Source organism: Pseudomonas sp. RA_35y_Pfl2_P32 (assembly GCF_963970735.1).
Taxonomy (GTDB): Bacteria; Pseudomonadota; Gammaproteobacteria; order Pseudomonadales; family Pseudomonadaceae; genus Aquipseudomonas.
Genome location: NZ_CAXAQF010000001.1, coordinates 1 through 225,866, shown reverse-complemented (window position 1 = coordinate 225,866; position 225,866 = coordinate 1). Strand labels below are relative to the sequence as shown.

Annotated in this window: 215 protein-coding genes, 4 tRNA genes, 6 pseudogenes and 1 riboswitch (1 of these 226 running past the window's edge); of the genes and pseudogenes, 109 read left to right on the top strand and 116 right to left on the bottom strand. The window is 61.7% G+C overall.

Features of this window, described 5'->3' with window-relative positions; genetic code table 11:
• The 5 genes from AACY45_RS01115 to AACY45_RS01095 all read left to right on the top strand — a co-directional run.
• Positions 1-155, top strand: partial view of a cysteine hydrolase family protein gene (locus AACY45_RS01115; RefSeq protein ID WP_339543750.1) — the 3' portion only. The gene continues 436 nt to the left of window position 1, outside the view; 155 of the gene's 591 nt are visible here — the last part of the coding sequence; its start codon lies off the left edge, out of view; its stop codon occupies positions 153-155.
• Positions 156-286: 131 nt separating this feature from the next.
• Positions 287-607 carry a hypothetical protein gene (locus tag AACY45_RS01110; protein WP_339543749.1) on the top strand — a complete coding sequence of 107 codons (321 nt, stop codon included), beginning with the start codon at positions 287-289 and terminating at the stop codon, positions 605-607.
• Positions 608-682: 75 nt separating this feature from the next.
• Positions 683-1,240 carry a Smr/MutS family protein gene (locus AACY45_RS01105; protein ID WP_166591624.1) on the top strand — a complete coding sequence of 186 codons (558 nt, stop codon included), beginning with the start codon at positions 683-685 and terminating at the stop codon, positions 1,238-1,240.
• A gap of 77 nt (positions 1,241-1,317) precedes the next feature.
• Entirely contained in the window at positions 1,318-1,863 is a 546-nt protein-coding gene (gene folE, locus AACY45_RS01100) for a GTP cyclohydrolase I FolE (RefSeq protein WP_003204506.1), read from the top strand.
• A 103-nt stretch (positions 1,864-1,966) separates the two neighbouring features.
• Positions 1,967-2,338 (top strand): glutathione S-transferase N-terminal domain-containing protein, encoded by a 372-nt coding sequence (locus AACY45_RS01095; protein WP_339543748.1) that lies wholly within the window; start codon positions 1,967-1,969, stop codon positions 2,336-2,338.
• A gap of 10 nt (positions 2,339-2,348) precedes the next feature.
• Here the strand turns inward: AACY45_RS01095 and AACY45_RS01090 are convergent, their stop codons facing one another.
• Positions 2,349-3,515, bottom strand: coding sequence for an aminotransferase-like domain-containing protein (locus tag AACY45_RS01090; protein ID WP_339543747.1), 1,167 nt, complete (start codon positions 3,513-3,515; stop codon positions 2,349-2,351).
• 82 nt (positions 3,516-3,597) lie between these two features.
• On the opposite strand from AACY45_RS01090, the gene AACY45_RS01085 reads away from it, so the two are divergent.
• The 3 genes from AACY45_RS01085 to AACY45_RS01075 all read left to right on the top strand — a co-directional run bounded on the left by AACY45_RS01085 (position 3,598) and on the right by AACY45_RS01075 (position 6,302).
• Positions 3,598-4,044, top strand: a complete 447-nt coding sequence (locus tag AACY45_RS01085) for a MarR family winged helix-turn-helix transcriptional regulator (protein ID WP_339543746.1) — start codon at positions 3,598-3,600, stop codon at positions 4,042-4,044.
• A 217-nt stretch (positions 4,045-4,261) separates the two neighbouring features.
• Entirely contained in the window at positions 4,262-5,611 is a 1,350-nt protein-coding gene (locus AACY45_RS01080; RefSeq protein WP_339543745.1) for an NCS2 family permease, read from the top strand.
• Positions 5,612-5,675: 64 nt separating this feature from the next.
• A complete protein-coding gene (locus AACY45_RS01075) occupies positions 5,676-6,302 on the top strand; it encodes a LysE family translocator (protein ID WP_095167942.1) in 627 nt (208 codons plus the stop codon).
• Between the two features lie 139 nt (positions 6,303-6,441).
• Here AACY45_RS01075 and uraH read toward each other — a convergent pair whose 3' ends face one another.
• Entirely contained in the window at positions 6,442-6,795 is a 354-nt protein-coding gene (gene uraH, locus AACY45_RS01070) for a hydroxyisourate hydrolase (protein ID WP_339543744.1), read from the bottom strand.
• A gap of 436 nt (positions 6,796-7,231) precedes the next feature.
• Between uraH and puuE the strand changes: the two genes are divergently transcribed.
• The 8 genes from puuE (at position 7,232) to AACY45_RS01030 (ending at position 15,277) form a co-directional block, all read left to right on the top strand.
• Entirely contained in the window at positions 7,232-8,158 is a 927-nt protein-coding gene (puuE, locus tag AACY45_RS01065) for an allantoinase PuuE (RefSeq protein ID WP_339543743.1), read from the top strand.
• Positions 8,155-8,670, top strand: coding sequence for a 2-oxo-4-hydroxy-4-carboxy-5-ureidoimidazoline decarboxylase (uraD, locus tag AACY45_RS01060; RefSeq protein WP_339543742.1), 516 nt, complete (start codon positions 8,155-8,157; stop codon positions 8,668-8,670). The genes puuE and uraD overlap by 4 nt, the downstream gene beginning before the upstream one ends.
• A 91-nt stretch (positions 8,671-8,761) precedes the next feature.
• A complete protein-coding gene (gene alc / locus AACY45_RS01055; protein ID WP_339543741.1) occupies positions 8,762-9,757 on the top strand; it encodes an allantoicase in 996 nt (331 codons plus the stop codon).
• Between the two features lie 120 nt (positions 9,758-9,877).
• On the top strand, positions 9,878-10,381 hold the full coding sequence (locus AACY45_RS01050) for an ureidoglycolate lyase (RefSeq protein ID WP_339543916.1): 504 nt from the start codon (positions 9,878-9,880) through the stop codon (positions 10,379-10,381).
• A 50-nt stretch (positions 10,382-10,431) separates the two neighbouring features.
• The gene (locus AACY45_RS01045) at positions 10,432-11,733 is read left to right on the top strand and encodes a urate hydroxylase PuuD (protein ID WP_339543740.1); all 1,302 of its coding nucleotides are present in this window, start codon (positions 10,432-10,434) and stop codon (positions 11,731-11,733) included.
• 140 nt (positions 11,734-11,873) lie between these two features.
• Positions 11,874-13,232, top strand: coding sequence for a nucleobase:cation symporter-2 family protein (locus tag AACY45_RS01040; RefSeq protein WP_339543739.1), 1,359 nt, complete (start codon positions 11,874-11,876; stop codon positions 13,230-13,232).
• Positions 13,233-13,329: 97 nt separating this feature from the next.
• Entirely contained in the window at positions 13,330-14,115 is a 786-nt protein-coding gene (locus AACY45_RS01035; RefSeq protein ID WP_339543738.1) for an outer membrane protein OmpK, read from the top strand.
• A 376-nt stretch (positions 14,116-14,491) separates the two neighbouring features.
• Entirely contained in the window at positions 14,492-15,277 is a 786-nt protein-coding gene (locus tag AACY45_RS01030; protein WP_339543737.1) for an outer membrane protein OmpK, read from the top strand.
• Between the two features lie 75 nt (positions 15,278-15,352).
• Here AACY45_RS01030 and AACY45_RS01025 read toward each other — a convergent pair whose 3' ends face one another.
• The 3 genes from AACY45_RS01025 to AACY45_RS01015 form a co-directional block, all read right to left on the bottom strand.
• On the bottom strand, positions 15,353-18,130 hold the full coding sequence (locus AACY45_RS01025) for an RHS repeat domain-containing protein (RefSeq protein WP_339543736.1): 2,778 nt from the start codon (positions 18,128-18,130) through the stop codon (positions 15,353-15,355).
• Positions 18,131-18,203: 73 nt separating this feature from the next.
• Positions 18,204-19,370, bottom strand: coding sequence for a patatin-like phospholipase family protein (locus AACY45_RS01020; protein ID WP_339543735.1), 1,167 nt, complete (start codon positions 19,368-19,370; stop codon positions 18,204-18,206).
• Between the two features lie 46 nt (positions 19,371-19,416).
• Positions 19,417-20,349 carry a lipid A biosynthesis lauroyl acyltransferase gene (locus AACY45_RS01015; RefSeq protein ID WP_339543734.1) on the bottom strand — a complete coding sequence of 311 codons (933 nt, stop codon included), beginning with the start codon at positions 20,347-20,349 and terminating at the stop codon, positions 19,417-19,419.
• Between the two features lie 121 nt (positions 20,350-20,470).
• On the opposite strand from AACY45_RS01015, the gene minC reads away from it, so the two are divergent.
• The 8 genes from minC to AACY45_RS00975 all read left to right on the top strand — a co-directional run bounded on the left by minC (position 20,471) and on the right by AACY45_RS00975 (position 28,276).
• On the top strand, positions 20,471-21,208 hold the full coding sequence (gene minC / locus AACY45_RS01010; RefSeq protein ID WP_339543733.1) for a septum site-determining protein MinC: 738 nt from the start codon (positions 20,471-20,473) through the stop codon (positions 21,206-21,208).
• Positions 21,209-21,407: 199 nt separating this feature from the next.
• Entirely contained in the window at positions 21,408-22,220 is an 813-nt protein-coding gene (gene minD, locus AACY45_RS01005; RefSeq protein WP_095167921.1) for a septum site-determining protein MinD, read from the top strand.
• On the top strand, positions 22,220-22,474 hold the full coding sequence (minE, locus tag AACY45_RS01000) for a cell division topological specificity factor MinE (protein ID WP_095167919.1): 255 nt from the start codon (positions 22,220-22,222) through the stop codon (positions 22,472-22,474). Before minD ends, minE begins: the two co-directional genes overlap by 1 nt.
• A gap of 91 nt (positions 22,475-22,565) precedes the next feature.
• Positions 22,566-23,201 carry an RluA family pseudouridine synthase gene (locus AACY45_RS00995; RefSeq protein WP_339543732.1) on the top strand — a complete coding sequence of 212 codons (636 nt, stop codon included), beginning with the start codon at positions 22,566-22,568 and terminating at the stop codon, positions 23,199-23,201.
• Positions 23,202-23,255: 54 nt separating this feature from the next.
• Positions 23,256-24,359 (top strand): hypothetical protein, encoded by a 1,104-nt coding sequence (locus AACY45_RS00990; protein WP_339543731.1) that lies wholly within the window; start codon positions 23,256-23,258, stop codon positions 24,357-24,359.
• Positions 24,360-24,455: 96 nt separating this feature from the next.
• Positions 24,456-25,745 carry a M18 family aminopeptidase gene (locus AACY45_RS00985; protein ID WP_339543730.1) on the top strand — a complete coding sequence of 430 codons (1,290 nt, stop codon included), beginning with the start codon at positions 24,456-24,458 and terminating at the stop codon, positions 25,743-25,745.
• 119 nt (positions 25,746-25,864) lie between these two features.
• Positions 25,865-26,041 carry a hypothetical protein gene (locus tag AACY45_RS00980; protein ID WP_174244590.1) on the top strand — a complete coding sequence of 59 codons (177 nt, stop codon included), beginning with the start codon at positions 25,865-25,867 and terminating at the stop codon, positions 26,039-26,041.
• Between the two features lie 78 nt (positions 26,042-26,119).
• Complete coding sequence (locus AACY45_RS00975; protein ID WP_339543729.1) at positions 26,120-28,276, top strand: mechanosensitive ion channel family protein; 2,157 nt, start codon at positions 26,120-26,122, stop codon at positions 28,274-28,276.
• 51 nt (positions 28,277-28,327) lie between these two features.
• Here the strand turns inward: AACY45_RS00975 and AACY45_RS00970 are convergent, their stop codons facing one another.
• On the bottom strand, positions 28,328-29,041 hold the full coding sequence (locus tag AACY45_RS00970) for a UTRA domain-containing protein (RefSeq protein WP_339543728.1): 714 nt from the start codon (positions 29,039-29,041) through the stop codon (positions 28,328-28,330).
• A gap of 362 nt (positions 29,042-29,403) precedes the next feature.
• On the opposite strand from AACY45_RS00970, the gene AACY45_RS00965 reads away from it, so the two are divergent.
• From AACY45_RS00965 to AACY45_RS00940, 6 genes are all read left to right on the top strand, one after another.
• Entirely contained in the window at positions 29,404-30,471 is a 1,068-nt protein-coding gene (locus tag AACY45_RS00965; RefSeq protein ID WP_339543727.1) for an ABC transporter substrate-binding protein, read from the top strand.
• A 140-nt stretch (positions 30,472-30,611) separates the two neighbouring features.
• Positions 30,612-31,418, top strand: coding sequence for an alkaline phosphatase family protein (locus AACY45_RS00960; RefSeq protein ID WP_339543726.1), 807 nt, complete (start codon positions 30,612-30,614; stop codon positions 31,416-31,418).
• Positions 31,415-32,260, top strand: coding sequence for an ABC transporter permease (locus AACY45_RS00955; protein ID WP_339543725.1), 846 nt, complete (start codon positions 31,415-31,417; stop codon positions 32,258-32,260). The genes AACY45_RS00960 and AACY45_RS00955 overlap by 4 nt, the downstream gene beginning before the upstream one ends.
• Positions 32,247-33,047 carry an ABC transporter permease gene (locus AACY45_RS00950; protein WP_339543724.1) on the top strand — a complete coding sequence of 267 codons (801 nt, stop codon included), beginning with the start codon at positions 32,247-32,249 and terminating at the stop codon, positions 33,045-33,047. Before AACY45_RS00955 ends, AACY45_RS00950 begins: the two co-directional genes overlap by 14 nt.
• Positions 33,044-34,033 (top strand): ABC transporter ATP-binding protein, encoded by a 990-nt coding sequence (locus AACY45_RS00945; RefSeq protein ID WP_339543723.1) that lies wholly within the window; start codon positions 33,044-33,046, stop codon positions 34,031-34,033. Before AACY45_RS00950 ends, AACY45_RS00945 begins: the two co-directional genes overlap by 4 nt.
• A 34-nt stretch (positions 34,034-34,067) precedes the next feature.
• Positions 34,068-34,721 carry an HAD family hydrolase gene (locus AACY45_RS00940; protein ID WP_339543722.1) on the top strand — a complete coding sequence of 218 codons (654 nt, stop codon included), beginning with the start codon at positions 34,068-34,070 and terminating at the stop codon, positions 34,719-34,721.
• A gap of 58 nt (positions 34,722-34,779) precedes the next feature.
• On the opposite strand, the gene AACY45_RS00935 is transcribed toward AACY45_RS00940, so the two are convergent.
• Positions 34,780-35,742: a zinc-binding dehydrogenase gene (locus AACY45_RS00935; protein WP_339543721.1), complete on the bottom strand. Its 963-nt coding sequence runs from the start codon at positions 35,740-35,742 to the stop codon at positions 34,780-34,782.
• Positions 35,743-35,880: 138 nt separating this feature from the next.
• Between AACY45_RS00935 and AACY45_RS00930 the strand changes: the two genes are divergently transcribed.
• Complete coding sequence (locus tag AACY45_RS00930; RefSeq protein ID WP_339543720.1) at positions 35,881-37,968, top strand: carboxy terminal-processing peptidase; 2,088 nt, start codon at positions 35,881-35,883, stop codon at positions 37,966-37,968.
• 233 nt (positions 37,969-38,201) lie between these two features.
• Here AACY45_RS00930 and AACY45_RS00925 read toward each other — a convergent pair whose 3' ends face one another.
• The 5 genes from AACY45_RS00925 to AACY45_RS00905 all read right to left on the bottom strand — a co-directional run bounded on the left by AACY45_RS00925 (position 38,202) and on the right by AACY45_RS00905 (position 40,891).
• Entirely contained in the window at positions 38,202-38,603 is a 402-nt protein-coding gene (locus tag AACY45_RS00925; protein ID WP_339543719.1) for a sel1 repeat family protein, read from the bottom strand.
• Positions 38,604-38,975 carry a hypothetical protein gene (locus AACY45_RS00920; protein ID WP_003179080.1) on the bottom strand — a complete coding sequence of 124 codons (372 nt, stop codon included), beginning with the start codon at positions 38,973-38,975 and terminating at the stop codon, positions 38,604-38,606.
• On the bottom strand, positions 38,972-39,313 hold the full coding sequence (locus AACY45_RS00915) for a helix-turn-helix domain-containing protein (RefSeq protein ID WP_339543718.1): 342 nt from the start codon (positions 39,311-39,313) through the stop codon (positions 38,972-38,974). The genes AACY45_RS00920 and AACY45_RS00915 overlap by 4 nt, the downstream gene beginning before the upstream one ends.
• 115 nt (positions 39,314-39,428) lie before the next feature.
• Positions 39,429-39,884 (bottom strand): YkvA family protein, encoded by a 456-nt coding sequence (locus tag AACY45_RS00910; RefSeq protein ID WP_339543717.1) that lies wholly within the window; start codon positions 39,882-39,884, stop codon positions 39,429-39,431.
• A 293-nt stretch (positions 39,885-40,177) separates the two neighbouring features.
• Entirely contained in the window at positions 40,178-40,891 is a 714-nt protein-coding gene (locus AACY45_RS00905; RefSeq protein ID WP_095170311.1) for an FKBP-type peptidyl-prolyl cis-trans isomerase, read from the bottom strand.
• Between the two features lie 270 nt (positions 40,892-41,161).
• On the opposite strand from AACY45_RS00905, the gene AACY45_RS00900 reads away from it, so the two are divergent.
• The gene (locus AACY45_RS00900) at positions 41,162-42,970 is read left to right on the top strand and encodes a di-heme-cytochrome C peroxidase (protein WP_339543716.1); all 1,809 of its coding nucleotides are present in this window, start codon (positions 41,162-41,164) and stop codon (positions 42,968-42,970) included.
• 28 nt (positions 42,971-42,998) lie between these two features.
• Complete coding sequence (locus tag AACY45_RS00895; protein ID WP_339543715.1) at positions 42,999-44,135, top strand: catalase family protein; 1,137 nt, start codon at positions 42,999-43,001, stop codon at positions 44,133-44,135.
• A gap of 43 nt (positions 44,136-44,178) precedes the next feature.
• On the opposite strand, the gene AACY45_RS00890 is transcribed toward AACY45_RS00895, so the two are convergent.
• The 5 genes from AACY45_RS00890 to AACY45_RS00870 all read right to left on the bottom strand — a co-directional run bounded on the left by AACY45_RS00890 (position 44,179) and on the right by AACY45_RS00870 (position 47,061).
• The gene (locus AACY45_RS00890) at positions 44,179-46,221 is read right to left on the bottom strand and encodes a c-type cytochrome (protein ID WP_339543714.1); all 2,043 of its coding nucleotides are present in this window, start codon (positions 46,219-46,221) and stop codon (positions 44,179-44,181) included.
• Positions 46,222-46,530: 309 nt separating this feature from the next.
• A tRNA-Asp gene (locus AACY45_RS00885) sits at positions 46,531-46,607 on the bottom strand.
• A gap of 19 nt (positions 46,608-46,626) precedes the next feature.
• Positions 46,627-46,702 (bottom strand) — tRNA-Val (locus AACY45_RS00880).
• 187 nt (positions 46,703-46,889) lie between these two features.
• Positions 46,890-46,966, bottom strand: a tRNA-Asp gene (locus tag AACY45_RS00875).
• Positions 46,967-46,985: 19 nt separating this feature from the next.
• Positions 46,986-47,061: transfer RNA gene (locus tag AACY45_RS00870), tRNA-Val, on the bottom strand.
• A 159-nt stretch (positions 47,062-47,220) separates the two neighbouring features.
• Here AACY45_RS00870 and rdgC point away from each other — a divergent pair.
• The 3 genes from rdgC to sugE all read left to right on the top strand — a co-directional run bounded on the left by rdgC (position 47,221) and on the right by sugE (position 49,680).
• Positions 47,221-48,141: a recombination-associated protein RdgC gene (gene rdgC / locus AACY45_RS00865; protein WP_339543713.1), complete on the top strand. Its 921-nt coding sequence runs from the start codon at positions 47,221-47,223 to the stop codon at positions 48,139-48,141.
• A 137-nt stretch (positions 48,142-48,278) separates the two neighbouring features.
• Positions 48,279-49,244 carry a bile acid:sodium symporter family protein gene (locus AACY45_RS00860; RefSeq protein WP_339543712.1) on the top strand — a complete coding sequence of 322 codons (966 nt, stop codon included), beginning with the start codon at positions 48,279-48,281 and terminating at the stop codon, positions 49,242-49,244.
• Positions 49,245-49,362: 118 nt separating this feature from the next.
• On the top strand, positions 49,363-49,680 hold the full coding sequence (gene sugE, locus AACY45_RS00855) for a quaternary ammonium compound efflux SMR transporter SugE (RefSeq protein ID WP_027620002.1): 318 nt from the start codon (positions 49,363-49,365) through the stop codon (positions 49,678-49,680).
• Between the two features lie 54 nt (positions 49,681-49,734).
• Here sugE and AACY45_RS00850 read toward each other — a convergent pair whose 3' ends face one another.
• The 3 genes from AACY45_RS00850 to AACY45_RS00840 form a co-directional block, all read right to left on the bottom strand.
• A complete protein-coding gene (locus AACY45_RS00850) occupies positions 49,735-51,609 on the bottom strand; it encodes an MFS transporter (protein WP_339543711.1) in 1,875 nt (624 codons plus the stop codon).
• Between the two features lie 72 nt (positions 51,610-51,681).
• Positions 51,682-52,833 carry a TDT family transporter gene (locus AACY45_RS00845; protein WP_339543710.1) on the bottom strand — a complete coding sequence of 384 codons (1,152 nt, stop codon included), beginning with the start codon at positions 52,831-52,833 and terminating at the stop codon, positions 51,682-51,684.
• 106 nt (positions 52,834-52,939) lie between these two features.
• Positions 52,940-53,251 (bottom strand): cupin domain-containing protein, encoded by a 312-nt coding sequence (locus tag AACY45_RS00840; RefSeq protein ID WP_339543709.1) that lies wholly within the window; start codon positions 53,249-53,251, stop codon positions 52,940-52,942.
• Positions 53,252-53,447: 196 nt separating this feature from the next.
• On the opposite strand from AACY45_RS00840, the gene AACY45_RS00835 reads away from it, so the two are divergent.
• The gene (locus AACY45_RS00835; RefSeq protein ID WP_339543708.1) at positions 53,448-56,918 is read left to right on the top strand and encodes a hybrid sensor histidine kinase/response regulator; all 3,471 of its coding nucleotides are present in this window, start codon (positions 53,448-53,450) and stop codon (positions 56,916-56,918) included.
• A gap of 72 nt (positions 56,919-56,990) precedes the next feature.
• Here the strand turns inward: AACY45_RS00835 and rmuC are convergent, their stop codons facing one another.
• Complete coding sequence (gene rmuC / locus AACY45_RS00830; protein ID WP_162530235.1) at positions 56,991-58,355, bottom strand: DNA recombination protein RmuC; 1,365 nt, start codon at positions 58,353-58,355, stop codon at positions 56,991-56,993.
• A gap of 175 nt (positions 58,356-58,530) precedes the next feature.
• A complete protein-coding gene (locus tag AACY45_RS00825) occupies positions 58,531-58,854 on the bottom strand; it encodes a sel1 repeat family protein (protein WP_339543707.1) in 324 nt (107 codons plus the stop codon).
• A gap of 870 nt (positions 58,855-59,724) precedes the next feature.
• On the opposite strand from AACY45_RS00825, the gene AACY45_RS00820 reads away from it, so the two are divergent.
• The 3 genes from AACY45_RS00820 (at position 59,725) to AACY45_RS00810 (ending at position 62,128) form a co-directional block, all read left to right on the top strand.
• Positions 59,725-59,949 (top strand): hypothetical protein, encoded by a 225-nt coding sequence (locus AACY45_RS00820; protein WP_007898912.1) that lies wholly within the window; start codon positions 59,725-59,727, stop codon positions 59,947-59,949.
• Positions 59,950-60,225: 276 nt separating this feature from the next.
• Positions 60,226-60,708 carry a hypothetical protein gene (locus tag AACY45_RS00815; RefSeq protein ID WP_339543706.1) on the top strand — a complete coding sequence of 161 codons (483 nt, stop codon included), beginning with the start codon at positions 60,226-60,228 and terminating at the stop codon, positions 60,706-60,708.
• Between the two features lie 145 nt (positions 60,709-60,853).
• Positions 60,854-62,128 carry an OmpP1/FadL family transporter gene (locus AACY45_RS00810; protein WP_339543705.1) on the top strand — a complete coding sequence of 425 codons (1,275 nt, stop codon included), beginning with the start codon at positions 60,854-60,856 and terminating at the stop codon, positions 62,126-62,128.
• Between the two features lie 87 nt (positions 62,129-62,215).
• On the opposite strand, the gene AACY45_RS00805 is transcribed toward AACY45_RS00810, so the two are convergent.
• The 14 genes from AACY45_RS00805 to cobO form a co-directional block, all read right to left on the bottom strand.
• On the bottom strand, positions 62,216-62,767 hold the full coding sequence (locus tag AACY45_RS00805) for a glutathione peroxidase (protein WP_339543704.1): 552 nt from the start codon (positions 62,765-62,767) through the stop codon (positions 62,216-62,218).
• Between the two features lie 70 nt (positions 62,768-62,837).
• Entirely contained in the window at positions 62,838-62,960 is a 123-nt protein-coding gene (locus tag AACY45_RS00800; protein ID WP_339543703.1) for a hypothetical protein, read from the bottom strand.
• Positions 62,957-64,156 carry an MFS transporter gene (locus AACY45_RS00795; protein ID WP_339543915.1) on the bottom strand — a complete coding sequence of 400 codons (1,200 nt, stop codon included), beginning with the start codon at positions 64,154-64,156 and terminating at the stop codon, positions 62,957-62,959. Before AACY45_RS00795 ends, AACY45_RS00800 begins: the two co-directional genes overlap by 4 nt.
• A 61-nt stretch (positions 64,157-64,217) precedes the next feature.
• Positions 64,218-64,622, bottom strand: a complete 405-nt coding sequence (locus AACY45_RS00790; RefSeq protein ID WP_339543702.1) for a MarR family winged helix-turn-helix transcriptional regulator — start codon at positions 64,620-64,622, stop codon at positions 64,218-64,220.
• A gap of 71 nt (positions 64,623-64,693) precedes the next feature.
• Positions 64,694-65,425, bottom strand: a complete 732-nt coding sequence (locus tag AACY45_RS00785; protein ID WP_339543701.1) for an adenosylcobinamide-GDP ribazoletransferase — start codon at positions 65,423-65,425, stop codon at positions 64,694-64,696.
• 2 nt (positions 65,426-65,427) lie between these two features.
• Positions 65,428-66,003, bottom strand: a complete 576-nt coding sequence (gene cobC / locus AACY45_RS00780) for an alpha-ribazole phosphatase family protein (RefSeq protein WP_339543700.1) — start codon at positions 66,001-66,003, stop codon at positions 65,428-65,430.
• The gene (gene cobT / locus AACY45_RS00775) at positions 66,000-67,055 is read right to left on the bottom strand and encodes a nicotinate-nucleotide--dimethylbenzimidazole phosphoribosyltransferase (protein ID WP_339543699.1); all 1,056 of its coding nucleotides are present in this window, start codon (positions 67,053-67,055) and stop codon (positions 66,000-66,002) included. Before cobT ends, cobC begins: the two co-directional genes overlap by 4 nt.
• Positions 67,052-67,573: a bifunctional adenosylcobinamide kinase/adenosylcobinamide-phosphate guanylyltransferase gene (gene cobU / locus AACY45_RS00770; protein ID WP_339543698.1), complete on the bottom strand. Its 522-nt coding sequence runs from the start codon at positions 67,571-67,573 to the stop codon at positions 67,052-67,054. Before cobU ends, cobT begins: the two co-directional genes overlap by 4 nt.
• An 85-nt stretch (positions 67,574-67,658) precedes the next feature.
• Positions 67,659-69,110, bottom strand: a complete 1,452-nt coding sequence (locus tag AACY45_RS00765) for a cobyric acid synthase (RefSeq protein ID WP_339543697.1) — start codon at positions 69,108-69,110, stop codon at positions 67,659-67,661.
• Positions 69,098-70,099, bottom strand: a complete 1,002-nt coding sequence (gene cobD, locus AACY45_RS00760) for a threonine-phosphate decarboxylase CobD (RefSeq protein WP_339543696.1) — start codon at positions 70,097-70,099, stop codon at positions 69,098-69,100. Before cobD ends, AACY45_RS00765 begins: the two co-directional genes overlap by 13 nt.
• The gene (gene cbiB, locus AACY45_RS00755) at positions 70,092-71,000 is read right to left on the bottom strand and encodes an adenosylcobinamide-phosphate synthase CbiB (protein ID WP_339543695.1); all 909 of its coding nucleotides are present in this window, start codon (positions 70,998-71,000) and stop codon (positions 70,092-70,094) included. The genes cobD and cbiB overlap by 8 nt, the downstream gene beginning before the upstream one ends.
• Positions 70,997-71,647, bottom strand: a complete 651-nt coding sequence (gene bluB / locus AACY45_RS00750; RefSeq protein ID WP_339543694.1) for a 5,6-dimethylbenzimidazole synthase — start codon at positions 71,645-71,647, stop codon at positions 70,997-70,999. The genes cbiB and bluB overlap by 4 nt, the downstream gene beginning before the upstream one ends.
• On the bottom strand, positions 71,644-72,975 hold the full coding sequence (locus AACY45_RS00745; protein ID WP_339543693.1) for a cobyrinate a,c-diamide synthase: 1,332 nt from the start codon (positions 72,973-72,975) through the stop codon (positions 71,644-71,646). The genes bluB and AACY45_RS00745 overlap by 4 nt, the downstream gene beginning before the upstream one ends.
• 10 nt (positions 72,976-72,985) lie before the next feature.
• Entirely contained in the window at positions 72,986-73,597 is a 612-nt protein-coding gene (gene cobO / locus AACY45_RS00740; protein WP_339543692.1) for a cob(I)yrinic acid a,c-diamide adenosyltransferase, read from the bottom strand.
• An 81-nt stretch (positions 73,598-73,678) separates the two neighbouring features.
• Positions 73,679-73,915: riboswitch (cobalamin riboswitch) on the bottom strand.
• A 108-nt stretch (positions 73,916-74,023) separates the two neighbouring features.
• Here cobO and AACY45_RS00735 point away from each other — a divergent pair.
• Positions 74,024-75,337: a PQQ-dependent sugar dehydrogenase gene (locus tag AACY45_RS00735; protein WP_339543691.1), complete on the top strand. Its 1,314-nt coding sequence runs from the start codon at positions 74,024-74,026 to the stop codon at positions 75,335-75,337.
• Between the two features lie 9 nt (positions 75,338-75,346).
• Here AACY45_RS00735 and AACY45_RS00730 read toward each other — a convergent pair whose 3' ends face one another.
• The 6 genes from AACY45_RS00730 to AACY45_RS00705 form a co-directional block, all read right to left on the bottom strand.
• A complete protein-coding gene (locus AACY45_RS00730) occupies positions 75,347-76,009 on the bottom strand; it encodes an O-methyltransferase (RefSeq protein ID WP_339543690.1) in 663 nt (220 codons plus the stop codon).
• A gap of 26 nt (positions 76,010-76,035) precedes the next feature.
• Positions 76,036-76,569 carry a C40 family peptidase gene (locus AACY45_RS00725; RefSeq protein WP_339543689.1) on the bottom strand — a complete coding sequence of 178 codons (534 nt, stop codon included), beginning with the start codon at positions 76,567-76,569 and terminating at the stop codon, positions 76,036-76,038.
• A 232-nt stretch (positions 76,570-76,801) separates the two neighbouring features.
• Positions 76,802-77,425 carry a C40 family peptidase gene (locus AACY45_RS00720; protein WP_339543688.1) on the bottom strand — a complete coding sequence of 208 codons (624 nt, stop codon included), beginning with the start codon at positions 77,423-77,425 and terminating at the stop codon, positions 76,802-76,804.
• Between the two features lie 213 nt (positions 77,426-77,638).
• Complete coding sequence (gene hda / locus AACY45_RS00715; RefSeq protein WP_008033543.1) at positions 77,639-78,343, bottom strand: DnaA regulatory inactivator Hda; 705 nt, start codon at positions 78,341-78,343, stop codon at positions 77,639-77,641.
• 146 nt (positions 78,344-78,489) lie between these two features.
• A complete protein-coding gene (locus AACY45_RS00710; protein WP_339543687.1) occupies positions 78,490-79,563 on the bottom strand; it encodes an AI-2E family transporter in 1,074 nt (357 codons plus the stop codon).
• 34 nt (positions 79,564-79,597) lie between these two features.
• Positions 79,598-80,632, bottom strand: a complete 1,035-nt coding sequence (locus tag AACY45_RS00705; protein ID WP_339543686.1) for a DUF2066 domain-containing protein — start codon at positions 80,630-80,632, stop codon at positions 79,598-79,600.
• Between the two features lie 386 nt (positions 80,633-81,018).
• On the opposite strand from AACY45_RS00705, the gene purM reads away from it, so the two are divergent.
• The 4 genes from purM (at position 81,019) to AACY45_RS00685 (ending at position 83,925) form a co-directional block, all read left to right on the top strand.
• The gene (purM, locus tag AACY45_RS00700; RefSeq protein WP_339543685.1) at positions 81,019-82,077 is read left to right on the top strand and encodes a phosphoribosylformylglycinamidine cyclo-ligase; all 1,059 of its coding nucleotides are present in this window, start codon (positions 81,019-81,021) and stop codon (positions 82,075-82,077) included.
• 11 nt (positions 82,078-82,088) lie between these two features.
• Positions 82,089-82,739: a phosphoribosylglycinamide formyltransferase gene (gene purN, locus AACY45_RS00695; protein WP_166589106.1), complete on the top strand. Its 651-nt coding sequence runs from the start codon at positions 82,089-82,091 to the stop codon at positions 82,737-82,739.
• An 8-nt stretch (positions 82,740-82,747) separates the two neighbouring features.
• The gene (locus AACY45_RS00690; RefSeq protein WP_339543684.1) at positions 82,748-83,461 is read left to right on the top strand and encodes a DUF3108 domain-containing protein; all 714 of its coding nucleotides are present in this window, start codon (positions 82,748-82,750) and stop codon (positions 83,459-83,461) included.
• A gap of 275 nt (positions 83,462-83,736) precedes the next feature.
• Positions 83,737-83,925, top strand: a complete 189-nt coding sequence (locus AACY45_RS00685) for a hypothetical protein (RefSeq protein ID WP_095170347.1) — start codon at positions 83,737-83,739, stop codon at positions 83,923-83,925.
• Between the two features lie 61 nt (positions 83,926-83,986).
• On the opposite strand, the gene AACY45_RS00680 is transcribed toward AACY45_RS00685, so the two are convergent.
• From AACY45_RS00680 to AACY45_RS00645, 8 genes are all read right to left on the bottom strand, one after another.
• Positions 83,987-84,937 (bottom strand): hypothetical protein, encoded by a 951-nt coding sequence (locus AACY45_RS00680; RefSeq protein ID WP_339543683.1) that lies wholly within the window; start codon positions 84,935-84,937, stop codon positions 83,987-83,989.
• A gap of 231 nt (positions 84,938-85,168) precedes the next feature.
• Positions 85,169-85,711, bottom strand: a complete 543-nt coding sequence (locus AACY45_RS00675; protein ID WP_339543682.1) for a DUF2058 domain-containing protein — start codon at positions 85,709-85,711, stop codon at positions 85,169-85,171.
• A 24-nt stretch (positions 85,712-85,735) separates the two neighbouring features.
• On the bottom strand, positions 85,736-86,569 hold the full coding sequence (gene mazG / locus AACY45_RS00670; RefSeq protein ID WP_339543681.1) for a nucleoside triphosphate pyrophosphohydrolase: 834 nt from the start codon (positions 86,567-86,569) through the stop codon (positions 85,736-85,738).
• Positions 86,570-86,664: 95 nt separating this feature from the next.
• A complete protein-coding gene (gene relA / locus AACY45_RS00665; protein WP_339543680.1) occupies positions 86,665-88,908 on the bottom strand; it encodes a GTP diphosphokinase in 2,244 nt (747 codons plus the stop codon).
• Between the two features lie 122 nt (positions 88,909-89,030).
• The gene (gene rlmD / locus AACY45_RS00660) at positions 89,031-90,383 is read right to left on the bottom strand and encodes a 23S rRNA (uracil(1939)-C(5))-methyltransferase RlmD (RefSeq protein WP_339543679.1); all 1,353 of its coding nucleotides are present in this window, start codon (positions 90,381-90,383) and stop codon (positions 89,031-89,033) included.
• A complete protein-coding gene (gene cysM / locus AACY45_RS00655) occupies positions 90,383-91,285 on the bottom strand; it encodes a cysteine synthase CysM (protein ID WP_166589115.1) in 903 nt (300 codons plus the stop codon). The genes rlmD and cysM overlap by 1 nt, the downstream gene beginning before the upstream one ends.
• A gap of 118 nt (positions 91,286-91,403) precedes the next feature.
• Positions 91,404-92,765 carry a sensor histidine kinase gene (locus AACY45_RS00650; RefSeq protein WP_339543678.1) on the bottom strand — a complete coding sequence of 454 codons (1,362 nt, stop codon included), beginning with the start codon at positions 92,763-92,765 and terminating at the stop codon, positions 91,404-91,406.
• A complete protein-coding gene (locus tag AACY45_RS00645) occupies positions 92,752-93,474 on the bottom strand; it encodes a response regulator transcription factor (RefSeq protein ID WP_339543677.1) in 723 nt (240 codons plus the stop codon). The genes AACY45_RS00650 and AACY45_RS00645 overlap by 14 nt, the downstream gene beginning before the upstream one ends.
• Positions 93,475-93,681: 207 nt before the next feature.
• Here AACY45_RS00645 and AACY45_RS00640 point away from each other — a divergent pair, with 207 nt between their 5' ends.
• The 4 genes from AACY45_RS00640 to AACY45_RS00625 all read left to right on the top strand — a co-directional run bounded on the left by AACY45_RS00640 (position 93,682) and on the right by AACY45_RS00625 (position 98,547).
• Positions 93,682-96,432, top strand: a complete 2,751-nt coding sequence (locus tag AACY45_RS00640; protein WP_339543676.1) for a response regulator — start codon at positions 93,682-93,684, stop codon at positions 96,430-96,432.
• 205 nt (positions 96,433-96,637) lie between these two features.
• Positions 96,638-97,627, top strand: a complete 990-nt coding sequence (locus AACY45_RS00635; RefSeq protein ID WP_339543675.1) for a 2-hydroxyacid dehydrogenase — start codon at positions 96,638-96,640, stop codon at positions 97,625-97,627.
• An 81-nt stretch (positions 97,628-97,708) separates the two neighbouring features.
• Complete coding sequence (locus AACY45_RS00630) at positions 97,709-98,143, top strand: hypothetical protein (RefSeq protein WP_339543674.1); 435 nt, start codon at positions 97,709-97,711, stop codon at positions 98,141-98,143.
• The gene (locus AACY45_RS00625) at positions 98,143-98,547 is read left to right on the top strand and encodes an META domain-containing protein (protein WP_339543673.1); all 405 of its coding nucleotides are present in this window, start codon (positions 98,143-98,145) and stop codon (positions 98,545-98,547) included. The genes AACY45_RS00630 and AACY45_RS00625 overlap by 1 nt, the downstream gene beginning before the upstream one ends.
• Positions 98,548-98,612: 65 nt before the next feature.
• On the opposite strand, the gene AACY45_RS00620 is transcribed toward AACY45_RS00625, so the two are convergent.
• Positions 98,613-99,080 (bottom strand): TlpA disulfide reductase family protein, encoded by a 468-nt coding sequence (locus AACY45_RS00620; RefSeq protein ID WP_339543672.1) that lies wholly within the window; start codon positions 99,078-99,080, stop codon positions 98,613-98,615.
• Between the two features lie 116 nt (positions 99,081-99,196).
• On the opposite strand from AACY45_RS00620, the gene arsC reads away from it, so the two are divergent.
• The 3 genes from arsC to AACY45_RS00605 are packed head-to-tail and all read left to right on the top strand — an operon-like array spanning position 99,197 to position 100,588.
• Entirely contained in the window at positions 99,197-99,550 is a 354-nt protein-coding gene (arsC, locus tag AACY45_RS00615; RefSeq protein ID WP_339543671.1) for an arsenate reductase (glutaredoxin), read from the top strand.
• Positions 99,547-100,170, top strand: a complete 624-nt coding sequence (gene wrbA, locus AACY45_RS00610) for an NAD(P)H:quinone oxidoreductase (protein ID WP_339543670.1) — start codon at positions 99,547-99,549, stop codon at positions 100,168-100,170. The genes arsC and wrbA overlap by 4 nt, the downstream gene beginning before the upstream one ends.
• Positions 100,163-100,588, top strand: a complete 426-nt coding sequence (locus AACY45_RS00605) for a DUF2069 domain-containing protein (protein ID WP_339543669.1) — start codon at positions 100,163-100,165, stop codon at positions 100,586-100,588. Before wrbA ends, AACY45_RS00605 begins: the two co-directional genes overlap by 8 nt.
• Positions 100,589-100,653: 65 nt before the next feature.
• Here AACY45_RS00605 and AACY45_RS00600 read toward each other — a convergent pair whose 3' ends face one another.
• Positions 100,654-101,325 (bottom strand): DNA-3-methyladenine glycosylase I, encoded by a 672-nt coding sequence (locus AACY45_RS00600; RefSeq protein WP_339543668.1) that lies wholly within the window; start codon positions 101,323-101,325, stop codon positions 100,654-100,656.
• Between the two features lie 67 nt (positions 101,326-101,392).
• Complete coding sequence (gene ttcA / locus AACY45_RS00595; RefSeq protein WP_166589174.1) at positions 101,393-102,217, bottom strand: tRNA 2-thiocytidine(32) synthetase TtcA; 825 nt, start codon at positions 102,215-102,217, stop codon at positions 101,393-101,395.
• A 299-nt stretch (positions 102,218-102,516) separates the two neighbouring features.
• Here ttcA and AACY45_RS00590 point away from each other — a divergent pair, with 299 nt between their 5' ends.
• Positions 102,517-103,119 carry a Yip1 family protein gene (locus AACY45_RS00590; RefSeq protein ID WP_339543667.1) on the top strand — a complete coding sequence of 201 codons (603 nt, stop codon included), beginning with the start codon at positions 102,517-102,519 and terminating at the stop codon, positions 103,117-103,119.
• Between the two features lie 182 nt (positions 103,120-103,301).
• Positions 103,302-103,796 (top strand): SprT family zinc-dependent metalloprotease, encoded by a 495-nt coding sequence (locus tag AACY45_RS00585; RefSeq protein ID WP_095169746.1) that lies wholly within the window; start codon positions 103,302-103,304, stop codon positions 103,794-103,796.
• 59 nt (positions 103,797-103,855) lie between these two features.
• Here the strand turns inward: AACY45_RS00585 and AACY45_RS00580 are convergent, their stop codons facing one another.
• The gene (locus tag AACY45_RS00580; protein ID WP_339543666.1) at positions 103,856-105,037 is read right to left on the bottom strand and encodes a CaiB/BaiF CoA transferase family protein; all 1,182 of its coding nucleotides are present in this window, start codon (positions 105,035-105,037) and stop codon (positions 103,856-103,858) included.
• 175 nt (positions 105,038-105,212) lie between these two features.
• Entirely contained in the window at positions 105,213-106,547 is a 1,335-nt protein-coding gene (locus AACY45_RS00575) for a dicarboxylate/amino acid:cation symporter (protein WP_339543665.1), read from the bottom strand.
• 336 nt (positions 106,548-106,883) lie between these two features.
• Between AACY45_RS00575 and AACY45_RS00570 the strand changes: the two genes are divergently transcribed.
• Complete coding sequence (locus AACY45_RS00570; RefSeq protein WP_339543664.1) at positions 106,884-107,882, top strand: AraC family transcriptional regulator; 999 nt, start codon at positions 106,884-106,886, stop codon at positions 107,880-107,882.
• 9 nt (positions 107,883-107,891) lie between these two features.
• On the opposite strand, the gene AACY45_RS00565 is transcribed toward AACY45_RS00570, so the two are convergent.
• The 3 genes from AACY45_RS00565 to AACY45_RS00555 all read right to left on the bottom strand — a co-directional run bounded on the left by AACY45_RS00565 (position 107,892) and on the right by AACY45_RS00555 (position 110,627).
• Entirely contained in the window at positions 107,892-109,238 is a 1,347-nt protein-coding gene (locus AACY45_RS00565; RefSeq protein WP_339543663.1) for an ATP-binding protein, read from the bottom strand.
• Complete coding sequence (locus AACY45_RS00560) at positions 109,235-109,912, bottom strand: response regulator (RefSeq protein WP_339543662.1); 678 nt, start codon at positions 109,910-109,912, stop codon at positions 109,235-109,237. The genes AACY45_RS00565 and AACY45_RS00560 overlap by 4 nt, the downstream gene beginning before the upstream one ends.
• A gap of 115 nt (positions 109,913-110,027) precedes the next feature.
• Positions 110,028-110,627: a hypothetical protein gene (locus AACY45_RS00555; protein ID WP_339543661.1), complete on the bottom strand. Its 600-nt coding sequence runs from the start codon at positions 110,625-110,627 to the stop codon at positions 110,028-110,030.
• A gap of 155 nt (positions 110,628-110,782) precedes the next feature.
• Here AACY45_RS00555 and AACY45_RS00550 point away from each other — a divergent pair, with 155 nt between their 5' ends.
• Positions 110,783-111,508, top strand: coding sequence for a 4'-phosphopantetheinyl transferase family protein (locus AACY45_RS00550; RefSeq protein WP_339543660.1), 726 nt, complete (start codon positions 110,783-110,785; stop codon positions 111,506-111,508).
• Between the two features lie 120 nt (positions 111,509-111,628).
• Here the strand turns inward: AACY45_RS00550 and AACY45_RS00545 are convergent, their stop codons facing one another.
• Together AACY45_RS00545 and AACY45_RS00540 are read right to left on the bottom strand one after the other, a co-directional pair.
• Positions 111,629-113,245 carry an ATP-binding protein gene (locus AACY45_RS00545; protein ID WP_339543659.1) on the bottom strand — a complete coding sequence of 539 codons (1,617 nt, stop codon included), beginning with the start codon at positions 113,243-113,245 and terminating at the stop codon, positions 111,629-111,631.
• A complete protein-coding gene (locus AACY45_RS00540) occupies positions 113,242-113,967 on the bottom strand; it encodes a response regulator (RefSeq protein ID WP_339543658.1) in 726 nt (241 codons plus the stop codon). The genes AACY45_RS00545 and AACY45_RS00540 overlap by 4 nt, the downstream gene beginning before the upstream one ends.
• Positions 113,968-114,698: 731 nt before the next feature.
• Between AACY45_RS00540 and AACY45_RS00535 the strand changes: the two genes are divergently transcribed.
• On the top strand, positions 114,699-117,593 hold the full coding sequence (locus tag AACY45_RS00535) for a ribonucleoside-diphosphate reductase subunit alpha (RefSeq protein WP_339543657.1): 2,895 nt from the start codon (positions 114,699-114,701) through the stop codon (positions 117,591-117,593).
• Between the two features lie 216 nt (positions 117,594-117,809).
• On the opposite strand, the gene AACY45_RS00530 is transcribed toward AACY45_RS00535, so the two are convergent.
• From AACY45_RS00530 to rpoE, 4 genes are all read right to left on the bottom strand, one after another.
• Entirely contained in the window at positions 117,810-119,240 is a 1,431-nt protein-coding gene (locus AACY45_RS00530) for a DegQ family serine endoprotease (protein ID WP_339543656.1), read from the bottom strand.
• 249 nt (positions 119,241-119,489) lie between these two features.
• Positions 119,490-120,449: a MucB/RseB C-terminal domain-containing protein gene (locus AACY45_RS00525; RefSeq protein ID WP_339543655.1), complete on the bottom strand. Its 960-nt coding sequence runs from the start codon at positions 120,447-120,449 to the stop codon at positions 119,490-119,492.
• An 8-nt stretch (positions 120,450-120,457) separates the two neighbouring features.
• Positions 120,458-121,045, bottom strand: a complete 588-nt coding sequence (locus AACY45_RS00520) for a sigma-E factor negative regulatory protein (RefSeq protein WP_339543654.1) — start codon at positions 121,043-121,045, stop codon at positions 120,458-120,460.
• Between the two features lie 31 nt (positions 121,046-121,076).
• On the bottom strand, positions 121,077-121,658 hold the full coding sequence (rpoE, locus tag AACY45_RS00515) for an RNA polymerase sigma factor RpoE (protein WP_003172477.1): 582 nt from the start codon (positions 121,656-121,658) through the stop codon (positions 121,077-121,079).
• A 558-nt stretch (positions 121,659-122,216) separates the two neighbouring features.
• Here rpoE and nadB point away from each other — a divergent pair.
• Complete coding sequence (gene nadB, locus AACY45_RS00510) at positions 122,217-123,833, top strand: L-aspartate oxidase (protein ID WP_339543653.1); 1,617 nt, start codon at positions 122,217-122,219, stop codon at positions 123,831-123,833.
• Here the strand turns inward: nadB and AACY45_RS00505 are convergent.
• Together AACY45_RS00505 and AACY45_RS00500 are read right to left on the bottom strand one after the other, a co-directional pair.
• Complete coding sequence (locus tag AACY45_RS00505) at positions 123,802-124,251, bottom strand: protein YgfX (RefSeq protein ID WP_339543652.1); 450 nt, start codon at positions 124,249-124,251, stop codon at positions 123,802-123,804. The genes nadB and AACY45_RS00505 overlap by 32 nt on opposite strands.
• Entirely contained in the window at positions 124,235-124,489 is a 255-nt protein-coding gene (locus tag AACY45_RS00500; protein WP_095169761.1) for an FAD assembly factor SdhE, read from the bottom strand. The genes AACY45_RS00505 and AACY45_RS00500 overlap by 17 nt, the downstream gene beginning before the upstream one ends.
• A 149-nt stretch (positions 124,490-124,638) precedes the next feature.
• Between AACY45_RS00500 and ygfZ the strand changes: the two genes are divergently transcribed.
• A complete protein-coding gene (gene ygfZ, locus AACY45_RS00495; protein ID WP_339543651.1) occupies positions 124,639-125,580 on the top strand; it encodes a CAF17-like 4Fe-4S cluster assembly/insertion protein YgfZ in 942 nt (313 codons plus the stop codon).
• A 36-nt stretch (positions 125,581-125,616) separates the two neighbouring features.
• The gene (locus AACY45_RS00490; protein ID WP_339543650.1) at positions 125,617-126,438 is read left to right on the top strand and encodes an HDOD domain-containing protein; all 822 of its coding nucleotides are present in this window, start codon (positions 125,617-125,619) and stop codon (positions 126,436-126,438) included.
• 229 nt (positions 126,439-126,667) lie between these two features.
• On the opposite strand, the gene AACY45_RS00485 is transcribed toward AACY45_RS00490, so the two are convergent.
• Positions 126,668-126,853, bottom strand: coding sequence for a hypothetical protein (locus AACY45_RS00485; protein ID WP_339543649.1), 186 nt, complete (start codon positions 126,851-126,853; stop codon positions 126,668-126,670).
• A gap of 36 nt (positions 126,854-126,889) precedes the next feature.
• On the opposite strand from AACY45_RS00485, the gene AACY45_RS00480 reads away from it, so the two are divergent.
• The 3 genes from AACY45_RS00480 (at position 126,890) to AACY45_RS00470 (ending at position 129,786) form a co-directional block, all read left to right on the top strand.
• The gene (locus AACY45_RS00480; protein ID WP_339543648.1) at positions 126,890-128,137 is read left to right on the top strand and encodes a ribonucleotide-diphosphate reductase subunit beta; all 1,248 of its coding nucleotides are present in this window, start codon (positions 126,890-126,892) and stop codon (positions 128,135-128,137) included.
• Between the two features lie 207 nt (positions 128,138-128,344).
• Complete coding sequence (locus tag AACY45_RS00475; RefSeq protein ID WP_339543647.1) at positions 128,345-129,304, top strand: hypothetical protein; 960 nt, start codon at positions 128,345-128,347, stop codon at positions 129,302-129,304.
• Positions 129,305-129,468: 164 nt separating this feature from the next.
• Positions 129,469-129,786, top strand: a complete 318-nt coding sequence (locus AACY45_RS00470) for a helix-turn-helix domain-containing protein (RefSeq protein ID WP_339543646.1) — start codon at positions 129,469-129,471, stop codon at positions 129,784-129,786.
• Between the two features lie 21 nt (positions 129,787-129,807).
• Here the strand turns inward: AACY45_RS00470 and AACY45_RS00465 are convergent, their stop codons facing one another.
• On the bottom strand, positions 129,808-130,863 hold the full coding sequence (locus AACY45_RS00465) for an MBL fold metallo-hydrolase (protein ID WP_339543645.1): 1,056 nt from the start codon (positions 130,861-130,863) through the stop codon (positions 129,808-129,810).
• Positions 130,864-131,066: 203 nt separating this feature from the next.
• On the opposite strand from AACY45_RS00465, the gene AACY45_RS00460 reads away from it, so the two are divergent.
• From AACY45_RS00460 to AACY45_RS00450, 3 genes are all read left to right on the top strand, one after another.
• Positions 131,067-131,675 carry a TetR/AcrR family transcriptional regulator gene (locus AACY45_RS00460; RefSeq protein ID WP_339543644.1) on the top strand — a complete coding sequence of 203 codons (609 nt, stop codon included), beginning with the start codon at positions 131,067-131,069 and terminating at the stop codon, positions 131,673-131,675.
• 189 nt (positions 131,676-131,864) lie between these two features.
• Entirely contained in the window at positions 131,865-132,923 is a 1,059-nt protein-coding gene (locus AACY45_RS00455; RefSeq protein WP_339543643.1) for a diguanylate cyclase, read from the top strand.
• Between the two features lie 57 nt (positions 132,924-132,980).
• Complete coding sequence (locus tag AACY45_RS00450; protein WP_339543642.1) at positions 132,981-133,517, top strand: DUF1003 domain-containing protein; 537 nt, start codon at positions 132,981-132,983, stop codon at positions 133,515-133,517.
• 6 nt (positions 133,518-133,523) lie between these two features.
• Here AACY45_RS00450 and AACY45_RS00445 read toward each other — a convergent pair whose 3' ends face one another.
• A complete protein-coding gene (locus AACY45_RS00445; protein WP_339543641.1) occupies positions 133,524-134,474 on the bottom strand; it encodes a LysR family transcriptional regulator in 951 nt (316 codons plus the stop codon).
• Between the two features lie 14 nt (positions 134,475-134,488).
• Here AACY45_RS00445 and AACY45_RS00440 point away from each other — a divergent pair, with 14 nt between their 5' ends.
• On the top strand, positions 134,489-135,199 hold the full coding sequence (locus tag AACY45_RS00440) for a CTP synthase C-terminal region-related (seleno)protein (RefSeq protein ID WP_339543640.1): 711 nt from the start codon (positions 134,489-134,491) through the stop codon (positions 135,197-135,199).
• The gene (locus tag AACY45_RS00435; RefSeq protein WP_339543639.1) at positions 135,196-135,519 is read left to right on the top strand and encodes an antibiotic biosynthesis monooxygenase family protein; all 324 of its coding nucleotides are present in this window, start codon (positions 135,196-135,198) and stop codon (positions 135,517-135,519) included. Before AACY45_RS00440 ends, AACY45_RS00435 begins: the two co-directional genes overlap by 4 nt.
• Here AACY45_RS00435 and AACY45_RS00430 read toward each other — a convergent pair.
• Positions 135,516-135,842, bottom strand: a complete 327-nt coding sequence (locus AACY45_RS00430) for a DUF2025 family protein (RefSeq protein ID WP_339543638.1) — start codon at positions 135,840-135,842, stop codon at positions 135,516-135,518. The two genes, AACY45_RS00435 and AACY45_RS00430, sit on opposite strands and share 4 nt — an antisense overlap.
• Positions 135,843-136,080: 238 nt before the next feature.
• Between AACY45_RS00430 and AACY45_RS00425 the strand changes: the two genes are divergently transcribed.
• Together AACY45_RS00425 and AACY45_RS00420 are read left to right on the top strand one after the other, a co-directional pair.
• Entirely contained in the window at positions 136,081-137,208 is a 1,128-nt protein-coding gene (locus AACY45_RS00425; protein WP_339543637.1) for a glycerophosphodiester phosphodiesterase, read from the top strand.
• Positions 137,209-137,892 carry a helix-turn-helix domain-containing protein gene (locus AACY45_RS00420; protein ID WP_339543636.1) on the top strand — a complete coding sequence of 228 codons (684 nt, stop codon included), beginning with the start codon at positions 137,209-137,211 and terminating at the stop codon, positions 137,890-137,892.
• Positions 137,893-137,896: 4 nt separating this feature from the next.
• Here AACY45_RS00420 and AACY45_RS00415 read toward each other — a convergent pair whose 3' ends face one another.
• Positions 137,897-138,784 (bottom strand): sterol desaturase family protein, encoded by an 888-nt coding sequence (locus tag AACY45_RS00415; protein WP_339543635.1) that lies wholly within the window; start codon positions 138,782-138,784, stop codon positions 137,897-137,899.
• A gap of 154 nt (positions 138,785-138,938) precedes the next feature.
• Between AACY45_RS00415 and AACY45_RS00410 the strand changes: the two genes are divergently transcribed.
• Positions 138,939-139,259, top strand: a complete 321-nt coding sequence (locus tag AACY45_RS00410; protein WP_339543634.1) for a PepSY domain-containing protein — start codon at positions 138,939-138,941, stop codon at positions 139,257-139,259.
• A gap of 145 nt (positions 139,260-139,404) precedes the next feature.
• Entirely contained in the window at positions 139,405-140,589 is a 1,185-nt protein-coding gene (locus tag AACY45_RS00405; protein ID WP_339543633.1) for a GAF domain-containing sensor histidine kinase, read from the top strand.
• Positions 140,590-140,601: 12 nt separating this feature from the next.
• Here the strand turns inward: AACY45_RS00405 and AACY45_RS29225 are convergent, their stop codons facing one another.
• Positions 140,602-141,306, bottom strand: coding sequence for a methyl-accepting chemotaxis protein (locus tag AACY45_RS29225; protein ID WP_445261153.1), 705 nt, complete (start codon positions 141,304-141,306; stop codon positions 140,602-140,604).
• A 228-nt stretch (positions 141,307-141,534) separates the two neighbouring features.
• Positions 141,535-141,645, bottom strand: a pseudogene (locus AACY45_RS29220) (hypothetical protein); the annotation flags it as partial.
• An 803-nt stretch (positions 141,646-142,448) separates the two neighbouring features.
• Between AACY45_RS29220 and AACY45_RS00395 the strand changes: the two are divergent.
• Positions 142,449-143,471 carry a transporter gene (locus AACY45_RS00395; RefSeq protein ID WP_339543631.1) on the top strand — a complete coding sequence of 341 codons (1,023 nt, stop codon included), beginning with the start codon at positions 142,449-142,451 and terminating at the stop codon, positions 143,469-143,471.
• Between the two features lie 159 nt (positions 143,472-143,630).
• Entirely contained in the window at positions 143,631-145,244 is a 1,614-nt protein-coding gene (locus AACY45_RS00390; protein WP_339543630.1) for an inorganic phosphate transporter, read from the top strand.
• A gap of 123 nt (positions 145,245-145,367) precedes the next feature.
• Here the strand turns inward: AACY45_RS00390 and AACY45_RS00385 are convergent, their stop codons facing one another.
• The 6 genes from AACY45_RS00385 to AACY45_RS00360 all read right to left on the bottom strand — a co-directional run bounded on the left by AACY45_RS00385 (position 145,368) and on the right by AACY45_RS00360 (position 151,127).
• Positions 145,368-146,693 (bottom strand): purine-cytosine permease family protein, encoded by a 1,326-nt coding sequence (locus AACY45_RS00385; protein WP_339543629.1) that lies wholly within the window; start codon positions 146,691-146,693, stop codon positions 145,368-145,370.
• 111 nt (positions 146,694-146,804) lie between these two features.
• The gene (locus AACY45_RS00380; RefSeq protein ID WP_339543628.1) at positions 146,805-147,779 is read right to left on the bottom strand and encodes a 5-oxoprolinase subunit C family protein; all 975 of its coding nucleotides are present in this window, start codon (positions 147,777-147,779) and stop codon (positions 146,805-146,807) included.
• Positions 147,776-148,648 (bottom strand): 5-oxoprolinase subunit B family protein, encoded by an 873-nt coding sequence (locus AACY45_RS00375; protein WP_339543627.1) that lies wholly within the window; start codon positions 148,646-148,648, stop codon positions 147,776-147,778. The genes AACY45_RS00380 and AACY45_RS00375 overlap by 4 nt, the downstream gene beginning before the upstream one ends.
• On the bottom strand, positions 148,645-150,018 hold the full coding sequence (locus tag AACY45_RS00370) for an acetyl-CoA carboxylase biotin carboxylase subunit (protein WP_339543626.1): 1,374 nt from the start codon (positions 150,016-150,018) through the stop codon (positions 148,645-148,647). Before AACY45_RS00370 ends, AACY45_RS00375 begins: the two co-directional genes overlap by 4 nt.
• 10 nt (positions 150,019-150,028) lie before the next feature.
• Positions 150,029-150,274, bottom strand: coding sequence for an acetyl-CoA carboxylase (locus AACY45_RS00365; protein ID WP_339543625.1), 246 nt, complete (start codon positions 150,272-150,274; stop codon positions 150,029-150,031).
• Between the two features lie 94 nt (positions 150,275-150,368).
• Positions 150,369-151,127 (bottom strand): 5-oxoprolinase subunit PxpA, encoded by a 759-nt coding sequence (locus AACY45_RS00360; protein WP_339543624.1) that lies wholly within the window; start codon positions 151,125-151,127, stop codon positions 150,369-150,371.
• A gap of 125 nt (positions 151,128-151,252) precedes the next feature.
• On the opposite strand from AACY45_RS00360, the gene AACY45_RS00355 reads away from it, so the two are divergent.
• Positions 151,253-152,170, top strand: coding sequence for a LysR family transcriptional regulator (locus tag AACY45_RS00355; protein ID WP_339543623.1), 918 nt, complete (start codon positions 151,253-151,255; stop codon positions 152,168-152,170).
• Positions 152,171-152,207: 37 nt separating this feature from the next.
• Here AACY45_RS00355 and AACY45_RS00350 read toward each other — a convergent pair whose 3' ends face one another.
• Positions 152,208-152,636 carry a multidrug/biocide efflux PACE transporter gene (locus tag AACY45_RS00350; RefSeq protein WP_339543622.1) on the bottom strand — a complete coding sequence of 143 codons (429 nt, stop codon included), beginning with the start codon at positions 152,634-152,636 and terminating at the stop codon, positions 152,208-152,210.
• A gap of 89 nt (positions 152,637-152,725) precedes the next feature.
• On the opposite strand from AACY45_RS00350, the gene AACY45_RS00345 reads away from it, so the two are divergent.
• Positions 152,726-153,580, top strand: coding sequence for a LysR family transcriptional regulator (locus AACY45_RS00345; RefSeq protein ID WP_339543621.1), 855 nt, complete (start codon positions 152,726-152,728; stop codon positions 153,578-153,580).
• 8 nt (positions 153,581-153,588) lie between these two features.
• On the opposite strand, the gene AACY45_RS00340 is transcribed toward AACY45_RS00345, so the two are convergent.
• The 4 genes and pseudogenes from AACY45_RS00340 to AACY45_RS00325 form a co-directional block, all read right to left on the bottom strand.
• Positions 153,589-154,830 carry an RNA polymerase sigma factor gene (locus AACY45_RS00340; protein ID WP_339543620.1) on the bottom strand — a complete coding sequence of 414 codons (1,242 nt, stop codon included), beginning with the start codon at positions 154,828-154,830 and terminating at the stop codon, positions 153,589-153,591.
• Positions 154,830-155,042 (bottom strand): annotated as a pseudogene (locus tag AACY45_RS00335) (SRPBCC domain-containing protein); the annotation flags it as partial. The gene AACY45_RS00340 and the pseudogene AACY45_RS00335, both read right to left, overlap by 1 nt.
• A gap of 72 nt (positions 155,043-155,114) precedes the next feature.
• Positions 155,115-155,459, bottom strand: coding sequence for a YciI family protein (locus AACY45_RS00330; protein WP_339543619.1), 345 nt, complete (start codon positions 155,457-155,459; stop codon positions 155,115-155,117).
• A 67-nt stretch (positions 155,460-155,526) separates the two neighbouring features.
• Entirely contained in the window at positions 155,527-155,961 is a 435-nt protein-coding gene (locus AACY45_RS00325; protein ID WP_339543618.1) for a YybH family protein, read from the bottom strand.
• A gap of 140 nt (positions 155,962-156,101) precedes the next feature.
• Here AACY45_RS00325 and AACY45_RS00320 point away from each other — a divergent pair, with 140 nt between their 5' ends.
• Complete coding sequence (locus AACY45_RS00320) at positions 156,102-156,587, top strand: GNAT family N-acetyltransferase (protein WP_339543617.1); 486 nt, start codon at positions 156,102-156,104, stop codon at positions 156,585-156,587.
• Between the two features lie 61 nt (positions 156,588-156,648).
• Here AACY45_RS00320 and AACY45_RS00315 read toward each other — a convergent pair whose 3' ends face one another.
• The 3 genes from AACY45_RS00315 to AACY45_RS00305 all read right to left on the bottom strand — a co-directional run bounded on the left by AACY45_RS00315 (position 156,649) and on the right by AACY45_RS00305 (position 158,451).
• A complete protein-coding gene (locus AACY45_RS00315; protein WP_339543616.1) occupies positions 156,649-157,146 on the bottom strand; it encodes a GNAT family N-acetyltransferase in 498 nt (165 codons plus the stop codon).
• Between the two features lie 86 nt (positions 157,147-157,232).
• A complete protein-coding gene (locus tag AACY45_RS00310) occupies positions 157,233-157,721 on the bottom strand; it encodes a GyrI-like domain-containing protein (RefSeq protein WP_339543615.1) in 489 nt (162 codons plus the stop codon).
• A 67-nt stretch (positions 157,722-157,788) separates the two neighbouring features.
• Positions 157,789-158,451: a LysE family translocator gene (locus AACY45_RS00305; RefSeq protein ID WP_339543614.1), complete on the bottom strand. Its 663-nt coding sequence runs from the start codon at positions 158,449-158,451 to the stop codon at positions 157,789-157,791.
• A gap of 150 nt (positions 158,452-158,601) precedes the next feature.
• Here AACY45_RS00305 and alaC point away from each other — a divergent pair, with 150 nt between their 5' ends.
• Positions 158,602-159,810 (top strand): alanine transaminase, encoded by a 1,209-nt coding sequence (alaC, locus tag AACY45_RS00300; protein WP_339543613.1) that lies wholly within the window; start codon positions 158,602-158,604, stop codon positions 159,808-159,810.
• Between the two features lie 57 nt (positions 159,811-159,867).
• Here the strand turns inward: alaC and AACY45_RS00295 are convergent, their stop codons facing one another.
• Together AACY45_RS00295 and AACY45_RS00290 are read right to left on the bottom strand one after the other, a co-directional pair.
• Positions 159,868-161,220: a GntP family permease gene (locus AACY45_RS00295; protein ID WP_339543612.1), complete on the bottom strand. Its 1,353-nt coding sequence runs from the start codon at positions 161,218-161,220 to the stop codon at positions 159,868-159,870.
• An 82-nt stretch (positions 161,221-161,302) separates the two neighbouring features.
• On the bottom strand, positions 161,303-161,836 hold the full coding sequence (locus tag AACY45_RS00290; protein ID WP_339543611.1) for a gluconokinase: 534 nt from the start codon (positions 161,834-161,836) through the stop codon (positions 161,303-161,305).
• 214 nt (positions 161,837-162,050) lie between these two features.
• Here AACY45_RS00290 and AACY45_RS00285 point away from each other — a divergent pair, with 214 nt between their 5' ends.
• Complete coding sequence (locus AACY45_RS00285) at positions 162,051-163,082, top strand: LacI family DNA-binding transcriptional regulator (RefSeq protein WP_339543610.1); 1,032 nt, start codon at positions 162,051-162,053, stop codon at positions 163,080-163,082.
• Positions 163,083-163,094: 12 nt separating this feature from the next.
• Here the strand turns inward: AACY45_RS00285 and AACY45_RS00280 are convergent, their stop codons facing one another.
• Positions 163,095-163,973 carry a LysR family transcriptional regulator gene (locus AACY45_RS00280; protein WP_339543609.1) on the bottom strand — a complete coding sequence of 293 codons (879 nt, stop codon included), beginning with the start codon at positions 163,971-163,973 and terminating at the stop codon, positions 163,095-163,097.
• A 119-nt stretch (positions 163,974-164,092) separates the two neighbouring features.
• Between AACY45_RS00280 and AACY45_RS00275 the strand changes: the two genes are divergently transcribed.
• Positions 164,093-164,524, top strand: coding sequence for a PACE efflux transporter (locus AACY45_RS00275; RefSeq protein ID WP_339543608.1), 432 nt, complete (start codon positions 164,093-164,095; stop codon positions 164,522-164,524).
• Positions 164,525-164,580: 56 nt separating this feature from the next.
• Here AACY45_RS00275 and AACY45_RS29215 read toward each other — a convergent pair.
• Positions 164,581-165,012, bottom strand: a pseudogene (locus tag AACY45_RS29215) (methyl-accepting chemotaxis protein); the annotation flags it as partial.
• A gap of 111 nt (positions 165,013-165,123) precedes the next feature.
• Positions 165,124-165,795: pseudogene (locus AACY45_RS29210) on the bottom strand (PAS domain-containing protein); the annotation flags it as partial.
• A gap of 736 nt (positions 165,796-166,531) precedes the next feature.
• Here AACY45_RS29210 and AACY45_RS00265 point away from each other — a divergent pair.
• A complete protein-coding gene (locus AACY45_RS00265; RefSeq protein WP_339543606.1) occupies positions 166,532-166,939 on the top strand; it encodes a GNAT family N-acetyltransferase in 408 nt (135 codons plus the stop codon).
• A 6-nt stretch (positions 166,940-166,945) separates the two neighbouring features.
• On the opposite strand, the gene def is transcribed toward AACY45_RS00265, so the two are convergent.
• The 3 genes from def to AACY45_RS00250 form a co-directional block, all read right to left on the bottom strand.
• Entirely contained in the window at positions 166,946-167,485 is a 540-nt protein-coding gene (gene def / locus AACY45_RS00260) for a peptide deformylase (protein WP_339543605.1), read from the bottom strand.
• Positions 167,486-167,487: 2 nt separating this feature from the next.
• Positions 167,488-168,438, bottom strand: coding sequence for a YihY/virulence factor BrkB family protein (locus tag AACY45_RS00255; RefSeq protein WP_339543604.1), 951 nt, complete (start codon positions 168,436-168,438; stop codon positions 167,488-167,490).
• Positions 168,439-168,606: 168 nt separating this feature from the next.
• Entirely contained in the window at positions 168,607-168,798 is a 192-nt protein-coding gene (locus AACY45_RS00250; protein ID WP_339543603.1) for a CsbD family protein, read from the bottom strand.
• 199 nt (positions 168,799-168,997) lie between these two features.
• Between AACY45_RS00250 and AACY45_RS00245 the strand changes: the two genes are divergently transcribed.
• On the top strand, positions 168,998-169,375 hold the full coding sequence (locus AACY45_RS00245) for a hypothetical protein (RefSeq protein WP_339543602.1): 378 nt from the start codon (positions 168,998-169,000) through the stop codon (positions 169,373-169,375).
• Positions 169,376-169,420: 45 nt separating this feature from the next.
• Here the strand turns inward: AACY45_RS00245 and fadD1 are convergent, their stop codons facing one another.
• Entirely contained in the window at positions 169,421-171,121 is a 1,701-nt protein-coding gene (fadD1, locus tag AACY45_RS00240; RefSeq protein WP_339543601.1) for a long-chain-fatty-acid--CoA ligase FadD1, read from the bottom strand.
• Positions 171,122-171,451: 330 nt separating this feature from the next.
• Positions 171,452-173,140 (bottom strand): long-chain-fatty-acid--CoA ligase FadD2, encoded by a 1,689-nt coding sequence (fadD2, locus tag AACY45_RS00235; RefSeq protein ID WP_339543600.1) that lies wholly within the window; start codon positions 173,138-173,140, stop codon positions 171,452-171,454.
• A gap of 197 nt (positions 173,141-173,337) precedes the next feature.
• Here fadD2 and AACY45_RS00230 point away from each other — a divergent pair, with 197 nt between their 5' ends.
• Positions 173,338-174,282 (top strand): alpha/beta hydrolase, encoded by a 945-nt coding sequence (locus AACY45_RS00230; RefSeq protein ID WP_339543599.1) that lies wholly within the window; start codon positions 173,338-173,340, stop codon positions 174,280-174,282.
• 42 nt (positions 174,283-174,324) lie between these two features.
• Positions 174,325-174,795: a MaoC family dehydratase gene (locus tag AACY45_RS00225; protein ID WP_093425453.1), complete on the top strand. Its 471-nt coding sequence runs from the start codon at positions 174,325-174,327 to the stop codon at positions 174,793-174,795.
• Between the two features lie 230 nt (positions 174,796-175,025).
• Here the strand turns inward: AACY45_RS00225 and AACY45_RS00220 are convergent, their stop codons facing one another.
• A complete protein-coding gene (locus AACY45_RS00220) occupies positions 175,026-175,493 on the bottom strand; it encodes a ferritin-like domain-containing protein (RefSeq protein ID WP_339543598.1) in 468 nt (155 codons plus the stop codon).
• 202 nt (positions 175,494-175,695) lie between these two features.
• Between AACY45_RS00220 and AACY45_RS00215 the strand changes: the two genes are divergently transcribed.
• Both AACY45_RS00215 and AACY45_RS00210 read left to right on the top strand, forming a co-directional pair.
• Positions 175,696-175,932 (top strand): DUF3820 family protein, encoded by a 237-nt coding sequence (locus AACY45_RS00215; RefSeq protein WP_027619874.1) that lies wholly within the window; start codon positions 175,696-175,698, stop codon positions 175,930-175,932.
• A gap of 26 nt (positions 175,933-175,958) precedes the next feature.
• Positions 175,959-177,140, top strand: coding sequence for an aminotransferase class V-fold PLP-dependent enzyme (locus AACY45_RS00210; RefSeq protein ID WP_339543597.1), 1,182 nt, complete (start codon positions 175,959-175,961; stop codon positions 177,138-177,140).
• A 21-nt stretch (positions 177,141-177,161) separates the two neighbouring features.
• Here the strand turns inward: AACY45_RS00210 and AACY45_RS00205 are convergent, their stop codons facing one another.
• The 4 genes from AACY45_RS00205 to zwf form a co-directional block, all read right to left on the bottom strand.
• Positions 177,162-177,887: an intradiol ring-cleavage dioxygenase gene (locus AACY45_RS00205; protein WP_339543596.1), complete on the bottom strand. Its 726-nt coding sequence runs from the start codon at positions 177,885-177,887 to the stop codon at positions 177,162-177,164.
• A gap of 345 nt (positions 177,888-178,232) precedes the next feature.
• A complete protein-coding gene (locus AACY45_RS00200) occupies positions 178,233-178,898 on the bottom strand; it encodes a bifunctional 4-hydroxy-2-oxoglutarate aldolase/2-dehydro-3-deoxy-phosphogluconate aldolase (protein WP_339543595.1) in 666 nt (221 codons plus the stop codon).
• Between the two features lie 17 nt (positions 178,899-178,915).
• Positions 178,916-179,629: a 6-phosphogluconolactonase gene (gene pgl, locus AACY45_RS00195; protein WP_339543594.1), complete on the bottom strand. Its 714-nt coding sequence runs from the start codon at positions 179,627-179,629 to the stop codon at positions 178,916-178,918.
• A complete protein-coding gene (gene zwf / locus AACY45_RS00190) occupies positions 179,616-181,085 on the bottom strand; it encodes a glucose-6-phosphate dehydrogenase (protein ID WP_339543593.1) in 1,470 nt (489 codons plus the stop codon). Before zwf ends, pgl begins: the two co-directional genes overlap by 14 nt.
• A 227-nt stretch (positions 181,086-181,312) precedes the next feature.
• Here zwf and AACY45_RS00185 point away from each other — a divergent pair, with 227 nt between their 5' ends.
• Positions 181,313-182,173, top strand: coding sequence for a MurR/RpiR family transcriptional regulator (locus AACY45_RS00185; protein ID WP_174244630.1), 861 nt, complete (start codon positions 181,313-181,315; stop codon positions 182,171-182,173).
• Positions 182,174-182,235: 62 nt separating this feature from the next.
• Here the strand turns inward: AACY45_RS00185 and AACY45_RS00180 are convergent, their stop codons facing one another.
• The 11 genes from AACY45_RS00180 to edd all read right to left on the bottom strand — a co-directional run bounded on the left by AACY45_RS00180 (position 182,236) and on the right by edd (position 195,647).
• Positions 182,236-183,090, bottom strand: coding sequence for a D-hexose-6-phosphate mutarotase (locus AACY45_RS00180; protein WP_339543592.1), 855 nt, complete (start codon positions 183,088-183,090; stop codon positions 182,236-182,238).
• A 115-nt stretch (positions 183,091-183,205) separates the two neighbouring features.
• Positions 183,206-184,558: a carbohydrate porin gene (locus tag AACY45_RS00175; RefSeq protein WP_339543591.1), complete on the bottom strand. Its 1,353-nt coding sequence runs from the start codon at positions 184,556-184,558 to the stop codon at positions 183,206-183,208.
• Positions 184,559-184,763: 205 nt separating this feature from the next.
• Positions 184,764-185,924: an ABC transporter ATP-binding protein gene (locus AACY45_RS00165; protein WP_339543590.1), complete on the bottom strand. Its 1,161-nt coding sequence runs from the start codon at positions 185,922-185,924 to the stop codon at positions 184,764-184,766.
• A gap of 3 nt (positions 185,925-185,927) precedes the next feature.
• Complete coding sequence (locus tag AACY45_RS00160; protein WP_339543589.1) at positions 185,928-186,773, bottom strand: carbohydrate ABC transporter permease; 846 nt, start codon at positions 186,771-186,773, stop codon at positions 185,928-185,930.
• Positions 186,766-187,674, bottom strand: coding sequence for a carbohydrate ABC transporter permease (locus AACY45_RS00155; RefSeq protein ID WP_095169822.1), 909 nt, complete (start codon positions 187,672-187,674; stop codon positions 186,766-186,768). The genes AACY45_RS00160 and AACY45_RS00155 overlap by 8 nt, the downstream gene beginning before the upstream one ends.
• A gap of 159 nt (positions 187,675-187,833) precedes the next feature.
• Complete coding sequence (locus tag AACY45_RS00150; protein WP_339543588.1) at positions 187,834-189,126, bottom strand: ABC transporter substrate-binding protein; 1,293 nt, start codon at positions 189,124-189,126, stop codon at positions 187,834-187,836.
• A gap of 116 nt (positions 189,127-189,242) precedes the next feature.
• Positions 189,243-190,469, bottom strand: a complete 1,227-nt coding sequence (locus tag AACY45_RS00145) for a D-mannose isomerase (protein ID WP_339543587.1) — start codon at positions 190,467-190,469, stop codon at positions 189,243-189,245.
• A 180-nt stretch (positions 190,470-190,649) separates the two neighbouring features.
• The gene (locus AACY45_RS00140; RefSeq protein ID WP_339543586.1) at positions 190,650-192,119 is read right to left on the bottom strand and encodes an ATP-binding protein; all 1,470 of its coding nucleotides are present in this window, start codon (positions 192,117-192,119) and stop codon (positions 190,650-190,652) included.
• On the bottom strand, positions 192,109-192,840 hold the full coding sequence (locus tag AACY45_RS00135) for a response regulator transcription factor (RefSeq protein WP_339543585.1): 732 nt from the start codon (positions 192,838-192,840) through the stop codon (positions 192,109-192,111). The genes AACY45_RS00140 and AACY45_RS00135 overlap by 11 nt, the downstream gene beginning before the upstream one ends.
• A gap of 33 nt (positions 192,841-192,873) precedes the next feature.
• Entirely contained in the window at positions 192,874-193,824 is a 951-nt protein-coding gene (locus tag AACY45_RS00130; protein WP_339543584.1) for a glucokinase, read from the bottom strand.
• Positions 193,821-195,647, bottom strand: coding sequence for a phosphogluconate dehydratase (edd, locus tag AACY45_RS00125; RefSeq protein WP_339543583.1), 1,827 nt, complete (start codon positions 195,645-195,647; stop codon positions 193,821-193,823). The genes AACY45_RS00130 and edd overlap by 4 nt, the downstream gene beginning before the upstream one ends.
• Before the next feature lie 223 nt (positions 195,648-195,870).
• On the opposite strand from edd, the gene gap reads away from it, so the two are divergent.
• The 10 genes and pseudogenes from gap to AACY45_RS00080 all read left to right on the top strand — a co-directional run bounded on the left by gap (position 195,871) and on the right by AACY45_RS00080 (position 206,692).
• Complete coding sequence (gap, locus tag AACY45_RS00120; protein WP_339543582.1) at positions 195,871-196,872, top strand: type I glyceraldehyde-3-phosphate dehydrogenase; 1,002 nt, start codon at positions 195,871-195,873, stop codon at positions 196,870-196,872.
• A 54-nt stretch (positions 196,873-196,926) separates the two neighbouring features.
• Positions 196,927-197,391: a methylglyoxal synthase gene (locus AACY45_RS00115; RefSeq protein WP_339543581.1), complete on the top strand. Its 465-nt coding sequence runs from the start codon at positions 196,927-196,929 to the stop codon at positions 197,389-197,391.
• Positions 197,392-197,469: 78 nt separating this feature from the next.
• Positions 197,470-197,988 carry an RNA polymerase sigma factor gene (locus AACY45_RS00110; RefSeq protein WP_339543580.1) on the top strand — a complete coding sequence of 173 codons (519 nt, stop codon included), beginning with the start codon at positions 197,470-197,472 and terminating at the stop codon, positions 197,986-197,988.
• A gap of 119 nt (positions 197,989-198,107) precedes the next feature.
• Positions 198,108-199,079, top strand: a complete 972-nt coding sequence (locus AACY45_RS00105) for a FecR family protein (protein ID WP_339543579.1) — start codon at positions 198,108-198,110, stop codon at positions 199,077-199,079.
• A gap of 120 nt (positions 199,080-199,199) precedes the next feature.
• Positions 199,200-201,788: a TonB-dependent receptor gene (locus AACY45_RS00100; RefSeq protein ID WP_339543578.1), complete on the top strand. Its 2,589-nt coding sequence runs from the start codon at positions 199,200-199,202 to the stop codon at positions 201,786-201,788.
• Between the two features lie 122 nt (positions 201,789-201,910).
• Positions 201,911-202,519, top strand: coding sequence for a biliverdin-producing heme oxygenase (locus AACY45_RS00095; RefSeq protein WP_339543577.1), 609 nt, complete (start codon positions 201,911-201,913; stop codon positions 202,517-202,519).
• A gap of 81 nt (positions 202,520-202,600) precedes the next feature.
• On the top strand, positions 202,601-202,996 hold the full coding sequence (locus AACY45_RS00090; RefSeq protein WP_339543576.1) for a YbaN family protein: 396 nt from the start codon (positions 202,601-202,603) through the stop codon (positions 202,994-202,996).
• Positions 202,997-203,083: 87 nt separating this feature from the next.
• Positions 203,084-204,430: pseudogene (locus AACY45_RS29205) on the top strand (PDC sensor domain-containing protein); the annotation flags it as partial.
• A gap of 102 nt (positions 204,431-204,532) precedes the next feature.
• Positions 204,533-205,288 (top strand): methyl-accepting chemotaxis protein, encoded by a 756-nt coding sequence (locus tag AACY45_RS29200; RefSeq protein ID WP_371927865.1) that lies wholly within the window; start codon positions 204,533-204,535, stop codon positions 205,286-205,288.
• Positions 205,289-205,345: 57 nt separating this feature from the next.
• Positions 205,346-206,692: a CoA transferase gene (locus AACY45_RS00080; RefSeq protein WP_339543574.1), complete on the top strand. Its 1,347-nt coding sequence runs from the start codon at positions 205,346-205,348 to the stop codon at positions 206,690-206,692.
• A 129-nt stretch (positions 206,693-206,821) separates the two neighbouring features.
• On the opposite strand, the pseudogene AACY45_RS00075 reads toward AACY45_RS00080, so the two are convergent.
• Together AACY45_RS00075 and arcD (AACY45_RS00070) are read right to left on the bottom strand one after the other, a co-directional pair.
• Positions 206,822-207,699: pseudogene (locus AACY45_RS00075) on the bottom strand (DNA-3-methyladenine glycosylase family protein).
• A complete protein-coding gene (gene arcD / locus AACY45_RS00070) occupies positions 207,696-209,123 on the bottom strand; it encodes an arginine-ornithine antiporter (RefSeq protein ID WP_339543573.1) in 1,428 nt (475 codons plus the stop codon). The pseudogene AACY45_RS00075 and the gene arcD (AACY45_RS00070) overlap by 4 nt, the downstream one beginning before the upstream one ends.
• Before the next feature lie 434 nt (positions 209,124-209,557).
• Between arcD (AACY45_RS00070) and arcD (AACY45_RS00065) the strand changes: the two genes are divergently transcribed.
• The 12 genes from arcD (AACY45_RS00065) to AACY45_RS00010 all read left to right on the top strand — a co-directional run bounded on the left by arcD (AACY45_RS00065) (position 209,558) and on the right by AACY45_RS00010 (position 224,110).
• The gene (gene arcD / locus AACY45_RS00065; protein WP_339543572.1) at positions 209,558-210,985 is read left to right on the top strand and encodes an arginine-ornithine antiporter; all 1,428 of its coding nucleotides are present in this window, start codon (positions 209,558-209,560) and stop codon (positions 210,983-210,985) included.
• Between the two features lie 37 nt (positions 210,986-211,022).
• Positions 211,023-212,279, top strand: a complete 1,257-nt coding sequence (gene arcA, locus AACY45_RS00060; RefSeq protein WP_339543571.1) for an arginine deiminase — start codon at positions 211,023-211,025, stop codon at positions 212,277-212,279.
• Positions 212,280-212,347: 68 nt separating this feature from the next.
• A complete protein-coding gene (locus AACY45_RS00055; RefSeq protein ID WP_166591010.1) occupies positions 212,348-213,358 on the top strand; it encodes an ornithine carbamoyltransferase in 1,011 nt (336 codons plus the stop codon).
• A 188-nt stretch (positions 213,359-213,546) separates the two neighbouring features.
• The gene (gene arcC / locus AACY45_RS00050; RefSeq protein WP_339543570.1) at positions 213,547-214,476 is read left to right on the top strand and encodes a carbamate kinase; all 930 of its coding nucleotides are present in this window, start codon (positions 213,547-213,549) and stop codon (positions 214,474-214,476) included.
• Positions 214,477-214,488: 12 nt separating this feature from the next.
• Positions 214,489-214,851 (top strand): DUF5064 family protein, encoded by a 363-nt coding sequence (locus AACY45_RS00045; protein ID WP_339543569.1) that lies wholly within the window; start codon positions 214,489-214,491, stop codon positions 214,849-214,851.
• A gap of 123 nt (positions 214,852-214,974) precedes the next feature.
• Positions 214,975-216,483, top strand: coding sequence for a sigma-54-dependent transcriptional regulator (locus AACY45_RS00040; protein ID WP_339543568.1), 1,509 nt, complete (start codon positions 214,975-214,977; stop codon positions 216,481-216,483).
• A 435-nt stretch (positions 216,484-216,918) separates the two neighbouring features.
• Positions 216,919-217,302, top strand: a complete 384-nt coding sequence (gene gcvH / locus AACY45_RS00035) for a glycine cleavage system protein GcvH (protein ID WP_339543567.1) — start codon at positions 216,919-216,921, stop codon at positions 217,300-217,302.
• Positions 217,303-217,313: 11 nt separating this feature from the next.
• Positions 217,314-220,166: an aminomethyl-transferring glycine dehydrogenase gene (gene gcvP, locus AACY45_RS00030; protein WP_339543566.1), complete on the top strand. Its 2,853-nt coding sequence runs from the start codon at positions 217,314-217,316 to the stop codon at positions 220,164-220,166.
• 201 nt (positions 220,167-220,367) lie between these two features.
• Complete coding sequence (locus AACY45_RS00025; protein WP_339543565.1) at positions 220,368-221,744, top strand: L-serine ammonia-lyase; 1,377 nt, start codon at positions 220,368-220,370, stop codon at positions 221,742-221,744.
• A gap of 42 nt (positions 221,745-221,786) precedes the next feature.
• A complete protein-coding gene (gcvT, locus tag AACY45_RS00020) occupies positions 221,787-222,911 on the top strand; it encodes a glycine cleavage system aminomethyltransferase GcvT (protein ID WP_339543564.1) in 1,125 nt (374 codons plus the stop codon).
• Positions 222,912-223,311: 400 nt separating this feature from the next.
• On the top strand, positions 223,312-223,524 hold the full coding sequence (locus AACY45_RS00015; RefSeq protein ID WP_003175786.1) for a cold-shock protein: 213 nt from the start codon (positions 223,312-223,314) through the stop codon (positions 223,522-223,524).
• 97 nt (positions 223,525-223,621) lie between these two features.
• Positions 223,622-224,110 (top strand): RDD family protein, encoded by a 489-nt coding sequence (locus tag AACY45_RS00010; RefSeq protein WP_339543563.1) that lies wholly within the window; start codon positions 223,622-223,624, stop codon positions 224,108-224,110.
• Positions 224,111-224,260: 150 nt separating this feature from the next.
• Here AACY45_RS00010 and nadA read toward each other — a convergent pair whose 3' ends face one another.
• Positions 224,261-225,319 (bottom strand): quinolinate synthase NadA, encoded by a 1,059-nt coding sequence (gene nadA / locus AACY45_RS00005; RefSeq protein WP_339543562.1) that lies wholly within the window; start codon positions 225,317-225,319, stop codon positions 224,261-224,263.
• Between the last annotated feature and the right edge of the window lie 547 nt (positions 225,320-225,866).

Sequence of the window (225,866 nt, the reverse complement as noted above, 5' to 3'; positions counted from 1 at the left end):
TGGGCTTTCGCTGCACTCTGGTCGAAGACGCCTGCGCCACCCGGGACCTGCCCTACAAAGGCGGCGTGCTCACGGCCGAACAGGTCCAGCAGACCGAAATGGCGATCATGGCCGACAACTTCGCCACCCTCGCCCAGACCAAAGAGCTGATCTGATCGCCCGCCGATGAGCGGCGCTTATCGCCGCTCATCCGCAAAAGACTCTCATTTCCTCTATTTGCCTTAGCCTCAGGAACAACCCGGTCAACTCCCGGTCGAAGGGCCGATACCCATTGAGGAAGGTCGGAATGAAGATATCCGATGGATTTGACGCTCGCCGCTTGCGCCCCAAAGGGCCACGCAACTGGCGTTATCGTTTCGGCGCTGCATTCGCCGCCCTGCTCGCCACCCTCGGTGTGCTGCTGGCAATGGCCGGTGCTGCCAGCCTGCTGGGCCATACGCCCGCGCTGGGTGAACTGAACGCCAGCCCGCTGGGCTCGGCGATCATCCTGGCGATTGGCCTGTTGCTGCTCTACCTGGGTGTCGCGTTCTGGCGTCGCTGCCGCCGTCGCATGCGTCAACCTCGCGAACTGAACATGGCCCCGCACTTGATGAAAAAGCATGACTGAGTCGTGCGCGACGCGTTTTGCCGCGCCCGATTCACCTCGACTTGGGTAAACTGGCCGCCCTTCGCGGAGGCTGACATGCAAGACGACGATTTTTCCCTGTTCAAAAGTGCGATCCAAGGCGTCAAGCCGATCAAGCACGACCGCGCCGAAACCGGTAAGCCCAAGGCTGACCGGGCGCAAATTGCCAAGCTGCGCCAGGCAGCGACCATTCGTACCGACGTGGCGGCTGTGGACGGCCTGTCCGACCAGTTCGTGATCGATGTCGGCCCGGAAGACGAGTTGATGTGGGCACGTGACGGGGTCCAGGAAAGCCAGATGCGCAAGCTCAAGATCGGGCAGATCCCGTTCGAAGGCAGCCTCGACCTGCACGGCATGAACGTGGAAAAGGCCCGCGAGACGCTCTGGGCATTTCTCGCCGAAGCGACAAAATTCGAAATCCGCTGCGTGCGCGTCACCCACGGCAAGGCCGTGCGCCTGGATGGCAAGCGACCAATGATCAAAAGCCACGTCAACACCTGGCTGCGCCAGCATTCGCAGGTCCTGGGCTTCACCTCCTGCCAGGCCAGACACGGCGGCGCCGGTGCAGTGTATGTGATGCTCAAACGAACCATGATGGAAGGCCGCGACGAGTAAAGCTGATGCGTCACGCTTGCAGCGCCGTGTCCGCCACCGTACCCTTGCCCTTTGCGTAAAATCCCACAGGTAGTTTCATGTCCCTGGAACAGAATTACACCGCGATTCTCGGCCAACTGGGCGAGGACGTGTCCCGCGAGGGTCTGCTCGACACGCCAAAGCGTGCCGCCAAAGCCATGCAGTACCTTTGCCGCGGTTATGAACAGACACTTGAAGAAGTCACCAACGGTGCCTTGTTCAGCTCCGATAACAGCGAAATGGTACTGGTCAAGGACATCGAGCTTTACTCGTTGTGCGAACACCACCTGCTGCCTTTCATCGGCAAGGCGCACGTCGCCTATATTCCGAGTGGCAAGGTCCTGGGCCTGTCGAAAGTCGCGCGGATCGTCGATATGTACGCCCGCCGCCTGCAGATCCAGGAAAACCTCAGCCGCCAGATCGCCGATGCGGTGCAGCAAGTCACCGGCGCGCTGGGCGTGGCGGTGGTGATCGAGGCCAAGCACATGTGCATGATGATGCGCGGTGTGGAGAAACAGAATTCGTCGATGATCACCTCGGTGATGCTGGGTGAGTTCCGCGAAAATGCGGCCACCCGCAGCGAGTTTCTCAGCCTGATAAAGTAACACGCGACACCCGGAAAACCGGCGTTCATCGCCGGTTTTTTTTCGCCCGTGAAAAATCAGGTAAGCTGCGCGCCATTCCCATTTGCCCCGTGAGGCTTACATCGTGTTCGTCAAAGCGCTTCGTGTCGGCCTCGGCCAGTTGATCATCTTCATCGACTTCATCACCCGTCCAAGTAAAAAACAGCGCCCTGCCGCCGCCCAGGCCCAGGTCGAGGCTGCGGCCAAGGGCCTGACCCTGTACCAGTTCCACGCGTGCCCGTTCTGCGTGAAAACCCGCCGCACCCTGCGCCGCCTGAACGTACCGGTGACCCTGCGCGACGCCAAGAACAACGAGCAGGACCGCCAGACCCTGCTCGAGCAAGGCGGCAAGATCAAGGTGCCGTGCCTGCGCATCGACGAAAACGGCCAGACCACCTGGATGTACGAGTCCAAGGTGATCATCGATTACCTGGACCAGCGATTCGCCGCGGCCTGATCATTGCCCCTCACGCCGCCTCGCGCGCCTGTCCCTCGCGTACCACCGCGGCCAACCGCTTGAGCCCTTCATCCAGACGCGCCGGGTCGATGTGGCTGAAGTTCAGCCGCAGGTGACCCAGGTGGCGATCCGGGTCGGGGAAGAACGGTTCACCCGGCATGAACGCCACATCATTGGCCAATGCAGACTTGAGCAAGGTCCGGGTGTCGAGCGGCTGCTTGAGGGTCAGCCAGAAAAACAGACCACCCTGCGGCAGTTCCCAGTCCGCCAGTTCGCTGAAATGCTTTTGCAGCGCCGCCTGGAATCCATCGCGCCGAACCCGGTAGAAGTCCCGCAGCTCGCTCAGGTGATCACGCAAGCGCTCAGTACCGATCCACTGCAAGGCCTGCCACTGGCCGACACGGTTGGTGTGCAGGTCCGCCGACTGCTTGAGCCGCAGCAAGTGCGGGAACAGGTCCGGACTGGCAATCAGGTAGCCGACACGCAAGCCCGGCAGCAAGGTCTTGGACACGGTGCCGGTGTAGATCCAGCTCGCCCGCTGCAAGCGGCTGACAATCGGTGTGGCGCTGGCGCCATCGAATGTCAGCTCGCGGTACGGTTCGTCCTCGATCAGGGTCACGCCGAACTCATCGAGCAACGCCGCCACCCCCTCGCGCTTGGCCTCGCTGTAGCGCACCGCCGAGGGGTTCTGGAAGGTTGGGATCAAGTAGATAAACGCCGGCCGGTGTTGTTCCAGGCGCGCCCGCAGCTTCACCAGGTCAGGACCGTCGGCCTCCAACGGCACGCTCAGGCAATCGGCACCGAACAACTGGAAGATTTGCAGCGCTGCCAGGTAGGTCGGCGCCTCCAGCAGGATCGGTGTGCCGCGGTCGATGTACAGCTTGGCCGCCAGGTCGAGGGTCTGTTGCGAACCGCTGACCACCAGCACCTGGCTCGCCTCACAGGGCACGCCGAGAGCTCGCGCCTCTGCCGCCAGCGCTTCACGCAGTGCCGGCTCCCCTTCGCTCATGCCGTATTGGCCCAGGGACACTGGCATATCGGCCCACTCCACCTTCGGCAGCATGGCTTCGGCAGGCAGACCGCCGGCAAACGACATCACTTCCGGGCGCTGGGCCGCGGCGAGGATTTCACGGATCAAGGAACTTTTAAGGCGCGAGACACGTTCGGAAAAAGCCATGGGGGTCACCGGTAGCAAAGGCCTGGAGAATTAAGTCAAACTGGTTGACCGAAATTACGCCAGCCCGGATAGATACGTCAATATGCTTGACCTTAAAAACCAAAGCACCCAGCAAGCTGCCATGGAAGCCTTCTTCTTCGGCTACCAGGCCTTCACCGCCAAAGCCGATGAAATGCTCGAACGCCGCGGCCTGAGCCGGGTGCACCAGCGCATTGTGTTTTTCATCGCCCGCTACCCGAGTTTGAGCGTCAAGGAGTTGCTCGCGCTGCTGGGCGTCAGCAAACAGGCGCTGAACATGCCGTTGCGCCAATTGCTGGAAATGCACCTGGTGGACAGCGTGGCGGCCGTGGACGACAAACGTAAGCGCCTGCTGCAACTGACCAGCGAAGGTGTGCGCTTCGAAGCGGCGCTGCGCCGCGAACAGGTGAAGTTGCTCGAGCGCGTGTTTGCCGAGGCGGGTGAAGCAGCGGTGGATGGCTGGCTGGCGGTAAACAAGGCCCTGGGGCAAACCCACGCGCTCGCAGACTGAGCCCTTAGTCTGCATCCAGGCGATATATCCCTATCGCCAGTTTTTTCGTCGACAAAATCAAAAACATTATTTGCTTTATTTGTATACAAAAGCATAATTCGCTTCGTGCGAGTTCCTGACCAAGCGGTCAACAAATTCGCAAGTGCCTCAAAGAGCCGCGACCCACCTCTGTGTCCGGCCCTGGAAATAACAATAAAACTCTTGAGGAGTACTCGCTGTGGAAAGCCGCAAATCCGAAGCATCGACGCTGGACCTCTCGCCGCCCTTACGCACCGGCTGGCTGGAGCGCCTGTTTAAACTCAGCGTGCATGGCACCACGGTGAAGACCGAACTGATCGCCGGCCTGACCACCTTTATCACCATGGCCTACATCATCTTCGTCAACCCGAACATCATGGCCGACGCCGGCATCGATCACGGCGCGGCCTTTGTCGCCACCTGCATCGCTGCAGCGCTGGGCTGCCTGTTGATGGGACTGTACGCCAACTGGCCAGTGGGCCTGGCCCCAGGCATGGGCCTGAACGCATTCTTTACCTACACCGTGGTCGGGACCATGGGCTACAACTGGGAAACCGCACTGGGCGCGGTGTTCGTCTCCGGTGTGTTGTTCATGATCCTGACCTTCTCGCGAATCCGTGAATGGCTGCTCAATAGCATTCCCGTGAGCCTGCGTTATGCCATGGGTGCCGGTGTCGGCCTGTTCCTCGGACTGATCGGCTTGAAGACCGCCGGCATCGTGGTCGACAGCCCGGCCACCCTGATCAAGCTCGGCGCCCTGCACGAGCCGGGTCCGCTGCTGGCGGCCATCTGCTTCCTGATGATCGCCATCTTGAGCTATCACCGGGTCTTCGGCGCCATCCTCATCAGTATCATCACCGTGACCCTGGCCGGTTGGGGCCTGGGCCTGGTGCACTACGGGGGCATCATGTCCGCCCCGCCGAGCCTGGCGCCGACCTGGATGGCCATGAACGTCGCCGGCGTGTTCAACGTCAGCATGATCAGCGTGGTGCTGGCGTTCCTCTTCGTGCACATGTTCGACACCGCCGGGACCCTGATGGGTGTCGCGCAACGGGCCAACCTGGTGGGTGAAGACGGCAAAATCGAAAACCTCTCCCGCGCGATGAAGGCCGACAGTGCCTCCAGCGTATTTGGCGCGGTGGTCGGCGTGCCTCCAGTCACCAGCTATGTGGAAAGTGCCGCGGGTGTTGCTGCAGGTGGTCGCACCGGTCTTACCGCGGTGACCGTGGGCGTGCTATTCATTGCCGCGATGTTCTTCGCTCCGCTGGCAGGCATGATTCCAGCGTACGCCACCGCCGGTGCATTGATTTACGTGGCGATGCTGATGATGGGCGGCATGGCGCACATCGAGTGGGACGAGGCCACCGACAGCATTCCGGCGATCGTTACCGCGATCATGATGCCCCTGACCTTTTCGGTCGCCGATGGCATCGCGCTGGGCTTTATCACGTACGTGGCCCTGAAAGCCGGTACGGGCAAGTACAAGGAAATTTCTGTCAGCCTGTGGGTTCTTTGCGCGATCTTTATCGCCAAGTTCATTTTCTTGTAAGCGTTTCGAGTTTCACCCAGCCTCACCCCGTCGGGTGGGGCTTTTGCACACATGGAGGAAAGTGATGAGTCTGGAAACCTGGCTGCTGTTCAGTGGCGCCGCCCTGGTCGTAATCCTGATCCCGGGCCCCTTGTCGTTATTGATGATCAGCAACAGCCTGAACTACGGTTTACGCCGCTCTTACCCGGCGTTTCTCGGTGGGGTATTTGCCTCGATCTGCCTGCTGAGCGCCTCGGCCCTGGGCCTTGGCGCGCTGCTGCTGGCCTCGGAACAACTGTTCAGCGCCCTGAAGATCGTCGGCGCCCTGTACCTGTTCTACCTCGCCTGGCAGAGCTGGCAGCAATCCCGGCAACCGGCTCACGCCACCGAAGTCCCCCAGGCGGCAGCCGTGCCGCGCTTTCGCGCACTGTTCGGGCGCGCCTTTGTGCTGGGGGCGAGCAACCCCAAGGACATCCTGTTCTTTGCCGCCTTCCTGCCCCAGTTCCTCAGCGCACAGCAGCCGTTCCTGCCGCAGTTGCTGATCATGATCGTCACCTGGACCCTGCTTGACCTGTGCTGCAAGCTGGCCTACGGCCTTGGCGCCCATGGGGCCGCGCGCTACCTGCGCAGTGGCAAGGGGCAAAGCTGGTTCAACCGGATCAGCGCCGGCTTGTTCAGTGGCGCCGGCGCGGCCTCGCTGTTGAGCCGCTAACAGCAAAAAGCATCGCTAGCAGGCTAACCTGCTAGCGATGGCGTCAGCACCGGCGCCACATTTTTCCAGGGCGAAAAAAAGCCCGCAGTGTGAGCGGGCGAAAGACCAAAGAAGCTTTTTGCGCAGATTCTTGGGGGATCTAGCTTCCTCTGTAGGTCGAATAGCTGTACGGCGAGATCAGCAGCGGCACATGGTAGTGATCCTGCTCGGCCGAGATGCCAAAGCGCAGTACCACCACATCCAGGAACGCCGGCTCCGGCAACTGGACACCGCGGGCGCGGTAGTAGTCGCCGGCATGAAACTGCAACTGATAGACCCCGGACCGGTAGTCATCGCCTTGCAACAAGGGCGCATCACAACGGCCATCGCTGTTGGTCAGTGTGCTGGCGACCCATTCCAGCTGCGCCCCCTCAACGCGGTACAACTCGACCTTGATCGAGCTGCCCGGGCAACCGTGTGCTGCATCCAAAACGTGAGTAGTCAAACGTCCCATTGATTCTGCGCGCCTGCCCGCATGTACGGCAGCCAGGCCTCGCGCCTCCCGAAGTCAGTTGAAAAGGAGACCGCACCCTTTCGGAGCACGAAAAGCTGCGGCGAGGAGCTGATTAAGACACTTTCAATAAAAATTGTACACAATAATAATCACTTTTTCTCCCAAGGCTTCCCGCCTCCCCGTCTCGCCTCGTTTATCCGCAAAACCACAGCCAACAACGACCTCCAATCCACGAGTTGACCAGTCAGGCAGGTTTCTTGCAGGAACACTTGAAGACGGAAGTGAGTGAAAAATGGAAAAAATCAGGCTTACAAAGCGCATATAAAGTTGTATACAATCACTCCATCGCTGTGACGCCAGCCTGTCACCTCACCACCAGGCCGCCACACCACCCCTTATCGCGAATAAGCAAACTCGAATAAGAAGGAAGACTGCAGTGAGCGCTGACTACCCACGCGACCTGATCGGTTACGGCAGTAACCCTCCCCACCCACACTGGCCGGGCAATGCCCGCATCGCCCTGTCCTTCGTGCTCAATTACGAAGAAGGCGGCGAGCGCAACATCCTGCACGGCGACAAAGAATCGGAAGCCTTCCTCTCGGAAATGGTCTCGGCGCAACCGCTGCAGGGCGAGCGCAACATGAGCATGGAGTCGCTGTACGAGTATGGCAGCCGTGCCGGCGTCTGGCGGATTCTCAAGTTGTTCAAGGCATTCGACATTCCGCTGACCGTCTTCGCCGTGGCCATGGCCGCCCAGCGCCACCCGGACGTGATCCGCGCCATGGTCGAGGCCGGCCACGAGATCTGCAGCCATGGCTATCGCTGGATCGACTACCAGTACATGGACGAAGCGCAAGAGCGCGAGCACATGCTCGAAGCCATCCGCATCCTCACCGAAATCACCGGCGAGCGCCCACTGGGCTGGTACACCGGCCGCACCGGCCCGAACACCCGGCGACTGGTGATGGAAGAAGGCGGTTTCCTCTACGACTGCGACACCTACGACGACGACCTGCCCTACTGGGAACCGAACAACCCTACCGGCAAGCCGCACCTGGTGATTCCCTACACCCTGGACACCAACGACATGCGTTTTACCCAGGTCCAGGGTTTCAACAAGGGCGACGATTTCTTCGAATACCTCAAGGATGCGTTTGACGTGCTCTACGCCGAAGGCGCCGAGGCGCCGAAGATGCTGTCGATCGGCCTGCACTGCCGCCTGATCGGCCGTCCGGCGCGCCTGGCTTCGCTCAAACGCTTTATCGAATACGCTAAAAGTCATGAACAGGTGTGGTTCAGCCGCCGCGTCGACATCGCTCGCCACTGGCAACAAACCCACCCACACCCCGGGGCGTCGAAATGACCACCTTTCAAACGCTGAAACCTTCGAGCCTGAGCCGTGACGCCTTCGTCAGCGCTTTCGCCGATATCTACGAACATTCGCCATGGGTGGCCGAAAAGGCCTTCGACCTGGGCCAGGACCCGACGATCGATGAGATCGAGACCCTGCACCAGCGCATGAGCGACATTCTGTTGAGCGCCGATCACGCAAGCCAGCTTGCGCTGATCAACGCTCACCCGGACCTGGCCGGCCGTGCGGCCGTCCAGGGCCAACTGACCGAAGCCAGCACCCATGAACAAGCCGGCGCCGGTATTCACCAATGCACGGCCGAAGAGTTTTCTCGCTTCACCGAGCTGAACGACGCCTACAAAGCCAAGTTCAAGTTTCCCTTCATCATGGCGGTAAAAGGCAGCAACCGGCATCAGATCCTCGCAGCGTTCGAAACGCGCATCCACAACCCGGTCGACACCGAGTTCAAGTGCGCGCTGGCGCAGATTAACAAGATCGCCCTGTTCCGCTTACTGACCCTATAGCAATCCCGGCCCAGGCTGGCTCATGAACGCCGAGACAGCCGCGGGGCCGGGCAAGCATCCCAAGCCAACCAATTAAAGGCAGACAAGAAGAATGAACGCTTACGCCGTACCTTTCGAGAAGTTCGTCAACCTGGCAGACGCCCGCCTGGGCACCAAGATCATCTCGGTCACCGATGACTGGTTCGCCGACGCCAACCGTCTGTTCCAGCCAACCCCGGCCGTATGGAAGGAGGGCGTGTTCGATGACAACGGCAAGTGGATGGACGGCTGGGAGTCGCGCCGCAAGCGCTTCGAAGGCTACGACAGCGCTGTGATCCGCCTGGGTGTACCAGGCTCGATCAAGGGTGTGGACATCGACACTTCATTCTTCACCGGCAACTTCCCGCCCTCGGCCTCCCTCGAAGCCTGCTTCCTGGCCTCCGGCGAGCCGGACGAAAACACCCAGTGGACCGAAGTCCTGTCGGCTGTCGAACTGCAGGGCAACAGCCACCACTTCCACGAAATCAACAACGACCAGTCGTTCAGCCACCTGCGTTTCAACATCTACCCCGATGGCGGTGTGGCCCGTCTGCGTGTGTACGGCATTCCGTTCCGCGACTGGTCGGCCGTTGGCGACAACGAGCAGGTTGACCTGGCTGCCGCCCTGAATGGCGGTCGTGCCCTGGCCTGCTCCGATGAACACTTCGGCCGCATGAGCAACATCCTCAACCCGGGCCGCGGGATCAACATGGGCGATGGCTGGGAAACAGCCCGTCGCCGTACACCTGGCAATGACTGGGTGATCGTCGCCCTGGGCCACCCGGGCGAAATCGAGAAAATCGTCGTCGACACCCTGCACTTCAAGGGCAACTACCCAGACACTTGCTCGATCCAGGGCGCGTTCGTCAAGGGCGGTACCGACAGCCAGATCGAAACCCAGTCGTTGTTCTGGCGCGAACTGTTGCCGGCACAGAAGCTGGAAATGCACGCCGAACACACCTTCGCCGAGCAGATCAAGGCCCTGGGCCCGATCACCCACATCCGCCTGAACGTATTCCCGGACGGCGGTGTGAGCCGCCTGCGCGTTCTCGGCAAGGTAGCGAAGTAAGCGCTGAGGCCAATCGCGAGCAAGCTCGCTCCCACATTTGAAATGCATTCCCCTGTGGGAGCGAGCTTGCTCGCCATGGCAATAGAACCAACAACACAGAATTCGGATAAGAAGACCAGCATGCGCACATTGACGATTGAACCCCTGACCAAAGAAGCCTTTGCCCCTTTCGGTGACGTGATCGAAACCGACGGCAGCGATCACTTCATGATCAACAACGGTTCGACCATGCGCTTTCACAAACTGGCGACGGTGGAAACCGCCACGCCAGAGGACAAGGCGATCATCAGCATCTTCCGCGCCGACGCGCAGGACATGCCGCTGACCGTTTGCATGCTGGAGCGCCATCCGCTGGGCAGCCAGGCTTTCATTCCGCTGCTCGGCAACCCCTTTCTGATCGTGGTCGCGCCCATTGGCGATGAACCTGTATCAGGCTTGGTCCGCGCCTTCGTCACCAACGGCAGGCAGGGCATTAATTACCATCGCGGCGTCTGGCACCACCCGGTGCTGACGATCGAAAAGCGGGATGACTTCCTGGTGGTTGATCGCAGTGGCACAGGCAATAACTGCGATGAGCATTTTTTCAAAGAGGATGAGCGTTTGATCCTCGCCCCCCACCAATAAGAGAAGGTCTGATCACTCGACGACAGAGTGACAGGCGAGAGGTAAAGACTGTGGAAGCACATCTGTTCGAATGGCTGAACCTGAGCGTGCGCTGGGTTCACATGATCACTGGCGTGGCCTGGATCGGCGCGTCGTTCTATTTTGTCTGGCTGGAAAACAACCTCAATCGGGTCAACCCGAAGAGTGGTCTGGCAGGCGATCTGTGGGCGATCCACGGTGGTGGGATCTACCACCTGGAGAAATACAAACTGGCTCCACCGACCATGCCGGACAACCTGCACTGGTTCAAGTGGGAAGCCTACTTCACCTGGTTGTCGGGGGTCGCGCTGCTGTGCGTGGTGTTCTACTCCAACCCGACCCTCTACCTGTTGGCACCGGGCAGCAGCCTGAGCGGTCCTGAAGGGGTCCTGCTGGGCATCGGCTCATTGTTCGCCGGCTGGTTCATCTACTCCTTCCTGTGCGACTCGGCCCTGGGCAAACGCCCTGCCCTGCTGGGTTTCATCCTGTTCGTACTGATCATCGGCGCGGCCTACGGCTTCAGCAAGGTGTTCAGCGGCCGGGGGGCGTACCTGCACGTGGGCGCCATCATCGGCACCATCATGGTGGGTAACGTGTTCCGCATCATCATGCCGGCACAACGGGCACTGGTGGCGGCGATCGCCGAGAACCGCACGCCGGATCCGGCCCTGCCGGCCAAGGGCCTGCTGCGTTCACGGCACAACAACTACTTCACCTTGCCTGTGCTGTTCATCATGATCAGCAACCACTTCCCGAGCACCTACGGCAGCCAGTACAACTGGTTGATCCTGGCCGGGATCGCGGTGCTGGCGGTGTTGGTGCGTCACTACTTCAACACCCGCCACGACAGTCACAAGTTCGCCTGGACCCTGCCGGTTGCGGCCGTCGGCATGATCAGCCTGGCATACGTCACCGGCCCTGCGCCGATGACCCGCCCGGAGGTGGCCAAGGCTCCCGCGCAGATCGAGTACCAGCCACTGCCGGAAACCGCCGTCGGTGGTGGTGCGAAACCGGCTGAAGCCACGCAAGCCGCTGCCCCTGCGGCAGCCCCGGTCCAGGCATCCAATGCCGGTCCTGGCTTCGACAAGGTGCACAGCGTGATCCAGGAACGTTGCGCAGTCTGTCACTCGGCCAAGCCCACCAGCCCGCTGTTCAGTGCCGCCCCGGGCGGCGTGATGCTCGACACACCCGAGCAGATCCGCCAGAACGCCGCGCGCATCCAGGCCCAGGCGGTCACCACGCAGATCATGCCACTGGGCAACATCACCCAGATGACCCAGCAGGAACGTGACCTGATCGGTGCCTGGATCGTGCAGGGAGCCCAGACCAATTAAGTAGCGAAAAGCATCGCTGGCAAGCCAGCCCCCACAAGGATCACCTAAATCCTGTGGGAGCTGGCTTGCCAGCGATTGGCCGCGCCGCGGTCCTCCCTGCTGCACAAAATCACAAGAATAAAAAAGATCCGAGGTGTTGCATGTCCGTGTCATCCGAAGCGCGCATCCCCGACGCACCCGCCATCGCGCGCCTGCCGTTGTTGCAACTGATCCTGGTAGGTCTGCAACACGTCCTGCTGATGTACGGCGGCGCCATCGCGGTGCCGCTGATCATCGGGCAGGCCGCCGGCCTGAGTCGTGAAGAAATCGCCTTCCTGATCAATGCCGACCTGCTCGTCGCCGGGATCGCCACCATCGTCCAGTCACTGGGCATCGGCCCCATGGGCATTCGCATGCCGGTGATGATGGGCGCCAGCTTCGCGGCGGTCGGCAGCATGGTGGCCATGGCCGGCATGCCTGGCATCGGCCTGCAGGGCATCTTCGGCGCGACCATTGCCGCGGGGTTCTTCGGCATGCTGATCGCACCGTTCATGTCCAAGGTGGTGCGCTTCTTCCCGCCCCTGGTGACCGGCACTGTCATCACCTCGATCGGTTTGTCGCTGTTCCCCGTTGCGGTGAACTGGGCAGGCGGCGGCAGTTCCGCCGCACAATTCGGTTCCCCCATCTACCTGACCATCGCCGCCCTGGTACTGGGCACTATCCTGCTGGTGCACCGCTTCATGCGCGGGTTCTGGGTCAACATTTCAGTGCTGATCGGCATGGCCCTGGGCTACATCCTCTGTGGCCTGCTGGGCATGGTCGACCTCAGCGGCATGACCCAGGCGCCCTGGGTGCAGATCGTCACGCCCCTGCACTTCGGCATGCCCAAGTTTGAACTGGCGCCGATCCTGTCGATGTGCCTGGTGGTGGTGATCATCTTCGTCGAGTCCACCGGGATGTTCCTGGCGCTGGGCAAGATCACCGGCCAGGAAGTCTGCCCGCGCATGCTGCGCCGCGGCTTGCTGTGTGATGCCGGCGCCTCGTTCTTTGCTGGCTTCCTCAACACCTTCACTCACTCCTCGTTTGCCCAGAACATCGGCCTGGTGCAAATGACCGGCGTGCGTTGCCGCTCGGTCACCATCGTTGCCGGCGGCTTGCTGATCCTCCTGAGCCTGCTGCCCAAGGCCGCGTTCCTGGTGGCCTCGATTCCGTCGGCAGTGCTGGGCGGAGCGGCCATCGCCATGTTCGGCATGGTCGCCGCCACCGGGATCAAGATCCTCCAGGAAGCCGACATCGCCGACCGGCGCAATCAATTGCTGGTCGCGGTCAGTATCGGCATGGGCCTGATCCCGGTGGTCCGTCCGGAGTTCTTCGCCCACCTGCCCTTGTGGATGAGCCCGATCACCCACAGCGGCATTGCCATGGCCACCCTCAGCGCGCTGACGCTGAACCTGTTGTTCAACATCTTGGGTGGCAGCGAACGGGCTGCCATCAACGATTGCGCCGCTCACCCGCACTGACACAAACGCATGATCCCTTGTAGGCGCTGGCTTGCCAGCGCCTACCGGTTGGCGGCTGCCTGCAAGACAAACAATAAAAACAAAAAGGGGGCAACAGATGATTCGTACACACACAAGCCTGCTGTTGGGCGCAAGCCTGTTGGCCGCGAGCCAGGCCATGGCCGGCGATCTGCTGTTGTGGCAAACCAACAGCCTGAGCTACCTGTACGGCAAGAATTTTGCGGTCAACCCATCGATCCAGCAGACCGTGACCTTTGAGCACGCCGACCGCTGGAAGTACGGCGACACCTTTCTGTTCGTCGACAAGATCTTCTACAACGGCAAGGAAGACCCCAACAAAGGCCCCCACAGCTTTTACGGCGAGTTCAGCCCACGCCTGTCAGCGGGCAAGATCTTCGACCAGAAACTGCAACTGGGTCCGATCAAGGACGTGCTGCTGGCCATGACCTATGAGTACGGCGAAGGCGAAAGCGAAGCCTACCTGATCGGCCCCGGCTTTGACCTGGCGGTACCCGGGTTCAACTACGTGACCCTGAACTTCTACCGGCGCCAGACCGAAGGGCCGCGTCCGGGTGACGGCGTCTGGCAGATCACCCCGACCTGGTCCTACACCATTCCCGCAGGCCGCTCCGACGTGCTGATCGACGGCTACCTCGACTGGGTCGTGGACAACGACCAGAATTCGCGCGGCACCTATCACGCCAACCTGCACCTCAACCCGCAGATCAAGTACGACCTGGGCAAGGCCCTCAACGGCCCGACCAAACAGATCTACGTCGGCGCCGAATACAGCTACTGGAAAAACAAATACGGCATCCAGGACAACGCCAACCTGGACACCCGCCAGAACACCGCCAGCCTGCTGATCAAGGTGCACTTCTAGAATGGCCCGCAATGGTGCCCCAAGTTTGATACCGGTGCGCTGTTGCGGGGCGCTTGAGCCGTGGCGCGGGAGCCAGTATTCTCCGCGGCCGTCTGAATCCGGTATAAAAAAAAGCCTGGATTTAATTCCTGACCAGAAAGCCAACTTATCCCGGCCCTGGACGGTCACGAGGCTAGTCAAACAAAAGCCCAATGGACGCTTGATCGACTGTTTTCGAACAGCCGGCCAGGCGTTTTTTGCCTTTTTAAAAGCCTTGGCCCAGCTCTTGCTAAGAGCTGTAAAGCTGACCGATTGGATGGTTTTTATAGCAACGAAAAAAGGCGCCACACCAGAGCGCCGTCAAAAAACGTGGAACACCTACTTTGGGAGCAACCGAATGAAACGTACGTGCACTAGCCTGATGCTCGCCGGATCCTTGTTGGCGGGGGGCCAGGCCATGGCCGGCGATCTGCTGCAGTGGCAGAACAACAGCCTGACTTACCTCTACGGCAAAGACTTTCAAGTCAACCCGCGGATCCAGCAGACCGTGACCTTCGAGCACGCCGACGCCTGGAAATACGGCGACAACTTCTTCTTCATCGACAAGATCTTCTACAACGGCAAAGAAGATGCCTTCGCCGGTGAAAACACCTACTACGGTGAACTCCAGCCGCGGCTGTCGCTGGGCAAGATCTTCGACCAGAAATTCGAGTTTGGCCCGATCAAGGACGTGCTGCTGGCCATGACCTACGAGTTTGGCGAAAACGACACTGAGTCCTACTTGATTGGTCCTGGCTTCGACCTGGCCATCCCGGGCTTCGACTACTTCCAGCTGAACTTCTACAACCGCCACACCGAAGGCGATCGCCCGGGTGACGATGTGTGGCAGATCACCCCAGTGTGGTCCTACACCCTCCCTGTGGGCCGCTCCGATGTGTTGATCGACGGCTACATGGACTGGGTGGTCGACAACGACGTCAACAACAAAGGCGAATACCACGCCAACCTGCACTTCAACCCACAGGTCAAATACGACCTGGGCAAGGCCCTGAACCTGGGCGAGAAGCAGTTGTACGTCGGTGTGGAGTATGACTACTGGAAAAACAAATACGGGATTGAAGACAGCCAGGGCTTCAAGACCGATCAGAGCGTGACCAGCTTCCTGGTCAAGGTGCACTTCTGAGTTTTAACTGACAGCCAGCTCACCCTTCACCCACCCACGCGCATCGAGAGCGGGTGAAGGGCAAAATTTGCCATTTCAGCTTTTTGTTGCAGGTCCCTCCACTATATCGAATCGATTACTAACTCGCCTCAACGCGGAGAACGCCTCGACCACATAGTTAGTAATCGAGCCGGCATCTTTCATTAAAAATCTTGTTCTTCGTGATGGCTCCAATGCCATTGCAAACTCGATACCCAGCTGCGACTTACTACCAAAGTAGTGCTTAAGCACTTCACCAGACAAATAACCTCGTGCACGTGATGCAATTTCAGAATCAAAACTGCCCACCCACAATTCGTATTGTGTCTGATGTGAAAATCCATCCATCACCATAGGATAGCCCCTTACAAATGGCATAACCTCATGTGCACCCAATGTATCAATTGTGGCAGCGTGCAGCAGCGCAACGTGCAACGTATCCGCACTCATTAGTTCTTTCTGCGATATCGCCATTCGTCTACTTGGATCAAAAGGAACCACACGGACGCCTGCGTATAACTTTTTAGCTCCACCCAACGCATTACTTATAACAGTTGCTGGACTTGAACGCTCAACCAACATACTGTACTGCAAATTATCCCTGTAAAACTCCAATGATCTACTGACGCCTTTCAAGTTGGAAATGAGAACATCATAATCAACATCCATACCAAAGCTATCAACCGCAAGCCCCCTGGCGAGGACCAACTCAGGCACACTCTCCTCCTTAGTAAACTCCAGTTCAGCCAATACAGTATTTAAACTTCCGATCGCGTTATCGTAGCCGCTTTTAACCAATGCCCTCAAACCCTCTGCATCCTCTCCTCCAACAGACTCTAAATCACCGATAGAACCATATCCAAAAGCAATCCCAACCTCAGGCCAATACAACCCAGAGGGGTCTAAACGACTGACTGGGTTATTACCGCAGAAAGAATAGACATTGAGGCCATTAACTTCTTCCGCAGGATCAGGATTTATCCAACGCTGCAACCACGGTGCGTAATACCGATACCCATAGTAATAGAGCCCCGTCGCATCTCGCTCTTTCCCTGAATAACGAACCGTCTTGTATTTCATCTCTAGCTCGCTGGAGCCGGACCACAACGCCGTGCCGCCAAACGGGTAATAGAATTCCCGACTCACTAACGCCCCCCGCTCATCCAGCTCCACCGTGCACGAATTGAGATGGTCACTCAGGCAATAACGTAGCTGATCATTAGCCACGCCAGAGGGCAGTTGGCTGACCCAGTGCAAAGCACGCACCTGACTGCGTCCCGCCTCGACACTGACGACATGCCGTTCTTCATCAGTGGCCGTGTCGCGGTGAATTTCCAGGCCTGGCAAGTAGCGAACGTCAGTGCGCAGTGTACGGGCCGCTGACTCAGTGACCCGGACCTTGCGCAAGCGATGTCCAGGGCTGTCGTAGAAGTAGAATTCGATATCGTCAGGCCCGTCATCGCGACAGACCATCGTCACGCGACTCAACTGATTTCGAATGTCCCAGTTCATTTTTTGCCCGCGCAGTAATGCCAGTTGATTGCCATTGGCATCAAAACCATTAGCCAGGCTTTCCTTATCCGCCGCACTACGGTTACTGCGGGGTGAGGTGAACATCTCGAAGGTTGCTGCATGGCTGTGATGGCGAGTTTGCAAATTACCTGCGGTGTCGTAGTTAAACGTCTGGGTATAGTTGCGCAAGCGAGTGGGGTCCAACGGCATGGACTGCCAAGCCGGCAGTGCTGGGCCGCAACCGGGCGTGGTTACTTCTCGTCCAGTGGTTTCGACCAGTTGATAAAGGCTGTCATAGCGATATCGGGTGATTGGATCGATGCGTTGATTGTTGAAATAGCGAGTCAGCTCGACCTTATCCTCAATACTGCTGATGTTGCCCACCGGATCATAGTCATAGCTTAAGTGTTGAAGTGGCCCACCATTGCAGGAAAGCAACTGCAGTAGACGCCCATCCTCAGGCGCGTATTGGGCAATAGTGATTACACCGCTTCCAGCCCGCTCACTTGCAACCTTGCTGAACGCGTCGTAGCGGATGTCACTGACCAGCAAACGGGGGGCATCCAGAGAACCCTCCAGTTTCAGCCAGGCTCCAGATAACTGACCGATCCGGTCGTACATGAATGTTCTGCCGTTGCCCATTGCATCGGTCTGACTGTGCATTTCCCCCAAAGGACCATACTGCTGCGTCGTCTCGAAAACCTCATCTTCCAACAAGTCATCTAAAAATCCGCTAGACCAATCCACCGACTCCAGATCGCGCATGAAACGGCTCCGCTCTGACAGCAGCAAACTACCCACCGCGTATTCACAAAGTCCGCGCGAGCCCGCCGGATGATCATGACGGATCAGATGACCACACTGGTTATGCAGCGCCAACTCATCGGCCGCACCACCATAGGCAAAACGCTCTGCTGTGCGGGGTAACTCATCCTGCATGTGCTCCGACACGAGCGTCGGACGCTGCAGTTCGTCGTATTCAGTGTGACGTTGACTACCGCGCCCATCCCAGAATGAACGGATCACACCCGCCTGATCCGGCAGATTCAACTGCCAGCCGGCATCGACACTGTCGACCAATAGAGGCTTACCTGACAGGTTAAAAGTCGTGACGAGGTTGGGATGGGCTGCCGTGCCCCACAAGCGCGGATCCCAGGACACCACCTGTCGTCCCGCATTGTCGAAGTGGTGACGAGTGATGCGTGCCTGGGTGGATGGGTTCAACAGATGACGGTAATAGGCCACACTTCGCACAGCCAAACCGCGCGGATCCATCACCGACACGCTCGGTGTGTGAGCATCAATCCAATGCGAAGCGGCCATGACCGAACCCTCTGCTGGAGGGATTTAATCTGCTTGAACAACCAGGGTGGCGTCTACTGTCAGATCTGACAGTTCAAGCGATTTCAGGCAGCGAAACCCCAAGAAACCGACACAACGCCTCCCGCTTGGCCAGGGCATCGCGCCGGCCGAGCTCGATCAGCTCACTGCAATATCCCGCCTCGAATAGCAGGTAACTCAACACCCCTGCCCCGCTGGTCTTGGTTGCCCCCGGGCCGCGCAAGAACAGGCGCAGCGCCGCCGGCAGCTCCTGGCGATGCCGCGCAGCGATTTCGTCGATCGGCTGGCTCGGGGCAATCACCAATACTTCCACCGGTGCCACACCCAGGGCGCGGGTCGGCGTGCCATCGGGCAGCAAGTGGCTGAACTGGTTCAGGCGCTGCAACAACTCGATGTCGCTTTCCAGGCTGTCAATGAAGGTGCTGTTGAGCATGTGCCCGCCAATCTGCGCCAAGGACGGCTGCTGGCCGGTGTAGGTGCGCAGGGCGTTGTCGGGGTCGACGCCGCGCGGGTTGCCGCTGACCCCCACCACCAGCACCCGGCTCGCCCCCAGGTGCAGCGCCGGGCTGATCGGGGCCGACTGGCGCACCGCGCCGTCGCCGAAGTACTCATTGCCGATCTTCACCGGGGCAAACAACAGGGGAATGGCCGAACTGGCCAGCAGGTGCTCGACGCTCAACTGGGTCGGTACGCCGATGCGCCGGTGCCGCAACCAGGGGGCGATGCTGCGACCGCCCTGATAAAAGGTGACCGCCTGTCCGGATTCGTAGCCAAAAGCGGTCACGGCCACGGCATGCAGTTGTTTTTGCGCGATGGCCTGGTTGATGCCTGACAGGTCCAGCCTGGCGTGGAGCAAATCAGCCAAAGGTGAGCTGTTGAGCAGCGCCACCGGCACCTTGGCGCCAATCCCCAGCAGGCTGTGGCTGACAAAACGACTGGCCTGGCTGATCACGCCCGGCCAGTCGCTGCGCAGCACCTGATGGCTGCGAAAGCCCTGCCAGAACGCGGTCAGGCGCTCGATGGCGGCCGTGAAGTCCATGGCCCCGGCCGCCAGGCTGACGGCATTGACCGCCCCGGCCGAGGTGCCAACGATTACCGGGAACGGATTGGCGGCACCGGCCGGCAACAATTGCGCGATGGCCGCCAGCACGCCCACCTGGTACGCCGCCCGAGCCCCGCCGCCGGAAAGAATCAACCCTGTCACCGGCTCAACCGAACTCATCGCCACACTCCCTGGTGCTGGTTATTGACGGCAGGCAGCCGCTGGCTCAACCACGTTTGTCGTAGAGTTTCGGCTCGCCCGGCGGCCGGCTCTTGAAGCGCCGGTGCGCCCACAGGTACTGCTCGGGGCAGGCACTGACGGCGCTTTCGATCCACTGGTTGATGCGGATGCAGTCGGCTTCGTCGCTGCCCCCGGGGAAATCGCTGAACGGCGGGTGGATCACCAGGCGGTAACCGCTGCCATCGGCCAGGCGCTCCTGGGTGAACGGCACCACCAGTGCCTTGCCCAGCTTGGCGAACTTGCTGGTGGCCGGCACCGTGGCCGCGAGAATGCCAAACAGCGGCACAAAGATACTTTGCTTGGCGCCGTAATCCTGGTCCGGTGCGTACCAGATCGCCCGGCCTGCGCGCAGCAGCTTGAACATGCCGCGCACGTCCTCGCGCTCGATGGCCAGTGAGTCGAGGTTATGCCGCTCACGGCCACGGCGCTGGATGAAGTCGAACAGCGGGTTCTTGTGCTCGCGGTACATGCCATCGATGGTGTGTTGCTGGCCCAGCAGCGCCGCACCGACTTCCAGGGTGGTGAAGTGCAGGGCCATCAGGATCACGCCCTGGCCATCGCGCTGGGCCTGCTTGAGGTGCTCCAGCCCTTCGACATGGGACAGGCGCGCCAGACGCTCGCGGGGCCACCACCAACTCATGGCCATTTCAAAGAAGGCTATGCCGGTGGAGGCAAAGTTTTCCTTGAGCAGACGTTTGCGTTCGTCGGGAGTTTTCTCGGGAAAACACAGCTCAAGGTTACGTTTGGCGATGCGCCGGCGGTCGCTGGCGACCCGATACATGCCAGCACCCAGCACGCGACCAATGCGCAACAGCCACGAATACGGCAACTGGACAACCAGCCACAGCAGCCCTAGACCGCACCAAAGCGGCCAAAAACGTGGCGAAAGAAATGCAGCTCGAAATTGCGGGCGATCCATTAACGATTCCGGACGGACAACAAGGTCGCGCATTCTACATCGGTTCGACCCCGCTTGCGGGCTGCGGGCGTTCTCGTTATAAGTCTCGGCACTTTTAGTGACAAGCCGTTGTATGCCAACCATGAGCCAAACCGAACCGCTAGACCAAGATCCCGTGTTCCAGTTGAAGGGCAGCATGCTCGCCATTACGGTGCTGGAGCTGGCCCGCAATGACCTGGAAACCCTCGACCGGCAGCTGGCTGCAAAGGTTGCTCTGGCACCCAATTTCTTCAGCAACGCCCCGCTGGTGCTGGCCCTGGACAAACTGCCAGCCAGCGAAGGCTCGGTGGACTTGCCCGCCCTGATGCGCGTGTGCCGCCACCATGGCCTGCGTACCCTGGCCATCCGCGCCAGCCGTATCGAAGACATTGCCGCGGCCATTGCCGTCGACCTCCCGGTATTGCCGCCGTCGGGTGCCCGCGAGCGCGCCCTGGAGCCGCTGGAAGGCGAAGCGCGCAAAAAGCCGGAAAAACCACCGGAGCCGAGCATCAAGCCGACGCGCATCATCACTTCGCCCGTCCGTGGCGGCCAGCAGATCTACGCCCAGGGCAGCGACCTGGTGGTAGTGTCCTCGGTCAGCCCGGGGGCGGAACTTCTGGCCGATGGCAACATCCATGTATACGGGCCGATGCGCGGTCGTGCACTGGCCGGTGTCAAGGGCGATACCAAGGCACGGATTTTCTGTCAGCAAATGAGCGCTGAACTGCTGTCCATCGCCGGTCATTACAAGGTTTCCGAAGATCTTCGTCGCGACCCGCTCTGGGGGGCCGGCGTGCAAGTCAGCCTGTCGGGCGACGTGTTGAACATCATTCGGCTTTAACGGATACTGCCGCATTTTCCAAGCATCTCTAAAACGTAGTGAAAACGGCTCAAACGAAGTAGGAAAATGGCATAAAGCGGTGTTTACCGGAGGTAAACCCTGCCCCAGGCCGGATTCCAGCCAAGGCTGTCCGACTGCAGTAGTTTTCAAGAGATGTTTTTCGGGGCTAAAAGTCCTTTTTCCTTAGGGGTGAAACACCTTGGCCAAGATTCTCGTGGTTACATCCGGCAAGGGTGGTGTGGGTAAGACCACCACCAGCGCCGCTATCGGTACCGGCCTCGCTCTGCGTGGTCACAAAACAGTCATCGTCGACTTCGACGTCGGCCTGCGTAACCTCGACCTGATCATGGGTTGCGAGCGTCGCGTGGTGTATGACTTCGTCAATGTGGTCAATGGCGAAGCCAACCTGCAACAAGCCCTGATCAAGGACAAGCGCCTTGAGAACCTCTACGTCCTGGCGGCCAGTCAGACCCGCGACAAAGACGCGCTGACCGTCGAAGGCGTGGAAAAAGTGCTGATGGCACTCAAGGAAGATTTCGAATTCGTGGTCTGCGATTCCCCGGCAGGCATCGAGAAAGGCGCCCACCTGGCCATGTACTTCGCCGATGAAGCGATTGTCGTGACCAACCCGGAAGTGTCCTCGGTGCGTGACTCGGACCGCATGCTGGGCCTGCTGGCCAGCAAATCGCGACGCGCCGAAAACGGCGAAGACCCGATCAAGGAACACCTGCTGTTGACCCGCTACAACCCTGAGCGCGTCAGCAACGGCGAAATGCTTGGCGTCGAAGACGTCAAGGAGATTCTGGCGGTCACCCTGCTCGGCGTGATTCCAGAGTCGCAAGCCGTACTCAAGGCTTCCAACCAAGGCGTACCAGTGATTCTCGACGACCAGAGCGACGCCGGTAAGGCGTACAGCGACGCTGTCGATCGTCTGCTGGGCAAAACCGTGGAACACCGGTTCCTTGATGTTGAGAAGAAGGGATTCTTCGAGCGCCTTTTTGGAGGTAGATAATGAATCTTTTTGACTTCTTTCGCGCCAGCAAAAAAACCAGCACCGCGTCGGTAGCGAAAGAGCGTCTGCAGATCATCGTGGCGCATGAACGCGGCCAGCGTAGCACCCCTGACTACCTGCCAGCCTTGCAAAAGGAACTGGTCGAGGTGATCCGCAAGTACGTCAATATCGGGTCCGACGACGTGCATGTCGCACTGGAAAACCAGGGCAGCTGCTCGATTCTGGAACTCAATATCACCCTGCCAGATCGCTGAGTCGATCCGGCTGGAGCCACGGCGGCTCAGGTCCCCCAGGTTTGCTGGAGGGGCCTGAGCCGCCGTTGGCGTTTGTTACGAGGCTGTTTTAATGCCGTTGTCCAACATCCATATCCTCCACCAGGACGCCGCCGTCCTGGTGGTGAACAAGCCGACCCTGCTGCTCTCGGTGCCTGGCCGCGCCGATGACAACAAGGACTGCCTGATTACTCGCCTGCAGGAAAACGGCTACCCGGAAGCCCGTATCGTCCATCGCCTGGACTGGGAAACCTCGGGGATCATCCTGCTGGCCCGCGACCCGGACACCCATCGTGAACTGTCTCGGCAGTTTCACGACCGTGAAACCGAAAAAGCCTACACTGCGCTGTGCTGGGGCCAACCGGAACTGGACAGTGGCAGCATCGATCTGCCGCTGCGCTACGACCCTGCGACCAAACCACGGCACGTGGTCGACCACGAGTTCGGCAAACACGCGCTGACCTTCTGGCGCGTGCTGGAACGCTGTGGCGACTGGTGCCGGGTGGAGTTGACGCCGATTACCGGTCGCTCGCACCAATTGCGCGTGCACATGCTCTCCATCGGCCATCCGCTGCTGGGTGACGGGCTGTACGCCCACCCCCAAGCCCTGGCGGCGTATCCTCGGCTGTGCCTGCACGCCAGCATGCTGAGCTTTACCCACCCGCAAAGTGGTGAACGCCTGCGCTTTGAGTGCCCAGCACCCTTTTAAGCGCCTGGAAGCCCTTTCAAGCAACCCGTCGAAACCTGAAGGACGCCTGGACCGATGACGCGTAACTCCCCACAACCGTCGACGCCCCTTGAGAAAGCGCCGCAGCAACTGCTCTATCTGGTCTACGGCGACAAGGACGTGTACCGGCGCGAAGCCAAATTCAGCATTCTCACGGCGCTGGCCCAACTGAAAAAGGGCGAGCCGCTGTGCATCCGGGTCCTGACCGATCGCCCCCAGAACTATGCCGGCTGGCCGGTCGAGACCATCGCCCTGAGCGATGAGATCATGACCGCCTGGCAGGGAAGCAACGGCTATCACCACCGGCGCAAGGCCTGCGCCATTGCCTACGGCCTGACGCTGGCGCACAAGACCCTGTTCGTCGACACCGACACCCTGTTCCTGGACAACCCCCAGCGGGTGTTCGAGCACATTGGCCCCGGCCAGTACGTGATGGATCGCTTCGAGTACGACTGGCGCACCGTCTGCGAACGCCCGGACTACCTCAAGCTGGGCACTTGCCTGCAACCCCATGAAGTCACGCCTGACAACGGCTTCAAGCTGTACAACAGTGGCCTGTGTGGCGTTACCGACGGCGACAACCCCTTGCTTGCGCGCACCATTGACCTGATCGACGAGTGGACCCGCGACTCGTTCGATATCCACACCATCGAACAGATCGCCCTGTCCTTCGCCATGCGCGACAAGCCAGTGCATGAAGCGAACCGCTACATCTACCATTTCTTCGCGGAGAAGGGCTTTTTCCATGCCATGCAAAAGCACTTCTTCAGCCTCCATGGCGAACGGTTCCGCACCGAACTGCCCATGCTGTGCACCGAGGTACCACGCTGCAAGCCGATTCCCTCGCCATGGCAGCGCCTGCGCATCAAGTGGAAGCTGCGCAACAAGCGTGGCGCGGTGAAAAAGGTCGGACGCGCGCTGCTCTATGGCAGTGCCGCCCCCGAGCACCCCTACTACGAAGTGTGCCGCCATGAATGGTGGGAATCGGCGTCGCGGGAGATCCTGCGCTGGGACGAAGGCGCGCAGAAAAAGTTCTTCGGCCCCGACCGGGGACGCTGGCCGAAACACCTGCCCAAGCCGGCAAAATCGGCGGACGAACAAACCATCATTGCCTACCTGCGCAAGCGTTTGGCACATTGATCCTGTGCCGCGAGTCGATTGTCGTGCGCCACACGCACTTGCCCAATGCATCGGGCCAATACGTTAAACTCGCGGCACTGCTGTCTGGAGCTACTTATGCGCGAAGAGTTGAACCAAGGCCTGATCGACTTCCTCAAGGCCTCCCCTACCCCCTTTCATGCCACTGCCAGCCTGGTCCAGCGCCTGGAAGCGGCGGGTTATCAGCGCCTTGACGAGCGCGAGCCCTGGACGACCGAAGCCAACGGTCGTTACTACGTCACCCGCAACGACTCCTCGATCGTGGCCATCAAGCTGGGGCGCAACTCGCCGCTGTACGACGGCATTCGTCTGGTCGGTGCCCATACCGACAGCCCGTGCCTGCGGGTCAAGCCGCAACCCGAATTGCAACGCCAGGGGTTCTGGCAACTGGGCGTCGAAGTCTATGGCGGCGCGCTGCTTGCCCCCTGGTTCGACCGCGACCTGTCGCTGGCCGGACGCGTGACCTTCCGCCGTGACGGCAAGGTCGAAAGCCAGTTGATCGACTTCAAGGCGCCGATTGCCACCATTCCCAACCTGGCCATTCACCTCAACCGTGAGGCCAATCAGGGCTGGGCGATCAACCCGCAGACCGAATTGCCACCGATCCTTGCGCAATTTTCCGGTGACGAGCGCGTCGACTTCCGCGCCGTGCTCACCAACCAACTGGCCCTGGAACACGGCCTGAACGCCGACGTGGTGCTGGACTACGAACTGAGCTTCTACGACACCCAAAGCGCCGCGGTGATTGGCCTGCACGGCGACTTCATTGCCGGTGCGCGCTTGGACAACCTGCTGTCGTGCTACGCCGGCCTGCAAGCGCTGCTGAGCGCCGAGACCGACGAGACCTGCGTGTTTGTCGCCAACGACCACGAAGAAGTCGGCTCCTGCTCCGCTTGTGGTGCCGACGGCCCGATGCTGGAGCAAACCCTGCGCCGCCTGCTGCCCGAGGGTGAGGAGTTCGTGCGCACCATTCAGAAATCCCTGCTGATCTCGGCCGACAATGCCCACGGCGTTCACCCGAACTACGCCGACAAGCACGACGCCAACCATGGCCCGAAACTCAATGCCGGCCCGGTGATCAAGGTCAACAGCAACCAGCGCTACGCCACCAACAGCGAAACCGCCGGTTTCTTCCGCCACCTGTGCATGGCCGAAGAGGTCCCGGTACAGAGCTTCGTGGTGCGCAGCGACATGGGGTGTGGCTCCACCATCGGTCCGATCACGGCCAGCCACCTGGGTGTACGCACCGTGGACATCGGCCTGCCGACGTTCGCCATGCATTCGATCCGCGAACTGTGCGGCAGCCACGACCTGGTACACCTGGTCAAAGTGCTCAGCGCGTTCTACGCCTCCCGCGAATTGCCATGACCCGTCGCGGCGAGGGCGCTGCTGCCCTCGCCGCAGATTGCCCAGACGTTGACATTCATCACACCTGTTGACGCAAAAGCCGCCTAAACTTAAACCTGAACCTTTCTAAGGCTGTCGCCATGATCTCGATGTCGCTGTTCAACTCCATGCTCATTCCGATTCTGTCGGGGATGATCCTGCTGGCCATCGGCTTCAACTTTCGTGACAAGAACGCTGGCGTGTTCTCGATGTGGATCGGCATGCTGGTGATTCTCGCCACCGTGGTCATCAAGATCCTCGCCAAACTCAACGAATAAAAGCACCCGCCACACTCGCATTGGGTTTCCCCCCCTCGTACACTCGGTCAACCTGCACCTGTTGAGGTTGACCGCCTAGTGTTTGCTCGCCTGTTCGCCCTACCGTCCACATTGTTCATTTGCCTGCTGCTGTTGCTGCCCATGGCATCGGCCCAGGCGGTCGGTTTGCCGAGTCTGCTGGGCAGCTCCAGCAAGGCCCAGCCGGAACCGACCGAGCCCCTGGGGCAATCGCTGGACGAGGTGATCAAGTCGCTGGAAAACGACCAGCAACGGACCAAGCTGCTGGTTGACTTGAAAAAACTGCGCGATGCCACGAACAAAGCCCAGCCCCCGGTCGAAGAAGGCGTGCTGGGCCTGATCGGCGGCACCCTGTCGAGCCTGGAAAAACAGCTCACCGGCGCCGACAGCCCGATCACCCGCTGGAGCGACGAATTTGACCTGGCCCAGGAAGAGTTCAGCGGTTTGATGCTGCCGGCCAGCGAGTGGCTGCCGATCATCTTCGGCTTTGCCGTGGTGCTGATGCTCTGGAGCCTGCTCGCCGCCGCCCTGATCTGGTTCAGCCACCGCTTGCGCATGCGCTTCGGCCTGACCGAAGAACTGCCCCAGCACCCCCGGACCTGGGACCTGGTGCGCTTCGCCCTGCGCAAGCTCGGGCCCTGGCTGATCGCCCTGGTGATCACCGTCTACATGAGCTACGCGCTGCCGCCCTCCCTGGGCAAGTACCTGGCGATGGTGCTGGCCTACGCACTGGTCGTGGGCACCTGTTTCTCGGCCATCTGCGTGATCGCCTTTTCCCTGCTCGACGGTCCGCACCGCCACCGCGCGTTGTACATCCTGCGACACCAGGCCTTCCGCCCGCTGTGGCTGATCGGCAGCTTTGCCGCATTCGGCGAAGCCTTGAACGACCCCAGGCTGGTGGCCAGCCTGGGAATCCACCTGGCCCACGCCACCGCCACCGTCGCCAATGTCCTGGCCGCGCTGTTTACCGGCCTGTTCATCCTGCGTTTCCGCCGCCCCATCGCGCACCTGATCCGCAACCAGCCGCTGTCGCGACGCCTGACCCGCCGCGCCCTCAGCGACACGATCGAGATCCTCGGCACCTTCTGGTACCTGCCGGCCCTGGTGCTGGTGGGAATCTCGCTGTTTGCCACCTTCGTCTCGGCGGGCGATACCAGCACCGCCCTGCGCCAGGCGCTGATCTGCACCGTGCTGCTGGTGGTGTGCATGGTCATCAACGGCCTGGTTCGCCGGCATTCCCTCAAGCCGCAACGCGGGGCCAAGCGCCACGCACTGTATTCCGAACGCCTCAAGAGCTTCTGCTACACCCTGGTGCACCTGGCGATCTGGCTGGTGTTCATCGAACTGGGCCTGCGGGTCTGGGGCATGTCGCTGATCCGCTTCACCGAAGGCGAAGGCCATGACGTCAGCGTCAAATTGTTCAGCCTGGCCGGCACCCTGATTTTCGCCTGGTTGATCTGGATCCTCAGCGACACCGCCGTGCACCACGCCCTCACCCGCTCGCGCAAAGGCCTGGCCAACGCCCGCGCGCAGACCATGATGCCGCTGATTCGCAACGTGCTGTTCGTCGCGATTTTCATCATTGCGCTGATCGTCGCCCTGGCCAACATGGGCATGAACGTCACCCCGTTGCTGGCCGGTGCCGGTGTCATCGGCCTGGCCATCGGTTTCGGCGCGCAGTCGCTGGTGGCCGACCTGATCACCGGGCTGTTCATCATCATCGAGGACTCCCTGGCCATCGACGACTACGTCGACGTCGGCGGTCACCTGGGCACTGTCGAAGGCCTGACCATCCGTACCGTACGCCTGCGGGACATCGACGGCATCGTCCACACCATCCCATTCAGCGAAATCAAAAGCATCAAGAACTACTCGCGGGAATTCGGCTACGCCATCTTCCGCGTGGCGGTGCCCTACAACATGGAAATCGACGAGGCGATCAAACTGATGCGCGACGTTGGCCAGAAAATCCGCAACGATCCGCTGCAACGCCGCCACATCTGGTCGCCGCTGGAGATCCAGGGCGTCGAGAGCTTCGAGTCCGGCAGTGCGATCCTGCGCGCCCGGTTCAAGACCGCGCCGATCAAGCAGTGGGAAGTGTCGCGGGCGTTCAACCTGTCGCTCAAGCGCCATATGGATGAGGCCGGGCTGGACCTGGCGACGCCACGCATGAGCGTCCAGGTGATTACCCCAGGCGGTGGCACCGAGAAGGATTGATCACCCGCCTCGCTCGCGATGGGGCCGGAACATTCAACAGGGTGGTGGCCGCTAAACCACATCCACCCCGACATGAATCGCATCATGCCGCCAGAACTCCAGGTCACAATCGATCAGCCGCTGATGCTGGTCGTAATTGACCCGGGCAATGCGCAACCCCGGGCTGCCCAGCGACACCCGCAAGGCCGCCGCCGCGTCCACCGGCAGTGAAGTCGGCACGATCTCGAAGCGCACCCGCCCATAGTGCAAATCGTAATGCCGGGCATACAACTCGGTAATCGACTGATTCAGGTCTCGCTCGAGAATCCCCGGGAAATACTGCGGGTTGAGGTAGTGCTCCACATACAACACCAGCCGTCCGTCAATGCGCCGCGCGCGGCAGATCTGGATCACGCTCGACAGCGCCGGCAACTGCAGCCAGGCACAGACAGCCGCCGACGCCGGTTGCTGGCGTGCCGAGATCACTTCCGTCGACGGCTCCCGCCCCTGGGCGCTGACCATGGCGTGAAAGTGACTGCGCTGCATCAGGTTGTACGCCAGCCGGGGTGGCGAAACGAACCAGCCCCGGCGCTCCTCACGATAGATCTGGCCCTGGGCCTCCAGTTGCAGCAACGCTTCACGCACGGTAATGCGTGTGGTGCCAAACAGTTCACTGAGCTTGCGCTCGGCCGGCAGCTTGCTGGCAGGCGCCAACAGACCGTGGTCGATCTGCTCTTGCAGGACTTGGCCAATGGCTGTCACCGCACGGGTTGCCTCTTCACGCATCAAGGTTACCTTTCTGGACTAGACCAGCACTGTTTCGGGGCCGGAGTGCGCCAAAAAACGCCTCCTCTAAGCTACTGCAAGCCTAGGCACAACATGTGACTGATCGATGACATAGCCGCCCAACGGCAGCGTCAAAGCACTGCAATTGTGCGGCCAAGTCCCGGTAAACCGGCCTCCTCCCCATGGTCTACGCTTACCTCGTTGTCACCCCAAGCACGCGAAAAAAAGCCATGGGCCAGGGTCACCGACATCAAAGTGTCATCCAACCCACCTAAATTGGCTCAGGTATTGCTGACCTAGACCAACCCAACCGCAAACGTTCGATAAAAACGCAGCGTTGAATACGCCCAAAGGAGCTTTCGATGAAACAGCTTTTCCTGGCATCCCTGTTAGGCTCGACCATTGCCATGTGCACCACCGCCATGGCTGCTGATACCGATCTGAAAACCCTGGAAGCCGCTGCGCGAGCGGAAGGCGTGGTCAACAGTGTCGGCATGCCCGATGACTGGGCCAACTGGAAAGGCACCTGGGAAGACCTGGCCAAGACCTACGGCCTCAAGCACATCGACACCGACATGAGCTCAGCGCAGGAAATCGCCAAGTTCGCCGCGGAGAAAGACAACGCCAGCGCCGACATCGGCGACGTCGGCGCGGCCTTCGGCCCGATCGCGGTCAAGCAGGGCGTGGTGCAACCCTACAAGCCCTCGACCTGGGACCAGATTCCGGACTGGGCCAAGGATAAAGATGGCAACTGGGCCCTGGCCTACACCGGCACCATCGCCTTTATCGTCAACAAGAAGCTGTTGCACGGCTCTCCTGCACCCACCAAGTGGGCCGACCTCAAGACCGGTAAATACAAGGTCTCCATCGGTGATGTGAGCACCGCCGCCCAGGCTGCCAACGGTGTACTGGCCGCGGCGCTGGCCAACGGCGGTGACGAGAAGAACCTGCAACCGGCGCTGCTGATGTTTGCCGAAATCGCCAAGCAGGGCCGCCTGTCGATGGCCAACCCGACCATTGCCACCATGGAAAAAGGCGAGGTTGAAGTGGGCGTGGTCTGGGACTTCAACGGCTTGAGCTACAAGGCCAAGATGGCCAACCCGGATGACTACACCGTGCTGATTCCGTCCGATGGCTCGGTGATTTCCGGCTACACCACCATCATCAACAAATACGCAAAGCATCCCAACGCCGCCAAGCTGACGCGCGAATACATCTTCAGCGATGCGGGCCAGATCAACCTGGCCAAAGGCAACGCCCGGCCGATCCGCGCCGAACACCTGACCCTGCCCGCCGAGATCCAGGCCAAGCTGCTGCCGAATGAGCAGTACAAAGGCGTGACCCCGATCAAGGACGCCGACGCCTGGGAAAAAACCTCCAAGGCCTTGCCACAGAAGTGGAACGAAGAAGTCATCGTAGAGATGAAATAACCCCTGAGGGAGCGAGCCTGCTCGCGATGACGACCTGACATTCAAAGACCCACTCGGGTGTCAGACCGCTATCGCGAGCAAGCTCGCTTCCACAACGAACTACGATGTTTCGAGTTACTGGTGTACGGAGTTTCAGTCCCATGAGTCACAACGTCATCCTTGTCGTTCTTGACGGTCTCAACTACGAAGTCGCGCGGCATGCGATGGGGCATTTACAGGCCTATGTGCACGCGCAAAAAGCCGCCCTGTACAAACTCACTTGCGAGCTGCCTTCGCTGTCGCGCCCGCTCTACGAAGCGATCCTGACTGGGGTCACGCCCATCGACAGCGGCATCGTCCACAACAACGTCGCGCGTCTGTCCGATCAGCGCAGCATCTATCACTACGCCCGTGACGCCGGCCTGACCACCGCCGCCGCGGCCTATCACTGGGTCAGCGAGTTGTACAACCGCTCCCCCTTCGTCCCGGCCCGGGATCGCCACACCGCCGAGCCCGAGTTGCCGATCCAGTACGGCCACTTTTATTGGACCGACCACTACCCGGATTCGCACCTGTTCGCCGACGCCGAGCACCTGCGCCGGCAGCATGCCCCGCACTTTCTGCTGGTGCACCCGATGAACATCGACGACGCCGGGCACAAGCACGGCCTCGACACTCCGCAGTACCGCAACAGCGCCCGCTCGACCGATATCATCCTGGCCGACTACCTGCAAGGCTGGCTCGACGCCGGCTACCAGGTGCTGGTGACCGCCGATCACGGCATGAACAACGACCGCTCCCACAACGGCCAGTTGGCCGAGGAACGGGAGGTCCCGCTGTTTGTGATTGGCGATGCCTTCAGCTTCAACCCCGATGCCGCCCCCAGGCAGCTCGAGCTGTGCGGCACGGTCTGCCAATTGCTCGGCATACCCCACGACAAACCTGTGTGCAGGGAGTTGCTCAAGTGAATGCCATCACCCGAGGCAAATGGTTGGCGGCGTTGTGCCTGGTGCCCTTTGCGATCTTCTTTTTCGTGTTCCAGATCGCCCCGTTGTGCTGGGTGCTGATCAACAGCCTGCAATCGGAAGAGTTCGGCTGGGGCCTGGCCAACTTCAATAAGATCTTCAGCTCCAGGTTCTACCTGCAAGCGATCCAGCACAGCCTGGAAATCAGTTTCTATTCCAGCCTGTTCGGCATTGTCATTGCCATCCTCGGCGCCTACTCGCTGCGTCGGGTCGACTCCCGGTTGCGCAACTTCGTCAACGCCTTCGCCAACATGACCAGCAACTTTTCCGGCGTGCCCCTGGCCTTCGCCTTCATCATCCTGCTGGGGTTCAACGGCAGCATCACCATCATGCTCAAGCAGGCCGGGATCATTGAGGACTTCAACCTGTACTCGAAAACCGGGCTGATCATCCTCTACACCTACTTCCAGATCCCCCTGGGTGTACTGCTGCTGTATCCGGCGTTCGACGCCCTGCGCGAAGACTGGCGCGAATCGGCAGAGTTGCTGGGGGCCAACGGCTGGCAGTTCTGGCGGCACATTGGCCTGCCGGTGCTGACCCCGGCCCTGCTCGGCACCTTCGTCATCCTGCTGGCCAACGCCCTGGGCGCCTACGCCACGGTGTACGCCCTGACCACCGGCAACTTCAACGTGTTGCCGATCCGTATCGCGGCGATGGTGTCAGGCGACATCTCCCTGGACCCGAACATGGCCAGCGCCCTGGCCGTGGTGCTGGTGGCCTTGATGACCCTGGTGACCGTGGTCCATCAGTTACTGTTGAAGAGGAGCTACCATGTCTCGCGCTGAACCCGGCTCTGCGGCCCTTTATCACCGCGTGGTGGTCTACCTGCTGTTTGCGATCCTGTTGCTGCCACTGGTCGGCACCCTGATCTACTCGATTTCCAGCAGTTGGTCGGCAACCATCCTGCCCTCAGGCTTCACCTTCAAGTGGTACCTGCAACTGTGGAGCGACCCGCGCTTTCTCAATGCCTTCGGCCAGTCGCTGCTGGTCTGCGTCGGGGCGCTGATCCTGTCGGTGGTGCTGATCCTGCCGTTGCTGTTCGTGGTGCACTACCACTTCCCGAAACTCGATGCGCTGATGAACATCCTGATCCTGCTGCCATTCGCGGTGCCGCCGGTGGTGTCCTCGGTGGGCCTGTTGCAACTCTACGGGTCCGGACCGTTCGCCATGGTCGGTACGCCCTGGATCCTGGTGGGCTGCTACTTCACCGTGGCGCTGCCGTTCATGTACCGGGCGATCACCAACAACCTGCAGGCAATCAACCTGCGCGACCTGATGGACGCCGCCCAACTGCTCGGCGCCAGCACCTGGCAGGCGGCGTTCCTGGTGGTGCTGCCGAACCTGCGCAAGGGCCTGATGGTCGCGTTGCTGCTGTCGTTTTCGTTCCTGTTCGGCGAGTTCGTGTTCGCCAACATCCTGGTGGGCACCCGCTACGAGACCTTGCAGGTGTACCTCAACAACATGCGTAACAGCAGTGGTCACTTCACCAGTGCGCTGGTGATCTCCTACTTCCTCTTTGTGCTGGTTCTGACCTGGGCGGCCAATATCTTGAACAAGGACAAAAGCCAATGAGCTACGTCAGCGTCCAACACCTGCAAAAAAACTACTCCGGCACCCCGGTGTTCAGCGACATCAACTGCGAAATCCACAAGGGCGAGTTCGTCACCCTGCTCGGCCCTTCCGGCTGCGGTAAATCCACCCTGCTGCGCTGCATTGCCGGGCTGACCGCGGTGGATGGCGGCAAGATCCTGCTCGAGGGCCAGGACCTGGTGCCCCTGAGCCCGCAAAAGCGCGGGATCGGCATGGTGTTCCAGAGCTATGCGCTGTTCCCCAACATGACCGTGGAGCAGAACGTCGCCTTCGGCTTGCGCATGCAAAAGGTCAATGCCGACGACAGCCACAAGCGCGTACAGGAAGTGCTGCAACTGGTGGAGCTGACTGACTTTGCCGGGCGTTACCCGCACCAGCTGTCCGGCGGCCAATGCCAGCGCGTGGCCCTGGCCCGCTCCCTGGTCACCCGTCCGCGCCTGCTGCTGCTCGATGAACCCCTGTCGGCACTGGATGCGCGGATTCGCAAGCACCTGCGCGAACAGATCCGCCAGATCCAGCGTGAACTGGGGCTGACCACTATTTTCGTCACCCACGATCAGGAGGAAGCCCTGACCATGTCTGATCGGATATTCCTCATGAACCAGGGAAAAATCGTACAAAGTGGCGACGCAGAGACCCTCTACACTGCACCAGTGGATGTGTTTGCCGCCGGATTCATCGGCAACTACAACCTGCTGGATGCCGCCAGTGCCAGTAAACTGTTGCAACGTCCCATCAACAGCCGCATCGCGATTCGCCCGGAGGCCATCGTGCTGAGCCGCACGGGCGAACCCGATACCCTGATCCGTAGCCACAGCTTGCTGGGCAACGTGATTCGCTACCGGGTCGAGGCGCGCGGCGTCGAATTGGTGGTGGATGTACTGAACCGTTCGGCGGCTGACTTGCATGCGGACGGGCAACGCCTGGCACTGTCCATCGATCCGAGCGCCCTGTGTGAGGTCGCCTGATGATGTCAACGAAAGAGCTGAAGAGAGAGCACTGATGGCCCTGGCAATTTTTGATCTGGACGAAACCCTGATCCACGGCGACTGCGCCACCCTCTGGAGTGAACAGATGGCCCGCCTGGAGTGGGTCGACGGTGAGTCGTTCATGCACCGCAACAACGAACTGATGGACGCCTACAGCCACGGCAAGCTGGCGATGGAAGAGTTCATGGCCTTCAGCCTGGAACCCTTGATCGGCCGAACCCCGCAGGAGGTCGAGCACCTTGTAGGGCCCTGGGTCGAAGACTTTATCGAGCCGATCATCTTCAGCGATGCCACCAAGACCATCGCCGCCCACCGCAAGGCAGGCGACCGGATCCTGGTGATTTCAGCCTCGGGCACCCACCTAGTCAAACCCATCGCCGAGCGCCTGGGTATCGATGAAGTGCTGGGTATCGAACTGAAGGTGGTCAACGGTTTCTACAGCGGCCATACCGTCGGCACCCTGACCTACCGCGAAGGCAAAATCACCCGCCTGCTGGAATGGCTGGACGCCGAAGAAGAAAACCTCGAGGGCGCGAGTTTCTATTCCGACTCCCGCAACGACCTGCCCTTGCTGCTCAAGGTCGACTTCCCCCACGTGGTCAACCCGGACCCGGTACTGCGCGAGCATGCACAACAGGCCGGCTGGCCGATTCACCACTGGAAATAATCGAGAAACTGTGTGGGAGCGCCGCCCGACCTGCTCCCACAGGTTTGATGCAATGTCGTCAGGTCAGACTCTCGTCAATCACCAATACCAGCTTGCCTGACACCTGATTGGTCGCCAGTTCGGCAAACGCCGCCTCGGCATCCCTGATCGGGAAGGTCTTGGCCAGTTGCGGGCTCAAGCGGCCTTCGGCGAACAACGGCCAGATGTGCTGGCTGAGATCGCTGAACAGATCGGCCTTGAACTGATCATCGCGGCTGCGCAGGGTCGAACCCAACACCTGGATCCGCTTGGCCAGCACCTGCGCCAGGTCGAGCTTGGCATCACGCCCGCCCATCAGGCCAATCAACACCCAGCGTCCGTCCCGAGCCAACACCTTCAGGTTCAACGCCGCGTAGTTGGCACCGACCGGGTCGAGGATCACATCGAACGGCCCCAGGTCGCTCACCCCTTCCAGGCCATCAGTGCGCACCACCCCGCCTTGCGCGCCCAGCGCCTCGCAATACGCCAGCCGATCGGCCGAACCGACACTGACCCAGCACGGGCTGCCAAAGGCCTTGCACAGCTGAATGGCCGCCGAGCCCACGCCACTGGCACCGGCATGCAGCAAGACTTTCTCCCCGGGCTTGAGCGCAGCCAGTTGAAACAGGTTCAGCCAGGCGGTGCTGTACACCTCCGGAAGCGCCGCTGCTTCGGCCAACGACAAGCCCTCCGGTACCGGCAGGACGTGACGGGCATCGACCACCACTTCCTCGGCCATGCCCCCCCCGGCCAGCAGCGCACACACCCGGTCACCGATCTGCCAGGTCGAGCCCGGGCCGACCTCGCTGATGACCCCGGAGCACTCCAGCCCCAGCACCTGGCTGGCGCCCGGAGGCGCAGGATAGAGCCCCGCTCGCTGCAGCAGATCGGCCCGATTCAACCCCGCGGCCGCCACACGTATGCGAACTTGCCCTACATCACAGACTGGAGCCGGCTCTTCAACCCACTCCACATGTCCCTCAACGCCTTGCAATGCCTTCACAGTGCCTCCATAGTGAGTCTGGACTGAGCCCGATGCTATAGCGCCGGGCTTTTTGCATTATGCGACCGGTCCTTGTGGAACCGGCGACTTCAAAGACGGCCTAATATGCGTTATCAATTGTCCCCGCGTCGAATCGGCATGAAGCATTTGTTCCCCAGCACCGCACTCGCTCTTCTCATCGGCCTGGGCAGCTTGTCGCTCGCGCCCGATACGTTCGCAGCCAATAGCTGGGACAAGCTTCAGCCCGACCGTGACGAGGTGATCGCCAGCCTGAACGTCGTCGAGCTGCTCAAGCGCCACCATTACAGTAAGCCGCCCCTCGATGATGCGCGCTCGCTGATCATCTACGACAGCTACCTCAAGCTGCTGGATCCATCGCGCAGCTACTTCATGGCCAGCGACATTGGCGAATTCGACAAATGGAAAACCCAGTTTGACGACTTCCTCAAGAGTGGCGACCTGAAGCCCGGGTTCACCATCTACAAGCGCTACCTGGACCGGGTCAAATCCCGCCTGGAGTTCGCCCTGGCAGAACTCAACAAAGGCGTGGACAAGCTCGACTTCACCGCCAAGGAAACCCTGCTGGTCGATCGCAAGGATGCCCCTTGGCTCAAGTCCAATGCCGAGCTCGACGACCTGTGGCGCAAACGCGTCAAGGACGAAGTGCTGCGTATGAAAATTGCCGGCAAGGACTCCAAACAGATTCAGGAAACCCTGACCAAGCGCTACAAGAACCAATTGTCGCGCCTGGACCAGACCCGCGCCGAGGACATCTTCCAGGCGTACATCAACACCTTCGCCATGTCCTACGATCCGCATACCAACTACCTGTCACCGGATAACGCGGAAAACTTCGACATCAACATGAGCCTGTCCCTCGAAGGTATCGGCGCCGTGTTGCAGAGCGATAACGACCAGGTCAAGGTCGTGCGCCTGGTGCCTGCCGGTCCAGCCGACAAGACCAAGCTGGTCGCGCCAGCGGACAAGATTATCGGGGTCGCCCAGGGCAACAAGGAAATGGTCGACGTGGTCGGCTGGCGCCTGGACGAAGTGGTCAAGCTGATCCGCGGACCGAAAGGCACCGTGGTCCGCCTGGAAGTGATTCCGGCCAGCAATGCGCCTAACGATCAGACCAGCAAGATCGTGCCGATCACCCGCGAAGCGGTGAAGCTTGAAGACCAGGCGGTGAAAAAATCCGTGCTCAACCTCAAGCAGGATGGCAAGGACTACAAACTCGGCGTGATCGAGATCCCGGCTTTCTACCTCGACTTCAAGGCGTTCCGTGCCGGTGATCCGGACTACAAGAGCACCACCCGCGACGTCAAGAAACTGCTGACCGAACTGCAGAAGGAAAAAGTCGACGGCGTGGTCATCGACCTGCGCAACAATGGCGGCGGCTCCCTGCAGGAAGCCACCGAATTGACCAGCCTGTTCATCGACAAGGGCCCGACCGTACTGGTGCGCAATGCCGATGGCCGGGTCGATGTTCTCGAAGACGAAAACCCGGGGGCGTTCTACAAAGGCCCGATGGCCTTGCTGGTCAACCGCCTGTCGGCCTCGGCCTCGGAGATTTTTGCCGGCGCCATGCAGGACTACCACCGCGCGCTGATCATCGGCGGCCAGACCTTCGGCAAAGGCACGGTGCAGACCATTCAGCCGCTCAACCATGGCGAACTGAAACTGACCCTGGCCAAGTTCTACCGGGTTTCCGGGCAGAGCACCCAACACCAGGGCGTACTGCCGGACATCGATTACCCCTCGATCATCGACACCAAGGAAATCGGCGAAAGCGCCCTGCCGGAAGCCATGCCGTGGGACACCATTCGCCCGGCGATCAAACCGGCCGTCGACCCGTTCAAACCCTTCCTCGCCCAGCTCAAGTCCGAGCATGACGAGCGCACCGCCAGGGACGCCGAGTTTGTCTTCATCCGCGACAAACTGGCCTTGGCACAGAAGCTAATGGCGGAAAAAACCGTCAGCCTCAACGAAGCTGAACGCCGCGCGCAACACACCGATATCGAAGCCAAACAGCTGACGATGGAAAACCTCCGCCGCAAAGCCAAAGGCGAAGAGCCGCTCAAGGAACTGAAAAAAGAAGACGAGGACGCCATCGCGGCCGAGCCAGACAAGACCAAGCCCGAAGACGATGCCTACCTGAGCGAAACCGGGCGGATCCTGCTGGACTACCTGAAACTCAACACCGCGGTCGCCAGCAACAAGAAGTAATGGCCACCCCAGCAATACGCTGACCAGAAAAGACCGGGCTTGCCCGGTCTTTTTTTGCCCACCACATTATTGTCGCATCAGGCCATGCATTACCCCTGGGGGAACTGACCCACAAAGCATGGTGGTAAATCACAAGGGGCTGGCGAGGAACGCTGGGCCTGTCCCCTGGCAGCGCCCCCCTAAGTAGCCGTTACCACAGTAACGGATAGGTACACCCACAAGACCACTCCAAATCAACTCGACCGCGCAGCCAGTTCCTGCAACTTGATCGCCGCCAACGGATGCCCGGCCTTTTCCGCCAGCCCCCACCAGCGAGCCGCCTCTACGGGATCCGGCGCCTTGCTCGGGGTCCCCGCCAGACTGATCACACCCACCTGATAGGCCGCCTTGCCATCGCCCGCCAACGCCGCCAGGCGCAGCAAACGCACGCCCTCCTCGCGGGCACCCAGGCCGACGCCGCGAAACGTCAGGATGTGACCGTAGAAGCTCTGGGCTCCCACGTCGCCCAGGTTGGCCATGCGCGCAAACTGCCCTTCCAGCCAGGCCCAACCCCGCGGCTGACGGACAAACCAGGACCAATGAAACAACCGACGGGCCAGCCAGTAGCTGAGGCGCGCCTTGAGTCGTAGCAACACTCAGGCCTCCGCGGATTCAGGGTATTCGTACTCGAACACACGCACCACTTCCGAAGCATGCCAGGAAGCAGCCGCCACGCCGTCGGACGGCCCGGAAAAGCGCCCCAGACGCTCCACACACTCAAAGAATCCGGTGCGCGGCAACCGGCTCGCACCCTGGCTGATCACCAGCGAACTGCGCAGCGGTTGTTCGGCCCGGGCGTCCAGCGCCGCGAGATGCTCGAGGGCGGCCGTCAGGGTTTGCATGGCCGGGCTGGGCAACTGCAGGCGCTCGAGTAACGCACGATAGGTCAGCAGGTGGCGCTGGCGGCGCGCCTGATCCAGCTCACCGAGCAAACCGTCCCAATGTTGACGACTGATCCGTACACTCACGATTCTTCCCTCCAACCCTGCACCTTCAACTCCCAGGCCAGGCTGCGCCGAATCGCGGCGTCGGGCTGACGCTCGCCGCTTTCGATCAAGGCCAGGTAAGAAGGGCTGATACCTACGGTGCGGGCTAAGGCCTCAATGGCAATGCCCTGTTCTTCGCGTAGATGACGCAGTTGATCCAGCCCCGGAAGAACCGGGTCCGAGGTGGCCGCGTGCGGGACTGTGGCTGCACGCGGTGGTTGCGCCTTGACGCCTGCCGCTTTTAACAATGCTTGATACTGCGCCCATGGCAACACCGCGTACTCGGGTTCACCATCACGTGTGATTATCTGAATATCCATGACTACCCCGTAGGACAACAACACTTAGCGAGTCGGCACTTTTCCCTTGAAGTGTAATCCTAACAGTCGCCAAGGTCGCTGGGGCGTATCAATCTCTGGATGGATCTGATTCGATTCAGTTTTTTTTCGGGCCCTGAAGCTGCAATTGCTCCGGCGAATCAGGCAAGCGCTCAACACTCACCAGTTTTTCCGGGTGCTGGCGGTTACGCCAGAGGCGGAAGGCACTCAGTTCGTCATCCAGGGTTTTCATCAACCATGCCAGCACGGCAATATCGTCGAGCATGCCGAACATTGGGATGAAATCCGGGACGGCATCCAAGGGGCTGAGGAAGTACATCAGGCCCGCTACCACCGACACCAGTGCCTTGGGACTGATGGCCCGGTACTCGCCACGCCAGTATGCCAGGCACAAGGCCTGCAGCAAGCGCAGGTCGTCCTTGAGCTTGCCCAGGCGAAAACCCTGTTTGGCGCCCTTGCTGGCCACTGCAAAGAGCAGGGTCGGCAAACGGCCACGACTGATCAATCGACCGGCCAGGGGCAGGAACCGAGCGAAATTCCAGGGTGTTTTCATCATGCCTCCACTGAAATGTTATCCACACAAATTGTGGATAACCTTGTGAACAGAGCCGCTTTTCAGGCCTCAAAGCCCCGTTTTACAAGGGCTCAAGTCAGATCGGGCGTTTTTTACTCACATAAAAAAACCCCAATATTTCATTGACTTGGCGGCCTGGTGCGGCTAACGGCGGCGCCTTCAATGCTATGACTGCAACGACCGGTGTCGGTTCGACTGGATTTTCCCCCACCGGACGCCAGATGCAACAACGCCCCGGATAAACGGGGCGTTGTTTTTCAACCCGACGCCGCTTACTTGGCGTCGTCTTGCTTGGCTGGATCTTTGATCGCCAGCAGTTCCAGGTCGAATACCAGCACCGAGTTGGCCGGGATTGCCGGGCTAGGGCTTTGTGCGCCGTAGGCCAGTTCGCTAGGAATGTACAGCTTGTACTTCTCGCCTACGTGCATCAGTTGCAGGCCTTCGACCCAACCCGGGATCACGCCGCTGACCGGCAGGTCAATCGGGCTGCCGCGCTCGACCGAACTGTCGAATACGGTGCCGTTGGTCAGGGTGCCGGTGTAGTGCACAGTCACCACATCGGTAGGCTTGGGCTGAGCGCCGTCGGCCTTCTTCACGACTTCGTATTGCAGGCCGGAAGCCGTGGTGGTCACACCGGCTTTCTTGGCATTGTCTTCGAGGAATTTCTTGCCGGCTGCAGCCGACTCTTCACTCATCTTGGCCATACGCTCTTCAGCGCGCTTTTGCAGCGCCGCGAAGGCTTCGACCAGCTCTTCATCCTTGAGCTTCTGTTCTTTCTTGCCGACAGCATCTTCGATGCCTTGGGCTACCGCTTTGGAGTCCAGGTCATCCATGCCTTCCTGAGCCAGGCTTTTGCCCATGTTCAGGCCGATGCCGTAGGAAGCTTTTTGCGCCGGGGTTTTCAGCTCTACGCTGGTCTGCGAGTCACAACCCGCAAGTACCAGGCTAACCAGGGCCACCGCCGCCGCCAACCGATGCTGTTTCATGCTATTTCCTTGTTCATGCGCCTAAAGGGCAATCGAATAAAGCCGCGAGCTTATCAGGCCGCCACGACCAATGGCTACCGGCATGAGAGCGGGAAACCTCCGATAAGTTCAGGTCTTTTAACGCGTTTTGCCCAGGAACCGGGTGAAGTTTCTGTCAGCTTCAGCCGAGGGCAGACGCGACCTGTTCCCACAGGCTATGGCGTAATGGCCTCTTGCTGCCAACCTTGAGCTCAGGCATAACACCCCGATCAATCTACAAGGACGTTTATCGTGCGCCTGCTGCTCCGTTTTCTACTGCTGATTCTGATCCTGCTGGGGGCCGCACTGGCCGTTGTGCTGTATTACGTGGCCAACCCCAAACTGCCGGTTTATACGCCTGCCACCCAAGTGAATTACCTCGACCAGTGGAGCGCGGCCGATCGCCAGACCTACTACTTCACCCCCCAGGGCACCCAGGTAAAGGGCTTGCGGTATGACTGGTTCAAGGCCCTTGAACTGCCGTTTTCCGAGCAACGTTTTGCCGCGCCGCAGTACCTGGCGCGCTTCGGTTTCCTGGTGGACCCGGCGCAAACGGCCACGTCCCGCAACCCGGGCAACCTGCCGGTGGGCTTCGCCCGGCACCAGAATCCTGGCGGCAAAGAAGAGTTTCTGGATATTACCTGTGCCGCCTGCCACACCGGGGAGTTGCGTTATCAGGGCCAGGCGCTGCGCATCGATGGCGGTCCGGCGCAGCACGTGCTGCCCTCCAGCGTCCCGACATTACGCGGCGGCAGCTTCGGCCAGGCGCTGGTGGCCAGTCTTGCCTCGACCTATTACAACCCATGGAAATTCGAACGGTTCGCCCGCAACGTGCTGGGTCCGGACTACGACGCCGGGCACGGACAACTGCGCAAGGACTTCAAGGCCTCGCTGGACACCTTCCTGCGCGTGGCCTGGAATGACACCCATCGCGGCCTTTACCCCACTGAGGAAGGCCCGGGGCGCACCGACGCATTCGGCCGTATCGCCAATGCCACCTTCGGCGACGCCATATCCCCGGACAACTACCGGGTAGCCAACGCTCCCGTGGACTATCCACAACTCTGGGATATCTGGACCTTCGACTGGGTGCAGTGGAACGGTTCCGCCCAGCAGCCCATGGCGCGCAACGTCGGCGAAGCCCTGGGGGTGGGCGCCACCCTGAATTTCTTCGATGCCAATGGCCAACCGCTCAAGGGCGATGCGCGCTACCCCTCCAGCGTTCGCGTGCGAGACCTGCACCTGATCGAAGAAACCCTCAAGCGCCTCAAGCCACCGGCCTGGCCCGAAGCCCTGCTGGGCACCATCGACAAGCCCCTGGCCGCCCAGGGCCGCGCGCTGTTCGCCGAGAACTGCGCCGGTTGCCACGTGCCCAAGGTGATCCAGGCCAACGGTCGACCCGAGCAGCAGTTGAAAATGCTGCCGGTGGCAGTGATCGGCACTGACCCCTCCAGCGCCAACAACATCGCGCAGCACCGTTTTGACGTCACCCCTCTGCAATGGGACCCGGCGGAACTGGCCAACCTCGACGTCAAGCTGCAACCCACCCCGACCGAGCCGCTGGACCTGAGCCAGTTGTCGGTCGCCAAGGGGCTGGCCTACGTCACCGCCTTCGTCGAGAGCCGCGCCTACCGAGAGGCCAACGTCACCCCAGAGGAGCGGCCAGGCATGGATGGTTTCGCCCTGCCGATCGGCGTACGCGAGCGCGTGGCCTACAAGGCGCGGCCGCTGGCCGGCGTCTGGGCCACGGCGCCCTTCCTGCATAACGGTTCGGTGCCAACCCTCTACCAACTGCTCTCACCGCAAAGTGAACGGGTGAGCACCTTCTATAAAGGCACCTTCGAGTACGACCCCAAACACCTGGGCTATCGTACCGAAGCGTTCGACAACGGATTTGTGTTCGATACGCGGGTTACCGGCAACCACAACAGCGGCCACGAGTTTCGCGCTGGCGAACGGGGTAGCGGGGTCATCGGTCGCTTGTTGCTACCCCAGGAACGCTGGGCGCTGCTGGAGTACCTGAAGGTACTGGGTGGCCCCTTGGAGGCGCAATTGCCATGAGCCACGGACAGCCAGGAAGGAGTTTTACATGTTGATGAGCTTATGGCTGCGCCTCGCGGCGTTCGTGGGTAAATGCCTGCTGTGGGTGCTCGGACTCGGCCTGCTCGGCTGGGCCCTGGCCAGCGCCTGGTGGGCCTGGCAGCACAGTGGGCCGGTGTCCGCCCTGGAGCAGATACCGGCCGGCGAAACCGCGATGACCCAGGAGGTGATCCAGACCGCCGTGCGCATCGTCGACCAACACCGCGACAACACCCGCTACCTGCGTGATGCCCATGCCAAGGCGCACGGCTGCCTGAAGGCCGAGGTCCAGGTGCTGACCGACCTGGCCCCCGAGCTGCGCCAGGGCGTATTCAGCGAAGCCGGCAAGACCTGGCAAGCCACCCTGCGCCTGTCCAACGGCAATGCCTACCCGCAGTTCGACAGCATGCGCGACGCCCGGGGCATGGCCCTGAAGTTGCTCGACGTGCCCGGCACGCAGTTGCTCAAGGACCGCCAAGGTCAGGGCGAACAGGACTTTGTCATGTTCAACCACCCGAACTTTTTCGTCAGTGACGTCGCCGAGTACCGGCAGAACGTCGCGGCCCAGGCCGACGGCAAAAAGGTCCTGGCGTTCTTCCCCGGCTGGGACCCGCGCAGTTGGCAGGTGCGCCACCTGTTCACCGCCCTGGCGACGCTGGCGCCAGCCCCGACGAGCCCAACCCAGAGCACCTACTTTTCCGTCTCGCCCTACAAGTTCGGCAGTGCCAACGCCAAGTTTCGCGTGGCGCCGGACCCGGACAGTTGCCCGAGCTATACCCTGCCCGCGCAAAACCAGGCCCTACCGAACTTCCTGCGCAGCGCGCTGAACCAGCAGCTGTCGACGGACCGGGTCCCGGCCTGCTTTGTCCTGCAGATCCAGCGTCAGGACCCAGGCAAGTACATGCCGATCGAAGACACCAGCATTCAATGGCAGGAAAGCGACGCGCCGTTCGAAACCGTGGCGCGCATCCGGATTCCCGCCCAGGACTTCGATACCCCGGCACTGAACCTGCAATGCGACAACCTGTCGTTCAATCCCTGGTTCGGGCTGGAGGCGCACCGCCCCATTGGCGGGATCAATCGACTGCGCAAAGCCGTGTACGAAGCGGTCAGCGATTACCGGCACGCCCGCAACGCTGAACAGTAGGAGCAAGCCGCCCGTCAGGTGACTGGCGGGCGGCCCATGAGGCTCAGTACCGGGCATCCTGCGGTTTGCCGCCTTTTGGCCAGTCCTTGTGCTTGTCCGGGAAGTCTGGCCGAGGCTGATGGGAGAAGTACTCGGCGACGTCCACCGCCTCCTGATCGGAAAGCCCGCCCTGCCCCAGCGGGAATTGTTCATGAAAGCCGATCGGCATGTTGCGTTTGACGAACGCCGCCGCCGTATAGGTACGCGCCATGCCAGCGCCAATGTTGAACGACTCCTCGCCCCACAGTGGCGGGAACACCCACTCGCCCTTGGCGCTCTTCAAGCCTTCGCCCTCTGCGCCATGGCACACCGCGCATTGCTTGGCGTAGACCCGCTCACCGTTGGCGCGGTCTGGCTTGATCGCCGGATCGATCTTGCCGACCCCGCGCCCGGCCACTTTGTCCCCAGGCTGGGTGTTGCGCTTCATCCAGTCGAAGTAGGCAATCATCGCCTGCATGTCCGCCGACTCGACGGGCAGCGGCTGTCCGTCCATTGAACGCCGCAAGCAACCATTGATGCGCTCGGCCAGGGTGATTTCCCGTCCCACTCGCGGCGCATAGCCCGGGAAAAACGCCGATACCCCGACAAACGGCGAGCCATCGGCAACGGTGCCCGCATTGAGGTGGCAACTGGTGCAGTTCAAAGCGTTGCCGACGTTGTCCGGCAGCAGGGCCTTGGTCTGCAGGTGCAGGCGCATGCCCCGCACGACCTGCGGGGCATTGGGCGCCACCAGCATATCGGCCAGACGCGGCGTTTCGAAGGTTACAGGTCCATTCACCGGCTTGAGTTGGCTGCGCAGCTGTTTGACCTGGGCGGCGCTGATCGCTGAGCCCACATTGCCCCAACTGGTGCGCACGAAGCTGAGAATCTCGGCGATCTCCTGATCGGCCAGCCGGGCGAATCCGGGCATGGTGTAAACCCGCGGGTGGGTCTGGGTCTCGGCGGTTTTCCAGCCCGTCAGCGTGATGTGCAACAACGACGTCGGGTCGGCCGAGGCCACGCTCGGGTTGCCCGCCAGCGGCGGGAACATTGCCGGTACACCGCCACCATCGGCGCGGTGGCAGTCGCCACAGAACTGCGTGTAGCCCAGGCCGCCACGGCTGCTGTACAGCGTTACCGGAGGAGCCGCCGGAGCCAGTGGCACGGACGCTGGCGGCAGGTCATCCGGGCCGGCCGGCAGCGACTTGAGGTAAGTCGCGATGGCGTGCAGATCGTCATCGGTAAAGTGCTGGGTACTGTGATGGATCACTTCAGCCATGTTGCCGGACACCGTGGCAAATCGGTTCTGCCCGGTCTTGAGCAACTGCACGGTGTCTTCCACCGTCCACAGGTTACGCAAGCTGAGTGCGCGCCAATGCTCGACGGTCTCCCCGGCCAGGTAATGCTTGCCGCTGGCACCGGCATCACTCATGGCCTTTTCCTGGAAGGCGATACCCCGTGGGGTATGACACGCGCCGCAATGGCCCAGGCCCTGCACCAGATAGGCACCACGGTTCACCTGGGGATCCTTGGCAGGGTCCGCGGCGAAGGGCGTGTCATCGACGAACAGCGTGTTCCAGAACCACAACCCCCAGCGCTGGTTGAACGGCCAGCTCATGTCCGCCTGCAGATTGGCCTGCTTGACCGGACTGACCCCATGCAGCAGGTAGGCATACAGGGCCCGCATATCCGCTTCGCTCATCTTGGCGTAGGACGGGTATGGCATCGCCGGGTACAGGTTGTCGCCCGCCGGCGTCACCCCCTGGCGCATGGCCCGGTCAAACTGCTCGAAGGTGTAGCGCCCGATACCCGTCTCTGGATCGGGGGTGATGTTGCTCGAATACAGGGTGCCCATGGGCGTTGTCAGTTCCAGGCCGCCGGCCATCACCGCACCGTCCTTGGCGGTGTGGCAGGCAATGCAGTCGCCCAACTGGGCCACATACTTGCCTTGGGCGATCAACGGGTCGGCCTGGGTGACCGCTGCCGACGACGGCTCACTGGCGTTGAGGTGGTGCACAAACAATAACGACGAGACCAACACGGCCAGTCGCGGCAAATTCAGATCCATTGAAAACACCCCTTATGGCGCTGATGGCGGATTTTCCCGTTGGCCAGTCGCCCCTTCGTTTTTATAGGTTCAGCAAACGGCAACCGCGGCGTGCAGGTCCCAGGTACTTTCTATAGGAGTTGGCCGGGGTGGCCGTTGACATGTATCAGGCGCAGCCCGAATGGCCGGCGACTGTGGGGGGTGGCACGTAAGGCCAAGGGGTTCAGAGGGAGACGAACGGGCGTTTTGCTAAACCCCAGACAGCAAAAAGCCCGCACTGGGCGGGCTTTCTGTGGTGACCTGGCGTTCAGTGGTCCAGGTGACCGAATATGGCGCAGCGGACGGGACTCGAACCCGCGACCCCCGGCGTGACAGGCCGGTATTCTAACCGACTGAACTACCGCTGCGCTAAGCGTTGAAAGTAAATGGTGGGTGATGACGGGATCGAACCGCCGACATTCTGCTTGTAAGGCAGACGCTCTCCCAGCTGAGCTAATCACCCTTTACCTTCGTTGCGAGACACATTATGCCACAGGTTTTTATAAAGTGTTGATTTAATTGAAGTATTTCTCAAATAAATCTAAAAACCGGTGAAACATGCTTCCTGCAGGAACTTCGGATAGAAAAAAGCCCGCCTAGGCGGGCTTTTCCGTGGTGACCTGGTGTTCAGCGTTCCAGGTGACCGAATATGGCGCAGCGGACGGGACTCGAACCCGCGACCCCCGGCGTGACAGGCCGGTATTCTAACCGACTGAACTACCGCTGCGCATAACACTAAAAACGAATGGTGGGTGATGACGGGATCGAACCGCCGACATTCTGCTTGTAAGGCAGACGCTCTCCCAGCTGAGCTAATCACCCTTCGCTTCGGTGTGGCGCGCATTCTACGGAGCGACCTCACCTCTGGCAAGCACTTTTTTAAATAATTTTTTGAGGCCTTCCAAAGGCTTAGCGAAGGGTTGGCCTATTGAGCTGCGCGGAGAATAATGCCCCCCTTTGTATAAAGGAGAGGCTCACCCCATGTGGTTCAAAAACCTGCTTATCTATCGCCTGACCCAAGATCTGCCTGTTGATGCCGAGGCGTTGGAAACTGCACTGGCCACCAAGCTGGCGCGTCCATGTGCAAGCCAGGAGTTGACCACCTACGGTTTCGTCGCGCCGTTCGGCAAAGGCGAAGATGCCCCATTGGTGCATGTCAGCGGCGACTTCCTGCTGATCAGCGCACGCAAGGAAGAGCGCATCCTGCCAGGCAGCGTCGTGCGTGATGCGCTCAAGGAAAAGGTCGAAGAGATCGAAGCCGAACAAATGCGCAAGGTCTATAAGAAGGAGCGCGATCAACTCAAGGATGAAATCATCCAGGCGTTCCTGCCCCGCGCTTTTATTCGCCGCTCGTCGACCTTCGCCGCCATCGCGCCGAAACAGGGCCTGATCCTCGTCAACTCGGCCAGCCCGAAACGGGCCGAAGACCTGCTGTCCACCCTGCGTGAAGTGATCGGCACCCTGCCGGTGCGTCCGCTGACGGTAAAAATGTCGCCGACCGCAACCATGACCGAATGGGTCACGGCCCAGAAAGCCGCGGATGACTTCTTTGTGCTGGACGAGTGCGAGCTGCGCGACACCCATGAAGACGGTGGCATCGTGCGCTGCAAACGTCAGGACCTGACCAGCGAAGAAATCCAGCTGCACCTGAGCACCGGCAAAGTGGTGACCCAGCTGTCCCTGGCCTGGCAAGACAAACTGTCGTTTGTCCTCGACGACAAGATGGTGGTCAAGCGCCTGAAGTTCGAAGACCTGCTGCAAGACCAGGCGGAACAGGACGGCGGCGACGAAGCCCTGGGCCAACTGGATGCCAGCTTCACCCTGATGATGCTGACCTTCGGCGAATTCCTCCCGGCATTGGTGGAAGCGTTGGGCGGCGAAGAGATTCCGCAAGGCATCTAAAGCCTGGCGATCTCTCCTGTAGGAGCGAGCTTGCTCGCGATGGTGTGTCAGGCAAATGAGTGACGTCTGATACACCATCGCGAGCAAGCTCGCTCCTACAAGTGTTTTATGGTGTAACTAATAATAAGGAACAGGTCATGCGCGCATTGGCAGCATTGAGTCGTTTTGTCGGTAACACCTTTGCTTACTGGGTTCTGATTTTTGCAGTCGTGGCATTCCTGCAGCCGGGCTGGTTCATTGACCTGAAAAGCGCCATCGTGCCGCTGCTGGGGCTGGTGATGTTCGGCATGGGCCTGACCCTCAAGCTCGAAGACTTCGCCGAAGTCGCGCGCCATCCGTGGCGCGTGGCCTTGGGTGTCGTCGCGCAGTTCGTGATCATGCCGGGCATGGCCTGGTTACTGTGCCAGGTGTTCAGCCTGCCGCCGGAAATCGCCGTCGGGGTTATCCTGGTGGGCTGCTGCCCCAGTGGCACCTCCTCCAACGTCATGACCTGGCTGGCCCGCGGCGACCTCGCCTTAGCGGTCGCCATCTCCGCCATCACCACCCTGCTTGCCCCACTGCTGACCCCGACGCTGATCTGGTTGCTGGCTTCGGCCTGGCTGCCTGTCTCGTTCATGGAGTTGTTCTGGTCGATCCTGCAAATCGTCCTGCTGCCGATCGTACTTGGCGTGATCGCACAGCGCGTGCTGGGGGCACGGGCTCGTTACGCCATCGAAGTCTTGCCGCTGATTTCGGTGGTGAGCATCGTCATCATCGTGGCCGCAGTGGTCGCCGCCAGCCAGGCGAAAATTGCCGAATCCGGCTTGTTGATCATGGCAGTGGTGATGTTGCATAACAGCTTCGGTTATCTGCTGGGCTACCTCACCGGACACCTGTTCAAATTGCCGCTGGCGCAGCGTAAAACCCTGGCACTGGAAGTCGGCATGCAGAACTCCGGCCTGGGTGCAGCCCTGGCCAGCGCGCACTTCTCGCCGCTGGCGGCGGTACCCAGCGCCTTGTTCAGCGTCTGGCACAACATTTCGGGCGCCCTGCTCTCGACCTACTTGCGACGCATGAGTGAGAAACAGGACCGGGAACTGGCGGCACAACAAGCGGCTGACTGACGCGGGCGCTTGATCCCCGGGTTAATGATGGGCACTATACTGCGCAACGCGAGGACGACCTCGCGGCTCGATCGAGTCATTAACCTGGGGACGACCCCGTCAATCGATGGAGGTTTGCATGTCCTGGATCATTCTGTTTTTCGCCGGTCTGTTTGAAGTCGGCTGGGCCGTTGGCCTGAAATACACCGACGGCTTCAGCCGCCCTCTGCCCACCGCCCTGACCATCGTCGCCATGGCCATCAGCCTCGGCTTGCTGGGGCTGGCGATGAAGGAGTTGCCACTGGGCACCGCCTACGCGATCTGGACAGGCGTAGGCGCAGTGGGCACGGTCATCGCCGGGATCATCCTGTTTGGTGAATCCATGGCGCTGTTCCGCCTGGCCAGCGTTGCGCTGATCATCGCCGGGCTGGTCGGGCTGAAGATCAGCGCGGCCTGATCCGCTGGATAAAAAACGCCCGCATCACGCGGGCGTTTTTTTATCGGTGCACTGCTAGCGCACCGTCCCCCGCAGCTCGCTCACCCGCGCCTGCAACTGCGCCGGCGCTGCCGCCTCCACGGCCACCGGCGGCCCTGCCACCAGGGTCACCCGCGACCAGAGCCGACGGAAAAAACCCTTGTTCGGGTCGCGGCTGAAGAAGCTGCCCCACAACCCTTGCAGGGCCAACGGAATCACCGGCACCGGGGTCTGTTCGAGAATCCGCGTCAGCCCGCCCTTGAACTCATCGATCTCACCGTCAGCGGTCAGCTTGCCTTCGGGAAAGATGCACACCAGTTCGCCGTCCTTGAGGTACTGGGCAATGCGGCTGAAGGCCCTTTCGTAGATCTGGATGTCTTCCTGGCGCCCGGCGATGGGAATCGTCCCGGCAGTGCGGAAGATAAAGTTCAACACCGGCAGGTTGTAGATCTTGTAGTACATCACGAAGCGAATCGGCCGACGTACCGCGCCGCCAATCAGCAAGGCGTCGACAAACGACACGTGATTGCACACCAACAGCGCCGCCCCCTCATCGGGAATCAGCTCCAGGTTGCGGTGCTGGACGCGGTACATGGAATGGCTGAGCAGCCAGATCATGAAGCGCATGCTGAATTCGGGGACAATCCGGAAGATGTAGGCGTTGACCCCGATATTGAGCAGCGACACCACCAGGAACAACTGGGGAATCGTCAACTTGGCCAGGCTCAGCAAGACAATGGTGACGATCGCCGACACCACCATGAACAGCGCATTCAGAATGTTGTTGGCCGCAATCACCCGCGCCCGCTCATGCTCGGCAGTACGCGACTGAATCAACGCGTACAGCGGCACGATGTAGAACCCTCCAAACACCCCCAGCCCGAGGATATCCAGAAGCACCAGCCAGGTATGGGCAAAGCCGAGCACGTCGAGCCAGCCATGGCCTTCGACGCTGTCCGGGATGCCGCCAGAGTGCCACCACAGCAGCAGGCCGAACACCGTCAAGCCAAAGGAGCCAAAGGGCACCAGGCCGATCTCGACTTTGCGCCCGGAGAGTTTCTCGCAGAGCATCGAGCCCAGGGCGATCCCCACCGAGAACACCGTAAGGATCAGGGTCACCACGGTTTCGTCGCCGTGCATCCACTCCTTGGCGTACGCCGGGATCTGCGTCAGGTAAATCGCCCCGACGAACCAGAACCATGAGTTACCGACAATCGAACGCGACACCGCCGGCGTCTGCCCCAGGCCCAGGCGCAAGGTGGCCCAGGACTCACTGAAGATATTCCAGTTCAGCCGTAGCTCAGGCGTGGAGGCCGCCGCACGGGGAATGCCACGACTGGCCAGGTAACCGAGCACCGCAATGGCAATGATCGCCGTGGCGACAATGGGCGCGTAGTGACTGGAAGACATCATGATCCCGGCACCGATGGTCCCGGCGAGGATCGCCAGGAAGGTACCCATTTCCACCAGGCCGTTACCACCGACCAACTCTTCTTCACGCAGCGCCTGGGGCAGAATCGAGTATTTCACCGGACCAAACAGTGCCGATTGGCTGCCCATGGCAAACAACGCCAGCAGCATCAGCCACAGGTGATCGAACAGGAAACCGACCGCACCCACCGCCATAATGGCGATTTCTCCCAGCTTGATCAGACGGATCAACGCGTCCTTGGCAAATTTTTCCCCGAACTGTCCGGCCAGCGCCGAAAACAAAAAGAACGGCAGGATGAACAACAACGCACAGAGGTTGACCCAGATCGAGCGGTCGCCCTCGATGGCCAGCTTGTACAGAATGGCAAGGATCAACGACTGCTTGAAGATGTTGTCGTTGAACGCCCCGAGCGATTGCGTAAGAAAAAACGGCAGGAAGCGCCGCTTGTGAAGCAAGGTGAACTGCGAAGGGTGACTCATCTTCCATGTCCCTGAGTGGCCTGGATGCTCTTATTGGAATGTCGCTCAGCGATCCAGGCCACAACCTTAGGACTATTTCTTCAATCCGGCGATGCACGGCGAGACAAACAATTCACCGCGCCAGGCACCTTGCACGGTGCGTTTGGCGACGATCAGCCACAGGCTCGCCAGCAACACCACCAGCACCGAGCCGAACACACTGAAGAAGAGCAGATTCAAGGTGCTCGCCAGTTTCAGGGTGGCCAGCGAATAGACGCCGAGCGGGAAGGTAAAGCCCCACCATCCAAGGTTGAAGGGAATGCCGTCGCGCAGGTAGCGCAGGGTAATCAGCACGGCCATCAGCATCCACCACAGGCCAAAACCCCACAGGGTGATGCCGCCGATCAGCCCCAGCCCCGCCGCCACTTCACCGACTCCCGGCAGGCCATTGGCGGCGAAGATCGCCGGCCCATCAGCGCCCAGCAGCAGCATGCCCAGCGCCCCGGTGCCGATCGGCCCCAACGCCAGCCAGCTCGACGCCGCCATGTTCTCGTGGGGCAACTTGTGCAAGGCCATGCGCAACAGCAGGATGGTCAGGATGCTGAACGCCACCGGCAGCGAGAACGCCCACAGCACGTAGCTGGTGCAGAGCATCACCAATTGCCCATGGGCGTCCGCCAGGTGCGGGGCCAGCAGGCCACCACTGGCTGCGGCGACTTCCGCCGCCACCACTGGCAACAACCACACGGCCGTCATCTGGTCGATGCTGTGCTCCTGGCGGGTGAACATCAGGTACGGGATGAGCACACCACAGGCCAGCGACATGGCCACGTCCAGCCACCACAGGACCTCGGCCACCTGCACCACCTCCTGGCCCCAGCGCAGCACGCCAAACACCAGGAAACCATTAATGATGGTGGCCAGGCCCATGGGAATGGTGCCGAAAAACATCGACACCGTGGAGTGGGCAAAAATCCGCCGCGCCTCATCAAAGAACAACACCCAGCGCGCGGCATACAGCACGCTGAACAACAGAAACAGACCGATGTTGAACAACCACAGGCCTTCGGCGAACACCCGCAGCCCAGGGATCGCGAGCGGCAACTGGGCCAGGGCCAACGCCAGCACCCCAGTGCCCATGGTGGCGGCGAACCAGTTGGGGGTGAACTGGCGAATCACTTCGCGCCGGTGGTGCAACTGGCTCAAGGGCCGGTTGATAATTTTGCTGCTATTGGCGCATTGCATACTGAGCTCCTGTCCCCTGATGAGGTAGAGCCCATGATAGAACCGCATCGAATATCTATATAACGGGTAATATCTCTAACTGTTATCTATTTTGCAGATATACAAATCACACACTGCCCTCCGATTCAATCACCAGCACCCGCGCCGGTCCTTGTGGATGCGCCACGTGCTCGGTGCCCACCGCGGCGTAAAAAATGTCCCCGACCTCCAGCACAACGGTCTGCTCGACACCGTTCTCGCGGTAGCGCATCTGCACCTGCCCATCGAGCACCACAAACACTTCCTGGCCATCGTTGACGTGCCATGTGTACGGCTGGTCCGTCCAGTGCAGGCGCGTGGTGATGCCATTCATGTTGGCAATATCCAGCGCCGCCCAGGCCCGTTCGCCGGTAAACGCTTTGCTGCGGATGATCTTCATACAGACGCAATCCTTGAGGTCAGTACCGATTGATGGCCAAGGCTAACGCAAATGCGGTGCTCCGGCTCGGCTCACGCAAGATCGCCCTGCGACACCCCGCCACGCTGAGACCTTGGTCGACACTGACGCCGCCTGAACATCGTGCGAGACTGTCCGACCGGGCTGCAATCCCGGGCGTCTTTTGCCAGGAGTTTCCATGTCGTTGTCCAGCGGGCTGATCGCCGCCGTCGCCCTGGCCTATATGGCCATCATGTTCGCCATCGCCTTTTATGGCGACCGCCGCAGCACGCCGCTGCCGCCGCGCATGCGCGCCTGGGTGTACAGCCTGTCGCTGGCCGTCTATTGCACCAGTTGGACCTTCTTTGGTGCGGTGGGCCAGGCCGCCGAACAGCTCTGGTCGTTCCTGCCGATTTACCTGGGGCCGATTCTGTTGTTAGTGCTGGCACCTTGGGTGCTGCAAAAAATGGTGATGATCAGCAAGCAGGAGAACATCACCTCGATTGCCGACTTCATCGCCGCCCGCTACGGCAAATCCCAGTCGCTGGCGGTGGTGGTCGCACTGATCTGCCTGGTCGGCGTGCTGCCTTATATTGCCCTGCAGCTCAAGGGCATCGTCCTGGGGGTCAACCTGCTGATCGGCGCGGGTGCCGACGCCATGGGTACCCGCGCCCAGGACACGGCGTTGATCGTGTCGCTGATCCTGGCGTTGTTCACCATCGTCTTCGGCACCCGCAACCTGGATGCCACCGAGCACCACCGGGGCATGGTGCTGGCGATTGCCTTTGAGTCGCTGGTCAAGCTGTTCGCCTTTCTTGCCGTCGGCGCCTTTGTCACCTACGGCCTGTACGACGGTTTCGAAGACCTGTTCGACCAGGCCATGCTCGCCCCGCGCCTGGAGCAATACTGGAAGGAAACCATCAACTGGCCGTCAATGGTGGTGCAGACCGGTGTGGCGATGATGGCGATCATCTGCCTGCCCCGGCAGTTTCACGTCACGGTGGTGGAGAACATCGAACCCCAGGACCTGCGCCTGGCGAAATGGGTGTTCCCCGCCTACCTGGCGCTCGCTGCGCTGTTCGTGGTGCCGATTGCCCTGGCTGGGCAAATGCTGCTGCCCAGTTCCGTGCTGCCCGACTCCTTCGTCATCAGCCTGCCATTGGCCCAGGCCCATCCGGCCCTGGCGCTGCTGGCATTCATCGGTGGCGCCTCGGCCGCCACCGGTATGGTGATCGTCGCCAGTGTCGCGCTGTCGACCATGGTGTCCAACGACATGCTGCTGCCGTGGCTGCTGCGGCGCAAAAACGCCGAGCGTCCGTTCGAAGTCTTCCGCCACTGGATGCTCTCGGTCCGCCGTGTGAGCATCGTGGTGATTCTGCTGCTGGCCTATGTCGCCTATCGCTTGCTCGGCTCCACCGCCAGCCTGGCCACCATCGGCCAGATCGCCTTTGCCGCGGTCACCCAGCTGGCGCCCGCGATGCTCGGCGCGCTGTACTGGAAACAGGCCAATCGCCGCGGCGTGTTTGCCGGCCTCGCCGCGGGCACCTTCCTGTGGTTCTACACGCTGATCCTGCCGATTGCCGCCCACAGCATGGGCTGGTCGCTGAGCAGTTTCCCGGGCCTTGGCTGGCTGCACAGCAACCCGCTGAACCTGCCGATCACCCCACTGACCCAGGGCGTGGTGCTGTCGCTGGCGGGTAACTTCACGCTGTTTGCCTGGGTCTCGGTGCTGTCCCGCACCCGGGTCTCGGAACACTGGCAGGCCGGGCGCTTCATCGGCCAGGAGATCAGCGCGCGGCCCAGCGCCCGCTCGATGCTCGCGGTGCAGATCGACGACCTGCTGCAGTTGGCGGCGCGCTTCGTGGGCGAAGAGCGGGCGCGGCAGAGTTTCATCCGCTTCGCCTATCGCCAGGGCAAAGGCTTCAACCCGAACCAGAATGCCGACGGTGAATGGATCGCCCACACTGAGCGCTTGCTCGCCGGTGTCCTGGGAGCCTCATCGACCCGCGCCGTGGTGAAAGCCGCGATTGAAGGCCGGGAAATGCAGCTCGAAGACGTGGTGCGCATTGCCGACGAAGCCTCGGAAGTGCTGCAGTTCAACCGCGCACTGCTGCAAGGCGCGATCGAGAACATCACCCAGGGCATCAGCGTGGTCGACCAGTCGCTCAAGCTGGTGGCCTGGAACCGCCGTTACCTGGAACTGTTCAACTACCCCGACGGCCTGATCAGCGTCGGCCGGCCGATTGCCGACATCATTCGCCACAATGCCGAGCGCGGCCTGTGCGGTCCCGGCGAGGCGGAAGTACACGTGGCCCGTCGCCTGCACTGGATGCGCCAGGGTCGCGCCCACACCTCCGAGCGGCTGTTCCCCAACGGCCGGGTGATCGAGTTGATCGGCAACCCGATGCCGGGCGGTGGTTTTGTCATGAGTTTCACCGACATCACCGCGTTCCGCGAAGCCGAGCAGGCCCTGACCGAAGCCAACGAAGGCCTGGAACGCCGCGTCACCGAGCGGACCCACGAACTGTCGCAACTGAACGTCGCCCTGACCGAAGCCAAGGGCACGGCCGAGTCGGCCAACCAGTCGAAAACCCGCTTCCTCGCGGCGGTCAGCCATGACCTGATGCAGCCCTTGAATGCGGCGCGCCTGTTCTCTGCCGCCCTCTCCCACCGCGACGAAGAGCTGAGCCCGGAAACCCAGCAACTGGTGCAGCACCTGGACAGCTCGCTGCGCTCGGCCGAAGACCTGATCAGCGACCTGCTGGATATCTCGCGCCTGGAAAACGGCAAGATCAACCCGGATCGCCAGCCCTTCGTGCTCAACGAACTGTTCGACACCCTGGGGGCTGAATTCAAGGCCCTGGCCCGCGAGCAAGGCTTGAAGTTCCGCCTGCGCGGCAGCCGCCTGCGGGTCGACAGCGACAGCAAACTGCTGCGCCGGGTGCTGCAGAATTTCCTCACCAACGCCTTCCGTTATGCCAAGGGTCCGGTGCTGTTGGGGGTGCGTCGCAAGGGCGACCACCTGTGCCTGGAAGTCTGGGACCGTGGCCCGGGGATCCCGGAAGACAAGCGCCGGGTAATCTTCGAAGAGTTCAAGCGCCTGGACAGTCACCAGACCCGCGCCGAGAAAGGCCTGGGGCTAGGCCTGGCGATTGCCGACGGCTTGTGCCGGGTCCTCGGCCATCAACTGCAAGTGCGTTCATGGCCAGGCAAAGGCAGCGTGTTCAGCGTCAGCGTCCCCCTGGCCCGCGCGCAGGCCAGCGCCCCAAGCAAGGTCGCCGAGCTCAATGGCCAATTGCCTAAGGGCGCGCAAGTGCTGTGCGTGGATAACGAAGACAGCATCCTGATCGGCATGAACAGCCTGCTCACGCGCTGGGGCTGCCAGGTGTTCACCGCGCGCAACCGCGAGGAGTGCGCGACGCTGCTCAACGACGGCATGCGCCCACAACTGGCACTGGTGGACTACCACCTCGATGATGGCGAAACCGGGACTCAATTGATGGCCTGGCTGCGCACCCGCCTGGGCGAGCCGGTGCCGGGCGTGGTGATCAGCGCCGATGGCCGCCCCGAGATGGTTGCCCAGGTGCATGCCGCAGGGCTGGACTACCTGGCCAAGCCGGTGAAACCGGCGGCCTTGCGCGCCTTGCTGAGTCGGCACTTGCCCCTTTAACCGTGACCCGGGCGACGAACCCGTAGCAGCTGTCGAGCAACGCGAGGCTGCGTGGATTACCGACCGCCTGGGTTACTCGGGCAATTCGGCCAGGCCATCGACATCGGTCATCGCCCGCTCCAGCAAGTCCGCCGGCAGGCTCTTGCTGGCCCGTGCGCCGAGCAACTTGAGCTGCTCGCTGCGGCTGACCAGGTTGCCACGGCCTTCGGTCAGCTTGTTGCGGGCCGCGCTGTAGGCCTTGTCCAACTGCTGCAGGCGATTGCCGACTTCGTCCAGGTCCTGGATGAACAACACGAACTTGTCGTACAGCCAGCCCGCACGCTCGGCGATTTCCCGGGCATTCTGGCTCTGGCGCTCCTGCTTCCACAGGCTGTCGATCACCCGCAGGGTCGCCAGCAAGGTGGTCGGGCTGACGATCACGATATGCCGGTCGAAGGCTTCCTGAAACAGGTTCGGCTCGGCCTGCAGGGCGGCGGAAAACGCCGCTTCGATGGGCACGAACAACAACACGAAGTCGAGGCTGTGCAAGCCTTCCAGACGCTTGTAATCCTTGTCGGACAAGCCTTTGACGTGATTGCGCAAGGACTGCACGTGCTGCTTGAGTGCGGCCTGGCCCAGCGCCGCATCCTCGGCAGCCACGTACTGTTGATAGGCCGTGAGGCTGACCTTGGAGTCGACCACCACTTGCCTGTCGCCCGGCAGGTAAATCAACACGTCCGGCTGGAAACGCTCGCCATCCGGGCCCTTGAGGTTGACCTGGGTCTGGTATTCGCGGCCCTTCTCCAGGCCGGCATGCTCCAGCACCCGCTCCAGAATCAACTCACCCCAGTTGCCCTGGGTTTTCTGGCCCTTGAGAGCACGGGTGAGGTTGGTCGCCTCGTCGCTCAGGCGCAGGTTCAGTTGTTGCAGGCGCTCCAGTTCCTTGCCCAGGGAGAAACGCTCCCGGGCCTCGGCCTGATAACTTTCCTCGACACGTTTTTCGAAGGATTGAATGCGTTCTTTCAGCGGGTCGAGCAACTGGCCCAGGCGCTGCTGGCTGGTCTCGGCAAACCGCTGCTCGCGCTCATCGAAGATCTTCCCCGCCAGCTCGGCGAATTGCGCCCGCAGCTCGTCGCGCGAACCTTGCAGGTCGTTGAGGCGCTGCTGATGGCTGTCCTGTTGTTCACGCAGTTCAGCATTCAGCGAAGCGGCCTGGGCATCCAGGCGCCGCAGCTCGGTCTCTTTGCTGTTGCGCTCCAGGTTCCAGGCATGGGCCGCGTCACGGGCGTTGTCGCGCTCGATCTGCAGCAGTTCGACTTCCCGGCGCACGGCCGCCAGCTCGGCTTGCTTGCTGGCGTTGGCTTGGCCCAGGTCGCTGATTTCATCGCGGCAGGCATCCAGTTGCGCACTCAGCCCGTCCTGGGCCAACTGGGCGGTGCCCAGGCGCTCCTCCAGCAGTGCCCGGTCGGCCTGCGCCAGGCTCAGGCAGCGTTGCAGTTGCCACGCCAGAAACAGCAATGGCAACCCAGCGCCCGCCAGACCGAGCAATACACTGGTCAAGTCCATAGCCATGACGACTCCTGCCGAAGAATTAAAGCCCGAAGGTTAACCAAGCCGCCGAGGCTTGGACAGCTCAGTCTTCGATCTGCCCGAGCTCGCGCAGGGCCCGCCGGTCACCGGCACGCGCGGCCTGGCGCAGCAGGTCCTGGCCAATGCGGCGGTCGCGGGCATTGCCACACTCACGGCACATCAATTGACCCAGGCGACTTTGCGCGGCCACTACCCCTTCACGGGCAGGCGCCTTGAGCAAACGTCCGGCAAGATGTTTGACGTTGGGGTTATCGCCCAGGCGGGGACTGTCGAGCAACCACTCGGCCACTCGCATCGACATGCGCTTGGGGGCGGTAACACCTGAGGGTGGGGAGGTAACAGAAGTTGATACTGAGCGAAACTTCATAAAGCACTGCGGGACAGATCGGAAGGCGCGCCACTTTACTCCTTTTTTCGTACGGGTAAAGCCGAAAAAAACCCTGCACGCCCGTCCTAGAGCAAGCGCTCGGGACAATCCACAGAAGCTGTGGATAACTCAGTGGACAACCCTCCCCGAACTCGCCAGAAGCCCTGTGGAATGGGGCTCCCGTTCAAACTGACGATTTTTTCACCAGTTAAAAAAAGCGATGTTTTTCATTGACTTAAATTTTCACTACAGGCACCCACTGCGCCACGAGGGGAAATGACAGTGGGGTGACAGGCTGAGCACGTATTGTGCACAAGTACCTGCGCACGGGTTATATCGCCGCGCTTTTTGCGTGCGTTGCTGAGGACAGGGGGTAACAACCCGAGGAACGTAAGCAAATGTTTTTTGCCTACCACACTTCCCTAAAGCAATTCAATCCGTTAGTATCCGCAGCGTTAGTACCAAGCTGAAAGTCAATTCTGGTCGAACACCTCCCGCGGCATACTTCCCTAAAGAGAAGACTTTACCGACATCACGGGATCGACCACCTCGATGGTTTCCAGGTAACGCTTGCGACAACACAGCCTTTGAATCGAATGCAAAGGGTGTTGCGAAGCTCACTTACTCTGACCGAACCAACCTGCAGATTGATCAGGATCTTCACCCAGGGCCCAGAACCTTTGCCCTTGATGTGTTGCCTGCCCTCCTAAGTACCTACCTGCCGGCCCAAGCGCGCACATTTAATTGCGCTTCAACTGGCTGCTTTGTTCCAGTCGGGTTCTTCGTTCGATCAATGGTGATCAACGTTACTGGAACGTTTTAACGCTGCACGGATCAGATTCCGTGTCATTTGCAGGAACACCAATAATTATGTCGACTCAAATCCATACTCAGGATGCCATTCGCACCCTAACCAACGCTTTTGCCCCAATGAACTGCCTGATCATGGCTGCTCGCAAAGGCTGCTTCAGCTTCACACTGGTCAACGAACACGGTATCGCTCGTCACAGCGAACGCCTGTACCCCGACCAGTACTCCAGCGCCGAACCGCTGCAGGCCGTGATCGAGCGTACTCGCCAGGCACTGGTTGCCTGAGACGCCTGAAAAGCTGAACACCCCAAAAGCCCCGCTGAAAATGCGGGGCTTTTTATTGCCTGATATTTCCCCTCGCCCCGCCCTGGCTTAAGCACCAACCGATATAAGGGTTATAACTGCGAGCTGGAAATATTTTAAAAACAGTCCTTTACAGCAAGAATATGACACTACACTTCAACTCAAGCGGCATGATCCGCTTCCGGCGAGCCTGAGTCGACCTACCGCTGCCAAGCCCCCATTCAGGTATCGCCGCTCACTTCACGATTCGAGGGCCTTATGGGTATCGCTGCCAGCGAACTGTGCCGTTTTGTGATCCGTCCGACCCTGATTTACCTGGGACGTCACAGCACGACTGCCGAATCCCTGCTGCTGGGTGTCGCCGCCAGCCAGTCAGCCCTGGGCTCCGCCCTGCATGACCGCCGTGGCCATGGCCTGTACCGGATTGCCGAGCTTCGCCACCAGGCCCTGTGGGATGACTACCTGGCCCTGGATCCAGAGCGCGCCAGCCTGGTGCGCGGCCTCGCCAGCCAGCATGCCTTTCTCACTGGCCCGCACCTGGAACTGACGGTCAACCTGCGCTACGCCACCGCCATTGCCTGGCTGCTGATCGAAGAGCAAAACACCCCGCTGCCCGAACCCGACGATCTGTTGGGCATGGCCCGAATCTGGCGCCAGACCTTCCAACCCCAAGGACGCCTGCGCGACTTCACCTGCGCCTGGCACGACTGTGTTTCACCGATGAACCAGGTCGCCTGCTGAGCGGGCAATTTGCAAGATCGGCGAAAAAGCGACGATTTTGGTCGGATTGTCCTACAAAACCGCTCTATCTCAAGCATTACCGGCTATAGCGCTGGGCCGAAAATGTTGGTAATTTCCGCCCCGGTGATCACCCGGAGTTCTAATAATGAAAAAAGTCATGCTCAAAACCACCCTTAGCCTCGCCGTTACGTTGGCATCCACCCAGATCTTCGCAGCTGGCTTTGCCATCAACGAACAAAGCATCAGTGGGATGGGTACTGGGTTTGCCGGGCGTTCTTCTGTCGCCGATGATGCAAGCACAATTTTCGGTAACCCGGCCGGCATGTCGCGCCTCAAGCGCGAACAAGTCACTGGCGGGGTCGCCATGCTCGACGCCCACACCGACATCAGCCATGCCAGCTCCAGCCCTAACCTGGACGGTACCAACAAGGGCGACATGGTTCCGTTCATTGCCGTTCCCATGGGCTACTACGTCAAGCCGATCGATGACCAATGGGCCGTCGGCGTTGGCATGTACGCACCGTTTGGCCTGGTGACCGACTACGAGAACGGTTTTGCCGGCAAATACTTCGGCAGCAAGAGCGACGTTAAAGTCGTGACCCTGCAGCCAACTGTTTCCTACGCATTCAACGACAAAGTCTCCATCGGTTTTGGTCCAACCATCAACCGTATCCAAGGCACGCTGGAATCCGACCTGTCGATTACCCAGGCAGCGCCCGATGGCCACGTACGCATCAAGGGCGACGACACCGCCCTGGGCTACAACATCGGGGTCCTGGCCCAGTTGACCGACAGCACCCGTGTCGGCCTGACTTACCATTCGAAGGTGAAGTACAAGCTTGAGGGCGACACCAAGGTCAACTACGGCCTGCTGCCCCTGATCGGCCAGAGCAAGGACCAGAAGTACGACGCCTCCCTGGACCTGACCACCCCTGAATCGGTGGACTTCTCGGTGACCCACGAACTGGACGACCAGTGGACCCTGTACGCAGGCAGCACGTGGACCCGCTGGAGCCGTCTGAAAGAAATCACCGTGGAGAACAAGGGCGTACCTGGCCCATTGGGTTCGCAGTTCGGCGAAATCACCGAAGATCAGAACTGGCACGACACCTGGGCGCACGCCATCGGTACTTCGTACAAGCTGAACAAACAGTGGGTACTGCGGACCGGCCTGTCGTTTGACCAGGCCCCGACCAACAACGTCGATCGCTCCCCACGCATCCCGACTGGCGACCGTACCATCTTCAGCCTGGGCGCTGGCTGGAGCCCAACGGATGACCTGACCATCGACGTGGCCTACTCCTACCTCAAGGAAGAAGCGGTCAAGGTCAACAATAAAAACGACCGTGGCCAGACCTACAACGCCAAGTATGAAAACTGGGCAAACGGCTTTGGTGTGGGCGCGACCTACCGCTTCTGATTCACGGCGCACCTGAATGGCGCGCTGGCTGAACAGCAAAAAGCCCCGCTCTCTGGTTCAGAGGCGGGGCTTTTCAGTGGCTGGCGTTCAGGGTTGCGAAGCCAGTGCCTGCTCCACCGCCGCGATGAATTCCTGGCTTTCGGGCTTGGTCAGGCTGGAGAAGCTGGCGATCACCTTGCCCTGGCGGTCCACCACATACTTATAGAAGTTCCACTTCGGCGAACTGCTTTGTTCGGCAAGCACCTTGAACAGGTGGGTGGCGCTGGCACCGCGGACTTTCTGCGGCTCGGTCATGGTGAAGGTCACGCCATAGTTGACGTAACAGACCTTGGCCGTCTCGGCGCCATCCCCGGACTCCTGCTTGAAGTCATTGGACGGCACGCCAAGCACTTCCAGCCCCTGGTCCTTGTAACGCTGGTACAGCGCCTCAAGGCCTTTGAACTGTGGGGCGAAACCACAGAAGCTGGCAGTGTTGACCACCACCAGCGGTTTGCCGGCAAACCGTTGGCACAGGTCGATGGACTCCTTGGCATGCAGCTTGGGCAATGAGCCCGACAGCAGCGCCGGGCACTCGGCGCCCAGCGCCGGACCTGCAACCAGCACCAGCAGAGCGGGAACAGCAAGCCAGCGCATCAGCATATCGGGTGTCCTCGAGAAGTCGTCAGGGGGCGACGTTACTCGCCCTGAACGAATGATGGCAAGTAGCTATTTAGCACGCTCCCAGTCCCAGTTGCATCATGGCCAGGCCGCCCTGATGCCAGCCCCACCAGGCCAGCGCCAACAGCAGCGCGACAACGGCCGCCGCCACCAGCTTGAGGGCGATCCGGCTCATGCCGCACTGGCCAGGGCTTGCAGACGCGCCACCGGACGCTCACGCACGGGCCAGTTCAAGGCGGCCGCCAGCAGGCTGAGGAGAATCGCTACTTGCCAGATCAAGTCGTAGTTTCCTGTTCGGTCATACACCACCCCGCCCAACCAGCCACCGAGGAACGAGCCCAACTGGTGAAAGAGGAAAACGATCCCTCCCAGCATAGAGAGATTTCGCACACCGAACATAGTCGCCACCGTACCGTTGGTCAAAGGCACCGTCGACAGCCAGAGGAAGCCCATGGCCATGCCAAACAGGTAGGCGCTGGTCTGGGTGACCGGCATCCACAGGAACAGCCCGATCACCACCGCGCGCAGCAGGTACAGGCCGGTCAGCAGGCGCGGCTTGGACATGCGCCCGCCGAGCCAGCCCGCGGTGTAGGTGCCGAAGATATTGAACAGACCAATCAAGGCCAGCACCGTGGTGCCGACCGTGGCCGGCAGGTGCTGGTCCACCAGGTAGGCCGGCAAGTGCACGCCGATGAACACCACTTGGAAACCACAGACAAAAAAGCCGAACGCCAGCAACCAGAAGCCGGTGTGCGAACAGGCCTCGCGCAAGGCCTGCATCAGCGTCTGCTCGTGCCCCAGCACCGGCAGCGGCTTGTCCTTGAGCATGCTCACCAGCGGCACGATCAGCGCCACCAGCACGCCCAGCACCAGCAGCGCGCTGGACCAACCGAGCCAGCCGATCAATCCCAAAGTGCCGGGCAGCATGGCGAACTGGCCGAAGGAGCCGGCGGCACTGGCGATTCCCATGCCCATGCTGCGTTTCTCCGCCGGCAAGGCACGTCCGACCACGCCGAGAATCACCGAAAACGACGTGCCGGACAGGCCGATACCGATCAACAGGCCGGCACTGAGCGACAGCGACAGCGGCGAATCGGCCAAGCCCATGAACACCAGGCCCACCGCGTACAGGACACCCCCCACCAGCACCACTTTTGCCGCACCAAAGCGATCGGCCAGGGCGCCGGTAAAGGGCTGCGCCAGGCCCCAGATCAGATTCTGCAAGGCGATGGCGAAGGCGAACACTTCGCGCCCCCAGCCGAACTGCTCACTCATCGGCGGCAGGAACAGGCCGAAGCCATGCCGTACCCCGAGTGACAACGCCAGAATCAGCGCACTCCCAAGTAGAATCCAACCGCTGGCACGCCACATCGATGTCATTGTTATTCTCCAATCGCGGGTATATACCCGCTTAAACTCGAAAAAACCCGCTTCATGCGAGTTCGTCTAGCAAGGCCAGCAACGTTGCGCGCTTCTCGGCGCCCAACCGATCGATCAAACGTTGTTGCGCCGCTTCCCAGGCCGGCAAAGCCGCCGCCAGGCGCTCACGCCCGGCCTCGGTCAATTGCACGATACGGTTGCGTTGGTCTTCACCCTCGTCCAACCGCACCAGCCCCTCGCCTTCGAGCACCCGCAGATTACGCCCCAGGGTGCTGCGATCCAGGCCCATGGCCTCGGCCAGGGTGGAAATACTCGGCTGATCCAGGCGCTGCAGATTGCACAGCAAAGAATACTGGGCAACGTTGATCCCGAAGCCGTCGAGGGCGCCGTCGTAATGCCTGCTGACGCCACGGGCGGCGCGACGCAGGTTGGTGCATAAACACTGAGAGGCTAGCATGGTGCGTGTATATACCCGCGTTTAACTTTATGCAAGCTTTGCTTACGATTTGCTCCTACCGGTGGTTTCGCTCAAACCAGCGCCAAAGCCATCAGGACCGCCACTTCCAGCAGTTCCAGCAAGGCCCCCGCCGTATCTCCAGTTGTCCCGCCGAGACGCCGCTGCATCAAATGACGCACACCAACGAACACCCCCGCCGCCGCCAGCAGCGCAATCACCCCACTCCAACCCGCCACCAGCACACACGCCAGCGCACTGAGCAGCAGTACCCGCCGGCCGGCCTGACGTGGCAAGTGGTCGGCCAGCGCCTGCCCCAGCCCACCTGCCCGCACATAAGGCGTGGTCAGGAACAAACCAAGCAAGGCCGTGCGCCCAAGCAGGGGCGCGAGGATCAGCCCGACCGTGGCCTGCTGTTCGATCAGCGCCAGCAAGGCGGCGAACTTGAGCAGCAGCACCAGCACCAGGGTGACCACGGCAATCGGTCCGCTGCGCGGGTCTTTCATGATGGCCAGGGTGCGTTCGCGATCACCAAATCCGCCGAGCCAGGCATCGGCACTGTCGGCCAGACCGTCCAGGTGCAAGCCGCCACTGAGCACCACCCAGACCGTCAACAGAATGGCCGCGTGCAACAGCGCCGGCGCCCCCGCCAGTAGTCCGTTCAGGCCCCACAACAGCCCACCGAACAGCAGGCCCACCAACGGATAAAACAGCAGCGAGCGCCCCAGTTCCTGGGGTGACGGCATGCCTGGCAGGCGAATCGGCAGGCTGCTGAGAAATTGCAGGGCGATCCACAGTGGCAACATCTCTACACCTCTTCCCGAAGCACGGCGTCAGCCTCGACTTGCAGGGAGAACAGCCCGCCGTGACCGACCTCGACGTTCAGCAATTGCTCGCGCGGCAGCCCGCGCGCGCGCGCCAGCAGCAGGCGCATGACCCCGCCATGGCTGACCAGCAACACCCGCTCACCGGCATAGGCCTGATGCAAGCGCTGCACCGCCGCCAACACCCGCGCCGAGAACGCGCTCACGGGCTCGCCCTCGGGCGGGGTAAAGCCATAGGGGTCGGACCAGAACCGGCCAAGGGCGTCAGCGTCAGTCTCCATCAACGCTGCAGCGCTGCGCCCTTCCCAGGCACCAAAATGCAGCTCTTGCAGATCCCGCTCCAGGCTGACCGGCACCCCCAACTGCGCCCCCAGTTCCTCGGCAAATCGCGCACAGCGCTGCAGGGGCGAACTGATCAGGCGGTCCCAGGGGCCGGCGCCCACTACGGCGGCCCGCATCTGCTGCCAACCCAACGGCGTCAGCGCGTCATCCAGACTGCCACGCAGGCCGCCGCCCAGTTCGGTTTCACCGTGGCGCAGCAGGTCCAGGTGCAAGCTCATGCCGGGCGATCGGCAACCGCCGCCTCGGCAAAGGTCGCCATCTGCCCGTGCAGGTCACAGGCCAGGCGCAGCAAGGGCACCGCCAGCGCCGCACCGCTGCCCTCGCCCAGGCGCAAGCCGAGGTCGAGCAACGGTTGCGCGTTCAAGGTTTCCAGGACATGGCGGTGGCCCGGCTCCGCGCCGCGATGGCCGAACAGCAGCCACTCGCGGCAAGCAGGATTGAGGCGTACGGCGATCAGGGCCGCGACGCTGCAGATAAAGCCGTCCACCAGCACCGCCAGCCCTTCCTGGGCACAGGCCAGGTAAGCGCCGACCAGCGCGGCGATTTCAAAGCCGCCGAGGTTGAACAGCGTTTGCAGCGGGTCACCGCACTGCGCCGCATGCAGCACCAGGGCACGCTCGATGACCTGGGTCTTGTGGCTGACGCCCGCCGTGTCCAGGCCGGTGCCCGGTCCGGTGAGATGGGCCACCGGGCAATCCAGCAAGGCACAGGCCAAGGCGCTGGCCGCAGTGGTATTGCCAATGCCCATCTCGCCGCCGATAAACAGCTCCGCGCCTTCGGCCAGGGCTCGCAACACCGTGTCGCGTCCGGCTTGCAGGGCTTGTGCGCCCTGGGCCGGCGTCATGGCCGGGCCATGGGCGAAGTTGGCGGTGCCAGGGCCCAGGTGCAAGTGTCGCACCCCCAGCAGGTTCAACGACGGGGTCACGGTACCGAGGTCGACCACCTCCAGCCGGGCTTGCAGTTGGCGCGCCAGCACGCTGATGGCCGCGCCGCCGTTGACGAAGTTGCGCAACATCTGCCCGGTGACTTCCTGGGGAAAGGCCGAGACCCCTTCGGCCACCACTCCGTGGTCACCGGCAAAAATCCCGATCCACAGCTGGTTCAGGCTCGGCTTGACCCGGCCTTGCAGCCCCGCCAACTGCACCGCCACCGCTTCTAGCTGACCCAACGAGCCGGCCGGCTTGGTCAGTTGCTGCTGCAATTGCCTTGCGTCTTCCAAGGCTTGGCGATCAATGGCCTTGCACGGGGTCAGCCACCAGGAGTGAGTCATAACGCAGTACCTTTCAAAGTCAGGGGCAGGCCGGCAACGGTCAACACGACACGCTGACAGCGTTCGGCCAGGGCTTGATGCAACCAACCGGCTTCATCGACATAACGGCGAGTCAATTCACCCAGCGGCACGACCCCCATTCCGGTCTCGTTGCTGACCAGTATTACTTCTCCCGGCAACGACGCCAGGCAGTCCAGCAGGGCTTCACGCTCCTGGGCCAGGCGCTCGGGGTTGTCGAGCATCAGCAGGTTGGTCAGCCACAGGGTCAGGCAATCCACCAGCAGGCAGCGCTCGGCACTGGCGGTTTCGCGCAGTACCCGGGCCAGCGCCAGGGGCTCCTCGATTAATCCCCACTCAACCGGACGGCGCGCCCGGTGGTGGGCGACGCGGGCATTCATTTCACCGTCCAGCGGCTGGCTGGTGGCAATGTAGGTCACCGCCAGAGAGCTGTCGGCGGCCAGCTTTTCAGCCAGGCGGCTTTTGCCGGAACGGGCACCGCCGAGGATCAATTGCAGCATGGTCTTAACCTTCTATGAGCGGTACCGGGATCACCGCGCCGTTGTAGGAGCAAGGCTTGCCGGCGAAGGCGCCTGCCGCAGCAGCTCAAATCCCACAGAGCTCACGCAACAACCCGGTATCCAGATGTTTCTCCACCAGGTCCGCCAGGCGTTCAATATCACCCTCGCGCAACCTGTGATAATCAACCGCCTGCACATCCTCCAGGCCCGCCCAGCGCAACAGTGCACTGCACGCGGCCGGGGACTCGAACAGGCCATGCAGGTAAGTGCCGAGGACTTGCCCATCGGCACTCTGGGCGCCATCGCTGCGGCCATCGTCAAGCCACACTGCGGGCTGCTCCAGGGCCACACCGTGGGTGACCCCGGCGTGAATTTCATAACCACTGACCGCGGCGTTTTCCAGCACCAGGCGGCCACGCACATTGCGCAGTTGCTTCTCGGCCTCAAGCACGGTGTCGAAGGCCAGCAAGCCGAGCCCGGCACTGGAGCCCGCGGCGCCTTCCAAGCCCAGCGGATCATGCAACGTTGCGCCGAGCATTTGCAGGCCGCCGCAGATACCCAGCAGCTTGCCGCCGTAGCGCAGGTGACGGGCGATGGCGGTGTCCCAGCCGTTGGCGCGCAAGTATGCGAGGTCGCTGCGCACGCTCTTGGAGCCCGGCAGGATGATCAGGTCGGCGGGCGGTATCGCCTGGCCCGGCCCGACGAATTGCAGATCGACCTGCGGGTGCAGGCGCAGCGGATCGAAGTCGGTGTGATTACTGATGCGCGGCAACACCGGCACCACCACCTTGAGCACCTGTTCGGCCTTGTCGGCCTGGCGCTGGTCGATGCCGTCCTCGGCCTCCAGGTGCAGGTCCATGACATAGGGCAACACCCCGATCACCGGTTTGCCGGTCCGCGCCTCCAGCCAGTCCAGGCCCGGTTGCAGCAAAGCGATGTCACCGCGAAAACGGTTGATGATGAAGCCCTTGACCCGCGCCTGCTCGCTGGCCGACAGCAACTCCAGGGTGCCCACCAGGTGAGCGAAGACTCCGCCACGATTGATATCGGCAATCAACACCACCGGGCAATCGACGGCCTCGGCAAAGCCCATGTTGGCAATGTCGCCGGCCCGCAGGTTGATCTCGGCCGGCGACCCCGCCCCTTCCACCATCACCAGCGGATAGGCCGCGCTCAGGCGTTGGTGCGAGGCGAGCACCGCCTGCATGGCGATGGCCTTGTAGTCGTGGTAGGCGACGGCATTCATGCTGGTCACCGCGCGCCCGTGAATGATCACTTGGGCGCCGGTATCGCTATTGGGCTTGAGCAGCACCGGGTTCATGTCGGTGTGGGGTTCGAGATGGGCGGCCTGGGCCTGCACCGCCTGGGCCCGGCCGATTTCGCCGCCGTCGGCGGTGACCGCGCTGTTGAGCGCCATGTTCTGCGGTTTGAACGGCACCACCGACACCCCCTGGCGCGTCGCCCAACGGCAGAGCGCCGTCACCAGGGTGCTTTTGCCGGCATCGGACGTGGTGCCTTGTACCATCAACGTTGGCATGGAGTTTCCTTGGCATAGGCGACAAAGGCACGCTCCAGGCGCAACCAGTCGGTTTCGTCGGCCGGCAAGCCGAAGCGCAGGCTGCTGTTGTGGCTGAACAGGCGCAGCAAGATGCCCTGGCGCGCCATGAATTCATACAGGTGCTCGGCACGTTCGGTGCTCAACCACTGAAACAGCGCACAACCGCCCTGAGGCTTGAAGCCATGCCGCTTCAGCAGTTCGACCAGGCGTTCGCTCGCCTCTTCGCTGCGCTCGCGCTGGCGGCGGTGACCTTCGCTGTCGAGCAGGCAGGCTTGCCCCAGCACCCGCGTCGGCCCGGCAACTGCCCAGGGCCCCACCTGCTCGGCAAGCAGATTGAGCAGCCGCCGTTCGGCCAGGACAAACCCCAGGCGCACGCCGGCCAGGCCGAAGAACTTGCCGAAGGAGCGCAACACGATCAGCCCGACCTGATGGGTAAAAGACGCCAGGCTCAGGTGCGGGGTGTTGTCCATGAACGCTTCATCCACCACCAGCCAGCCGCCTCTCTGGGCCAGACGGGCATGCCAGTCGAGCAGGCGCTCCGGGGTCAGGCTCAGGCCCGTGGGGTTGTTGGGGTTGACCACCACCAGCACGTCGAGGTTGTCGATGAAAAACTCCACCTCCTGCTCCAGCACCTCGCGCACGATATAGCCGTTACGCCGCCAGGCTTCGGCGTGTTCGGCGTAACAGGGCGACAGTACGCCGACCTTGCCGGCCCGCCGCAAGCGCGGCAGCAACTGGATGGCCATCTGCGAACCGGCGACGGGCAGCACCTGCGTCGCGCCATAGTATTGCCGGGCAGCCTGTTCCAGGCCGTCCTCGGTTTCCGGCAAGCGGGCCCAGGCCCTGGCGGGAATCGGCGGGATTTCCCACGGCCAAGGTGCCAGCCCGCTGGAGAGGTCGAGCCAGTCCGCTTCGGCAATCCCGTAGTGCAACGCCGCCTTGCGCAGGCGGCCACCGTGCTCAAGCATAAAACTCAGCCCCCACACAGAGGATCAGCAGCCATAACCATACCCCGCGCTGGACCAGCAGCCAGCCACGGTCGATGGCGCTGGCGTCCGCCGGCACGCCTTCACCCAAGGGCGGACGCTGGTGCAGTTCGCCATGATAGATCGCCGCCCCACCCAACTCGACGCCCAGTGCGCCCGCCCCGGCAGCCATCACCGGCCCCGCATTCGGGCTGTCCCAGGTCGGTCCCTGGGTGCGCCAGCACTTGAGGGCCAGCCGGGTCTTGCCGAGCACCGCGTAGGTCAGGGCCACCAGGCGTGCGGGAATGTAGTTGAGCACGTCATCGATTTTCGCCGCCGCCCAGCCGAAACGCTCGAAACGCTCGTTGCGATAGCCCCACATGGCATCCAGGGTATTGCTCAGGCGATACAGCACCACCCCGGGCGCACCGGCCACGGCGAACCAGAACAACGCGGCAAACACCGCATCGCTGCCATTTTCCAGGACCGACTCGGTGGCCGCGCGAGCCACTTCGTTGGCGTCCAGCTCACTGGTCTGGCGGCTGACCAGGTAACTGACGCGGGTGCGTGCTTCGTCCAGGTCATTGCTGCGCAGCGCCTGGGCCACCGGCTCGACGTGCTCCCCGAGGCTGCGCAAGCCCAAGGCGCAATACAGGGCGAGGATCTCGACGATCCAGCCGAGGTAGGGCAGCCAGGACAACGCCGTGGCCACCAGGGTCAGCGGCACCACGGCCAGCACCCACGCGGTCACCCCATGACTGCGCCAGCCACGGCCGGCTGAATTGAAACGCTGCTCGATGCGCCCGGCAAAACGACCGAACGCCACCAGCGGATGCCAGCGCTTGGGTTCGCCCAGCAGCGCATCCAGCGCAACGGCAGCGACACTCAACAACGCCACGCTCATTGACTCACTCCCCAGACATTTTCGTACAGCAGTTCATGCAGCGGACGCACGTGCGCCCAGCCTTCGAGGGCCAGCATTGGCGCCGGATAAAACGCCTTGACCGGGCCCAGGCAGAGAATCGCCACGGGTTTGGCGCCGGCTGGCAATTGCAACAGATCAGCCAGCGCCCGGGGCTCGAACAGCGAGACCCAGCCCATGCCCAGGCCTTCGGCGCGTGACGCCAGCCAGAGGTTCTGGATCGCGCAGGACAACGAAGCCATGTCCATTTCCGGCAAGGTGCGGCGGCCGAAAATATGCCGCTCGCGATCGTCCATCAATGCGGCGACCAGCACTTCGGCGCAATCGTTGATGCCTTCGACCTTGAGTTTCATGAACTCATCGCTGCGCTCGCCGAGGGCTTCGGCGGTGCGAATGCGTTCTTCCTCCACCAACGCCTGGAGCTGCCCGCGCAAAGTGCGGTCGCTGATGCGAATGAAGCGCCATGGCTGCATCAGGCCGACACTGGGCGCCTGATGCGCAGCTTCCAGCAAACGGCGCAGCAGCTCAGGCTCCACCGTGCCACCGCTGAAATGGCGCATGTCGCGGCGCTCGGCGATGGCGCGGTAGACCGCTGCGCGCTCGGTTTCGGTAAAGGCGTTGTCGGTCATGAGCCGTTCGCGAGCAAGCTCGCTCTCACAGGGTCTGGCGCAAACAACGCGGCTACAGCGCTGGGATTGGACGGAAAATAAAAGTGCACATAAGAAGCCGTCAGTCGCCCCTCACGATAAACCACCTCCGCGCCCCGCCCACCGTTCGGGCTCAGGCCGCGGGCAATCGGGGTCAGTTCGGTGCTGGTCAGGGAATGGTGGTAGGTGTGCCCACGCAACGCGCCTTCCGGCAGCTCGACCGCTTGCAGCGCCAGCGCCGCCAGGCGTTTTTGCATCACTGCAGCGCCTGCCAGCAACCCCACCAGTTCGGCACGGTTGCCATCAACGTCGGTCAGGGAGTCCAGCAGATACAGCATGCCGCCACACTCGGCGAGCAGCGGCTTGCCGGCGGCATGATGGGCACGGATGGCGTCGAGCATCGCGGTGTTGCGCGCCAAGGCCACGTGGTGCAATTCCGGGTAGCCCCCCGGCAGGTACAGGCTATCGGCCTCAGGCAACTGGCGGTCGCGGATCGGTGAGAAGAAATGCAACTGCGCGCCCATCGCGCGCAGCAAGTCCAGGCTCGCGCCATAGGTGAACGCAAAGGCTTCATCCCGGGCCACGGCAATGCGCACACCGGCCAGCAGGGGCTCGGCGGGGTTCACGTCGGGCGCGGCAAATTCCACCGCAGGCGGCAAGGCCACCTGGCAACTGCTGGCCAGGGCCTCGGCGGCGGCATCGAGGCGCAGGTCCAGGTCGTTCAGCTCACTGGCTTGCACCAGGCCCAGGTGCCGGCTCGGCAATTCGATCCCGGTTTCCCGGGACAACGCGCCATACCAACGCAAGCCTTCGGTGAGACTGCCTTCGAGCAACTGAGCATGGCGCAGGGTGCCCACCCGGTTGGCCAGCACACCGGCAAATGGCAGGTCCGGCTGATAACGCGCCAGGCCCAATGCCAGTGCACCAAAGGTCTGGGCCATGGCGGTGCCGTCGATTACCCCCAGCACCGGCACGCCGAAGTGGCGCGCCAGGTCGGCGCTGGACGGGGTGCCGTCGAACAGGCCCATGACCCCTTCGATCAGGATCAGGTCAGCCTCGGCGGCGGCTTCCCACAACAGGCGGCGACTTTCCTGCTCGCCGACCATCCACATGTCCAGTTGATACACCGGCTGGCCACTGGCGCGTTCGAGAATCATCGGGTCGAGAAAATCCGGGCCACACTTGAACACCCGGACCTTGCGCCCCTGATTGCGGTGCAAACGGGCCAGGGCAGCGGTGACGGTGGTCTTGCCCTGGCCGGAGGCTGGTGCGGCGATCAGGACCGCCGGGCAAAAACGACTGCCAGTCATGAAAGGAGGCTCACAGCTCGACGCCTTTTTGCGCCTTGATCCCGGCCTGGAACGCATGCTTGATCACGCCCATTTCGGTGACGGTGTCCGCCAGTTCGATCATTTGTTCTTTGGCGCCGCGGCCGGTGACTACCACGTGTTGCATCGGCGGGCGGGCTTGCAAGTCGCTGAGCACTTGATCGAGATCAAGGTAGCCATGCTTGAGGGCGATGTTCAGCTCATCGAGCACCACCAGGCCGATGGCCGGGTCGCGCAGCAACTCGCGGGACACCTGCCAGGCGGCCTCGGCAGCGGCGATATCGCGCTGGCGGTCCTGGGTTTCCCAGGTGAAGCCCTCGCCCATCACATGAAACCGCACTTGCTGCGGGAAGCGCCGGAAGAACAGCTCCTCACCCGTGCTGTTGCGGCCCTTGATGAACTGCACCACACCGCACTGCATGCCATGGCCCATGGCGCGGGCGAGCATGCCGAACGCCGAACTGCTCTTGCCTTTGCCGTTGCCGGTCAGCACCAGCAGCAGGCCACATTCGTTGGGCGAGTTGGCAATACGTTCATCGATCACGGCTTTTTTGCGCTGCATGCGCGCCAGGTGGCGTTCGTCACGATCAGGGGAATCAGTCATGGGGGAGCTCTCCGTTGAGGCTGGATAACGGCGGGCAGGCATAGAAATAGACGGCAAGAAGCCTGGCATCGCCCACCGTGATGCCGCTGGATGGATCAGGCCGGTCTCCGGGCTCATGAGTGGCGCGCTGGCCGGACGACGCGCCTTCCCATATCGGACACCGATACAGTGGCTCAAAGCGTCGTTTTCACTCATTTACCGTTGCGGGGGCAGCGCCGGGATCGTCACTCGTCCTGTCATGGCACGCGTGCTCACCGGCTTCCCTGTTTCACTCGATCGACCCTGAGGTCACCGAGCACCTGAAACAAGTCGCGAAGGTTAGTGGGTTGGGGGTGGAGCGTCAATTAAAGCCGCACCTGATGGATTGAACCTAAGACCCTGCTGGCTCCTCTATGCATTAACTGGTGCATTCAAAGGGAGAGCCGCATGTCCAAGTCCCGCCTCGTCGCTGTCATCGCCCTGGCCGCCGGCCTGGCTGCCTGCACAGAAACCTCGACCCTCAGGGTCGAGGACGGCACCGGGCCTTCGCCCAAGTTGCCTGAACCCAACAAAACCCTGATTCCCACCGTCAACATCGCCCCTGCCGTCGGCTGGGCCCATGGCGCCAAACCGACCGCCGCGCCCGGCACCCAGGTGGCTGCTTTTGCCGAAGGCCTGGAGCATCCACGCTGGCTCTACGTACTGCCCAACGGCGATGTGTTGGTCGCCGAAACCAATGCACCGCCCAAACCCGACGATGCCAAAGGCATCCGTGGCTGGGTCATGGGCAAGGTCATGGCCCGCGCTGGCGCCACGGTGCCAAGCGCCAACCGCATCACCCTGCTACGCGACAGCAACCACGATGGCGTGGCCGAAACCCGCACCCGCTTTATCGAAAACCTCAACTCACCGTTCGGCATGACCCTGGTGGGCAACGACTTGTACGTCGCCGACACCGATCGTTTGCTGCGCTTTAACTATGTCGAGGGGCAAACCTCGATCACCAGCAAACCGATGAAAGTCATCGACCTGCCCGGTGGCACGCTGAATCACCACTGGACCAAAAACGTCGTCGCCAGCCAGGACGGCAGCAAGCTGTATGTCACAGTGGGCTCCAACAGCAATGTCGGGGAAAACGGCCTGGAGCAGGAGCAGGGCCGCGCCGCCATCTGGGAGGTGGATCGCGCCACCGGCCGTCAGCGGATTTTCGCCTCGGGCCTGCGCAACCCCAATGGCCTGGCCTGGGAGCCAAGCTCGGGCAAACTGTGGACGGCGGTCAACGAACGGGACGAGATCGGCAGCGACCTGGTGCCGGACTACATCACCTCGGTCAAGGACGGCGGCGTTTATGGCTGGCCCTTCAGTTACTACGGCCAGCACGTCGATGTCCGCGTCAGCCCGCAAGACCCGGACTTGGTGGCCAAGGCCATTTCCCCGGACTACGCGGTGGGTCCACACACCGCCTCCCTGGGCCTGACCTTCGCCGAAGGCAGCACGTTGCCTGCGCCGTTCACCGAAGGCGCGTTTATCGGCCAGCATGGCTCGTGGAACCGCAAACCGCACAGCGGCTATAAGGTGATCTTCGTGCCCTTCAGTGCCGGCAAACCGAGCGGGCAGCCGGTGGATGTGCTGAGCGGCTTCCTCAATCAGGACGAAGAGGCCATGGGCCGGCCGGTGGGGGTGGTGATCGATCGACAGGGGAGCTTGCTGGTGGCCGACGACGTGGGCAACAAAGTGTGGCGGGTGTCCGCGCGCCAGTAACTTCAGCGCCTAGCGTTTGCGGCACAGCGTCAGGCCATCCCCCAGGGGCAATAACGACAGGTCGACCCGCGGATCATCCTTCAAGGCCAGGTTGAGTGCCTGGATGGCGCGGGTGTCGGCGCTCTCGGGCTGGAGCTCCAGGACTCGGCCACTCCACAGGGTGTTGTCGAAGACCGCCAGCCCGCCACTGCGCAACAGGCGCAGGGCACTTTCCAGGTAGGCCGGATAGTTGGCCTTGTCGGCATCGATGAATATCAAGTCGAAACGACCACCCTGACCGTGCTGCTCTAGTTGCGCCAGGGTCTGCAACGCCGGTGCCAGGCGCAGCTCGATGCGCTCGCTGAGGCCGGCTTCCTGCCAGTAGCGGCGCGCCGTGGCGTTGTAGTCACCGAGGATGTCGCAGCAGATCAGTTGACCGTCGTCCGGCAAGGCCGCCGCCATGCACAGGGCGCTGTAACCGGTGAAGGTTCCCACTTCTATAATTCGGCGCGCGCCCGTGAGCTTGACCAGCAACGCCAGGAACTGGCCTTGCTCCGGCGCCACCTGCCAACGCGCCAGGGGCAGCGCCTGGGTTTCGTCACGCAGACGACGTTGCAGCGGCGTTTCGCGCAGCGAGACGTCGAGCAGGTACTGATACAGGGCATCGTCGAGATTGAGCGTACGCGCGGTCATCACCACCTCTGCCAACCCATTGTGAGCTAGGGATTGCGCGCCAAATGCTCGGGTTGCAGTACGCGCTTGGCGCTCAGGTAGGCTTTTTGCCAATAGGCTTTGGACAAGCTGTCGAGCTTGACCGTACCACCGGTGGCCGGGGCATGCACGAAGCGCCCTTCGCCGACGTAGATACCGGCGTGACTGACCCGTGAACCGCCGTTGGTGGCGAAGAAAATCACATCCCCGGTCTGCAGGGCTTCTTTGCCGACGCTCGGGGCCTGCATGCCGATCATTTCGCCGGTGGTGCGCGGCAGGGAAATACCGGCTGCGTCCCGGTAGACATAGCCAATCAAGCCACTGCAATCAAATCCCGAATCCGGTGTATTACCGCCCCAGCGATAAGGGGTTCCCACCAGGCCCAGGGCGCGGAACAGCACGTCTTCAACAGCCGGGGAAAAATTCTGGGTAGGCGCGAAAATCGGCGCGCGGACCACTTTGGCCGGCGGTGGCGTGCGACTGGCACAGGCGCTGAGCAGCGCGACACAGAACACGAGTGCAAGGCGGGCCGACATCGTCATTACCGAACATCCTGATCTGGCTACGGCTGTCTCTGCCGGGAGGCTGAAAACAAAACCGCGTAAGCAGGGCTTACGCGGTTAGTTGATCAACAATAGATCAGGATTCTAGCGGCTACGCGCCAAACTTCAAGTAAGACTTTAAGTTTGCACTACAAAAAGGAGGGGTATTGCCGAGGAAGGGATTTTTCCGCTGGCTGGCGCTCGCCTGGAGCGCCCTTGCCAGCCTGCCCGCTTACTTGCGGGCAGTGACCGTGGTCGGAGCCATGGCGAGGGCGCGCTTGGCTTCGATGAAGGTCTTGCTCCAGTAGCTGTCGCCCAGGCTATCGACCCGGACACCGCCGCTGCGGCTGCTGCTGGAGTGGATGAACTGGTTGTCACCCAGGTAGATCCCGGCGTGGCTGACACGCCCGCGACGACCGTTGGTGGCGAAGAACAGCAGGTCGCCCGGTTCCAGCTTGCTGCGCGAAACCAGCGGAGCATCAACGTTGATCATTTCGCGGGTGGAGCGCGGCAGGTTCATGCCCGCTTCCTCACGGAACAGATAGCCGATGAAGCCGCTGCAATCGAAACCGGCTTCAGAGGTACCGCCAAAACGGTAACGAGTACCGATCAGGGACATGCCACGTTCGAGGATGCTGTCGGCCAGAACCGGCATCTGGTAAGGCTTGCGGCCCGCAAATGCGGCCAGCTCTTTTTCGGTTGCCAGTTCTTCCTGGGAAACAGCGGAAGACTGTGCGGTAACAGAGTGCTTGACCTGTTGCTGGGGCTCTTGCTGGGACACTGGGGAGTGTGCAGCGCAACCAAACAACAGGGTGACGAGTGCGAGAGGCACGAGGGGTGCGAAGCGCTTTAGCATGGGCACGACCGTGGCTGAATTGTGTAAAGAAGCCGAGACTATGCCTTCTATCATCCTCATTTGCAAATTCAATCGATTTAAATGTGACTTTGCGGTTTCGCCCTGTCATCTAAGCGCTTAAGTCCATTTTAAATCTGCACGCATCTCGAACGCCGTTCGTCTGCGGGTTTTCTGGCGCCTGAAATTTGCCGAAACGCGCTGCAGGCCGCGGTTTTACCAGCCCAGGGTTTCTTTGAGGAAGGGAATGGTCAGCTTGCGCTGAGCCTGCAGGGACGCCTGGTCGAGGCGCTCAAGCAGCTCGAACAGGGCACTCATGCTGCGGGTACCGCGAGTCAGGATAAAATGCCCGACTTCGTCGGTCAGGTGCAGACCACGGCGCGAGGCACGCAGTTGCAGGGCGCGCAACTTGTCCTCATCGGACAGCGGCCGCATCTGGAAAATCAACGCCAGGGTCAAACGGGATTTGAGGTCAGCCAGCTTGACCGGCAATTCCCGCGGCGAAGTCGACGCCGCGATCAGCAAACGCCGGCCACTGTCACGCAGGCGATTGAACAGGTGGAACAGCGCCTCTTCCCAGTCCGCCCGGCCGGCGACCGCCTGCAGGTCATCCAGGCACACCAGTTCGTACTGTTCGAGGTTGTCGAGGATTTCAATACCCCGGTCCAGCAACTCGGCCAACGGCAGGTACACCGCCGGCTCGCCCAACTGCTCGAAGCGCAGGCACGCCGCCTGCAGCAAGTGCGTACGCCCTACGCCGTCCTTGCCCCACAGATAGATCAGGCTTTCGGTCCAGCCGGCGTCGGCTTCGCACAGGCGTTCGACATAGCCGAGTGCAGCGGCGTTGGCGCCAGGGTAGTAATTGATAAAGGTGGCGTCATCACGCAGACGCACACCTAGGGGCAGCTGAATCGGTTTCATGCTGACTGAACAGTTCCAAAGGAACCGTTAGTGGCCTCTGTGTAAAGTTTGCAAAGTTTATACCCGTGAAGCCAGCCGCACAATGCAACAGACCATAAGCAAAATCAAAGGTTTGCGTTAACTTGCCAGTATCGGGCCAGACGCGCTCACGCCTCGGGCCCCTGGACCCCGCTGTACATTCCCGAATCCTTGTACAAATCTTGCACGTGACGCACCAGCACCATGATCACCGCCGCCACCGGCAACGCCAGCAGGATCCCGGTAAAGCCGAACAGCTCGCCGCCGGCCAGGATCGCAAAGATCACCGCCACCGGATGCAGGCCAATCCGATCCCCCACCAGTAACGGCGTCAGCACCATGCCTTCCAGGGCCTGGCCAACCATGAACACCGCGACAATCCCGATCATCGGGTACAGGTCGCCCCCAAACTGGAACAGTCCGGCAATCAACGCCGCGCCAATCCCGATCACAAAGCCCATGTAGGGCACGATGGCCGCCAGGCCGGCAATCAGGCCGATCAACAACCCCAGCTCCAGGCCGATCAGCATCAGGCCCGCCGCATAGATCACCCCCAGCGCCAGCATCACCAACAACTGCCCGCGCACGAAGGCGCCCAGCACCTCATGGCATTCGCCGGCCAGCGACACCAGCCGCGCCTCACGATCACGAGGCAACAGGCTGCGGATCTTGGCCATCATCACGTCCCAATCGCGCAGCAGGTAGAAGCTCACCACCGGGATCAACACCAGGTTGGCCAGCAACCCGATCAACGCCAGGCTCGACGCCGTAGCCTGGCTCAGCACCACCCCGACGATATCGGTGGTCTGCCCCATGTGCTCACTGATGGCGGCCTTGACCTTGTCAAACTTCCAGAAGCCGTCCGCCAGTCCCAACTTGGCCTGCGCCCATGGCATCGCAGTGTGCTGCAGCCAGTCGAGCATCTGCGGGGCCAGTTCGTACAGGCGCAACAACTGCTTGGCCAGCATCGGCACCAGCACCAGCAACAAGGCCATGACGATCAAGGTGAATACGGTAAATACCGCCACCACCCCCCAGGTCCGCGACAGCCCGTACTTTTCCAGGCGATCGACCATCGGGTCGAACAGGTACGCCAAGCCCAGCGCCACCAGAAACGGCGTGAGGATCGGGTGTAACAGATAAATGAACAGACACAGCAGGACGACCCCACCCAGCCAAACCCAACGCCGCGAATCGGCCATGTACCACTCCTGCTTCTATATAGGAAAAGAAAAACTACCAGCGAAAACTCAATTGCGCTTTGGGTGCCACTGCCGCAGGTGCACCCTCGGCGCCTGGCGGCGGTGGCACAGTGGCCACTACGGTCACTTCCTGCAACTTGGCCAGGCTCAACTGGGCACGCAGTTGCTCGCTACTGCCATTGACCCGATAGACGATCCGGTCGCCCACCACCCGCTGCAAACGGGCACCAAAGGGCTCCAGCAAACGCCCCAGCGCGGCATAACGCTCAAGGTTCATGCCCTGCACCTCCAACAACTGCTCGCCGGACGCCCCCGATTTAGAGACAAAGCGCGGCGCCAGGCGCTCACTCACTGCCAGCAATACCGCGTCGGCGACCGCCGCACTGTCCACCCCCTGCACGCTGCCCTGCTCACGCTGGTCTCCCAGCCAAAGATGCCACTTGGCCTGCCAGGTACCGCCGTCCTCACGCGCATGCACCGCCAGCAGGCCATCGGCGCCATAACGCTCGGAGGCACTGCGCAACGGGGTGGAATCGTTACCTTCCAGGTTGGGCGCGGTGGCGACCAGTTGCTCACTCAAGTCGGCCAGCGGCAGGCGCAAGGGTAACCCACGATGCTGGGCCGCACGGCGCAAGGGCTCGGCACTGGACTGGCCGTCGCCCACCAGGCTCGAGCCTTCGCTGGAGTCGTTGAGCCACCAACCGAGGATCGACGGCCGATTGGCGCCCCACAAGGCCAACCCGGCCTGGCGCAGTGCGCGATCGGTACTCGCCGGATCGAACTCGACCTGCAGGCTTTCCGGCGGCCCGGCATCGTAGCCGTACTGACTGATGATTTGTTGCGGGTCCTTGCGCAAGGCCGCCACACCGGGGCTTTGCAAGGCCTTGGCATCCCCGGTCAGACGCAACACCAGGGTGTCGAGCGCACGCTGGGTGGCTTGGTCGCGCTCTTGCGGGGTCTGGTTGCTGACCGGTTCGCGCACCTGATAGAGACCTTTGACGGTTTGGGCCTGGCTGGCCAGGCTGAGCACTGACAACACACCGGCAAATAGCAATTTACACAGACGCATGGAAGATTCCCGACGACAGAAAGCGGCTGGAACACACCGCATGAATCGATTCGAACAGGGCTGTGACCATGCGCCCCGGCAAAACATTCACGCGATCGCTGGAAGTTTTTACTCCGTCATAACCATAGACGGTAAACGGCTCTACCTTATACAGCGGTACGCGAGGCCACCAGCGCCGGCATTTTTTGCTTTTTTTTGCCGATATGCCCCTGCCCGTCGGCCCGAGGATGGCCGCTGCCCCTCAAGCCTGATAAAATCGCGCGCCTTCGCAGACCGGCAATGGCCGGGTGACCTGAATTGTTTTGCGCGGCACTCCCGCCAGGACGCTTTCAGCCTTCCCGCCAGACTCGGTCGTTACCCCTGAATCCCCCCTAAAGGCCTGGATCATGAGCAAGCAACCCTCCCTGAGCTACAAGGACGCCGGTGTAGACATCGACGCCGGTGAAGCATTGGTCGAACGCATCAAGAGCGTCGCCAAGCGCACTGCGCGCCCGGAAGTCATGGGCGGCCTGGGCGGTTTCGGCGCCCTCTGCGAAATCCCGGCCGGCTACAAGCAGCCTGTACTGGTTTCCGGCACCGACGGTGTTGGCACCAAGCTGCGCCTGGCACTGAACCTGAACAAGCACGACAGCATCGGCATCGACCTGGTGGCCATGTGCGTTAACGACCTGGTGGTTTGCGGCGCCGAACCGCTGTTCTTCCTGGACTACTACGCCACCGGCAAGCTGAACGTCGAAACCGCCACCCAGGTTGTCACTGGCATTGGTGCTGGCTGCGAACTGTCCGGCTGCTCCCTGGTCGGCGGCGAAACCGCTGAAATGCCTGGCATGTACGAAGGCGAAGACTACGACCTGGCTGGCTTCTGCGTCGGTGTGGTCGAGAAAGCCGAGATCATCGACGGCTCGAAAGTGGCCGCCGGCGATGCCCTGCTCGCCCTGCCGTCGTCCGGCCCGCACTCCAACGGTTACTCGCTGATCCGCAAGATCATCGAAGTGTCGGGTGCCGACATCGAGAACATCCAACTCGACGGCAAACCGCTGACCGACCTGCTGATGGCGCCGACCCGCATCTACGTCAAGCCGCTGCTCAAGCTGATCAAGGACACCGGCGCGGTAAAAGCCATGGCCCACATCACCGGTGGTGGCCTGCTGGACAACATCCCGCGCGTTCTGCCAAAAGGCGCACAAGCCGTGGTTGACGTGGCGAGCTGGACCCGTCCTGCCGTGTTCGACTGGCTGCAAGAGCAAGGCAACGTCGACGAAAACGAAATGCACCGCGTACTGAACTGCGGCGTGGGCATGGTCATCTGCGTCGCTCAAGAGCACGTTGAAACCGCGCTGAACGTCCTGCGTGAAGCCGGCGAGCAACCGTGGGTCATCGGCCAGATCTCCACCGCTGCCGAAGGCGCGGCTCAGGTTGAACTGAAGAACCTCAAGGCACATTGATGCAAGAGCCGATGTCCAAGACCTGTGATGTGGTGGTGCTGTTATCCGGCACCGGCAGTAACTTGCAGGCCTTGATCGACGACGCACAGCATGCGGACAACCCTGTCCGCATCCGCGCCGTGATCTCGAACCGCGCCGATGCCTACGGCCTTCAGCGCGCCAGGGACGCGGGTATCGACACCCGCACCCTGGATCACAAGGCATTCGAAGGCCGCGAGGCCTTCGATGCTGCCTTGATCGAACTGATCGATGCATTCCAGCCCAAGCTGGTGGTACTGGCCGGCTTCATGCGCATTCTCAGCGCTGATTTCGTGCGCCACTATCAGGGCCGCCTGCTCAATATCCACCCTTCGCTGCTACCCAAATACAAAGGGTTACACACTCATCAGCGAGCGCTGGAGGCCGGCGACACTGAACACGGATGCAGCGTGCACTTCGTTACCGAGGAACTCGACGGCGGCCCACTGGTCGTACAGGCAGTAATACCGGTAGAGTTGCATGATTCGCCGCAAAGTCTGGCGCAACGCGTACACGTGCGCGAACACCAGATTTATCCGTTGGCTGTTCGCTGGTTTGCCGAGGGCCGCCTGAGCCTTGGCGAAGAAGGTGCTTTACTGGATGGCCAGTTGCTCGAGGCCAGCGGTCACTTGATTCGTAACTAGGAGATATTATGCGTCGCGCCCTGCTCTTCGCTTGCGCTCTGTTCGCCCTGCCACTTGCGCAGGCTGCAGACCTTCAACCGTTCTCCGCCAGCTACACCGCCGACTGGAAACAGCTGCCGATGAGCGGCACCGCCGAACGCAGCCTGGCCAAACAAGCCAATGGTGTCTGGAAGCTCAGCTTCAAGGCCTCCATGATGATTGCCAGCCTGACCGAAGAAAGCACCCTGACACTCGACAAGGACACCCTGCTGCCGCAGTCGTATCATTTCGAGCGTGGCGGTCTGGGCAAGGCCAAGAAGGCTGACCTGGATTTCGACTGGACCACCAAGATGGTCACCGGCACCGATCGTGGTGACGCGGTCAAGATCCCGCTGAACCGTGGCATGGTCGATAAATCCACCTACCAGTTGGCCCTGCAGCACGATGTCGCCGCTGGCAAGAAAAGCATGAGCTACCAGGTGGTCGATGACGGCGAAGTCGATACCTATGACTTCCGCGTCCTGGGCTCCGAGAAAGTCGACACCAAGGCCGGCCAGATCGACGCCATCAAGGTGGAGCGGGTACGCGACCCGACACAAAGCAAACGCATCACCGTGATGTGGTTCGCCAAGGACTGGGACTATTTGCTGGTTCGCCTGCAACAGGTAGAAACAGACGGCAAGGAGTACAACATCATGCTCCTGGACGGTACCGTCAACGGCAAGCCGGTCAAAGGCAGCTAAGCCTGGACAACACCCAAAAGCCTCGCGAAAGCGGGGCTTTTTTTTGCCTGCAGATTTGCCGTGATCGACCCGCGCGCCCGCCCCCTTCATGAAACTTCTGTCATGAAACTTTCCCGCCTGCGACCGGATGTCACGCCCTGCGCGGGCTGCGGGATTTTCTCATTTTCTGTAACAGACCGTTACCAATCCTGCGGATTTACTTAGCAAGCTATCAAAATATATAACAAAGGCCTGCACACGCCTTGCTGCAGATCAATCAGGATTGGAGCTAGCAGATGACCGTTAAAGTGACAGAACGCGACGATTCACACATGTCCCACGAAGGCGTAGCCGCCGGCATCCGTATCTGGGATGTGCATCAACAAGACTTGCTGGTGGGGATGTTTCACTCCGAAAGCGATGCTCACAGCTACCGCATCGAGCTGGAAACCCTGGAGCAGCAGCGCGAAACCGCTACGCGCTGACCTTTGAAAACCGCAGCCGCCAACCCAGCCAAGCGCCGAGGCTGGCGACTGCAGACTCAGTTCAGTTCAGTTCCAGTTGCACAAAGTGCAACGTCTCCTCGACTTTCACAGCCTCCAGTTCGTGGCTGATCCGACCGGAACTGACTTTAGCGAACTGACAATGCCCCTTGCCCATACCATCGTTCCTCACCGCAAATTGCACACTCGGCGGGTACGGCCGGCGTTGATCAAACGGCATGCCACAGGCGATCAGGAAATCAATTTTCGCCTCGATCTGCTCCATCTCATCATCTCGCTCGCCCTCTTCGAGCTGCGCGTAGTCCAGGCAAACATTAATACTAAAAGGGCACTGTTCGATCATCGAGTTAAATAACATCGGACCATAACCCTGCGCCGTATTGTGCTCGGACAGTGCCGAACTTAGCTTGCGCACCTTGATTTTCAAGTTATCTGAAAGCTGAAAGCACCAATAATACTCATCACTGCCGACATTACTGCCAAAGTCGATACCGGAAACATGGCGCTTTGGCCACATCGATAGCTCCGGGAAGCCGCCGTCCAGAAACTTGAAGTTACTCGCCAGCAACACTGAGTTGATTACTTCAAAATATTCACCTTGAGGATCCTCGACCTTGATCAAGCTGGCACAGGTGCCGGCCATCAGGACGACCCTGCCATAGTCATTGAGCGGCAGCCACTTGATGAGCTGCGCGATACTCCCCGGCAGTTGCTCCAGGTAACAACTGCTCAACTGCAGCAGCTCCTCCTCGGTGCCAGCACTGGCCCAGGGGACGTTCCAGAAGAACTCGGGCAAGGTGAAGAACAAGCACTGACTGTCGGCGTAATCATTGATGGTCAGTTCGGCACTCAGGTTCAGCCTGTCACTGACGAATTGAACTCGCCGATCGAGTTCCTGGGTGACATAACTGACGATGCTCTGGCCTGGTTTACGCGACCAGGAGAACTCCGAATGAAAGGTGGGTTGTTGCAAAGACGCAATTGTCACAAACATTAAGCACCTCAGAATCATTAATAGATCAAATACTCCCCTTGCCGTTGAGCCATTAAAAGTTCAACCGCAGGATCGGCATGACACCGACCTGAAGCCAGACATGAATAAATATTAACCGCCGTATAACAGAAGAGCCCGAAAGAGCGTAGCGATACACTCTTTCGGGCTCAACATGTTTGACCTTCTGAAGTACTAACGCATGTGTAGTTGTCGCCAACTACCCATGTCGTATTACCACATCAGGTCATCAGGAATCTGATAGGCCGCGTACGGATCGTCCTCGGCATCGACTTCTTCGGTCTGCACGTTCATCTGCACGATGCGCTGTGGGTCGCGCTCCTGGATCTTCAGCGCCGCCTCACGCGGGATCACTTCGTAGCCGCCGGCGTGGTGCACGATGGCCAAGGAGCCGCTGCTGAGCTTGTTGCGCATCAGGGTGTTGACCGACAGGCGCTTGACCTTCTTGTCGTCAACGAAGTTGTAGTAGTCCTCGGTGGTGAGCTTGGGCAGGCGCGAGACTTCAATCAGTTGCTTGATCTGCGCGGCACGGGCCTTCTGTTCGGCCTTCTCCTGCTGCTGGCGGTTGAGCTCCTGGTCGCGCTTGACCTTCTCGGCCATGGCCTCCTGGGCCAGGCGCTGCTGGCTGTCGTCGAGCTCGATCTGGCCCTTATGAGCCAGGCGTTGTTGCTTCTGCTTTTCTTTGCCGACCTGCTTGGCCTGCTTTTGGTTGACCAGCCCTGCTTTGAGCAACTGGTCGCGAAGGGAAATGCTCATGTGCTTACTCACTTAGGCAACTGCTCAACCGCAGCTGGGCAAATTCTTTTCCTGACGTTTGGCTTCGCCCCACAGGGCGTCCAACTCTTCGAGGGTGCAATTTTCCATGGGTCGGTGGGTGTCGCGCAATGCCTGTTCGATAAATCGGAAACGTCGCTCAAACTTGGCATTGGCCCCGCGCAGCGCGGTTTCCGGGTCGACCTTGAGGTGACGCGCCAGATTGACCACGGAAAACAACAGGTCGCCGACCTCGTCACGGATGGCCGCCTCGTCGTTATCGGCCATGGCCTGGAGCACTTCATCGAGCTCTTCGCGCACCTTGTCGAGCACCGGCAACGCGTGCGGCCAGTCGAACCCCACCTGCCCGGCGCGTTTTTGCAACTTGGCTGCACGGGACAGCGCCGGCAGTGCGCTGGGCACATCGTCGAGCAAAGACAACTGCTCGGGTGCCTGGGACTTCTCGGCCCGCTCTTGGGCCTTGATCTGCTCCCAGTGCTGCTTGACCTGCTCCTCGTTGAGCCGCGGGACATCCAGCGGCGCATACAGCTCGCCGGTCGGGAACACATGGGGATGACGGCGGATCAGTTTGCGAGTGATGCTGTCGATGACGCCGGCGAATTCGAAGCGCCCTTCTTCCCGGGCCAACTGGCTGTAGTACACCACCTGGAACAGCAGGTCGCCCAACTCACCCTGCAAGTGATCGAAGTCGCCGCGCTCGATGGCGTCAGCCACTTCGTAGGCTTCCTCCAGGGTGTGCGGGACGATGCTGGCGTAGGTTTGCTTGATATCCCACGGGCAGCCGTACTGCGGGTCGCGCAGGCGGGCCATGAGGTGGAGCAGGTCTTCAAGTGAATACATCGATCAGTCTCTATTCGCCCCTGTAGGAGCGAGCCTGCTCGCGATGGCGGTGTGTCGGGTAAATTGCCATCGTCAGCAGGCTCGTTGCCACCGTTTCAGGGTGTGCGATTACGCCGGGTCTCAATGATGTTCGGCAACTGGGAAATCCGCCCCAGCAACCGCCCCAAAGCGTCCAGCCCCGGAATCTCGATGGTCAGGGACATCAACGCGGTGTTGTCCTCTTTGTTCGAGCGGGTATTGACCGCCAGCACGTTGATCCGCTCGTTGAGCAGCACTTGCGAGACGTCACGCAGCAGACCGGAACGGTCGTAGGCGCGGATGATGATGTCCACCGGATAGGTGAGCACCGGCACCGGCCCCCAACTGACCTGGATGATCCGTTCGGGCTCGCGCCCGCCCAGTTGCAGCACCGAGGCACAGTCCTGGCGGTGAATGCTGACACCGCGGCCCTGAGTGATGTAGCCGACGATCGCGTCGCCCGGCAACGGCTGGCAGCAGCCGGCCATCTGCGTCATCAGGTTGCCCACGCCCTGGATCTGAATGTCGCCGCGCTTGCCAGGCTTGTAGCCGGTGGCCTTGCGCGGGATCAGTTCCAACTGTTCGTTGCCGCGTTCCGGCTCCACCAGTTGCTGCGCCAGGTTGACCAGTTGGGCCAGGCGCAGATCGCCCGCACCCAAGGCGGCGAACATGTCCTCGGCGGTTTTCATGTTGGCCTTGTCGGCCAGCTTCTCGAAATCCACTTGCGGCAGGCCGAGGCGATTGAGCTCGCGCTCGAGCAAGGTCTTGCCGGCCGCGACGTTCTGGTCGCGGGCCTGCAACTTGAACCAGTGGACAATCTTGGCCCGTGCCCGCGAGGTGGTGATGTAGCCCAGGTTCGGGTTCAGCCAGTCGCGGCTCGGGGTGCCGTGTTTGCTGGTGATGATCTCGACCTGTTCACCGGTTTGCAGGCTGTAGTTGAGCGGCACGATGCGCCCGTTGATCTTCGCGCCACGGCAGTTGTGGCCGATCTCGGTGTGCACGCGGTAGGCAAAATCCAGTGGCGTCGCGCCCTTGGGCAGGTCGATGGCATGACCGTCGGGGGTAAAGATGTACACCCGGTCCGGTTCGATATCGACCCGCAACTGTTCGGCCAGGCCACCGATATCCCCCAGCTCCTCGTGCCACTCGAGCACCTGGCGCAACCAGGAGATTTTCTCTTCGTAGTGGTTGGAGCCGGACTTGACGTCGGTACCCTTGTAGCGCCAGTGCGCACAGACCCCCAGCTCGGCCTCTTCGTGCATGGCGTGGGTGCGGATCTGCACTTCCAGCACCTTGCCCTCGGGACCGATCACCGCCGTGTGCAGCGAACGGTAGCCGTTCTCCTTGGGGTTGGCGATGTAGTCGTCGAACTCCTTGGGAATGTGCCGCCACAGTGTGTGGACGATGCCCAGCGCGGTATAGCAGTCGCGCATTTCCGGCACCAGCACGCGCACTGCGCGTACGTCGTAGATCTGGCTGAACTCCAGACCCTTGCGCTGCATTTTGCGCCAGATCGAATAGATGTGCTTGGCCCGCCCGCTGATGTCGGCGTCGACACCGGTGGCCTGCAACTCGCTCTGCAACTGGTTCATCACGTCGCTGATGAAGCGCTCGCGGTCGAGGCGCCGTTCATGCAGCAACTTGGCGATTTGCTTGTACTGGTCCGGCTCAAGGTAACGGAAGGACAGGTCCTCCAGCTCCCACTTGATATGACCGATGCCCAGGCGGTGGGCCAACGGCGCGTAGATATCGAACACTTCCCGGGCAACCCGGTTGCGCTTTTCGTCGTCGGCGGTTTTCACCGCGCGGATCGCGCAGGTACGCTCGGCGAGTTTGATCAGGGCCACACGGACGTCGTCGACCATGGCCACCAACATCTTGCGCAGGTTTTCTACCTGGCCCTGGGTGCCCAGCACCAAAGACTGGCGCGGGCTCAGGCTGGCGCTGATGGCCGCCATGCGCAGCACGCCGTCGATCAGCTTGCCAACCACCGGGCCAAAGCGCTGGCTGACGTTGGGCAGTTGGATCTGGCCTTCGCGCACGCCACGGTAGAGAATCGCCGCGACCAGGGAGTCCTGGTCGAGCTTGAGGTCGGCGAGAATTTCCGCGATCTCAAGGCCGGTGCGAAAACTCGACGTGCCTTCGGACCACAGATTCTTCGCTGCATTGTCTTGTTGTTCGGCCTGGCGAGCGAACTCGCAGGCTTCCTTCAAGGCTTCGCGATCCAGTGCCGGATCGACACTGACCGCATGATCGAGCCAAGCCTCGAGATTGATACTGCCGTCGGTGTTGATCGGCTGGTGTGCTCTCACCTGTACCATCTTGCTTACCTTCCCTACGACGCAGCTTCAATGCGTCAAATCGCTGACCTTCGTTGCCCATTCGCCCTCGCCGGGCTGCTGCGAGTGCGGCATGGGCGGTCCAGTCGGACCAGACGAGCATCCTAGCTCGCTTCAAATAACGCCATGGCCTCGACATGTGCCGTCTGAGGAAACATATCGAGGATCCCGGCACGTTTTAACCGATAGCCCTGCTTGATCAATTCGACCGTGTCGCGCGCCAGCGTTGCCGGGTTGCACGACACGTATACCAGACGCTTGGCGCCGAGCGAGGCGAGTGTGCGCACCACCTCGAAAGCACCGTCACGCGGTGGGTCCAAGAGTACCGCACAAAAGCGTTCCTCGGCCCATTTGGCATCAGCCAAAGGCTGGGATAAATCGGCCTGAAAAAACCTGGCGTTATGCAGATTGTTGCTAGCGGCGTTGGCAGCAGCGCGCTCGACCATGGTCTGCACGCCTTCCACGGCCACCACTTCTCGCACCTGCTGGGCCAGTGGCAAGGCAAAGTTGCCCAGGCCACAGAACAGGTCCAGCACGCGCTCGTCAGCCGTAGGCTGCAGCCAGTCCAGGGCCTGGGCCACCATCGCCTCGTTGACCGCGGCATTGACCTGGACAAAGTCCCCCGGCCGATACGCCAGTTCCAGGTTCCAGCGCTCCAGTCGATAACCCAGCGCCTGGCTGGCATCCACCGGTTGTGGTTCGCCTTCGCCATGCAGCCACAACTGGGCGTCATGGAAGGCGCAGAATTCCTTGAGGATGTTCAGGTCGCTCTCGGACAACGGCGCCATGTGCCGCAGCAGCACGGCCAGCGAAGAACCAGCGAACAACTCGACATGCCCCAGGGCCTGGGGTTTGCTCAAGCGCCGAAGCATCTCGGGCAAGCGGCTCATGATCGGTTGCAAGGGCTGTACCAGCACCGGGCAATCATCGATACCGACGATGTCCTGGCTACCCGCGGCGCGGAAACCGACTTCCAGCTTCTTTGCCTTGATGTCCCAGCGCACGGCCACCCGGGCACGGCGCCGATAGGCAAACTCCGCCCCACTCAACGGTGCGGCCCACTCCTCGGGCTCGACCCCTGCCACCTTCGACAACTGCTCGGCGAGCATGCGCTGTTTCAGGGCCAGTTGTTCATTGTGGGGCAAATGCTGCACGCTGCAGCCACCGCAGCGCCCGGCATGGGCGCAAGGGGCAGGACGGCGCAGGTCATTGGCGACAAACACCCGCTCGGTACGCGCCTCGACCACTTTGCCGTGGGCGCCCAGGACCCGCGCCTCGACCTCCTCGCCGGCCAGGGCGCCGATGACGAACCAGGTGCGCCCTTCGAAAAACGCGATGCCACGACCATCGTTGGCCAGGCGCTCGATGCTCAAGCGCTGCTTTTTACCGGTCGGGATTTGCGGGGCCTTGCTGCCGCCCGTGGGCTGGAAACGCAGGCCTCTCTGTTGCTTGGCCATCAGTTGGGCGCGTCGAAAATGCCGGTCGACAAGTAACGGTCGCCCCGGTCGCAGATGATCGCGACGATCACCGCGTTTTCAACTTCCCGGGACAGCCGCAACATCGCCGCCACCGCGCCACCCGAGGACACGCCACAGAAGATGCCTTCCTCGCGGGCCAGTCGGCGGGTCACGTCTTCGGCTTCGCTCTGGGCCATGTCGACGATCCGGTCGACGCGCTCGGCCTGGTAGATCTTCGGCAGGTATTCCTGGGGCCAGCGCCGGATGCCCGGAATCGCCGAGCCTTCCATCGGCTGCAGACCGACGATCTGCACGCTGGCGCTCTGCTCTTTCAGGTAGCGCGAAACGCCCATGATGGTTCCGGTGGTGCCCATGGAACTGACAAAGTGGGTAATAGTGCCCTGGGTCTGGCGCCAGATCTCCGGACCGGTGGTGGTGTAGTGCGCCTCGGGGTTGTCCCCGTTGGCGAACTGGTCCAGCACCTTGCCACGGCCTTCGGCCTCCATGCGCTGGGCCAGGTCGCGGGCGCCTTCCATGCCCTCTTCCTGGCTGACCAGGATCAGTTCGGCGCCATAGGCCGTCATCGCGGCCTTGCGCTCGGCGCTGGAGTTGTCGGGCATGATCAGGATCATCTTGTAACCCTTGATCGCCGCCGCCATGGCCAGGGCGATCCCGGTGTTGCCGGAGGTCGCCTCGATCAGGGTGTCGCCGGCATGGATCTGCCCACGCAGTTCGGCACGGGTGATCATCGACAGCGCCGGACGGTCCTTGACCGAACCCGCCGGGTTATTGCCCTCGAGCTTGAGCAGCAGGGTGTTGCTGGTCTCGCCAGGCAGGCGCTGCAAACGGACCAGCGGGGTGTTGCCGACGCAATCGGCGATAGTTGGGTACTGCAAGGTCATGGCGTATTCGCAATCCAGACTGCGGGGGCGCCCATCATACCGGCAAACGTGCGCCGGCCATATCACGCAAAGTGCGGTGCTTATGGCTGATAGCTATAAGCGCTACGCCTGCGTCTCATCAAGCGACCGGTGCATGGGCCAGCAAGCGCAGGTGCAGGCGTAATCCCACCTCGGTGTTCTGCGCCCACAACTGCCCGCCCTGGCGTTGCACGGCATTCCTGGCAATGCTCAAGCCCAGCCCGAAACCGCCATTGCCGGGGCGCGAACCGTCGAGGCGGGTAAAGGGCAGGAAGATCCGTTCCAGGTCGGCTTCCGCTACCCCGCCGCCCTGATCCTCCAGCCACAGGTGCCAGAACTCGCCATCGCGTCGGCCGTCGAGGCGTACACTGGCGCCCTGGGGCGAATGGCGGATGGCGTTGCGCAGGATATTTTCCAGGGCCTGGGCCAAGGTATTGAGGTTACCGCGCACCCAGCATTCGGCGCCCACCGCACATTGCAGCTGGGTACTGGGCCAGGCGCTTTCGTAGCAGGCGTTTTCCGTGAGCATCTCCCACAGGGCCTGCACCTGGATCGCCTCGTCCGGCAGGGGCGCACGCTCGGTGTCGAGCCAGGCCAGTTGCAGGGTGTCCTCGACCAGGCGCTGCATGCCGTCGACCTCACGGCCGATGCGTTCGCGCAGTTGCGCCAGGTCCTGTTCGCTTTCGCTGGCCACCCGCAGGCGACTCAGCGGGGTGCGCAGTTCGTGGGACAGGTCACGCAGCAACTGTTGCTGCAGCGCCACCGTGCTTTGCAGGCGTTCGGACATGTGATCGAACGCGCGCCCCAGCTCACCCAGCTCATCCTTGCGGTTGGTGGTCTGGCTCGACAGGCGCACGCCCAACTGATCCGCCCGCCAGGCGTTGGCCTGCTCGCGCAAATTGTTCAGCGGGACCACCAGCAAGCGGTACAGGCCCACGCACAGGAGCAAGGTGAACAGCCCGGGAATCACCCCGTTGGTGATCACCCGCCAGAACACTTGGTAGCGCCCGGGCATGAAGCGCTTGGGCAATTCGAGCACCAGGCTGCCGACGCTCGGATCCTGTGGAAAAGGGATACGCAGCCCGGGCAGGCGTTTGCTGTGGATCGGCCACTCCATGTCGCGCAAAAACGTCAGGCGCTGGATCTGCGGGTCGGTCAGTTCGTGGCTGCCCAAGGATTGCAGCTCATTGCTGATGACCCCCACCCAGCCTTTCTCACGCTGGCCCATGCCCAGCAGCCAGGCATCGACGCCTGCGTGCTGTCCCTGCTGCCAGGCCTGCTCGGCCTCGGCGGCGTAGCCCAGCAGGGTGGCTCGGGCCTCGGGGGACAGGAACTGGTTTTGCTTTTCCATGTAGCGGCCCCAGGACCAGCTCAACCCGATCATCAGCAGGCAGAAGGCAACCAGCAGACAGGCCAGTTTCCAGAACAGGGAATGTTTGCCGGGGACGTCAGAGCACTTCATCGACAGCGCTCAAGACGTAACCCTTGCCCCACACCGTGCGCACTTCGCGCTCGCTGTAGCCGATGGCCTTGAGCTTGCGCCGGATCTGGCTGATGTGCATGTCCAGGCTGCGGTCGTGGGGTGCGTAGCCGCGTTGCAACACGTGCTGATAAAGGAAGGCCTTGCTCAGGACTTCGTCGCCGTTGCGGCTCAAGGTCTCCAGCAGCCGGTACTCACTGCGGGTCAGGCCGGCCCACTGCTCGCCGAAATACACATCACACAGTTCGTCGTCGAACCGCAGGCTGTGGGCTTCCGTGTTGAGGGTTGGCGGCACATGGCGGCGGTCCAGGGCGACCCGCCGCAGGATGGCTTCAATGCGCACGCGCAACTCGGCCATGCTGAAGGGTTTGGGCAGGTAGTCGTCGGCGCCCAGGCGAAAACCACTGATGCGATCCGCTTCCGCCCCCAGCGCCGACATCAGCAGCACGGGCGTCGAGTCGCTGGTGCGCAGGTCGGTCAGCACCGCCAGGCCGTCCATGCCCGGCAACAGAATGTCCATCAACACCACGTCGAAGGCCTGGGTACGGGCCAGCGCCAGCCCTTCCTTGCCATTCTGGCACCAGGTGACCTGGAAACCACAACGCCCCAGGTGCTCATGCACATAAGCACCGAGCACGAGGTCGTCTTCTATCGCCAGGATCCGGGGAGGGCCAACAGGTACGGGAGTCATTAGCTTCTGCAAGTAATTCTCAATCACTGATTATTCAAGATTGCCCGGTCATGAGCAACCCGCGAGACTGCCCGACGCCATGAAGCTGGCGACGATGCCGGGCAATTTGCCGAGATTGCCTGCCTGCAAATCGCTACACTGCGCAGGTATTGCGTGCCAGATGGGCGCATCGGTGATCGATGAACGACGTGAGAGCAGGAGAGTGGCGTGCTGAAAAAAATGGGGATCAAAGGTCGCGTGCTCCTGCTGACCTTGCTGCCGACCAGCCTCATGGCCCTGGTCCTGGGGGGCTATTTCACCTGGATGCAGCAGTCCGACCTGCAGACCCAACTGCTCAAGCGCGGTGAAATGATCGCCGAACAGCTGGCGCCCCTGGTGGCACCGGCCATGGGTCATCAGAACGAAGCGTTGCTGGAACGCATCGCCACCCAGTCGCTGGAGCAGCAGGACGTGCGCGCCGTGTCGTTCCTCGCCCCCGACCGCAGCCTGGTGGCGCATGCCGGCCCCTTGATGCTCAACCAGGCGCCGACCGGTGACAGCTCGCACCTGCTGCGCCGCTCCGGCAGCGATGCCACCCGTTACCTGCTGCCGGTGTTCGGCAAGCACCGTAACCTGGCCGGCGAAGTGATTCCTGACGAAGCCGATCGCCTGCTGGGCTGGGTCGAGCTGGAGCTGTCCCACAACGGTATGTTACTGCGGGGCTATCGCAGCCTGTTCGCCAGCCTGCTGCTGATTGTCGGCGGGCTGATCTGCACCGCCCTGCTCGCCCTGCGCATGGGCCGCACCATCAATAACCCGCTCAATAGCATCAAGCAGGCCGTGGCCCAGCTCAAGGACGGCCATCTGGAAACCCGCCTGCCACCACTGGGCAGCCAGGAACTGGATGAACTGGCCTCGGGCATCAACCGCATGGCCAGCACCCTGCAAAATGCCCAGGAAGAATTGCAGCACAGCATCGACCAGGCCACCGAAGACGTGCGCCAGAACCTGGAGACCATCGAGATCCAGAACATCGAGCTGGACCTGGCGCGCAAGGAAGCCCTGGAGGCGAGCCGGATCAAGTCCGAGTTCCTCGCCAACATGAGCCACGAGATCCGCACCCCGCTCAACGGCATCCTCGGATTTACCCACCTGCTGCAAAAGAGCGAACTCACCCCGCGTCAGCTCGATTACCTGGGGACCATCGAAAAGTCCGCCGACAGCCTGCTGGGGATCATCAACGAGATTCTCGACTTTTCGAAAATCGAGGCCGGCAAGCTGGTGCTCGACAGTATTCCGTTCAACCTGCGCGACCTGCTGCAGGACACCCTGACCATCCTCGCCCCCGCCGCTCACGCCAAGCAGCTGGAGCTGGTGAGCCTGGTCTACCGCGACACACCGCTGTCGCTGGTGGGGGATCCGCTGCGCCTCAAGCAGATCCTGACCAACCTGGTGAGCAACGCCATCAAGTTCACCCGCGAAGGCACCATCGTTGCCCGCGCCATGCTCGAAGACGAGTTCGAAGACAGCGTGCAATTGCGCATCAGCATTCAGGACACGGGCATCGGCCTGTCCAACCAGGATGTCCGCGCCCTGTTCCAGGCCTTCAGCCAGGCCGACAACTCCTTGTCCCGCCAGCCCGGCGGCACGGGGTTGGGGCTGGTGATCTCGAAGCGGTTGATCGAACAGATGGGCGGCGAGATCGGGGTCGACAGTACTCCGGGCGAAGGCTCGGAATTCTGGATCAGCCTGAGCCTGCCCAAGGCCCGCGACGACGTCGAGGACCTGCCCGCCGCACCACTGCTGGGGCGACGCGTCGCGGTCCTGGAAAACCATGAGCTGGCACGCCAGGCCTTGCAGCATCAACTGCAGGACTGCGGCCTGGAAGTCACCCCGTTCAACACCCTGGAAAGCCTGGCCAACGGCGTCACCGTGGCGCATCAGACCGAACACGCGATCGACCTGGCGGTCCTGGGTATCACCTCCAACGACATGCCCCCGGAGCGGCTCAACCAACACATCTGGGACCTTGAGCACCTGGGTTGCAAGGTGTTGGTGTTGTGCCCGACCACCGAACAGACGCTGTTCCACCTCTCGGTCCCCAACCCCCACAGCCAGTTGCAGGCCAAGCCGGCCTGCACCCGCAAATTGCGCCGTGCCTTGTCCGACCTGCTGACCCCACGGCAGGTGCGCAACGAACCTGGCGAGCCACTGTCCAGCCGTCCACCCAAGGTGCTCTGCGTAGACGACAACCCGGCCAATCTGTTGCTGGTGCAAACCCTGCTCGAAGACATGGGAGCCAAGGTACTGGCAGTGGAAAGTGGTTACGCGGCGATCAAGGCCGTGCAGACCGAAACCTTCGACCTGGTGCTGATGGATGTGCAGATGCCCGGCATGGACGGGCGCCAGACCACCGAAGCCATTCGCCAATGGGAAAGTGAGCGGCATTGCACGCCACTGCCGATCGTCGCCCTCACGGCGCACGCCATGGCCAATGAAAAACGCGCGTTGCTGCAAAGCGGCATGGACGACTACCTGACCAAACCCATCAGCGAACGCCAACTGGCGCAGGTGGTGTTGAAGTGGACGGGGCTGGCGCTGCGCAATCACGCGCCGGAGCGCGCCGACTCCTTTGGCAGCACCAGCGACCTGTTGGTGCTTGACCCGGATGAAGGTCTGCGCCTGGCCGCCGGCAAGGCCGACTTGGCCGCCGACATGCTGGCCATGCTGCTGGCGTCGCTTGCGGCTGACCGCGAGGCGATCCGTGCTGCCCGCCATAGCCATGACCACAATGCCTTGATCGAGCGGGTCCACCGCTTGCACGGCGCCACACGCTATTGCGGGGTCCCGCAGTTGCGCGCAGCCTGCCAGCGCAGTGAAACCCTGCTCAAGCAGCAAGACCCCAAGGCCCATGCGGCGCTGGAAGAACTGGAGCGGGCGATCAACCGCCTGGCCCTGCAAGCCCGGATCAGTGCCTGATCCAGGGCAAGGGTGCCGGGCGCACCAGGCATTAAACTCAACGTTTACCTGTAGCAACTGGCGAAGCCTGCGTTCGGTGGCGCAGCCGTCGTGAATTCAGACGCAGTGGTTTGTCAGGCAGACCGCGTGTGCCGGGTTTACGACGGCTGCGCCACCGAACGCAGCCTGCGTCAGCTGCTACATCCGTCGATTCCAGGAGGACCGCATGCGCACTATGCTCTTCAGCAGCCAGACCTACGACCGCGACAGTTTTCTCGCCGCGCCGGCCGACGCCACTATTGAGCTGCACTTCCAGGCGGCACGCCTGAGCCTGGACACCGTGGCCCTGGCCGAGCGGTTCGAGGTGGTCTGCGCCTTTATCAATGACGACCTCAGCGCGCCGGTGCTGGAGCACCTGGCGGCTGGCGGTACGCGCTTGATCGCCCTGCGCTCGGCCGGCTACAACCACGTCGACCTGGCGGCCGCCAAGCGCCTGGGCCTGAGCGTGGTCCGCGTACCGGCGTACTCGCCCCATGCGGTGGCCGAACATGCGGTGGCGCTGATTTTGGCGCTCAACCGGCGCCTGCACCGCGCCTACAACCGCACCCGCGAAGGCGACTTTACCCTGCACGGGCTGACCGGCTTTGACCTCTATGGCAAGACGGTGGGGGTGGTCGGTACCGGGCAAATCGGCGCCACCTTCGCCAGAATCATGGCCGGCTTCGGCTGCCAGTTGCTGGCCTACGATCCCTACCCCAACCCTGAGGTACAGGCTCTCGGCGCGCGCTACCTGCCCCTGGCCGAATTGCTCGCCGAGGCGCAAATCATCAGCCTGCACTGCCCCTTGACCGCCGACAGCAAGCACCTGATCAACAGCCAGTCACTGGCACGCCTGCAACCCGGCGCCATGTTGATCAACACCGGTCGCGGTGCCCTGGTGGACACCCCGGCGCTGATCGAAGCCCTGAAAAGCGGGCAACTGGGCTACCTGGGGCTGGACGTCTATGAAGAAGAAGCCGAACTGTTCTTCGAGGACCGCTCCGACCTGCCCTTGCAGGACGACGTCCTGGCGCGGCTACTGACCTTTCCCAACGTGATCGTCACCGCCCACCAGGCGTTCCTGACCCGTGAGGCCCTGGCGGCCATTGCCACGACTACCTTGCAGAACATTGCCGAGTGGGCGGCAGGCACCCCGCAAAACCGTGTCGAAGGCTGAAGCGGGCTGATCGAAGGTCACATCCACGAACCATGGGCGAGGGTTTCGCGTGCTAGCATATCGGCCATATTTGGAGGACCCATGGTCGAACACGATTTCCGCTACAGCCTGATGAACCCGCAACACACCCTGATCGAATGCCGCACCCTCGCGCCGGGACGTTATCAAGTCACCGGCAACGGTGGCTCGATTCGCGCCGCCGACGTGTTGCTGGTCACCCTCAAGGGCAGCAAGGACTTGTCCATGCGCCTGACCGTCGAGAACGTCCGTCACCTGCTCAAGCCGATGGGCCAGTGGGTTGCCATGGCCAACGGCCCGGTGTTCGGTGAATTGGCGATCCACAGCTGGCAGGTCAACTGCGACAGCTGCGCCAAGGAGCTCAAGTTCGAGTTCGCGGTCGACACCTCGCTGGGCAACAAGGCCGAAAAACCGGCCGCCACCGCGCGGATCGCCGAACTGGGCTGGACCACCGCCGGCGAGAAGCACCTGTGCCCGAAATGCCAGGAGCCTGCGTGATGAAACACCTTGTGCTCGTCGGGATGGCGGCTGCGGGCCTGTTGGGGTGCGCGGCGCAGCCGATGAAACTGCAACAGGAGCGCAGCTACATCCTGGAGTGGATCGGTGAACGTCCGCTGATCGACAGCAGCCACCTGACCATCACCCTGGGTGAAGACGGCCGCGCCTACGGCAACGGTGGCTGCAACCATTGGTTCGCCCCCTATACCCTGGACGGCAACCAACTGAGCTTCGGTAAAGTCGGCAGCACCCGCAAGCTGTGTGCACCGGCCCTGATGGAGCAGGAGAGACGCTTCCTGCAGGCGCTGGAAACCGTGCAACGCTGGGACATCTCGCCCATCGAACAAGTGCGCTTCTGGCCCGCCACCGGCAAACCTCTGCGCTGGTGGCCGGAAGAGGGCTGACCGGCCCATGATCGTTGATCGTTCCCACGCTCCGTGGGAACGATCAGGTGGCACCAAGCGTCGCCTCAGTTCTTCGCCTGCAACGCTTGCAGCTTGGCTATCACCCCCGCCGCCGTCTGCTCGCCCAGCAATTGCTCACGCACCTTGCCCTTGTCGTCGATGATGTAAGTCACCGGCAGCGCTTCGCTGCGTGGCAGTTCAAAACGTTCGGCCGGGTCCTGGGCCAGGACGGTAAAGCCGATACCCAATTTGTTGCTGGCGCTCTTGAGTTCTTCGCCCTGCACATTGTCGAAATTGACCCCGAATACATTGATCTTCTGGCTCTTGAGCTGTTCGGCCAGGGCGTTGAGCTCAGGGATTTCGGTCCGGCAGGGGCCACACCACTCAGCCCAGTAATTGAGCACCAACCATTTGTCGTCCAGGCGTTCCGCTGCCACCTTCTGGCCCAACTGATCAGTGCCGTAGTCATACCCACAGCCTGCCAGCAGCAGGGTGGTGAAAAGTGCCAATGCCGCGCTCAATCGCCTTGTCATGGGGCTGATCCTTACTCGATAAATAAATAGCGCTGCGACCCATCGCCTGCGAAGGTTCTGGACTGCTCGCCGCACAGGTAGAATAGCCGCCACCTTACGCAAGATGCGACCCGCTCATGACCGATCTGACGCTTTATCACAACCCGCGCTGCTCGAAATCCCGCGGTGCGCTGGAACTGCTGGAGGCCCGTGGCCTGACGCCGACCGTGGTGCGCTACCTGGAAACCCCGCTCAGTGCCGAGCAGTTACACCGCCTGCTGGGCAACCTGGGCATCAGTGCCCGGCAATTGCTGCGCACCGGTGAAGACGAATACAAGAGCCTGAACCTGGCCGACGCCAACCTCAGCGAAGAGCAGTTGATCGCGGCCATCGCCGCACACCCCAAGCTCATGGAGCGACCGATCCTGGAGGTCGGCGACCGGGCCGTCATCGGCCGACCACCCGAGAATGTGCTGGAGATCCTGCCGTGAGCGCGCCGTACATTCTGGTCCTGTATTACAGCCGCAACGGCTCGACCAATGAAATGGCCCGGCAGATTGCCCGCGGCGTTGAACAGTCCGGCATGGAGGCGCGCCTGCGCACCGTGCCGGCGATTTCCAGCGAATGCGAAGCCGTGTCCCCGGACATTCCCGACGAAGGCCCGCTGTACGCCAGCCTGGACGACCTGAAACATTGCTCGGGCCTGGCCCTCGGCAGCCCGACCCGCTTCGGTAACATGGCCGCGCCACTCAAGTACTTCCTCGACGGCACCAGCAACCTGTGGCTGACCGGTGCCCTGGTGGGCAAACCGGCCGGGGTGTTCACCTCGACCGCCAGCCTGCACGGCGGCCAGGAAACCACCCTGCTGTCGATGATGCTGCCCTTGCTGCATCACGGCATGCTGATCACCGGCCTGCCCTACAGCGAGTCGGCCCTGCTGGAGACCCGTGGTGGCGGCACGCCCTACGGCGCCAGTCATCACGCCGGGGCTGATGGCAAGAGTGGCTTGAACGAGCATGAAGTCGCGCTGTGCCGAGCCCTGGGCCTGCGCCTGGCGAAAACCGCACAGCAACTTGTCAGCGCCCAGCCAATGGAGAACCACCGTGGCTAAAAAGCCCAAGATCCTCCCAGCCATCGAGTGGCTGGAGCCACGCGTGCGGATCAGCCGTGCCGCCAGCCTGCTGTGTTTCTTTGCCCTGGTCGGCTTGCTCTGCGCCTATTACCTGGTGTTTGCCGACCTGCACGGCGCACGGCCCTGGGTGATCCTGCTGATCGAGTTGGTGCCCCTGCTGTTGCTGGCACCGGGGATGATCAGCGGCAGCGCGCGCGGGCATTCGTGGATGTGCTTTGTGGTGAACCTGTACTTCATCAAGGGCGCGATTGCCGCGTTCGACCCCAATCGCCAGCTGTTCGGCCTGCTGGAAATGGGCGCCAGCCTGGCGGTGTTCTGCTCAGCGTTGCTGTATGTGCGCTGGCGCTTCCAGCTCAACCGCAAGTTGGCGGGAGAAGGCGAACCTGCGGCGGCCTGATCCAGCCCCCTGTAACAGCTGCCGAGCCGCGCGAGGCGGCGTTTGGCGGCGGCTACAGACCGTTTTCAATGGTTGACGGTAAACGCCAGCATCATCGAGATCTGGCACATCGGGCGGCCACTGTCGGCGTGCCACTGGTTGAAGGCGTTCTGCACCGTTGCCAGGTCCCGCAGGCTGGTGGGCACCTTGTCGATGATCTGCTGGGCATTCAATACCGCGACCACGTCATAGCTGGGCACGAAGGTATCCTTGCCGACCATGCGCAAAAACCGCGGTGCCGACAAGCCACCCATCTGATGCCCGTGTTTGGCCAGGTATTTCCACAGACCGACGATGTCGGTCACTGGCCACTGGGCGATCAACTCGCCGAAGCTGCCCTTGTCCTTAGCCACATCGAGGATGAACTGGGCGTTGCGTGGCACGCTCTTGAGCTTGCCCAGGTGGCGGATGATCCGCGCGTCCTGCATCAGGCGCTCCAGGTGTTCGGCGCCCATCAACACCACCTTTTCCGGATCGAACTTGAAGAACACTTCTTCAAATGCCGGCCACTTGGCATCCACCAGGCTGTGCTTGAGGCCGGCGCGAAAAACCCGCAGGGCCATGGTCGACAGGTAGCGATCATCGCTGATCTTGCGCAATTGTGCCGGGGTCTTGGGGACCGGCAGATGGGCTTCCAGTTCGGCTGTCGAACCAAAGCGGTTCAGACAGTATTCGTGCAGCCACTTGTAATCGCGCATGCCCTCTCCTTTGCAAACACATAAAAACGGCGCCCGCGAGCGCCGTCACGACCTGCCTGGGATCGGGTCAGAGATTGACCACGTTGACGAAGCGCGAGGCCGCGGTTTCGTCGATCTTCAGGCTGGTGAAGTCAAACAGGTTACGGTCCGCCAGTTGCGAGGGGATCACATTCTGCAGGCTGCGGAAGATGCTTTCGCTGCGGCCCGGGGTCTTGCGCTCCCAGTCCTGGAGCATGTCCTTGACCACCTGGCGCTGCAGGTTTTCCTGGGAGCCACAGAGGTTGCACGGGATGATCGGGAACTGCTTGAAGTCCGAGTAGGCCTGGATGTCCTTTTCGTTGCAGTAGGCCAGCGGACGAATCACCACGTTGCGCCCGTCATCGGCGCGCAACTTCGGCGGCATGGCCTTGAGCGAACCGTTGAAGAACATGTTGAGGAAAAAGGTCTCGACGATGTCATCGCGATGGTGACCCAGGGCCATCTTGGTTGCGCCGATTTCGTCGGCGAAGGTATAGAGCGTACCGCGACGCAGGCGCGAGCACAGCGAGCAGGTGGTCTTGCCCTCCGGGATCAGCTCCTTGACCACCGAATAGGTGTCCTTTTCCACGATGTGGTACTCCACCCCCAGTTCCTTGAGGTAAGCGGGCAACACATGCTCGGGGAAACCCGGCTGTTTCTGGTCCATGTTCACCGCGACGATCTCGAACTTGATCGGTGCCACCTTCTGCAGGTGCAGCAGCACGTCGAGCATGGTGTAACTGTCCTTGCCTCCGGACAGGCAGACCATGACCTTGTCGCCGTCCTCAATCATGTTGAAGTCGGCAACGGCCTCCCCGGCCTGGCGGCGAAGACGTTTCTGCAATTTGTTCTGGTTGACCGTAAGAGTGCCCATGGCGCTTGAAATCCGCGAGGTGTGACGAAAGGCCGGCATTTTACGCAAAAACCCCGGACGGGCGAAGTGCTCCGCGTCTTCTGGCTCCCCAGGACAACCCGCGACGCCGCTGTCATGCAGCACAGCGATTAAGCCCGGGGTTTACAGCGCGATTTGCTCTAAAGCGCCTGCTCCTGCGTGTTCCAGTCCTTTCTATACTGCGACATAAGGTCGCACACCTGAAGACCTTTACCGACTTGGCCACTGGCCCGTAGGCGCTCCGTTGGGGGGCGACAGCAATCACGAAGGAGTGACTGACTATGATCCATCACGTCGTGGGGCTTTTCACCCACCCAGATCAAGAATGGAAAGAAATCCGTGGCGACCAAGAGGAAAGCATCAGCCACATGTACCTCACCCACACGCTGATCCTGGCGGCGATTCCGGCGGTTTCCGCGTTTATCGGCACGACCCAGGTGGGCTGGGTCATCGGCAATCGGGCGCCCGTCATGCTGACCATGGAAAGCGCGCTCTGGATGACCATCATGTCGTACCTGGCCATGCTGGGCGGAGTCGCGGTGATGGGTGCGTTCATTCACTGGATGGCACGCACCTATGACGCCACGCCGAGCCTGGCGCGCTGTGTCGCCTTTGCCACCTACACCGCCACCCCGCTGTTCATCGGCGGCCTGGCAGCGCTGTATCCGCATATGTGGCTGGGCATGGTCGTCGGCACCGCGGCCATCTGCTACACGGTCTACCTGTTGTATGTCGGCTTGCCGACTTTCATGAATATTCCAACGGACGAAGGGTTTCTGTTCTCAAGTTCAGTGCTTGCCGTAGGGCTGGTGGTGCTGGTGGCGATCATGGCCTTCACCGTCATTGTCTGGGGCCTGGGCGTCGGTCCGATCTATACCAACTAAACGAACATTCAAGGCAAGCCGCTGGAGCGAGCAAGGGACGCCGCCCATGAAACAAACGAGGATCTGCCAATACCGGCCGCCGCAAGGCGGCCTTTTGCTGGGACCACGACCATTCGGCACCTGGGCGATTCGCAATGACCTGGGTTTGCAGCATACTCGTGGCCTCTGGAGATCCGTTAAGCATGCCCGAGCAACTCAATACCCGCGTCGAAGACTGTTTCCAACAAGCCGAATCCTTTTTCAAACGCCCTTTCAAGCGCCCAGTGGTCAGCCTCAAGCTGCGTGGGCAGAAGGCCGGCGTGGCGCACCTGCACGAAAACCTGCTGCGCTTCAACCCGCAGCTGTACCGCGAGAACAGTGAAGATTTCCTCAAGCAGACCGTGGCCCACGAAGTCGCGCACCTGATCGCCCACCAGCTGTTTGGCGAGCGCATTGCACCCCACGGCGAGGAATGGCAACTGATCATGCGCGGCGTCTACGAGCTGCCACCCGACCGTTGCCACACCTACGCCATTAAACGCCGCAGCGTCACCCGCTACATTTACCGCTGCCCGTGCGCCAACAGCGACTTTCCGTTCTCGGCCCAGCGCCATAGCCTGGTGCGCCAAGGTCGTCGCTACCTGTGCCGACGCTGCCGGCAGACATTGGTGTTTACCGGGGAATCGCGGGTCGAATAGGAGGGTTTGTAGAACCCTTGCTGACCCCATCGCGAGCAGGCTCGCACCCTGTGTCACCTCTAGAGAATGACCTTGGCCCGCCGCAGTTCGTCGATCCGCTGCTCGCTGTACCCCAATTCGCTCAGCACCTGGCGGGTATGCGCCCCCAGCTTCGCACCGATATGCCGCGGTTCCGGCAAACCCTCGGAGAACTTCAACGGGCAAGCCATTTGCGCCTGGCTGCTGCCATCGCCACGCGGCACCTGGGCCACCAGTTGCCGCGCCTTGAGCTGGGGATGGGCCACCGCTTCGGCCACGCTGAGCACCGGCTCGACACAGGCATCGACTTCGGCAAACAGCGCGCACAGGTCGCTGAAGTCGCGTTTCTCGAACTCGATCTGCAAGGCCTCCTTCAGGGCCCGTTGCTGCTCGGGTTTGGGCGACAGCCCCTGGGCCGCCAACCCGGGATGGCCAAGAGCGGTGCACATCTGCTGCATGAAGTTGGGCTCAAGGCTGCCCACCGACAACCAGCGCCCATCCCGGCTGCGGTAGTAGTCGTAGAAGCTGCCACCGTTGAGCACCTGCTCCTCGCGCCCAGGCTCCACGCCACATGCCAGGTATCCCGCCCCCGCCATCGCGTTCAGGCTGAAGGCGCAGTCGGTCATGCTCACATCCAGGTGCTGGCCCTGCCCGCTCTGCTGACGGGCAATCACCGCCGCCAACAGGCCAATCACCCCGTGCAGCGAACCACCGGCAATGTCCGCCGCCTGAAACCCCAGCGGCAACGGCCCACTGTCGGCGCGCCCGGTGTAACTGGCCAGGCCTGCCAGCGCCAGGTAGTTGAGGTCGTGCCCCGCGCGGTCCTTGTAGGGGCCGGTCTGGCCATAGCCGGTGATCGACACGTAGATCAGTCGCGGGTTGATCGCTTTCAGGGCCTCATACCCCAGCCCCAGGCGCTCCATCACGCCGGGACGGAATTGCTCCAGCAGGATGTCGTGGTCCTGCAGCAGTTGCTTGACCACCTCCAGCGCGGCCGGTTGCTTGAGGTCCAGCGCCAGGCTGCGCTTGTTGCGGTTGAGGTAGGCATGGCTGGCCGAGATGCCCTGGTCATGGGGCGGCAGCACCCGCAGCAGGTCCATGCGGGTTGGCGATTCGATGCGCAGCACCTCGGCCCCCATGTCCGCCAGCAACAGTGAGGCGAAGGGCCCCGGCAACAGTGTCGAGAAATCCAGAACCTTGAGTGATGCCAGTGGACCCTGCATAAGCCATCTCCTTGAGCGATACTTGCAGACTAGGCAGCCGCTCACCTTTGGGCAATCACCTTAACCGCCAGCGCGGGTGACCTTTGCGCTCAGAGGGCGGTCGCGAGCAGATTTGGCCCCGCGCCGCAGACAATAAAAAACCCGCCGTAGCGGGTTTTTCATTGACGTGCGTGAGTTACTTCAAGGCGATCGGGGCCGGGCCTTCGGCCACACCCAGATCATCCATTTCACGATCATCGGAGATACCACGACCACCGGAAGCCAACTCGACTTGCAGCTTGTCTTCGTCCAGCTCCTTGACCCACTTGGCCACGACCAGGGTCGCAACAGCGTTACCCACCAGATTGGTCAGGGCTCGCGCTTCGGACATGAAGCGGTCGATACCGAGGATCAGCGCCAGGCCGGCAACCGGCAGGTGGCCCACTGCCGAGAGGGTCGCAGCCAATACGATGAAGCCGCTACCGGTCACGCCTGCAGCACCTTTGGAAGACAACAGCAGCACCAGCAGCAAAGTGATCTGGTGAGTGATGTCCATGTGGGTGTCAGTCGCCTGGGCGATGAACACGGCCGCCATGGTCAGGTAGATCGAGGTGCCGTCCAGGTTGAACGAGTAGCCCGTTGGAATCACCAGGCCCACCACCGATTTCTGTGCGCCCAGGCGTTCCATTTTGATCAGCATGCGTGGCAGCGCCGATTCGGACGAGGAAGTACCCAGTACGATCAACAGCTCTTCACGGATGTAGCGGATCAGTTTCAGGACGCTGAAGCCGTGCGCCCGGCAGATCGCACCCAGTACCAGCACCACGAACAGCACGCAGGTGATGTAGAAGCAGATCATCAACTGGCCCAGTTGCACCAGCGAACCGACGCCGTAGGCACCGATGGTGAAGGCCATGGCACCAAACGCACCGATTGGCGCCAGTTTCATGATCATGTTGATGATGTTGAACATCACGTGGGCGAAACGATCGATGAAGTCCAGCACTGGCTTGCCGTAGGCACCCAGGCGGTGCAGGGCGAAACCGAAGATCACCGAGAACATCAGAACCTGCAGGATGTCGCCGTTGGCGAATGCACCGACAATGGTGTTCGGGATCACGTTGAGGATAAAGCCGACGATGCTCTGGTCCTTGCCGGCCGTGACGTAGGCCGCGACTTTGGAGGCGTCGAGGGTGGTCACATCGATGTGCATGCCGGCGCCCGGTTGCACCACGTTGACCACGACCAGGCCGATCAGCAGGGCGATGGTGGAAACGATCTCGAAGTAGAGCAGCGCGTAGCCGCCGGTTTTGCCCACCGACTTCATGTTCTGCATGCCCGCAATACCGCTGACCACGGTGCAGAAGATGATGGGTGCAATGACCATCTTGATCAGTTTGATGAACCCGTCACCCAGTGGCTTGAGCGCCACACCGGTCTGCGGATAGAAGTGACCGAGCAAGATGCCGATAACGATGGCAACGATTACCTGGAAATACAGGGATTTGTACAGTGGCTGACGAGTCGTCATTGCAAAGTTCCTCAAGAGCACCGCGTTGCCATCATCCATCTGATGCAAGCGACGCCTAAAGTGCGAACCCTCCTGCACTGGAGGGATTTGTTGTGGCGAGCTGCGCGCTGGCAGACCTCTTGGCCTTATTGCAGAGCTCGTGCCACCTTTGCCAAATCCCCCGTAAGCCGCTGGCTACAAGGGTTGCAGCACTTCCCTTGGTGCGGCGCCCACGACTCGCCTGGCGGATTCCCGCCCGATGCCCGAATCGAGTCCTGCAATTTGGCGGAAATCCGCCTTGTCCCATCTGGGAGGGCTGGCTAAGATCCGCCATTCAATGGCCGGACCCCACTCCCCATGCGCGAACGCACCATCGCCAGTCATTTCGCCCGCGCCGCCACCGGTGGCGCACGGCGAATGGGCTATGACTATGCCGAGTTGCTGAACCGGCTCGGGATCAGCGCCGAATTGCTCGACGAGCCCCGCGCGCGGATCGCACCGGAGCAGTTCAGTGCGCTGTTGCAAGGCCTGTGGCTGGCGCTGGATGACGAATATCTGGGTTTTGCCCGCAGTCCCAGCAAGCGCGGGACCTTCGCCATGATGTGCCACGCCCTGATTCACTGCAGCACGCTGGAGAAAGCCCTGGGGCGCGGGTTACTGTTTTATGGCTTGTTCCCGGATGCGCCACGCCTGAGCCTGACCCGGGAAGGGCAATGGGTGCGCCTGAGCCTGGATGACTCACAGCTGCGCGATCCCGACCACTTTCTCAGTGAAAGCCTGCTGGTGATCTGGCACCGTCTTGGCAGTTGGTTGATCGGCCAGCGTATCGCCCTGGAGCAGGCCAGTTTCAGTTACCCGAAACCCAGGCATGGTGCCGAGTACGACCTGTTGTTCCCCTGCCCGCTCGAGTTCGGCGCCCGGGATACCAGCCTGCTGTTTCACAGTCGCTACCTGGGTATGCCGCTGTTGCAGGACGAACGCACGCTCAAGCATTTTCTGGAGCGCTCTCCGGCCGACCTGCTGTCACGCCCGGATGACGGCGACAGCTTGAGCAGTCAGTTGCGCCGTCTGCTCAGCCGCGACAGCAACCGCTGGCCCGACCTGGAAGCCGTGGCGGCGCACCTGCACATCAGCCCGCAAACCCTGCGTCGGCACTTGCGCGAAGAGGGTTCGAGTTTTCAGGAATTGAAGGATCAGTTGCGCCGCGACATCGCGATCTATCACCTGCGGCGTGCCGACCTGTCGTTGCAACAGATCGCGTGGCAGTTGGGCTTTTCCGAACCCTCGGCGTTTCACCGGGCGTTCAAGAAATGGACCGGCCTGACCCCGGGCGCCTATCGCGCCCAGGACAGCTGAACCGTGGCTTCACGCCAGCGGGAAATGAATCCGGAATGCCGCCCCGCCGAGGACCGAGTCGCCCAGGGTCAGTTGGGCACCGTAGCTTTCAATGATGTCCTTGACCACGGCCAGGCCAATGCCCTGCCCCGGATGCTGGCGGTCCAGCCGTTCGCCACGCTGGAGGATCCGCGCCCGTTGATCCACTGGAACGCCCGGCCCATCGTCTTCGACACAGACATCGATGCTTGCCCGGGTCTGACGCAGGCTGATGCGCACTTCGCCGAGGCACAGGCGATAGGCGTTTTCCAACAGGTTACCGAGCATTTCCAGCAAGGCGCCCTGCTCGATCGGCACATAACAGGACTGAGGGAGGTCGAAGCGGGTGCGCACCCGTTTGTCGCGATAGACCTTGTCCAAGGTGTCGCACAGGCTCTTGAGTACCGGCTGTAGCTGCACCTGGTGCCGCACCAGGCCACTTTTACGCAGGCTGGCACGCTGCAACTGGTAGCTGATTTGCTGGCTCATGCGCTCGATCTGCGATTGCAGGACCCACGCCTGCTCCCGCTCTTCGGGGCGCTGGGCCATGTCCTCGCTGACGCCTTGCAGGACCGCCAAGGGGGTTTTCAGGCTATGGGCCAGATCATCCAGCGAGTCGCGGTAGCGGCTGCGTTGCTCGCGCTCGCTACGCAGCAAGCGGTTCAGCGAGCCCGTGAGACGCAACAGTTCGCGTGGGTGTTCTTCACTGAGGCTTTGCAGGTCGCCACTTTCAATCTGGTCCAGTTCCTGACTCAGGCGCCGCAACGCACGCAAGCCCCAGGTCAGACCGATCCACAGCAGCGCCAGCAACACCAGCAAGGCGGCGCCAAAACCCAAGTAGAGATTTTCCCGCAGGCCTTCGAGTGTCTGCTGGTACTCGCGCACCGGCTGTAGCGCGACAATACTGAATGCCGCGCTTTTGCCGCCCAGCAGTTTGACTTCGACGTCATAGACGAAGAACTCTTGGCCGCTGGCCTCACGAATACGCGCAAACTCATTGCCGCGCCCGTCATAGCGCGGCTTGTAATTGATGTGTTCGTCCTGGGTCGCCCGCGAGCGCCAGACCAATTGCCCTTCGCGGTCATAGATGTAGCCCAGCAGGCGGCTATCGGCGAGATTAAAACGCTCGTCCGGCAACTGCGAAGGCATCATCAACTGTTTGTTCTCGATCCGTGCCGCAGAAATCAGCGTGGTGACGTCCGAGGTCAGGCGCTGCTCGATCGAGTCCTCCAGCGCCAGGCTGAAGGCGCCCTGCATGGCCGGCAACAGCGCTAGCATGAACAGCACCGCCAGGGTGGTGGCCGCCAGCATCAGGCGCAGGCGAAGGGAACGAATCACTGGCAGCGCTCGTTGAACAGATAGCCCAGGCCCCGCACGGTCTCGATCGGCTTGAACCCAGCCGGCGCTTCGAGCTTGCGCCGCAGGCGCCCGACCAGCACTTCGATCACATTCGGATCACGCTCGTCGTCGTCCGGATAGAGCTGTTCCATCAGGCGGTCCTTGGCGACCACCTGTTGATGATGCCGCATGAGGTATTCGAGAATCCGGTATTCATAGGCGGTCAGGGCCAACGGTTGCTCATCGAGGCTCGCCTGTTTGCGGTTGAGGTCCAGCAACAGCGGGCCGGCGACTATAGTCGACTGGGTAAAACCGCTGGAGCGGCGCAGCAAGGCGTTCAGGCGTGCATCCAGCTCTTCGAACTGGAACGGCTTGACCACGTAATCGTCAGCCCCGGCGGCCAGGCCCTCGACCTTGTCCTGCCAGTTGCCGCGTGCGGTGAGGATCAGGATCGGGAACGTCTTGCCTTGCGATCGCAACTGGCGAATCAGATCCAGCCCACCCATGCCCGGCAGGCCGAGGTCGATCACCGCCAGGTCATGGTTATATTGGCCGGACTGGTACAACGCCTCTTCGGCGTTGGCCACGGACTCGACCACATGGCCATTTTCAGTCAGGCGGGTATGCAGATGATGGCGCAATAGCGCCTCGTCTTCGACGACCAGTAATTTCATAACGCTCTCCCAGGCAAATCAACCACTCCACGGGTGCCATGCACCCAGCTTACCGACATGTCTGCGCCGGATCACCTCTAGGGCCGATCCGGCGCAGGTCCTGCTTGCCCGCTGATTAGAAAGCGTAGTTGGCTGACAGGTAGGTCTGGGCGCTGCTGTCCAGGCTCAACGAGCCCTGCTTGGTGCCATGGGCACTCATTTCAGTGCTGGCATTGCTGCGCAGGTAACGGTACCCCAATTCCACCGAGACGTTCTTGGAAACCTGTTGCAGGACACCGCCCTGCACGCCCAGGGCATAACCGATGTCGCTGTCACGGCTATAGCCCGGCGAATCCTGTGTGAGTTTGGTCAGACCGGCGCTAGCGCCACCGAACAGCTTGGTGCTGCTGGTCACGGGCAGGAACAGGTCGTAACTGCCGAGGAGGTTTTCCTGGCGCAGCTTGATGCCGTTGTGGCTGCCGGAAACGTTGTCATAGGTGGCGTAGTAACGACGGTCATTGTTCTGCTGACCGAGGCGCACACCCCAGGTGGTGTCCTTGCCAATCACGCCATTGGCATTCGGGTGATCAAGGTTGCTGTTCAACAGGCTGGATTTTTTGACTTTGTCGCTGGTCTGCCCCAGGGTCAGGCTGGCGAAGTTATCGTCAGCGGCGTGAACCATGGCGCTGGCGCCCAGGACAGTCATGGCCAGAATGAGCTTTTTGAAGTGAGTCATGTTGAGTTTCCTCGTTCGCAATGTGCTTTTGGGTGATGCGCTCAGGTTAACCACCCCCTACTGAACTCCCCCTGAACACACGCTGAACCCTGGCTGAACAAGCTCGAGACTCCTCAGCACTACCCAGCCACGCGACTAATCGGCAAAATGCCGCTATGAATCCGCTCCCCGCCCTGCCCGCCTGCTGCACACCGCTCGACGGCCACTGGCCGTTGCCTGATGCTCTGCCCGACACGGTCCTGCTCAGCACGCGTTTCGATCCCTCATTACTGACGCTCGACGATTTCCGCCGCAGTCAGATCGAGCCGCCAGCGAGCATCCAGCGCTCGGTGGCCAAACGTCAGGCCGAGTTTCTCGCGGGGCGCTTGTGTGCACGTGCTGCGTTGCGGCAACTGCAGGGCCTGGAGTGCTGTCCGGCAATTGGAGAAGACCGTGCGCCGGTCTGGCCGTCCGGCATCTGCGGCTCGATCACCCACAGCACTGGACACGCCGCTGCCATCGTTGCGCAAAAGACAGACTGGCGCGGCCTGGGCATGGACCTGGAAAACCTGCTCAACGCCGAGCGCGCCGAACGACTGGCCGGCGAGATACTCACCCCGGCGGAGCTCAAGCGCATGATGGCCGGCCAGCGCGAGCAACTGGCCTTGTGGGTGACCCTGACGTTCTCGGTCAAGGAAAGCCTGTTCAAGGCCCTGTACCCCATCGTCCAGCAACGGTTCTATTTCGAGCATGCCGAAGTGCTGGAATGGACCGATCGCGGACAGGTGCGCCTGCGCCTGCTGACGGACTTGTCCCGCGAATGGCGCAATGGCACCGAGCTGGATGCCCAGTTCGCAGTGAAAGAAGGCCAGTTGCTGAGCCTGGTGAGTATCCGGGCCTGATTGGTCACCTCACAGCAGGAGCAAGGCTGCCCGCGATCACCAGCCACGATGACGCATGCGGCCTGAATGAGCGCAGCGCTCTTGCGACCATCGCGAGCAAGCTCGCTCCTACAGAGGGGGTCAGCGCTCGGGCTTTTCCTGATTGCGCGGCCAGCTCAGGCTGAAACAGGCCCCGCCCAGGTTCTTGCTCCTGCTGATCAACGCCCGCCCGCCATGCCAGTGCACGATCCGGCGCACGATGGATAACCCCAGACCGTGCCCTCCTGAGGCTCGGGTGCGGCTGTCGTCCAGCCGCAGAAAGGGCGTGAAGATTTTTTCCCAGGCACTTTCCGGAACTCCCGGACCGTCGTCCTCGACATCCACCCGGCAGCGCTGCTGCCCGACCTGATAGCTGATCGAAACCTGCCCCTGAGCATGACGCATGGCATTTCCCACCAGGTTCTGCAGCGCTCGGTGCAGGTAACGCGGCTCGGCCTCGACCCAGGCCCCGTCGCAATCGGCTGCCGACAGGCACAACCCGCGCTGCACCCGGACCTCGGCGCGCAGCGGGGCCAGTTCGCCGATCACCTGATTGACCAGGGCATCCAGATCGACCCGCTGAAAATTCAGCGCCGGCGAGCCCTGTTCCAGCCGTGCATAGGTGAGCATCTCGTCCACCAGGCCGTCGAGGTCCTGGATGTCGTGGTCCATGCCTTCGAGGTACTTGTCCCGCGCTTGTGCAGTGGTCGCCGTGCTGATCATCTCCAGGCCAAAACGCAAGCGTGCCACCGGCGTACGCAGTTCATGGGAGACCGCGCGCACCAGTTCGCGCTGGATCGCCAACAATTGCTGCAGGTGCTCGGCCATGCCGTTGAAGGCCGCCGCCAGCCGCCCAACCGAGTCCGCACCGCGGGTTGGTACGCGAGTTTCCAGACTGCCCTTGGCGATACGTGTAGCGGCCGACTCCAGGCCGCTGAGGCGCCGTTCAAGCTGGCGCACCAGCAGGTAGACGATCAGGCCGATCAGGCTCAACCCCAGTGCCGCAATCAGCACCAGCCACTGCGGCGGATAAGGATTCATCTGATACAGGGGGCCGATTTCCAGCACCCATGGCGTGCCCACCATCCCGGCAAACACCCGGATCGAATCGCCCTCCTTGCCCAGCGCCATCACCGTGTCGCCCTCGGACACCCGGCGGCTCTGGTCTTCGTCCATATCTGCCTGGTCCACCGTGACCAGTTGCAGCTCGAAGCCAAACCCCTTGTCTTTTTTCAGGGCCTCCAGGCGCTTGGGTTGCTCAGCCACCGGGTAGCGCACCAGCTCATCGGCCAACAGATAAATAGTCGCCCGCGCCAGTTGCTCGCTGATCTGCTGCACTTCCCCTGTCAGCACCAGTTGCTCTTGCTCGCTGACCAACCGGTAGACCTTTGCCGCATGGGGCCCGGTCTGCTCCACCAGCGCCTGGCCACGCAGTACGCGGGTACGTTCGCCCAGATCGAGGCCGGTCTGGCTGAAGGTCTGCAGGTTCAGGGGAATACCCAGCAAGCGCTCCCACACCAACAGCGCACGTCGGCGCTCGGTGGGGTTCATCGGCTGCAGGTTGTCGGCCATCAGGGAAAACGTACCGTGGGCCAGGCGCTCGCGGTATTGCTCGCTGCGCACTTCATTGAGCAGGTGCAAGGCCAGCACCCCGAGGACCGCCACCAGAATCAGCGCCGCACACATGCCGCCATAGATGCGCAGGAAGATCGAGTTCACAGCGGCTGGTCTACGCAGGCTTCAGGAACAAACAGGTAGCCTTTGCTGCGGATGGTCTTGATCAGACGCGGGTGGTCCGGGTCATCGCCGATTTTCGGGCGGATGCGCGAAATGCGCACATCGATGGAGCGATCCTGGCCGTCATAGCCGATGCCGCGCAACGCGGTGAAAATTTCCTCGCGAGACAAAATCCGCCCAGCATTGGCCACCAGCAGCCAGAGCAGGTCGAATTCGGCACTGGTCAATTCGATGCCCTGGTCATGCAGCCAGGCTTCGCGCAGGGCGTTGTCGACCACCAGCGGGCCGAACTGCAGGCGCCGCAGTTTTTCCGGTGCGGCCGGTTCCGGCGCCTCGCTGCGCCGCAGCAGGGCCTGGATGCGCGCCAACAGCAGGCGCGGGCGCACCGGCTTGCACACGTAGTCATCGGCGCCCATGTCCAGGCCCTGGATCTGATCCATGTCGTCCGTGCGCGCCGTGAGCATCAGGATCGGCCCCTCGTAGTGGTCACGAACCTTGCGGCAGATGGTCAGCCCGTCTTCACCGGGCAGCATCAGGTCAAGGATCACCAGGTCCGGCTGCTCGGCAATGATCCGCGCCGCCGCCAATGCGCCATTGCCTTCGATGGCAACCCGCAATCCATTGCTTTCCAGGTACTCACGAGTCAACTCAGCCAGGCGCTGGTCGTCCTCGACAATCAATACCTGCCAGGCTTCTTGCTCCACGGGTGACCTCTGCTTGCCAGAACACTATTAAGGAAGGCTCCACTCATCTTCTTGTCATCTTTGGAGTGGATAAGACTGCTTACACAGCGCCCGATTGTAGCAACGCCCACCCTTGAGAACACAAGCAGGCAAATGCGCTCGGTAACCGGGATTTTTTGTGATAGGGTTCGCGCCCGCAAAAATCCCCCCAGGCTATTTTTCTGGGTAATAAACAGTGACAAACGGTCGACCCCAGCAGGGTCGCGGCCTACACGACGATCGACTGTTTCATACACATTTTACGCACAGCTTTATCCACAGGTAGTACGTTGCAATCACCCCCTAAAACGCATTATCTTGTAGCTCGCGCTCAGAAAAACCCTACATATAGGGTTTTGAGCCAAAAACCAAACACAAATCAGACAAGAAACTCAAGCGCTTTTCTTGCACGTTTTTGGTTGAACCAAACTCTTTTTCAGAAGCCCAAACCGCTCCCGCGGATGGCAACTGTTTTTCCGCCCAAAACGGCAAAAACGGTACGGGTGTTGCAGTCGTTCACTGTCACCCCAACGGAATTCGGTTTTCAGCCCCTGGCTTGAAACCAAAGACTTCGGCATGGAAGCGGCGCCCGACGGCCCCTTCCTACTGTCCCGAAGTTGTTATGCCCGGCACTTGCCGGTTGTAGTGCTTCTGGACGGAACGGTGGGCACCTTCATGGTGCCCAAACAAACATAGAGAATGTGGAGACACCCATGCAAACCGACACAACTCGCGAGAACCCGCAGGGCACCTTGCCGCAGGGCGCAGATTCGAACTCCGATCTGTCCGCCACTGCGCCGGGCCAACTGCGCGTGATCAAGCGTAACGGCACTGTCGTTCCTTACACCGATGACAAGATCACCGTCGCCATCACCAAAGCGTTTCTCGCAGTTGAAGGCGGCACCGCTGCCGCCTCGTCGCGAATCCACGACACCGTTGCACGCCTGACCGAGCAGGTCACCGCGACCTTCAAGCGTCGCATGCCATCGGGTGGCACCATCCACATCGAAGAAATCCAGGACCAGGTCGAACTGGCCCTGATGCGTGCCGGCGAGCAAAAAGTGGCTCGCGACTACGTGATCTACCGTGACGCCCGCTCCAAAGAGCGCGCTGTCCGCGCCCCGGCCGAAGACGCGGTGCAGGCTCACCCTTCGATCCGTATCACCCGCGCCGATGGCACTTTCGCGCCACTGGACATGGGCCGCCTGAACACCATCGTGACCGAGGCCTGCGAAGGCCTGGCAGAAGTCGACGGTGACCTGATCCAGCGCGAAACCCTGAAAAACCTGTACGACGGCGTGGCCTTGACCGACGTCAACACCGCCCTGGTGATGACCGCTCGGACCCTGGTCGAGCGTGAACCGAACTACTCGTTCGTCACCGCCCGCCTGCTGATGGACACCCTGCGAGCCGAAGGCCTGGGCTTCCTCGGCGTTGCCGAAAGCGCAACCCACCATGAAATGGTCGACCTGTACGCCAAGGCACTGCCGGCCTACATCGCCAAGGGTATCGAATTCGAATTGCTGAACCCGATCCTGGCCACCTTTGACCTGGAAAAACTCGGCAAGGCGATCAACCACGAGCGCGACCAGCAGTTCACCTACCTGGGCCTGCAAACCCTGTACGACCGTTACTTCATCCACAAGGATGGCGTGCGCTTCGAACTGCCGCAGATCTTCTTCATGCGTGTGGCCATGGGCCTGGCGATCGAAGAGAAGCACAAAGAAGACCGTGCGATCGAGTTCTACAACCTGCTGTCGTCCTTCGACTACATGTCCTCGACACCGACCCTGTTCAACGCGGGCACCCTGCGTCCGCAGCTGTCGAGCTGCTACCTGACCACCGTGCCGGATGATCTGTCGGGCATCTACCACGCGATCCACGACAACGCCATGCTGTCGAAATTCGCCGGCGGCCTGGGTAACGACTGGACCCCGGTCCGTGCACTGGGTTCGTACATCAAGGGCACCAACGGCAAGTCCCAAGGCGTGGTTCCGTTCCTGAAAGTCGTGAACGACACCGCCGTTGCCGTCAACCAGGGTGGCAAGCGCAAAGGCGCTGTGTGCGCCTACCTGGAAACCTGGCACATGGACATCGAAGAGTTCATCGAGCTGCGCAAGAACACTGGTGATGACCGTCGTCGTACCCACGACATGAACACTGCCAACTGGATCCCGGACCTGTTCATGAAGCGTGTCTTCGACGACGGCAAGTGGACCCTGTTCTCGCCATCCGAAGTACCGGACCTGCACGACCTGACCGGCAAGGCCTTCGAAGAGCGCTACGAGTACTACGAAGCCCTGACCGAGTACCCAGGCAAGGTCAAGCTGTTCAAGACCATCCAGGCCAAAGACCTGTGGCGCAAAATGCTCTCCATGCTGTTTGAAACCGGCCACCCATGGCTGACCTTCAAAGACCCGTGCAACCTGCGCAGCCCGCAGCAGCACGTGGGCGTGGTCCATAGCTCGAACCTGTGCACCGAAATCACCTTGAACACCAACAAGGACGAGATCGCCGTTTGCAACCTGGGCTCGATCAACCTGCCGAACCACATCGTCAACGGCAAGCTGGACACCGCCAAGCTGGAACGCACCGTGAACACCGCCGTACGCATGCTCGATAACGTTATCGACATCAACTACTACTCGGTGCCACAAGCGCAGAACTCCAACTTCAAGCACCGTCCGGTCGGCCTGGGCATCATGGGCTTCCAGGACGCCTTGTACCTGCAGCACATCCCTTACGGCTCCGACGCTGCCGTCGAATTCGCCGACAAGTCGATGGAAGCGGTCAGCTACTACGCGATCCAGGCTTCCTGCGACCTGGCAGACGAACGTGGCGCCTACGAGACGTTCCAGGGTTCGCTGTGGTCCAAAGGCATCCTGCCACTGGACTCGCAACAGATCCTGATCGAGGCCCGTGGCCAGAAGTACATCGACGTTGACCTGAACGAATCCCTGGACTGGGCACCAGTACGTGCTCGTGTACAGAAAGGCATTCGTAACTCCAACATCATGGCCATCGCACCGACCGCGACCATCGCCAACATTACTGGCGTATCGCAGTCGATCGAACCGACCTACCAGAACCTCTATGTGAAATCGAACCTGTCGGGCGAATTCACCGTGATCAACCCGTACCTGGTTCGCGACCTCAAGGCTCGCGGCCTGTGGGACTCGGTCATGATCAACGACCTGAAGTACTACGACGGTTCCGTGCAGCAGATCGAGCGCATCCCGCAAGAACTCAAAGAGCTCTACGCGACCGCCTTCGAAGTGGACACCAAGTGGATCGTTGACGCGGCCAGCCGTCGTCAGAAGTGGATCGACCAGGCCCAATCGCTGAACTTGTACATCGCCGGCGCTTCGGGCAAGAAGCTGGACGTGACCTACCGCATGGCCTGGTACCGTGGCCTGAAAACCACTTACTACCTCCGCGCCCTGGCCGCGACCAGCACCGAGAAGTCGACCATCAACACCGGTAAGCTGAACGCTGTTTCCAGCGGCGGCAACCACGGTGACGACTCGGTCCTGGCCGCTCCAGCCGGTCCAGCTCCCGTACCGAAGGCTTGCGCCATCGACGAGCCGGATTGCGAAGCTTGCCAATAAGCTGAGCCCCTAAGCGCCACCCGGCGCTTAACCGAACCCCCCGCCAGGTCCTCCGGACTTGCCGGGGGTTTTCTTTTGCCTGCGAAAGCCGTAGGAGCACGGCCTGCCCGCGATCAACCAATGGGCGACGCGATGCTTACTGGAGCACATTCGCCAGACCAAAAAAAAGCCGCCTCAATCGAGGCGGCTTTTGGCGCTATGAGTAACCGGTTCGGTTTACTCAGCCAGCTTGAAGGTAATGAAGCTGGCGCGCCCCTGGCGCAGAACCCGCATCGACACCGAACGATTCTTCGGCAGCGCCTTGGCGATCTCCGTGAACTCCTTGGCCGATACGATCGCCTGATTGTTCAGGTGCGTGATCACATCGCCAGGCTGCAAGCCGATCAACGAAGCAGGGCCATCCTGGACTTCCTTGATCACCACGCCGCCCTTGAGGTCGAACGCTTTCTTCTGCTCATCGCTGAGCTCAATCACGGCCACGCCCAGGCGATTGCTGCTGCGCTCGACACCATTTTTGGCCAGCGCATCCAGCTCTTTGCCTTCTTCTGGAATGGCGCCGACTGTCAGCTCGACGTTTTTGCGCTTGCCGTCGCGAATCACTTCAAGATTCGCCTTGGCGCCAGCCTTGAGCGCGCCCACCAGGTGTGGCAGGTCCGCCGACATAACGATCGGTTGATCGTTCATGCTCAGGATCACGTCACCGACCTGTAAGCCACCCTTGGCTGCCGGACCGTCGTCCTGGATCTGGGCTACCAGCGCGCCAGCCGGCTTGTCCAGGCCGAAGGACTCGGCGAGATCCTTGTTCACTTCCTGGATCACCACGCCCAACCAGCCACGGCTGACTTTGCCACCGCTTTTCAGCTGGTTGGAGACGTCCATTGCCACATCGATTGGAATGGCAAACGAGACCCCCATGAAACCACCGGAACGGGTGTAGATCTGGGAGTTGATCCCCACCACTTCGCCCGCCAGGTTGAACAGCGGGCCACCGGAGTTGCCCGGGTTGATCGGCACGTCAGTCTGGATGAACGGTACGTAGTTCTCGTTCGGCAGGCTACGCCCGATGGCACTGACGATGCCTTGGGTCACGGTGTGGTCAAAGCCGAACGGTGAGCCGATGGCGACTACCCACTGCCCAGCCTTGAGGTCCTGGGATTTACCCAGTTTCAGCACCGGCAGGTCCTTGCCTTCAATTTTCAGCAGCGCCACGTCGGAGCGCGGGTCGGTGCCGACCAACTTGGCCTTGAGCTCACTGCGATCAGCCAGGCGCACGAGGATTTCGTCGGCATCGGCGATCACATGGTTGTTGGTCAGGATGTAGCCGTCCGGGGAAATGATAAAGCCCGAACCCAGGGATTGCGCTTCACGCTGGCGGCCACCGCCAGGAGAACGCTGCTGTGGCGGCATGCCGCGCTCGAAAAACTCGCGCAGCATCGGTGGCAAGCCTTCCAGGTCTGGCATCTGCTGGTTGGAGACTTTACGGTCCGGCAATTTTTGCGTGGTACTGATGTTCACCACGGCAGGCGAGGCCTGCTCGACCAGTTGGGTGAAGTCCGGCAATTCGGCTGCCTGGGCAGCAACGGTCTGACCCAGCACCAACACGGTGGCAAAAATAGTCAGGTAGGATTTTAAACGTGGTATCGACATACGGCTCCCGTTACGACGAGCATGGTTAAGCGATAGGGAACAAGAAACACCAGGGAACAGCCATCGGTACTTTTGTTCCGGGAACAACTATACAAGGCCAGAGCCGAGGGGCTCTGACCTATAGAAAATTTTAAGAAGTTTTGCAAACTGAAATGCTCACCAAACATTTCGACATCTCGATTGTGAGGCCAGCCATGACTGACCTTTTCCACAACCAACCCGTCGTTCGATGAGCGGCACTGGATCGACTTACTGCTTGGACGTCGATGGAGCGGTGCGCATGGACAGCGCGATCCGTTCGGCGGTACCGATCGGAATCTCCCCCACCACGGTTACCATCATCTCGCCATCGGGTGTAGTCAAGCGCCGTGAAACGGCAACGGTGGGCCCGAGCTGGGTGCGGGTATCGGTGACTACTTCACCATTGAGCGGCTCGAGAAATACCGAGAAACGCGCCAGGCCGTCGTCATACATCAGGCTACTGACCTGAACCTTGGTCTGCGGATCCTTGTGGGCGCTGCTGCTGGTCAACTCGAAACCTGGCGGCAACCAATCGGAATGCCAGGCCTGGGCCGTCTTCGCTGCTGCCGCCTTGTTGCTGTCCAGCGCCACGGCCTTGCACTCGTTACTGGCCTGCAGGTCCTGGTCACCAGGTACGTCGGCAGTGTCCAGACGGGTAAACTGGAAGCGCTCCAACAACTGGCCTTTTTCATTGAGCAGCAAGGATTTGAGCGGTAGACCGGTTTCCCGATCCAGGTGCAATTCAAAACCGTAACGATGCTGGTCACGGGGCGTCAGTGAAACGATCACCGCCGACCGTCCAGCCACGCGCGACTTGCCGATGACGGCAAGGTCGTACCAATTCTTCAGCTTTTGTGGGTCAAGTGCTCGAGTGGACGAGTCGGGAGTATCCTCCAGCCCTGCCACCAAGCTGCCGCTCACGCATTGAGTACGTCCATCAATGCGCACGACTTCCTGGGCCGAGCCGTCGAGCTGCAGCAAACGCTCGCGGACTTTGCCATCCTGGACACGATGCCAGATGTTGTGGGTAGAGAAGCTACCGTTACGCTCGTAAATGAAAGTGCCTTGAAAGCTCTGCTGCTGCTCGGCCTGGCTCAGACGGTTCAACCAGTCCTGAGCCTCATCGGCATGGGCTGGAACAATGAACCAGCCACTGAGCAAAAGCGTGAGTAGAGGTATGGCGCGCATGATCCTCCTTAACGTATTTCCTGGCTCGCTGCACGAGCATAAGGCAAGGCACTTTCAGTACCCTTGAGTGCAGCTTGTTGAGCATGCTGACGCAGATAACCTGGCAGACGCTGATCGTGCCAGCCTGGCTGCCCCTGCAAGACACCGTTGGCCATCGGACCCGTGGCTTGCGAACTCTCATTGTAGCCTGCCAAAACGGCGGGACCCTTGACTTGAGGAACGGTCAGACCCGGTTGAGTGGATTGCTGGGCCAATTCAACGCCAGCGATCTCGTCCTGGTTGTACAGACGCACACCCGCCAATACTGCAACAGTCACGGAGGCCGCAACAGCCAGACGGCCCAGACTACGCCAAGGTCCACGGCTGACTTTCGCTGGCACGGCTTCATCAGCCAGGGCTTGCGAAACGGCCGAAGCCAGGTCCAGACGCGGGATCAGCAAGTCCTTGTGCATCACCGCCCGAGCAATCTGGTAACGCGCCCAGGTTTCGCGGGTTTCAACATCGTCGAAGGCATTCAACACCCGACGCAACTCCAGTTCGTCCGCTTCGTTATCCATCACTGCGGACAGCGATTCCTGCAGGGCTTCCCGACTCATGGCGTTCCTCTCTTGGCTGTCGCCGCTGTCTTTAGTTTTCCTGCAACAGAGGTTGCAGGGCTTTATCGATGGCCTCCCGAGCGCGGAAGATCCGGGAGCGCACGGTACCCACCGGACATTGCATGACGCTCGCAATATCCTCGTAACTCAGACCATCAAACTCACGTAAAGTTAGTGCCGTACGTAAATCTTCTGGCAGTTGCTGAATGGTTCGATGGACGGTGCCTTCGATCTCATCCCGCAGCAATGCGCGCTCTGGTGACTCGAGATCCTTGAGGCCGTGATCGCCGTCGTAGAACTCCGCATCTTCAGAACTGACATCGCTATCCGGCGGCCGGCGGCCGCGTGAAACCAGATAGTTTTTCGCCGTGTTGATGGCGATGCGGTAAAGCCACGTATAAAACGCGCTGTCCCCGCGAAAATTTCCAAGTGCACGATAAGCTTTGATAAAGGCTTCTTGTGCAACATCCTGGGCTTCATGGGTGTCGTGCACAAAACGCACGATCAACCCGAGAATTTTGTGCTGGTATTTCAGCACTAACAGATCGAATGCACGCTTGTCGCCGCGCTGAACGCGCTCGACCAGCTGCTGATCCTCTTCCTGGGTTAGCATGAACACTCCTCGATAAGCTCGGAGGAGGCTTGCATGGCTAATCGATCAGGCTTGCAAACATAGACTCGAGCTTTGCGCAAAAGTTCTCCCCCTCCAAGCAAGTTTCCTGCGCGCGCTGATTTGGCACACACGAAAAACGCAGCACCGGCTTGGCCGGCTGCGCGAATAATCTTGTTGTCGAATCCATACGCAATGACCGGAACACAGATCCTGCGTGAAACCGACGCTGTCCCTTGTTTCAGGCAACCTTCTATTGAGTTGGGAGCCTTGGCAAAAGTTCCCAATCTTTATAGCTATGCGAAACCAACAATGTGCAACCACGAGGCGAAAAAGCAGGGTATGTCGTCAAAAACCTATGTTGTTTGCTTCCTCACGAGGTAAAACACCCAGCACAGGCTTCAGATTTTTTCGTCACAGTAGTTTCACATTGCCACGAAGGCTCGACTATTGTGCCGATCCACCCCTCTATATACTAGTGCGCTGTGTGGCTGTCTCGACTCGCCGATTCAGGTGTCTTGCGCCAACCCCGTCCCGGGTCGCTTTGAGCGGAATCCTGAAATGAGCCAACAGTTTCAACACGATGTTCTGGTAATTGGCAGCGGCGCTGCCGGCCTGAGTCTGGCACTGACGTTGCCCGACCATTTGCGCATTGCGGTATTGAGCAAAGGGAACCTTGCCAACGGCTCGACCTACTGGGCCCAGGGCGGTGTCGCCGCCGTGCTGGACGACACCGATACCGTTGAATCCCATGTCGACGACACCCTCAACGCCGGTGGTGGGCTGTGTCACGAAGATGCGGTGCGGTTCACGGTGGAGCACAGCCGCGAAGCCATTCAGTGGCTGATCGATCAGGGCGTGCCCTTCACCCGCGACGAACAGTCCGGTACCGAAGACGGCGGTTTTGAGTTCCACCTGACCCGCGAGGGCGGCCACAGCCATCGACGCATCATTCACGCCGCCGATGCCACTGGCGCCGCAATCTTCAACACCTTGCTGGCGCAAGCACGCCAGCGCCCGAACATCGAACTGCTGGAACAACGGGTCGCCGTTGACCTGATCACTGAAAAACGCCTCGGCCTGGAAGGCGATCGCTGCCTTGGTGCCTATGTGCTCAATCGCGGCACCGGCCAGGTCGACACCTACGGCGCGCGGTTCGTGATCCTCGCTTCCGGTGGTGCGGCCAAGGTCTACCTCTATACCAGCAACCCCGACGGCGCGTGTGGCGACGGCATCGCCATGGCCTGGCGCTCGGGCTGCCGGGTCGCCAACCTGGAGTTCAACCAGTTCCACCCGACCTGCCTGTACCACCCGCAAGCCAAGAGCTTCCTGATCACCGAGGCCCTGCGCGGTGAGGGAGCGCACCTCAAGCTGCCCAACGGCGAGCGTTTCATGCAACGCTTCGACCCTCGAGCCGAGCTGGCGCCACGGGACATTGTGGCTCGGGCCATCGACCACGAAATGAAGCGCCTGGGGATCGACTGTGTCTACCTGGACATCAGCCACAAACCCGAAGCCTTCATCAAGAGCCACTTCCCGACGGTCTATGAGCGCTGCCTGGAATTTTCCATCGACATTACCCGCCAGCCAATCCCAGTGGTCCCGGCTGCGCACTACACCTGTGGCGGGGTGATGGTCGACCAGCAAGGCCGCACCGACGTCCCCGGCCTCTATGCCATCGGCGAAACCAGTTTCACCGGCCTGCACGGCGCCAACCGCATGGCCAGCAACTCGCTGCTGGAGTGTTTCGTCTATGCCCGCTCGGCAGCCGCGGACATCCTCGCACAGTTGCCCCTGGTGTCGATCCCCAGCGCCCTGCCCGTCTGGGACGCCAGCCAGGTCACCGACTCCGACGAAGACGTGATCATCGCCCACAACTGGGATGAACTGCGGCGGTTCATGTGGGACTACGTTGGCATCGTACGCACCAACAAGCGCCTGCAGCGCGCCCAGCACCGAGTGCGCCTGCTGCTGGACGAGATCGACGAGTTCTACAGTAACTATAAAGTCAGCCGCGACCTGATTGAGCTACGCAACCTGGCCCAGGTGGCCGAACTGATGATCCAGTCAGCCATGGAACGCAAGGAAAGTCGCGGCCTGCACTACACCCTCGACTACCCGGACCTGTTACCGCAAGCGCTGGACACTATTCTGGTGCCGCCCACCTACGCCGACTGAACTTGAGCCGTACCCGCAGGCGCCGATGTACATCCGGCGCCAAGGCGTCGCGCGGCACACAGATCGAGCGCACCCAGCGCTCGCCACTCACGCGAAAGCGCAGCACCACGATCAACGGCAAGGCCAGGCTGTCGGGGCGCAATTGCACGGCTTGCCAGCCACCGCCCCGACTCCACAATTGCCAGCCCTCGGCATCGCGACGCAAGCCCGTGAAGGCAGCGGGATGGGTCAGGAGAATCTGCCGCGGCAGCACCCAGGCGCCGTGCGCCAGGCACAGCAAAACACCCGCCAGGCGGGCCCACTGGGCAACATCGAGTAGAAACAGCGAGCCCAGTGCGAACAGCTGGGCCAGGAGATAGGCCGCCAGCAGTGGCCGTGAGGCCCGCCAGCGGCATTCGAAACTACTTGGGCTGGACACGATCCAGGATCATCCGGACCATGCGCTGTAGCTCAGGGTCTTCCGACTCGGAGCGCTCCATGAACCAGCCGAACATGTCCTGATCTTCGCATTCGAGCAACCTGACATAGCAGTCGCGATCGACCTGGTTCAGGTGCGCATAAACCTCTTTGACAAAGGGCACCAGTAACACGTCAAGTTCAAGCATACCGCGGCGGCTGTGCCAGTAGAGGCGATTGAGTTCAACATCTTCGACCATGGAGCGCTCCTCAAATAGAGCGCAAGTATACAGCCCCAGCCCCGGTCGAACAGTCGGCTTTGGTCGGGCACCTCCAGGCTTTTGTAAACTACCCATTTCCAGAGCGCCCCCTTATGATGTCCTCCAGACTTTTTACCCTGCGATGACCCATGGCTGATTCCGCTTTTTTCTGCACCTTGTCCCATGAAGGCGTGCTCGCCGTCCGCGGCAGCGATGCCAGCACGTTTCTTCAGGGCCAATTGACCTGCAACCTCAACTACCTGAGCGACACCCAGGCGAGCCTCGGCGCGCGCTGCACCCAAAAGGGCCGTATGCAGTCGAGCTTCCGCATCGTGCTGGAGGGTGACGGGGTGCTGCTGGCGATGGCCAGCGAGTTGCTGGAACCGCAACTGGCCGACCTGAAAAAATACGCCGTGTTCTCCAAGTCCAAACTCACCGATGAAAGCGCCGCCTGGGTTCGTTTCGGCCTGGTGGAGGCCGACGCCGCCCTGGCAGCCCTGGGACTGGACCTGCCGCCAACCACCGACTCGGTCGCCCGCCACGAGAGCCTGATCGCCATCCGGGTCTCCCCTGGCCGTACTGAACTCTGGGCCCCAGCCGCCCAGGCACAGAGCCTGGCGACGCAGCTCTCGGCCACTCTCGCCCAGGGCTCCCTCAACGATTGGCTGCTGGGCCAGATCCGCGCCGGCATCGGCCAGGTGATGCCCGCTACCCGCGAGCTGTTCATCCCGCAAATGCTCAACCTGCAGGCGGTAGGCGGCGTGAGCTTCAAGAAAGGCTGCTACACCGGCCAGGAAATCGTCGCGCGCATGCAGTACCTGGGCAAACTCAAGCGCCGCCTGTATCGCCTGCAACTGGACGCCAGCGAACTGCCCGAGCCAGGCACCGCCTTGTTCTCGCCCACCCACGGCAGCGCCATTGGCGAAGTGGTCCTCGCCGCCCACGCCGAACAGGGCATTGAACTGCTGGCAGTGCTGCAGGCCGAAGCGGCTGAAGGCGCCGACCTGCACCTTGGCGCACTCGAAGGCCCGGCCCTGCACCTGCTCGAACTGCCTTACCAACTGGATCGGGATCGCGAGATCCAGCGTTAATCCGCAGTACTTTGTCGCAACACCTAGAGAAACGAAATGAGCAAGCTGGCGGAAAAGGTCCAACAGGATTTGGTTGAGGCCATCGATAACGATGACCTGGTTCTGCCAACGTTACCGGAAGTGGCCCTGCAGATTCGCCGGGCCGCCGAAGACCCGGATATCAGCGTCACCACCCTGAGTAAAGTCATCGGCCGCGACACCGCCCTGTCGGCGCGCCTGATCAAAGTGGTGAACAGTCCTCTGCTGCGCGGCGCCCAGGAAGTCACCGACCTGCATACGGCCATAACTCGGCTGGGCATCAACTACAGCAGTAACCTGGCCATTGGCCTGGTCATTGAGCAGATTTTCCATGCTCGCTCCGACGTGGTCGGCCAGAAGATGCGCGACGTCTGGCGCAAGAGCCAGGAGATTGCCGGCATCAGCTATTCATTGTGCCGAAGCCACACCCAGCTCAAGCCTGACCAGGCGGCGCTGGGCGGCCTGGTGCACCAGATCGGCGTGCTGCCAATCCTGACCTACGCCCAAGACCACTACGAACTGCTCTCGGACCCGGTTAGCCTCAATCATGTGATCGAGCGCATCCACCCGTTGCTCGGTGACAAACTGCTGAAGGTCTGGGAGTTTCCGGAAATGTTGGTCAATCTGCCGGGACAATACCTGGACTTCAAGCGCCAGCCCGGGGCTGTCGACTACGTCGACCTGGTGCAAGTGGCGACCGTGCATGCGCACCAGGGCGCCCAACACCCACTGGCCCAGATCGACATCAGCAGCCTGCCCGCCTTCAAGCGGCTGGGGATCAACCCGAACAAGCCCATCCCCTGCGCCGAACTGGAAGACTCGCGCACGATGTTTTACTGACCCGTACGCCCGCCCCTGCGGGCTTTGCGTGGAGCTTGCGGGACAGCAGGTTGTTATTGGTAGAAATTTACCGATACCCGGCAAAAAAAATCTATGCCGGCCAAAGCCCCATAAACTCTCGCTCTGTCCAAAAACCAGGCCTCATGGCCGCTTACTGAGCCAGTAAGTCGCACCACAAGCCGAAAAAAACACCTATAATGCGCCGGTAAATCGGGCCTGCAACACCTCCTTACATGAAGGTGAAAGCCATGCTGAAGCCATCGCCGGAGATGACCACGTCGACTCCGCCCTTCAGCGACTTCAGGACACCCGTAGACATTTCTGTTTTTTGCCTGCGTACCGCTGCAACAAACGATTCCTTTAGATCCACCGCGGCCACCAGGCCGTGTGAATAACCGACCTTCAGAGTTTTCACACGGGCAACTGGCCCTCACGCAGGAGACGACACGTCATGCTGAGCTGGGACGAATTCGATAAAGAAGACGGCGAAGTTGTCGCCAAAGGCGCCAATGCTGGCCACGCAACAGAAGCCAACATGGACCGCCTCGACAGCGCCGGTGGTGCTGCTGCGCTCGAAGCGCGCGCTGTGACCGCCAGCGACTCGGCCGCGATCATTCGCGCCAAGGCCGCCCTCGACAAACTCGACGTCGCCGAAGGCCTGGCCGAACTCGAGGGCGCCTCTGCCCGCGTTGCCGTTGACGAGAAGCGCATGATCAACTGCCGCGCCGACCTCAACCAGCTCGTCCCGTTCAAATACGACTGGGCCTGGCAGAAGTACCTGGACGGTTGCGCGAATCACTGGATGCCTCAAGAAGTCAACATGACCGCCGACATCGCCCTCTGGAAAAACCCGGAAGGCCTGACCGACGACGAGCGCCGCATCGTGATGCGCAACCTGGGCTTCTTCTCCACCGCCGACTCCCTGGTTGCCAACAACCTGGTACTGGCCGTGTACCGCCTGATCACCAACCCGGAATGCCGCCAGTACATCCTGCGCCAGGCGTTCGAAGAGGCGATCCACACCCACGCCTACCAGTACTGCATCGAATCGCTGGCCATGGATGAAGGCGAGATCTTCAACATGTACCACGAGATCCCATCGGTCGCGAAAAAAGCCACCTGGGGCCTGAAGTACACCCGTTCGATCTCCGATCCGAAGTTCGAAACCGGCACCGTCGAAACCGACAAAGAGCTGCTGCGCAACCTGATCGCCTACTACTGCGTCCTGGAAGGCATCTTCTTCTACTGCGGCTTCACCCAGATCCTCTCCATGGGCCGGCGCAACAAAATGACCGGCGTCGCCGAGCAGTTCCAGTACATCCTGCGCGACGAATCCATGCACCTGAACTTCGGCATCGACGTGATCAACCAGATCAAGATCGAAAACCCGCACCTGTGGGATGCCGAAATGAAGGAAGAAGCCAGCCAGATGATCCTGCAGGGCACCCAACTGGAAATCGAATACGCACGCGACACCATGCCGCGCGGCGTACTGGGCATGAACGCCGCGATGATGGAGGACTACCTCAAGTTCATCGCCAACCGTCGCCTGTCGCAGATCGGCTTGAAAGAAGAGTACCCAGGTACCACTAACCCGTTCCCATGGATGAGCGAGATCATGGACTTGAAGAAAGAGAAAAACTTCTTTGAAACTCGGGTGATTGAGTATCAGACCGGTGGGGCATTGAGCTGGGATTGATTCCTGACGCTCATCACCGCTGAGTCGATGATCTGAAAAAGCCCTGGATGCGTCATGCGTCCAGGGCTTTTTTGTGAGCCCTTTGCGAGTTGTGCCACTGATAACGTCAAGCGCGGGCGAGCCTTGCTCCTACCTGGGGATGCCAGGGTTGAAAACAATCAGCGCATCCCGCTATTAATACCCCTCCCCTCCAGGACCCGAGCCGCCATGAAATTCGACCGCGCCTACTGCCTCAGCCTCGACGCCAAGCTGTCGATCTATGACGTGCGGGACCTGAATTTTGACGAGACGATGGCGTTCGACTCGGCGAAGGAACACTTCCAGTGCCCCAACGACGTCTGTCGCTCGGCCTTTGGGGTGGCCAACGTGTTGGGGACGATCAATGCCAAGAGCGTGAACTACATCCGCACGCCGCACTTCAAGAATGTGCCGAGCACCCGGCATGTGGAGGGTTGTCCGTATGTCAGCCTCAAGACGCCGAGCGCCGATGGTGTGGAAACGGATGACGGGGTGGAGGAGCATTTTCCGTCGGAGTTGTTACTGACCCGGCGTCAGTATGTGCGCAAGCCTGGTAGCGCCCAGGTGACTGGCAACAGAATGCAGGATCAGGTGCCAGTGGCTCCGGCTAACAGCCAGGTCGAGCGCCCGGCAGTGGAGTCCGCACCGGACAAGACCAGCGTCTTTGCCCATCCGGTGGAGTGTTTCGTTTCGAACTTCGAGAACAAGGACCTGCTCAAGCGCATGCCGCTGAAAATTGGCGAGCACACGGCGTCCTACGCCTCGTTCTTCAAGAAGATCGAATACCTGCAAGACAACAAAGGCCTGGTTTACTGGGGCAAGATCAAGGAGATCAAGGACTACACCCAAAGCTTTCGCATCGACTTCGAGAAGAAAACCTGGTTCGAGAAAAAGCCCTACTCGGTCACCCTGTACCTGGGCAAGAAGCTGATCGACAGCTACCGCAAACGCCAGGCATTCCTCGAGGAGATCAAGCACGCCATCGAGAGCGAGCAGGAACTGTATTGCTTTTTCTACGGCGTGACGCCGGAGTTGAAGCAGGTGCCGAGCAAGAAACACCCCGAGCAGACGTTCGGGGTGTTCAGTGCCAACATCGAGAATCTGGATCACTTCATCATTCGGCAAGCGCCGCAGTTGCACGCTAAGTAAACACGGCGTAACGCTCAACTCGTGGAGTACCGGTACAAGCGTCTAGTACCCGCCTCGACCGCACGATATCGCATCAATCAAAAAATGAGTTTGATCCGGACGCAAAACAACTGTACAAAAACACAGTACTTATTGATTTGCCACTCTCGACCCCGGAGAAACCCATGGCCTCTCTTGCGATGAAAGTCACCCTGGAACGTATCGCCCTGTTCCAGTTCACCCCCAAACACAGTGCACAGGCCCGTGCGATGCTGGATTGGTCACTGGAACAATTGTCCCGCGAGTCCGGGGTCAGCGTAGACGCGATAGCGCGGTTCGAAGCCGGTGCCGAAGTGCTCGACGTCACCCGCCTGGCCCTGGCCTACCGGCTGGAGGCCGAGGGCCTGGTGTTCTTTCCCGGCTTTGCTCCAGGTCGAGGCATGAGCATCAGGGGTTCGGCACCGGATCCGGTGGAGCGAGCGGATTTCGCGATGATCGAGTGATCAACTCAAGCGCTGCCAACCTTAACCATTGGCAACCGCCTGCTCCCCCTGCCCTTCAACCTCAAGCCACCAGGCCTGCCCGTGTTGCGGTTGATTGAGGTTGAAGGCTTCACCCATTTGCGGTGTGGTGATGGACACGCTCTGCTCCCAAGCCAGGGTCAGGATGCGGTCGAAGGGTTCGTGCCAGGCGTGCATCGACAAATCGAAGGTGCCGTTGTGGATCGGTAGCAGCCAACGCCCCTTGAGATCGATGTGAGCTTGCAAGGTTTGTTCGGGTTGCATGTGAATCAGTGGCCAGTCGACATTGTAGGCGCCGGTTTCCATCAGGGTCAGGTCGAAGGGTCCGAACTGTTCTCCGATCGCCTTGAAGCCGTCGAAGTAGCCGGTGTCACCACTGAAGAAGATGCGTTTGTCGCCGTCGATGACCACCCATGAAGCCCAGAGGGTGCTGTTGCCATCGAACAGGCCACGACCGGAAAAGTGCTGGGACGGGGTAGCGATGAAATGAATCCCATCGATCTGCGTGCCTTCCCACCAGTCCAGTTGACGCACCTTGCTGGCATCGACGCCCCACTTGATCAATGTCTCACCCACGCCCAACGGTGTGATGAAGTGGCGGGTCTTGTCTGCCAGCTTGAGGACGGTCTGATGGTCGAGGTGATCGTAGTGGTCGTGGGACAGGATCACCGCTTCGATGTCAGGCAGCTCATCAAGGCTGATCGGCGGCTGATGAAAGCGCTTGGGCCCAGCCCATTGCACCGGAGAAGCGCGCTCGGCGAAAACCGGGTCGGTCAGCCAGAACTTGTTGCGCAGTTTCAACAGGACAGTGGAGTGCCCTAGCCGGAACACACTGTGATTGGGGGCACCGTGCAACTGCTCGCGGGTCAGGCCCTGAACCGGAATCGCTCCGGTCGGCCGGGTGTTGCGTGGTTTGTTGAACAACATGTTCCAGAAGATCTGCACAGTCTTGCGCAAGCTGGGTTGGCGTACCGCGGCATGGTTGCGGTAACGGCCCTGCACCTGGCGGGAGGTTTTCAGTTCTGTGGCGCTGTCCGCCTGGTAAGAGAAAGTGGCCATGTTCAAATGACTCCAGAAAATCCGCTGTAGCCGCAGATTCTCTTTTTCGGACGATAAAGGGCCAATGCACGCACGCGTCAGCCGCAAATTCTGATTTCGCACCGAGCAACTACACTGCACGGTGTAGTTTCTACATTGCAACAAACCCGGGAATAAGTAAACTGCTGGGTGTAAGTGCTCACCCACTCTGCCGAAGCGTATTTATGACAGCCCCCCAGCGCCTGACCGACCGCAAACGCGAAGCCATTGTCCAGGCGGCGATCACCGAATTCCGTAGCAACGGCTTCGACATCACCAGCATGGACAAGATTGCCGCAACGGCGGGGGTGTCCAAGCGCACGGTGTATAACCACTTTGCCAGCAAAGAAGAGTTGTTCGCCGAAATCCTCCAGCGTCTGTGGACCAATATTTGCGCCCAGGAAGACAGCGTCTATAACCCCGGGCAACCGCTGCGCGAACAGCTCGGGCAATTGCTGCACAGCAAGCTGGCCCTGCTGGCGGACAACAGCTTCCTCGACCTGGCCCGCGTGGCTATCGCCGCCACTATCCACTCGCCCGAGCGTGCCCAAGACATGGTCCTGCGCATCGGCGAGCGCGAGGAAGTCCTGACTGCCTGGATTCGTGCAGCCCAGGCTGACGGCACACTCAAGCCGGTCGATCCCGACTTCGCCGCCCAACAATTGCATGGGATGCTCAAGGCCTTCGCCTTCTGGCCACAGATCTCCATGAACCAGCCGGCCCTGTCCGCCGAGATGCAGAGCACTGTCATCGAGTCGGCACTGGACATGTTCCTGGCCTGCTATCAGCGCTGATCCGCCGCACCAACGACCTTGAGCTACGCTGTCATGCCGCAGGCAAGTGCCTGGCGCCTGCACCGGACCCATCATCTGTCTGATGCTCGCGCCTGCAATAAGTGACACTATTGACCTGTTTATTCGATGGATCGCAGCCCTGGATAAAACACAACAAAGTGTTTCGGGGCGACATGAGCGCAGTGAGCTATGGAAAATCAACGCGGCAAAGGCCTGTCATTTGCCAGACGCATCTACAAACCGCGGATCATCGGCCTGGGCATTGGCTGCATCAGTGTCGCAGCGGCGCTTTATCCCTTGGGGGTACCGGCCTGGGTCTGGGGGCTGCTGGGTTTCAACGCTGTGTGCTGGGCGCACCTGGCCTATCAACTGTCGACCCGCTCGGCATTCCCCTACCAGGCGGAACGCCGCAACCTGTTGATCGACTCGTTGCTGGGCGGTTTCTGGGCCGCGACCATGCACTTCAACCCCCTGACCACCGTGACCATCCTCTCGATGATGGCCATGAACAATGTGGCCGCCGGCGGGTTGCGCCTGTTGGTCCACGGTAGCCTCGCCCAACTGCTGGGTATCGGCATGTCATGGTCGCTGCTGGGGATCGGCTTCTCACCGCAGGTCAGCCAGCTCCAGGTGTATGCCTGCTTGCCGATGCTGACGCTTTATCCGCTCGCGGTGGGCATGGTCTGCTATCGCCTGACGATCAAACTGTCCGAGCACAAACGCGCACTCAGTGCCTTGAGCCGCACGGACAGCCTCACCGGCCTGCTCAATCACGGAACCTGGAAAGACCTGCTGCAGGTCAGCTTCCACGAGTGCCAACAGCAACGGGGCCAGGCCACCATTGGCTTGATCGACATCGATCACTTCAAGGCCATCAATGACACCTACGGGCATATCGTCGGCGACAGCGTGTTGCGCCAACTCAGCGCCGAACTCAAGCGCAACCTGCGGCAAAACGATCTGGCGGGACGCTACGGCGGCGATGAGTTCTGTGTGATTCTGCCGAACTTGCCGCTGGACCAGGCCATTGAGGTAATGGAGCGTCTACGCCTGGTCTTCGCCGACTATCGCCACCCTGCCATCGCGCAACTGAAGGTCAGCCTGAGCATTGGCCTGGCGACCTACCAGGCGCATTTCAGTGATGCCGGGCAGTGGCTCGAGGCGGCCGACAAGGCGCTGTACAGCGCCAAGAGCAATGGCCGCAACAGAATCAGCAGTGCACAGGTCAGCACAACAGATCCGGCATGAGAGCAGCGCCGTGGGGCGTATAGTGAGCTTCAGTCCCCCGGACCTGCAGAGACCCTCATGAACCCAGCCACCCCCCCCCCCGCCGCAGCCCCGGTCGACCACCTGCGCTTTCACCGTCCCCACGCGCATCTGGCCGCGACCTTCGGCAACGACACCTTCGCCTTGAAAGCCGAGGCCTTTGCGCGCTTTTTCGGCACGCCGACCTTTCTTGGTGCTCAGACCCTGATCGTCGCCGTCTGGATCGCCCTCAACACCACCGGTGTCACCTCCTTCGATGTCTACCCGTTCATCCTGCTCAACCTGGCATTCAGCCTCCAGGCAGCCTATGCCGCGCCCTTGATCCTGCTGGCGCAAACCCGTCAGGCCGCGCGCGACAAGGCCCAGTCCGATGCCGACGCGCAACACCGTGAGGCGCTGGCCGTGGCCAATGCCGAACGCCAGGCGCAAGCGGCGCAAAATGCCGCCCAACTGCTGCAACTGCTTGAACAGAACACCCGACTCACGGAAATGACCAAGACCCTGACCGAGCGCATAGAAAACCTCACCTCACAGGTGCATCAGCACGTCCTGGGCAACCCACCCCCACAAGCCTGACGCCCCCTAGGCGGGCAAACGAATGGCTCGCGCCAACTCATCAAACAGGGTCACCACCGAGCGCAGCGCGCGGCAGTCCGGGCGAGTCAGCAACCACAGGCTGGTGTCGTAGCCCAGCAAGGGTTCGCTCAATGGCCGCAGCCCTTGGGCAGGGTCGATCAGAAAGTCCGGCAAGGCCGCTACCCCAAGCCCCGCCCGCACCAACTCAGTCACCGCGAGCATGCTGTTACAGCGATAGCTCGGCTGCACGCCCGGCAGCTGCTGGCGTCGCCAGGTGACGGTGGGATGATCCGGCAGGAAGTCATCCGGCGCGATCCAGCTCAGGCGCGCGAGGTCGCTCGAATCGACCGACGGCAGGTAATTCACGCTGGCGCACACCCGATAGGACACCGTCGCCAGGCGACGGCCCACCAGATGCTCCGGTGGCGCCCGGGTCAGGCGCAGGGCAATGTCCGCATCGCGGCGGCTGAGGTTGGCAAAATCATTGGAGGTGCTCAGCTCCAGGGTTAACGCCGGATAGCCCGGCATGAACTGCGCCAGGGCCGGCAGCAGCAAGGCGTGCAAGACCGAGTCGGTGCAGGTCAGGCGCACCGTGCCGCTGATGACTTCACCGCCTTGCTCCACGCCGACCCGCGCCGCATCCAGTGCCTGTTCGGCACGTTCGGCCTGCTCGGCCAGGGTTTGCGCCAGGCTGGTGGGCAAGTAGCCGGCGCGGCTTTTCTCGAACAGCGCCTGGCCCAAGCCAGCTTCCAGGCGCCGGACCGCACGAAACACCGTCGAGACATCGACCTTGAGCAACGCCGCGGCCCGGGCCAGCGAGCCGCCGCGGACCAACGCCAGGACCAGCACCAGGTCGGGGTAGTCCAGTTGATAGTGCGCAGCTGCATTGATCACTTGGGTAAACGCCCATATTGATTGCGTGAACGCCAATCTATAGTGCCCCCCAACAACCGACAAGTCTTGGAGACGCCATGTCCAATCCAGCCCAACTGCGCATTGCCCTGATCGGCGACTACGACCCGCAGGTCCTCGCCCACCAGGCCATTCCCCTGGCCCTGAACCTGGCCGCCCAGCACACGGGGCGAGAGGTGCAGTCGCAGTGGCTGGCCACCGAGCGGATCGACGACCAGACCCGCTTCACCGACTTCGACGGTTTCTGGTGCGTGCCTGCCAGCCCTTACCGCAACGCCGACGGCGCGCTGCGGGCGATTCAGTTTGCCCGGCAAGCGCAGCGGCCGTTCCTCGGTACCTGCGGTGGATTTCAACACGCGGTGCTGGAGTTCGCCCGCCACGTCCTGGGCTGGACCGACGCCGAACATGGCGAAACCTCACCCGACGCCACCCGCGCCGTGATCACGCCCCTGGCCTGCGCCTTGGTCGAGGCCATCGACACTATCCAATTGCGCGAGGACTCGCTGATTGCCACGGCCTACGCCAGCCAGCACATCAGCGAAGGCTACCGCTGCCGCTACGGGATCAACCCCGAGTTCGCCGACGCCCTGCTGCGCCACGGCCTGCGCGCCACGGGCCACGACTCTGGCGGTGACCTGCGGGCCATCGAATTGCAGGGCCATCCGTTTTTCGTCGCCAGCCTGTTTCAACCGGAACGGGCCGCGCTCGAGGGTCGGTTGCCGCCCTTGGTCAAGGCCTTTGTCGAGGCCTGCGCGAGGAATCCGCGATGATCGCCAACACCCCAGCCGCCCCCTACTACGCGGTGATCTTTACCTCGCTGCGCACGGAAGACGATCACGGCTACGGCCAGGCGGCCCAGCGTATGGTCGAACTGGCTCGCAAGCAGCCAGGGTTTCTCGGCGTGGAATCGGCGCGCGGTGAAGATGGCCTGGGCATCACGGTGTCCTACTGGACCGACGAAGCAGCGATCCTCGCCTGGAAGCGCCACGCCGAACACAGCGCCATCCGCGAGCAAGGCCGCGCGACCTGGTACCAGGGGTTTCACACGCGGGTGTGCAAGGTCGAGCGCGCGTATGCCTTCGCCACCTAGCCCGGCACCCGCTGGCGCAGGGCCGAGATCTCCGGCACATCGGCGCGGCGCATGTACACCCGCAGCGGTTCACTGATGTTGATTCGGTCGTCGATGTTCTGATCCAGCAACACCTGGATCAGTTCGCGCTTGAGGGTCATGGCCTGCTCCGGGCCAGGGGCCCAGACGAACTCGCTGGAGGGGATGATGCCGTCGTCGGCGACGTCCATGCCGAACGAGTCTTCGCTGAAGCGCACGATGTACTGGCCAGTCTTGCGGTTGAGGCCGACGAAGCCGTTGAGTTGGTCGGCGGCCTGGCAGATGAGTTGCGAAGTGATGGGCATGATAAACCTCACGTAAGGTCCCAATGGACCGCTGATCAATGGTTTACACGCAAGGCAAGCATCCGGGTTTCCCTCTGCCGGGGAAACTGCCGGGGCCAAGAGTACTGCAAAGTCGCGCACAAAAGCGCGGAAAAAAACCGTCTAAAGCGGGGTTTATGTCGGTGCTGCGATAGCACAACGCTCGCTCAGTTGTTAAAAGGTACTCCTTTGCAAAACGACTGACGAAAGGACTTCGACCATGCCTGTCAACTTCACCCACAGCGTCCTGTTGCTGAGCCTGATGCTCGGCGGCGGCCAGGCACAGGCGCTCAGCCAGCCCGGCCCGAACGCACTGGCCACCGCCAACGGCATCCCGCACCCGGCCGTGATCGCCCACCGCGGCGCCTCCTTCGATGCTCCGGAATCCACTGCCGCCGCCTATAAACTGGCGCGCGACCTGGGCGCCGATTACCTGGAACTGGACCTGCAACGCAGCAAGGACGGCGTGCTGTTCGCCCTGCACGACGACAACCTGCAACGCACCACCGACGTCGCCAGCAAGTTCCCTGAACGCAAGGACAGCCCCGCCAACGCCTTCACCCTCGCCGAGCTGAAAACCCTCGATGCCGGCAGCTGGTTCAACAGCGCCTACCCGGATCGCGCCCGACCTGCGTACGTGGGCCTGAAAATCCTCACCCTGGACGAAGTCATCGACATCGCCCAAGGCAACCCACGGCACAAGCCCGGCCTGTACATCGAGACCAAGGAACCCCAGCAATTCCCGGGGATCGAGCGCGACCTCAAGGACAAGCTGCAAGACCGCGGCTGGCTGAGCCCGGCCGGCTCCAAGCTGGCCAAGAGCGAACTGGGCGTGGGCCAGGGCAAAGGCAAGGTCGTGCTGCAGACCTTCGACAAGAACAGCCTGCAGATGCTGCACAAGGAAATGCCGCAGGTGCCGAAGATCCTCCTGCTGTGGGTCGCCGAGGGCAGCATCGAGCCCAAGTCCAAGATCAAGTTCGCCGAGTCCGGGGACAAGGACAAAGCCACCTTTTATGCCAGGCAGCAACCCAAGGACAACGCCGCCTTCGAGCAATGGGTCGACTACGCCAAGGCCCAGGGCGCCATCGGCACGGGCCCATCCGCGACCCTGACCCGCCTAGGGGACCAGAGTTATGCCAACCTGGTGCAACCGTGGATGAACCAGTACACCCACGACCAGAGCCTGCTGGTGCATGTCTATACCCTCGACGAAGACGTCGACTTCCAGAAAGTGATGGCCGCCGGAGTCGACGGCATCTTCACCAACCGCGCCAGCGAACTGCTCAAGTACTACCAGCGTCCGGCAACCGGCAGTGTGGCCCAGTTACTTGAACGCAACGGCTTCTGAGTGAGCAACGAGCACGAGTGGAAAGGCCAACTGTGGCTGGGCCGCGACTATGGCCTGGTCCACGGCAGATTGGGGCGTACCGCGCCCCATGCGCATTACGCCCATCAGTTGATCATCGCTGGCGGCCAACCGCTGCAGGTCAGCCTGGAAGGAGCCCCCCAGGTCTGCGACCGGTTGTTTATCGAATCGCTGCGCAACCACGCCATCATGCACGGTGTGGACAACGTCCTGTGTATCTACGCCGAGCCCTTGATGTTCGAGGCCCAGGCCCTGCAGGACTGCCTGGTCGACGTCGAGCGGTCCTTGCCAGCCATGGCCCACGCCTTGTTGCAGTGCCCACGGCGCCCCCTCAACGACCCGCGCATTGGCCGTGCCTTGCAGGCCCTGGACAGCCTGTTGGCAGGCAAGGTCTCGGCGGCGTCCCTGGCCGCGCAGGCCCATGTTTCCCTGAGCCAACTGGAACGGCTGTTCGCCCGCCAGGTCGGCCTGCCCGTTCGGCGCCTGGTGCTCTGGCGTCGTCTGCGCCTGGCCATGGCACTGATGCTGTCTGGCAGCAAGCTCACGGTGGCCGCCCACGCGGCTGGCTTTGCCGATGCCGCGCACCTGTCGCGCACCCTGAAAAAAATCTTCGGGGTGACCGCCAGCCACGGCTTGAATGGCATGGACATCCGCCTGCTCGACTGAGCCCTTAGCGGCGCAACGCCTCCGGCACCGGCGGCTCGTCACTGAACTGCTCGGGCTTGAACGGCTCCAGCAGTTGCTCGACATACCCCTGGGGGAAGTCCGCGCGATTGCCAATCCCCAACTCACCCTGCCTGATGGAATAGGCGCCGGCGTGCAGTGCCGTGCCCAGCAAGCGGTCCCACAGATTGAAAAACAGGCCGAAGTTCACATTACCGGCGGCACCGTACTTCATGTGGTGCAGGCGATGGACCGGTGCCCAGGCGAACACATGGGACAAAACCCCCGGGGTCATGTCGACATTGGAGTGTTGCAACAGCAACTGCAGACTGATGGCGAACGCCAGCAACAGTGCCACGTCCAGCGGAATACCCAACACGATCAAGGGCAAGAACCCCACCGCCGCCTCGAGCATCTGGTGCAACGGGTGTTTCATCAATCCGTTGAAGCCATAGAGCCGCTGGACACTGTGATGCACCGCATGCAGGCGCCACATCCAGGGCACGTGGTGACTGACGTAATGAGTCAGGCTGACGCCCGCATCGGCAATCGCGATCGCCAGCAGCAACTGGCCCCACAGCGGCCAACTGCCAGGCCACAGGCCCTCGAACGACAGCAGCGCCACCAGCCCCGGCAGGATCAGCAACGCCGCCCCATTGCAGGCTTCGTTGACCAGTGCATGGGCCACATCGCGCCAGCCATCCCCCAGATTGCGGTTCCACTGCGGTTCATAGGGCAGCAACCGTTCGACCAGGAACGACACCAGCAGGGCACAGAGAAAAATCACCACCAGCCACCCGGGCGAACGGCCTGCCCCACCGACCACAGCGATACCCAAAGCCAGGAATCCGCCCAGGAAAACCGGGGCATACAGCGTTGTTAACCAGCGTTTCATTTGAGCCTCCTTTGACCTGGGCCCAGCATGAAACGCTTTGATGTGCGAGGATTGAACAAATGGCGCAAAGCGCAGCCGGCGTGGATTAAGGATGAGTTAAGTTGCGCCGGTTAACCTGACTCCACTTAAACAGCTCAACCAAGGAATGCCCCCCATGAAAAAGTTGACCACCCTGTTCACTGCCGCAGCCCTGACCCTGACCGCCGGTTTTGCCATGGCTGACGTGCGCCCGGACCAGATCCCGGGGCTGCTCAAGGCCGGCACTGTCATGGACTTTGAAAAACTCAACCAGGCAGCCCTTGCCCAGCACCCAGGCACCACCGCGGCCAACATCACCGACACCGAGCTGGACCATAACGCCACCACCGGCACTTATGTCTACGAGGTGGAAATCCGTGATGCCAAGAATGCCAAGTGGGAGACCAAGCTCGACGCCAAGACCGGCGCGGTCCTGAGCAACGTTCAAGACAAGTAAGCGCACAGCACAAGAAAGCCGCATGACCTCACGGTTGAGCGGCTTTTTTTTGCGTTGACGAAATAGCCATACGCCAAAATCGCACAAGGCGTACGCTGGTTGGCTAGACTCCGTCCATCCCCCCTTTTGCAGAGACCCTTGGCCCATGAGCTCAACAGTGGCAGCCGATATCGCGACCATCGGCCGCATCAGTGCAGTGCCCGCCATGCTCCAGGTCATCAGGGAAATGACCGGCCTGCGTTTCGCGGCGGTGGCGCGGGTCACCGGAACCTCATGGACCGCCTGTGCGCTACTCGACCAGTTGGATTTCGGCCTGTTGGTGGGCGGCGAACTGGACATTGCCTCCACCCTCTGCCATCAGGTTCGCGCCAGCCACCGGTCAGTGGTCATCGACAAGGCCAGTGACGATCCGCTGTATTGCCAGCACCACACCCCCAGGCTCTACCAGTTCGAAAGCTACATCTCGGTGCCAGTGTTCCGCACCGACGGACGTTTCTTCGGCACTATTTGCGCACTCGACCCCAACCCCGCCGAGCTCAAGTCCAGTCCCATCCAGAGCACCGTGGAGTCTTTCGCCCGCCTGCTGTCGTTGCAGATCGAGGCCGAAGAAAACCTGCAGCAAACCGAAGCCCAACTACGCGAGGAGCGCCAATCGGCCGAGTTGCGCGAACAGTTCATCGCCGTACTCGGCCATGACCTGCGCAACCCGCTGTTCGCCATCACCGTGGGCGCCGAACGCCTGCTGCACAAACACGCTCACCCGGCCACCGACACCCTGGCCCGGCACATACTCAACAGCGGGCGCCGCGCCTCGCAACTGGTCGAAGATGTCCTCGACTTTGCCCGCGGCCGCATGGGCGGTGGGATTCCGGTGGTCATCGCCGCCTGCCCGGACCTCGACGAACCCCTGCTGCAGGTGATCAGCGAAGTGCGTAGCGTCCATCCCGAGCGCCAGATCATTGCCCGCTTCGGCGAGCTGACAGGGATTCACTGTGATCGCGACAGGGTCGCGCAGCTGCTCTCCAACCTGCTGGCCAACGCGGTCGTCCATGGCGCTGCCGATAGCACCGTCGAAGTCAGCGCCCAAATCGAACAGGGGTATTTTGTGCTCAGGGTAAAAAACCAGGGCGAGATTGCCGAATCAGTCCTGCCCCAGTTATTCCAGCCCTACTCCAGACCGGCCAGCGCTACCCCCCAGGCCGGTCTCGGCTTGGGTTTGTACATTGCCAGCCAGATCGCCCGCTCCCATGCCGGCCACCTGGAGGTGATCTCCACCGAACAGGACGGCACCCTGTTCACCTTCAGGCTGCCGCTCACCGCCCAGCACTGAGCGGCCAGTGCCTCAGGCGCTCAAGCGCGCCGTCACTTCATTGAGTTGGCCCGACAAACCGTGCAGGTTATTGCTCGCCGCTTCCGTGCGCTGCACGTTGTCCAGGTTGGTGCTGGCGATGCTGGTGATCTCGGTCAAGTTGCGCGAGATGTCTTCGGCCACCGACGTCTGCTCCTCGGCGGCGGTGGCGATCTGGCGGTTCATGTCGCGAATCGCTTCCACCGACTCAGTGATGCGTTCCAGCATCAGCCCAGCCTGGGTCACCTGCTCGACGCTCTCATTGCTGCGCGACTGACCGCTTTCAATCGCCAGCGCCGCGTCCACCGCACCGGTCTGTACGCTCTGGATGATCTGGTTGATCTCGATGATCGATGCCGCCGTACGCTGGGCCAGGCTGCGCACTTCATCGGCCACCACGGCAAAACCACGTCCGGCCTCGCCGGCACGCGCCGCTTCGATGGCCGCGTTGAGCGCCAGCAAATTGGTCTGCTCGGCGATGCCGCGAATCACTTCCAGCACCTTGCCGATGCGCCCGCTGTCGGTTTCCAGGCGGCGGATCACGGTGGCGGTGTTGGCGATTTCCCCCCGCATCTGGGTGATCGACTCAATGGTGCTTTGCATCACCAGTTCCCCCTGCTGGGCCGACTGGTCGGCATCATCCGCCGCCCGCGCCGCAGCGGCTGCATGGCGCGCAACTTCCTGGGCGGTGGCGGACATTTCGTTCATCGCCGTCGCCACCTGGTCGGTGCGGCTGAACTGTTCGTTGGTGCCGTGGGACATCAGGCCGGCAATGGAATTGAGTTCGCCGCTGGCGTTGTCCAGGTCCGTGGCACTGCGCTGCAGGCCGGCAAAGGTTTCGGCGAGAAAATCGCGCAGGGTGTTGGCGGCGACTGCCAGCCGGCCCAGTTCATCCTGGCGATCACTGGCCACCCGGGCGCTGAATCGGCCCTGGCTCAGTTGGGCGACGTAGTCGATCAATTGACGAATCGGCTCCACCAGATGCCGGTTGACCAACCACAGGCTGAACAGCCCGATCACCAGCGCCGAGACCAGCATCACCACCATCCCCAGCAGCACGGTGCGATCGGCACTGGCGCTGATCTGCAGCGATTGTTGGCTGCCGCGCTTGCGCAACTCACTGACCAGCTCGCTCATCTGCTCGCTGGTGGCACGGTCCACGCCCTTGACCGCATTGTCGCCGGCGGCCGGATCGGCACCGGCCGCCAGATACGCCGCGTGACCTTGCTGGTAGGCGCTACCCAGGACTCGATGGGCCTCGCGCAAGCGGTCGATGCGCGCCTTCAGCGCAGGCTCGATCCCCGGTTGGCGCACCAGTTCGCCAAGAATGTTCTGCACCTCACCCTGGCGCGCCTGGAATTGCGCCCAGTATTTGTCCCCTTCCGCCGGCTGCTTGCCGCGCAGCAGCACGTTTTTCCATTCCTGGACCTGCACCTTGAATTGCAGGTTGGCCTCGTCGATCAACTGCGAAGTATGCAAGGGCCCTTCGATCAGGTTGCGGTAACTCTGCACCCCGGCGGACAGAAAGTGAAAGCTGGCCAGCGCAATCAACAACATGGCCAACAGACTGCCGCTCAGCAGCGCTAGGAGTTTGGCTCTCAGGGAATTTTGCAAAAACATCGAGTGATATCTCATGACAGGAATAAGGCGGACACCGAAGTGCGCAGACCAGCCTAGCCGTCATCGGCCCTGAAGAGGATTTCTTGAGTCGCGCTGACCAGCGGTTTAGAGCCCCGCTCCCCGTTCGTCAAAGCGTCACAAAACGGTCAGATTGGCTTGCCATGATGCCGCCCAAGCGCCGCTGTGAATTGCATGGCGGGCGCTCCCGCCAGCGAGACGCCATGAACCACAGCATCGACCAACGCCACCGCGACGCCGATCTTTTTGGCCTGCTCTACGGGTTCAGCTTTCGCCCCAGCGAACCCGGTCGGGAAATCACGTCGGCCCAGGCCCTGCAGCGCCTGCAACAGCCCGACAGCGCCGATGAATTTCTCTGGCTGCACCTGAACCTGGCGCACGCTGCCTGTGAGCGCTGGATGAAAGCGCACCTGGCGTTACCCGAAGAATTCTTCGAAGCCTTGCACGAGGGCTCGCGCTCGACCCGCATCGAACACGTCGACTCGGCCTTGCTGGCGGTGGTCAACGATGTGGTGTTCAACCTCAGCAACCTGGTGTCCTCGGATGTCTCGACCCTGTGGGTCTGTGCCCGCAGTCGGCTGATCATCAGCGCACGCCTGCAACCGCTGCACTCGGTGGACAAGCTGCGCTCTTCGGTCAAGGCCGGCGAGTGCTTTCGCTCGCCCCTGGAGTTACTGGTGCATCTGCTACGCGACCAGGGCGAAGTGCTGACCCAGATCGTGCGCAAGACCAGCCTCAGCGTGGATCAGGTCGAAGACCAGTTGCTGTCCTCACGGCTGTCGACCAACCGCGCCGAACTGGGCGCCAACCGCCGGGTGCTGGTGCGCCTGCAACGCCTGTTGGCGCTGGAACCCGGCTCCCTGCTGCGCCTGCTCAACCGTCCGCCGCACTGGTTGCAGAAGGAGGACGTCAAGGAGTTGCGCAAGTCCACCGAAGAGTTTGCGCTGATCATCAACGACCTCACGGCCCTGGGCGAGCGGATCAAGCTGCTGCAGGAAGAAATCGCCGCCAACCTCAACGAACAGAGCAACCGCACCCTGTTCACCCTGACCGTGGTCACCGTACTGGCCCTGCCGATCAACATCATTGCCGGCTTCTTCGGCATGAACGTCGGCGGCGTACCGCTGTCCGGCGACCCCCACGGGTTCTGGGTCCTGGTGGCGCTGGTCGCCACCTTTACGGTGATTGCCGGACGCTGGGCGTTTCGCAAGCGTGGGGATTACTGACCCGGTCTTTACGCCTGACCTTGGCGCCTGCATCGCGGGCAAGCCTTGCTCCTGCGCGGCACGTGGCTCATTCAGCAAACATTGATCTGCAGCAGCCTCCTTGTAACATTTGGCAACGATCATGGCGAACATTCCTCTACTCCACAGGATTGTCCGGTCATGGCTACTCCTTCCCTGTCCGCCGCCCGTGCCTCTGCCAGCGACGCCCGGCCGCAACTCGATAAAAAACCCGGGGTGTTCACCGCCGTGGTGTTCTTCGCGGTGCTGGCCATGGGGCTGTTGTTCACCGCCTACAGCCTGATGCACGACATGCAAGAACTTGGCACCACGGTCACCACCTGGACCCCGTTCCTGCTGCTGGGCGTGGCACTGCTGATTGCCCTGGGCTTTGAGTTCGTCAACGGCTTCCACGACACCGCCAACGCTGTGGCGACGGTGATCTACACCCATTCGCTGCCACCGCACTTTGCCGTGGTCTGGTCAGGCTTCTTCAACTTCCTCGGGGTCCTGCTGTCCAGCGGTGCCGTGGCGTTCGGGATCATTGCCCTGCTACCGGTGGAACTGATTCTGCAGGTCGGCTCCTCGGCCGGCTTTGCGATGATCTTTGCCCTGTTGATCGCCGCGATCCTGTGGAACCTCGGCACCTGGTGGCTGGGCCTCCCGGCCTCGTCGTCCCACACCCTGATCGGCTCGATCATCGGTGTCGGCGTGGCCAATGCCCTGATGCACGGGCGCGACGGCACCAGTGGTGTCGACTGGGCGCAGGCGACCAAGATTGGCTATGCCCTGTTGTTGTCGCCATTGATCGGCTTCGGTTTCGCCGCCCTGCTTCTGCTGGCTTTGCGCGCCTTCGTCAAGAATCGTGCGCTGTACAAGGCCCCCAAGGGCAACACTCCTCCCCCCTGGTGGATACGCGGCATGCTGATCCTGACCTGCACGGGCGTGTCCTTCGCCCACGGTTCTAACGACGGTCAGAAAGGCATGGGCCTGATCATGTTGATCCTGGTAGGCACCCTGCCAATGGCCTACGCACTCAACCGCACCATGCCGGCCGACCAGGTCTTGCAGTTCGCCGCGGTCGCCGAAGTGACCCAGCAAGCGCTGGTCAAGAGCGTGCCCCTACCGCCACCGGCCGACCCACGCCCAGTGCTCTCGGACTACGTGCGCAGCAAGCAGGCCACGCCCCAACTGATCCCCGCCCTCGCCGCCCTGACCGGCCACATCGGCAACGAAGTGAAAGGCTACGGCTCGCTGTCCAAGGTACCGGCCGAAGCCATGGGCAACGTGCGCAACGACATGTACCTGGCCAGTGAAACCATCCGCCTGATGGACAAGAACCAGGTCGGCAGCTTCGATGCCGACACCCACGGCAAGCTGCAACTGTTCAAGCAGCAGATCGACAGCGCCACTCGCTTCATCCCGCTGTGGGTAAAAATCGCCGTGGCGATTGCCCTGGGGCTGGGCACCATGGTCGGCTGGAAACGCATTGTGGTGACCGTCGGCGAGAAGATCGGCAAGACCCACCTGACCTACGCCCAGGGCGCCTCGGCGGAAACCGTGGCGATGCTGACCATTGGCGCGGCGGACATGTTCGGCCTGCCGGTATCGACCACCCACGTGCTCTCCTCGGGGGTGGCCGGGACCATGGTGGCCAACGGCGGTGGCTTGCAGATGAAGACCATCCGCAACTTGCTGATGGCCTGGGTCCTGACCCTGCCGGCCGCGATCCTGCTGTCGGGCAGTCTGTATTGGTTGTTCACCCAACTGTTCTAACCACGCCCCCTGTAGCAGCTGACGCAGCCTGCGTTGGGTTGCGCAGCAGCCCCCGGCGGCGGTATTGCCAAGTCGAATGAACGTCCTGCGGCCGTTGACGCAGCCTCGCAGGCTCGACAGCTGCTACAAGGTCGGCGTCACGATGGTGGGCGCGCGCCGACGGGTCAGGGCGAACTGCAGCCCGAACGCCAGCACCCCGGTCAACGGTGCGGAGAAGCTGCTCAACCCCGGACCGGCAAACATCAGCACCAGCCCCAGCGCCGTGCCGCCAAACCACGCCACCAACCCTGCCGGGTTGTAGGCCGCAACCCCCTCCAGTGCGGTCACATCGCTGCGGCCATAGAGGATCTGCGCCAGCGCCACACCCACCCAGGCCACCACAAAGATCCCTTGATAGGCCAGCGCCTTCAGCAGGTAGGCAAACACATCGGCCAGCATCAGGCCGTAGACGATCACACCCACCGCCAGCGCCCACACCAGGTACGAGCCGCGCACGCCGAACCGGCCGAAAAACGCCTGCATGTTCAGCGTCGCCAAGTAGTAGTTGGCGGTGTTGATCCGGGTCTGTGTGGCCCAGACAAACAGCAGCCCCCACAACCCCATCAGTTGCAGGATTGCCATTACCACCGAAACTTCGTTCAGCGCGCCCTCATGGGGAATGCTGCTGACCAGGTAAATCCCCGCCGCGCCATTGAGCAAAAACGTCACCGCGTAGAACGGCATGCCGAAGTTCCAGCGGCCGTGGTAGGTCTCGTCCTCGGGTTTGCCAAAGCGGGCATAGTCGAAGGTAAACAGCATCAACACCCAGACGCCCATGTACGCGACGAAGCAATCCCACCAACCAAACGCACTGGGACTGGCCGGACCGAAATCCAGCCATTGCGGCTGGTAACCGTAGCGGCTGATCGACAACCCCACCGCCACCAGCAGACCGCCGAGATAGATCGGCAGCAGCACGCCATTGAGCTTGTCCAGCCAGTGCTGCACGCTCCCCAGGATCATCGGCACGCTGTACAACACCACCAGCAAGGCGGCCAGCGGGTACACCAGCTCCGGGTACAGGTGGTTGAGCGCCACCGCGATCACCGAACCCTCGAACACCGCGTAGTAAATCGCCGTAGAGAAGAAGATCAGCGTCGCCAGGCAGGCACCGGTGCTGCCAAACAGCAACCGCGAAAACAGCGCCACCGACAGGCCGCTGCGAATCGCAAACCGACTGAGCACGCTGTTGATCAGCCCGTAGCTGAGCACCGACAGGAGCATGCCGATCAACGCATTGCGGGTGCCATAAGATAAAGCCAGCGACGCGCCGACCACGATGTAGAACATGGCGCTGCACACGGCCCACCAGGCCATGGTCAGGGACAGCCGGCCCATGCGTGCTGCAGCGGGGACCGGGTGGTTGGCCGGGTCCTGCCCGGTTTGACTCGATTGCGATAAAGCAGCCATATGCGTGAACTCCAGAACCAGTCAAAGGTTGAAGCGCGGGCAGCCGTCACCGCACCGAAGTGCGGCGTTGGCGTACCGTTTGGCATGGCCCGCGCGATGGGGCGGGCAGAATCAGGAAGGGAACAGCTTGCTCAGGCAACTGAGTTTTTTCTTATAGGAACGTCGCGCCTCCAGCGCCTGTTCCAGGGTCACCGCGACAAACCGCGCCTTCTGGTTAGGCTGCATCTGGCCGATCAGGTCCAGGTCGGCGCTGATCACCGTACCGATCATCGCGTAGCCACCGCCGGACACTGCATCGCGATGCAGCACGATCGGTTCGAGCCCCGCCGGAACCTGGATCGAGCCGATCGGGTAACAGCTGTCGACGATGTTCGACGGATCGGAGCCGGCCCCGAACGGCTGCTCCCGGGGTTGGAAACTCAAGGCGCTGCCGCCCTTGAAGCGATAGCCGATGCGGTCCGCTTCCGAGCCGACCGTCCAGGGTTCAGCGAAGAAGCTGCTGGCCGCCGCTTCGCTCAGGCGCTCGTAGTACAGGCCCGGCACCACCCGCAGGCTGATTTCGCCCCCCAGCGACTGCCGCAAGGCCATGGGCAGACTGGCCCCGGCGCGGCTCTTGCCACTGGCAACACCCACCGGCAACGCGTCACCGGCCACCAACCGGCGCCCCTGGAACCCGCCCAGCGCCCCCAGCGCATAGGTTGAGCGACTGCCCAGCACCAACGGCACATCAATCCCACCGGCCACCGCCAGGTACGCGCGGGCTCCGGCCTTGGGGAAATCAAAACGCAGCACCTGGCCGGCCTTGACCGTGAACGCGGTGTCGGCATGCATTTCCACGCCATCGACCCGTGGCGTCATGTGCGCACCGCACACCGCCACCAACGCGTCGTCGGCAAACTCCAGCTCCGGCCCCAGCAGCGTGCACTCCAGGGCCGCCGCCCCGGCCGGGTTGCCCACCAGGTGGTTGGCGGCGCTCAGGGCGTATTGGTCGAGCGCACCGGAGGGAGGAATCCCCAGGTGGTAGAAGCCTTCGCGGCCCAGGTCCTGTACCGAGGTGGCCAGACCGGGTTTGAGTACCTTGATCATGCCAGCACCTCCTGCAACGACTTGGGATAGCCGACGGGGTCGGCGAGGAACGCGTCCAGGGAAAACTCCACCGGCCGAATCCGCAGGTCGAAGCGCCCCGCGTCCACTTCGGCCACGGCCTGGTCATACGCTTCGCGGTCCATGGGTTTGAACTGCACGATGTCGCCCGGGCGGAAAAACACCATGTGCTCTTTCAGGTACGAAAGCTTCTGCTGCGGGTCGTAGATCGGTGCTGGCGTCACGCCAAACATCTGATAACCACCGGCGCCACGCACCGAGTAGATGCAGCCGAAGCAGCCGCCGTGGCCCAGGGTCAGCTTCGGCGTGTCGGTGCGAGGCCGCAGGTACTTGGGCACTTGCAACTGACGCTGGCGCTCGACCATCTGGAACATGAACGGCAGGCCGGCGACAAAACCGACCATCGAGACGAACCAGGGCGCACCACTGTGGGCGGCAATGAACGCCTCGACATCCGCCAGGCCATTGATTCGTGCCGCGTACTCCAGGTCCGTGGCGCTCGGGTCCTGATGCCGATCGCGAAAACGCATCAGGGTCTCGTGGGTCCAGGGGTCGTTGTAGAGCACCGGAATCTCGATGATCCGCGTGTGCAGGGTGCGCTCGGCGACCGCCTCGGCCTCCGCGCCCTTGACCGCTTCGAGCAGGTCCTGGGGCGCGATGCGGTCCGGATCGAAGCGGATCTGGAACGAGGCGTTGGCCAGGCACACGTCCAGCACCCCATCCAGCGCCAGGCGCTCGACCGCACGGGTCACAGCCATGCCTTTGAAGAACGCCTCCAGGGACATGCTGTCGCTGACCTCGGCAAACAGGTGCTCATCGGCGCCAAAACTGTAGCGGATCGGCGTGTTCATGCTGCACCTCCACTGCGGCGCGCGGCCAGCCAGGTTTCCAGGGTGCCGGTGTGGAAGTCGGCGTCATGCAGCCAGGGTTGCTCCAGCAACTCGGCATGCAGCGTCAAAGTCGTCGCCATGCCCGTCAAGCGCGTCTGGGCCACGGCAACCCGCGCCCGGGCCAACGCTTGCGCACGGTCGCTGCCGTGGACAATCAGCTTGGCCAGCAGCGAATCATAATACGGTGGCACCCGATAGCCTTGATACAGATGGCTGTCGACCCGTACGCCCGAACCTTGTGGCCACGACAACGCTTCGACCAGGCCTGGGCTTGGGAAGAAGTCCCGCGCCGGGTCTTCGGCATTCAGGCGCATTTGCAGGGCCGCGCCATTAAGCCGGATATCACTCTGGCGCAAGCCCAGCGGCTCGCCGCCGGCAATCCGCAACATGGCCTGGACCAGGTCGATGCCGGTGATCAGTTCGCTGACCGGGTGCTCGACCTGAATCCGCGTGTTCATCTCGATAAAGAAAAACTCGCCACTGGCGTCGTCATACAGGTACTCCAGGGTCCCAGCGCCTTTATAGCCCAGGGATTCGGTCAAGCGGACGGCGCTGGCGCAGAGGGTTTCACGCTGCTGCGGATCCAGGGCCGGCGACGGTGCTTCTTCAAAGATCTTCTGCCGTCGACGCTGCAGTGAGCACTCACGCTCGAACAGGTGCACCGCGTGTTTGCCGTCGCCCAGCACCTGCACTTCAATGTGCCGGGCACGGCTGATGAAACGTTCCAGGTACACCGCGCCGTTGCCAAATGCGGCCTGGGCTTCGCGCTGGGAACGGGGGAACTCTTCGCGCAGTTGCGCGGGGTTTTCCGCCAGGCGGATACCCCGTCCGCCACCTCCGGCCGAGGCCTTGATCAGCAGGGGAAAACCCACCTGCTCGGCCGCCGCGAGTGCAGCCTCGACGTCAAACAACTCACCCGGCGAACCCGGCACCACCGGCACGCCAGCTGCTTGTGCGGTGCGTCGCGCCTCGGCCTTGTCGCCCATGCGGCGGATCGTTTGTGGGCTGGGCCCGACAAAAATCGCCCCGGCGGCCTGTACCGCTTCCGCGAAGTCGGCGTTCTCCGAGAGAAAGCCATAACCTGGGTGCACCGCATTGGCTCCGGTGGCTTTCAAGGCGCCCAGCAGGGCCTCGACATTCAAGTAGCTTTTGTCCGCGCGGGCCGGGCCGAGCAGGTGCACCTCGTCGGCCATGCGCGCGGCCTGGGAGTCGAGATCCGCCTCGCTGCACGCGGCAACGGTGGGAATTCCCAGCTCCTGGGCCGCGCGGATAATCCGCACGGCGATTTCGCCACGGTTGGCGACCAGCAGTTTAGTGATGCCTTGGGTCATGATCGTGCCCTCACTCGTCATCGAGTGTTGCGACGACCTGACCCGGTTCCACCGGATCGCCGTCTTCTACCAGGAATGCACTCAGGCGACCGGCCGTCCCGGCGGTCAGTTCGGAAAACTGCTTCATGACCTCGATCAGGCCAATTACCGTGTCGGCGCTGACCTGCGCACCGACCTCGACGAAGTTCGCCGACTCCGGCGTGGCTTTGCGATAGAAGGTCCCTGGCAATGGGGTGATAACTGTGTATTCGGCCATGTCTGTTCCTTTTGGAATAGTTGTAGAAAGGCAGGCAAAAAATCCATCGTTGGGGTAGCCCGGGCGTCTATCGCGCTCGGTGCCAAACCCGGGCTCAGCGGGGGGCGCGCACCTTGATTCCGGCTGCGTCCAGCGCCTTGCGTGTGGCCTCGACCAACGCCAGGGCACCCGGCGTATCGCTGTGCAGGCAGATGGAATCGAAGGCGATCGCCAGGTCCTGGCCCTCGACCGTGCGCACCACGCCTTCCTGGCAGGCACGCAGCACTCGCGCGGCGACCCGCTCCGGATCGTGGGCGCGCACAGTGCGGGTGAAGACGATCGAGCCGCTGAGGTCGTACTCGCGGTCGGCGTAGAACTCACGAACCACCGGCTGGCCCAGTTCTGTGGCGACCCGCCAGATGACCGAGCCGGGCATGCAATACAGCAGCAGTTCGGGTTCCAGGCGCTGCAGGTTTTCCACCAGCAACCGGGCCGCTTCTTCGTCCCGCGCCAGGTGCATGTACAGCGCGCCATGGGGCTTGATATGTTGCAGGGCCACGCCCTGGACCCGCGCCAATTCCCGCAGGGCACCGAGTTGATAGAGCATGTCGTCGACCAGCTCCTGGGCTGGTGCATGGATGTGTCGGCGACCAAAACCCACCAGGTCGCGGAACCCCGGGTGGGCGCCGATGGCCACGCCCTGGCGCTTGGCCTGTTCGACGGTGCGGCGCATGGTGCCGGGGTCACCGGCGTGGAAACCGGTGGCGATATTGGCCGAGCTGATGAAGGCCATCAGCTCTGTGTCGACGCCATCGCCGATGGTCCATGGGCCAAAGCCTTCACCCATGTCCGAATTGAAATCTACTGCCTGCATGACACGTGCTCCTGACGCTTGTGACTTCATGCAGGCCACGTTGAATTCCGACCACCCCCTTGGGAAGATCTATTAACAGATAGGGTATCTTCTGAAAAACAGATACCTGTTCGACCGGAGCCTCCATGTCACTGACCCTGCGCCAGGTTCGCTATTTCGTCGCCACCGCCGAGATCGGGCAGATTTCCCAAGCGGCGATTCACCTGAACATCTCCCAGTCAGCGGTGACCACCGCGATCAAGGAACTGGAGGGCATGCTCGGCACCCTGCTGTTCCAGCGCTCAGCCCAGGGCATGAGCCTGACCGATGCCGGACGGCACTTTCTCAACCGTGCCTACGTGATTCTGCGCAGCGTCGATGACGCCCTCAACAGCCCGCTGCCGGACGTACGCGCCAGTGGCCGGCTGCGCCTGGCGGCCAGCTACACGGTCATCGGCTACTTCCTGCCCCACCATCTGCAACGCCTGGAGCACTGGCACCCGGATGTCGCCATTGACGTTCACGAGCAGGAACGCCAGGCCATCGAAGAAGGTTTGCTGGAGGGGCGTTTCGACATGGCGGTGGTGCTGACCGCCAACCTCACGCACCCCGACATCGTCTCGGAAATCCTGTTCAACTCCGAGCGGCGCCTGTGGTTGCCCAGCCATCACCCCCTGTGCGAGCGCTCGGCTGTCAGCCTCGCTGATGTGGCCCAGGAACCCTATATCCTGCTGACCGTCGACGAGGCCGAGCAGGCAGCCATGCGCTACTGGGAACACGCCCAGCAGCAACCGAAAGTGCGGGTGCGCACCAGCTCGGTGGAAGCGGTGCGCAGCATGGTCGCCAATGGCAGCGGCGTGGCGATCCTCTCGGACCTGGTGCACCGTCCCTGGTCACTGGAGGGCAAGCGCATCGAGACCCTCACCATCACCGACCCGGTCACTCCCATGAGCGTGGGCCTGGCCTGGCACCGCGAGCGGGCATTTACCCCAGCGATGCAGGCGTTCCGGGATTACTTCCACGATGCGTTCCTGGCCCCGCAACAACTGTCGAGCAGACGCTGAGGGGAATCGCCCCCCGGCGATGCCGGGGTCAATGAATTCAAACCCGCGCCAACAACATCCGCTCCCGCACCCCGTCATAGACCCAGTGATAGACGTAGGTGTACGGCAGGAAAAACAGCAGCACCCCGATGTCGAGAATCAGCGCCTGCAGCAGGCTGACGTTCAGCCACCAGGCAATCAGGGGCACGCTGACCGCCACCAGGCCGCCCTCGAACAGCAAGGCATGCACCACCCGGGTCGCAGCACTGGGCACCAGCGCCAGGCGCTTGAGCAACCGGTCGAACAGGCCGTTGAACAGCACGTTCCAGGCCAGGGCGATCAGGCCGATGGCGATGGTCGCGACCCCCATGTCGACCAGCGGCTTGTCCATCAGCCACGCCAGCAAAGGTGTACACAGCATGACCGCCAGCAGTTCAAAACCGATGGCTTGCAATACACGTTCAGTGAGGGATTTATGAGGACTCATGAGCCGGCTCCGGTGGGTGAATGTGTTGCCATGATCCAGCGCTGCACCGATACTTCATAATCAATAACCATCGATAAAGGCGATAGTTCATGGCCTCACATGAAGTCCTGCTGGCATTCGTCCAGGCGGCCACCCAAGGCTCGTTTTCCGCCGCGGCGCGCAAGCTGGGCAAGAGCCAGTCGACCATCAGCGCGGCGGTGGCCAGCCTGGAAATCGACCTCAACCTGACCCTGTTCGACCGCAGCAGCCGCAAGCCCGCCCTGACCTCGGCCGGGCATGTGCTGTTGCAGCGTGCCGAGGACATCCTCGCCGCCACCAGTCGCCTGGAAATGAGCGCCGCGCAGTTGTCACTGGGGGTTGAACCGAAGCTCACCGTTGCGCTTTCCGACACCTATCAATCGGACCGCTTCGAAGCGGCCTTGCAGGCTTTCGAACAGCGGTATCCGGACCTCGAACTGGAATGCCTGATCGCCGAATGCGACGACTTGATTGCCCTGGTGCAACGCGGGCGCGCGCACCTGGCCTTCGCCGAAATGCAGGAGCGCTACCCGCCGGACCTGGACAGCGCCACCGTCGATGAGCACACCGAGATCGCCCTGTTCGTGGCGCCCACCCACCCGTTGGCGAGCCTGCCGAAAATCGATCGGCACAGCCTGCAACAGCATCGCGAACTGCGCCTGGCGACCATCATCAATCCGTATGAGGCCCGTGCCCAGGGGCGGGTCTGGTCGGCCCCCAGTTACCTGATGCTGCTGGAAATGGCCCAGGGTGGGTTCGGCTGGGCGCCCCTGCCGCGCTGGCTGGTCGAGCGTTTTGGCACCGGCACCTTGCAGGAGCTCAAGGTCCGCGGCTGGCCCCGGCCGGTCTCGGTGGATGCGCTCTGGTCACGCTTGCACCCGCCAGGGCCGGCAGGCAGCTGGTTGCTGGACAGGATGCTTGAGTGACAGAGGTGTCAGGTGTGCCCCAGCTCAGCCAGGCGCCGTTCGATAAAGCGGCGTTCCGGCACTTGCTGGGTCAGCTCCAGCGCACGCTGATAGGCCGCCCTCGCCTCCTCCACGCGACCCAGTTGCCGACAGAACTCGGCGCGCGCCGAATGCGCCAGGTGATAATCGAGCAACTCGCCGCGCTGCAAAATCCCCTCGACCAGGGTCAACCCCGCCAAGGGCCCGTCACGCCGGGACAGGGCGGCGGCCCGATTGAGCTCGATGACCGGCGAGGGCAATGCCTGCAGCAAGACGTCGTACAGGCCAACGATCTGCGCCCAATCAGTGTCCCCGGCGGTAGGTGCCTCGGCATGCACCGCCGAGATCGCCGCCTGCAGGCAATACGGCCCGATCTCCCCCCGGGCCAGCGCGTGCTCGATCAAGGCACAGCCCTCGGCGATCATCTGGGCATCCCACAGCGAACGGTCCTGCTCATCGAGCACGATCAACTCTCCGTTGGCCGAGGTGCGCGCCGGACGCCGCGCCTCGTTGAGCAGCATCAGGGCCAGCAGCCCCATCACCTCCGGCTCCGGCAGTAACTCCAGGAGTAGGCGCCCCAGGCGAATCGCCTCGCGAGTCAGGTCTTCGCGGGTCAGTTCGCTGCCCACCGAGGCCGAATAACCCTCGTTGAACACCAGGTAAATCACCCGCAAGACGCTGTCCAGGCGCTCAGGCAACTCGGCCAGGGACGGCACCTGATAGGGGATCCTGGCGTCGCGGATCTTGGCCTTGGCCCGCACGATTCGCTGGGCAATGGTGGCCGGCGCGGCGAGAAAGGCGCGGGCAATTTCTTCGGTGGTCAGGTCGCAGACTTCACGCAGCGTCAGCGGCACCTGCGCATCGGCGGCCAGTGCCGGGTGACAACAGGTGAAGATCAGGCGCAAGCGATCGTCTTGCACGTCCTCGACACTCCATTGCGCCTCCTCGAGCTCTTCGAGTTGCGCCACCAATTGCGCCTGGGACGCGGCAAACCGGGCGCGCCGGCGCAGGCCGTCAATGGCCTTGAAACGCCCGGTGGACACCAGCCAGGCCCGCGGATTGTCCGGCACCCCGTCCCGCTGCCAGCGCTCGACCGCGACGAAGAAGGCTTCCTGCAATGCCTCTTCGGCCAGATCGAAATCCCCCAGCAGACGAATCAGGGTGGCGAGGATACGCCGCGAGTCGTTGCGGTAGACCGCCTCGACCAGCGCCTTGACCGCTTCGTCCGGCATCAGTCCGGCATGCCGCTGGTCACCAGGGCCTCCAGCCGGTCGAGGCTCTGACCCCAACCGTCATGAAACCCCATGCCCTCATGGGCCTGCCGATCAGCCTCATTCCAATGCATCGCACGCGCGGTGTAGAGGGTCTTGCCGTCGACGTCGTCAAAGGTCACTTCAGCGGTCATGAAGGGTTTGCCCGAAGGAATCCAGCCCGGCGCGAAGGCGGCTGGCTGAGCGCCAGCGTGAGGGATGCTCATACATAGACTCCTGTTTCATTGTTGTTCTTATGGGGTTAATCACGGATTCAACTGACGCACCGGACGCACTTCTACGCTGCCGACCCGGGCTGCCGGAATCTTGCCGGCCACTTGGATCGCCTCGTTCAGGTCCTTGGCCTCGATCAGGTAAAAGCCGGCCAATTGCTCCTTGGTTTCGGCGAACGGTCCATCGGTGATCGACAACTTGCCGGCCCGCAGGCGCACCGTGGTGGCGCTCTGCACGGGCTGCAAGGCCTCGGCGGCGAGCATGCGCCCACTGCCCTGGACCGACTCGGCATACGCCAGGCACTCGGCGTCCTCGGGGCTGTCAGGCGAACGGTGGAGGACACGCTCGTCGCTGTAGACCAGGCATAGGTATTTCATAACGCTCTCCCACATCAGGCTGATCAACTATGGCTGCAGTTTGCAGATTGGGTGAAAAACCCGACGATCAGGGCTGCAGTTCGAACAACGCCGCGCCGCTGACCATGTCGAAGGGCGCCGACCAGTGCTCGTGGACGATTCGCCATTGCCCGGCGATCCGTTGATAGCCGGCGGTGGCACGCATCCAACTGCCTTTGACTTCACCCTGGTCATCGGCCCCCCCGCAGTGCACCAGCCAGTGGGCGAATGCCAGGTCCTGGCCTTGCACCACCTGCAGCTGTTCAAACTCAAACAGGTGGGGGCCGGGGCAATAGCTCATGCACTCTTCCCAGTGCGCGCGGTAAGCCGCCTTGCCTTTGAATTGCAGGGCCTTGACCGCATCGAACGAGACAATGCTGTCGGCATAAAAGCCCATCAGCGTCTCAAGGTCCTTGGCGACCACCGCTTGCCGGTAGCGTTCGATCAGGGCCTGGATCTCAGTGTTTTCGGCTAACGCATTCATGTCGGACCTCCGAGTGTTTGCTGTGAAGACACTGTTAGTCGACTGGTGAACAGGTAAATCGACAGGCCAAAAAAATAATTGTGCATGGGCCAAAGTGGCTAAAATCCGAACCTCAGTTTTTCACCGCAGAGATCCCGCCAATGGCCACGCACCTCGTGCCCTACCAACAGCTTTCGGCGCTGCAACGCCAACAGCTGGAAAGCATCGAGATCGATCCGTTGCAGAAGTCATTCGCCGGCGATATCCATGGCGCGCTGCACTCGCTGAGCGCGGCCGCAGGCGATGCCATCCGCGGTTTTGCGTTGGTTGCCGACGACATTCCCGTGGCCTTCCTGCTGCTCAAGCGCCCGCCCTTCCTGCCTGCCTGGGCCAGCCAGGACACCGCCACCCTGCATGCCCTGCAGGTCGACCGCCGCTGCCAGGGCCAGGGCTACGGCAAGGCCTGCCTGCAAGCCTTGCCCGAGGTTGCGCGGCAGGCCTGGCCCGAGATCAATGGCCTGGAGTTGTCAGTGGACACCCACAATGAGGTGGCGCTGGGGCTCTATCGCAAGCAGGGCTGGATCGACCGCGGCGATGCCTACAAAGGCCGGATCAGCTATGAACGGCGCATGGCCCTGGCCTTCTGAATCAGCCCCAGGTTCCAGCCACCCCACCGAGACCTTGCGGGTCAATATCGGGCGACAGCGCTTACAGCTCGAACGCCATCTCGTGCCAGGTCAACCCGCCATGGTCCGAAGCGGATGCCTTGAGGTAGGCAAAACCGAACCCGGCATACAGGCCAACGTGCTGCTCGCGGCACATCAGGTTGATGCGGATCTTGTCCAGTTCGCGCATGTGCGCGATGAACGTGCTCATCAACTGCTTGGCCAGGCCCAGCCCCTGGAAGTCCGGGTGCACCACCACCGACATGATCACCACCTGCGGACCGTCGGGGTCGTGGCCGATCATTTCCTTGAAGGCTTCGTCAGCCATTTCCACCTGGTAGGCGGCGCCGGAATTGATGAAGCCCGCCACGACCCCCTCGACCTCGGCCACGATAAACCCCTGTGGCCAGGTGTCGATGCGGGTGGCGATTTTCTCCCGGGTGGCCGCTTCGTCGCCCTCATAGGCCTCGGTTTCGATGGCGAAACAACGGTCCAGATCAGCCGGCGCGACCTGGCGAATGACAGTCGTGGGAGCATTCATGGTGGGGTCCTGTCAGCGAAAAAAGGGAGCGCAAGCATAATTCAATCCGCCGCGCATATCGATCCTGCGCCCCGTTCTCGCGTGGTTCAAGCGGCTTTGAGGGGTACCCAGATTTCCAGCACGCCCTGCCCGGTTTGCGGGTCGAAGTCGGCGCTGTAGCGCTCGAACTCCGGGGCATCCGCGGCCTCGCGGCCTGAGGCCGGCAACCAGTTTTGCCAGATGTACTCGAAGGTTTGCGCCAGGCTGTCCAGGCCACCTTGATGGGTGAACACCGCATAGTGCTGGGGCTGGATCTCCACCCAGCGATAGGACTCGGGCAGGTCGTCGAGCTTGCTGATTTCCACCCCGGCGACGTACTCGAAGCCACCCTGGCCATCCGGGTTGCAACACACGCCGTAGGTCAAGTTGCCCTTTTGCCCCGGCACCTTGCCGATGTGCGGAATAAAACGGTCCCAGAGCTTGGGAATGCCTTCGGTGGCGTTCACGGCAAATCGCCCGCCCAGTCCGGCAATCAGCATAAAATGCCCCGTTTCGAAGCGCGGCTGTGCCGCTACCTGCTGTTTTGGCTGATCCACGAATCACCTCCTACCACTGAAAATTGGGTTCGGCTGGGAGTATAGAAGCGAAACCGGATTCCCCCAGTCAAAGCCCAGGAAGTTCTGCCACGCCAGTCGTGCCGATAAACTCCTGGTAACCCGATAGGATCACGTAGACCGCGAAATAGCAGAAGATCGCTGCAGATGCCAGGTAGCTATAGCGCAGCAGTTTATCGCCCAGCAACTTCCCGCCCTGGGTCGCAGCCAGGCACAAGGCCAGGCACCAGAGGATTCCGGCGCAAAAGAACCCGGCCAGGAACAACCCGGCACTGGCCAGGCTGCTGCCGCCCGCGCGGGCAATCAGGGTCCCGCCCACCGCGGCGAACCAGAGAATGGCACTGGGCGAGGACATCGCCAGGAAAATCCCGCGAAAGAACTCCCGACGATGGGAGCCGCCACTGACCTCTGCCGTCTGCGCCAGGGCGGCGCTGTGGTGGATCGCCGAGTAGATCATCTTCGCCGCGAAGTACAGCAACAGCACCGAACCGCCGACCCACAACACCCAGCGCACCGCCGAGTACTGCAGCAGAACGGTCATGCCGGCCAGCGCCAGCACCACGTAGACCAGGTCGCCGACACAGGTGCCCAGGCCCAGGGCAAATCCCTGGAAATAGCCGCGTTGCATGGCCAGGGTGATCATTGCAATATTGGCCACGCCGATATCCAGACACAGCGAAAGGCTCAGTAGAAAGCCGCTGGAAAACTCCATTTTTTTATCCTGTTGCTGTCAGTGCCGGGGAAAAAAGTTGCTGGGTGCCTCTGGACAAGCGGCCATCGGCGCCCTTATCGTGCGCCCAGACCACCGCAGTGGTCGGCGTCGCTCGGACGGTTCCGGGCGCTCACGTTATCAGAGGCAACAATGGCAGACCACGGTTCGCCGCGCCGCTTTGCGCGCATAGATCGACTCCCCCCTTACGTATTCAATATCACTGCCGAGCTGAAGATGGCCGCCCGTCGTCGTGGCGAAGACATCATCGACTTGAGCATGGGCAACCCCGACGGCCCGACTCCGCCCCACATTGTCGAAAAACTGGTCACCGTCGCCCAGCGCGAAGACACCCACGGCTACTCCACGTCCAAAGGCATTCCGCGCCTGCGCCGGGCCATTTCCCGCTGGTACAAGGATCGCTACGAGGTCGACATCGACCCGGAAAACGAAGCCATCGTCACCATTGGTTCCAAGGAAGGCCTGGCGCACCTGATGCTCGCTACCCTGGACCAGGGCGACACCGTACTGGTGCCCAACCCCAGCTACCCGATCCACATCTACGGTGCCGTGATTGCCGGTGCCCAGGTGCGTTCGGTGCCGCTGATTCCGGGCGTGGACTTCTTCGCGGAGCTGGAGCGGGCCATCCGAGGCTCGATCCCGAAACCGAAGATGATGATCCTCGGTTTCCCGTCCAACCCGACCGCGCAGTGCGTGGAGCTGGACTTCTTCGAACGGGTAATCGCCCTCGCCAAGCAGTACGACGTGCTCGTTGTGCATGACCTGGCCTACGCCGACATCGTCTACGACGGCTGGAAAGCGCCGTCGATCATGCAGGTGCCGGGGGCCAAGGACATTGCCGTGGAGTTCTTCACCCTGTCCAAGAGCTACAACATGGCCGGCTGGCGCATCGGCTTCATGGTCGGCAACCCGGAACTGGTCAACGCCCTGGCGCGGATCAAGAGCTACCACGACTACGGCACCTTCACCCCGCTGCAAGTGGCCGCCATCGCCGCCCTCGAAGGCGACCAGCAATGCGTCAAGGACATCGCCGAGCAGTACCGGCAACGCCGCAACGTGCTGGTCAAGGGCCTGCATGAGCTGGGCTGGATGGTCGAGAACCCGAAAGCCTCGATGTACGTCTGGGCCAAGATTCCCGAAGCCTATGCCCACCTGGGCTCGCTGGAGTTCGCCAAGAAGCTGCTGGCCGAGGCCAAGGTCTGTGTATCGCCCGGGGTGGGTTTTGGTGAGTACGGCGACGACCACGTGCGCTTTGCCCTGATCGAGAACCAGGACCGGATTCGCCAGGCGGTGCGGGGGATTCGCGGGATGTTCCGCGCGGATGGGTTAGCCACCAAGTAAGACGATCACCCACAAAAAAACCGCATCGCTGCGGTTTTTTTGTGTCTGGCAAAACGCTTAGACGAACAACGACAACAGCAGGATAAAGCCCAGCGCTACGATGGACAGGATGGTTTCCATCGCGGTCCAGGTCTTGAAGGTTTCCGCCACGGTCATGTTGAAGTACTGCTTGACCAACCAGAAGCCCGCGTCGTTGACGTGGGACAGAATCAGCGAGCCAGCACCGGTGGCCAGCACCAGCAACTCACGGTTGACCCCTGGAATCATCCCCACCACCGGCACCACGATGCCCGCGCCGGTAATGGTTGCGACAGTGGCCGAACCGGTCGCGATACGAATCACCGCCGCCACCAGCCACGCCAGCAGGATCGGCGAGATCTGGGCGCTCACGGCCATATGCCCGATCACATCACCCACACCGCTGGTCACCAGCATTTGCTTGAAGCCACCACCGGCACCGATGATCAGAATGATCGCGGCGGTCGGCGCGAGGCTGGCATCCAGCAGCTTGAGGATGCGCTTGGAGTCGATGCCCTGGCGATGGCCGAAGGTGTACAGCGACAACAGCAACGCCAGCAGCAGCGCCGAGATCGGGTGACCGATCATGTCCATCCAGGTGCGGAAGAAGTTGCCGTCCGGCAATGCGACGTCGGCGAAGGTCTTGAGCAGCATCAGGAACACCGGCAACAACACGGTGAACAGGGTGATGCTGAAGCTGGGCAGGCTGGCCGAATCCGGTTCGCGGGCCAGTTGATCCACCAGTTCCTGGTTAGGGTGACCGGGGATGTACTTGGCAATGAACGTACCGTAGATCGGACCGGCAATGATCGCCGTCGGCAGCGCCACAATCAGGCCGTACAGAATGGTTTTACCGATGTCGGCGCCAAACACCCCGATGGCCAGCAACGGCCCCGGGTGCGGTGGCACCAGGCCGTGCACCGCCGACAGGCCGGCCAGCAGCGGGATACCGATCTTGATGATCGACACGCCCGTGCGCCGGGCCACGATGAACACCAGTGGAATCAGCAGCACGAAGCCGATTTCGAAGAACAACGGAATGCCCACCAGGAACGCGGCAAACATCATCGCCCACTGCACCCGCTCTTTACCGAACGAGCGGATCAGGGTCTGGGCGATCTGATCGGCCCCGCCCGATTCGGCCATCATTTTGCCGAGCATGGTGCCCAGCGCCAGGATGATGCCGACAAACCCCAGTACCCCGCCAAAGCCGTCCTGGAACGCCTTGATGATGGTGCCGATCGGCATGCCCGATGTCAGGCCGAGGAACGCCGCGGCGATGATCAGTGCAATAAAGGGGTGAAACTTGAACTTGGTGATCAGGACAATCAAGCCGATCACCGTCACCACTGCATCAAGCAGCAGGAACGTGTCGTGGGACATGCCGAACATTAGGGGTGTCTCCTGGTTGTTGTTGTTATTGAAACGGGGAATTCGAAAGCCATCGGGACAGCGCTACCTTTAAAAACAAAACTCATACGGCGAGCTTCAGGCCATGCCCAAGCCACCAATGGTGGGCTTGCGCGGCCAATTGCTCGACGCTGTGGGTCGACGCATTCAGGGTCAGGGTCAGCGTTTCGCCGACCGGGGATTCAAGCGTGGCGAACTGACTGTCGATCAGGGTCGACGGCATGAAGTGGCCCGGGCGATGGGACACCCGATCCGCGGCCACTTCCGGTGTCAGTTCCAGGAACACGAAACCCAGGCCCGGCAAGGCGCTGCGCAGGCGCTCGCGATAACTGAGCTTGAGCGCCGAACAGGTCAGCACCGGGCGCAGGCCCGTGGCATCCACCCGACGCAACTCGGCGCACAGGCTGTCAAGCCAGCCGGCACGGTCGTCGTCGTTGAGGGGAATACCGGCACTCATCTTTTCGATGTTGGCCGCAGGATGAAAGCTATCGCCTTCGATGCCGGTCGCGCCGCTGAGCTGGCACAAGGCCTCGCTGACGCTGGACTTGCCGCAGCCGGCCACGCCCATGATGACCAGGGCGGAGATTGGTTGACTCATGTAACACCTCAGCGCGAAGACAGCGCTACCTTTGCTCATTGAGACTCTGTGCAAACGCAGCCATTGCCGACGTCTTCTTGTCATTTTTATGGGTTGCAGCACGTTCTTGCCCAACGCCGAATAGCAGGGATCAGGCAACCCCCACTCATTCATTTGCAGCCGCATCGAGACAGCGCTACCTTAGTGCCTTGAATTTTGTTTGGCAAGCCGCCCGATGACCTCCACTAAAAACGATAAAAATCCCCGCACCACTGGCCGCCCCACCCTCAATGAAGTGGCCCGCCTGGCGGGGGTCAGCCCGATCACCGCTTCCCGCGCCCTGCGTGGGGTCAGTACAGTGGCCACCGAACTGGTGAAAAAGGTCCAGCAGGCCGCCCTCGACCTGAACTACGTGGTCAACCCTGCCGCCCGTGCGCTGGCCTCGGCCCAGAGCCATTCGGTGGTGGTGCTGGTGCCATCGCTGTCGAACCTGCTGTTTATCGAAACCCTGGAAGCCATTCACCAGGTGCTGCGGCCCAAAGGCTTCGAAGTGCTGATCGGCAACTTTCACTACTCCCGTGACGAAGAAGAAAACCTGCTGCGCAACTACATGGCCTATCAGCCACGCGGTTTGCTGCTGACCGGGTTTGATCGCACTGAAAGCTCACGGCGAATGATCGAGGCCAGCAACATCCCCTGTGTGTACATGATGGAACTGGACAGTGCCGCCGGGGTGAACTGCGTCGGTTTCTCCCAACTCAGCGCCGGAGAAACGGCGGCCGAGCACTTGCTGTCCCGGGGCCGCAAGCGCCTGGCCTACATCGGCGCACAGTTGGATCAGCGCACCTTGCTGCGTGGTGAAGGGTTCCGCCGGGCCTTGCAGAAGGCCGGTTGCTACGACCCGGACCTGGAAGTGCTCACGCCTCGGGCCTCATCCGTGGGCCTGGGCGGCGAGTTGTTCCTGCAACTGCTGGCGGCCCATCCGGAGGTCGACGGGATCTTTTTCGGCAACGATGACTTGGCCCAGGGCGCATTGCTCGAGGCCCTGCGCCATGGCATCCAGATTCCCCAGCAGGTGGCGATTCTCGGCTTCAACGACTTGCCGATGTCCGAACACATGGTGCCGCGCTTGAGCAGCATCTACACCCCCCGCGAAGCCATTGGCCGGCGCGCGGCGGAACAGATGCTGACGTTGATGGCGGGCAACAAGGTGGCGAGCCCGGTGGAAGACATGGGCTTTGAACTGAAGATTCGCGAAAGTAGCTGAGACAGGCAGCACCTACGTCGTTTGACCAAGAAGATCGACCAGGGCCAATGCGCCCTTCTGCAACGGCTGGCTCCGGAGCCACACCGCGTGCACTGGCAGCACCAGGCCATTTTCGATATTGCGGAAATTCAGCCGTTTCAAGCGCCCTGAATCCAGGCGCGACTGCACCACCGACAGCGGGAAATTGCCCCAGCCCAACCCCGCCTCGACCATCTCCAGTGCCGTTTCCAGGTTGTCGGTGCGCCAGCAGGATTCGGCCACTAGCGGCCGGGTGTCGCTGATCGGCAGATCCCGGCTGGCGACGAAAATCTGCCGCACGTGCACCAGGTCTTCGAGAAACAGATCCTGCCCCCGCAGCAAGGGACTGTCCGCCGCCAGCGTAGCGATCATGCGTTCGCTGCCGACGAACTGAAAGCGCTCCAGCACATTCATGCTCAGCCCGGCGAACGCCAGGCACAGACTGACGCGCCCACTGTGCAGCATCGCCAGCACGTCATCCTGCGGCGCCGTCAGCACTTCGATGTCGAGCAGCGGATGGCGCTCGGCAAGCACCTTGATCGCCGCCAGCAAGCGGCGCCGGTCGATGTCCGCGACCACGCCAATCGACAACGTGCTTTCCAGCCCCAGCGACAACTGCACCGCGTGCACCTGCAACTGCTTGAGCTGCCCGGCAATCAGCCGTGCGTGGGGTACCAACGAGTTGGCCATGGCAGTGGGCTGGGGTTCGCGGTGGCTGCGGTCGAACAACGGATAACCGAGTTCGGCCTCCAGGTTGGCAATGCCCATGCTTACTGCCGAAGGCACCCTGCCCAAGGCCCGGGCGGCCGCGGAAAAAGAGCCGTGCTCAATCACGGCGAGAAACAGTTCGATGCTGTCGCTGTTGAAATTCACGGGATCAACCTATCAATTAAACTGAAAGCTTCTGACTTTTTCTGTCACCTGCATTGAAGCTATCTTTTGCCGCCTGCGCCAGCCCCACTGGCCATCAAGCACTGAAAAGAGGCAAATCCATGCAAGGCGTCAAACGCAAACTGGTCTACGTATCGCTCTACGAGGTGATCGGCATGACCTTCTCCGCCCTCGGCCTGGCCTTGCTCTCCGGCACTTCGCCAGGCAGCACCGGGCCGCTGGCGGTGATCATCACCAGCATCGCGGTGAGCTGGAATTTCATCTACACCTCGCTGTTCGAGCGCTGGGAAAGTCGCCAGGTATCACGCACCCGCACCGTCAAACGTCGGATCGCCCACGCTGTCGGTTTTCAACTGACGTTGATCGTGTTCCTGATCCCGTTGATCGCCTGGTGGATGCACATCAGCCTGGTCCAGGCCTTCCTGCTGGACCTGGCGCTGATCATCTTCATCCCCTGCTACACCTTTGCCTTCAACTGGCTGTTCGACCGCACCTTTGGTTTGCCGGCTTCGGCGCTGCCCGACCCGGCCTGAGTCCCAATGCGCGGATCAGGCTGCCGAACACTTGCGCAGCCTGCCCCCCCCACCCGTCACTGCAACTGCAGGGTTTCATTGAACTGGCTGATGGCATCCACCACATGCCGTGACCCCTGCTGGATCTCCAGGATCACCTCGCCGGCCTCGTTGGCCAACGCCACCCCCAATCCGGTGCGGCTCAAACTCGATTGCATGCTCGACACCGCGCTCAACGACAGGTCGTGGTTCTTGCGCACCACGTCGACAATTTCCAGGGTTGCCTTGCTGGTCCGCGCCGCCAGGCTGCGCACCTCGTCGGCCACCACGGCAAAACCGCGACCATGCTCCCCGGCCCGCGCGGCCTCAATGGCCGCATTGAGGGCCAGCAGATTGGTCTGGTCGGCAATCCCGCGAATGGTCTGCACAATGGTGCCGATGATGTCTGACTGTTTGCTCACCGCATCGATGCTCAGGGCTGCTTCGCTCAGGTCCCGGGAGATTTGCTCGATGATCTGTACCGTCTGCTGCACCACCTGCGAGCCCTTCTGGGCACAGGCATCGTTTTGCACCGAGGTCGAATGAGCCGCTTCGGCAGCCGATTGCAGGGTGGTCACCTGCTGGGTGATGTCGCTGGCAAACTTGACCACTTTGTACAGCCGGCCCTTGGCGTCGAAGATCGGGTTGTAGGAGGCTTCCAGAAACACGATGCGCCCGAACTTGTCGACCCGTTCGAAGCGGTGGGAGTGGTATTCGCCACGGTTGAGCGAGGCCCAGAATGCCTTGTAGCCCGACGACTCGCTTTCCGCGCGGTGACAGAACAGGCTGTGGTGTTGGCCCATCACTTCGCCTGGGGCGTAATGCATGGTCTGCAGGAAGTTGTCGTTGGCGCTGATGACCTTGCCGTCGGGGGAAAACTCGATCACCGCCATCGCACGGCCCAGGGCATTCACCAGGGCCTGGTTCTCATGTTCCTTGATGACCCGGGCGGTGATGTCCGTGGCCACCTTGATCACGCTGTGTACCTGCCGGTCGGCACCGATCACCGGCAGGTAGCTGGCTTCCAGCCAGACCTCCTGGCCGTGCTTGTTCAGGCGCTGGAAGGTCCCGCTGTTGGGTTCGCCGCGCTCCAGTTCACGCCAGAAGCGTTGGTACTCCTCGCTCTTGGCGTAATCGCCCTCGCAAAAGATCCGATGGTGCTTGCCGCGTATTTCTTCAAGGGAATACCCCACCGCGCTGCAGAAATGTTCATTGGCATCGAGGATCACCCCGGTGGGGTCGAACTCGATCATCGCCATCGAGCGACTGACCGCCGCCAGCTTGGCGTTGGCCTCGCTCAGCGCACAACTGAATCGTTGGATTTCCAGCAGGTCAGACTTGTGATGTAGGTTAAACATGGTCGTATCACCCTAAGCGCGGTCTTTTTGATTGATGAAAGTACTTCGGTCTTTCAACGGATCCACCACAACGTTCCATGGAACAGGTACACGCCTCCCCCCAGCGCAAGGACAGGTCAGGTGATAGGTGATGTGCAATCGAAAGAGTCCGCGGGGGCAACGTTCTGGCCCGGACATCCTTGATCAGGAAGATCAGTGCTGAGCATAGACAGCCTCGGCACGGATGCAAGGCCACTAATAAGCCACTACCGAGGACAACATCGGTTCAGCGCAAGCCGGGGGCCCGGACGAAATGCAGGCGAAGTCAGCCCGCTGCGGCATCTATGCAACCGCGCAGGGGAATCGGGTCGTTCGCGGGGTTACTGGCTTGGAAGTGAACACGGAGCCCGCTTGCCGGGCTCCGTCGAGAGGGGTCTGACTAGTGGCCGAATATGCCGACCTTCTTGGCTTTCTTGTCAGCACGTTTTTCATCGGCGCTTTTTGCCGGTTTTTTCTTCGCTGCTTTTTTTGAATCCATGCCTTTGGCCATGATACTGACTCCACTCATACGGGATGTGAGTTCAGGTATACACCTATCGCGGCACGCGCGTTCTTTTATAATCCACGGCTTTGCGGATCGACGGCCCCTTTCATGCCCCACACCCAGTACACACAGCTAGATGACGCGCTGTGGCCCTTGATGAACAAGTTCTACCGCCGCCATCAATCGTCGATGAAAGCGGTACGGGATGCCCAATTGTGGGTCGGTAAACGCGACGAGATAGTCGCCGGCCTGTGTTTGCGGCCCATGGCCGAAGGGTTGTGGCTGACGGGACTGCTGGTCGATCCGGCCTGTCGCGGCCAGGGCGTGGCGGCGGCGTTGATGGCCCAGGCGCTGGCAGCGGTGACCCAGCCGGTGTGGCTGTTGTGCCACCCGGACCTGCGGGAGTTCTATCAGGGCAACGGCTTCAGCGCCAACCCGCCACTGCCTTACGCGCTGGCCGAGCGCCTGCTGCGCTACAGCCGCAGCAAGCCGATGATCGCCATGGGGCGTGGCTGATCGGGATCAATCGCCCGCCGCAGGGTCCAGTTCGGGGAACATCACCTCGGTAAAGCCGAACTTGGCAAAGTCGCTGATCCGCGACGGGTACAGTCGACCGATCAGGTGATCACATTCGTGTTGCACCACGCGGGCATGAAACCCCGAGGCCAGCCGCACGATCGGCTCGCCCTTGGGATCGACGCCCTCATAACGAATGTGCTGGTAGCGCTGCACCGCACCGCGCATCCCAGGCACTGACAGGCAACCTTCGAAGCCCTCCTCCAGGGTTGGCGCCAGCGGCGTGATCAGCGGGTTGATCAGGATGGTCTGAGGCACGGCTTCCGCGTCGGGGTAACGCTCGCTGTGTTCAAAGCCGAAGATCACCAGTTGCAGGTCGACGCCAATCTGCGGCGCGGCCAGGCCGACCCCGCCGACGCTTTCCATGGTCTGGAACATGTCGTCGATCAACTGCCACAGCTCAGGGCTGTCGAACATCTGCGCCGGGACCGGCGGGGCAATACGCAGCAGGCGCGGATCGCCCATTTTGAGAATTTCACGGATCATGGTCAGGCTTCGTCAGTGGTCGGCTTGAGCGAGTGGTCCCGTCCCAGTCCCGAAACGTGGTGTTTATGTTGGTGGTCGTGCTCGCCCGGTACCTTTTCGCCAGGGTCCTTGCCTTCGCTCGACATGTGTTCGATCACCGCATTCATCTCCGCCCCCAGCAACAGCACCGCAGCGGAAATGTAGAAGTACAGCAACAGCACGATGATCGCGCCGATACTGCCATACATGGCGTTGTAGTTGGCGAAGGTTTTCACGTAGAAACCAAAGCCCAGGGACGCAATGATCCACACCACCACCGCCAGCACGGAACCTGGGGTGATAAAGCGGAACTCCTGCTTCACATCCGGCATCACGTAGTAGATCAAGGCCACGGCGATCATCAGCAGAATCACGATCACCGGCCAGCGCAGAATGGTCCAGACCGTAACGATCAATTCCTGCATGCCAATCTGCGAGGCGATCCATTCCATCACCTGCGGGCCAAGCACCATCAGGGCCGCCGCCACCAACAGCATGCCGGCGATTCCGACGGTGTAGAAAATCGACAGCGGGAAGCGCTTCCAGATCGGCCGTCCTTCGACCACGTCGTAGGCGGCGTTCATCGCGCTCATCATCAGCCGCACACCGGCCGAGGCGGTCCACAGGGCGATGACGATACCGACCGAGAGCAGGCCACCCTTGGATTGCTGCAACTGGTCAATCACCGGATTCACTTGCTCCAGGGCCTGGGGCGGCAACACCAGCTCCGATTGCAGGCGCAACCAGGAGAAGAAGTCCGGCAAATGCAGGAACCCGATCAGGGCGATCAGGAACAGGATGAAAGGAAACAGCGAGAAGAGCATCTGATAGGCCAGCGCCGAGGCATAGGTCGACATCTCGTCGTCGACGAATTCGGTGACCGTGCGCATCATCACGCGATGCAGGGGCAGGCCTTTCAAATCGGGGAAAATCATAGCGTCTCCTTTCGCCGCAATCAGGTTGTAGTCGGGGGCGACTCAGGGGCCGTTTTCTACAACAAGGTAACCTGTTTGGCGACCTTGAAACAATTTCCACACGTTGCTTAACCATAGTCGACAAAAAAACGGCCATCCGCAGATGGCCGTCGCCCTGCCTTGCGGCAATCAGGCCTTATCGATTGTTTTTTTGACTGCATCCTTGGCATTGCCGAGCGCTTGCTGGGCTTCACCTTTCCTTTCCTGGATCTTGCCTTCGGTTTGCAGTTTTGGATTATCGGTGGCTTTACCGACACCCTGCTTGATGTTACCGACCGCTTCGTTGGCCAAACCTTTCGCTTTATCGCCCGTGCTGCTCATGGTCTTTCTCCTGTGAACATTCAAAGGTCAGTGTCGTTACGTAGAGGTTGACCGGCGGGCCTATTGCGGAGTTTCATTTATTTTCACCGGGACATTTCATCGCCAGTTGCAGGTTGGGCTTTATGTTTGTGGGCTTTGCCGGGAGAATGCGCAACGTATTCAGGCCTTGGCACTGAACGTCCAATCCCGTAGGAACGTTATGAAACTCGATAAAAAGCAGGCCATTGCCCGCAGAAACCAGGAACTGGGTGGTGCCGTGCTTGGCGTCAACAACTGCCACTTCACCGAATTGAACCGCAACCGCAACATCTGGTGGTTCGATATCCCGGTGGCCCGTCTGGCCGTGGGTCAGTACGAGTGGATTCACCTGCTGATGCACACCCCGGACACCGACCAGTTGCTGCACCTGAAAGTGCCGACCGTGTTCCTGCGGGAAAAACTCGAAGGCCTGGTGGTGCGCAACGAAGGCAAGCGCAAGGCAGCCTTGAGCCTGGAGCTGAGCGCCGACAAAGACTCGTACCTGCAGGACATGCGCCCGGCCGGCACCCATGTGAATTTTGCGCCGTTCCAGCAGTAACGCTGCGCGCAAAAAAAACCCCGCATCGGCGGGGTTTTTTATGGGTCAGGCGCTGATCTTCTTCAAACCGAGCTTCTTCAGCTCTTCGTCCCGCAGTTCACGACGCAGGATCTTGCCGACGTTGGTGGTCGGCAGCGCATCGCGGAACTCGACCGCCTTGGGCACCTTGTAACCGGTGACGTTGGCGCGCATGTGGGTCATCACCTGTTCCTTGGTCAGGGTCACGCCCGGCTTGGCGACGATGAAAATCTTGATCGCCTCGCCCGATTTGTCGTCCGGCACGCCAATGGCTGCGCACTGCAGCACGCCTGGCAGAGTGGCCAGCACGTCTTCCAGCTCATTGGGGTAGACGTTGAAACCGGAGACCAGAATCATGTCTTTCTTGCGATCGACAATGCGCATGTAGCCATCCGGCTGGATCAGGGCGATGTCACCGGTCTTCAACCAGCCTTCGCTGTCGAGCATTTCATCGGTGGCTTCCTGGCGCTGCCAGTAGCCCTTCATCACTTGCGGCCCTTTCACACAGAGCTCGCCGATTTGGCCCAGCGGCTGCTCGACGCCCTCGTCATTGATGATCTTGCACAGAGTCGAGGGGACCGGAATCCCGATGGTGCCGATCTGGATGTTCTGGATCGGGTTGACCGTGGCCACCGGGCTGGTCTCGGTCATGCCGTAGCCTTCGCAGATCGGGCAACCGGTGACGTCTTTCCAGCGCTCAGCGGCGGCCAGTTGCAAGGCCATGCCACCGGACAGGGTGACCTTGAGCGCCGAGAAGTCCAGCTTGCGGAAGGCTTCGTTGTTGCACAGCGCGACGAACAAGGTGTTCAAGCCGACAAACCCGCTGAACTTCCACTTCGACAGTTCCTTGACCATTGCCGGCAGGTCGCGCGGGTTGCTGATCAGGATGTTGTGGTTGCCGATCAGCATCATTGCCATGCAATGAAAGGTGAAGGCATAGATGTGGTACAGCGGCAGCGGGGTAATCAGGATCTCGCAGCCTTCGTGCAGGTTGGAGCCCATCAGCGCCTTGCACTGCAGCATGTTCGCCACCAGGTTGCGGTGGGTCAGCATTGCGCCCTTGGCCACGCCGGTGGTGCCGCCGGTGTACTGCAGTACCGCGACGTCGCTGCTGGCCGGGTTGGCCTCGGTTACCGGTTGCCCCTGGCCTTTGCTCAGCACGTCATTGAACTTGATGGCCTTGGGCAGGTTGAACGCCGGGACCATCTTCTTCACGTACTTGATCACGCTGTTGATCAACAGGCGCTTGAGCGGTGGCAGCAGGTCCGCCACTTCGGTGACGATCACATGCTTGACGCCGGTCTTGGGCACCACGGCCTCGGCCAGGTGCGCCATGTTCGCCAGGCAGACCAGGGCCTTGGCCCCGGAATCATTGAACTGGTGCTCCATTTCCCGCGCGGTGTACAGCGGGTTGGTGTTGACCACGATCAAACCGGCGCGGATGGCACCAAACACGGCGATCGGGTATTGCAACAGGTTCGGCAACTGTACGGCGATTCGATCACCGGGCTGCAAATCGGTATGCTGTTGCAGATAAGCGGCAAAGGCCCCGGACAGTTCGTACAGCTCACCATAAGTGAGTGTCTTGCCGAGGTTGCTAAATGCCGGCTTGTTGGCGAAGCGTTGGCAGGATTGCTTCAACACTGCCTGAATATTCGGATACTCGTCTGGATTGATGTCGGCAGCAATCCCAGCTGGGTACTTATCCTTCCAAAAGTCTTCGATCATGGAAGCCCACTCCTCAGCAACGCGAATTCTTCACCGCATTTGATGCGATTATTATTGGTGTGTGTTTTTTGGTGAATCTGGCTTTTACTCAAGGCCGAGAAGTCACAAAGCGCGCCGAGAGTAGCAGCTTTGCCAAGGGCCTACTAGAGCCAAACGAAGGCTCTACGGTCACGATAATGACTCAAGACAAATCAATGGTCATTTTTAGAGTAAAAATTCTATACCCATTGAAAACCCCGTACTACAAGGCTGCGGGCGCGGACAACGGAACAAAAAAAGGGGCGTCCCAACTCGGGCGCCCCTTTTTGCTGCTGCGTCGCTAACAATTCATTACGCGATATCGCGCAGCTCCCGACGCAGGATCTTGCCCACGGGTGTCATCGGCAACGAGTCTCGCAGCACGATGTGCTTGGGTACTTTGTAGGCGGTGAAGTTCTCCTTGCAGTAGGCCTTGAGCTCTTCCAGGCTGACCCCGGCTTCACGGGCCACCACGAACAACTTCACCGCTTCACCGGAACGCTCGTCCGGCACGCCGATCACCGCGCAATTGGCAACGTTGGGGTGGGCCATGACCACGTCTTCGATCTCGTTGGGGTACACGTTGAAACCCGAGACGATGATCATGTCTTTCTTGCGGTCGACGATGCGCACAAAACCATCCGGATCGATCACCGCGATGTCGCCAGACTTGAACCAGCCCTCGGCATCCAGCACCTGCGCGGTGTCCTCGGCTTTCTGCCAGTAGCCCTTCATGATCTGCGGGCCTTTGATGCACAACTCGCCGCGCTCCCCCATGGGTTGCTCGACGCCTTCGTCGTTGATCACCTTCAGCGCGGTGCCGGGTACCGGCATGCCCACGGTGCCAATGCGCGACAAGTCGCCATAGGGGTTGGTGCAGGCCACCGGCGACGTCTCGGTCAGGCCGTAGCCTTCGGTGATCCGGCAGCCGGTGAGCGTTTCCCAGCGCTCGGCAGTGGCCTTGACCAGCGCCGTGCCGCCGGAGTTGGTCAGCTTCAGGCTGGAGAAATCCAGGGTCTTGAAGTCCGGGTGATCCATCAACGCGACGAACAGGGTATTGAGTCCCAGCAAGGCCGAGAAGCGCCAATGCTTCAGCTCCTTGATAAAGCCGGCGATGTCCCGCGGGTTGGTAATCAGCACGTTATGGTTACCGGTGACCATCATGCACATGCAGTTCGCCGTGAAGGCATAGATGTGGTAAAGCGGCAGCGGCGCGATCATCACTTCCTGGCCTTCGCGCAACAAGGGTTGACCGTCGCGGCCGAACTGGCCCAGGCAGGCACGGGCCTGTTGCATGTTGGCGACCAGGTTGCCGTGCGTCAGCATCGCGCCCTTGGCCAGGCCCGTGGTGCCGCCGGTGTACTGCAGCACGGCGACGTCCTCGAGACCGACCTTGAGCGGCTTGATGTTTTGCCCCCGCCCCATGCGCAAGGCACTTTTGAAGGAGATCGCCTGGGGCAGGCTGTAAGCCGGGACCATCTTCTTGACCTTGTCCACCAGGGTATTGACCAGCCAACCCTTGGCGGTAGGCATCAGGTCCCCCATCTTCGCTTCGATCAGGTACTGGATCTCGGTGTCGGGCAGCACCTCCTGGACTTTCTGCCCGAACATGTTCAGGTACACCAGCGCCCGGGCACCGGAGTCCTGGAACTGGTGGCGCATCTCGCGCGCGGTGTACAAGGGGTTGGTGTTGACCACAATCAGGCCGGCGCGCAAAGCGCCAAACACGGCAATGGGGTAATGCAGGACGTTGGGCATCTGCACCGCGATGCGATCGCCGGGCACCAGGTCGGTCTGGCTTTGCAGGAAACCGGCGAACGCCGCGCTATAGCGTTCCAGGTCGGCATAGGTCAGGGTCACGCCCATGTTGCTGAACGCAGGACGGTCAGCGAATTTCTTGCAGGAACGCTCGAACACCTCGATCACCGACGTGTAGGCCCCCAGATCGATATCAATGGGTACGCCGGCCGGGCGTTTGTCATTCCAGAAATCAGCTTGCATTATTCTTGTCCTCTATACCTGAGCCAATCCGGGCCGCCTGAGCGGAGCTTCTGGGACACTAGCAGCTATGGCGAATCAGGCAAATATCAGCACCTGCGTCATTGACCGCGTGAATCTTGCTGCCAAGGGCTGTGCGCATTACCCGTCCCCGGGTTGTTGCGCTATACAATGCAGCGACCCTGCGCAAAGGAATCGCCATGATCCACGATACATTCTGGTTGACCGCGAACGACCACAGCCAACTGTTCGTCAACCAGTGGTTGCCTGAAGGTGCGCTCAAGGCGGTGATCCTGGTGTCCCATGGGATGGCGGAACATAGCGCACGCTATGCCCGCCTGGCCGAACAATTGTGTAACCAGGGGTATGGCGTCTATGCCCTGGACCAGCGCGGACACGGCCAGACCGCCAGCCACGGGGTACTCGGGCATTACGCCGACGAGGATGGCTGGTGCAAAGTGGTGGGTGACCTGGCCAGCCTCAACCAGCACATCGGCCAACAGCATCCGGGCGTGTCCATTGTGCTGCTGGGCCACAGCATGGGCAGCTACATCGCCCAGGCGTACTTGCTGCACCACAGCGCCAGCCTGCATGGCGCAATCCTCAGTGGTTCGAATTTCCAGCCGGTGGCGCTGTACCGCGCAGCGCGCCTGATCGCTCGTTTCGAGCGCTGGCGCCAGGGCCCCACCGGACGCAGTGCCTTGCTGGAGTGGTTGTCGTTCGGCTCATTCAACAAGGCGTTCAAGCCCAATCGCACCGCTTTCGACTGGCTCAGCCGCGATCCCGACGAAGTCGACAAGTACACTCAAGACCCGCTCTGCGGCTTTCGCTGCACCAATCAGCTGTGGATCGACATGCTCGGCGGCTTGCAGCAGATCAGCAAAGCGTCCAATCTCGCCCAGGTCGATCCGGGCCTGCCGTTGCTGGTGATCGGTGGCGAATGTGATCCAGTGAGTGAGGGCAAGCGTCTCACCTCTTTGGCCGACGCCCTGCGCCGCGCCGGCAGCCAGTGCCTGGAACTGAAGATCTACCCCCAGGCCCGGCACGAACTGTTCAATGAGAGCAACCGCGATGAAGTGACTGCGGACCTGCTCACCTGGCTGGCCGGGGCCTTGAGCCACCGCCGGCCGGCCAGGACCGAATGACCTTCGGTTTTTTCACTTAACTCGCCACAGGATCCAAGACCCATGACCCAGGTTACCAACACGCCGTACGAAGCCCTCGAAGTCGGCCAGACCGCCAGCTACAGCAAGACCGTGGAAGAGCGCGACATCCAACTGTTCGCGGCGATGTCCGGCGACCACAACCCGGTGCACCTGGACCCTGAATTCGCCGCCGCCAGCATGTTCAAGGAGCGCATCGCCCACGGCATGTTCAGCGGTGCGCTGATCAGCGCTGCCGTCGCCTGCGAGCTACCTGGGCCGGGCACCATCTACCTCGGTCAACAAATGAGCTTCCAGAAGCCGGTGAAGATCGGCGACACCCTGACCGTACGCCTGGAAATCCTCGAAAAACTGCCCAAATTCCGCGTACGCATCGCCACTCGCGTGTTCAACCAGCGCGACGAACTGGTGGTCGATGGCGAAGCGGAAATCCTCGCCCCGCGCAAGCAGCAGACCGTGACCTTGCCGACCCTGCCCGCGATCAGCATCGGCTGATGACCCGTCGTACCAGGCCCTGACACCCACATAGGTGCCCGCCTGAAGGCCATCCGCGATCCCATGAAAAATCCGCAGGCCGATAAGGCCTGCGGATTTTTTGTCCATGACCGTACTGCCGGTAGGCGTAAGCTCACGCCTACCCCATCACACCCAGGTGCAGCAGCAGAGCCAAAAAAAACGCCGCCGTCCATTGCTGGACCTGCGGCGTTTTTTACAACGCTACGAGCTTACGAGCGAGCACGCGCCTGGTTGCGCAGGGCTTTGACCTGATCGTGGTTGCGTTGTACGCCATGGTACTGACGTTCAACCAGGTCCCGAATGCTTGCCAGGTTGTGCTTGCTGATTTTCTCGATCGCTTCTCTGTACGCCTTCAGGGCATGATCCTCGCCGCGCTCGGCTTCGTTGAGTACCGCCTCTTCATCCTTGCCGGTCACCAGCGACTTGAGGTCGACCCAGCGACGGTGCAGGTCACCGCTGACGCTGGTGGAGGTTTCCGGATCGCCCCCCATCGAACGCACGGTGCTCTGCAGTTCCGCGGCGGCGGTGGCGCAGTCAGCGGAGCGTTTGACAAACAGCGCCTTGAGTTCAGGCTGCTTGATGTCGTCGGCGCAGGTCTTGAACCCTTCCTGGCCGTCCTTGCTGATCTCGATCAAGTCGTTGAGGACTGAAATCGCTTCTTTATTAATGTCGGTCATTTTTCAATTCCTTGCGGGTTGAGAGAGTTGCATAAGGAGTTGCAGCTCGTGTGCCAGCTTTTGAATTGATAAATTTCCTTTATTTTCAATAAGTTAATATTTTACAAACAATCTGTATCCACGCTATTTGCATGATCTGTCAATTGGCCTGCATGCAGAATGCCTGTATTTTCCAGAGTGTCTGAACCAGGACCGTTGACCGATGAACCCTGAAAAGCTCGAACTGCTGGTCACCCGCGAAATGCCCTTCGGCAAATACAAGGGACGCATCATTGCCGACCTGCCCGGTCCATACCTCAACTGGTTCGCCCGCGAGGGTTTTCCCCACGGTGAGCTGGGCGGCCTGCTGGCGCTGATGCAGGAAATCGACCACAACGGGTTATCCGACCTGTTGGACCCCTTGCGGGCCAAACACGGCAAACCCAAACCTCGTCACTGAGCCACTGAACCTGCCCGAGCCGCCCCATGCCCGATAACACCCTACGCGCCCGTGATGAAGCTTTCTGGCAAACCTACGCTGATCGCTACGATGTCCAGCCTGGCCCCATCAACCTGGAAAACGGCTATTTCGGCCGCATGTCGCGCACGGTGATCGACGAATACCAGCGCAACATCGAACTGATCAACCGCAGCAACTCGGTGCATGTGCGCCAGCGCTTCGAGCAGTTCGAGAGCGTGACCCTCCGTGAGCACCTCGCCGACTTGCTGCAGGTGCCCGCCGAGGCGGTTGCCTTCACCCGCTGCGCGTCTGATGGCCTGCAATCGCTGATTCGCAACTACAACGGCCTGCAGCCGGGCGACCAGGTGCTGCTCTGCGACCTGGAATACGACACGGTAAAAAGTGCGATGCGCTGGCTGGCCTGCCATCGTGGTGTGGAAGTGATTGAAATCGAGCATGTCCATCCGGCCAGTTTCGAGACCCTGCTGGCGAGCTATCGCGCGGCATTCGAGCAGTACCCGCGCCTCAAGCTGATGGCCCTGACCCACGTCACCCACCGCACCGGCCTGGTGATGCCGGTCCAGGCCATTGCCAGTGCCGCCCGCGAACACGGGATCGACGTGATCCTCGACGGCGCCCACGCCCTCGGCCAGATCGAGTTCGACCTGGATGAGCTGGGCATCGAGTTTGCCGGCTACAACCTGCACAAATGGATCGGTGGCCCGTTGACCCTGGGGTTCATCTACATCGCGCCGCAGCGCCTGGCGGCGATCGATCCGGACATGGGCGAGTTTCATTTCCCCCCGAGCGACATCCGCTGCCGCACGCCCTACAGCACCCCGAACATTCCCGCCCTGTTGACCCTGCCCCTGGTGTTCGAAGAGCACCGGGCCATAGGCGGTGCAGCGGCCAAAGGCGCGCGCCTCAACTACCTGCGCAACCTGTGGGTCAGTGCCGTGCGCAAGGTACCGGGGATTGAAGTCATGACCCCGGATGACCCGCGCCTGTACTGCGCAATCACCTCCGTGCGTTTTACCCACGAGGCGGATCAGCAATCGATGGTCGAGCGCCTGCTCAAGGAGTACAACCTGTTCACCGTGGCCCGCAGCGGCTCGACCTGCGGCCCGTGCATCCGCATCACCCCGGGCCTGACCAGCACCGCACGGGACATGCGCCTGCTGGCACAGGCGTTGATCGACTTGAGCTAAGGCGACAATGAAGGGAGACCGTCAGACAGTGTAAATATCAAAGTCCCCGGGTTTGATCTGGGCTGACATCGCGCGCTTGTCGATGCCAATGGTCAATTGCGCGAAGAACCCATCCTCCCAGCTGTCACGGCCAATGGGACGAATATCCAACTGCGACGCCTCGCCGTGCATCTGCCGGTACAGCTCGTCCTGATCGTTGCGCAGCGGCGCAATACTGCGCCCGCTGTAGTCCTTGGCGGCGAGCACCGAACGCGTGGTGACCTCGGGAAAGTACAGCTGGCCGACCCAGGCCACATGCCGCGCCTCCAGATAATTACCGCCCGCAACGATCCGCACGGCCACGTGAATATGCACGCTGCGCCCGGCGTAAAAGCCTGGATAGATGGTGGTAAACCGCACCACCCCTTGCGAATTGCTGAACTGCCCGCCACGCAGGTAGGTGTCATCGTCGGTACGCGGCACCGAACCGATATCGCCGACGTCAACCTCCAGGTCCGGATTGATCTTGCTCCACCCCGAATAGGCGCCCCGCGCATTGCAATGCCAGATGTCCACCAGGACATCTGGCAGGGGCGCACCGCTGTCGACATCGACCAACGTCAGCTTGAGCAACAAGGGCGTACCGCTGGCACCTTCGCTGATGTTGCGGCGAATAAGTCGGGGATTCCTGAAATAGGGCCCGGCCATCTGCTCTGGGGCCAGGACCAGAACCGGGTCGAGCCCGGGGATTGATGCGTTGCCTTCCATGGTATGCACTCCGAAAAATGTTCGTTCAAGAGTAGGCAGCGAGGCGGTTATGAAGGGGGTAATTATGTATTGGGGGCGAGGACTGCGTCCTCGAACGCAGCCTCGCGGGCTCGGCAGCTGCTGCAGGGGGCGGGGGTATTGCCGAAACATAGGGTGTGGCGGAGGCCGCCATCGGCAGACACCGTCGCGAGGGGCCGAACGCTGGGGCAAAGCCTTTTGAAACCATAAATAGCCGTTACCACACCAACGGATCAGCCCCCCCCGAAAAAAGCGCAAAAAAAAGGCGCACCGACCAAGTGCGCCAAAAGCCGTAGAACACAACGACAACGATCCTGCAAAAAAACATCAATCCAGCAGAGCCAACGCCTCAGCGGTACATTCCTGAATACGCGCCCAGTCGCCGTTCTTGATCCACTCCGGATCCAGCATCCAGCTTCCCCCCACGCACATCACGTTCTTCAACGCCATGTAGCTCTTGATATTGCCCGGACCAACCCCGCCCGTCGGGCAGAACTTCACTTCACCGAACGGACCGCCCAGGGCCTTGATGGCCGCGACGCCGCCGCTGACCTCGGCCGGGAACAACTTGAAGCGCCGATAACCCAAGGCATACCCCTCCATGATGCCCGAGGCATTGCTGATCCCCGGCAACAACGGAATCGAGCTGGCCACGCTGGCTTCCAGCAGGTCACGGGTAATCCCCGGGGTGACGATAAACTGCGAACCGGCAGCTTCAGCGGCAGCCAGCGTGGTGCGATCGAGCACCGTACCGGCACCGGTGACCAGCTCCGGGCGCTGCTCACGCAGGATCTGGATCGCCTTGAGGCCGAACTGCGAACGCAAGGTCACTTCCAGGGCCGTCAGGCCACCGGCCGCCAGGGCGTCAGCCAGCGGCAGGATGTCCTGTTCGCGGGCAATGGTAATCACCGGCAGGATCCGCGCCTTGGCACAGAGGCTGTCGATCAGGGTAACTTTGTCCGCCATGGAAACGGTCGGGGATGGGTTCTTCATAGCGGCTGATCCTTGGCTCATGGGCACCAGTAAATCTCTAACGTGGGTTGCAGAAAGGCACGAATCGGCATTGCGGCGACATCGTCACCCGCCAGCGCGTCACTCAGGGTGGCCAGCTTGGACTGACCGGAAATCGAAAGAAGCGTGACCTGTGCCGACGCCAGCAACGCACGACTCATGGTCAGGCGCTGACGGGGGACAGTCGGCGCCAGCATCGGCCAGCAACGGCGCGTGCCGTCGACCTGCAGGGCCTCGGCCAGGTTCGGGCTGTCGGGGAACAACGAAGCGGTATGCCCGTCATCACCCATGCCCAGCACCAGCACGTCAATCTTTGGCAGCTCGGCGAGCAGGCGATCAGCCTGTTCGGCGGCTTGCTCAAGGTTGGCACTGGCGCTGTACAGGCTGAGGAACTGCGCCTTGGCGGCCGGCCCCTGCAGCAGATATCGCTTGAGCAGGCCAGCATTGCTGTCGGCGTGTTCGACCGGCACCCAGCGCTCGTCAGCCAGGCTGACGACGACGTTGGCCCAATCCAGCTTCTGCTTGGCCAGATGCTGGAAAAACGCCACTGGACTGCGCCCACCGGACACCACCAGGGTCGCCGTGCCCCGCGCGTCGATCGCGTCGCCCAGTTCCCGGGCCACCGCCAGCGCCAGGCTCTCGGCCAGCAACACTGGGCTTTTGAATGCGTGGGCGCTGACGCCCTGGGGCAGTTTCAGATTAGATATCGCCATACCACGACCTCCCGTCCCGCGTGATCAGTGCAATGGAGCTCATCGGCCCCCAGGACCCCGCCGCGTACGGCTTGGGGGCATCACCGGATTTCTTCCATCCGGCGATCAACTGGTCGCACCACTTCCACGCGGCTTCGATTTCATCTTTACGGACAAACAGGTTCTGATTGCCGCGCATCACTTCCAGCAACAACCGCTCGTAGGCATCGGGAATCCGCGCACTGCGATAGGTATCGGAAAAGTTCAGCTGCAGCGGTCCGCTGCGTAGCTGCATGCCCTTGTCCAGGCCTTGTTCCTTGGTCATCACGCGCAAGGAGATACCTTCGTCCGGCTGCAGGCGGATGATCAGCTTGTTGCTGATCTGCAAGCGCTGCTCGGGGGCGAAGATGTAGTGCGACGGTTCCTTGAAGTGAATGACGATCTGCGACAGCTTGTCTGGCATGCGCTTGCCGGTGCGCAGGTAGAACGGCACGCCGGCCCAGCGCCAGTTACGGATGTCGGCCCGCAGTGCAACGAAGGTTTCGGTATCGCTCTGGGTGTTGGAATTCTCTTCTTCCAGGTAGCCCGGCACCGGCTTGCCAGCGCTGTAGCCGGCGATGTACTGGCCGCGCACCACCTGGGTGGTCAGGCCTTCCGGGCTGATCGGCGCCAGGGCCTTGAGCACCTTGACCTTCTCGTCACGAATGCTGTCGGCGGACAGGTCGGCCGGCGGGTCCATGGCGATCAGGCACAGCAACTGCAACAAGTGATTCTGGATCATGTCGCGCAGTTGGCCGGCCTTGTCGAAGTAGCCCCAGCGGCCTTCGATCCCGACCTTCTCGGCGACCGTGATTTCCACGTGGGAAATGTAGTTCTGGTTCCACTGGGTTTCGAACAGGCTGTTGGCGAAACGCAGGGCAATCAGGTTCTGGACCGTCTCTTTGCCCAGGTAGTGGTCGATGCGATAGGTACGGTTTTCCGGGAAGTACCGCGCCACGGCATCGTTGACCTTGCGCGAGGACTCCAGGTCCGAGCCGATGGGCTTTTCCAGCACCACCCGGGTGTTTTCCGTCAGGCCCACCTGCGCCAGGTTCTCGCAGATCGCGCCGTACACCGCCGCCGGTGTGGCGAAGTAGGCAATCATGCGTTGCGCGGTGCCCGCCAATTCGGCCAGGGCGACATAGTCGGCAGCCTTGAGGAAGTCGACGTGCAGGTATGTCAGGCGTGCCAGGAAGCGCTCGACCACGGCTTCGTCAAGCTCCTTGGCCTCGACATAGCGCCGCAGTTCCCGGGCGATGAAGGCCAGGTGCTCCTGCTCCGTGCCAGCTTCACGGGCCAGTGCGATAATGCGCGTGTCCTCGTGCAGGAGGCACGCTCCATCGAGTTGATACAAGGCAGGAAACAGCTTGCGCAAGGCCAGATCGCCAAGGGCGCCGAACAAGGCAAAGGTGCAAGGTTCAACCGTAATCGAAGGCATGATGTTTGTTCTTTTATCAAGTTAAGCTACAAATACCTTTTTTCAAGGCATCGCTCAAGGAAAAATGTAGTAATAACCACAACATTTTTTCAAAATTCAGATTCCGAGTGGTGGTCAGTCGGGGCCATCAGTAGGATAGGCCACCGTCATGGGCCCGATCAAAGTCCCAATTGGCATAGCCAAGCCCCTCTTTGCAGAGCTGAACCAAGGAAATTCATATGGACCGCGTGCGGAACTTACTGGAACAGATCCAGAATCGCCTTGCCGACCTGAACAAGGCCGAGCGCAAGGTCGCCGAAGTGATCCTGCTCAACCCACAGCAGGCCACTCGCTTCAGCATCGCCGCCCTCGCCCAGGCCGCCTCGGTCAGTGAGCCGACGGTCAACCGTTTCTGCCGTTCATTCGGGGTCAGCGGCTATCCGGAGCTCAAGCTGCAGCTGGCGCAAAGCCTGGCCAGCGGCGCCGCCTACGTCAGCCGCGCGGTGGAGGCCGATGACAATCCCGAAGCCTACACCCAGAAAATCTTCGGCAGCGCCATCGCCTCCCTCGACAGCGCCTGCCAGGCACTGGACCCGAACCTGATCAGCCGCGCCGTCGACCTGTTGATCCAGGCCCGGCAGATCCACTTCTTCGGCCTCGGCGCTTCCGCCCCGGTGGCCCTGGACGCCCAGCACAAATTCTTCCGCTTCAACCTGGCCGTCACCGCTCATGCCGACGTGCTGATGCAGCGGATGATTGCCTCGGTGGCCCATACCGGCGAGTTGTTCGTGATCATTTCCTACACCGGGCGCACCCGTGAGCTGGTGGAAGTGGCGCGCATCGCTCGGGAAAATGGCGCTTCGGTCCTCGGCCTGACCGCCGAGGGCTCGCCACTGGCCAAGGCCAGCACCCTGAGCCTGAACATCCCGTTGCCGGAAGACACCGACATCTACATGCCGATGACTTCGCGGATCATTCAACTGACGGTGCTCGACGTCCTCGCCACCGGCATGACCCTGCGCCGCGGTGTCGATTTCCAGCCGCATTTGCGCAAGATCAAAGAGAGCTTGAATGCCAGCCGCTATCCGGTGGGCGACGAGTTCAACTGATCCAACCTCTTCATTGCTCGCCCTGGCCTCATCGCGAGCAGACGGAGCACCACCGCTTCACGCTAAACCCCAACCCGCGCCTGCAGACTCAAATGCGCCCGCTCCCCCGGCGCCAGGCGCAGGCTGTCGGTACCGCCACTGGCGGCTTCGACACAGACAAACTCGGAAATCTCGTTCCAACTCACCCCCAGCAACGGCCGTGACCCGGGATGCCAGACCACCGTATCAGCACTGGCACCGGTGTCGATGCACAACTGGCGCTGCCAGGCGTGGTCCTTGAGCTGCAGTTCGCCCTCGTGCTGGAACACCCGCTGACAGCCACCCTCGACCCGCAACTCGCCTTTCTGCTGGCAATTTTCCCGCTTGAGCTGGTCATACCCCTGGGCGCCCTCGAGTCCGGACAGCGCTACCTCACCAATGTCACCAATACGCCAGTAAGCGTGCAACGCATGACTCAGTTGGCATGGCAGGCTGTCCTGGTGCTCGGTGCTCAGGCGCAATTCCATGCGTTCGCCCAAGTGCGCGTGCAGGTCCACTTGCCAGTCACACAGCTGCAACTGCCAGTGCAGGCGCACGCCGTCGACATCGCTGCTGCTGTCGATCAGCTTCCAGTCGATCAACCGCGCCCAGCCATGGGACGGCCAGGCGTTTTCGCTCGGATGGCGGCCATACCACGGCCAGCACACCGGTACGCCACCACGAATGGCGCCGACCTGTGGCCACTTCGCCGCACACCACAACCAGGGCTTCTGCCCCGCGGGTTGGAAATGCAGCAACTGCGCGCCCTGGCGACTGAACACCGCCTGGCACAGCGGATGATCGATCACCAACACATCGCGCTTCTGATAGCGCTCCCACGCAAACACCGGACGTTCGCGCAAGGATTTGAAGAAACGTTGTAGCGGATGCTCTTGCATGTGCCACGGTCCTGAAAATCAGCGGTAACCAGAGGGCGCGCCACCCCAAAAAAAAGCGGACAGCCTGGGCTGTCCGCAAAAATGCGCACATGGAGAAGAGCTTATCGCAACCGCGTTAGAACACCGACTGAATTTTCAAGCCGGCCACCAGCGCGTTGTCGACTTCATCGACACCGCCCGGGTGAGTGACGTATTGCAGGTTAGGACGCACCGTCAACCAGTTGGTCACGTGGAAGCCGTAGTTGATCTCGTAGTTGTACTCGGTACTGCGCAGTGGCGAGAACAGCGGATCGGCGTAGTTGCTGACCCCATTGGCCGCGTTGACCAGCTCGGCGTTTTTCTTCACGTCTTCGTTGACGTGGATACGGGCGAAGCCGATGCCGACGTCATCTTTTGGCCGTGCATCGAACGGGCCCTTGTACACGAACATCAGCGACTGGTAGTTGTCGACGACGTTGGTGTCCTTGTCGTGGAAGGTGGCGTTGGCCGCAATGTTCAAACCACGGGAAGCGTCGCCGTTGTGGCTGGTCAGTTGCTGCTGGGCGACGAACCAGTAACCGTGCTTGCTGCTGTGCTCGCGGTAGCTGTCGCCGCTGGTGGCGGCGTCCAGGCCGTTGTCGTCCTCGCGAACGTCATTGGCGGCGGCCGTGCTCTTGTAGTAACCGACACGGTACTCGCCGGGCAGGTTGTTGACCTTCGGTGACCAGACCAGCTCGACCGGCAACACGGTGCCCTGGGTGCCGCTGCCGCTGAGCTTGAAGCCGTTGCCGTGCTCCAGTTGCGACGGGTTCTGGTTGTAGGCACCGATCTGCGCGAAGAGCTCTGGCGTGATGTTGTATTTGACGCGGATCGCCGCCTGGCTGACCGGCCAGTTGTACCAGATGTTGGTGGCCCAGTTACCCACCTGGGAACCGCAGAACGCCAGGTTCTGGAACTCACACGGGAAGGTATTGAAGTCCTCGCCCTCACCGAAGTAGCCGGCCTTGACATCAAGCGTGTTGTCGAGGAATTGGTGCTGGATCCACAGTTGGGTCAGACGCACCATATGGCCGCGACCGTAGACTTCCTGGGAAGAACTCAAGGTGCCCGCGCGCGGGTCGCCGATACGGTCGTTGGAGATGTTTTCGCCGTTGCGGTTGGTCAACTGGATCTTGGCCTGGGTGTTGTCCCAGCCCCAGAGTTTTTGCAGGTCCAGCGCCACGCCCAGGCCAAACTGGTCGGCATAGCGCGCGGTCTTGTTGTCGTTGTAGCCACCGTTGAGGTTGCCACCGACTTCACCCACGTAGTCGGCTTTGATGTCGATGCCTTGCTCGATCAGCCGGGTACGCTCGCCACCCCAATCGCCGGTCATCCACTTGGAGTCAGCGCTGAACGCTTCAGCGGCCATCGCATTACCGGCCAGAACCAGTGCTGCCGCTGCCGCTGCCGATACTTGGCAGATTAACCGGGCCTTGTTCTTCATCTTCATCCCTACTTCCTCGTTTTATTGTTATTAACTTTTCTTCTTTAACGCGGTTACATCAGTTGCGATGCGCGACAGGCCGCGCATCGCGGATTCCCCCCTGGAGGAGCGAGCTTGCTCGCGAGAAACCTGAGAACACCGTGGGGTGTCAGGTTTCCAGTGTCATCGTTCACGTCCATCGCGAGCAGGCTCGCTCCTACATATTGGTTGTTCACCGGCCTTTGAATTGCGCGACATTGGCAGCATGTGATTCGATTTTCGCTACGCCAGCGACCCCCAGTCGCTCACCCGTTTTCGCATCGAACAGCAGCACCTTCGCCGGATCGAATTGCAGGGTCAGCGTCTCGCCCACTGCTGGCGCCACGTCCGGTGCCAGGCGGCAGCAAACCTTGGTGTCGTTGAGGTTGACGAAGACCAGGGTGTCGGGACCGGTCGGTTCGGTAACCTGGACTTCGGCACGAATGGTCGGCAAACCGCTCGCGTCGCCATTGGCCAGGATGATTTGCTCAGGGCGCATGCCGAGGATCACTTCGCGATCCTCGAGACCCGCGTCCTGCATGCTCAATGGCAGCTCGACGCGCGCCTGGCCACTGTCCAGCAGGGCCAGCAGGCGGCCGTCCTTGCGCTGCAGGCGCAGGGGGATGAAGTTCATCGGCGGCGAACCAATGAAGCTGGCGACGAACAGGTTGGCCGGGTCGTTGTAGATCTGCTTCGGCGTGCCGAACTGCTGGATGATCCCGTCCTTCATCACCGCCACCTTGTCCCCCAGGGTCATGGCTTCGATCTGGTCGTGGGTGACGTAGACCGTGGTGGTTTTCAGGCGCTGGTGCATCAGCTTCATTTCGGTACGCATCTCGACCCGCAGCTTGGCATCGAGGTTGGACAGTGGCTCGTCGAACAGATAAATCTTCGGCCGCCGCGCCAGCGCCCGGCCCATCGCCACACGCTGTTGCTGGCCGCCGGAAAGCTGACCCGGCTTGCGCCCCAGCAGGTGTTCGATCTGCAGCAGCTTGGACACCCGCGCCACTTCTTCATCGATTTCAGCCGTCGGCATTTTGCGGATCTTCAGGCCGAAGGCGATGTTGTCGCGCACGCTCATGGTCGGGTACAGCGCGTAGGACTGGAACACCATGGCGATGTCGCGATCCTTGGGGCTCATGCCGCTGATGTCGGCGTCGTCCACCAGGATCGCCCCACCACTGATGTTCTCAAGGCCGGCAATGCAGTTCATCAAGGTCGATTTACCGCACCCGGACGGGCCGACCAGGATCAGGAACTCACCGTCGTTGATCTTCAGCTCGATGTTTTTCAGGGTGTCCGGCAAGCCGGCGCCATAGGTCTTGTTGACGTTGCGTAATTCGAGAGTTGCCATGTTCTACCCCTTGACCGCGCCGGACGTCAGCCCACGCAGGAAATACTTGCCAGCGAATATGTAGACCAGCAGTGTCGGCAACCCGGCGATCATCGCCGCCGCCATATCAACGTTGTATTCCTTGGCCCCGGTGCTGGTGTTGACCAGGTTGTTCAAGGCCACGGTGATCGGTTGCGCGTCGCCGCTGGCGAAGACCACGCCAAACAGGAAGTCATTCCAGATCTGGGTGAACTGCCAGATCAGGCAGACCATCACGATCGGGATCGACATCGGCAGCAGGATCTTCCAGAAAATCGTGAAGAAGCCCGCGCCGTCCAGGCGTGCCGCCTTGACCAGGGCATCGGGAATGCTCACGTAGTAGTTACGGAAGAACAGCGTGGTGAACGCCAGCCCGTAGACGATGTGCACCAGCACCAGCCCGGTGGTGGTGTTGGCCAGGCCGAGCTTGCCGATGGTGAACGAGGCCGGCAGCAGCACGGTCTGGAACGGCAGGAAGCAGCCGAACAGCAGCAGGCCGAAGAACAGCTGCGAGCCGCGGAAGCGCCACATCGACAGCACGTAGCCGTTCATCGCGCCGATAAAGGTCGAGATCAGTACCGCCGGCACGGTGATCTTCACCGAGTTCCAGAAGTACCCTCCCACGCTGTCCCAGGCCTTGAGCCAGCCGATGCCGTCGATCACTTGTGGCCAGCTCAGCAGGTTGCCGGTACGGATGTCTTCCGGCGTCTTGAAGCTGGTCAACAGCATCACCACCAACGGGATGAGGTACACCGCAGCGGCCAGCAGCAGGGTCGCGTAGATGGCGATCCGGCTGACGCTCAGGCGCGGGGTGGCAAGCGAGTTATTCATGGCGTTTGCCCCGCAGTTCGGAGTACAGGTACGGCACCAGGATCGCCAGGATCGCGCCGAGCATCATCATTGCGCTGGCGGAACCGATGCCCATCTGGCCACGGCTGAAAGTGAAGGAGTACATGAACATCGCCGGCAGGTCGGAGGAGTACCCCGGACCACCTGCGGTCATGGCCGCGACCAGGTCGAAGCTCTTGATCGCGATGTGCGCGAGGATCATGAAGGCGCTGAAAAACACCGGGCGCAGGCTCGGCAGGACGATCTTCAGGTAGATGGTCGGCAGGCTCGCACCGTCGACCTGGGCGGCGCGGATGATCGACTGGTCGACCCCTCGCAGACCGGCCAGGAACATCGCCATGACAAAGCCGGAGGCTTGCCACACGGCGGCGATCACCAGGCAGTACACCACGCGATCCTGATCCACCAGCCAGTCCAGGCGAAAGCCTTCCCAGCCCCAGTCGCGCAGCATCTTGTCCAGGCCCAGGCCCGGGTTGAGCAACCACTTCCAGGCGGTACCGGTGACAATCATCGAGAGCGCCATCGGGTACAGGTAGATGGTGCGGATAAAGCCTTCCTTGCGAATGCGCTGGTCCAGCAGCACCGCGAGGAACACCCCCAGCACCAGGCTGATGCCGATGAACAGGCCACCGAACAGCGCCAGGTTCTTGCTCGCCACCCACCAGCGGTCGTTGTCCAGCAGGCGGGTGTACTGCTGCAGGCCGACCCACTTGTAGCTCGGCATGAAGCTGGAGTTGGTGAAGGACAGAACGAATGTCCAGATGATGTAACCGTAGAAGCCGACCAGAACGATCAGCATGCTGGGCGCCAAAACCAGTTTGGGCAGCCAGCGCTGCAATGCATCGAACGGTGAGGCTTTGCTGAAAACCGCCACAGAGCTCATCGGGATTATCCAAGTGAAAGGAGTAAGAGTCAGAGTCGAGGAGACCCCTTGTGGGAGCGGGCTTGCCCGCGATAGCGATGCAACAGTCGACACGGCTGTTGAATGTCAGTCAGCCATCGCGGGCAAGCCCGCTCCCACAGGGTTACTCAGCGTCAGGGATTACTGCGCGGCTTTGACCGCGGAGGCCAACTGGGCGCTGGCCTTGGCCGGGTCGGCGTCCTTGTCGTTCATGAAGTTGGTGACGACGTCGAAGATCGCCCCTTGCACCGCCAGCGATGTGGCCATGTTGTGGGCCATGCTCGGTTGCAGGCCGCCGGACTTGTCGTCCGCCAGGAAGTCCTTGGCCGAGGCCTGGGCACAGGTATCGAAGCCCAGCGCGCTCATGTCGTTGAGCATGTCGGTGCGCACCGGGATCGAGCCTTTGTTGATGCTGAAGACCTTCTGGAAGTCCTTGCCCAGCGCGACCTTGGCCAGGTCCTGCTGCGCGGCGATGTCACCCTTGCGATCGGCTTTGAGCTTGAACACCGCCAGGGAGTCGATGTTGTAGGTAAAGGCGTTTTGTGTGCCCGGGAACGGCACGCACTGGTAATCCTTGCCGGCGACTTTGTTCGCCGCGGTCCACTCGCTCTTGGCCCAGTCGCCCATCATCTGCATGCCGGCCTTGCCGTTGATCACGTCGGCGGCAGCGATGTTCCAGTCACGGCCCGCGCGGTTGGGGTCCATGTAGCCGATGAGCTTTTTCAGCACCGTGAAGGACTTGACCATCTCGGGACCGGAGAGGGTTTGCTGGTCCAGGTCGACCAGGGCTTTCTTGTAGCCTTCGGCGCCCATGACCGACAGCACCACGTCTTCGAACACGGTGCTGTCCTGCCATGGCTGGCCGCCGTGGGCCAGGGCAATGAAGCCGGCCGCCTTGAGTTTGTCGGCAGCGACGTAGAATTCGTCGAGGGTGGTCGGGGCCTTGTCGATCCCGGCTTTCTTGAACACTTCAGGGTTGATCCACAGCCAGTTGACCCGGTGGATGTTCACCGGCACCGCGACGTAATCACCTTCGTACTTGACGGTGTCAGAGACTTTTTTCGACAGCAGGCCGTCCCAGTTTTCCGCCTTGGCGACGTCGGTCAGTGCGTCGGTGCTGAGCAGGCCGGTGCTGCCCCACTCCTGGATGTCCGGGCCCTTGATCTGGGCCACGCCCGGCGGGTTGCCGGCCACGGCGCGGCTCTTGAGGACGGTCATGGCCGTTGCGCCACCGCCGCCTGCCACCGCACCGTCCTTCCAGGTAAAGCCGTCTGTTTCAACCTGGGCCTTGAGTACGTCGACCGCTGCTTTTTCGCCACCCGAGGTCCACCAGTGCACAACCTCCACGGAACCTTTGGGGTCGGCGGCCAGGGCGCTGAGGGGAAACATAGAGGCGAGGGAAATGACGGTGGCGAGGCGAGAAATCGCATTCATCTGAAATACCTTTCTTGTTGTTATGCATGCAAGTCTGGTGCTTGCGCTGCAAACGAGTTTAAACAGGCTGGGATCTGCCGCAGGTAACGAAGCGACGGCGAAATGTCACCGCATGGTTACATAACCCGCGCGCCAGAGCCCTGCGCCAATGCCGTGGCCATGCTCGGGGCCAACGGCAGGCGCGGAATCAGCACCGCCTGCCAAGCGTGATAGAGGTCGGGCTTGCCACCCCAGATCTGCGCACTCGGGCGGTTGTCGGCGTCCAGTTCGTGGTGCCAACTGCCGTGGACGAGGTCGATCAGGTACTGCTCGCTGTACGCCCAGAGCCGCCGATACCAGGTTTCGTATTGAGCCTCGCCGGTGCGCTGGAGCAAGGCGCTGGCCGCCGCGCTTGCTTCGCAATGCACCCAGTGCAAACGCTGGCGCACCACCGGGCGTTGGTCCCAGTCGAGGGTGTAGACCATGCCCGGCGCACCATCGACGTGCCAGGCGTGCTGGCAGTTATTGGTGAACAGTTGCTGCGCATCGCGCAGCAGCCAACCGGGGGTGAGCATGCCAGCCTGGACCCGCGCCGCCTCCAGGTGCAGCAGCAGACGCGCCCATTCAAATCCGTGGCCGGGGGTGGTGCCAAAGGGGCGGAAACCGTCGGCCGGGTTGGCCTGGTTGTACCCGTGCAGCGGCTGCCACTGGCGGTCGAAATGCTCGACCACCAGGTACTGATTGGCGGCGCCGTGACCGTGGATCAGCCGTTCGGCAATGCGCAAGGCACGGTTCAACCAGCGGTTGTCCTGGGTAACGTCGGCCAGGGCGAGAAAGGCCTCGGTGGCGTGCATGTTGCTGTTGGCACCGCGATAGGCTTCCTCGACGCTCCAGTCGCGATTGAACGACTCGCGCAGCGCGCCCTCCTCCTCGCACCAGAAATGGCGGTCGATGACCTGGATCGCATCGTCAAGCAAGGCTTGGGCACCTGGGCGCTGAGCGACCCGCGCGGAACTCGCGGCCAAAGCCACGAAGGCGTGCAGGTAAGCGGCTTTGTCGGTATTGCCATCGCACGGGTCGGGCGTGGCGAACCAGCCGCCGTGTTCGGCATCACGCAGCGGCCCACTGAGGGCCTGGATACCGTGATCCACCCACTCGGCAAACCCTGGCAAGCCCTGGATATGGGCCAGGGCGAAGCTATGGGTCATGCGCGCGGTGTTCATGGTTTCGGCTTGCGCATCCGCCGGCAGGTGGCCGCGCTCGTCGAGATTGCCGAAACCTGTGGGCAGCCTGGAGGTCTTGGCAAACGCCAACAGGCGCAAGCCCTCGGCGGCCAGCCATTGTTGGTGGGCAGGTGAGTGCATGGTGGACCTTTTTTTGTTGTTATGACTGCCCGCAGTCTAAACAACAGGTCGTGACGGCCAGGTAACGAAGGCGCCGAGTTATGTCACCAGGCTGTGACATTGAGCACCCTTGCACACAGGCTCACCGCTACCCCCTGTGGGAGCGGGCTTGCCCGCGATCAACGATAACGCGGTCCCTGATTAATCCACACTGCGCGGCAACTGCAACGTCACCCGCAACCCGCCCTCGCGCAAATTCTGCAAACTCACTTCGCCGCCATGGCTATGGGCAATGTTGCGCGCGATCCCCAATCCCAGGCCATACCCCTGCTGCTGCCCGGCCAGGCGAAAGTGCGGCTCGAACACCTGTTCCAGGCGCTGCTGCGGCACCCCCGGGCCTTCGTCGTCGACGTGCAGGATAAACGCGCTGTCATCGTCATCGATGTGCAGGTGAGCGGTCTGTCCGTACTTCAGGGCGTTGTCGATCAGGTTGCCGATGCAGCGCTTGAGCGCCAGGGGTTTGCCCGGATAGGTTGCCAGTGCCCGCCCCTGCTGGGTCACGCGGCCGTTGCCGTGGGGCGCCAGGTAAGGTTCCACCAGGCATTCGAGCACGTGATTGAGGTCCACTGGCTCGATGTTCTCGTGAATGTCGGTGTCCTTGACGCATTGCAGCGCGCCCTTGACCAGCAATTCCAGCTCGTCCAGGTCGCGGCCGAACTTGGCCTGCAACTGCTCGTCGTCCAGCAACTCGACCCGCAGCCGCAGCCGCGTGATCGGTGTGCGCAAGTCGTGGGAAATGGCGCTGAACAGTTGGCTACGCTCGGTCAGGTAGCGGCTGATGCGCTCACGCATGGCGTTGAATGCACGACCCACTTCGACCACTTCACTGCCGCCGCCCTCGGCCACCGGTTGCACGTCGGCGCCCAGGGACATGTCCCGCGCCGCCCGCGCCAGGCGCTTGAGCGGCCGGCTTTGCCAATGCACCAGCAGGCCGATGAACAGCAACAGGAAGCCGCTGGTGAGCACGATGAACCACACCTGCTGCGACGGCAGGCCCTGCTCTTCCAGGCTGGTGTAGGGCTCGGGCAACAGGGAGGCGATGTACAGCCATTCGCCCTTGGCCAGCTGGATCTGGGTCACCAGCACCGGCGGGTTGACCGGCTCCAGCGTCAGCGCGTAGTGCGCCCAGGAGCGCGGCAATTCATCGAGCTTCAAGCCGCCATTGAAGATCCGCAGATCATCGGGGCTGACAAACTGCACGGAAATATCGGTGTCGGCCCCCAGCGACGTGCGCAGCACCTCGTCCACCGCGGCCAGCACCGCCTGCTTGCGCGGGGTGGCGGGCAGCAGCTGCATGTCCAGGGGTTTGTCGTTGAGGGTCACCACAAACCGGGTGCCGCCCATGCTGCGCAATTGGTCCAGCACCAGCGGCCGATAAGCCACCGGCAAGGAGCGGAAGTAACTGACGCTGGCGTTCATCGAATGGGCCAGGCTGCGGGCGGCGGTCACCAGCCCTTCGAGCTGGGTGGCGCGCAACTGCGAGACCCAGATCACGCTCGACAGGGCCTGGGCGAACAGCACCGCCAGCAAGGTCAGCAGGAGCATCCGCCCCAGCAGCGAGCGCGGCACCGGGACCTTGCGCAGCAACCGGGCGAAGAACTCAGAGGCCATTGCTGGCGACCACGCTGGCCGCCAGTTGATAACCGCTGCCGCGCACGGTGCGGATCAGCCGTGGTGGTTTTTCGGTGTCGCGCAGGCGCTGGCGCAAGCGGCTGACCGCCATGTCGACAATCCGGTCCAGGGGCATCAAGTCGCGGCCCCGGGTGGCGTTGCCGATGGTGTCGCGGTCGAGGATGGCCTGGGGGTGATCGAGGAACAGTTTCAGCAGGGCAAAATCGGCGCCGGAGAGAATCACCTCCTCGCCGTCGGTGTGAAACAGACGGTGGCTGACCATGTCCAGCCGCCACTCGTCGAACGCCAGCACTTCGCCGCCCGAACGCTCCTGGCCGAACTGGGCCCGGCGCAGCAGGGCCTTGATCCGCGCCTGCAGTTCACGGGGGCTGAAGGGTTTGCCCAGGTAGTCGTCGGCGCCCAGCTCCAGGCCAATGACCCGGTCGGCCTCGTCGGAACTGGCGGTGAGCATGATGATCGGCACATGGGCCTGGCGCGGGTGCTGGCGAACCCAGCGACACAGGCTGAAGCCGTCTTCGTCCGGCAGCATCACGTCGAGGATCACCAGGTCGCAGGGCGCATCGTTCAGCGCCTGGCGAAACCCCGCACCATCGGGCGTGGTACGCACCTGAAAGCCGGCGCGACTGAGGTAAGTGTCCAGCAACTCGCGTATTTCCTGATCGTCATCGACCAACAAAATCGACTTGTTGACTGAGCTCACGGGCGGCTTCCTTATTGTTATGAAAGGGGCGGATTATGCCTGTTCGAGCGCCACACCCGCACCCACCAGGCCGGAATACGGGGCGGTCACCAGCCACACCGGAATACCCTGGAAATACTTGCTCATGCAGCCCTTGTCGGCAAAACAACGGGCGAATCCACTTTCCAGGAAAAAATCGGCAAACCGCGGGATCACCCCACCGACAATGTAGACCCCGCCACGGGCACCGGTGGTCAGCACGTTGTTGCCCGCCACCCGACCCAGCCAGCAGCAGAACTGCTCGAGCACTTCGCGGGCAATCGGGTCGCCGGCCAGGCCGGCGGCGGTGATGGCTTGCGGGGTGTCGAGTGTTGGCGCGTGCCCGTCTACCGCGCAGATCGCCCGGTACAGCCGTGGCAAGCCACCGCCGCAGAGCACGGTTTCTGCGCTGACATGGCCCATTTCGCTATAGAGGTGCTGCCACAGCTGGGTTTCCCGTGGGCTGCTCAACGGCAGGTCGACATGCCCGCCCTCACCGGGCAGGGCCGCCCAGCGTCCCTGTCCCTGATCGAGCAAGGTGCCGACCCCCAGGCCCGTGCCCGGGCCGATCACCACCGCCGGGCGCAACGGCTCGGGGGTGCCCGCGCAGACCACGCGAAACTCCTCCGGCTGCAGGCGGGTCATGCCCAGGGCCATGGCCGAGAAATCATTCACCAGCAACAGGCGCTCGAGCTGCAAGGCCTCGCAGAACGCCCTGCGACTCAGGCGCCAGTGGTTGTTGGTGAAGCGAAACTCATCGCCACTGACCGGACCGGCCACCGACAGGCAGACCGCACCGATCGCGCCGGGCGCCAGGCCCAGGCCCTTGAGATAGACACCAATGGCGTCTTCCGGGCAGGCAAAGTCGGCTGTCGCCAGCACCTGGACCGACTCCAGGTGCTGGTCTTTCCACAAGGCAAAACGCGCATTGGTACCACCAATGTCACCGACCAGCGCTAGCTTCACTTAAGGGTCTCCAAGGCAGAGGTAAAGGCGCTGGCGCCCTGCTCTGCCGAGCTGAAGGCCATGCGCATGAAACCGAACAGTTCGCGCCCGCAACCAATGCCGTTATCCAGCAGGCCAGTGGCCGGGGTGCGCGCGGCAAATTCTGCGGCGTCCACCAGCACTTGCAGAGTGCCTTTGACGCCATCGACGCGGATCATATCGCCCTCTTGCACGCGGGCCAAAGCACCACCGACAAAAGCCTCGGGGCTGACGTGAATGGCCGCCGGGATTTTCCCCGACGCACCGGACATCCGCCCGTCCGTGACCAGCGCCACTTTGAAGCCACGATCCTGCAGCACGCCGAGGAACGGGGTCATCTTGTGCAGCTCCGGCATACCGTTGGAACGCGGGCCCTGGAAGCGCATCACCGCGACAAAATCCTTCTCCAGCAGGCCAGCCTTGAACGCATCGGCCAGGTCCTGCTGGTCCTGGAACACCATGGCTGGAGCCTCGACCACCTGATGCTCCGGGGCCACCGCCGAGACTTTCATCACCCCGCGCCCCAGGTTGCCTTCCATCACGCGCAGGCCGCCTTCGGCCGAGAACGCCCGGGCCACCGGCCGCAGGATGTTTTCATCGAGGCTTTCGCTCGGGCCTTCGCGCCATACCAGTTGGCCGTCCTCGAGGAAGGGCTCCTGGGTGTAGCGACTCAGGCCGTGGCCGGCCACGGTGTTGACGTTTTCATGGAGCAGACCGGCCGCCAGCAGTTCACGGATCAGGAACGACATGCCGCCCGCCGCCTGGAAGTGGTTGATGTCGGCCTTGCCGTTCGGGTAGACGTGGCTCAGGGTCGGCACCACCTCGGAGAGGTCGGCCATGTCCTGCCAGGTCAGCTGGATGCCCGCAGCCATGGCAATCGCCGGCATGTGCAGGGTGTGGTTGGTCGAGCCACCGGTGGCGTGCAGGGCCACGATCGAGTTGACCAGCGAGCGCTCGTCGACGATTTCGCCGATCGGCATGAAGTTGCCGCTCTGCTTGGTCAGGCGCGTGATCTGGAACGCCGCTTCGCGGGTCAGGGCATCACGCAGCGGGGTGTTCGGGTTGACGAACGAAGCCCCCGGCAGGTGCAGGCCCATGACTTCCATCAGCAACTGGTTGGTGTTGGCGGTGCCGTAGAAGGTGCACGTGCCCGGGCTGTGGTAGGACTTCATTTCCGATTCCAGCAGCTCTTCGCGGCTGGCCTTGCCTTCGGCGTAGCGCTGACGTACGTCGGCTTTTTCCTTGTTGGAAATCCCCGAAACCATCGGCCCACCCGGGACGAAGATGGTCGGCAGGTGACCAAAGCGCAGCGAACCCATCATCAGGCCCGGGACGATTTTGTCGCAGATGCCCAGCATCATGGCCGCATCGAACATGTTGTGGGACAGCGCCACGGCGGTCGACAGCGCGATCACTTCACGGCTGGCAATTCCCAGCTCCATGCCCGGCTCGCCCTGGGTCACCCCGTCACACATCGCCGGGACACCCCCGGCGAACTGACCGACCGAGCCGATCTCGCGCAGCGCCTGCTTGATCTGTTCCGGGTAGGTCTCGTACGGCTGGTGCGCCGAGAGCATGTCGTTATATGACGAAACAATTGCCACGTTGGCCGCGTTCATCATCCGCAGGCTTTGCTTGTCTTCGGTGCCGCACCCGGCCACGCCGTGGGCGAAGTTGGCACATTGCAGCTTGCCGCGCATCGGGCCATCACTGGCGGCGCCGCGAATCAATGCAAGGTAAGCCTCACGGGTAGCGCGGCTACGGGTGATAAGCCGTTCGGTGACCTCAAGTACGCGGGGATGCATGTGTAGAACTCCAGGCTAACGGATGTGGCGACCTGTTCGTGTCTATGCTGGCCAAGAGGCGTCCACGCGGGTCGCGCTGACGGTTTTCTTGACCACTCGGACCAGTTGATTCAGGTCACTCGTTGTAGATAAGACAAAATATTGCCACTAAAAAGGCTTGTTTTCTATTTTTATGCGAATAATCTTGTAATTCCAACAACAAAACGACGGCGGCGCTGCTCAAATGACTCTTCGAATCGCAATCAATGGTTTTGGCCGTATTGGCCGCAACGTCCTACGGGCACTGTATACCCAAGGCTACCGTCAGGATTTGCAAATCGTCGCCATCAACGACCTGGGCGACAGCTCGATGAACGCCCACCTGCTCAAGTACGACACCGTGCACGGCACGTTTGACGCCCAGGTGCAGCACGACCAGGAGAGCCTGACGGTCAACGGCGACCGCATCGCGGTCAGCGCCATTCGCAACCCGGCCGACCTGCCCTGGGCTGCGGAAAAGATCGACGTGGTGTTCGAATGCACCGGTCTGTTCACCGACCGGGCCAAGGCCGCCGCGCATATTAGCGCCGGCGCGCGCAAAGTGATCATTTCGGCTCCGGCCAAGGGCGCCGATGCGACCGTGGTCTACGGGGTCAACCACGACATCCTGCGCCAGTCGCACCAAATCATTTCCAACGCCTCGTGCACCACCAACTGCCTGGCCCCGGTGGCCCAGGTGCTGCACCGCGAGCTGGGCATCGAGAGTGGCCTGATGACCACCATCCACGCCTACACCAACGACCAGAACCTGACGGACGTCTACCACAGCGACCCGTACCGCGCCCGGTCGGCCACCCAGAACATGATTCCGAGCAAGACCGGTGCCGCAGAAGCGGTGGGCCTGGTGCTGCCGGAACTGGCCGGCAAGCTGACCGGCATGGCCGTGCGTGTGCCGGTGATCAACGTCTCGCTGGTGGACCTGACCGTGCAGCTCAAGCGCGAAGCCACCGCCGATGAGGTCAACGCGCTGCTGCGCGAGGCCAGCCGGCACTCCAAGATCCTCGGCTACAACACCCTGCCCCTGGTCTCCAGCGACTTCAACCACAACCCGCTGTCGTCGATTTTCGACGCCAACCACACCAAAGTCAGCGGCAAGCTGCTCAAGGTCCTGGCCTGGTATGACAACGAATGGGGTTTCTCCAACCGTATGCTGGATAACTGCCTGGCGCTGTGCAACGCCGAGTAAGCAATGCTGGAGCTGCCACCGGCAGCTCCCCTCTGGTTTTGTTGGAGCCCCCCGATGATCGGCATCACCTTCACCGAAAAAACCATGGCGGCGCGCAAGCGCATCGCCCTGGTCGCCCATGACCACTGCAAGGTATTCCTGCTCGACTGGGCCGAGCGCCAGAGGCACAAGCTCGCCCAACATGAACTGGTCGCCACCGGCACCACCGGCCTGCTGCTCAGCCAACGCCTGGACCTGCCCGTGCAAAGCATGATCAGCGGCCCACTGGGTGGTGATCAGCAACTGGGGGCGCAAATCGCCGAACAGCGCGTGGACCTGCTGGTGTTCTTCTGGGACCCCTTCGAACCACAACCCCACGACCCGGACATCAAGGCGCTGCTGCGGGTAGCGGCCGTCTGGAACATTGCGGTGGCCTGCAACGAATGCAGCGCCGACTACCTGCTCAGCAGCCCGCTGCTGGATCAGCCACACGCCCACCGGATCCCCGATTACCCGGCCTACCTGCAAGGCCGCCGATAATTCCTACAGAAAGAAGCGCTTGACCATCGGTACGGATGATAAGCATTATCATTCGCTTGAAATCGATCAGGTCTTACTGTGAGTCAAGCGCGCTTCAACCACGTCTTCCTCGCCCAGCGCGTCTCGCTGCTGCGCACCCTGGAGCGGATGGTCAATAACCACAGCACCGCCGAGGACCTGTTGCAGGAAACCTACCTGCGCGTGACCCGGGCCCTGAATGAACGGGCCATCGACCACCTGGAACCCTTCGTCTTTCAAACCGCCCGCAACCTGGCGCTGGACCACCTGCGCGCCCGCCGTATCCAGTCACGCACGATGCTCGAGGATGTACCGCTGGAGGTGGTGCAGAATGTCGCCGCGCCGCTCAGCAGTGCCGAGGACGCCGCCCATGCCGAACAGATGCTCGAGCGCTTGAACATCAGCCTCAACCAACTGACCCCGCGCCAACAACAGATTTTCATCCTCAGCCGCCTGCACGGCCACAGCTACCTGGAGATCGCCGAGAAACTCAGCGTGTCCCTGAGCACCGTGCAAAAGGACCTGAAGCTGATCATGGCGATCTGTGTTGGCGTCGCCGACCGTCTCAATGGCCGTTGAGTCGGTCGGCCCCTGGTTTTGCACTCCTGCGTCAAGGCGTCGGCTTTGTTACCCTTAGTCGAAGTTTGTAACACTCTTATCCAGAACCAGCCGCGCGCAGACGTGGCCGAGGAACACCCGTGACGGACAGCCACCACTCCCACCCGCCAACCCCGGCGCGGGATTCAGCCAGCACCCGGGCGATGGACCAGGCCCTGGACTGGCTGATCGTGCTGGACAGTCCGAGCGAGACACAAAGCCGTGAGTTCCACGCCTGGCTCGCCGCCGACCCGCGCAACGCCGAGGCCTTCGCCATGGCCCAGGCCATCTGGGACGGCCCGCAAGTGGCGCAGTGCGCACAGACGCTAGACCGCGCCAAGCGCAAGGTCAGTGTGCTCGGGCGCCTGCGCCCCCATTGGAAACCCCTGGCCAGCGCGGCGGTGCTGCTGCTCGGCCTGTTCAGTTTCAGCAACCTGCCCATGCGCCTGCAGGCCGATCACTTGACCGTGGTCGGCGAGCGCCAGCGCCTGCAATTGGAGGACGGCTCGAAAGTCCTGCTCAATACCAACTCAGCCTTCTCCAGCACCATCAACGATCAACAACGCGTGGCCCGCCTGTTCCAGGGCGAAGCCTATTTCGAGGTGGCCGCCAATCGTGGCCTGCCCCTGGAAATCGATGCCGGACCGGTCACCGCCAGCGTGCGCGACACCTCTTTTGCCGTGCGCTACCTGGACGGCGTCGCCCAAGTGCGGGTGCAGCGCGGCGATGTCGACCTGCGCAGCGCCCACAGCGATGCCCGGGTGCGCCTGAGCGCCGGCGAAAGCATTCGCATCGGGCCCAATGGTTTCGATCAACCGGCCCGCCTCGACCCGGCGACTGACCTGGCGTGGGTCCAGGGCCGCCTGGTGTTCGAAAACTGCCCGCTGAACCAGGTCCTGGCCGAGCTGCGCCGCTACTACCCGGGCTGGATCATCAACAACAACGAACAGTTGGCCAACGTTTCGGTCACCGGCAACTACCGCCTCGACCAGCCACTGGACGTGGTCCGGTCGCTGGCGCAGATCACCTCCGCCAAGCTCCAGGAATTCCCGGCGCTGGTGATCCTGAACTGAATGAGAATTATTTTTACTCGATAGTCATTTCCCGTACGTCTCGTTATAGCCAATGCAATTGATTCGCATCTCTGATGCCAATCTGCACCTATACGATTCGTGCGACACGGAGCGCTATCGATGTCCTCTCGCCTTACCCGCCGGTCCTCTTCACCTTCCGCCCGCGTGCACAACTGCACGCTGTCCCTGCTGACCGCTGCCATGCTGCTGGCCGGTACCCAGGCCGCGCCTGTCATGGCGGCCACCCCGGCCCAACAGCCAAGCCGCACCCTGGGCGACTACAGTTTCGCCATTGCCCAGCAGCCACTGGTCTCGGCCCTCAATGCGTTCACCGCCGTCACCGGCTGGCAAGTCGGCTTGCCGGCAGAACTGGCGCAAGGCGTGGCCTCGCCAGGCGTGCACGGCGCACTGACCCCGGAAAAAGCCCTGGATCGCCTGTTGGTGGGGACCAACCTGAGCTATCGCAAGCTGGGCAGCAACAACATCGTGCTGGAGAAACGCAGCGCCGGCGGCACCCTTGCCCTGCAGCAGATGACCATCAGCGCCACGCGCCAGGAGCAGAGCGTCGACAGCGTGCCCAGCACCGTGACCGTGCACACCCGCGAAGAATTGGATCGCAACAACGTCAACACCATCAAGGAGCTGGTGCGCTATGAGCCGGGCGTATCGGTCGGCGGTACCGGCACCCGGGGCGGCATCAGCGGCTACAACATTCGCGGCATCGACGGCGACCGGATCCTGACCCAGGTCGACGGCGTCGAGATTCCCAACGGTTTCTTCAACGGCCCATACGCCAAGACCCAACGCAACTACGTCGACCCGGAAATCGTCAAGCGCGTGGAAATCCTCCGCGGCCCGGCGTCAGTGCTGTACGGCAGCAACGCCATCGGCGGCGCGGTGAGCTACTTCACCCTCGACCCGGACGACATCATCAAGCCCGGCCAGGATGTCGGTGCCCGCCTGAAAACCGGTTACAGCTCCGCCAATGACAGCTGGCTGAAATCCGCCACCGTCGCCGGGCGCGCCGATCAGTTCGACGGCCTGCTGCACTTCAGCCAGCGCGATGGCCATGAAACCGAATCCTACGGCCACAACAACGGCACCGGCCTGGATCGCACCGCGGCCAACCCGGAAGACGTGCGCACCACTAACGTGCTGGCCAAGGCCGGCTGGAACTACGCCGAAGATGCACGCCTGGGCCTGACCTACGAGAAGTACAAGGACGACCGCGACTCCGACCAGCTAAGCGCCGTCGGCGGCCCGTTCAACAACGGCCAGCCCCTGGGCATGTACCGCTCGCGCACCGGTAACGACACCGTCAGCCGCGAACGTTTTGGCCTGGAAAACAGCTTCGCCGTCGATGCCCTGCTGGTGGACAACCTCAAGTGGAGCCTGAACTACCAGATCGCCAAGACTGACCAGACCACCCTGGAAAACTACTTCCCGTTCAGCCGTAACGTGATGCGCTCGCGCGAAACCCTCTACGAGGAAAAGCAGTGGGTGTTCGACGCCCAACTGGACAAGGCGTTCACCATCGGCGAGACCGGCCATGTGCTGACCTACGGCACCAACATCAAACACCAGAAAGTCACCGGCTCGCGCAGCGGCAGCGGCACCTGCCTGGCGGTAGGCCGTGGCTGCAGCGCCGTCGGCGCCATCAGCCCCGGCGATGTGCTGAAAAAATCCAGCGACTTCCCGGACCCGACCCTCGACACCTACAGCCTGTTCGCCCAGGACCAGATCACCTGGAACGACTGGACCTTCCTCCCGGGCCTGCGCTACGACTACACCAAGCTCAAGCCCCATGTCACCCAGGAGTTCCTCAACACCGTAGCGCCTGATGGCCTGGGCACCGTCAGCGACGAGAACAAGACCTGGCACCGGGTCACGCCCAGGTTCGGCCTGACCTACACGCTGAACGACAACTACACCTGGTTCGGCCAGTACGCCGAAGGCTTCCGCACCCCGACCGCCAAGGCCTTGTACGGTCGCTTCGAAAACACCAACCCGGGCTACAGCGTGGCGCCGAACCCGGACCTGGAGCCGGAAAAAAGCCAGAGCTACGAGACCGGCCTGCGCGGCAACTTCGAGGCCGGCAATTTCGACATGGTGGTGTTCTATAACAAGTACCGCGACTTCATCAACGAAGACGCCGTGACCCCCGGCTACAACGAGCTGACCTTCCAGAGCAACAACATCAAGCACGCCACCATCAAGGGCGTAGAGCTCAAGGGGCGCCTGAACCTCGATACCTTCGGCGCACCACAGGGCCTCTACACCCGGGGCTCGATTGCCTACGCCCACGGTCGCAACAACGACACCGGCGAGCCACTCAACTCGGTCAACCCGCTGACCGGCGTGCTCGGCCTGGGCTATGACCAGGACAGCTACGGCGCCTTGCTCAGCTGGACCCTGGTGCAGAAGAAGAACCTGGTGGACGACAGCAGCTTCAAGTCGCCGGACGGTGTCAGCAGCCAGTTCAAGACCCCAGGCTACGGCGTGCTCGACCTGGCCGGTTTCTACAAGGTCAGCGACGACGTGACCCTCAGTGCGGGCGTGTATAACCTGGCGGACAAGAAGTACTGGCAGTGGGACAACGTGCGCGGTTACGACAGCGTCGGCGAGGCCGCCGTGCTCAGCCCGGCCAACCTCGATCGCCTGACCGAGCCAGGCCGCAACTTCGCGATCAACCTGATCTGGGATATCTGATCGTTAGCCACTGATGGAAATCTCGTTGCGCCTTTTTCCCAGGCGCAGCGAGGATTTTTTACTGTGCTGCGTCTCCTGATTCGTCTAGTTACCAAGCGCATCTCATTCTCAAGGACTTCTCCATGACCGCTGCCGACCCTACTCAACGCCCGAGCCTGCGTTCCCAACGCCTGAACCAGATCACCCACGAGCCCCATGCCAAGCTCGACGCCCTGGTCAAGGCCCATGCGCCGTTTGAAACCCAGGCCAACTTCGCCCGTTTTGTCGTGGCCCAGTACCTGTTCCAGTCGGAACTGAAGTCGCTGTACAACGATCCCGAGCTGATCGCCATCGTCCCCGACCTGGCAGAACGCTGCCGCGCCGACGACGCCAAGGCCGACCTGGCTGACCTCGACACCCCGATCCCGGCCCCGGTGGCAGACGCTGTAAAACAGCCGAGCAAGGCCGAGGCCCTGGGCTGGCTCTTCGTATCCGAAGGCTCGAAACTCGGTGCCGCCTTCCTGATCAAGCGTGCCGTGGGCTTGGGCCTGAGCGAAACCTTCGGTGCCCGCCACCTGGGTGAACCGGCCGGTGGTCGCGCCGAAGGTTGGAAAAACTTCGTCAGGACCCTCGACGGCCTGGCATTCAGCACCGAAGAAGAAGCCGCTGTCGACAAAGGTGCCATCGACGCCTTCAACCGCTTCACCGTATTGCTGGAACAGGCCTACGCCACCGCGCCTGAACTGGCCTGACCGACCCCCTGCCCAACCTGCTTGGGCAGGGCAAACCTGTAGCATTCCGATCCAGCCTTGCGGTCAGCCTCTGAAAAACCCATGTCTCGCCTCGCCCCCTCCCAACTCGCGCGCATCCTCTACGGCCTGCTGGCCTACGTCAGCCTGGGCATTGGTCTGATCGCCATTGTCGTGCCGGGGTTGCCCACCACCGAGTTCATCCTGCTGGCCGCTTGGGCGGCGACCAAGAGTTCGCCGCGCCTGAGTGCGTGGCTGGAAAACCATCGGCTGTTCGGGCCGATCCTGAAAAACTGGCGCAACGGCAAGATTGTTGCGCGCCGGGCCAAGATCAGTGCCACCGTCAGCATGCTGCTGTGTGCGGGGCTGATGCTGCTGATGCTCGATCACGGTTGGCCGATCTACCTCGCCATCGCTGGCATGAGCCTGGGCAACCTGTGGATCTGGTCGCGCCCCGAGTCCCTGCCACACACCTCCTGAGGCCCGCCCCCAGTCGCGAAAGCGACCGTTCGTCGGCTTTTGCTCATGCCCAGCCTTTGTAAGCCGATGTGTCACACATGGCGCTGAATGGATTTGGCGAGCGGGTTGCTCACGACCCTCAGCCCACCAGTCATCCCTTCGCGAGATCGCCCCATGTTCGACTCTCTTTCCATCCGCCTGAAAATCGTGCTGTTGTCCGGACTGTGCCTGTTAGGCGTGGTGGGCCTGATCGTCGGCATGAACATCTACCAGACCAATCAGAACGATCAACTGGTCAGCGCCTCCAGCACCCGAATGCTCACCGCCAGCGTCGAGAGCCTGCTCCAGGCCAAGGCTGCCGAGCAAGCGGTGCGGGTGCAGAAGACCTTCGGCGAAAGCCTGCTGGTGGTGACCGCCCTGGCCGACCAGATCACCGATCTGCGCCGCCTGGCCGGTCAGCGTGCCCTGGATCCGGGCGCCCTGCGCGAGGAGTTGAACCTGAGCCTGAAGACCGCCTTCGAGCGCAACAGCAGAGTGTTGGGAATCTGGCTGGCGTTCGAACCCAATGGCCTGGACGGCCAGGACCAGGGGTTCGTCAACGATGCCGCCCGCCGGTCCAACGAAGCCGGACGTTTCGCCAGTTACTGGAGCCGTGCCGGGGGGACCGGGCAAAACACCATCATGACCGAAGAGGACATGACCAAGACCACCCTCAACCTCAGTGGCACCCCGTACAACAGTTGGTACACCTGCCCCCGCGACAGCAAGCGCACCTGCCTGCTCGACCCCTACGCCGACACCGTCGGCGGCAAGGAAATGCTGATGACCAGTATTTCCGTGCCGTTGCTGGTCAATGGCAAGGCCATCGGCGTGGTCGGTATCGACCTTTCCCTCGACGCCCTGCAAGCCGCCGCCCTCAGCTCCCAGCGGGACCTGTTCGACGGTGCCGGGCACATGCTGATCGTGTCCGGCAGCGGTGTGCTGGCCGGCTATAGCACCGACGCCAGCAAGCTGGGGAAAAACCTCGTCGAGGCCCTGGGCAACGACGGCAAGGACGTGCTGCAACTGCTCAACGCCAACACCGCGAAGATTCTCCAGCAGGGCGACCTGATCCGCGCGGTGCTGCCGGTCAGCCCGATTGCCGACACCAAGCCTTGGGGCGTGGTGATCGACCTGCCCCGGCAAGTGCTGCTGGCCGACTCGCTCAAGCTGCAAACCGTGCTCGATGAAGCCCAGGAGCTTGGCACCTACAAAACCCTGGCCGTGGCCATCGGTGCCGGCCTGCTGGGCCTGCTACTGATAGGGTTGACTGCCTCCGGCGTAACCCGGCCAATCAACAGCGTGGCCGCCATGCTCAAGGCGATTGCCAGCGGCGACGGCGACCTGACCCAACGCCTGAACTACAGCAAGCAAGACGAGTTGGGCGAGCTGGTGAGCTGGTTCAACCGCTTCCTCGACAAACTGCAGCCGACCATCGCGCAGATCAAGCAAAGCATCACCGACGCCCGTGGCACCGCCGACCAGTCCTCGGCAATCGCCCGCCAGACCAGTGAAGGCATGCAGGTGCAGTTCCGCGAAATCGACCAGGTCGCCACGGCCTCCAACGAAATGAGCGCCACCGCCCATGACGTCGCCAACAGCGCCTCGAATGCCGCCAGCGCCGCCAAGGGCGCGGACCAGTCGGCCCGGGACGGGATGTCGATCATCGAACGCAGCACCCGCGACATCAATCAACTGGCCGAAGAAGTCAGCAAGGCGGTGACCGAAGTCGAAGCGCTGGCCGTCAACAGCGAGCAGATCGGCTCGGTGCTGGAAGTCATCCGCAGCATCGCCGAACAGACCAACCTGCTGGCCCTCAACGCCGCGATCGAGGCGGCTCGCGCCGGGGAAAGCGGACGTGGCTTTGCGGTGGTCGCCGATGAAGTGCGCAACCTGGCCAAACGAACCCAGGATTCGGTCGAGGAGATCCGCCTGGTGATCGAGCGGATTCAGACCGGCACCCGCGGCGTGGTCGCCACCATGCATTCGAGCCAGACCCAGGCGCACAACAACGCCGGGCAGATCCAGCAAGCGGTGCAGGCCCTGGGCAAGATCAGCGAAGCAGTCACGGTGATCAGCGACATGAACCTGCAGATCGCCAGCGCTGCCGAGCAGCAGAGCGCCGTGGCCGAAGAGGTCAACCGCAACGTTTCGGCGATCCGCACGGTCACCGAGACCCTGACCGAACAAGCCACCGAGTCGGCGCAGATCAGCAGTCAGCTCAACTCCCTGGCCACCCACCAGATGAAACTGATGGACCAGTTCCGGGTGTAGACCCTCCCACCCCAGCGCTTTTGTTCTATTCTCGAGCCCTCTGTCGGAGGGCTCTCGATGACCGCTATGCTGACTGCCCTGCAAGCCGCACTGGGCTTGCAGAAAACTGCCATCCCGTTCACCGCCGAAGGCGCCCTGCCCTCGGCGTTTGCCGTCACCGACTTGGCCTGCGCCAGCATTGCAGTGGCCGGCCAGGCCCTCAGCGAACTGCTGCTGCAACAGACCGGCCGTTTACCCGCCCTCGAAGTCGACCGTCGCCTTGCGTCCTTCTGGTTCGCCACCTCCCTGCGCCCGCAGGGCTGGACGGTGCCGCCGATGTGGGATCCGCTCGCCGGTGACTACGCCACGGGCGATGGCTGGATCCGCCTGCACACCAACGCCGCCCATCATCGACGCGCCGCCGAACGGGTACTGGGCGCCTGCACCGAGCGCAGCGCGATGGCCGCCAAGGTTGCGTCGTGGGCCAAGGAGGATCTGGAACAGGCGGTGGTCGACGCGGGGGGCTGCGCGGCGGTCATGCGCTCCTGGCAGCAATGGCAGGTCCATCCCCAGGGGGTGGCCGTCAACGCCGAGCCACTGGTGAACTTTGCAGCCCGAGAGGATGAACGCCGCCATGGCGGGTGCGGATCCGTCGCCCGGCCGCTGGCGGGGCTCAGGGTACTGGACCTGACCCGGGTCCTGGCCGGCCCCGCGGCCAGTCGTTTTCTCGCCGGGCTGGGCGCCGATGTGCTGCGCATCGATCCACCCCATTGGCATGAGCCGGGCGTGGTCGCGGAAATGACCCTGGGCAAACGTTGCGCCCACCTTGACCTGCACCAGCGCGGCGATCGCCAGGTGTTTGAAACCCTGCTCAAGGACGCCGACATCCTGCTCCACGGCTACCGCGCCGACGCCCTCGAACGCCTCGGCTACGGTGCCCGCGAACGCCAGGCGCTGGCCCCGGGACTGATCGACGTCAGCCTCAATGCCTATGGCTGGAGCGGTCCCTGGCAGCATCGCCGGGGCTTCGACAGCCTGGTGCAGATGAGCACCGGCATCGCCGAAGCCGGCATGGCCTGGCAACACAACGATCAACCGACGCCCCTGCCGGTGCAGGCCCTGGACCACGCCACCGGGTACCTGATGGCGGCCAGCTGTCTCAAGCTGTTGGCTAACCGCCTGGCCAGCGGCTGCGGCGGCTCGGCCCGTCTGTCACTGGCGCGCACGGCGAAGCTGCTGCTGGAACAGCCCGCCCCACCGCAACCGCCCTTGCGGGCCGAAGCGGCCAGCGACCAGGGCCTGCTGCTGGAACCAACAGCCTGGGGACCGGCCCATCGGCTGCAGGTGCCGTTGAAAATCAACGGCACGCCCTTGCAGTGGGCGCTGCCGGCCGGGGAGCTGGGGGCCCATCGGGCACGGTGGTGAACAGCTGCGACCAAGGGCATTCAGAGATCGTGGGTGCCTGCATGTTCAGTGAGCTCCGACAAATTTGCCGGGTGTCTGCAAAATCTGCTGACAGCCAAGATTCTTGGGGGAGCGGGCCTTTGCTACGCCTCAATCCCCGCGGCTCAAGGACGTCCACAACAGTTGCGCCGCATAACCCCGGTATGGCCGCCAGGCTTGTGCCCGAGCCAACAGGTGCTGGGCGCTGACGGGCTGGCCTTCAAGGGCGGCCAGCGCCTTGATCAGCCCCACATCCCCCGGCGGAAACGCATCCACCTCGCGCATCTGGCGCAAGGCGATGTACTGGGCCGTCCAGTCACCTACGCCCCATAACGCCAGCAACGGCGCCACGGACGCTGGCAGGTCCTCGCGAGCGTCGAACAGCCCGGGATTCTCCAGCAGCGCCCGGGCCACCCCCGACAAAGTGCGCCCACGGCTGCGGGGCATGCCCAGCGTGGCCAGATCGGCCGACGCCACTACCTGCGCCTCGGGAAACACCTGCCTCAGGCCCGGCCACGACGGCTTGGGCTCCGCCAGCGGCGCGCCGTATTGCGCCACCAGCTTGCCCGCCAGCTTGATCGCCGCCGCCACACTGATCTGCTGCCCCAGTACCGCCCGCATGGCCAACTCCAGACCGTCCCAGGCGCCCGGTACACGCAAGCCCGGGCGTCGGGCAATCAACGGTGCCAGCAGTGGGTCCCCGTCCAGGTGCCGGTGAATGGCCGGCAAGTCCGCGTCCAGGTCGAACATCCGTCGCACGCGCGCCACGATCTGCGGCAACGCCGCCGCATCGGCATAGGCCAGTTCTACCGCCAGCCCGTGACCCGGGGCCTGGCTGATGGCAAACGTCCCCTGCACGCCGTGCAGGCAGAAGCTGCGGGCGTATGCCCCAGCGCGGACCACCTCGAGCCCGTCGATGCCCGCGCCGCCAGGAAATCGAGCATGGCCGGCCAGTCGTACGCCCCCTGATAGTCGAGCGTCAGCCTCACAAACTCAGCACGCCGCTGTACAAGCCATAGGCCGCTACCAACGCCCCGGCAATCACGCAGGCGAAAATGCCTTTTTCGATGTGAGTGAACAGCGGCTCGCCCTGCTCATGCTTGGCCTTGGCGAACAGAATCACCCCCGGTGCATACAGCAGCGCCGACAGCAGCAAGTACTTGACCCCGCCGGCATACAGCAGCCAGACCGCATAGACCAGGGCGATCGCACCAATCAGCAAATCCTTGGTGCGCTCGCCCGAGGCGTTTTCATAGGTCTCACCCCGCCCACTCAACAGCACCGCGTAGGCCGCCGACCACAGGTAGGGCACCAGGATCATCGACGAGGCGAGGTAGATCAGGCTGGTGTAGGTGCCGGCGGAAAACAGGGTGATCAGCAGGAACAACTGGATCATCGCGTTGGTCAGCCACAGGGCATTGACCGGCACATGGTTGGCGTTTTCCTTTTTCAGGAACGCCGGCATGGTCTTGTCCCGGGCCGTGGCGAACAGGATTTCGGCACACAGCAGCGCCCAGGACAACAGCGCCCCCAGCAACGAAATGGCCAGGCCGACGCTGATCAGCAAGGCGCCCCACGGCCCGACGATGTGCTCCAGCACGGCCGCCAGCGAAGGGTTTTGCAGGTTGGCCAGTTCTGGCTGACTCATGATCCCCAGCGACAGCACGTTCACCAGCACCAGCAGCGCCAGTACCCCGATAAAGCCGATGACCGTGGCCCGGCCGACGTCGGAGCGTTTTTCCGCGCGGGCCGAATACACGCTGGCACCCTCGATGCCGATGAACACGAACACCGTGACCAGCATCATGTTGCGCACCTGGTCCATCACGCTGCCGAAGTTCGGGTTGCTGCGGCCCCAGATGTCCCGGGTAAAGATGTCAGCCTTGAACGCCACGGCGGCAATCACGATGAACATCACCAGCGGCACGATCTTGGCCACCGTGGTCACCTGGTTGATGAACGCCGCCTCTTTGATCCCGCGCATCACCAGGAAATGCACGGCCCACAGCAGCACCGAGGCGCAGCCGATGGCAATGGGCGTGTTGCCCTGGCCAAACACCGGAAAGAAGTAACCCAGGGTGCTGAACAGCAGCACGAAATAGCCGACGTTGCCCAGCCAGGCACTCATCCAGTAGCCCCAGGCCGACGAAAACCCCATGTAGTCACCAAACCCGGCCTTGGCGTAGGCATACACCCCCGAGTCCAGTTCAGGCTTGCGGTTGGCCAGGGTCTGGAACACGAAGGCCAGGGTCAGCATGCCCACGGCGGTGATGGCCCAGCCGATCAACACGGCCCCCGCATCGGCGCGGGCGGCCATGTTCTGCGGCAAGGAAAAGATCCCGCCACCAATCATCGAGCCGACCACCAGGGCGATCAAGGCACTGAGTCGGAGCTTTTGCGCCGGTTGCGACATCGTTACCTCTCAAATCGACGTTTTGTCATGTTGGCGAACCCTAACAAGTGTTCACTCAATTAAATATCCAGTGCAGCCAGACGTTTATCATTAAAGGATAAAAATTAGACTTCGTTTAGAACAGTCTTATCTATACCGCCGGATGATTTTTCCAGCGTTGTGAAGCATTTCCGATAAATTCACTCTGTACTGAAAACAGCCGGCAAAAGTTTTCACATTCTGGGAAACCAACTAGCTTCATATCTTGCTGCAATACGATGCATTCCCTTTAGATTGACCTGGAAGCCTCTAGGATAGGCTTCTTATCGCGTTAACAAACCTGAGAAAGTCATTCATCAACAATGGAATGTGGCAATGAACTGATCTAAGTCAGCTGTTTGAAACGTCAGCGGATTTACTCTGCGATCTCACTTCTCCTGCAACGGAGTCATGCAATGTCTGAATCTCCCGGAAAACTACGACTAGGTGCCCTGGTCGCGCTTGTGGTCGGCTCCATGATTGGTGGCGGGATCTTTTCCCTGCCCCAGAACATGGCCGCCAGTGCCGATGTCGGCGCTGTGCTGATCGGCTGGGCTATCACCGCTGTCGGTATGTTGACCCTGGCCTTCGTGTTCCAGACCCTGGCCAATCGCAAGCCGAATCTGGATGGCGGGGTCTACGCCTATGCCAAGGCCGGCTTCGGCGACTACATGGGTTTCTCTTCGGCCTGGGGCTACTGGATCAGTGCCTGGCTGGGGAACGTCGGTTACTTCGTATTGCTGTTCAGCACCCTGGGTTACTTCTTCCCGATTTTCGGCGAAGGCAACACCGTCGCCGCCGTCATCGGTGCGTCCGTGTTGTTGTGGGCCGTGCACTTCCTGGTCCTGCGCGGGATCAAGGAAGCCGCGTTCATCAACCTGGTGACCACGGTGGCCAAGGTCGTACCGCTGCTGCTGTTTGTGCTGATCGCCATTTTCGCTTTCAAACTGGACATCTTCACGGCCGACATCTGGGGGATCAAGAACCCGGACCTGGGCAGCGTGATGGACCAGGTGCGCAACATGATGCTGGTCACCGTCTGGGTGTTCATCGGCATCGAGGGTGCGAGCATCTTCTCCTCCCGTGCGGAAAAACGCTCGGACGTGGGTAAAGCCACGGTGATCGGCTTCATTACCGTGCTGCTGTTCCTGGTGCTGGTGAACGTGCTGTCGCTGGGCATCATGACTCAACCGGAACTGGCCAAACTGCAGAACCCGTCGATGGCCGCCGTGCTGGAGCACGTGGTGGGTCACTGGGGGGCGGTGCTGATCAGCGTCGGCCTGATCATCTCCCTGCTCGGCGCCCTGCTGTCATGGGTCCTGTTGTGCGCGGAGATCATGTTCGCCGCCGCCAAAGACCACACCATGCCGGAGTTCCTGCGCAAGGAAAACGAGAACCACGTACCGGTCAATGCCCTGTGGCTGACCAACGCCATGGTGCAGATCTTCCTGATCATCACCCTGTTCTCGGCCAGTACCTACCTGTCGCTGATCTACCTCGCCACCTCGATGATCCTGGTGCCTTACCTGTGGTCGGCGGCCTACGCCCTGCTGCTGGCAGTGCGCGGCGAGACCTATGAGAACGCCCTGGCCGAACGCAAGAAAGACCTGTTTATCGGTGGCGTGGCCCTGATCTATGCGGTCTGGCTGATTTATGCCGGCGGCCTCAAATACCTGCTGCTGTCCGCCCTGCTCTATGCCCCTGGCGTGATCCTGTTCGCCAAGGCCAAGCACGAGTTGGGCAAACCGATTTTCACCAACGTCGAGAAGCTGATTTTCGCCGCGGTCGTCATAGGTGCCCTGGTGGCGGCCTATGGACTCTACGACGGCTTCCTGACCCTGTAACACTCAAGTTTGCATTGTCATCTGGAGGATCACTGTAATGACCACGGAAAAAGTTAAGTACGGCGTACATTCCGAAGCCGGCAAACTGCGCAAAGTCATGGTTTGCTCCCCCGGCCTGGCCCACCAGCGGCTGACCCCGAACAACTGTGACGAACTGCTTTTCGATGATGTGCTGTGGGTTGCCCAAGCCAAGCGCGACCATTTCGACTTTGTCACCAAGATGCGTGAACGCGGGATCGACGTGCTGGAAATGCACAACCTGCTGACCGACATCGTCGCTATCCCCGAAGCGCTGGACTGGATCCTGGAGCGCAAGGTCACCGCCGACTCGGTGGGCCTGGGCCTGATCAACGAAGTGAAGTCCTGGCTGAAAAGCCTCGAGCCGCGACACATTGCCGAATTCCTGATCGGTGGCGTTTCCGCCGATGACCTGCCGGACAGCTTCGGTGGCAAGACCATCCAGATGTTCCGCGACTTCCTCGGCCACACCAGCTTCATTCTGCCGCCACTGCCCAACACCCAGTTCACCCGCGATACCACGTGCTGGATCTACGGTGGTGTGACGCTGAACCCGATGTACTGGCCGGCCCGTCGCCAGGAAACCCTGCTGACCACCGCCATCTATAAGTTCCACCCGCAGTTCACCAACGCCGACTTCGAGATCTGGTACGGCGACCCGGACCTGGATCACGGCAGCTCCACCCTTGAAGGCGGCGACGTGATGCCGATCGGCAACGGCGTGGTCCTGATCGGCATGGGCGAGCGCTCGTCCCGCCAGGCCATCGGCCAACTGGCGCTGAACCTGTTCAAGAACAAAGCCGTAGAGAAAGTGATCGTTGCCGGCCTGCCGAAGTCCCGCGCAGCCATGCACCTGGACACCGTGTTCAGCTTCTGCGACCGCGACCTGGTCACGGTCTTCCCGGAAGTGGTGAACCAGATCGTCGCCTTCACCCTGCGACCTGACGAAAGCAAACAAGGCGGCATCGACATCCGCCGTGAAGAAACCAGCTTCCTCGACACCGTGGCCAAGGCCCTCAACCTCAAGGCGTTGCGCGTGGTGGAAACCGGCGGCAACAGCTTCGCCGCCGAACGCGAGCAGTGGGACGACGGCAACAACGTGGTGGCCGTGGAGCCTGGCGTGGTCATCGGTTATGACCGCAACACCTACACCAACACCCTGCTGCGCAAGGCCGGGATCGAGGTCATCACCATCAGCGCCGGCGAGCTCGGCCGCGGCCGTGGCGGCGGCCACTGCATGACCTGCCCGATCATCCGCGACCCAATCGACTACTAACCTATAAACCCTGGCCGGCACTTATCGAGTGCGGCCAGGGGGATAACCGAAACCCAAGGAGATCCAAAATGGCTTTTAACATTCATAACCGCAATCTGCTGAGCCTGGAACACCACACCCCTCGCGAATTGCGTTATCTGCTCGACCTGTCCCGCGACCTCAAACGCGCCAAGTACACCGGTACCGAGCAGCAGCACCTCAAAGGCAACAACATCGCGCTGATCTTCGAAAAAACCTCGACCCGTACCCGCTGCGCGTTCGAAGTGGCCGCTTATGACCAGGGCGCCAACGTCACCTACATCGACCCGAACTCCTCGCAGATCGGCCACAAAGAAAGCATGAAGGACACCGCCCGCGTACTGGGGCGCATGTACGATGCCATCGAGTACCGTGGCTTCAAGCAGGAAATCGTCGAAGAACTGGCGAAGTTCGCCGGCGTACCGGTGTTCAACGGCCTGACCGATGAATACCACCCGACCCAAATGATCGCCGACGTGCTGACCATGCGTGAACACGCCGACAAGCCGATCCACGAGATCAGCTACGCCTACCTGGGTGACGCGCGCAACAACATGGGCAACTCGCTGCTGCTGGTCGGCGCCAAGCTGGGCATGGATGTACGCATCTGCGCACCCAAAGCCCTGTGGCCCCATGACGACCTGGTGGGTCGCTGCAAAAAATACGCGGAAGAAAGCGGCGCCCGCATCACCCTGACCGAAGACCCGAAAGCCGCCGTCAAGGGCGTGGACTTCATCCACACCGACGTCTGGGTATCGATGGGCGAGCCTGTCGAAGCCTGGGCCGAACGGATCCAGCAACTGCTGCCGTACCAGGTCAACGCCGAGCTGATGAAAGCCACCGGCAACCCACGCACCAAGTTCATGCACTGCCTGCCAGCGTTCCACAACAGCGATACCAAGATCGGCAAGCAGATTGCCGAACAGTATCCGCACCTGGCCAATGGCATCGAAGTGACCGATGACGTGTTCGAGTCGCCAGCCTGCATCGCCTTCGAGCAAGCGGAAAACCGCATGCACACGATCAAGGCGATCCTGGTATCGACCCTGGCTGACCTGTAAACGGCCTACTCCCACAGCGGGAACACCGCCCCTGTGGGAGCGAGCCTGCTCGCGAATGCAGACTGACATTCACTATGGATGCCAACCGATACAACGCTTTCGCGAGCAGGCTCGCTCCCACATTGAGCGGGCTCCAGCAGGGAGAGTGAGTCATCCGCGAATTCACAGTTTTCTAGAAGGACTGCATTATGCGTATCGTCGTTGCTCTGGGCGGTAACGCCCTCCTACGTCGTGGTGAACCCATGACGGCAGACAATCAACGCACCAACATCCGGATCGCCACCGAGCAGATCGCCAAGATCCACCCCGGCAATCAACTGGTGATCGCTCACGGCAATGGCCCGCAAGTCGGCCTGCTATCGTTGCAGGCAGCCGCCTACACCGCCGTTTCCCCCTACCCGCTGGACGTGCTCGGTGCCGAAACCGAAGGCATGATCGGCTACATCATCGAACAGGAACTGGGCAACCTGCTGGACTTCGAGGTGCCGTTCGCCACCCTGTTGACCCAGGTTGAAGTCGACGCCAACGACCCGGCGTTCAAGAACCCGACCAAACCGATCGGCCCGGTCTACAGCAAGGCGGAAGCCGAAGCGCTGGCGGCGGAAAAAGGCTGGGCCATCGCCCCCGATGGCGACAAGTTCCGCCGCGTGGTGGCCAGCCCGAAACCCAAGCGCATTTTCGAAATCCGCCCGATCAAGTGGTTGCTGGACAAGGGCAGCATCGTGATCTGCGCCGGTGGTGGCGGGATCCCGACCATGTACGACGAGAACCGCAAGCTCAAGGGCATCGAAGCGGTGATCGACAAGGACCTGTGCTCGGCACTGCTGGCCGAACAGCTGGAGGGTGACTTGCTGGTGATCGCCACCGACGTCAGCGCGGCGTTCATCGACTTCGGCAAGCCGACCCAGAAAGCTATCGCCCAGGCGCACCCCGACGAAATGGAAAAACTCGGCTTCGCCGCAGGCTCCATGGGGCCGAAAGTCCAGGCCGCCTGCGAGTTCGCGCGCAACACTGGAAAAGTCGCGGTGATCGGTTCACTCTCGGACATCGAAGCAATCGTCCAAGGCAAGGCCGGCACCCGTATCAGCACGTCCAAGCCTGGCATTACCTACCTGTAAGGAGAGACGTCTATGGCACAGTTTGAGCCAGGTCATTTGCATATCGAGCGCCATGCACTGACCCCGGATGATGTCAGCTACAACCTGCACCTCGACTACGAAGTCAGCAAGAGCCCCAAGGGCGACAAGGGCATCCAGTTCACCCTGCATGGCAGCATGCAGGGCAAGGACATGAGCGAGACGTTCTTCCTGCCCAAGGAGGAGGCCTACAACTTTGCCAACAACGTGACGAAAATCGCCGAAAAGTACGGCATTCCAAAGACACACAGCCAGATCGGCTCGGTGCACAAGCACTACGACCTGATGTTTGAAGACATCCGGGTGCAACTGAACATGAAATCCGGCGACCCGGTGAACATCGAACACTTCGAGTAACCCCACCCTGCTCGCGATGGCGCACTGTCGACTGACACAGCGCAATCGCGAGCAGGCTTTCACCGCTCGCCCGCCCCAAGGCATACTTGCCCCCCTCCGCACTTCAGAACCCACAAACGCCCCATGCGTATCCACGTCAGCTTCATCGACCGCGTCGGCATCACCCAGGAAGTCCTGGCCTTGCTCGGTGGGCGCAACCTCAACCTGGATGCGGTGGAAATGGTCCCGCCGAACGTCTACATCGACGCCCCGACCTTGAGCCCGCAAGTGCTCGAAGAACTGCGCGATGCCCTGTTCAGCGTGCGTGGCGTACAAGCGGTGACCGTGGTCGACATCCTTCCCGGACAGCGCCGCCACCTGCAACTGGACGCCCTGCTGGCCGCCATGACCGACCCGGTGCTGGCCCTCGACAGTGCCGGCACCATTCTGTTGGCCAACCCGGCGTTGATCGCCCTGTACGGTCGCGAGCCGGCCGGGGAAAACGTCGCCGAGCTGTTTGCCGACCCGGCCCTGCTGGAGGCCTTGCTGGAGCAGGGGTTTCGCTTGCCGCTACGGGAAATCACGGTCAACGGCCAGACCCTGTTGCTGGACGCCACGCCGATTACCGACGCTGGCGCCCTGCTGACCCTGTACCCACCCAACCGCATTGGCGAACAACTCTCGGCGCTGCACCACGATCACGCCGAAGGGTTTGATGCCTTGCTCGGCGAGTCGCCGGCGATCCGCACGCTCAAGGCCCGTGCGCAGCGGGTAGCGGCCCTCGACGCGCCGCTGTTGATCCAGGGCGAAACCGGCACCGGCAAGGAACTGGTGGCCCGCGCCTGCCACGCCATCAGCGCCCGCCACAACGCACCATTCCTGGCATTGAACTGTGCGGCCTTGCCGGAAAACCTCGCCGAAAGCGAACTGTTTGGCTACGCCCCCGGGGCCTTTACCGGCGCCCAGCGCGGCGGTAAGCCGGGGCTGATGGAACTGGCCAACCAGGGCACGGTATTTCTCGACGAAATCGGCGAGATGTCACCGTATCTACAGGCCAAGCTCCTGCGATTTCTCAACGATGGCAGCTTTCGCCGGGTGGGCGGGGACCGCGAGGTCAAGGTCAATGTGCGGATCCTCAGCGCGACCCACCGCGACCTGGAGAAGATGGTCAGCGAGGGCACTTTTCGCGAAGACCTGTTCTACCGCCTCAATGTGCTCAACGTCGAAGTCCCGCCATTGCGCGAGCGCGGCCAGGACATTCTGTTGCTGGCGCGCTACTTCATGCAGCAGGCCTGCGCACAGATCCAGCGTCCGGTCTGCCGCCTGGCGCCCGGCACCTACCCAGCCCTGCTCGGCAATCGTTGGCCGGGCAATGTGCGCCAGTTGCAGAACGTGATCTTCCGCGCCGCCGCCATTTGCGAAAGCAGCCTGGTGGACATCGGCGACCTGGACATCGCCGGCACCTCGGTGGCGCGCCAGAGCGACAGCGAGGTCGACAGCCTGGAACAGGCCATGGAAAGCTTCGAGAAGACCCTGCTGGAAAAGCTCTACGTCAACTACCCCTCGACCCGCCAACTGGCCAGCCGCTTGCAGACCTCCCACACCGCCATCGCCCATCGATTGCGCAAGTACGGGATTCCCGGCAAGGCCTGAACACAATGCCCCCGCTGTGGGAGCGGGCCTGCGATTGCGAGCTAACATCTGACATCGATGTTGAATGTGACGGCCTCATCGCGGGCAAGCCCGCGCCCACAGTGATTGAAGTGGAGCGCAGATTGCGCATACACCCACCGCAAAAGCGACCTCCACCTGTACTGAAAACGCTACAGTGGAATGATATCGCTACACAGGCCTGTCGCCAGCATTGTGCAAGGCTTTGATCCTCATGGGCTTTTTTCCTCGGCCTCGACTGTAGCGATATCGCTACAGTTGCGCTCATCGCCCTTTTCGCAATAACTCATAAATCGTTGATTAATAACAAATAAATAACATTGGCCGCGATTTTGCTAGGTAACCCTCCATAAAGCAGGGCTTTGCCCGAGCCTTCCATCGCGTCCACCAGACTTGTCTGGCCCCTGAGGAGTTTCCATGAGCGAGTTGCGTTTTACTGAAGATCACGAATGGCTGCGTACCGAAGCTGACGGCAGCGTTACAGTCGGCATCACCGCGTTTGCCCAGAATGCCCTGGGCGACGTGGTTTTCGTACAACTGCCAGAGCTGCAGTCCTACGAAAAAGGCGCTGAAGCAGCCACCGTGGAATCGGTAAAAGCCGCCAGCGGCGTGTACATGCCACTGGACGGAGAAGTGCTGGAAGTGAACCCGGCGCTGGACGGCAGCCCTGAGTTGGTCAACGAAGATCCGCTGGGCGAAGGCTGGTTCTTCCGCTTCCAGCCTGCTGACGCTGCGGCTGTCGGCCAACTGCTGGATCAGGACGCCTACGATCGTCTGATCAAAGCCCAAGCCGAAGCCTGAGGAGCGCTGACATGACTCAAGTGAATCTGACCACTGCCAACGAATTCATCGCCCGTCACATCGGTCCCCGCGCCGGTGACGAGCAAGCCATGCTCAACACCCTCGGTTTCGATTCCCTCGAAGCCCTGAGCGCCAGCGTCATCCCCGACAGCATCAAGGGCACCAGCGTGCTCGGTCTCGAAGACGGCCTGAGCGAAGCGCACGCCTTGGCGATGATCAAAGGCATCGCCGGCAAGAACCAACTGTTCAAGACCTACATCGGCCAGGGCTACTACAACTGCCACACACCGTCGCCGATCCTGCGCAATCTCCTGGAAAACCCGGCCTGGTACACCGCCTACACCCCGTACCAACCAGAAATCTCCCAAGGCCGCCTGGAAGCCCTGCTGAACTTCCAGACCCTGATCAGCGACCTGACCGGCCTGCCGATTGCCAACGCCTCGCTGCTCGATGAAGCCACCGCCGCTGCCGAGGCCATGACCTTCTGCAAGCGCCTGAGCAAGAACAAGGGCAGCCACGCCTTCTTCGCCTCCGTGCATTGCCACCCGCAAACCCTCGACGTGCTGCGCACCCGTGCCGAGCCGCTGGGGATCGAGGTGGTGGTTGGCGACGAGCATGAACTGAGCGACGTGACGCCCTTCTTCGGTGCCCTGCTGCAATACCCGGCCAGCAACGGCGACCTGTTCGACTACCGTGAACTGACCGCACGGTTCCAGGCTGCCAACGCCCTGGTCGCCGTGGCAGCCGACCTGCTGGCCCTGACCCTGCTGACTCCGCCGGGCGAGTTCGGCGCCGACGTCGCCATCGGCAGCGCGCAACGCTTTGGCGTGCCACTGGGCTTCGGTGGCCCGCACGCGGCGTACTTCTCCACCAAGGATGCGTTCAAGCGCGACATGCCGGGCCGTCTGGTCGGTGTCTCGGTTGACCGCTTCGGCAAGCCGGCCCTGCGCCTGGCGATGCAGACCCGCGAGCAACATATCCGCCGCGAGAAAGCCACCAGCAACATCTGCACCGCCCAGGTACTGCTGGCCAACATCGCCAGCATGTACGCCGTGTACCACGGCCCGCAGGGCCTGACCCGGATCGCCCAGCGCATTCATCAACTGAGCGCGATTCTGGCCAAGGGCTTGAGCGCCCTGGGCCTGGTGGTCGAACAGGCGCATTTCTTCGACACCCTGACCCTCAACACCGGCGCCAACACTGCCAAGTTGCACGACCAGGCACGGGCGCAGCAGATCAACCTGCGGGTGATCGATGCCGAGCGCCTGGGCCTGTCCCTCGACGAGATCACTTCGCAAGCCGACGTGGAAAACCTCTGGGCGTTGCTGGCCGACGGCAAGACCCTGCCGGACTTCGCTGCCCTCGCCGCCACCGTGCAAAGCACCCTCCCGGCTGCCCTGGTTCGCCAATCGCCGATCCTCAGCCACCCGGTGTTCAACCGTTACCACTCGGAAACCGAGCTGATGCGCTACCTGCGCAAGCTCGCCGACAAGGACCTGGCACTCGACCGCACCATGATCCCCCTGGGCTCGTGCACCATGAAACTCAACGCCGCCAGCGAAATGATCCCAGTGACCTGGGCCGAGTTCGGCGCCCTGCACCCGTTCGCCCCAGCCGAGCAAAGCGCCGGCTACCAGCAACTGACCGATGAGCTGGAAGCGATGCTCTGCGCCGCCACCGGTTACGATGCGATTTCCCTGCAACCGAACGCCGGTTCCCAGGGCGAGTACGCCGGCCTGCTGGCGATCCGCGCCTACCACCAGAGCCGTGGTGAAGATCGCCGCGACATCTGCCTGATCCCGTCGTCCGCCCACGGCACCAACCCGGCCACCGCCAACATGGCCGGGATGCGGGTGGTCGTGACCGCCTGTGATGCCCGCGGCAACGTCGACATCGAAGACCTGCGCGCCAAGGCCATCGAACACCGCGAACACCTGGCGGCCTTGATGATCACCTACCCGTCCACCCACGGCGTGTTCGAGGAAGGCATCCGCGAAATCTGCGGGATCATCCATGACAACGGCGGCCAGGTGTACATCGACGGCGCCAACATGAACGCCATGGTGGGCCTCTGCGCCCCGGGCAAGTTCGGGGGCGACGTGTCCCACCTGAACCTGCACAAGACCTTCTGCATCCCCCACGGCGGTGGCGGTCCGGGCGTCGGCCCGATCGGCGTCAAGTCGCACCTGACCCCATTCCTGCCCGGCCACGCCGCCATGGCGCGCAAGGAAGGCGCGGTCTGCGCCGCACCGTTCGGCAGCGCAAGCATTCTGCCGATCACCTGGATGTACATTCGCATGATGGGTGGCGCCGGCCTCAAGCGCGCTTCGCAGTTGGCAATCCTCAATGCCAACTACATCTCCCGCCGCCTGGAAGAGCACTACCCGGTGCTGTACACCGGCAGCAACGGCCTGGTGGCCCACGAATGCATCCTTGACCTGCGCCCGCTGAAAGACAGCAGCGGCATCAGCGTCGATGACGTCGCCAAGCGCCTGATCGACTTCGGTTTCCACGCCCCGACCATGTCGTTCCCGGTGGCCGGCACCCTGATGATCGAGCCGACCGAAAGTGAATCCAAGGAAGAACTGGACCGCTTCTGCGACGCCATGATCCGCATCCGCGAAGAAATCCGCGCAGTGGAAAACGGCACCCTGGACAAAGACGACAACCCGCTGAAAAACGCCCCGCACACCGCACAGGAAATCGTCGGCGAGTGGACCCACCCCTACAGCCGTGAGCAGGCGGTGTACCCGGTGGCGTCGTTGATCGAAGGCAAGTACTGGCCACCGGTTGGCCGGGTCGACAACGTGTTTGGCGACCGCAACCTGATCTGCGCCTGCCCGTCGATCGAAAGCTACGCTTGATCCATAGGGGCCGGGTTTACTCGCCCCCCTTCTAATGGACACCACAAAACCCTGTGGGAGCTGGCTTGCCAGCGATGAGGGTGGATCTGTCGACATGTCTGTTGCCTGACACACCGCCATCGCCGGCAAGCCAGCTCCCACCAGGAATGCATCAAGCCTGAATTTGCGCCAATTCCTATAACAAGAAACCGGAGAACAACCATGTCGTTAAGCGTGTTCGACCTGTTCAAGATTGGCATCGGCCCCTCCAGTTCCCATACCGTCGGCCCGATGCGTGCCGCTGCGCGCTTTGTCGAAGGTCTGCGGCGGGACACCCTGCTGGCGGTCACCACCTGCGTCAAGGTCGAGCTGTATGGCTCACTCGGCGCCACCGGCAAGGGCCACGGCAGCGACAAGGCCGTGTTGCTTGGCCTGGAAGGCGAACACCCGGACACCGTGAACACCGAGAACATCGCTGCGCGCCTGCACGACATCCGCAGCAGCGGTCGCTTGAACCTGCTCGGTGAGCACCCGATCGACTTCAATGAAAAACTGCACCTGGCGATGATTCGCAAGCCACTGGCCTATCACCCCAACGGCATGATCTTTCGCGCCTTCGATGCCGCCGGCCTGCAAATCCGCAGCCGCGAGTACTACTCGGTCGGCGGCGGTTTTGTGGTCGACGAAGACGCCGCCGGCGCTGACCGGATCGTCGAGGACGCCACGCCGCTGACCTTCCCCTTCAAAAGCGCCAAGGACTTGCTCGGGCATTGCGCCACCTACGGTTTGTCGATCAGCCAGGTGATGCTGACCAACGAAAGCGCCTGGCGCCCGGAGGCTGAAACCCGCACCGGTTTGTTGAAGATCTGGCAGGTGATGCAAGACTGCGTCGATGCCGGCTGTCGCAACGAAGGCATCCTGCCCGGCGGGCTCAAGGTCAAGCGCCGTGCTGCGGCCTGGCACCGGCAACTGTGCAAGAACCCGGAGTCGTCGCTGCGCGATCCGCTGTCGGTGCTGGACTGGGTCAACCTGTATGCCCTGGCGGTCAACGAAGAAAACGCCAACGGCGGGCGCGTGGTCACGGCCCCCACCAACGGCGCGGCTGGCATCGTCCCGGCCGTCCTGCACTACTACATGCGCTTCATCCCGGGCGCCAGCGAAGACGGCGTGGTGCGTTTCCTGCTCACCGCCGCCGCCATCGGCATCCTGTACAAGGAAAACGCCTCGATCTCCGGGGCCGAAGTCGGCTGCCAGGGTGAAGTCGGCGTGGCTTGCTCGATGGCCGCCGGGGCTCTGTGCGAGGTGCTGGGCGGCAGCGTCCAGCAAGTGGAGAACGCCGCCGAGATCGGCATGGAACACAACCTTGGCCTGACTTGCGACCCCATTGGCGGCCTGGTCCAGGTGCCGTGCATCGAGCGCAACGCCATGGGCTCGGTCAAGGCCATCAACGCGGTGCGCATGGCCTTGCGTGGCGACGGTCAGCATTTCGTCTCCCTCGACAAGGTGATCCGCACCATGCGCCAGACCGGCGCCGACATGAAAAGCAAATACAAGGAAACCGCCCGTGGCGGTTTGGCGGTCAACATTATCGAATGCTGATGCGTGCTACCCCGCATCCGCTGACTTTTTCAGGAGCTGAATATGTCCACCGAAACCCTTTCAAAAACCCCGCTGCACGCACTGCACCTCGAACTGGGCGCGCGCATGGTGCCGTTCGCCGGCTACGACATGCCGGTGCAGTACCCCCTGGGCGTGATGAAAGAACACCTGCACTGCCGTGAGCAGGCGGGGCTGTTCGATGTCTCGCACATGGGGCAGATCCGCCTGACCGGCGCCCATGCGGCCAAGGCCCTGGAAACCCTGGTGCCGGTGGATATCATCGACTTGCCGGTGGGCATGCAGCGCTACGCCATGTTCACCAACGAGCAAGGCGGCATCCTCGACGACCTGATGGTCGCCAACCTGGGTAACGACGAACTGTTCCTGGTGGTCAATGCGGCCTGCAAGGACCAGGACCTGGCCCACCTGCGCCAGCATCTGGGCGATCAGTGCCAGATCGAGCCGCTGTTCGAGGAGCGCGCCCTGCTCGCCCTGCAAGGCCCGGCAGCGGTGACCGTGCTGGCCCGCCTGGCGCCGCCGGTGGCGCAAATGACCTTCATGCAGTTCACCCGCGTTACCCTGCTGGGGGTCGAGTGTTTTGTCAGCCGTTCGGGCTACACCGGCGAAGACGGTTTCGAGATCTCCGTGCCCGCTGCCAATGCCGAAACCCTGGCCCGCGCCCTGCTGGCCGAGCCGGAAGTGGCCGCCATCGGCCTTGGCGCCCGTGACTCGCTGCGTCTGGAAGCCGGCCTGTGCCTCTATGGCCATGACATGAACAGCGACACCACCCCGATCGAGGCCAGCCTGCTGTGGGCCATCTCCAAACCGCGCCGTGCCGATGGCGCCCGCGCCGGTGGATTCCCCGGAGCCGAAACCATCTTCGCCCAGCAACACAATGGCGTCAGCCGCAAACGGGTCGGCCTGCTGCCTCAGGAACGTACTCCGGTGCGTGAAGGCGCGGAAATCGTCAATGCCGCTGACCAGATCATCGGCAGCGTGTGCAGCGGTGGTTTCGGCCCCTCCCTCGGCGCTCCGTTGGCGATGGGCTACCTGGACAGCGCCTACGTGGCACTCGACACTCAAGTCTGGGCGATCGTGCGTGGGAAAAAGGTGCCTTTGCTTGTAAGCAAAATGCCATTCGTTCCACAACGCTACTATCGTGGTTGATCGACTGTTCCCATAAGTAACGCAGTTGCGTAACAGTGCACTAATCTGTAACGCAACTGCCATAAAACAGTGCAAGGTTTGGACTCTAAGCTTCGCTTTTGAACTTGCCTTATAACAATCGAAAACAACTGAACGAGCCTATCGAATACGCTGCACCGGCCCATCCAAAAACAGCCACAGGCCTAGCTATACAAGGCTTGCAGGGGGCTTGTTTTTTCTGCCGTAGTTGGCGTAGAGTTTGTCCACTGTGTTTGCATGGGTCGCTTGGAATCGTGACCTGGGCAGTAGCCAACAAGTTTGCTACACCCGTTCTACGTCTTTCTTCTTTCCTGCAACCAGCCCCAGTACTCTTTCATGAGAAAGAGGCTGTCATCAATTTTTGCGTCAAAGGAAATAAGAAATGTCCCAACGTCAGAGCGGCACCGTCAAGTGGTTTAACGACGAAAAAGGTTTTGGTTTTATCACTCCAGAAAGCGGCCCGGATCTGTTCGTGCATTTCCGTGCCATCCAGGGCAACGGCTTCAAGAGCCTGAAAGAAGGCCAGAAAGTGACCTTCGTTGCGGTGCAGGGCCAAAAAGGCATGCAGGCTGACGAAGTTCAAGCAGAAGCCTAATCTTCTGTAACGAAAAAGCCCCTGATGCTGACATCAGGGGCTTTTTTGTGCGCGCAAACCCGTAAAATGGCTTCTTTTTTCAATCGAGAGCCACTCCATGTCGAAACGCCTGCTAAGCCCCCAGGGTGATTTCCCCGTCGCCGGCCTGGGGCGTCGCCTGGCAGCGATGTTCTACGATTTCCTGCTGTGCACCGCCCTGATGATCGTCACCGGCGGCCTCTACAAGATGGTGCAGATGGCAATCATCGGCGAGGAACGGATGCGTGCCTTGACCGATGCCGGCGCACTGGATGGCGACCCCTTGCTCTCCACCGTATTGCTGTTTGTGCTGTTCGGTTTTTTTGCCAAGTTCTGGACCTACTCCGGCCAGACCCTGGGCATGCAGGTATGGTGCATCCGCGTGCAGAACGCCGACGGCTCGGCCATCAGCCTGTGGCAGGCCTTGCTGCGCTTCGTGGTATCGATTGCGTCGCTACTCTGCGCTGGCCTGGGCTTCTTCTGGAGCCTGTTCGACAAACAGCAGCGCAGCTGGCATGACATGTACTCCAATACACAGCTGGTCCGGATTCCGAAGAAAACCAAGTAATGTCAGCAGACCAAAATCACGGTGGGAGCGAGCTTGCTCGCGATGGCGGCGCTTCAGTCAAGATTGATATGACTGACAGACCGCTATCGCGAGCAAGCGGAGCGCCGCCCGGCTCGCTCCCACACGTTTTGTGTGCCTAGCTGACAGATCTCAGGCGTTACCGGCGAGCCTCAGCCGTGCCGCCGCCGTGAAGTCGAGCATGCGCTTGAGCGGGCGAATCGCCTGCGGGATCAACGCCGGGTCGACGAAGATCTCCCCCGACCCCTCACGCAGGCACTGTAGCGTGCGTTCCAGGGTGTTCATCGCCATCCAGGGGCAATGCGCGCAACTGCGGCAGGCCGCACCGTTGCCAGCCGTAGGCGCTTCGATAAACACCTTGTCCGGGCACAGCTGCTGCATCTTGTAGAAAATCCCGCGGTCGGTGGCCACGATCAGCGTCTTGTGCGGCAGGCTCTGTGCGGCAGCGATCAACTGGCTGGTGGAACCCACCGCGTCGGCCAACTCGATCACCGCTGTCGGCGATTCCGGGTGCACCAGGATCGCGGCGTCCGGGTACAGCGCCTTCATGTCTTCAAGCTGTTTGGCCTTGAACTCTTCGTGGACGATGCAGGCACCGTCCCAGAGCAGCATGTCAGCACCGGTCTTGCGCTGGATGTAGGTGCCCAGGTGTTTGTCCGGCCCCCAGATGATGGTCTCGCCGTTGTCCATCAGGCTTTCGACGATCTCCAAGGCGCAACTGGAGGTGACCACCCAGTCCGCCCGCGCCTTGACCGCTGCCGAGGTGTTGGCATACACCACCACCGTGCGCTCCGGGTGCTGGTCGCAGAACGCCGAAAACTCGTCGACCGGGCAACCCAGGTCCAGCGAGCAGGTCGCTTCCAGGGTCGGCATCAGCACGCGTTTTTCCGGATTGAGGATCTTTGCAGTCTCCCCCATGAACTTCACGCCGGCCACCACCACGGTCTTGGCCGGGTGCGCGTTGCCGAACCGGGCCATTTCCAGGGAATCGGAAACACAGCCGCCGGTTTCTTCGGCCAGGGCCTGAATGATCGGGTCGCAATAGAAGTGGGCAACCAGCACCGCGTCCTGAGCCTTGAGCTCGGCGGCGATGGCGGCGCGGTAATGGGCCTCCTCGGCGGCGGTCAGCGGCTTGGGCTGCTTGGCGTCGAGGTGGGCTTGAACCAGAAGGCGTTCGGAAATTTGCGTCATGATCGCAAGACCTGCGGGCGCTTTCGCGCGAAAGTCGAGTATACACCCGGCTCCGGACCGATCACGGTACCGCCGGGAGAGTGAGTATTCATCAGGCACAGACAGTGTTGAAGCTGCGCAAGGCTACAGAATATCCCCGCGATGCAAAAGATCATTCTGCGCCCAGGCGCACGCTGCCCTCCCCTGCCACAGCCCCAAGCAGCCATTGCTGGTAAAAAAACCGCCAACCCTCACTTTTGTGGGCCTTCCGGATGCCCTCAACCGCCTAAGAGACAGGGCCATGTGAGACCCGGACCTCAAAGCCGGGCAGCCCCGTCCAGAAGATCCGTGGTTTGACCGAAAACACCCAGCAAACCATTCCAGAGCCAGGGCTCGGCTCACTGGATTGGCGGGTGGTTTGGTTGAGGTAATTCCACATCTAGACAAAGAAACATTTTGTTTTGAATTTTTCAAACCCTTGCGTAGCGGTGCTCTGCGGGCAATTGCGCAACTTCTTGCGCAGTTCATGTTGGCTACCATTGCGCACCTTCAAGTGCTGGCGTTTACC

What these genes read in the sequence shown, in the direction of transcription:
- AACY45_RS00690 (WP_339543684.1), top strand. Translation starts at nt 82,748, where the DNA reads ATGCGTCGCGCCCTGCTCTTCGCTTGCGCTCTGTTCGCCCTGCCACTT.
- rlmD (WP_339543679.1), bottom strand. Translation starts at nt 90,383, where the DNA reads ATGGCCAAGCAACAGAGAGGCCTGCGTTTCCAGCCCACGGGCGGCAGC.
- AACY45_RS29200 (WP_371927865.1), top strand. Translation starts at nt 204,533, where the DNA reads ATGCAGGTGCAGTTCCGCGAAATCGACCAGGTCGCCACGGCCTCCAAC.
- cysM (WP_166589115.1), bottom strand. Translation starts at nt 91,285, where the DNA reads ATGACCTTGCAGTACCCAACTATCGCCGATTGCGTCGGCAACACCCCG.
- AACY45_RS00725 (WP_339543689.1), bottom strand. Translation starts at nt 76,569, where the DNA reads ATGACGATGTCGGCCCGCCTTGCACTCGTGTTCTGTGTCGCGCTGCTC.
- zwf (WP_339543593.1), bottom strand. Translation starts at nt 181,085, where the DNA reads ATGCCTTCGATTACGGTTGAACCTTGCACCTTTGCCTTGTTCGGCGCC.
- AACY45_RS01020 (WP_339543735.1), bottom strand. Translation starts at nt 19,370, where the DNA reads ATGAGTTCGGTTGAGCCGGTGACAGGGTTGATTCTTTCCGGCGGCGGG.
- minE (WP_095167919.1), top strand. Translation starts at nt 22,220, where the DNA reads ATGAATCTTTTTGACTTCTTTCGCGCCAGCAAAAAAACCAGCACCGCG.
- AACY45_RS00295 (WP_339543612.1), bottom strand. Translation starts at nt 161,220, where the DNA reads ATGTTCGGCATGTCCCACGACACGTTCCTGCTGCTTGATGCAGTGGTG.
- AACY45_RS00985 (WP_339543730.1), top strand. Translation starts at nt 24,456, where the DNA reads ATGCGCGAAGAGTTGAACCAAGGCCTGATCGACTTCCTCAAGGCCTCC.
- AACY45_RS00850 (WP_339543711.1), bottom strand. Translation starts at nt 51,609, where the DNA reads ATGAGTCACCCTTCGCAGTTCACCTTGCTTCACAAGCGGCGCTTCCTG.
- AACY45_RS00800 (WP_339543703.1), bottom strand. Translation starts at nt 62,960, where the DNA reads ATGAGCCGGATCGCCCTCAAGCTGGTGGCGGCGGCCGTTGTCGCGCTG.
- fadD2 (WP_339543600.1), bottom strand. Translation starts at nt 173,140, where the DNA reads ATGCAAGCTGATTTCTGGAATGACAAACGCCCGGCCGGCGTACCCATT.
- AACY45_RS00525 (WP_339543655.1), bottom strand. Translation starts at nt 120,449, where the DNA reads ATGCGCGCCATACCTCTACTCACGCTTTTGCTCAGTGGCTGGTTCATT.
- AACY45_RS00325 (WP_339543618.1), bottom strand. Translation starts at nt 155,961, where the DNA reads ATGAATGCGTTAGCCGAAAACACTGAGATCCAGGCCCTGATCGAACGC.
- AACY45_RS00980 (WP_174244590.1), top strand. Translation starts at nt 25,865, where the DNA reads ATGATCTCGATGTCGCTGTTCAACTCCATGCTCATTCCGATTCTGTCG.
- AACY45_RS00575 (WP_339543665.1), bottom strand. Translation starts at nt 106,547, where the DNA reads ATGACGACTCGTCAGCCACTGTACAAATCCCTGTATTTCCAGGTAATC.
- AACY45_RS00735 (WP_339543691.1), top strand. Translation starts at nt 74,024, where the DNA reads ATGTCCAAGTCCCGCCTCGTCGCTGTCATCGCCCTGGCCGCCGGCCTG.
- AACY45_RS00455 (WP_339543643.1), top strand. Translation starts at nt 131,865, where the DNA reads ATGGAAAATCAACGCGGCAAAGGCCTGTCATTTGCCAGACGCATCTAC.
- AACY45_RS01110 (WP_339543749.1), top strand. Translation starts at nt 287, where the DNA reads ATGAAGATATCCGATGGATTTGACGCTCGCCGCTTGCGCCCCAAAGGG.
- AACY45_RS00930 (WP_339543720.1), top strand. Translation starts at nt 35,881, where the DNA reads ATGAAGCATTTGTTCCCCAGCACCGCACTCGCTCTTCTCATCGGCCTG.
- AACY45_RS00205 (WP_339543596.1), bottom strand. Translation starts at nt 177,887, where the DNA reads ATGGAAGGCAACGCATCAATCCCCGGGCTCGACCCGGTTCTGGTCCTG.
- AACY45_RS00425 (WP_339543637.1), top strand. Translation starts at nt 136,081, where the DNA reads ATGCCTGTCAACTTCACCCACAGCGTCCTGTTGCTGAGCCTGATGCTC.
- AACY45_RS00090 (WP_339543576.1), top strand. Translation starts at nt 202,601, where the DNA reads ATGTCTCGCCTCGCCCCCTCCCAACTCGCGCGCATCCTCTACGGCCTG.
- AACY45_RS00970 (WP_339543728.1), bottom strand. Translation starts at nt 29,041, where the DNA reads ATGCGTGAAGAGGCAACCCGTGCGGTGACAGCCATTGGCCAAGTCCTG.
- AACY45_RS00645 (WP_339543677.1), bottom strand. Translation starts at nt 93,474, where the DNA reads ATGACTCCCGTACCTGTTGGCCCTCCCCGGATCCTGGCGATAGAAGAC.
- AACY45_RS00675 (WP_339543682.1), bottom strand. Translation starts at nt 85,711, where the DNA reads ATGAGCATTTCCCTTCGCGACCAGTTGCTCAAAGCAGGGCTGGTCAAC.
- AACY45_RS00840 (WP_339543709.1), bottom strand. Translation starts at nt 53,251, where the DNA reads ATGAAGATCATCCGCAGCAAAGCGTTTACCGGCGAACGGGCCTGGGCG.
- AACY45_RS00415 (WP_339543635.1), bottom strand. Translation starts at nt 138,784, where the DNA reads ATGAAACGCTGGTTAACAACGCTGTATGCCCCGGTTTTCCTGGGCGGA.
- AACY45_RS00375 (WP_339543627.1), bottom strand. Translation starts at nt 148,648, where the DNA reads ATGAACACGCCGATCCGCTACAGTTTTGGCGCCGATGAGCACCTGTTT.
- AACY45_RS00275 (WP_339543608.1), top strand. Translation starts at nt 164,093, where the DNA reads ATGCAAGGCGTCAAACGCAAACTGGTCTACGTATCGCTCTACGAGGTG.
- AACY45_RS00965 (WP_339543727.1), top strand. Translation starts at nt 29,404, where the DNA reads ATGAAACAGCTTTTCCTGGCATCCCTGTTAGGCTCGACCATTGCCATG.
- AACY45_RS00315 (WP_339543616.1), bottom strand. Translation starts at nt 157,146, where the DNA reads ATGAATGCTCCCACGACTGTCATTCGCCAGGTCGCGCCGGCTGATCTG.
- AACY45_RS00790 (WP_339543702.1), bottom strand. Translation starts at nt 64,622, where the DNA reads ATGCTAGCCTCTCAGTGTTTATGCACCAACCTGCGTCGCGCCGCCCGT.
- AACY45_RS00160 (WP_339543589.1), bottom strand. Translation starts at nt 186,773, where the DNA reads ATGAATAACTCGCTTGCCACCCCGCGCCTGAGCGTCAGCCGGATCGCC.
- minC (WP_339543733.1), top strand. Translation starts at nt 20,471, where the DNA reads ATGAGCCAAACCGAACCGCTAGACCAAGATCCCGTGTTCCAGTTGAAG.
- AACY45_RS00570 (WP_339543664.1), top strand. Translation starts at nt 106,884, where the DNA reads ATGCGCGAACGCACCATCGCCAGTCATTTCGCCCGCGCCGCCACCGGT.
- AACY45_RS00040 (WP_339543568.1), top strand. Translation starts at nt 214,975, where the DNA reads ATGCGTATCCACGTCAGCTTCATCGACCGCGTCGGCATCACCCAGGAA.
- AACY45_RS00080 (WP_339543574.1), top strand. Translation starts at nt 205,346, where the DNA reads ATGACCGCTATGCTGACTGCCCTGCAAGCCGCACTGGGCTTGCAGAAA.
- gcvH (WP_339543567.1), top strand. Translation starts at nt 216,919, where the DNA reads ATGAGCGAGTTGCGTTTTACTGAAGATCACGAATGGCTGCGTACCGAA.
- AACY45_RS00480 (WP_339543648.1), top strand. Translation starts at nt 126,890, where the DNA reads ATGCTGAGCTGGGACGAATTCGATAAAGAAGACGGCGAAGTTGTCGCC.
- AACY45_RS00995 (WP_339543732.1), top strand. Translation starts at nt 22,566, where the DNA reads ATGCCGTTGTCCAACATCCATATCCTCCACCAGGACGCCGCCGTCCTG.
- AACY45_RS00045 (WP_339543569.1), top strand. Translation starts at nt 214,489, where the DNA reads ATGGCACAGTTTGAGCCAGGTCATTTGCATATCGAGCGCCATGCACTG.
- arcD (WP_339543572.1), top strand. Translation starts at nt 209,558, where the DNA reads ATGTCTGAATCTCCCGGAAAACTACGACTAGGTGCCCTGGTCGCGCTT.
- AACY45_RS00025 (WP_339543565.1), top strand. Translation starts at nt 220,368, where the DNA reads ATGTCGTTAAGCGTGTTCGACCTGTTCAAGATTGGCATCGGCCCCTCC.
- AACY45_RS00265 (WP_339543606.1), top strand. Translation starts at nt 166,532, where the DNA reads ATGCCCCACACCCAGTACACACAGCTAGATGACGCGCTGTGGCCCTTG.
- AACY45_RS00520 (WP_339543654.1), bottom strand. Translation starts at nt 121,045, where the DNA reads ATGAGTCGGGAAGCCCTGCAGGAATCGCTGTCCGCAGTGATGGATAAC.
- rpoE (WP_003172477.1), bottom strand. Translation starts at nt 121,658, where the DNA reads ATGCTAACCCAGGAAGAGGATCAGCAGCTGGTCGAGCGCGTTCAGCGC.
- AACY45_RS00340 (WP_339543620.1), bottom strand. Translation starts at nt 154,830, where the DNA reads ATGCCGGACGAAGCGGTCAAGGCGCTGGTCGAGGCGGTCTACCGCAAC.
- AACY45_RS00410 (WP_339543634.1), top strand. Translation starts at nt 138,939, where the DNA reads ATGAAAAAGTTGACCACCCTGTTCACTGCCGCAGCCCTGACCCTGACC.
- AACY45_RS00345 (WP_339543621.1), top strand. Translation starts at nt 152,726, where the DNA reads ATGGCCTCACATGAAGTCCTGCTGGCATTCGTCCAGGCGGCCACCCAA.
- AACY45_RS00180 (WP_339543592.1), bottom strand. Translation starts at nt 183,090, where the DNA reads ATGCAAGAGCATCCGCTACAACGTTTCTTCAAATCCTTGCGCGAACGT.
- AACY45_RS00360 (WP_339543624.1), bottom strand. Translation starts at nt 151,127, where the DNA reads ATGCAGGCAGTAGATTTCAATTCGGACATGGGTGAAGGCTTTGGCCCA.
- AACY45_RS00960 (WP_339543726.1), top strand. Translation starts at nt 30,612, where the DNA reads ATGAGTCACAACGTCATCCTTGTCGTTCTTGACGGTCTCAACTACGAA.
- sugE (WP_027620002.1), top strand. Translation starts at nt 49,363, where the DNA reads ATGTCCTGGATCATTCTGTTTTTCGCCGGTCTGTTTGAAGTCGGCTGG.
- AACY45_RS00795 (WP_339543915.1), bottom strand. Translation starts at nt 64,156, where the DNA reads ATGTGGCGTGCCAGCGGTTGGATTCTACTTGGGAGTGCGCTGATTCTG.
- AACY45_RS00115 (WP_339543581.1), top strand. Translation starts at nt 196,927, where the DNA reads ATGATCGGCATCACCTTCACCGAAAAAACCATGGCGGCGCGCAAGCGC.
- AACY45_RS00470 (WP_339543646.1), top strand. Translation starts at nt 129,469, where the DNA reads ATGGCCTCTCTTGCGATGAAAGTCACCCTGGAACGTATCGCCCTGTTC.
- AACY45_RS00405 (WP_339543633.1), top strand. Translation starts at nt 139,405, where the DNA reads ATGAGCTCAACAGTGGCAGCCGATATCGCGACCATCGGCCGCATCAGT.
- AACY45_RS00200 (WP_339543595.1), bottom strand. Translation starts at nt 178,898, where the DNA reads ATGAAGAACCCATCCCCGACCGTTTCCATGGCGGACAAAGTTACCCTG.
- AACY45_RS00150 (WP_339543588.1), bottom strand. Translation starts at nt 189,126, where the DNA reads ATGAATGCGATTTCTCGCCTCGCCACCGTCATTTCCCTCGCCTCTATG.
- AACY45_RS00950 (WP_339543724.1), top strand. Translation starts at nt 32,247, where the DNA reads ATGTCTCGCGCTGAACCCGGCTCTGCGGCCCTTTATCACCGCGTGGTG.
- AACY45_RS00355 (WP_339543623.1), top strand. Translation starts at nt 151,253, where the DNA reads ATGTCACTGACCCTGCGCCAGGTTCGCTATTTCGTCGCCACCGCCGAG.
- AACY45_RS01105 (WP_166591624.1), top strand. Translation starts at nt 683, where the DNA reads ATGCAAGACGACGATTTTTCCCTGTTCAAAAGTGCGATCCAAGGCGTC.
- alaC (WP_339543613.1), top strand. Translation starts at nt 158,602, where the DNA reads ATGGCAGACCACGGTTCGCCGCGCCGCTTTGCGCGCATAGATCGACTC.
- cobC (WP_339543700.1), bottom strand. Translation starts at nt 66,003, where the DNA reads ATGAGCTTGCACCTGGACCTGCTGCGCCACGGTGAAACCGAACTGGGC.
- AACY45_RS00590 (WP_339543667.1), top strand. Translation starts at nt 102,517, where the DNA reads ATGATCCATCACGTCGTGGGGCTTTTCACCCACCCAGATCAAGAATGG.
- AACY45_RS00100 (WP_339543578.1), top strand. Translation starts at nt 199,200, where the DNA reads ATGTCCTCTCGCCTTACCCGCCGGTCCTCTTCACCTTCCGCCCGCGTG.
- fadD1 (WP_339543601.1), bottom strand. Translation starts at nt 171,121, where the DNA reads ATGATCGAAGACTTTTGGAAGGATAAGTACCCAGCTGGGATTGCTGCC.
- mazG (WP_339543681.1), bottom strand. Translation starts at nt 86,569, where the DNA reads ATGTATTCACTTGAAGACCTGCTCCACCTCATGGCCCGCCTGCGCGAC.
- AACY45_RS00465 (WP_339543645.1), bottom strand. Translation starts at nt 130,863, where the DNA reads ATGGCCACTTTCTCTTACCAGGCGGACAGCGCCACAGAACTGAAAACC.
- def (WP_339543605.1), bottom strand. Translation starts at nt 167,485, where the DNA reads ATGATCCGTGAAATTCTCAAAATGGGCGATCCGCGCCTGCTGCGTATT.
- AACY45_RS00390 (WP_339543630.1), top strand. Translation starts at nt 143,631, where the DNA reads ATGGCTACTCCTTCCCTGTCCGCCGCCCGTGCCTCTGCCAGCGACGCC.
- AACY45_RS00620 (WP_339543672.1), bottom strand. Translation starts at nt 99,080, where the DNA reads ATGACAAGGCGATTGAGCGCGGCATTGGCACTTTTCACCACCCTGCTG.
- AACY45_RS00785 (WP_339543701.1), bottom strand. Translation starts at nt 65,425, where the DNA reads ATGTTGCCACTGTGGATCGCCCTGCAATTTCTCAGCAGCCTGCCGATT.
- AACY45_RS00320 (WP_339543617.1), top strand. Translation starts at nt 156,102, where the DNA reads ATGGCCACGCACCTCGTGCCCTACCAACAGCTTTCGGCGCTGCAACGC.
- AACY45_RS00815 (WP_339543706.1), top strand. Translation starts at nt 60,226, where the DNA reads ATGGGTATCGCTGCCAGCGAACTGTGCCGTTTTGTGATCCGTCCGACC.
- arsC (WP_339543671.1), top strand. Translation starts at nt 99,197, where the DNA reads ATGACCGATCTGACGCTTTATCACAACCCGCGCTGCTCGAAATCCCGC.
- AACY45_RS00440 (WP_339543640.1), top strand. Translation starts at nt 134,489, where the DNA reads ATGTCCAATCCAGCCCAACTGCGCATTGCCCTGATCGGCGACTACGAC.
- gcvP (WP_339543566.1), top strand. Translation starts at nt 217,314, where the DNA reads ATGACTCAAGTGAATCTGACCACTGCCAACGAATTCATCGCCCGTCAC.
- AACY45_RS00475 (WP_339543647.1), top strand. Translation starts at nt 128,345, where the DNA reads ATGAAATTCGACCGCGCCTACTGCCTCAGCCTCGACGCCAAGCTGTCG.
- AACY45_RS00990 (WP_339543731.1), top strand. Translation starts at nt 23,256, where the DNA reads ATGACGCGTAACTCCCCACAACCGTCGACGCCCCTTGAGAAAGCGCCG.
- AACY45_RS00015 (WP_003175786.1), top strand. Translation starts at nt 223,312, where the DNA reads ATGTCCCAACGTCAGAGCGGCACCGTCAAGTGGTTTAACGACGAAAAA.
- AACY45_RS00555 (WP_339543661.1), bottom strand. Translation starts at nt 110,627, where the DNA reads ATGACTCACTTCAAAAAGCTCATTCTGGCCATGACTGTCCTGGGCGCC.
- AACY45_RS00230 (WP_339543599.1), top strand. Translation starts at nt 173,338, where the DNA reads ATGATCCACGATACATTCTGGTTGACCGCGAACGACCACAGCCAACTG.
- AACY45_RS01050 (WP_339543916.1), top strand. Translation starts at nt 9,878, where the DNA reads ATGCGCACATTGACGATTGAACCCCTGACCAAAGAAGCCTTTGCCCCT.
- AACY45_RS00460 (WP_339543644.1), top strand. Translation starts at nt 131,067, where the DNA reads ATGACAGCCCCCCAGCGCCTGACCGACCGCAAACGCGAAGCCATTGTC.
- AACY45_RS00155 (WP_095169822.1), bottom strand. Translation starts at nt 187,674, where the DNA reads ATGAGCTCTGTGGCGGTTTTCAGCAAAGCCTCACCGTTCGATGCATTG.
- AACY45_RS00210 (WP_339543597.1), top strand. Translation starts at nt 175,959, where the DNA reads ATGCCCGATAACACCCTACGCGCCCGTGATGAAGCTTTCTGGCAAACC.
- arcA (WP_339543571.1), top strand. Translation starts at nt 211,023, where the DNA reads ATGACCACGGAAAAAGTTAAGTACGGCGTACATTCCGAAGCCGGCAAA.
- AACY45_RS01025 (WP_339543736.1), bottom strand. Translation starts at nt 18,130, where the DNA reads ATGGCCGCTTCGCATTGGATTGATGCTCACACACCGAGCGTGTCGGTG.
- uraH (WP_339543744.1), bottom strand. Translation starts at nt 6,795, where the DNA reads ATGGGACGTTTGACTACTCACGTTTTGGATGCAGCACACGGTTGCCCG.
- AACY45_RS00055 (WP_166591010.1), top strand. Translation starts at nt 212,348, where the DNA reads ATGGCTTTTAACATTCATAACCGCAATCTGCTGAGCCTGGAACACCAC.
- AACY45_RS00825 (WP_339543707.1), bottom strand. Translation starts at nt 58,854, where the DNA reads ATGAAGTTTCGCTCAGTATCAACTTCTGTTACCTCCCCACCCTCAGGT.
- AACY45_RS00535 (WP_339543657.1), top strand. Translation starts at nt 114,699, where the DNA reads ATGCAAACCGACACAACTCGCGAGAACCCGCAGGGCACCTTGCCGCAG.
- AACY45_RS00175 (WP_339543591.1), bottom strand. Translation starts at nt 184,558, where the DNA reads ATGAAGATGAAGAACAAGGCCCGGTTAATCTGCCAAGTATCGGCAGCG.
- folE (WP_003204506.1), top strand. Translation starts at nt 1,318, where the DNA reads ATGTCCCTGGAACAGAATTACACCGCGATTCTCGGCCAACTGGGCGAG.
- AACY45_RS00095 (WP_339543577.1), top strand. Translation starts at nt 201,911, where the DNA reads ATGACCGCTGCCGACCCTACTCAACGCCCGAGCCTGCGTTCCCAACGC.
- AACY45_RS00245 (WP_339543602.1), top strand. Translation starts at nt 168,998, where the DNA reads ATGAAACTCGATAAAAAGCAGGCCATTGCCCGCAGAAACCAGGAACTG.
- AACY45_RS00435 (WP_339543639.1), top strand. Translation starts at nt 135,196, where the DNA reads ATGATCGCCAACACCCCAGCCGCCCCCTACTACGCGGTGATCTTTACC.
- AACY45_RS00765 (WP_339543697.1), bottom strand. Translation starts at nt 69,110, where the DNA reads ATGCCAACGTTGATGGTACAAGGCACCACGTCCGATGCCGGCAAAAGC.
- AACY45_RS00290 (WP_339543611.1), bottom strand. Translation starts at nt 161,836, where the DNA reads ATGAGTCAACCAATCTCCGCCCTGGTCATCATGGGCGTGGCCGGCTGC.
- AACY45_RS00915 (WP_339543718.1), bottom strand. Translation starts at nt 39,313, where the DNA reads ATGGATATTCAGATAATCACACGTGATGGTGAACCCGAGTACGCGGTG.
- cobO (WP_339543692.1), bottom strand. Translation starts at nt 73,597, where the DNA reads ATGACTGATTCCCCTGATCGTGACGAACGCCACCTGGCGCGCATGCAG.
- AACY45_RS00220 (WP_339543598.1), bottom strand. Translation starts at nt 175,493, where the DNA reads ATGACCGACATTAATAAAGAAGCGATTTCAGTCCTCAACGACTTGATC.
- AACY45_RS00810 (WP_339543705.1), top strand. Translation starts at nt 60,854, where the DNA reads ATGAAAAAAGTCATGCTCAAAACCACCCTTAGCCTCGCCGTTACGTTG.
- bluB (WP_339543694.1), bottom strand. Translation starts at nt 71,647, where the DNA reads ATGACCGACAACGCCTTTACCGAAACCGAGCGCGCAGCGGTCTACCGC.
- AACY45_RS00430 (WP_339543638.1), bottom strand. Translation starts at nt 135,842, where the DNA reads ATGCCCATCACTTCGCAACTCATCTGCCAGGCCGCCGACCAACTCAAC.
- AACY45_RS00560 (WP_339543662.1), bottom strand. Translation starts at nt 109,912, where the DNA reads ATGAAATTACTGGTCGTCGAAGACGAGGCGCTATTGCGCCATCATCTG.
- AACY45_RS00250 (WP_339543603.1), bottom strand. Translation starts at nt 168,798, where the DNA reads ATGAGCAGCACGGGCGATAAAGCGAAAGGTTTGGCCAACGAAGCGGTC.
- edd (WP_339543583.1), bottom strand. Translation starts at nt 195,647, where the DNA reads ATGCATCCCCGCGTACTTGAGGTCACCGAACGGCTTATCACCCGTAGC.
- hda (WP_008033543.1), bottom strand. Translation starts at nt 78,343, where the DNA reads ATGAAACCGATTCAGCTGCCCCTAGGTGTGCGTCTGCGTGATGACGCC.
- AACY45_RS00945 (WP_339543723.1), top strand. Translation starts at nt 33,044, where the DNA reads ATGAGCTACGTCAGCGTCCAACACCTGCAAAAAAACTACTCCGGCACC.
- AACY45_RS00010 (WP_339543563.1), top strand. Translation starts at nt 223,622, where the DNA reads ATGTCGAAACGCCTGCTAAGCCCCCAGGGTGATTTCCCCGTCGCCGGC.
- AACY45_RS01085 (WP_339543746.1), top strand. Translation starts at nt 3,598, where the DNA reads ATGCTTGACCTTAAAAACCAAAGCACCCAGCAAGCTGCCATGGAAGCC.
- AACY45_RS00330 (WP_339543619.1), bottom strand. Translation starts at nt 155,459, where the DNA reads ATGAAATACCTATGCCTGGTCTACAGCGACGAGCGTGTCCTCCACCGT.
- alc (WP_339543741.1), top strand. Translation starts at nt 8,762, where the DNA reads ATGAACGCTTACGCCGTACCTTTCGAGAAGTTCGTCAACCTGGCAGAC.
- AACY45_RS00860 (WP_339543712.1), top strand. Translation starts at nt 48,279, where the DNA reads ATGCGCGCATTGGCAGCATTGAGTCGTTTTGTCGGTAACACCTTTGCT.
- AACY45_RS00145 (WP_339543587.1), bottom strand. Translation starts at nt 190,469, where the DNA reads ATGCACTCACCTGCCCACCAACAATGGCTGGCCGCCGAGGGCTTGCGC.
- AACY45_RS00165 (WP_339543590.1), bottom strand. Translation starts at nt 185,924, where the DNA reads ATGGCAACTCTCGAATTACGCAACGTCAACAAGACCTATGGCGCCGGC.
- AACY45_RS00385 (WP_339543629.1), bottom strand. Translation starts at nt 146,693, where the DNA reads ATGGCTGCTTTATCGCAATCGAGTCAAACCGGGCAGGACCCGGCCAAC.
- cobT (WP_339543699.1), bottom strand. Translation starts at nt 67,055, where the DNA reads ATGACTCACTCCTGGTGGCTGACCCCGTGCAAGGCCATTGATCGCCAA.
- AACY45_RS00365 (WP_339543625.1), bottom strand. Translation starts at nt 150,274, where the DNA reads ATGGCCGAATACACAGTTATCACCCCATTGCCAGGGACCTTCTATCGC.
- AACY45_RS01030 (WP_339543737.1), top strand. Translation starts at nt 14,492, where the DNA reads ATGAAACGTACGTGCACTAGCCTGATGCTCGCCGGATCCTTGTTGGCG.
- AACY45_RS00680 (WP_339543683.1), bottom strand. Translation starts at nt 84,937, where the DNA reads ATGTTTGTGACAATTGCGTCTTTGCAACAACCCACCTTTCATTCGGAG.
- purM (WP_339543685.1), top strand. Translation starts at nt 81,019, where the DNA reads ATGAGCAAGCAACCCTCCCTGAGCTACAAGGACGCCGGTGTAGACATC.
- AACY45_RS00710 (WP_339543687.1), bottom strand. Translation starts at nt 79,563, where the DNA reads ATGGCCGATTCGCGGCGTTGGGTTTGGCTGGGTGGGGTCGTCCTGCTG.
- AACY45_RS00550 (WP_339543660.1), top strand. Translation starts at nt 110,783, where the DNA reads ATGAATCCGCTCCCCGCCCTGCCCGCCTGCTGCACACCGCTCGACGGC.
- nadA (WP_339543562.1), bottom strand. Translation starts at nt 225,319, where the DNA reads ATGACGCAAATTTCCGAACGCCTTCTGGTTCAAGCCCACCTCGACGCC.
- ygfZ (WP_339543651.1), top strand. Translation starts at nt 124,639, where the DNA reads ATGGCTGATTCCGCTTTTTTCTGCACCTTGTCCCATGAAGGCGTGCTC.
- AACY45_RS00140 (WP_339543586.1), bottom strand. Translation starts at nt 192,119, where the DNA reads ATGGCCTCTGAGTTCTTCGCCCGGTTGCTGCGCAAGGTCCCGGTGCCG.
- relA (WP_339543680.1), bottom strand. Translation starts at nt 88,908, where the DNA reads ATGGTACAGGTGAGAGCACACCAGCCGATCAACACCGACGGCAGTATC.
- AACY45_RS00835 (WP_339543708.1), top strand. Translation starts at nt 53,448, where the DNA reads ATGTCGTTGTCCAGCGGGCTGATCGCCGCCGTCGCCCTGGCCTATATG.
- AACY45_RS00585 (WP_095169746.1), top strand. Translation starts at nt 103,302, where the DNA reads ATGCCCGAGCAACTCAATACCCGCGTCGAAGACTGTTTCCAACAAGCC.
- AACY45_RS01015 (WP_339543734.1), bottom strand. Translation starts at nt 20,349, where the DNA reads ATGGATCGCCCGCAATTTCGAGCTGCATTTCTTTCGCCACGTTTTTGG.
- AACY45_RS00255 (WP_339543604.1), bottom strand. Translation starts at nt 168,438, where the DNA reads ATGATTTTCCCCGATTTGAAAGGCCTGCCCCTGCATCGCGTGATGATG.
- AACY45_RS00635 (WP_339543675.1), top strand. Translation starts at nt 96,638, where the DNA reads ATGCGCACTATGCTCTTCAGCAGCCAGACCTACGACCGCGACAGTTTT.
- AACY45_RS00745 (WP_339543693.1), bottom strand. Translation starts at nt 72,975, where the DNA reads ATGACTGGCAGTCGTTTTTGCCCGGCGGTCCTGATCGCCGCACCAGCC.
- AACY45_RS00845 (WP_339543710.1), bottom strand. Translation starts at nt 52,833, where the DNA reads ATGCAATGCGCCAATAGCAGCAAAATTATCAACCGGCCCTTGAGCCAG.
- AACY45_RS00940 (WP_339543722.1), top strand. Translation starts at nt 34,068, where the DNA reads ATGGCCCTGGCAATTTTTGATCTGGACGAAACCCTGATCCACGGCGAC.
- AACY45_RS00685 (WP_095170347.1), top strand. Translation starts at nt 83,737, where the DNA reads ATGACCGTTAAAGTGACAGAACGCGACGATTCACACATGTCCCACGAA.
- AACY45_RS00285 (WP_339543610.1), top strand. Translation starts at nt 162,051, where the DNA reads ATGACCTCCACTAAAAACGATAAAAATCCCCGCACCACTGGCCGCCCC.
- purN (WP_166589106.1), top strand. Translation starts at nt 82,089, where the DNA reads ATGTCCAAGACCTGTGATGTGGTGGTGCTGTTATCCGGCACCGGCAGT.
- AACY45_RS00350 (WP_339543622.1), bottom strand. Translation starts at nt 152,636, where the DNA reads ATGAGTCCTCATAAATCCCTCACTGAACGTGTATTGCAAGCCATCGGT.
- AACY45_RS00890 (WP_339543714.1), bottom strand. Translation starts at nt 46,221, where the DNA reads ATGGATCTGAATTTGCCGCGACTGGCCGTGTTGGTCTCGTCGTTATTG.
- rdgC (WP_339543713.1), top strand. Translation starts at nt 47,221, where the DNA reads ATGTGGTTCAAAAACCTGCTTATCTATCGCCTGACCCAAGATCTGCCT.
- AACY45_RS00450 (WP_339543642.1), top strand. Translation starts at nt 132,981, where the DNA reads ATGAACCCAGCCACCCCCCCCCCCGCCGCAGCCCCGGTCGACCACCTG.
- AACY45_RS00370 (WP_339543626.1), bottom strand. Translation starts at nt 150,018, where the DNA reads ATGACCCAAGGCATCACTAAACTGCTGGTCGCCAACCGTGGCGAAATC.
- arcC (WP_339543570.1), top strand. Translation starts at nt 213,547, where the DNA reads ATGCGTATCGTCGTTGCTCTGGGCGGTAACGCCCTCCTACGTCGTGGT.
- AACY45_RS00500 (WP_095169761.1), bottom strand. Translation starts at nt 124,489, where the DNA reads ATGGTCGAAGATGTTGAACTCAATCGCCTCTACTGGCACAGCCGCCGC.
- AACY45_RS00380 (WP_339543628.1), bottom strand. Translation starts at nt 147,779, where the DNA reads ATGATCAAGGTACTCAAACCCGGTCTGGCCACCTCGGTACAGGACCTG.
- AACY45_RS00895 (WP_339543715.1), top strand. Translation starts at nt 42,999, where the DNA reads ATGTTGATGAGCTTATGGCTGCGCCTCGCGGCGTTCGTGGGTAAATGC.
- AACY45_RS29225 (WP_445261153.1), bottom strand. Translation starts at nt 141,306, where the DNA reads ATGTCCGCCACCGCCCAGGAAGTTGCGCGCCATGCAGCCGCTGCGGCG.
- cobD (WP_339543696.1), bottom strand. Translation starts at nt 70,099, where the DNA reads ATGCTTGAGCACGGTGGCCGCCTGCGCAAGGCGGCGTTGCACTACGGG.
- AACY45_RS00905 (WP_095170311.1), bottom strand. Translation starts at nt 40,891, where the DNA reads ATGAAACAGCATCGGTTGGCGGCGGCGGTGGCCCTGGTTAGCCTGGTA.
- AACY45_RS00305 (WP_339543614.1), bottom strand. Translation starts at nt 158,451, where the DNA reads ATGGAGTTTTCCAGCGGCTTTCTACTGAGCCTTTCGCTGTGTCTGGAT.
- ttcA (WP_166589174.1), bottom strand. Translation starts at nt 102,217, where the DNA reads ATGGGCACTCTTACGGTCAACCAGAACAAATTGCAGAAACGTCTTCGC.
- pgl (WP_339543594.1), bottom strand. Translation starts at nt 179,629, where the DNA reads ATGGCGATATCTAATCTGAAACTGCCCCAGGGCGTCAGCGCCCACGCA.
- AACY45_RS00805 (WP_339543704.1), bottom strand. Translation starts at nt 62,767, where the DNA reads ATGCTGATGCGCTGGCTTGCTGTTCCCGCTCTGCTGGTGCTGGTTGCA.
- AACY45_RS00580 (WP_339543666.1), bottom strand. Translation starts at nt 105,037, where the DNA reads ATGCAGGGTCCACTGGCATCACTCAAGGTTCTGGATTTCTCGACACTG.
- AACY45_RS00910 (WP_339543717.1), bottom strand. Translation starts at nt 39,884, where the DNA reads ATGAAAACACCCTGGAATTTCGCTCGGTTCCTGCCCCTGGCCGGTCGA.
- AACY45_RS01075 (WP_095167942.1), top strand. Translation starts at nt 5,676, where the DNA reads ATGAGTCTGGAAACCTGGCTGCTGTTCAGTGGCGCCGCCCTGGTCGTA.
- AACY45_RS00730 (WP_339543690.1), bottom strand. Translation starts at nt 76,009, where the DNA reads ATGACCGCGCGTACGCTCAATCTCGACGATGCCCTGTATCAGTACCTG.
- nadB (WP_339543653.1), top strand. Translation starts at nt 122,217, where the DNA reads ATGAGCCAACAGTTTCAACACGATGTTCTGGTAATTGGCAGCGGCGCT.
- AACY45_RS00650 (WP_339543678.1), bottom strand. Translation starts at nt 92,765, where the DNA reads ATGAAGTGCTCTGACGTCCCCGGCAAACATTCCCTGTTCTGGAAACTG.
- AACY45_RS00215 (WP_027619874.1), top strand. Translation starts at nt 175,696, where the DNA reads ATGAACCCTGAAAAGCTCGAACTGCTGGTCACCCGCGAAATGCCCTTC.
- AACY45_RS00395 (WP_339543631.1), top strand. Translation starts at nt 142,449, where the DNA reads ATGAACCACAGCATCGACCAACGCCACCGCGACGCCGATCTTTTTGGC.
- uraD (WP_339543742.1), top strand. Translation starts at nt 8,155, where the DNA reads ATGACCACCTTTCAAACGCTGAAACCTTCGAGCCTGAGCCGTGACGCC.
- AACY45_RS01090 (WP_339543747.1), bottom strand. Translation starts at nt 3,515, where the DNA reads ATGGCTTTTTCCGAACGTGTCTCGCGCCTTAAAAGTTCCTTGATCCGT.
- AACY45_RS00600 (WP_339543668.1), bottom strand. Translation starts at nt 101,325, where the DNA reads ATGCGCGATTACAAGTGGCTGCACGAATACTGTCTGAACCGCTTTGGT.
- gap (WP_339543582.1), top strand. Translation starts at nt 195,871, where the DNA reads ATGACTCTTCGAATCGCAATCAATGGTTTTGGCCGTATTGGCCGCAAC.
- AACY45_RS00490 (WP_339543650.1), top strand. Translation starts at nt 125,617, where the DNA reads ATGAGCAAGCTGGCGGAAAAGGTCCAACAGGATTTGGTTGAGGCCATC.
- AACY45_RS00705 (WP_339543686.1), bottom strand. Translation starts at nt 80,632, where the DNA reads ATGCGTCTGTGTAAATTGCTATTTGCCGGTGTGTTGTCAGTGCTCAGC.
- AACY45_RS00820 (WP_007898912.1), top strand. Translation starts at nt 59,725, where the DNA reads ATGTCGACTCAAATCCATACTCAGGATGCCATTCGCACCCTAACCAAC.
- cbiB (WP_339543695.1), bottom strand. Translation starts at nt 71,000, where the DNA reads ATGAGCGTGGCGTTGTTGAGTGTCGCTGCCGTTGCGCTGGATGCGCTG.
- AACY45_RS00625 (WP_339543673.1), top strand. Translation starts at nt 98,143, where the DNA reads ATGAAACACCTTGTGCTCGTCGGGATGGCGGCTGCGGGCCTGTTGGGG.
- cobU (WP_339543698.1), bottom strand. Translation starts at nt 67,573, where the DNA reads ATGCTGCAATTGATCCTCGGCGGTGCCCGTTCCGGCAAAAGCCGCCTG.
- arcD (WP_339543573.1), bottom strand. Translation starts at nt 209,123, where the DNA reads ATGTCGCAACCGGCGCAAAAGCTCCGACTCAGTGCCTTGATCGCCCTG.
- AACY45_RS00530 (WP_339543656.1), bottom strand. Translation starts at nt 119,240, where the DNA reads ATGTCGATACCACGTTTAAAATCCTACCTGACTATTTTTGCCACCGTG.
- AACY45_RS01035 (WP_339543738.1), top strand. Translation starts at nt 13,330, where the DNA reads ATGATTCGTACACACACAAGCCTGCTGTTGGGCGCAAGCCTGTTGGCC.
- AACY45_RS00225 (WP_093425453.1), top strand. Translation starts at nt 174,325, where the DNA reads ATGACCCAGGTTACCAACACGCCGTACGAAGCCCTCGAAGTCGGCCAG.
- AACY45_RS00630 (WP_339543674.1), top strand. Translation starts at nt 97,709, where the DNA reads ATGGTCGAACACGATTTCCGCTACAGCCTGATGAACCCGCAACACACC.
- gcvT (WP_339543564.1), top strand. Translation starts at nt 221,787, where the DNA reads ATGTCCACCGAAACCCTTTCAAAAACCCCGCTGCACGCACTGCACCTC.
- AACY45_RS01040 (WP_339543739.1), top strand. Translation starts at nt 11,874, where the DNA reads ATGTCCGTGTCATCCGAAGCGCGCATCCCCGACGCACCCGCCATCGCG.
- AACY45_RS00720 (WP_339543688.1), bottom strand. Translation starts at nt 77,425, where the DNA reads ATGCTAAAGCGCTTCGCACCCCTCGTGCCTCTCGCACTCGTCACCCTG.